The following is a 226579-nucleotide window of genomic DNA, read 5'->3' as shown; positions in this document are numbered from 1 at the left end:
GACATCGCGGGACGGGGCCGGGCGCGTGCAGCGTGACGGAGTGGCCGGCGGCACGCAGCAGCGCCACGGTGGTGCCCACGGAGGTGGCCACGCCCTCGATGTTGGCGAGGTGGCTGTCGCTGACGTGCGCGATCCTCACCCGGCCATCATCGTCACCCGTCGCTACCCGGGTCGCCCTCCGGTCGGGCGTACCGCAGGATCACCAGTCCACTGTCGAACGGTCGCGCCTCCACCAGGGTGAAGCGCCGCGGGTCGAAGTCCCGGGTGACGAGCGGGATGCCACTGCCGGCCACGATCGGGTTCAGCTTGACGATCAGCTCGTCGACCTCGGGCAGGAGGTGACCGGCGAGCTGCCCGCCGCCGGCAAGCCAGATGTCCTTGCCGTCCTGCCGCTTCAGGGCGCGGACGAACGTGACCGGGTCGTCGGGAACGATCTCGACCTCCGGTTCCGCGGCGGGGGGCAGGGTGCGGGAGAAGACGTACTGCCGGAGGTGGGCGTAGGGGCTGGTGACGCCGACGGCGAGCCCGGGCTCGTAGGTGCCCCGGCCCATCACCACGGCGTCGAACCGGCCCTCCGGCCGGTCGATGCCGACCTGGGCGTGGGCGAAGGTGGGAAACGTCTGGGGGTACGTGGCGACCATGTGGGCCAGGACGTCGGGCTCGGGCATGAGCGGGAAGAAGTCGAACGACCCGTCGGGCGCGGCGATGAAGCCGTCGAGGGTGCTGGCCACGTAGTAGACGAGCTTGCGCAAGCGGGATCTCCCTGCAATCACTACTGATGTCGTGGTTCAAAGTACAACAGCTGTCGTGGTTTTGCTAGGGTCTTTCTCGTGGCACGGAACCCTGAACGGCGGGCGGCCCTCGCCGACGCGGGCCTGCGCGTGCTGGCCGCCACCGGGGCGCGGGGCCTCACCCACCGCGCGGTGGACGCGGAGGCCGGCGTGCCGGTCGGCACCGCCTCCAACTACTTCCGCTCCCGCGACGCCCTGCTCGGCGCGCTCGGCGAGCGGATCATGGAACGGTTCGCGCCGGACGAGGAGGTCCTTGCCGCGCTCGCCGGCCGGGAGCCCTCGCTGGAGCTGGTCACCGACTACGTCCGCTACGTCGTCGCGCGCACCACCCGGCAACCCGAGCTGACCCGGGCGCTGTTCGAGCTGCGCATCGAGGCGGTACGCCGGCCCGACCTGGCCCGGATCCTCGAGGACACGCTGCGCCGGGGCTTCCGCGACGACGTGACGTTCCACGTGGCGGCCGGGCTGCCGGGTGGCGCCTTCGAGGTGGCTCTGCTGCACTACGCGGTGGACGGGCTCCTGCTCGACCTGCTGACCACCTCGGTCGACGCCGGGTTCGACGCCGACGAGGTGGTGTCCGCGTTCGTGTCCCGCCTGGTCGCCGTCGCGCCATCGGGCGGGGCCTGACCCAGGAAGGCCGGTGCTGCATGACGGTGACGCTCACCCCGATGACCGCCTCCGAACTCGAGCCGCTGCTCGGGCCGTTGCAGCGGTCGTACGCCGAGGAGCTGGTGCGGCACCGCGCGGTGTCCGCGGCCGAGGCTCTCGACCGGGCCGCCGACTCGATCCGCGACCTGCTGCCCGGCGGGGCGGCCAGCGAGGAGGTGCTGCTGCGGGTCGCCCGCGTCGACGGGGTGGCGGTCGGGTGGATCTGGGTCACCCTGCCCGGGGCGGCCGCCGCCACCGACGCGCCGCCCGGCACCGGGCGGGCCTGGATCCACAACATCGAGGTGCACCCGGAGCACCGCGGGCGCGGTTACGCGCGGCGGATGATCCAGCTCGTGGAGGCCGAACTGGCCCGGCTCGGCGTGCCCGAGCTCGGTCTGAACGTCTTCGGAACGAACACGGTCGCCATACGGCTCTACGAGAGCCTCGGCTTCCGCGTGACGGCGCAGCAGATGGCCAAGCCGGTCACCGCGGGTCCGCCGGAGGGCTGAGGCCGCGCTGAGGTCGGATTGAGGAGTGTTCACCGGCCCAGGGGGAAAGCCGCGCCGACGCACCCGGGAGGAGCGACGGATGACGCATGGCGCCGGACTGACCATCGGCGTGCTGGGCTCGTACGGTGGCCGCAACCTCGGCGACGAGGCGATCCTCACCGGCCTCCTGACCGATCTGCGCCAACAGGAGCCGAACGCCCGGATCATCGTCTTTTCCCGCAACCCCGCCCAGACCCGGGTGGCCCACCCGGACGTGGAGGCGGTGCCCTGGGAGGGTGTCAGCCGCACCGACTCCGCGCTGGTGCTGGCCCAGCTCGACCTGCTCATCCTGGGCGGCGGCGGCATCCTCTACGACCGGGAGGCGCGCCGCTACCTGCGGGTGGTCCGGGTCGCCCAGGAGCGCGGCCTGCCGGTGATCACGTACGCGGTGGGGGTGGGGCCGCTCAGCGACGGGGTCGACACCGGCATGGTCCGGGAGACGCTGGCCAGCGCCACCCAGGTGACCGTCCGCGACCAGGAGTCGCGGATGGTGCTCGAGGAGGCCGGCCTCGTCAACCCGATCACGGTCACCGCCGATCCGGCGTTCCTGCTCGAGCCGGAGGAGTTCCCGGCCGAACTGCTCCGCGAGGAGGGCGTGCCGGCGGGCAGCCGACTCGTCGGGATGAGCGTCCGGGAGCCGGGCCGGGCCGCCGAGCGGCTCGACGTGGACGGCTACCACCGGCTGCTCGCGCAGATCGGCGACTTCCTGGTGCACCGGATCGACGCGTACGTCCTCTTCGTGCCGATGGAGCGGGACGACATCCGGCACTCGCACGGCGTGCTCTCCCACATGATCGCCGCGGAACGGGGCCGGATCCTGCACGGCACCTACTCGCCCCAGCAGGTGCTCGGGCTCATGCGCCACTTCGACCTGGCCGTCGGCATGCGGCTGCACTTCCTCATCTTCGCCGCCATGGTGGGCACGCCGTTCCTTCCGCTGCCGTACGCCGGCAAGGTCTTCGACCTGGCGCAGCGGCTCGGCGTGCCGGCGCTGCGCGGTGTGGAGCGGGAGGTGGAGGGCCCGCTGCTCGCCGAGGTCGACCGGCTGTGGGACGAGCGGGAGGAGCGCGCCGAGGCCACGGCCCGGCGGGTCGCCGAGGTCTGTGACCAGGCGCGGGGCACCTCGCAGGTCACCCGGGCGGTGCTGGAGAGCCTGCGGGCCCGGACCCTCACCCGCGCCTGACTCACACGGCGGGGCCGCGCCAGTGGTACTGCCACTGCTGGGCCGTGTCGCCCGCGGACTCGAGCTCGTAGATCTGCGCCTCGGCCAGGCCCCCCGAGCCGATGTGGTGGTGGGTCAGCGGTGGGCGGCCGTTGCTGTCCAACTCGACGGTGACGTGCTGCCCGTCGGCCGCGCCGCCCACGAGGGGGATCTCCACGGTTGAGGCCATGCGCCCATCCTGCCCTCCCGGGCGGGGCCGCGCAGCGGATAGCGGGCAGCGCCCGGGAGCCGACGCGGCTAGATTCCCGACATGGCGGAGATGGCGATCGACCCCACGCTCGCCCCGGTGCTGGCGCGCACGGGCGACGAACGGGCCGTGCTCGAAGCGTTCCTCGACTTCCACCGGAGCGTCGTGCTGCGCAAGGTGCGCGGGCTCTCCGACACCGACGCGTCCCGCCGGCTGGTGCCCTCGGCCACCACCCTCGCCGGCCTCGTCAAGCACCTCACGATGGTGGAGCACAACTGGTTCCCGGTGCTGCTCGAGCCCGGGCCCGGCGAGGTCTTCCGCACCGGGGAGGCGGACGGGGACGCGAGCTTCACCGTGACCGCCGAGGACACCGTCGACGGTCTCGTCGCCGACTACGAGCGGGCGTGCGCCCGGTCCCGCGAGGTGGCCCGGCGGTACGACCTCGACCACGTGGTGCCGCAGCCGCAGCTCGGCGAGGTGTCGCTGCGCTGGATCCTGGTGCACATGATCGAGGAGACGGCCCGGCACGCCGGCCACGCGGACATCCTGCGGGAGCTGACCGACGGCAGCACGGGAGCGATCTGACCGGTCCGCGTCGGCGAGCGCGGGCACCCGGACGCGCACGTCCACCCCGAGCCCGCCGATCACGAGCAGGTCGACCATGGCGACGACGGTAGCCGGCCGGAGCCGCCTATCCTGGGCCCGGGCGTCGACGAGGGGGAGCAGGTGCTGGTCATCCACGGCTTGTGGCTGCCCGGGGCGTCCGGCGACCCGGCGCTCGCCGTGTGGGGGGAGGACAGCACGCTCCCCACGGAGGTGCCCCGCCGGCCCGGCCGGGCGCCCCGCGAGCGCCCCCACCCGTTCGCCGCCGACCACCCGACCCTGGCCGCCGTGCTCGCCGAGGTCGCCGAGCCGGCCGGGCTCGACACCGTGCGCCTCGCCCTGCCCACCCGGGCCGGCGCACCCGTCGACTCGCCCGAACTGGTCCGGACCGCCGTCGTGGCCGGGGCCCGCGGCCGGGTCACCCTCGCCGGTTGGCGCGTGCCCGTCCTGCGGTACGCGCCGGACGCCGCCCTGCCGCTGCTGGCGGCCCTGACCGAGCTTCCGGCGGTGCCCGGGGCCACCCTGCGCCACCTCGCCGAACTGGCCGACCTCGCCACCGACCTGGTGGCGCGGGGTCGGGTCCTGCCCGGTGTGACGGACGCGCCCGTCCCGGCGGCCGGCGCGTCCCCCGGCGTTCCCGGGTCGGCGACCAGGTCACCCGGGACGGCCTCCGGGTCGGTCGCCCGGCCGGTCGTCGCAGTCGCGAGCGGCCGTCAGAAGGGCGGGTCGCCATTCGTCGTCGGCGCGCCCGAGGACGGCGACGGGGTCGCGGCGCGGGCGGTGTGGCGGCCGCTGCTTACGGGCACCGACGCCGGCTGGGCCCGCTCGCTCGCGCTGGCCCTGCCGCCGGCCGCCCGTGCCGCCGACCCGGAGGCCGTCCCGGGCGACCTGGTCGCCGACGCGCTGGACGCCCTCACCGACGCGGCGGCCCGGGCCGCTCTCGCGGAGACCGCGCTGGCCCGCGGGGTGCGCCCGGGCGGCGCGCTGCCGGCCTGGCTGGCGGCGCTCGCCGGTCCGCACCGGGACTTCACGGCCGAGCCCGCGGCGCTCGCCACCCTCCGTACCGAGCTGGACGCCTGGCAGCGCGACGCGGCCGGCGGCGCGGTGCGGGCCAGTTTCCGGCTGGTCGAACCACCCGCCGACGAGATCACCGAACCGGTCCTGGTGACGGTCCCGGCCCCTTCCGACTCCCGCGATCTTGCAGTTTCTGCCCCGGCAAACCAGACAAATCACGCGAAGCAGGGGCCGAATGCGCAAGATCGCGGGGAGTCTCCGACGGGCGCGGGGCGGTGGCGGCTGGAGTTCGGGCTCCAGGCGGCGGACGAGCCGAGCCTCCACGTGGACGCGGGACGGGTCTGGCGGGATCCGGGTGCGCTGACCGCGCTCGCGGGCCGGGCGGGGAGCCCGCAGGAGACGCTGCTCGCCGAGCTGGGCCGGGCCAGCCGGCTCTGGCCCGACCTCGATCCGGCGCTGCGCACGGCGGCTCCGGAGGCGCTGGAGCTGGACGTCGACGGCGCCCACCGGTTCCTCCGGGAGGGCGCCCCGGTCCTGCACGCCGCCGGGTTCGGGGTGCTCGTGCCCTCCTGGTGGCGACGGCCGTCGTCCCGGCTGGGCGCCCGGCTGCGGGCGCGGGGCCGTACCGCGCCGGGCACCGTGGCCGGCAGCACGGGCGGGGTGGGGCTCGACGCCCTCGTGGACTACCGCTGGGAGGTGGCCCTCGGCGACCAGCCGCTCACGGCCGAGGAACTGGCGGCGCTCGCCGCGCTGAAGAGCCCCCTTGTGCGGCTGCGCGGTCGCTGGGTCGAGTTGGACCCGAAGCGGCTCGCGGCCGGGCTGCGGCTGCTCCGCTCGGCCGGGGAGCTGACCGTCGCCGACCTGCTGCGGCTCGGCCTCACCGCCGGTGAGGACGACGCCGCGCTACCGGTGCTCGAGGTGACCGCCGACGGGGCGCTCGGCGACCTGCTCGCCGGTGCGGTGGAACGGCGACTCACCCCGCTGGACCCGCCCCCGGCGTTCCGCGGCACGCTGCGCCCGTACCAGCGGCGGGGGCTGGCCTGGCTCGCGTTCCTCCAGTCGCTCGGCCTGGGCGGGGTGCTGGCCGACGACATGGGGCTGGGCAAGACCGTACAGCTCCTCGCCTTGCTCGCCGGTGACCCGCCGGAGGCCGGCCCGACCCTGCTGGTCTGCCCGATGTCGCTGGTCGGCAACTGGCAGCGGGAGGCGGCGCGGTTCACGCCGGAGCTGCGCGTACACGTGCACCACGGCGCCGAACGCGCGCGCGGCGAGGAGTTCACGGCGGCCGCGCACGACGCCGACCTCGTCCTCACCACCTACTCGGTGGCGGCCCGTGACGCCGTGGCGCTGGCCGGCATCGACTGGCACCGCGTGGTGGTGGACGAGGCGCAGGCCATCAAGAACGCGTCCACCCGGCAGGCCGAGGCGGTCCGGGCGCTGCCGGCCCGGCAGCGGGTGGCCGTCACGGGCACGCCCGTGGAGAACCGGCTCGCCGACCTGTGGTCGATCATGCAGTTCGTGAACCCCGGACTGCTCGGGCCGGCGGCGGCGTTCAAGAAGCGGTACGCCGAGCCGATCGAACGGCACGGCGACGCCGAGGCCGCCGAGCGGCTGCGCCGGGTCACCGGCCCGTTCGTGCTGCGCCGGCTCAAGACCGACTCCTCGATCATCTCGGACCTGCCCGAGAAGCTGGAAATGGACGTCGTCTGCAACCTCACCGCCGAGCAGGCCTCGCTCTACCGGGCGGTGGTCGACGACATGCTCGCGAAGATCGAGTCGAGCGAGGGCATCGAGCGGCGCGGCCTCGTGCTCGCCACCATGACCCGGCTCAAGCAGGTCTGCAACCACCCCGCCCAACTGCTGCGCGACGGGTCGCCGCTGGACGGCCGCTCGGGAAAGCTCGCCCGGCTCGAGGAGATCCTGGAGGAGGTGCTCGCGGCGGGGGAGAAGGCGCTGCTCTTCACCCAGTACGCCGAGTTCGGCGGGATGCTGCGCGGCCACCTCTCCGCCCGCTTCGGCCGCGAGGTGCTGTTCCTGCACGGCGGAGTCGGCAAGGCCGACCGGGACGCCATGGTCACCCGGTTCCAGTCCCCGGACGGCCCGGCGATCTTCGTGCTGTCGCTGAAGGCCGGCGGCACCGGGCTCACCCTGACCGCGGCGAACCACGTGGTGCACGTCGACCGGTGGTGGAACCCGGCCGTCGAGGACCAGGCCACCGATCGGGCGTTCCGCATCGGCCAGCGCCGCCGGGTCCAGGTCCGCAAGTTCGTCTGCGCCGGCACCGTCGAGGAGAAGGTGGCCGCTCTCATCGCCGACAAGCGCAGCCTCGCGGCCCGCGTGGTGGGCGCCGGCGAGCAGTGGGTGACCGAGCTGTCGACCGCGCAACTGCGGGAGCTGTTCGCGCTGGAGGCGGGGGCGGTGGTCGAGTGAGCGAGCAGACCACGGGCGACGCGGGCGCGACGCCGAACGGCAGATTCGCCGACTACGGCCGGCCCCGCCGGGTGGACGGCGGCCTCAGGGCGCGCAGCACCCGGGGCGCCATCGGCCAGTCCTGGTGGTCACGGCGCTTCCTCGAGGTGCTGGAGTCGTTCGCCCTCGGCACCCGGCTCACCCGCGGCCGGTCGTACGCGCGGGCCGGCCAGGTGGTACGCCTCGACATCGCGCCGGGCGCGGTGAGCGCGGTCGTGCAGGGCTCGCGGCCTCGGCCGTACGACGTCCACATCGGACTGGCCGCGTTCCCGGCCGAGTTCTGGGACCGGATCGAGGCGGAGCTGGCCGCCCAGGCGTTCTTCAGCGCCCGGCTGCTCGCCGGCGACCTGCCGCCCGAGCTGGAGGAGTTGTTCGCGACCGCGGGCGCGCCGCTGTTCCCGGCCGGTGTCGACGAGCTGACCCAGCGGTGCAGCTGCCCCGACTTCGCGGTGCCGTGCAAGCACTTGGCAGCCACGTTCTACCTGCTGGCCGAGGCGTTCGACGCCGACCCGTTCGCGCTGCTGCACTGGCGCGGACGCGGCCGGTCCGAGCTGCTCGGCCGGCTCCGGGCCCTCCGGGCCGCGGCCACCGGCGCCGCGGCTGCGGCATCGTCCGAACCGGACGGAGACGTCGCCGACGCCGCGGACGGCCCGCCGGCCGGTGCGGCCCGCGTGCTCGCGACCCTGCCGGCCGCGCCCCTGGACGAGGCGCTGGACCGGTTCTGGCTGCCGCCGGTGCCGCTGCCCGACCGACCGCCCAGCCTCGCCACCGGGCCGGACCTGCTGCTCCGACAGCTCGGTCCGCCGGCTCCGGCCATCGGCGGGCCCGGCCTGCTGGAACGGCTGCGCCGGGCCTACCGCGCCTTCGGCGGATGACCGGGCGCCGGCCGACGCGAAAGGCCACGGCCCAACCGTGCCCGCACCGCCCGGACCGAACGCGGCACGCGCGGCCCGAAGCGGCCCGGCCGTGCCCGCACCGAGCGCGGCCCGAAGCGGTCCGGCTGTGCTCGCACCGAGCGCGGCCCGAAGCGGTCCGGCTGTGCCCGCACCGAGCGCGGCCCGAAGCGGTCCGGCCGCGGTGCCCGCGACCGGCCCGGTCCGGCGCCGGGTGCGCCGGCGGCCGGTGCGGGCGGTCATAGCCAGCGGCGGCGGAACCGCCACATGAGCACCGCGTTGGCCACCAGCACCACGGCGCAGATGGCGCCGGCCAGCCGCCCGGCGAGCACGGTCATCGCCGGGAGCGCGGCCCAGAGCACGATGGTCAACAGCATCAGGTAGCGGCCGCGGCGACCGCGTGCCCGGTGATCCAACCGCGCGAAGAACGCCGGGTCGCTCTCCCGCAGCTGGCGGGTGATCTGTTCGAACCTGCGCTGATCTTCTTTGCTGAGCATGGCGGTGCCTTCCCCTCACGCGTTCAGCGGTCCGGCGGCATACCCGCTGCGGCGGCGGCTCACGCCGCCCCCTGCCGGTCCTTTTGACGCCCACGCGGGCGACCGGTCGATCCGCTGGTCGCGTGCCCCGACCGGGGCACCTCAGCACGGGGTTATCCGGACCTTAAGTTTGCCTGTGGCCGGGAACGGAGCGGGAAGCGTCGCCTGCGGCGGAAACGTCACGTCCGCGTCGTCCGGGGGCGCGTACGCCCTGTTCGGAGGGATCGTGTCGGGCGCCCACGCGCGGCGGTCGGCGGCACCGGCGTTGAGGGCTGTCTTAAGTGCCCCGAGGAGCGCTTCCCACGGTGTCTTGTCGGCCCTGAACCCCACGGTTACCGTCCCGTAGCAACTCCTCAGGCATGCCGCCGCACCTGCTGTTCTGCCCGATCGCAGCCGTGCCGGCGCCATTCGCAGAAAACGAGATTGGTAAATGGCCGACCAGAACGTGCCACCGCGTCCACCCCGGGACGACCGCGGCTGGGGCGGACCCCAGCACCCCACCCCGGGCGGCTACCTCGACCCGGGCGCCGCCGCACCGTACGGGTACGACTCGCCCCTTCCCGACCCGCACGGCTACCCGACGCAGGGCGACCCACGGATCTCGTACCCCCACGCCGGCCACCCCGCCCCGGGGCCGCGCGGACCACAGTGGGTGGGCCCCGAGGGGCTCGGCCAGCCGGTCCCCGCCCGCTCGGCCGGCACCGGACTGCCCGATCTGGACGATGAGGGCGAGCCGCGCGGCGTCGGCCGCCGGCGGGCCCTCGTGGCGCTCGGCAGCACGGCCGCAGTGGTCGCCGGCGGCGCCGCCCTGGCCATGAGCCCGCAGGTGCGTGGCCTGTTCGGCGAGGACGTGGTCGGCGACGCCACCGGCACCACGGTGACCGACGGCACGGCCGCCCGCCCCAGCGGCCAGCAGCCGAGCACGGTGCGCACCTACACCGAGCAGAACGAGAGCTACATGGGCTCCCGGGCCGGCGCGGCGTTGAAGAAGAACGCCCCGGCCGGTGGTCGGACGTTCGCGGGGCCGGCCGCCGCTGCCGCCGGCACGAAGGTGACCGTGAAGACCGTCCTCGCCAAGGACCCGGTGCTCCACCTGGCCCGCCGGGCCACCTTCGGCCCCACGCCCCAGGTGGTCGCCGACATCCGCCGGCTCGGCATCGACGCCTGGATCCGCCAGCAGCTCGATCCGGACCGGATCGAGCCGAGCCCGGCCGAGCTGAAGCTCGCCGAACTGCCCTCGCTCAAGCTCTCCGTGCAGCAGCTTCGCGACCAGCGGGACCAGCTCAACGAGCGGGGCGCCCAGCCGGAGCGGGAGCTGGTCGACGCCACCCTCGCCCGGCAGATCTGGTCGAAGCGGCAACTGTTCGAGGTGATGGTCGACTTCTGGAACGACTTCCTGCACGTCGCCGCCGAGTTCGACGGCGGCGAGGTCTACCGGAACGCGTTCGACCGGGACGTGGTGCGGGCGCACGCCCTCGGCAGCTACCCGCAGATGCTGATCGCCGCGAACAAGCACCCGGCGTTGCTGCTCTACCTGAACCAGAACGAGTCCCGCGCCGACGCGGTCAACGAGAACCTGGCCCGGGAGAACCTGGAGCTCTACTCGGTGGGCGTCGACGGCGGCTACACCGAGAAGGACGTCCGCCAGGCGGCCCTGCTCCAGACCGGCCGCGGCGTCGAGGACGGGAAGTACGTCTTCCGCGCCGACCGGCACTACGTCGGCAAGGTGAAGATCCTCGGCTTCACCCACGCCAACAACTCGAAGGACCCGAAGAAGGCCGACGCGGCGATCGACGCGTACATCACCTACATCGCGCTGCATCCCTCGACCGCCCGGTACGTCGCCCAGAGCCTGGCCACCCGGTTCGTCTCGGACACGCCGCCGAAGTCGCTCGTCGACCGGCTCGCGAAGACGTACACCGTCAACAAGGGAATGATCAAGCCGCTGCTCATGACGCTGTTCAGCTCCTCGGAGTTCTGGGCCGCCGTGGGGCAGAAGGTCCGCCGGCCGATGGAGTACCTGGTCGGCACGTACCGCACGCTCGGTGTCTCGCCGGAGGCGTCGGCGAAGAACGACGACGGCGACAACCGCCGGACGCCGTTCGCCCGGGGCCTGCGGCAGATCTCCGACAAGCTGCGGGAACTCGGGCAGTACCCGATGGGACAGCCCACCCCGGACGGCTATCCGGACGTCTACGTGGCCTGGACCTCGGCCGGCGCCATGGTGAACGGCTGGAACGAGGCCGGGGAACTCGTCGCCGGCTACCGCACCCAGTTCACGTACGTGAAGCCGGAGCGGCTGGTCGCCAAGCCCCCGGCCACGGCCGGGGCGTACGTGGACGCGCTCGCCACGCGGCTGGTGCACCAGAAGCTGACGGCGCGGGAGAAGGCGTTGATCCTCGGCATCGCCGGCGTGCCGGCGTCCGCCAGGGTCGACGCGACGTTCAACGGGGCCATCACCGCCGTCGCGCGGGCGATCCTCGCGTCCCCCCAGCACCACCTCCGGTGAGGCACCCGATGGAGAAGACTGTGTACACCTACCCCCTGCACCCCGAATGCCCCGACCTGCGGCGGCTCGCGGACAACCCCGCCGAGGCGCTGTTGCGCGCCGAGGCCGACGTCGTGGCCGCAGAGAACGCCGCCGAGCGGGACCGCTACCGCCGGCTCGAGGACCTGGAGGAGGCCCAGCAGGACGGGCGCGGGGTCACCCGGCGTACGTTCGTGGCCGGCGCGGCGGCCACCGCCACCGCGCTCGCCACCGCCCAGTTCGTGACCACCTCGGCGTCGTTCGCCGCCACGAAGACGGGCACGCTCATCCACGTCTTCCTCTACGGCGGCCTGGACGGGCTGAGCCTCGTGGCGCCGGCCGACGACCCGGTGCTCGCCAAGGCCCGCCCCGACCTCCTGCTCGGCGAGGACTCCCTTGCGCTGGGCCGCGGCTTCAAGCTGACGAGCGCGTTCAAGCCGCTGGAGCCCTGGCTCAAGTCGGGACAGCTCGGCTTCGTCCCGGCGGTCTCCGACGAGCGCCTCTCCCGCAGCCACTTCCAGGCCGCGGACGCCTGCAACCTGGGCGGCCTGCCCAACGAGACCGGCGGCCGGGGCTGGCTGGACAGCCTCGTCGACACGCTCGGCAAGGGCACCGCGTTCCGCAGCGTGGGCATCGGCAGCACCCTGCCCCGGTCGCTGGTCGGCACGAACGGCGCGCTGGCGCTCAACAGCGTGGGCTCGCTGCGGCTCAACGGCGACGAGCGCTACCGGGCCGCCACCGAGAAGGCGATCCGGGGCCTGTTCACCGGCATCAACCACCCCGTCGAGGAGGCCGTGCAGTCCGGGCTCGGCGCGCTGGCCACCGCGCAGAAGCTCGCCGCCAAGCCGTACCAGCCGGCCGAGGGTGTGACGTACGAGGGCGTCGGGTACGCCTTCCAGCAGCTCGCGCAGCTCATCAAGGGCGGGGCCAACGTACGCGTGGCGACGGTCGGCATGGGCGGCTACGACACCCACGAGAACCAGGGCACCCGCTCGGGCGGCCAGCTCCACCGGCGGCTCGGCGAGCTGGCCAGCGCGATGGCCGCGTTCTTCACCGACCTCGGCCCGCGGGCCGCCGACGTGACCGTCATGGTCTCCAGCGAGTTCGGGCGCCGGGTGGCGTCCAACAGCGGCGGCACCGACCACGGTCACGGCGGGGTGGTCACCCTGCTCTCCGGGCGCAAGCTGGCCGGCTCGCTGCTCGGCACCTGGAACGGACTGAACGATCTCGACTCCGGCGACGTACCCGAGTACAACAACATGTTCAACGTCTACGGCGCCGTCGCGCAGGGCCGCTTCGGGCTCACCAACGCGGAGGTGGACAAGATCTTCCCCCGGCAGAAGTTCACCCCGATGAAGCTGTACGCGTGACGTACCAGCAGATCCAGGCCACCGGCCGCCGTACCGGGTCCCCGTCCCGGCACGGCGGCCGGCCCGCCGCGCCCGTACCACCGCCGGTCCCGGCGCGGCGCGGGCCCGGCGGCCGGCGGTTGCTGGCCGTGCTGCTCGGAGTCGGCCTGCTGGCCAGCGTCCTGCCCTGGTGGCTGGACACGCCCGCCGGGTCGCTGCGCTCCACGGCCGCCACGCTCACGGCGGCGGGCCGGATCACCGGTCTGGTCGCCGGCTACCTGCTGCTCGTGCAGGTGCTCATGATGAGCCGGCTGCCGGTGCTGGAACGGTGGATCGGCGGTGAGCGGCTCGGCCGGTGGCACCGCGACGTCGGCGCCACCCTGCTGGTCGCGGTGCTCGCGCACCTGTCGCTCATCCTGCTCGGGTACGCCGGGCTGCGCGGCCACTCCGTGGTGACCGAGGCGGGCGTGCTGCTGCGCGACTACGAGGACATGGTCGCCGCGTTCGTGGCCACCGGCGTCCTGGTGCTCGTCGGGTTCACGAGCGTCCGCGCCATCCGCACGGCCCTGCCGTACGAGTTGTGGCACCTGCTGCATCGCGCCAGCTACCTGGTGCTGCTGCTCGGGTTCGGCCACCAGTTCAGCAACGGCGCCCAGCTCTTCCACCCCGGCCCGGTACGCACCGGCTGGATCGCCCTGTACGCGTGCGTGGTCGCGGCACTGGTGTGGGGCCGGGTCGTCGTGCCGCTCCGCTTCAACCTCCGGCACCGGCTCCGCGTCGCCGACGTGGTGGCCGAGAGCCCCGACACGGTCTCCGTCTACCTCAGCGGGGACCGGCTGGACCGGCTCGACCTGCTCGGCGGGCAGTTCTTCCGCTGGCGCTTTCTGACCCGCGGCTGCTGGTGGCAGTCGCACCCGTTCTCCGTCTCCGCGGCGGCCAACGACCGGTGGCTGCGCATCACCGTCAAGGTGGTCGGCACGCACACCGCCGACCTGCGTGACCTCGACCCGGGGACCCGCGTCTGGGCGCAGGGGCCGTCCGGCACCTTCACGGCCGCGCACCGGGTCCGGGACCGGGCGCTGCTGATCGCCGGCGGCAGCGGGATCACCCCGATACGGGCCATGCTGGAGGAGCTGCCACCCGGCGCGGCCCTCGTCTACCGCGCCCGCACACCGGCCGACGTGCTGCTCAACCGCGAACTCGACTGGTTGGCGCAGGCGCGCGGCACCGACGTCTGGTACGTGATCGGCTCCCGCGACGATCCCGGCCCGCGCCAGGTGCTCAGCCCGGAGGGATTGCGTCGGCTCGTGCCCGACCTGACCCGCCGGGACGTCTACCTCTGCGGGCCGCCCGGGCTGGTCGAACAGTCGCTGCGCGCCCTGCGCCGGGCGGGCGTGCCCCGCCGCCAGATCCACCTGGCCACCTTCGAGCTGTAGAAGGACGACTCCCCATGCGTCGCGCGTTCCTCGCGATCACCGGCCTGGCGGCCAGCACCACCGCGCTCGTGGTGCTCAAGGGCTCACCGGGCACCAGCCAGGCGGCCCAGGAGGTGCCGGCCGCCGCGCCCGCCAGCCCCACACCGAGCGGCGCGCCGCCGGCCGACGCGGCCGCCCCGTCACCCACCACCGCGGCAACCGGTGTCGCCACGACCTCCCCCCGACCGAGCCGCAGCGCCACCCGGACGCCGGCCGGCCGTCCCACCACGACGAGGGCGCCCGCGCCGCGGGTCACCAGCAAGCCGCCCCAGCAGCCCAGCACCCGCCGGGTGAGCGGCCCGATCGTCGAGAACGAGTACGGCAACGTCCAGGTGCAGATCGTCCTGAACGGCGACCGGATCGTCGAGGCGCTGACGCTGGAGCTGCCCAGCGGGCCGGGGGAGACCGAACGGCACAGCGACGACGTGCGGCGCGCGTACAACGGCACGTCGGGGGAGGTGGTGCGCAAGCAGGGCGCCGACCTGGACACCGTCTCGGGCGCCACCGAGACCAGCGAGTCGTACCGGCGCTCGCTGCGGGCCGCCATCGAGCAGGCGTGACGGCGCCGCTCACCCGGCCCGGCCTGCGCCGCGTCGCGCAGGTCATGGGTACGGCCATCAGCCTGGACCTCGCCGACGACCTGCCCCCCGCCACGCTGAACGGCCTCGCCGACGACGTGTTCGACTGGATGCGCGAGGTGGATGCGCGGTTCAGCACGTACCGGGAGGACAGCGAGGTAAACCGCTTCGACCGGGGGGAGCTGCTGCTCTCCGAGGCGTCCGCGGACTTCCGGGCGGTGCTCGCCACCTGCGCCGAGCTGTGGGGCGTCACCGACGGCTACTTCGACGCGTACGCCACCGGCCGGCTCGACCCCTCCGGGTACGTCAAGGGCTGGGCGACCCAGGTGGCCTCTGACCGGCTGCTGGCCGCCGGGGCGGCGAACCACTGCGTGAACGCCGGCGGGGACGTGCGGGCGCGGGGGCACTCCGCGGCCGGGCGGCCGTGGCGGATCGGGGTACGGCACCCCTGGGACGCGAGCGCCACGTGCCTCGTGCTCACCGGCACCGACCTCGCGGTGGCGACCTCGGGCGTCTACGAGCGCGGCCACCACGTGCGGGACCCACGCCGGGGTGAGCCGGCGCGCGGATTGCGGTCGGTGACCGTCGTGGGCGCGGACCTCGGGCTCGCCGACGCGTACGCCACGGCGGCCGTGGCGATGGGCGCGCCCGGCGTCGGCTGGCTCGACCGGCTCCCCGGCCACACCCACGCCGTCGTGACCGACAACGGGCGCCTCCTGCACTCCCGCACGCTCCCGCTAGCCCCCTGACCCGCGCGAACCGCCGCGAACCCGCGCCGACCCCCGCGATCTTGCACTTTCGGCCCGGGATTTGTCCGGGAGTGCCCGTCATGTCCGGGCAGGAAGTGCAAGATCGCGGGAGAGTGGGGTCAGCGGACGGGGCGGTGGGTGCCGGCCGGGCGGGTGCCCGTGGGCCGGGGGCGGCCGGGGCGCGAGCCGGCCGGACGGGTGCCAGCCCAGCGGCGTCGGGGGCGGCTGCGGTACGGCGGCTCGCTGCCGCCCGTGTACGGCGCGGTGTCGTCCGTGGACATGATCTCCCCGCTCCTCGGCGCGGGTCCGCGCCGTCGCCGTGCTCAACGAGGACGGGGCCCCGGACGTCGCTGCCGCCGGCCGGTCTCCCTCCGGGAGGCGGCACTTTCCCCGAAGATGTCGCCTCGTGCCACAACGAGACAGCACCTTCCCTGAAGATGTCGCCTCGCGCCGGCCAGGAGCCGCCGCTCACATGCCCCGGCGGGGGAGTGGCAGGTGACCGGGGAGCAGGTCCGACGTGAGGGTGATACCGGTCGCCCGTAGCGCGTCGATGAGCGTGTTCTGCACGAGGTACGAGTCGGGCAGCTGCCAGCGGACCTGCTCCGGCGCGACCACCCAGCGGACGGCCCCCTCGGGCAGCCGGGTCGGCGGCGCGGGGATCCACGAGCCCGGCCCGTGGCGCACCACGTGGAAGCAGTGCTCCAGTTCCGGGCGGAGTGGGTCGCCCGGGCGGACCAGGAACATCCAGCGACCGGTGGGGGTCACCAGGACGGGCCCGCGGACGCCGGTGCCGGCCGGGTGGATCTGGAGCGCGTCGAGGACCAGCCGGCCCAGATGGGCGGGCACCTCCAGCACGTCGAACGCGTGGCCGGTGGGCAGCAGCACGCCGTGCGGACGGGTGCGCCACCACGTCGCCACCCGGGCCGGGTCGGCGCTGGCCGCGTGCTCCCAGTTCTCCAGGGCCGGGTGGCACCCGACCGTGGGGCAGCCGGCACGGCCGCAGACGAAGCGGCTGCGGGCGAGGCACGCGCCCGGGGTCACCTCCCAGCCGTGCGCCGCGTAGCGCACCGCGACCCGGCGCAGCCGGACGCGTTCCAAAGGCGACAGTTGCGCGACCCGCGGGCCGACGTTCCCCCACATTGGTGCCATCTCCCCTCGTCGGGCCGGACGGCCCCCGCGTCATTACGTAGAGCGCCGTCACTGTCGTGACCCGCGGTCGTTGAGTTGACGAACGGCTGGTGCAACTTGCACGAAAAGTACGAGGATTGGCTGTACGACTGACGCACAGGCTGTGCGACCAGCGAAAACCTGAGAACGACCACGACCGCGCCCGCGGCCACCGCCCGGCACCACCGGTTCTGCCACAGGGGAGGGATGGGGAGATGGACGAGTTACCCATAGGGCGGCGGGTGGCCTACTGGCGCGGGCGGCGCAAGATGTCGCAGCAGGTGTTCGCGGACCGGCTGGGCAAGTCGAAGAGCTGGGTCGACAAGGTCGAGCGCGGCGTACGCCGGCTCGACAAGTTCTCGGTCCTCTACGAGATCGCCGACATCCTCCAGGTCGACGTGCAACTGCTGCTCGGCAAGGACCCGGAGCGGCGCAGCGACGCGTTGAACTGCATCGACCAGGTCGAGGTCGAGGAGATCCGGGCGGCCCTCGAGCGGTACGACTCGATGAGCGCGTACTTCGACGCGGCGCCGTACCCTCCGCCGCTGGCCGACATGCGCAAGGCCGTCAACCACGCCTGGCTCACCTACCAGTACGGCCGCTACGGGATGCTCACCCGCGCGCTGCCGAAGCTCCTGCGCGACGCCCAGGCGGCCGACGCCGGCTACGGCGGCGACGAGACCCGCGCGGCCGCCCACCTGCTCGGGCAGGTCTACCAGATCGCCTCCTCGGTGCTGCGCAAGCTCGGCGAGTGCGACCTGGCCTGGCTGGCCGCCGACCGGTCGATGGCGGTCGCCCAGCGCGCCGACGACCCGCTGCTGGCCGGCATCGCCACCACCCGGGTCTGCAACGCGCTGGTCGCCATGGGCCGCGCCCGTCCGGCGCTGGAGCTCAACGTCACCATCGCCAACCGGCTCGCGCCGGGCGGCGGCAACGACGCCTCGCCCGAGCGCCTCAGCGTCTACGGCATGCTGCTGCTCCAGGGGGCCATGGCCGCCGCGCGGATCGGCGACTCCGCCACCGTGGAGGACCTGCTCAGCGGCGCGCGGGAGGCGGCCACCCTGCTCGGCAGCGACCAGAACCACTACTGGACGTCGTTCGGCCCGACCAACGTGGAACTGCACCGGGCCGCCGCGGCCGTGGAGCTGGGCGACGGCGGCCGGGCCGTGGAGGTGCACCAGCTCCGCATCCAGGAGGCGGCGTTCAACGCGCTGCTGCCCGAGCGGCGCGCGCACCACCTGCTCGACCTTGCCCGCGGCTACGCCCAGATCGGCGACGTGGCCAACGCCGGCGAGATGCTGCTGCGCGGCGACCGGCTCGCGCCGTCGGACATCCGGTGCCGGCCGATCTCGCACGAGGTGATGTCCGAGATCCTTCGTCGCACACGTGGTGCGCCGCCTTCGCCGATTGCGGAGTTGGCTGAGCACATGGGAGTAGGGGTATGAGCGCGGAGCCGGCGTGATGTCCGGCACGCATTCCAGCAACGGGCGCCGCGAGGTGCTCTACGTCATCGCCTGCGGCTCGCCGCTGGCCCGGCACGTCGGCAACCTGGTCGACCTGGCACAGCAGGACGGCTGGGACGTGTGCGTGGTCACCACGCCGGACGGGGCGAAGTTCGTCGACCGGGCCGCCCTGGCCCGGCAGACCGGTCACCCCGTCCGGACGCACTACAAGCAGCCGACCGATCCGGACGTGCTGCCGCCCGCGGACGCCATGATCGTCTGCCCGGCCACGGTGAACACCGTCAACAAGTGGGCGGCCGGCATCGCCGACACCTTGGCCCTCGGGCTGCTCGTGGAGGCGCAGGGTCTCGGCGTACCGATCGTGGCGGTGCCGTTCACGAACGCCGCCATGGCCGCGCACCCGGCGTTCCGGGCCGGCCTCGCGCGGCTCGACGAGTGGGGCGTGACCGTGCTCTTCGGCGATCACGTCTTCCCGCTGCACGCGCCCGGGACCGGTGCGCAGCACGTGCAGGCGTTCCCCTGGGAGGTGGGCCTCACCGCGCTGCGCGCGCGGTCCTGCCCGCTGGTCTGAGCGAGCCGCAGCAGGTCCGGGCCCGCCGCGGTCCGGCCGCCGCATGGTCCGGGCCGCCGCCGGAACGGTCGTCGGGTCCCGGTCCGGCGGGGGAGGCCGCCGGGCACGGCACACGCCGGTAAGCTGGCCCGCCGTGAGCACAACCGGATCAGCGCCGACGGTCACCGACGTGGTGGCCGAGCTGGAGCGGCGGTATCCGCCGGTCTGGGCGGAGGACTGGGACCGGGTCGGTCTGGTGCTCGGTGAGCCGTCCGCCCCGGTTCGCCGGGTGCTCTGCGTGGTGGACGTGGTGCCCGAGACCGTCGCCGAGGCGCTCGACGCCGGCGCGGACATGATCGTGGCGCACCACCCGCTGCTGCTGCGCGGGGTCTCGTCGGTCGCGCCGACGACGTACAAGGGGCGGATCGTCCACCAGCTGATCCGGGCCGGGGTGGCGCTCTACGTCGCGCACACCAACGCCGACGTGGCGGCGCCCGGGGTGTCCGACTCCCTCGCGGCCCGGTTCGGGCTGACCGGGCTGCGCCCGCTGCACCCGCCCGCGCCCGGCTCGGCCGCGTACGGGCCGGGTCGGGGGATCGGCCGCGTCGGGGAGCTGCCCCGCCCCATGACCCTCGCCGAGCTGACCCGGCACGCCGCCGCCGTGCTGCCCGCCACCGCCTGGGGCGTCCGCGCCGCCGGCGACCCGGGCCGGACGGTGCGTACGCTTGCCGTGAGCGGTGGCTCCGGCGACGCGTTCCTGGGCGACGCGGCCGCCGCCGGGGCCGACGCCTTCCTCACCGCCGACCTGCGTCACCACCCGGCCGGTGAGCACCTCGCGGCCGGCGGCCCCGCCCTGCTCGACGCCGCCCACTGGGCGACCGAGCGACCCTGGCTGGACGACCTGGCCGCGCTCCTGCGGGAGGCGCCGGGCGTCGAGACGCTCGTGTCCGACCTGGACACCGACCCGTGGACCGTGCACGCTTCCGCACCCGCCGTGGACGACAAGGAGCCCCGACCGTGAAGGCTGACCCCCAGGTCCAGCGCCGCCTGCTCGACCTCCAGGCGATCGACACCGCCCTCGCCCAGCTCGCCCACCGGCGCCGCGCGCTGCCCGAGCGGGCCGAGCTGGAGGCGCTGGCCCGGGAGCTGTCCGCGCTGGAGGACGAGCGGGTCCGCGCCCAGGTGGCTGTCGACGACCTCGACCGGGACATCGCCCGGCTGGAAAAGGACGTCGACCAGGTCCGGGCCCGCAAGGAGAAGGACCAGGCCCGGCTCGCCGCCGGCACCGGCCCCGCCCGGGAGCTGGAGGCGCTCCAGCACGAGCTGGCGTCGCTGAACCGGCGGCAGGGCGACCTGGAGGACGCCGAACTGGAGCTGATGGAGCAGCGGGAGACCGCGCAGGGCGCGCTCGACGGCGTCGAGCAGCGGCTCGCCGAGGCGCGGGAGAAGCGGGCGGCCACCGAGCAGCGCCGCGACGACAGTCTCGCGGAGATCGCCAAGGAGGAGGAGTTCAAGCGCTCCGCCCGGCAGCCGCTGGCCGCCGACCTCCCCGGCGACCTGGTGGCGCTCTACGACCGGATCCGCGAGGACACCGGGCTCGGCGCCGCGCTGCTCACGGCCGGCCGCTGCGGCGGCTGCCGCCTGGAGCTGTCCGGCGCCGACCTGGCCCGGATCCGCAAGGCGGCCCCGGACGAGGTGGTCCGCTGCGAGGAGTGCCGGCGGATCATGGTGCGCACCAACGAGTCGGGCCTGTAACCGCGATGGCGTCACGGGTGGTCCTCGTCGAGGCCGACGGCGGGTCCCGGGGCAACCCCGGGCCGGCCGGCTACGGCGCCGTGGTCCGCGACCCGGAGACCGGCGAGGTGCTCGCCGAGCGTTCCGAGTCGATCGGCGTGACCACCAACAACGTGGCCGAGTACCGGGGTCTGATCGCCGGTCTGGAGGCCGCCGCGGAGCTGGGGGCCACCGAGGTCGACGCCCGGATGGACTCGAAGCTGGTCGTCGAGCAGATGAGCGGCCGCTGGCAGATCAAGAACGCCGGGCTGCGGCCGCTCGCCGCGCAGGCCGCCGAGCTGGTCTCCCGGTTCGCGGCCGTCCGGTTCAGCTGGATCCCCCGGGAGCGCAACCGGCACGCCGACGGGCTGGCCAACGCCGCGATGGACGCGGCCGCCGGCGCGCCGGCCCGGCCGGTGGTCGATCCGCCCCGCATCGTGGAGCCGCCCCGCGCGGTCGGCGCCGACGATGCCGCGGGCCGGGACCGGGCCCGTGGGGTCGCCGCCCGCGCCGCCACCGAGCGGACGACGGGCGACGACGCGACCACCGCGCCGGCCTCGTGGGAGCCCCGACCCAGCCTCACGGCGACGCGGCTCGTGCTCGTGCGGCACGGCGAGACCGAGTTCACCGAGCAGGGCCGCTACTCGGGCCGGGGGGACGTCGCGCTCTCGGCCCGCGGCCGGGAGCAGGTCCGGGCCACGGCGGCGCGGGTGGCCGCGCTGGCGCCGGGCGCCGCGGCCGTGGTCAGCTCACCGCTGTCCCGGTGTACGACGACGGCCGAGGCGATCGCCGAGGCGCTGGGCGGCCGGCCGGTGCGGCGCGAGGACGACCTCGTCGAGTGCGACTTCGGCGCCTGGGAGGGGCGGACGTTCGCCGAGGTGCGCGAGGGCTGGCCGGGGGAGCTGGACGCCTGGCTCGCCTCGACCGCGGTGGCGCCGCCGGGCGGCGAGTCGTTCGTCCAGGTCGCCGAGCGGGCCCGCCGCGCGGTCGCCGCGCTCTGCGAGGCGTACCCCCGGGAGACCGTGGTGGTGGTCTCGCACGTCTCGCCGATCAAGCTGGTGCTGCGCGACGCCCTCGCGGCCCCCGACGCGTTCCTGCACCGGCTCTACCTCGACGCGGCCGGCATCTCGGTGGTCGACCTGTGGCCCGACGGCGGGGTGGCCGTCCGCTCGGTCAACGAGACCGCCCACCTCGACGGGATCGCCTGACTCCCATCCACCGGGAGGCGGTCTCCCACGACTGTGGACGATCCGGGATTCGGTTGACAGCGTGACGACGGTCGATCGACGATCAGTTTCGTGCGAAGCGTTCACCTGACGAAGCGGGGTCACATCGACCTCCTGCGCGTCGCCAGCGCGGCCTGTCGACGCCTCCCCTGACGCCGGGTTCCCACCTTCCTCGCACGCTGCTGGCGTAACCCCGACGCCGCGGGTCTCCGGCCCCGCGGGAGCGTCCGCCTGCGCGCACCCCCCTCCTCACGACGGGAGATGTGTCCGTGTCGGTCCGTAGACTCCTACCCCGGCTCACCGCCACCGCGGTGGCCATGTCGGTGCTCGCGACGGCGGCGTTCACCGCGCCGGCCGTCGCGTCGGCGCTGCCGCCGGTCCCACCCACCGCCCCCCGGCTCGACGAGATCCGGGGCTACCCACAACAGCACGCCCTGCCGGTCTGGCCGGACAACCCGGCGGACGCCTCGATCCCCATCGGCGTGATCCCCTACGACGACATCGCACCGAAGCTCAACGCTCTCCAGGCCGTCAGCGACCGCGTCTCGGCCCGGGTGGCCGGGAAGTCCGCCGGCGGCTACGACCTGTACGCGGTCACCGTGACGGCGCCGGAGAGCCGCGCCGAGGCCCGCCAGCAGGAGGTCTGGAAGCGCCGCATCGAGGACGACCCGGTCCGTGCCCAGCGCGACCGCGCGCTGCTCGCCGGTTACAAGACCCCGCTCTTCGTCAACGCCAACATCCACGGCAACGAGTGGGAGGGCACCGACGCGGCGCTGCGCGTCATCGAGCAGCTGGCCACCGACACGAGCGCCGAGACGGCCCGGCTGCTGGAGCGCAACCGGCTCGTCTTCAACATCACGTCCAACCCGGACGGGCGGGTGGCGGGCACCCGGGCCAACGCCGCGGGGTACGACCTGAACCGGGACCTCACCGTCGTCTCGCAGCCGGAGACGAACCTGATCCGCGAGCTGGTCGTCGACACCAAGCCGATCATCACGCTCGACCTGCACGGCTACGTCAGCCCGACGCTGCTGCACCCCAGCACCCCGCCGCACAACGTCAACAACGAGTACGACCTGTTCATCAAGCACGGCCTGCCGAACGCCCTGGCCATCGAGCAGGGCCTGCGCGACCTCGGGTACGCCGAGACCCAGCGGGCCCGCATCCCCTTCCGGGACGACGAGCCGGGCGTCTGGGACGACTTCCCGCCGATCTACGTGCCGTCCTTCGCCATGCTGCAGAGCAGCATCCCGTACACCATCGAGGCGCCGCTGAACCCGCGCGGTGGCACGCTCACGCCCGAGGAGCGGGTGCGCCGCTCGGGCATCAACACCGACGTGCACGAGGTCGCCATCCGGACGTCGCTGCGCTACATCCAGGAGCACCGGGCGGAGGTGCTGCACGACCAGGCCGAGGTCTACCGGCGTGGCTGGGCCGGTGAGCCGCTGCGCGACATCCCCGACGGGTACGTGCCCGGGTGGGGCCCGGAGGACGACTACCGCACGACGTTCCCCCGCGCGTACGTCATCCCGAGCGGCGCCGGCCAGCGGTCCGAGCCGGCGGCCGCCCGCCTCGTCGACCTGCTGATCGGCAGCGGCGGCCGGGTGTGGCGGGCCGAGAAGTCGTTCACCGCCGACGGCCGCCGCTACGAGGCCGGCTCGTACGTGGTGGACATGCACCAGCCGAAGCGGGGCCTGGTCAACTCGCTGCTGGAGCCGGGCGCCGACATCACCGACCGGGTGGACGACCTCTACGCCGGCCCGGCGGCCTGGAGCCAGGGGCTGACCTGGGGCGCCACCGTGGACACGCTGTGGGACGAGCTGCCCCGCGTACGGCTGGAGCGGACGTACGACGGGGTCTCCGAGGGCCAGCTCCCGGCCGGCCCGGGTGACCTGCGCCTCGACCTGCGCGACGCCGCCGACCTGCTCGCGGTCAACTCGCTGCTGGCCAGGGGCGTCGCCGTGCACCGCCTCGCCGACGGCTCGGTCGTCGTCCCCGGCACGCCGGCCAACCGCTGGCTGGCCCGCGCCGAGGTACGCGCCCACGGGGTGACCTTCGAGCGGGCGCCGAAACGCTGGCAGGGGACGCGCCTGCACGAGGTGGTGGTCGGCTACCTCGGCACCGTGGAGGAGCGGGACACCCTCGCGGACCTCGGCTTCGCGGCCCGGGCGCTGACCGCCGACACGCTCGCCGCGGCGCTGACCGCCGACGTGGACGTGCTTCTCGTGGCCGGCACCGTCACCCTCGCGAACCTGACGCCGGAGAACCGGGCGGCCCTGGACGCCTTCCTCGCCCGCGGAGGCGGCGTGGTCGGCCTGGGCACCCCGGGCGCGGGCTTCAGCAACGGGGCCGGCCTGCTGTCGGTGACGGCGACCGCCGGCCCGAGCCTGGCCAGCGGCGTGGCCAACGTGGTGAACCACGGCGGGCCGGTGACCGCGAGCGCCGCCGCGCACTCGTTCATCAGCCAGCCCGTCTGGTTCACCAACCTCGGCTCGGGAGTGACGGTCGAGCAGTCGTACGCCGCGGACCCGTTGCTGTCCGGCTGGTGGGCGACCGAGGGGGCCGGTGGCCAGGCCGCGGCGGCCGACCGGGCGAGCATCGTCCGCGGGGTGTCGACCGGCGGCAACGGGGTCGTGCTGTTCGGCACCGACCCGACGTTCCGCCTGCACCCCAAGGGGTTGCAGCCGCAGCTCGGCCGCGCCCTGCTCTGGGCCGCGCGACGGTGACGGCGACGCGCTGAAGAGCGGGTGGGCGGGCCCGGGCGCCGGTGGGCGCCCGGGCCGGTCGGCTCGTCCGGCCGTCCCTCGCCAGGGCGGGAAAGGGCGACCCGCCCGGTACGCCGTTCGGCGCAGCCCGCCCGCCGTTCGGCGCACGGCCTCCCGGGCGGGGAGCGTGACCGCGATCACAGGGTCGTAACCTCCGGCCGTTACGACGCGAGTTACGACTTCCCGGAGGTGTGTCACACATGGCTGCACCCGAACCGGACGCGCCCCCGACGGTGCGGTCCAGGGCGAAGGACAAGAGTCCCTGGAACTGGCTGCTCCTCATTCCGATCGTGGTGCCGCTCGTCCCGGCGTTCTTCAACGGGGACTCTCCCCGTCTTCTGGGCTTCCCGCGCTTCTACTGGCTCCAGCTCGCCTACATCATCCTGGGCGTGGCCACCACCACCCTGGTCTACCAGCTCACGAAGAAGCGGGGTGACCGCTGATGTGGCGCGACCACCTCACCGAGATCATCGTCTTCAGCCTGCTGTTCCTGCTCGTCAGCGCGATGGGTTTCGTGGCCGCCCGGTGGCGCGCCCCGAAGGACATGGCCCACCTCGACGAGTGGGGCCTGGGCGGGCGCAGCTTCGGCGGCTGGATCACCTGGTTCCTCGTGGGCGGTGACCTCTACACCGCGTACACCTTCGTGGCGGTGCCGGCGCTCGTGTTCGGCGCGGGAGCCATGGGCTTCTTCGCCGTGCCGTACACCATCGTGATCTACCCGCTGGTGTTCCTCGTGCTCGTCCGGCTCTGGTCGGTGTCGCACCGGCACGGCTTCGTGACACCGGCCGACTTCGTCCGCAGCCGGTTCGACTCGCCGGTGCTCGCGCTGCTGATCGCGATCACGGGCATCGTGGCGACGATGCCGTACATCGCGTTGCAGCTGGTCGGCATCGAGGCCGTGCTCAAGACGATGGGGGTCACGGGGGAGAGCACGCTCGCCCGGCACCTGCCGATCATCGTGGCGTTCGCCATCCTGGCCGCCTACACCTACCAGTCCGGCCTGCGGGCGCCCGCGCTGATCGCGTTCGTCAAGGACTCGCTCATCTACATCGTGATCCTGGTGGCGATCTTCTACCTGCCGTACAAGCTCGGCGGCTGGGGCGACATCTTCGGGGCCGCCGACGCGAAGTTCGACGCGTCACCGGCGCCCGGCGACGGCGTGCTGCTCAACGCCAACAACCAGCTCCAGTACGTGACGCTGGCGTTCGGCTCGGCGCTCGCGCTCTTCCTCTACCCGCACAGCCTCACCGGCGTGCTGGCCAGCCGGAACCGGGACGTGATCAAGCGGAACATGTCCGCGCTGCCCGCGTACAGCCTGCTGCTCGGGCTCATCGCGCTGCTCGGTTACATGGCCATCGCGGCCGGGGTGAAGCCGCTGCCCGGGGCGAGCGCCGGCAGCACGGACAGCAACACGATCGTGCCGCTGCTGTTCGACCAGCAGTTCCCGGACTGGTTCGCGGGCGTCGCGTACGCGGCCATCGGCATCGGCGCGCTCGTGCCGGCGGCGATCATGTCGATCGCGGCGGCGAACCTGTTCACCCGCAACATCTACAAGGAGTACCTGAAGCGGGACGCCACCCCGGCGCAGGAGGCGAACGTCTCGAAGATCACCTCGCTGGTGGTGAAGGTCGGCGCGGTGGCCTGCATCGTCTTCCTGGACCCGCAGTTCTCCATCGACCTCCAGCTCATCGGCGGCGTGATCATCCTCCAGACGCTGCCCGCCGTGGCGCTCGGCGTCTACACCCGCTGGTTCCACCGGATCGGGCTGGTGGCCGGCTGGGTGGCCGGCATGGGGCTCGGCATGTGGATGCTCTACCAGGTGTCCAGCCCGACCCGGAAGCACTTCGCGGGCTCGGCGTTCCCGCTGGAGAAGTTCGGCTTCGACACCCAGAAGACGATCTACGTGGGCATCGTGGCCGTGGCCGTCAACCTGCTGGTGGCGATCCTGGTGACGCTCGTGCTGCGGGCTACGAAGGTGACCAACGGCGTCGACGGCACCGCGTCGGACGACTACTTCGCCGACGAGGGCGACCCGCGCCTGACGCCCGGCGACCGCCGCGACGCCGACGCGGCACCCGAGCCGGTGGCCTGACCGCCGTACGGCGAGGCCCCCGGGACGGTCGTCCCGGGGGCCTCTCTCTGCCGTGGCGGGGCCGCCGCTCATGCCTGTCGACGGCGCCTGTGGGGGCGGCGCCGGGGCACGCGATCAGTGGCGCGGGCGGTGTTCGAGGGCCTGGTTGAGCCGGTGCAGCATCTCGGCGAGGACGTCCCGGTCCTCCGGGGCCCAGTCGGCCAGGATGTCGCCGTAGAGGCGGGTGCGGGCCGCCTGCACGGCCGCCATGCGTTGCAATCCGGCCGGGGTGGGTGAGACGACCATGCCGCGCCCGTCGCGCGGATCGGGCTTCCGCGAGATCAGGCCGTCGCGCTGCATGGCCGAGACCTGCCGGGTCACCGTCGAGCCGTCGAGGTTGAGCCGGGCGGCGAGCGCCGACACGTTCTGCGGGCCGGCGTCGGCCAGGTGCCGCAGGATCACGTACGCCGCCCGGTCGAGCACCCGGTGCTCGGCGCTGCTGCGCCGGCGCGTGGCCTCGCCGAACCGCATCAGCAGGGCCACCTCGGTCTCGATCCGGCCGAGTGTGACCTCGTCGGCGTCCGTTCCCGTGGAGAGATCCTCGCTCATAGCTGTATGATACAGGAGAACTACCTGTAAGATACAGCTAATTTGGGAGGCGGGAATTGGATCGGCGCGCCGAACCGAACCGCAGTGCCATCTACGCCACCACCCTGGTGGCCTTCCTCGCGATCGCCGGCATCGCGGTGGTCGACCCGATCCTGCCGGCCATCGGCAACGCCATCGGCGTGACCGCCTGGCAGGTCGAACTGCTCTTCACCGCGTACATCGCGGTCATGGCCGTCGGCATGATCCCGGCGACGCTCGCCAGCGGCCGCTTCGGCTTCAAGCCGGTGCTCGTCACCGGGGTGTCCGTGGTCGGCCTCGCGGCCATTCTCGCCTCGTTCAGCAACAACATCGTCCAACTGAGTGTGCTGCGCGGCATCTGGGGCCTCGGCAACGCGATGTTCTTCGCCACCGCCATGGTGGTGCTGGTCAACCTGGCCCTCGACCGGGAGTGGGTGGTCGGGCTCTTCGAGACCGCCCTCGGCCTGGGCTTCGCGGTCGGCCCGCTCATCGGCGGCCTGCTCGGCAAGGTGAGCTGGCGGCTGCCCTTCTTCGTGTGCGGCGTGTTCATGGTGCTCGCCCTCGGGGTGGCCGCCCGCAAGCTGCGCGAGCCCGCCAACCGGCAGGCGCCCGTACGGGTCGGGCAGATCTTCGCCACCTACCGCCGGCCCGCGTTCATCGCGCTCTGCGTGGTCACCGCCGCCTACAACTTCGTCTTCTTCGTGGTGCTCGGCTACACGCCGCTCTTCCTGGGCCTCGACGTCGTCCCGCTGGGGCTCGCGTTCACCGGCTGGGGCCTCGGCCTGGCCGCCGGAATCCTGCTGATCGGGCACCGGCTCGCGCACCGGATCGGAGCAGTGCAGACCATCGGCGTCGCGATCGTCGGGCTGCTCGTCTGCATGGCGCTCTTCGCCACCTCGACCGGCACCGCGGAGTCGCTGGTCGTGCTCGTCCTCTCCGGGCTCTGCATGGGCCTGGCCAACGCCAACCTCACCGACCTGGCGCTCGGCCTCGGCTCCCGTGACCGTCGGGTGGCCACCGGCGCGTTCAACCTGGTCCGGTGGGGCGCCGCCGCCCCCGCGCCGATCATCGCGGGCAAGCTCGCCGAGCACTCGCTGGCGCTGCCCTACTGGGTGGGCTTCGGCGTGCTCGCCGTCGGCGTACTGGCCTACCTCGCGAGCGCCCACGTGATGGCCGCCGGCTACGGCGAGCGGGTGCTGTGGTCCCGGTGGAACCGGGCCGCCGCCCGTGCCGAGGGCGCGCCCGAGGAGCCGGTCGGCGAGGCGTACTGAGACCACCGTCCCCCCGGCCGGACCGCCCCGTCGTACCGTTCGCGGCGGGGCGGTCTGGCGTCCGGCTGCCTTTCCGGCGCCCCGGCTGCCGTTGCGGGGCGTTCGCGGCGTGTGTGGCCGGCGTGCGTGGCGGGCCGTGGCGCGAGCGTGCGTTTCCGGGCCGCGGCCCGCGTCAGCGCAGGGCCCGCCACAGCAGGTAGAGCCCGATCACCGAACCGAAGATCACGATCACCGTCTTGAGCACCACGGGCGGCAGGCGGCGGACCAGCTTCGCGCCGACGTACCCGCCGAGCAGCGTCGCCGGGGCGACCACCGCCACGGCGGCCCAGTGCACCGGCCCGAACAGGGCGAACACCACCAGAGTGGTCAGACCCACCACGGCGGACAACAGGTTCTTGATGGCGCTGACCTGGGCCAGGGTGGCGTCCAGCACCAGCGCCAGACCGGCGACGAGCATCACCCCGAGCGCCGCGCCGAAGTAGCCGCCGTACACCGCGCCGACCGCGACCATGGCCTGGAGGGTGATGGTGCGCCGGCGCGGCGACAGGTCGCGTGGGTGACCGACCAGCCGGCGCAGCGGATCCTGGAAGGCCAGCACCGCGGTGGCGCCGAGCACCAGGAACGGTACGGCCACCTCGAACGCGCGTGCCGGGGTGGCGAGCAGCACCAGCGACCCGGCGATCGTGCCGAGCACGGTGGTCGGTACCAGAAGGGCCAGCGTGCGCCCGCGCGGCAGGTCCGCCCGGCTCCCCGCCACGCTCGCCACGTACCCCGGAAAGACCGCCACCGAGTTGCTGACGTTCGCCGGCACGGGCGGAAGCCCGACGGCGATCATCGCCGGGAAGGTGATGAGGGAACCACCGCCGGCCACCGCGTTGACCGTGCCCGCGGCGAGGCCGGCGGCGAGCAGCAGCGCGGCGTGGGAGAGATCCATGGTCCCACGAGGCTAGTACCCGGCCCGCCCGTCCGCCCGACCGGTCATCCTGATCTTCCGCTCCCGCCAAGATCGTGCTCGATCCCGGAAGTAGTGCCTTCCACCGACGCCCGAGGCCACTACTTCCACGATCGAGCACGATCTGGGGCCCGCGGGGCGGCGCGTACCGGCGGATCTTGCCAGGGCGGGCCGGCAATAGGCGGCGCGCTGTCGTCGTTAGGATGAGAGCGCGACGGACGAGTCGACCGGGCGGTCGCGTCGGCGGGCTCCGGCCCGCCGCCGAGGAACGTCCGGACTCCACAGGGCAGGGTGGTTGCTAACGGCAACCCGGGGTGACCCGCGGGACAGTGCCACAGAAAACAGACCGCCGACCCCATCGGGGACGGTAAGGGTGAAACGGTGGGGTAAGAGCCCACCAGCACCCCGGGTGACCGGGGTGGCTCGGTAAACCCCACCCGGAGCAAGGCCAAGAATGGGTCGTCGCCCGAAGGATGACGACCCGCGCAGACGCTCGAGGACGGCCCGTCCGATGTCTGCGGGTAGGCCGCAGGAGCCTGCCGGCGACGGTAGGCCGAGATGGATGGCCGCCGCCGGCGCGCGCCTCCGGGCACGCGCCGCGCACAGAATCCGGCGTACAGGTCGACTCGTCCGTCGCCCACCAGGTCGCAGCCTCGATCAAGGCTGCGACCTGACTGTATGCCCTGGCGTCCATGGGTGATGGTGGTCGTCATTGGTCGACCTTCGACGCCCTGTTCACGCACTGACGCCCTGGTGGCGCCCTGATCTTGGTGCCGGTCGCAGCGACCCTCGGATCAAGAGTGCTGCCTCTGGGAGCAAGCCAAACCAGTCCACCTGGGCAAACCCCGACCTTGCTGCCGTGCCCGTGGTGGCCGCCTTGCAGGCTGTTGGGGTCGCGCTGGAGTCAGCTAACGCATTGTGAGGCGGGACGCCGGCTGCCTGCTCAACCCGGTGCGCAGCCTGGATCAACTATCTGAAACGAGTCCACGACCTGCTCGAATCGAACGCGGCGTGATCGGCCCGAAAGACGCGACGGCGGCTGATCGAGCCCGCCCCGGACCGGGCAGCCGACCTGAGACCAGTACGGTCGTGCCGTGCGACTCTTCCACCAGGATCCGAACTCAAAGTTGGATCTCCATCCGGCGCAGGACGATGCGGCACTGCGGGCGACCTGCGACGCGGTCGCCGGGGGCGACTGGACCGCCGCCCGCGACCTGTTGGCGGCGCACCGCACCGACTTCGACCGTCGAGCACGCCATCTCTGGGTCCTGGCGGAATCCGTCACGAACGTCCGATGGGCGACCGGCGGCGCTGCCGGACGTCGGCCGCGGCGACAGCGGTTGGACGTGTCCGACGCCTGGCCCGACCGCTGGTGTCTGGATGAGCCGGAGAATCCGGACGCGGTGCTGATGCGCGCTCGATCGCTGATCGCCCGTGCCTGGGAGGTGCGGGGCAGCGGCTGGGCGAAGTCCGTTGGTGCCGGGAGATTCGAGGAGTTCCACCAGACTCTCCTGATGGCGGTGCCGCTCTGCCACCGGGCCGCCCGGCTCGCCCCGCAGGACCCGACGCCCTGGGCGGTGCTGCTCCTGCTGATCACGGCCCTCGGCGGCAGCCGGTCGGATTTCGACCGGTGCTGGGCGGAGGTGATCGCCCGGGATCCGTTCCACCGGGAGGCGCACAACTTCCGCCTGATGTACCTGTGCCAGAAGTGGCGCGGCTCGCACCAGGAGATGTTCGCGTTCGCCAGGTCGGTGGCGGCCGCGGCGCCGCCGGGGTCGCCGTTGCACATCCTGCCCGTGCAGGCGAACGCCGAGTGGGGGCTGTGGGTGCTCGACCGCGACGGCATCCGTGCAGGGCAGCATGTCTACCGCACCTGGCTGCAGAACCCGATCTACCACGCCGAGTTGGACAACGCCCTGCGGCATTGGTTCGCCGTGGCCGATCGCCGGCATGCCATGTGGTATCACGATCTGAACTTCCTGGCGTACGGCCTGTACCGCGCCAACCGGCACGCACAGGCGCGGACGGTGTTCGAGGCGATCGGGCCGTACGCGGAGGAAATTCCCTGGATCTGGGATGTGCACCAGGACGGCGCGGTGGCGTTCCGGGCGGCCAGGCGACGGGCACGCAACGCGTGACTCCGGCCGGTGGTCGGGCATCCGGCGGAATGCCCGGCCGCGCGCCTCACCCGCCGCCAGCCGGCCGTACAGCTCATCGTCAGCGCTCCGCGGCGTCTTGTGCCCCCTGTGTGCCCCACGCCTCCACGAGCCAGCCAGCTTTGAGGAGAACCGGGAGCGGTGGAGCCCCGGGGTCTTCTTGGTCCTGGTCGCCTGTCAATATGGCTGGCCGGCATCGACCGGCCAGATCTGGTGACCGGGACGAGGCGTGTGATGGGGTTCGAGAGGCGGTGGGCGGCGGCCCTGGCTTTGGCAGGCACCACGCTTCTGTCAGGGTGCGGCGGACCACCCCCGGACAAGCGGTCGACGGAGGAACTGCTCGCGATCGGGCAGACGCGACTCGATGAGATCGCTGTCCCGGCGGCCTGGCTCAGTAGGGGCAAGGAAGCCAGGAGGACGCACGGCAAGCTCCGCTGGACCCGCGAGTACCGGGTCAACCTCAGCCCTGAGACGGCGGGCCACGACTTGGAAGATCAGATTGAGGCAGCGGGCTGGAGGCGTGACCACAGGACCTGCCAGGCTGCCAAGGGCATGGTGTGCCGGTCGTACGCGAGGGGCGGACTGACCATCTTGCTGACGGCGAGCGACGGCAGCCCGTGCCCATCGGGCCACTCGGTCTGCGCCGACGTGTCGATGTGGATGATGCAGAACTTTGCGGAGCAGATCTAGGCCGTCCAGCGACACGGGCGCGCAACGGGATGGGCGAACCGCCCGGCGATGGGCCGCCGCGCCGCGTAGCTATCGGATCCGGGCGGATCCGGACGTCTGCGCGTCCCTTGGCTGGAGCCAGCTTGTCCTACCCCTGTGCTCCAATCCCGCCATGCATGTTGTCGTCACAGGCGCACTCGTGGAGAACGGCGCGGTCCTGCTGGTGCACCGCAGTCCCACCCGCCGGGCCTACCCAGATCTCTGGGATCTGCCCGGGGGGCACGTCGAAGCGGGCGAGTCGGAACTACAAGCCCTCGCGCGTGAGCTGCGTGAGGAACTCGGTGTCCACATCGTGACGGAGTCCTGTTCACGGCTGGGTGCCCGGCACGCCGGCAGTGGTGAGAACGCCGTTCGGGTGGGCGTCTGGCAGATCGGAGACTGGGTCGGCTCGCCCACCAACCGTGCACCGGATGAGCATGACGACATCGCATGGGTCGGGGTCAGCGAGCTGGGCGGCCTTCCCCTCGCGCATGGCGACTTGGCGGCACTGGTTCGTCCCTCTGCCTGAGTCGACTCGTCCGTCGCCCGCAGGTCCGCCGCTGTGACTTGCCGGCTGGCCTCGGTACGCCCCGTTGGCCTGGCGGTAACCGCACCATCGCCTTCGGCCCGTAGGGTGCTGCCGTGGACACAAGATCAGGTCGGGCCGTGGGCCTGGTCGGGACCATCGCCGCCGTGGTCGGTGCATGCTGGCTCGCGTTGCTCGCCGACCACGGCTTCGTCAAGGGGAGTTCCTGGCCGCCGTCACGCTGATTGGCGGCCTCCTGCTGCGCATCGAGGCGGGCAGTGCGAGGGTAGCGGCTTACCGTCGGGACATGACCGACCATCCCCGCACCACCGACGACGCCTGGGTACCGGATGCGTGCACGCTGCCGACGGCCGAACGCCCGCTGCGGCTCGCCGAGTTCGACCGGTTCTTCACCGAAGCCGTACGGGGCGTCGACCGGGTGTCGGCGCGGCACCTGCGGTTGCGGCTCGACGGCACGGCCTCGGTGGAGGAGGCGGCGCGGGATCTCACCGCGCGCGAGGCGTCCTGCTGTTCGTTCTTCACCTTCGACCTCTCCCGGTCCGGGGCTGACTCGCTGACCCTGGACGTGCGGGTGCCGCCCGGGCGCGTCGAGGTGCTCGACGCCCTCGCGGCCCGGGCGGCGGCGGCACTCGGGAGCGAGACATGAGCCGCTCGCCCCGGCCGCCGAATGGCCGGACTCGCCCACTCGGCTGGCCTGATGCTTGACCCCGGTCAGCCGACCGCCGTCTCCACCAGCTTTGCGACCTTCTTCTCGACCGCCGGGCTCCACGTGCGGAGCGCGTACGACACCGGCCACAGGTCGCCGTCGTCGAGGGTGGCCGCGTCCTGGAACTCCAGCGTCGAGTAGCGGGTGTTGAACTTGCCCGAGTTCTTGAAGGCGACGACGACCTTGCCGTCCGCGTTCGCGTAGGCGGGCATCCCGTACCAGGTCTTCGGTGACAGGTCCGGGGCCGCGGCGGTCACTGTCGCGTGCACGCGCTCGGCGAGCGCGCGATCGTCCGGCGCCATCTTCGCGATGCTGTCGAGCAGCGCCTGCAGCTCGTCGGCCTTCTTGGCGCCCTTCCGGCCCTGGCCGCGCAGCTCGGCGGCGCGTGCCTTCATGGCGGCGCGCTCCTCCGCGCTGAAGCCGTCGGACTCGGTCGTGGAATTCGTCACGGGCATTCCCGGCTGCCTTTCGCTGTTTCCGGCCGGCGAGTTGCCGGCCGTCTGGAAGCAACGCTAGGCCCGACGGCGGCGTGAGGGCTTCTCGATTCCTGATCGTTTGGCGGGCCGATCGCCGGCAGAGCCCGGAATGCCGGCAGCCGGCGGCGAGGCACTGCGGTCGCGGGTTCTCGTCGGCGAGCGACCGGAGGTTCAGGAGGAGCGCGAGCCCGGTGACGGACAGCGCGGCCATGAGTCGAAACCGCCGGCAGGCGGCCATCGGCGTACGACAAGCGCCACGACGGTCCCCGGCCTACCGGGGCGGAATGCGGTCGACCTCCTGCTCCCAGTGCTTGTTGAACACCTGCGAGATGTGGGTCGCCATCTCGTTGATCTCCCAGCCCCGCAGCTGCACGACGGTGATCTGGAAGGCGAGGCCGGGGCCCTCGAGGATGAGGGACGGCGCGATGTCGCGGGCCCAGGTGGCACCGAAGAATCGGTCCAACTCGGCCAGCGCGGGTCCCATGACCCGATCGCACAGGTCGTCGACGAACTCCTGAGAACACCGCTGCTTCCGCCACGAGTCGGTGAGGACGACGTGCGCGACGGCTTCCCGAGGGCGACCGGATCTTCCGAGAGGCATGCGACTCATCGTCGAACAGCACCTTGGGTGGAATCAAGGGTTGTCGCTGGGGCGCCGACTTCTCGGCGCTCTGCAGCTTGAGGCCCCACGTGTACTTCGGTGTCTCCCGAGGCGTTGGGGGTAGGGGAGCCCCAACCTCGCGGACCGGCGTTACCCGGCTCCAACGGTCACATGGCCACGGTCCCTACGTGTCCTGAAGGGACGGCGGAGGGGATCGATTCGACCCGGGTCACCGCGCGGTCAGGTCGAGGTCGCGCAGCCGGCGGGGGTCGGAGAGCACGTCGATGGCCACGATCCGGCCGCCGGCCACCGTGAAGCCCATGACGGACAGGGGGTGACCGTTCGCCGAGACGACGACGCCGGCGGCGCCGTTGACGAGCGCCGGCCGGACGAACGGCGCGAGCCGCGTGAACATCACGGCCTGGGCGGCGACCTGCCGCGCGCCGCGCAGCGTGACGGTCTGGCGGGCGCGTTCGCCGCCGTCGGCACGGAGCACCACGTCCGGGTCCAGCACGGCGACCAGCGCGTCGAAGTCACCGTCGTGCGAGGCGGCGAAGAACGCGTCCACGACGTCACGCTGCCGGGCGAGGTCCGGGTCCGGCGCGGGCGCCTGCCCCTGTACGCGACGGCGGGCGCGGCTGGCGAGCTGGCGGGCCGCGGCCGGCGACCGCTCGATCAGGGGCGCGATCTCCTCGAACGGCACGGCGAACATGTCGTGAAGCACGAACGCGAGCCGCTCGGCGGGCGCCAGCGTCTCGAGCACCACGAGCAGCGCCAATCCCACCGAGTCGGCCAGCAACGCCTCCTGCTCCGGATCGGCGCCCGACTCGGGGCTGACGATCGGGTCGGGCACGTGGACGTCCAGCGGCTCCTCGCGCCGGTGTCGTCGGGAGCGCAGCATGTTGAGGCAGACCCGACCGACCACGGTGGTGAGCCACGCCCGGAGGTTCGCCACGTCGCCGGCGTCCGCGCGGCTGACCCGTAGCCAGGCCTCCTGCACCGCGTCGTCCGCCTCGCTGACCGACCCGAGCATCCGGTAGGCCACCGCCCGCAGCCGGGTCCGGTGCTCCTCGAACCTCTCGGTCAACCACTCGCTCTCGTGCACCTGTCACACGCCTCTCGTTCCGGGTGTCCCACCAGTAGACCCGCGAACGCGGGCCGACGTGACCGGGAGATCAGCTCCCGGAGGACGGAACGGAGACAATCATGGCCTCATCCGTACTGGTCACCGGCGGCACGGGCACCCTCGGCCGCCTCGTCGTGCCGTTGCTGCGCGACACCGGCCACGACGTGCGCGTGCTCAGCCGCCACCGCCCCGACGTGGGCGTGGACGGCGTCGAGTATCGGGCCGGTGACCTGAGCACGGGCCAGGGTGTCGAGCCCGCCGTGGCGGGGACGGACATCGTCGTGCACCTGGCCGGCGGACCGAAGGGCGACGACGAGGCGACCCGCGTCGTGGCGCGGGCGGCGTCGCGCGCCGGCGTACGGCACCTCGTGTACATCTCGGTGGTCGGGGCCGACCGGGTGCCGGTGGGCTGGCTCCGGACGAAGCTGGCCGCCGAACGGGCGGTCGCCGACTCCGGGGTGCCGTGGACGACCCTGCGCGCCGCGCAGTTTCACGACCTCGTCCTCACGGTCGCCGGAAAGCTCGCGAAGCTGCCGGTCGTACCGGTGCCGCGCGGCCTGCGATTCGAGCCGGTGGACGCCCGCGACGTGGCCGACCGGCTCGTCGAGCTCACGCTGGGCCGGCCGTCCGGCCTCGTCCCCGAGCTGGCGGGACCCCGGGTGTACGAGATGGGGGAGCTGCTCGGCGGCTACCTGCGGGCGCGCGGCGTCCGCCGGCCGACGGTGCCCGTTCCGCTGCCGGGTAGGGCCGGTCGGGCCTACCGGACGGGTGCGAACCTGGCCCGTGGCGGGGCCACCGTCGGGAAGCGGAGCTGGGAGGACTTCCTGGCCGAGCGGGTCTCGGCCCGCTGAGCCGTCGGCGGGCCCGGTGTCGCTCACCCCGCCCCCCTCAAGACGTCGACGGTTATCCTGCGCGGCATGCATCGAAGCCGTGTCTACGCCCTGCTCATCGACGCCCCTCGGGACGAGGCGGACGGAGCGGCCGCGTTCTGGTCGGCGGCGCTCGGCGTGCCCGCCGAGCGCTACGCTCCCGAGCCGCAGTTCACGAGCCTCCACGACGCGCTGCCGGGGCTCGTCGTGGCCGTGCAGGCGGTCGACGACGCGCCCCGGTTCCACCTCGACATCGAGACCGACGACGTCGAGGTGGAGACGGCCCGGCTCGTCGCCCTGGGGGCGACCCAGGTGAACCGCTGGCAGGAGTGCCGCATCCTGCGCGCGCCCGGCGGGCACCTGCTCTGCGTGCTGCCGGTGGAGAGCGCTCCGGAGGTGTTCGACGCCGAGGCGAAGACCTGGCCCTGATCCGCCGCAGCGCCCGGACCGGCCGGGCCGTCCCGGCGCGGCTTGCGGCGTCCCGGACTAGTCGCCGTCACTCCAGACCGCGCCGGGCGGCAGGTACCAGACGTCGTGCACGGGGTCGAGGGCGTGGCGGATGACGAGTCGCGCGTGCGCGTCCAGCTCCGGTAGCCGGTCCGGCGCGAACCACTCCACCGCGTCGGACTCGTCGTCGTTGACCCGGGCGGTGCCGCCGAGCAGCCGGCACCGGAAGCCCAGGTTCAGGTACTCGCAGCGGTCGCCGTTGGGGTAGGTGTGCGGGTGGGAGACGACGCTGGCGAGCCGAACCGGTTCCACGTCCAGACCGGTCTCCTCGCGGACCTCGCGGACCACCGCGGTGGCGGGCTGCTCGCCCGGCTCGACGAAGCCGCTGACGACCGACCAGCGGCCGTCGTCGGAACGCTTGCCGAGCAGCAGCTCGCCGGCCTCGTTACGGACCACGGCGCTCACGCTCGGCAGCCAGAGCAGGTCGTGGCCGACGTGCTTGCGCATCTGCCGGATGTAGTCGGGTACGCCCACCACGCGACCCTAACCCGGCCCGCTCGGCCCGGCGGGGGCCTCCCGCGACGGGTATCGAACCGATTTGCCGGATTCTGGCCCGCGCCGTCGCGAGCGGATCTACTGTGGAGAGCGGCGGCGACTTGTGGTGTTCCGGTGGCGGTCGGGTGGTTCGCGGTGCACAGTGATCCCATGAGCGACAGCGGACGTGGTGGGCACTACTACTGGTGCACCCGACACCACCGGGTCGAGACCGACGCCGACGTGTGCCCGGCGAGGTACGTCCTCGGCCCGTACGCATCGGCCGCCGAAGCGGAGAACGCGCTGCAGCAGGTGCAGGAGCGTAACGAGGCGTGGGACGCGGAGGACGCTCGCTGGGCCGGGGAGGACAGGTAGACGGCGCGGGACCGGCCCGCGTCGAGGTACTCCGTGCTCCGCGAGGAGGCACGCGAGAGCACGTCCCCAAGGAGGGAACCGAGATGGCCGAAGCACAGAAGGCCACCCGCCCGGCTGCCAAACGCACCACCGCGAAGAAGACCGCCGCGGCGGAGCGCAACACGACCGCGGCCCGGAGCACCCCCGCGCGCCGGGCCACCACCGGCACGGCCGCCAAGGCGCCGGCCAAGAAGACGACCGGCGGGGCGGGGCGCGCCCCGGCGAAGAGGACCACCGCGGCCAAGGCCCCCGCCAAGAAGACGGCCACCAAGGCCTCGACCACCGCGCGGAAGACCACCACCACCGCGAAGAAGGCGCCGGCCAAGGCCTCGACGGCTGCGAAGAAGGCCGGCACGACCGCGGGACGGAAGACGACGGCTGCCGCGAAGAAGACGACGGGCGCCGCCAAGCGGACCACCACGGCGGCGGCGAAGAAGACGACGTCGACGGCCCGGAAGACCACGGGGGCGGCCAAGAAGACCGCCACCACCGCGAAGAAGGCGCCGGCCAAGAAGGCACCCGCCAAGAGGACCACGGCGACGGCGCCCGCGAAGAAGGCGCCGGCCAAGAGGACCACGGCGACGGCGCCGGCCAAGAAGGCGCCCGCCAAGAAGACCACGGCAGCGACCCGCCCGGTGGGCGGCGCCCGCACGACGGCGGCGAAGAAGGCCCCGGCCCGGAAGACGACCGGCGCCACCACGGCCACCACGCGGAAGGCGGCCGCCAAGAAGGCGCCGGTACGCAAGACGGCCACCACGGGTCGCCCGGCCTCGGTGCGGGCCACCACCCAACGGGGTGCCACCACGGCGGCCCGCAAGTCCGCCCGCTGACCCGCCGCCACCGGCCGTCCGCGGCCGGTGGCGGTATTCCTCGGCGCCAGGGCCGCCCGTGCCGTGCTGCCGGTGCCTCATGCCCTCTCGCCGCGTCGGCCCGGTCGTCGACGGGCGGCCGTGCCGGGCCCGCGGTCACTGGTGCGCCTCCGCCGGGTCGGGCGGACGACGGCTCGGGTGTCAGGATGGACGCGTGGTCATCCGTCGCGTCCTCGCGCCCCGCATCGACTTCGCCGCGCTCCGCCGTGAGCTGGCACTGCCCGAGGAGTACCCGGCCGAGGCGCTGCGGGAGGCCGAGGCCGCGGCGGCCGACCCGCCGCGCCCCGGCGTCGACCGCACCGACATCCCGTTCCTGACCGTGGACCCGGCCGGGTCGCGCGACCTGGACCAGGCCATGCACCTCGGCCGCCGCGCGGGCGGCGGCTACCGGGTGCGGTACGCGATCGCCGACGTGGCCGCCCACGTCCGCCCCGGCGGCCCGCTGGAGGAGGAGACCTGGCGGCGGGGGCAGACCGTCTACCTGCCGGACGGCAACGTGCCCCTGCACCCGGAGACGCTCAGCGAGGGCGCCGCGAGCCTGCTGCCCGACGTGGACCGCGCCGCCGTGGTGTGGACCATCGACCTGGACGACGACGGCGGGGTCGTCGCCGTCGCGCTGGAACGCGCGCTCGTGCGTAGCCGGGCCAAGTTGGACTACGTCGGCGTGCAGGCCGCGGCCGACGCCGGCACGCTGCCCGAGCCCATCGCCCTGCTGCCCGAGATCGGCGACCGGCTCACCGCCCGCGGTTTGCGCCGCGGCGCCATCAACCTGCCCCTGCCCGAGCAGGAGGTCGAACGCGACGGTGACGGCTGGCGGCTGGTGCTGCGCGGGCCGGCGCCGATGGAGGAGCACAACGCCCAGATCTCCCTGCTCACCGGGATGACGGCGGCCGACATCATGCTCGCCGGGCGGATCGGCCTGCTGCGGACGATGCCCGCTCCGAAGCCGGAGGCTGTGCAGCGCCTGCGTACGGCCGCCGCGCCGCTCGGTGTGGACTGGCCGGACGGGGCGGGTCCGGGCGAGGTCATCGCCGCGCTCGACCCGGCGCAGCCACGGGCGGCGGCCTTCATCGACCAGGCGGCGGAGCTGATGCGTGGCGCCGCGTACACCGCGTTCGACGGCGAGACGCCGCAGCAGCCGGAGCACGGCGGGGTGGCGGCCGCGTACGCCCACGTGACGGCGCCGTTGCGCCGGTTGGCCGACCGGTACGCCACGGAGGTCTGCCTCGCGCTGCACGAGGACCGCCCGGTGCCGGAGTGGGCGCGGGCGGCTCTGCCCCGGCTGCCCGAGGTGATGGCCACGACGGACCGGACGGCGTCCGCGGCCACCCGCGGCGCGGTGGAACTCACCGAGGCCGTGCTGCTCGCGCACCGGGTGGGGGAGACCTTCGAGGCCGCCGTGCTCGACGTCGACGCCCCGCCGAACGGCCGGTCCCGGCCGCGCCCGCCCGGCGGGACGGTGGCCCTGGACACGCCGCCGGTCCGCGCCCGCTGCCTCGGTGACCTGCCGCTCGGCGAGCGGGTCCGGGTCCGCCTCGTCACCGCGGACCCGGCCGCCCGCACGGTCCTCTTCGAACGGGCCTGACGAGTCCTGGCGGCGGGCAGCAGGCAGCGGGAATTGTCACAGCGCCCGGCGATGCTCGCCGCCCGCCGGGTTTGCGAGGATGAGCCCATGGCATACGACGCGAGCACCCTTCCCGACGTGTCCGGGCTGGCCGTCGGCATCATCGGCGGCACCGGTGACCAGGGGCGGGGCCTCGCCTACCGGTTCGCCCGCGTTGGCCAGACCGTGCTCATCGGCTCCCGTTCCGCCGAGCGCGCCGCGCGTTCGGCCGAGGAGATCGCCGCGCTGCCGGGCGTGCCCGCGGGGGGAAGCGTCACCGGGGCGGACAACGACGAGGTGGCCCGCCGCAGCGACGTGGTGATCATCGCGGTGCCGTGGGACGGGCACGCGGCCACCGTCGCGGCGCTCGCCGAACCGCTCGCCGGCAAGATCGTCATCGACTGCGTGAACCCGCTCGGCTTCGACAAGCAGGGCCCGTACGCCCTCCGGGTCGAGGAGGGCAGCGCCGTGCAGCAGGCCGCCGGGCTGCTGCCCGACTCCCGGGTCTGCGCGGCGTTCAACCACGTGAGCGCGCCCCTTCTGGCCGACCCGGAGATCGACCGGATCGATCTCGACGTGCTCATCTGCACCGAGGACCGAGAGCTGGTCGGCGTGGTCGCCGCGCTCGCCGCCCGGATCCCCGGCATGCGGGGGATCTACGCCGGCCGGCTGCGCAACGCCCACCAGATCGAGGCGTTCACCGCCAACCTGATCGCCATCAACAAGCGCTACAAGGCCCACGCCGGCATCCGTGTCACCGACCTCTGACCGCGACCGACCCGGGCGTGGCGGTGTCCGGACGCCCCGGACACCGCCACATCGGTGAGCTGACGGGGACTTCCGGCGGCCCGCCGCCCTAGAACGTGTGCTCGGCCGCCGGGAAGTCGCCGCCGCGCACCTCGTCGGCGAACCGGCGGGTGGCGTCGGCGAGGGTGCCCGCCAGGTCGGCGTACCGCTTCACGAAACGCGGCGTCTTGCCGCTGCGCAGGCCGGCCATGTCCTGCCAGACGAGCACCTGGGCGTCGGTGTCCGGGCCGGCGCCGATGCCCACGGTCGGGATGTGCAGCTCGTTGGTGATCCGCTTGGCGACCACGCCGGGCACCATCTCGAGGACCACCGCGAACGCGCCCGCCTCGGCCACCGCCCGGGCGTCGGCGATGACCTCCTCGGCGGCGTCGCCGCGCCCCTGCACCCGGTACCCGCCGATGGCGTGCTCGCTCTGCGGGGTGAAACCGATGTGCGCCATCACCGGGATGCCGGCGCCGGTGATCGCGGCGATCTGGGCGGCGCAGCGCCGGCCGCCCTCCAGCTTCACCGCGTGGCATCCGCCCTCCTTCATGAACCGGACGGCGGTGCGCAGCGCCTGGGTCGGCCCCTCCTCGTACGAGCCGAACGGCAGGTCGCCGACGATCAGGGCCTGCCGGGTGGCCCGGACCACGGCGCGTACCAGCGGCAGCAGCTCCTCGGCGGTCACCGGGACGGTCGTCTCGTAGCCGAAGACGTTGTTCGCCGCCGAGTCGCCGACCAGCAGCACGGGAATGCCCGCCTGGTCGAAGATCGACGCGGTGTACTGGTCGTACGAGGTGAGCATCGGCCACCGCTCGCCGCGCTCCTTGGCGGCCACGAGGTCGCGGGTGCGGACCCGCCGGGTCGCCGGCCCGCCGTAGAGGGCCGTCACCTCGGTCGGGGTGGACTCCACCATGACTGTCTCCTTCCTCGAGGCCGCGTGCGCGGTCCCCGGGTTCCGCCGCGATCGTCGCACCGGACGACCCCGCGACGGCAGGGCGCAGTGGAGGATTTCACTTCCGTACCGGCCGGGGCGTCCCGGCGTACGCTCTCAGCCGTCCTCGCGCCAGCGGTTGGTGACCGGCAGCCGCCGGTCCCGCCCGAAAGCCTTCATCGAGATCTTCGTGCCGGGCGCGGACTGCCGCCGCTTGTACTCGGCGGTATCCACCATCCGCAGCACCCGGTCGACCACCGCCGGGTCGTGCCCCGCCTCGACCAGCCCGTCGCGGCCGAGGTCGCCGTCGACGTAGCCGATGAGGATCGGGTCGAGGACGTCGTAGTCCGGCAGCGTGTCGCTGTCGAGCTGCCCCGGGCTCAGTTCCGCGCTCGGCGGCTTGCCGATGGAGCTCTCCGGGATCGGCGGGGTCTCGCCCCGCCGGGCGGCGTCGGCGTTACGCCATGTGGCCAGCCGCCAGATGAGCGTCTTCCACACGTCCTTCACCGGGTTGAAGCCGCCCACCGAGTCGCCGTAGAGGGTCGAGTAGCCCACCGCCAACTCGCTCTTGTTGCCGGTGGTCAGCACGAGGTGGCCCTCCTGGTTCGACAGTGCCATCAGGATGACACCGCGCACGCGGGCCTGGAGGTTCTCCACGGCCACGCCGGAGAGCGACATGTTGGCGAGGAAGGTGTCCACCATCGGCTGGATCGGCTCGATCCGGTAGTCCAGCCCGGTGCGCTTGGCCAGGTCGGCGGCGTCCTCCCGGGAGTGCTCCGAGGAGTGCTGGGAGGGCAGCGACACCCCGACCACCCGCTCCGGCCCGAGCGCGTCGACGGCCAGCGCCGCCACCACGGACGAGTCGATGCCGCCGGAGAGGCCGAGCACCACCGACGGGAACCGGTTCTTGTCGACGTAGTCGCGCAGCCCGAGCACCAGCGCGTGCCAGACCTCCGCCTCGTCGGCCACCGGCTCGACGAGCCCGCCGACGGCGCGCGGGCCGTCCGGCGCGGGCAGGCTCTCGCTGACCGTGGCCCGGACAACCCGCAACCGGTCGGCCATCTCGCTGCCCGCGGCGACCGGCTCACCGGCCGCCGCCAGCTCCACGTCGTGCACGAGCAGGTGCTCGACGAACTGCGGCGCACGGGTGAGCAGCTCGCCGTCGGCCGCGACGACCATCGAGTCGCCCTCGAAGACCAGCTCGTCCTGACCGCCGACCATGTTGACGTACGCGATGGGGGCGCCCGCCTCCGCGGCCCGGCGGCGGACCAGCGGCAGCCGGATGTCGTCCTTGTTCAGCTCGTACGGCGAGCCGTTGATGTTGACGACCAGCCCGACGCCGGCCTGGCGGGCCGCCGCGAACGGGCCACCGGCCTGCCACAGGTCCTCGCAGATGGTCAGCGCCACGTCCACCCCGCCGATCCGCACGACGGTGAGCATGTCGCCCGGCACGAAGTAGCGGTCCTCGTCGAAGACGCCGTAGTTGGGCAGGTGGTGCTTGAAGTAGGTGGCCGCCACCGTGCCCCGGTGCAGCAGCGCGGCGGCGTTGCGGGCGCCGCGGCCCGGCTGGGCGTCGCCGGAGACCTGCGGCGGGCCGTCGGCGTCCAGGTAGCCGACCACGACGGGCAGGTCGCCCAGCCCGTCCGCCGCGAGGTCCGCGGCGAGCCGGTCGAGGGCCGCCCGGGACGCCGCCACGAAGGACCGGCGGAACACCAGGTCCTCCACCGGATACCCGGTCAGCGCCATCTCGGGGAACGCGACGAGCTGCGCACCGGCGTCGGCGGCCCGCCGCGTCCACGTCCGGACCAGACGCGCGTTGCCGGCGAGGTCACCGACGGTCGGGTTGACCTGGGACAGGGCGATACGCAGGGTGGGCATGCCCTCATCTTGCCCCAGCCGGGAGTGGCCGACACGGCTGGCGCGGGAGACCCGGACGACCGCGTCCCGGCGCGCCGGACACGGCGGGACGCGCCCGTGGCCGGTCGCGTAACGTCGGCGTAACCGGGCCGGTGGAGACTGGTCGGTCAGGCCGCACCCGGCCGGGTCGGTGGCGGTGTAGGAGTGTCACGAGGGGTGGAAGTGGACCGTCAGCAGGAGTTCGTCCTCCGTACGCTGGAAGAGCGGGACATCCGGTTCGTCCGGCTGTGGTTCACCGACGTGCTCGGCACGCTCAAGAGCGTCTCGGTGGCCCCCGCCGAGCTGGAGGCGGCGTTCGACGAGGGCATCGGCTTCGACGGCTCGGCCATCGAGGGCTTCGCACGGGTCTTCGAGTCCGACATGGTGGCCATGCCCGACCCGACGACGTTCCAGGTCTTCCCGTTCGAGGGCGGGGTCAGCGGCGAGAGCGCCCGGATGTTCTGCGACATCCTCCTCCCCGACGGCAGCCCCTCGTGGGCCGACCCGCGGCACGTGCTCCGCCGGGCGCTCTCCCGCGCCGCCGACCGCGGCTTCACCTTCTACACCCACCCGGAGATCGAGTTCTTCCTGCTCGAGGACGGCCCCATGGACGGGTCCGTGCCCGTCCCCGTCGACACCGGCGGCTACTTCGAGCACACCACCCACGCCGTGGCGCGGGACTTCCGCCGCCAGGCCGTGCTGGCGCTGGAGCGGATCGGCATCTCGGTGGAGTTCAGCCACCACGAGGTGGCGCCCGGGCAGCAGGAGATCGACCTGCGGTACGCCGACGCGCTCACCACGGCCGACAACATCATGACCTTCCGGCACGTCGTCAAGGAGGTGGCCCTCTCCACGGGTGTGCAGGCCACCTTCATGCCGAAGCCCTTCACCGACCAGCCGGGCAGCGGCATGCACACCCACCTGTCGCTGTTCGAGGGGGAGCGCAACGCGTTCCACGACGCCGGCGACCCCATGAAGCTCTCCAAGGTGGCCAAGTCGTTCATCGCCGGGCTGCTGATGCACGCCCGGGAGTACACCGCGGTCACCAACCAGTGGGTCAACTCGTACAAGCGCCTCTTCCCGCTGGCGCTGCCGGACCGGATCACCGAGAGCCCGGCGTACGTCTGCTGGGGGCACCTCAACCGGTCCGCGCTGGTCCGGGTGCCCGCGTACGGCAAGCCGAACTCGGCCCGGGTCGAGGTCCGCTCGCCCGACTCGGCCGCCAACCCGTACCTGGCCTTCGCCGTGCTGCTCGGCGCGGGGCTCAAGGGCATCGAGGAGGGCTACGAGCTGCCGCCGGGCGCCGAGGACGACGTCTGGTCGCTGACCAGCGCCGAGCGCCGGGCCATGGGGTACGAGGCGCTGCCCGAGAACCTCTCCGAGGCGATCGAGGTGATGGCCGGCTCGGAGCTGGTCGCCGAGGTGCTGGGCGAGCACGTCTTCGACTTCTTCCTGCGCAACAAGCGCGCCGAGTGGGAGCAGTACCGCCGCGAGGTCACCCCGTACGAGCGGCAGCGCTACCTGTCCCTCTAGAACCGGTCCCGGCGCGGGGCTGCCGGGGTGGTGCGTGCCCGCTATCGTTCCGATCACCGCGCCGGCACCCCCGCCGGCGCCGGAGGTCGGGGAGGCAGCCGGTGCTGGAGGATCTGCTGGGCGGGGCCGGGCGGAGCATCGTGTTCGGGATCGTCGGGGTCGGCCTGCTGGCGGCCGGTTTCCTGCTGGTCGACCTGCTCACTCCCGGGAAGCTGCGGGAGCTGATCTGGGTCCAGCGCAACCACAACGCCGGGCTGCTGCTCGCCGCCAACCAGCTGGGCATCGCGGCGATCGTGTTCACCGCGATCCTGACCAGCTACAGCGACTTCGGCAAGGGGCTGGCCTCCACAGTGATCTTCGGGCTGGTCGGGCTGGCCGTCATGGCGCTGGCCTTCTTCGTGCTCGACCTGCTGACCCCGGGCCGGCTCGGCGAGGTCATCTGCGCCGAGGACCCGCACCCGGCGGCCCGGGTGAGCGCCGCCACCCACTTCGGCGCCGCGCTGATCGTCTGCGCCAGCATCGCCTGAGCGCTTCCGTCACACCCCGGTCGTAGGTTGCGGGGTGTGAACCGGACCGACCGCCTCTACGCCCTGGTCGAGGAGCTGCGGGCGGTGTCGCCCCGGCCCCGCAGCGCCCGCTGGCTGGCCGCCCGTTTCGAGGTGAGCAGCCGCACCATCGAACGCGACATCGGTGCCCTGCAACAGTCCGGGGTGCCGATCTGGGCCGAGACGGGCCGCACCGGCGGCTACGTGCTCGACCGTGCCCGCACCCTGCCGCCGGTCAACCTGACCGCCGGTGAGGCGGTCGCCATGGCACTCGCGCTGCACCGGCTGGCCGGCACGCCGTTCGCGGCGGCCGCCGGCACCGCGCTGCGCAAGCTGGTGGCCGTCATGCCGGCCGCGGACGTCGCCGAGGCGCACCGGCTCGCCGGCCGGGTGCACCTCATCGGCGACGGGCCGGTCACGCCCGTCCCGGCCACCATCGCCGACGCGGTGCTCGCGCGGCGGGTGCTGCGCATCCGGTACGCCGACCGCGCCGGCGCCGGTTCGTCGCGTGACGTGGAGCCGCTCGGCTTCCTGGGCAACCCCCGGCACTGGTACCTGCTGGCGTGGTGCCGCCTGCGCGACGGCGTCCGCGCCTTCCGCACCGACCGGATCCGGTCGGTGCGTCCGCTCGCCGAGCTGGTGACCCGCGAGCTGCGCCCCGAGGACCTCGACGTTCCCCACGAGCGGGTCCGCCCGCTGAGCCTCGTCTGACCCGGCCGCGGCAGACGGCACCGGATCTCGCGCCGCCGGGGCCGAGCGGCCGGAAACACCGACAGGACGCTGTCGCGGGCGGGGTCGAGGCTGGCTCCTGACGGTGCCGGCCGGGTGGCCGGCACGCGGAACGGGAGGCACAGATGACCAGCAGCAACGGCGTCACCTGGTTCGAGATCGGCACCGAGCGGCCCGACGAGGCCCAGCGGTTCTACGGCGACCTGTTCGGGTGGGGCTTCACCGAGGAGGGCACGGGGGACGCGTCGTACCGGACGACCGCCGCCGGCGACGACGGGATCGGCGGCGCGATCCGCGGCACCGGCGGGGTCGGGCCGAACTACGCGATCTTCTATGTGCAGGTGACCGACGTGGCCGAGACGTGCCGGCGTGCCGAGGCGGCCGGTGGCAAGGTGCTCGTGCCCGTGAAGCGGAACGACAACGGGCTCACCTTCGCGCATCTGCTCGACCCGGCCGGCAACCACGTCGGCGTCTTCGCGCCGCCGCCGGCCGCCTGATCCACTCCAGGTCGGCGAAATGGCGGTGTCCGAGGGTGGTGGACACCGCCATTTCGCCGGAATGGAGTGGATCAACGACCCCCGTCGCCGTGTCCGGCCGGGCCGCCGTGCCTGCCGGGGCCGCCGAACCCGCCGCCGGGGAACACGCCGGCCTCGACCGCCTTGGTGATCGCGTCGGCCTGCTCCTGGGTGAGCTTGCCGTCCTTGACGGCCTGGTCCAACCGCTCCTTCAGCTTGGCCTGCCGCTCCTTCAGCTTGGCCTGCCGCTCCTCGGCGGACGGGCGCTCCGGCCGGTCACCCTTCGGGTGGTCGGCCCGGTGCTGCTCGCGCACCTTCTCCAGGGCGGCGGTCACCTTGTCGGTGGAGACCCCCAGCTCCTTGGCGAGTGCCTCGGCGAACTCCGCCCGGCGGTCGGCGCGCTGCTGCTGCCGGTCGCCGTTGGCGGAGGTGCTGGCGCTCGGCGTCGGGGTGGCGTTGTCGGCGGCGAACGCCATGGTGGGCGCCGCGATCCCCACGCCGAGTACGCCCGCCGTGGCGAGGCCGGCCAGCAGGTGCTTCTTCCTGATGGTGCGGGACATCATCTCTCCAGCTCGTCGGTTGGTGGTGCCCTGACGTCACCGACGGTGACCGGGCAGGCTTGGCGCGACCCGTGGCGGGGCTGTCAGCGGGCTGAGAATCGTCGGCCGCACAAACCGGTTGCCCGGATCGTCCGGCCTCGGCAGGGTGGGCCGCCGGAGACCGACGAGGAGAGGAAACCGCATGACCCGACCCCTCATCCGGGAGATTCCGCTGACCGGCGCGGGCTCCGGCCCGTACGGCATCACGAGCGGCCCGGACGGCTCGCTCTGGGTGACGCTCGCCCACGCCGGTGGCATCGTGCGGGTCGGCGCGGACGGCGACGTTCGCACCTGGTCCCTCGACGCGCCGGAAAGCCGTCCACTGATCATCACCCCCGGCCCCGACGGCGCCCTCTGGTTCACCCGCTCGGGCGACGACCGGCTCGGCCGGATCACCACCGACGGCGAGTCGAGCGAGGTCGCGCTGCCGCCCGGCACCGGCCCGTGCGGCATCGCCACCGGCCCGGACGGCGCGCTCTGGTACGCCGGGATGAACTCCGACACGGTCGGCCGGGTCACCCCGGACGGCGGGGTGACGGTGATCCCGCTGGGGGTGGCCGGCGCGTTCGCCTCGATGGTGGCCGCCGGCCGGGACGCGGTCTGGTGCACCCTCAACCAGGCGAACGCGATCGCCCGGGTCGGCACGGACGGCTCGGTCAGCGTCCATCCGCTGCCGACCGCGCAGGCGGGGCCGGTCGGCATCGCCGCGGCGGCGGACGGCGTGATCTGGTTCGTGGAGATCGCCGCCGGTCAGCTCGGCCGGATCGACCCGGACGGGCGGATCGTGGAGATTCCGCTGCCGGACCGCACCGCCCGGCCGCACGCGATCGTCGCCGATCCGGCCGGAGGCGCCTGGTACACGGAGTGGGGCGGCAACCGCATCGGCCACGTCGACGCCGCCGGCCGGATCGAGACGTACGACCTGCCCACCCCGGCGTCGGAACCGCACGGCCTCACGGTCGCCCCCGACGGCACGGTCTGGGCCGCCCTGGAGATCGGCCGCCTGGCCCACCTCCAACCCTGATCGCCCCCTCCCGGCCCACCGCCACGGTCGGGCCGGGGCGGGCCGGGGTGGGGTCAGGCGGGGCGGACGGCGGGGGCGACCGTGAGGGTTCCGGCGTCGGCGTCCAGGGTCGCCTCGGTGCCCACGGGCACGGTGAGCTGACCGACGCCGTGCCCGATCGGGAGACCGCCGAGCACCGGCACGCCGAGGTCGCCGAGACGTTCGGCGAGTACGTCGGAGACCGTCACCGACCAGCCGTCCGCGCAGTCGGTGAACTGACCCACCGCCACCCCCGCCAGGCCGTCCAGCGCGCCGGCCCGGCGCAGCTGGGTGAGCATCCGGTCGACCTTGTACGGCGCCTCCTGCACGTCCTCGACGAGCAGCACGGCGCCCGTCAGGTCCGGCATGTCCCGGGTGCCGAGCGAGGCCGCGATGAGGCAGAGGTTGCCGCCGAGCAGGGGGCCGGTGGCGCGACCTGCGACGCGTACGCCGAAGGTCTCCTCCTCCTCGACGGCGGCCACGGTCACCGGCTCGGTGGTCATGAGCGCGGCGTGCAGGGACTCCGCCGAGCGCAGCGGCGTGCGCTCGTCCAGCCAGGCCGCGCCGGGCCCGTGCACGCTCGCCAGCCGGGCGCCGCGCCAGAGCGCGAACTGCAACGCCGTGATGTCGGAGAAGCCGGCCACCACCTTCGGGTCCCGCCGTACGGCGGCCATGTCGATGGCGTCCACCACCCGCTGGGCGCCGTAGCCGCCCCGGGTGCAGATCACCCCCCGGACCTCCGGATCGGCGAAGGCGGCGTTGAGGTCGGCCGCGCGCAGGTCGTCCGCGCCCGCGAGGTAGCCCTCCCGGGCGTACGCGTGCGGTGCCAGCACCGGCCGCAGTCCCCAGCCGGTGAGCAGTTCGATGCCGCGGGCCACCCGCTCGGGCCGGGTCGGCCCGGAGGGGGACACCAGCATCACGGTGTCGCCGGGACGCAGCACGGGCGGACGCAGGGCGGTGGCGGTGGCGGCGCTGGTCACAGCGGCAGAGCCTATCCGGTACGCGGCGGGCCGGGGCCGGGTGCGGACGCCGGCGGCACGCCCCGCGCACCGGCGGGCGGCGTTCGGGGGTTCGGGGCGGCACCCGATAGCCTCGACGTCGTGGCAACCGCGTTGGTGATCGAGAACGACCCGACTAACGACCTGCGCCGGCTGGGGGAGTGGCTGGGCGAGGCCGGCCTGGAGCTGTGGGTCGTACGCCCGCACGCCGGCGACGAGCTCCCCGCCGACCTGGAGGGTTACGCCGCGCTCGTGGTGCTCGGCGGCGACCAGCAGGCGTACCCGCTGCCGGACGGCTCGCCCGGCGCGCCCTGGTTCCCCGCCCTGGAAGGGCTGCTCCGCAAGGCCGTCCGGCACCGGGTGCCCACGCTGGCCATCTGCCTCGGCGCGCAGTTGCTCGCCGCCGCGCACGCCGGCCAGGTCGAGCGCAGCCCGTCCGGGCCGGAGATCGGACCGGCCGTCGTGGGCCGCCGCGACGCCGCGGAACGGGACCCGCTCTTCCGGTACGTGCCGCTGATGCCGGACGTGTTCCAGTTCCACAGCGACGAGATCACCGAGCTGCCGCACGGCGCCACCCTGCTGGCCGCGTCCACGCGTTACCCGCACCAGGCGTTCCGCCTCGGCGACCGGGCGTGGGGGTTGCAGTTCCACATCGAGTGCGACACCGCCATGATCGCCGACTGGGTCACCGACTCCGCCGCCATCGCCGAGCTGGGCTACGACCCCGAGCTGGTGGTCGCCGCCTGCGACGGCGTGATGGTGGACGTCGAGGAGGTGTGGCAGCCGTTCGCCGCCCGGTTCGCGGCGCTGGCCCTCGGCGAGCTGGACGACAGCACGCCCCGGCAGACCCTGCCGCTGCTCGGGCACTGATGGGCCGGCCGACCAGCGCCACCGGCCGGCTGGCCCGCTACGGCTTCGGGACCGCGCAGGGCGACGGCGGGGCCCGCGCGGCCGACCTGCTCGGCCCGGACGGGCTCGGGCTGTGGCGGCCGGAGGGCCAGGAGCCGACGAGCGAGCGGGCGGGGGAGCTGCTCAGCGCGCTGTCCCGGGCCGCCGAGCCGGACCTGGCGCTGCGTCAACTGCACCGCCTCGTCGAGGCCGAGCGCCGAGCCCAGGCCAGAGCCGGCGCGGCGGCCACCGGTGCGCACGCGACCGCCACCACGGCGGGCGCGGCGGCGACGGCGGCCCCGGCCGGCGCCGGAGCGCGCCCGGCCGCCACCACGGCCGGTGCGGCGGCGTCGGCCGGTCCGGCCGGCGCCGAGGGGCGCCCGACCGCCACGACGGCCGGTGCGGCGGCACCGGCGGCGCCCGCCGGTACCGCTGGGCGCCCGACCCCCACCACGGCCGGTGCCGCGGCCACCGCCGGTTCGTCCGGCTCGGCGCTGCTGGAGGCGCTGTACGCCGACGCGGGCCTGCGCCGGCGGCTGGTGGCCGTGCTGGGCGCCTCCTCGGCGCTCGGCGACCACCTGGTGGCCAACCCGGACCAGTGGACCGTGCTGCGGACCGCGCCGGACGGGCTCGCCCCGGTCGCCGAGGGACGGCTCGGTCCGCTCGGCGACGGCAACCCGGTGGCCGCGCTGCGGCAGGCGTACCGGCTGGCGCTGCTGCGGATCGCGGCGGCCGACCTGACCGGCGGCCGGGGGGTGGAGCAGACCATGGCCGCGCTCTCCGCGCTGGCCGACGACACGCTGCGGGCGGCGTACGGCATCGCCGTGGCGGAGCTGCCGGACGGCACGGCGGCCCCCCGGCTGGCCGTCGTGGCGATGGGCAAGTGCGGCGGGGACGAGCTGAACTACGTCTCGGACGTGGACGTGATCTTCGTGGCGGCCACGGACGACGACCTCGCGGCGGCCACCACGATCGCCACCCGCCTGATCCACATCTGCGGCCTCGTGGCCTGGCCGGTGGACGCGGCGCTGCGCCCGGAGGGCAGCCGGGGTCCGCTGGTGCGCACCCTCGCCAGCCACCTCGCCTACTACCGCCGCTGGGCCCGCACCTGGGAGTTCCAGGCGCTGCTCAAGGCCCGCCCGGCCGCCGGCGACCTGGAGCTGGGCCGGCAGTGGATGGACGAGCTGGCCCCGCTGCTGTGGCGGGCGGCGGAGCGGCCGGAGGCGGTCGAGGACGTCCGCGCCATGCGGCGCAAGATCATCGACAACGTCCCGCCGAAGGAGCTGGAACGCGAGATCAAGCGTGGCCCGGGCGGGCTGCGCGACATCGAGTTCGCCGTCCAGCTCCTGCAACTGGTGCACGGCCGCGGCGACGAGTCGCTGCGCGTGACGGGGACCATCCCGGCGCTGCGCGCGCTCGTGGCGGGCGGTTACGTCGGCCGCGCCGACGGGGAGGCGCTGCTGCACGGCTACCGGTTCCTGCGCGGCGTCGAGCACCGGCTCCAGTTGCAGGGCCTGCGCCGCACCCACACCGTGCCGACCGACCCGGACGCGCTGCGCTGGCTCGCCGCCGCGCTCGGCTACACGGCCACGCCGGGGCGCAGCGCCGTCGAGGAGTTCCGCGCCGAGTGGGTCGCCCACGCCAGCGAGGTACGCCGGCTGCACGCCAAGCTGCTCTACCGGCCGCTGCTGGAGTCCGTGGCCCGCGTGCCGGCCGACGGGCTGCGGCTGACGCCGGAGGCGGCCCGACACCGCCTCGAGATCCTCGGCTTCGGCGACCCGGCGGGCGCGCTGCGCCACCTCCAGGCGCTGACCGGCGGGGTGAGCCGCACGGCGGCCATCCAGCGGACGCTGCTGCCCGTGCTGCTCAGCGAGTTCGCCGACGCCCCGGAACCGGACCGGGGGCTGCTCAGCTACCGGCAGGTGTCCGACAAGCTGGGCAGCACCCCCTGGTACCTGCGGCTGCTGCGCGACGAGGGCCCGGTGGCCCGCCGGCTGGCCCGCGTGCTGTCCTCCTCGCGGTACGCCGCCGACCTGCTCGCCCGCGAGCCCGAGGCGCTGCGGCTGCTGGCCGAGGAGAACGAGCTGGTGCCCCGGCCCCGCGAGGTGCTGACCGAGGGGTTCACGGCGGCCGCCGCCCGGCACGCCGACCCGGTGGAGGCGACCCGTGCCGTCCGCGCGCTGCGCCGCCGCGAGCTGGTGCGCATCGCCTGCGCCGACGTGCTCTGCCGGGCCGGTTCGCTGGCGCCCACCCCGACCCGCTCCGACGGGAGCGTCCGCCGCGCCCCCGCCCTCACCGACATCACCGCGGTCGGCGACGCGCTGGCCGACGTCACCGACGCCACGCTCGCCGCCGCGCTGCGTACCGCCCGCGCCGCGCAGCCGACCCCGCCCGGCCTGCGGTTCGCGGTGATCGGCATGGGGCGCCTCGGCGGGTACGAGTCGAACTACCTCTCCGACGCGGACGTCCTGTTCGTCTACGACCCGCCGCCCGGCGCGGACGAGAACGCGGCCAGCGCCGCGGCGCGCGCCGTCGCCGAGGAGCTGCGCCGCCTGCTCGGCATGCCGGCGCCCGATCCGCCGCTGGGCGTCGACGCCGACCTGCGCCCGGAGGGCCGGCAGGGGCCGCTCGTGCGCAGCCTCGCCGCGTACGCGCAGTACTACGCCCGCTGGTCCCGGGTCTGGGAGGCGCAGGCGCTGCTGCGCGCCCGTTTCGTCTGCGGTGACGCCGACCTGGGCGCCGAGTTCGAGGCGCTGGTCGACCCGGTCCGCTACCCGGCCGACGGGCTGACCCGCGAGCAGATCGTCGAGATCCGCCGGATCAAGGCGCGGGTCGAGCACGAGCGGTTGCCCCGGGGGGCCGACCCGGCCACCCACACGAAGCTCGGCCGGGGCGGGCTCGCCGACGTCGAGTGGGCCGTACAGCTGCTCCAGCTGCGCCACGGCGGGGCCGTCCCCGCGCTGCGCGGCACGCGTACGCTCGACGCGCTCGCCGCCGCCCGGGACACCGGCCTGGTCGACCCGGCGGACGCCGCGGCCATGGCGGCCGGCTGGACGCTCGCCGCGCAGGTGCGCAACGCGCTCATGCTGGTGCGCGGTCGGGCCGGTGACCAGCTGCCCCGGCACGGCGTCGAGCTGGCCGGCGTGGTACGACTGCTCGGTGCCGACGACCCGGGGCAGTTCCTCGACGACTACCTGCGCACCACCCGCCGCTCCCGAGCGGCGATGGAGCGGGTCTTCGACGACGCCTGAGCCCCGGCGGACGCTGCTCGGCACCCTCGTGGTGGCCGTGGTGCTGGCGGGCGCGTTCCTGCTCGCCCCGGCGATGGGCACCGACCTGTCGGCGCAGGCGGCCCGCGCCGGCTTCGCGGAACGCCACGGCCTCGCCCCTGTCGACTTCTCCTGGTACGGCGGGGTGGGCCAGTTCGGCTACAGCCTCTTCACGCAGTTCCTCGGCGCGGCGCTCGGCGTACGCCCGGTCGGCGCGGTCGCGGCCGTCGTGTCGGCGCTGGCGCTGGCCTGGCTGCTGGTGCGCGGGCGGGCCCGCCGACCGCTGCTCGGCGGGGTGCTCGGCGCCGTGGTGCTCGTCGGCAACCTGGTGAGCGGGCGTATCACCTTCGCCGTCGGCCTCATGCTGGGCCTGCTCGCGCTCTGCGCGGTGTGCGGGTCCCGCCTGCCACGGTGGGCGTGCCTGCTGCTCGGCGCGGTGCTGGCGGCGCTGGCCACCGCGGCCAGCCCGGTGGCCGGCCTGTTCACCGGGCTGGCCGGGGGAGCGCTGCTGGTCGTCGACCTCTGGCGGGGCGGGTGGTCGCCGCGCCGGGTCCGGCTGGAGGGTGCCGTGCTCTGCCTGGCCCCGGTCGTGGCGGTCGCGCCGATGGCGCTGCTGTTCGGCAACGGCGGCCGCCAGCCGTTCAGCGCCGAGTCGATGCGGATCAACGTGGCGCTCGCCGTGGTGGTGCTGGCGCTGGTGCGGGTCCGCGCGGTGCGGGTCGGCGCGGCCCTCACCGTGCTGCTGCTCGTGGCGGCGTACCACCTGCCCAGCCCGATCGGCTCGAACGCGCTGCGCCTGCCGATGCTCTTCGCGTTCCCGGTGGTCGCCGCGTTCGCCCCGCTCGGCCCGCGGTGGCTGGCCGCCCTGCTCGCCGCCCTCGTGTGGTGGCAGTCGCCGGTGGTGACCGGCGACCTCACCCGGATGGGATCCACGCCCACGCAGGCGGCCTTCTACCGGCCGCTGCTCGACGAGCTGGGCCGCCGTGCGCCGGTCGGCCGGGTCGAGGTGGTGCCGCTGCGCGACCACTGGGAGAGCGCGTACGTGGCGGAGGCCGTGCCGCTGGCCCGCGGCTGGGAGCGGCAGGTCGACGTCGAGCGCAACGGCCTCTTCTACGGCTCGGGCCCGGAGCCCGCCGCGTACGGGGACTGGCTGCGCCGCAACGCCGTGAGCCTCGTGGCGATCGCCCCGGACAGCGCCCCCGACCGCTACGCGCAGGGCGAGGCGGCGCTGGTGCTGGCCGGCCAGCCGTACCTGCGGGAGGTGGCGCGGCCCGGTGGCTGGCGGCTCTACGAGGTGGTCGACCCCGCGCCGCTGGTGTCCCCGCCCGCCGCGCTCGTGGCGTCCACGGCGGCCGGGGTGCGGTTCACCGTCGGCGGCCCGGCCGATGTGCTCGTGCGGGTCCACTGGTCGCGCTGGCTGTCGCTCACCGGCGCCGGGGGCTGCCTCGCTCCCGGCCCGGAGGGGTGGACGACCGTCCGGGTGGACGCGCCCGGCGAGTACGCGCTCGGCAGCAGCCTGTCGCCATCCGGGCACTGTTCGTAGTCGCCGCCGCTCGGCGTGGTGCCCACGTGGGGGTCGCGCGAGCCGGGCTGGCAGCATGTCCGGGTGCCTTCCCACCTCGCGCGCTGGACCGGCCTGGCCGGTGCGACGCTGCTCGCCGTCGCCGGGTTCCTCGGCGGCGCGACGCCCCACGGCGACCTGCGCCCCACCCCGCTCAGCATCTGGCAGGGCCCGTACGGTCCCGTGATCCTCGTCGGCTGGGTGGTCGGCACCGCCGCCATGGCGTACGCCTGGTGGTCGCTGCGCGACGGGGTGCCGTCGACCCGCTGGGCGCTGGTCACCGTGGGCCTCTGGCTCCTGCCGCTGCTCGTGACGCCGCCGATGGGCAGCCGCGACGTCTACGCGTACGCGTGCCAGGGCGCCAGCTACGCCGCCGGTATCAACCCGTACGAGCAGGGCGTCTCCGCGCTGCCCTGCCCCTGGCTCGACAGCATGTCCTACATCTGGCGGGACACCCCGGCGCCGTACGGGCCGCTCTTCGTGATGCTGGCCGGTGCCGTCGTCACGGCGACCGGGTCCCTCGTGGGGAGCATCGTGCTGTTCCGGCTGCTCGCCCTGGCCGGCGTCGCGCTGGCGGCCGTCTGCCTTCCGGTGCTGGCCCGGCGCTGCGGCGTACCCGCCGGGCGGGCCGTCTGGCTGGCGCTCGGCAGCCCGCTCATCGGCGTACACCTGATCTCCGGCGCCCACAACGACGCCATGATGGTGGGGCTGCTCGTCGCCGGCCTCGCGGTGGTCGCCGTCCGGCCGGGCCGCGCCGGCCCGCTGCTCGCCGGCGGCGTCCTGCTCGGCCTGGCCGGCGGGATCAAGGCCACGGCGCTGGTGGTCGTGCCGTTCGCGGCGCTCGCGGCCATCGTCGGCGGGTACTCGATCCGGGCGTTGCTGCGCGACGGCGGCTGGGTGGTCGGCGGCGCGGTGGCCACGGTCGTGGGGGCGACGTTCGCGGCGGGGCTCGACTTCGGCTGGATCAGCGGCCTGGAACAGGGCAACCTGGTGGTCGCCTGGACCTCGCCGTCCACCGCGGTCGGCCAGACCGTGGCCTACCTGGCGCTGCCCTTCGGCTGGCACGGCGACCCGCTGCCGGTCACCCGGGGCATCGGCATGGCGGCGCTCGCGATCCTGCTCGTCTGGCTGTGGTGGCGGGCCCGCACCCGCGACCCCCTCTGGCACGCCGGGCTGGCGCTGACCGCCACGGTCGCGCTGGCCCCGCTGTTCCACCCCTGGTACTGGACCTGGCCGCTGGCCGTCCTCGCGGCCACCTCCCGGCACCGCACCGGCTGGTTCGCCGTGGTGGCGCTGGTCTCGGCGTTCCTGGTGCTGCCCGACGGCACCGGCCTGCCCCGCTACACGAAGACGGTCGGTGCGCCGCTCATGACGCTGTTCGTGATCGTGGTGGTCGTCCGCTTGGTACGGTCGGCTCGGGCGGCCCGCCGGCCGGTCGCCGCGACCTGAGGAGGGTGCGCCGGTGGCCGGAGCCGGCGCCCCGTCAGCTCCGCGCGGCGGCGTGCCTGGCTCGCCTCGGCCGCGCCTGCGCCGCGGCGAGCCGGGCCGGGCCCCGGCCGCCCGTGCCCGGTACGCCGGCCTGGCCGGCGCGGTGCTGCTCGCGGTGGCCGGATACCTCGGTGGCGCGCTGCCGTCCGCGCCGCTGGGCGCCACACCGGCCACCATCTGGCAGGGGCGGAACGGGCCGCTCGTGACCGGGGTGTGGCTCGTCGGCACCGCCCTGCTGGTCGGCGCCTGGTGGTCGCTGCGCCGGGGAGCGCCGTCGACGGGCTGGGCGTACCGCACGGCCGGGCTGTGGGCCCTGCCGCTGCTGGTCACCGCGCCCATGGGCAGCCGGGACGTCTACTCGTACGCCTGCCAGGGCTGGGCGTACGCGCACGGCGTCGACCCGTACGCCACCGGGGTGGCCGAGGCAGGCTGCCCGTGGCTCGACTCGGTGGCGCCGATCTGGCGGGACACCCCGGCGCCGTACGGGCCGACCTTCGTGCTGCTGGCGGCCCTCGCCGCGGTGGCCGGCGGCGGCCTCACCGGCACGATCGTGCTGCTGCGGCTGTTCGCGCTGGCCGGGACGCTGCTCGCCGCGCTCTGCCTGCCCGGGCTTGCCCGCGCGGCCGGCGTGCCCACCCGCCGGGCGGCGTGGCTGCTGCTGGCCTGCCCGCTGGTCGGCGTGCACCTGCTGGCCGGCGCGCACAACGACGCGGTCATGCTCGGCCTGCTCCTGCTCGGGCTGCTCGTGCTCGTCCGCCTTCCCGGGCGGCCCGGCGCGCTGCTGGTCGCCGGGGTGCTGCTCGGGCTCGCCGTGGCCGTGAAGGCGACCGCCGTGGTGGTGCTCCCGTTCGCCGCGCTCACGGCGGTCCACGGCCGGTACACCGTACGCGGGATGCTGCGTGACGGCGCCTGGCTGGCCGCCGGGGTGCTCGCCGCGCTGGTCGGTGGCTCGCTCCTGTCCGGTCTCGGGCCCGGCTGGATCGGCGGGCTCAGCCGCAGCGGAGACTCCGCCCAGTGGACTTCGCCGCCCACGGCCGTCGGCTTCGTCATCGACTACGCCGGGGCGCTCGCCGGCCGGGACCCGGACGCCGTGCCGGTGGCCCGGGCCGTGGCGCTGGCGCTGCTCGCCCTGCTGGTCGTGGTGCTGTGGTGGCGGGCGTGGACGACGCTGCGCGGGCTGGGTGACGTCCGGCAGCGGGTGGCGCGGCTGGCTGCCGGCCGCCCGCGCGTGACGCTGCGCGCCGCCGGGCTCGCACTGGCCGCTACGGTGGTGCTGGCCCCGGTCTTCCACCCCTGGTACGCCACCTGGCCGTTGGCCCTGCTGGCCGTCACCGCGGCCCGGACCACCTGGTTCGTGCTGCCCAGCGCGGTGGCGTGCTTCCTGACGCTGCCGGACGGCACCAACCTGGCCCGGTTCACGAAGGCCCCCGGCGCGCTCGCGATGACCGCCCTGGTCCTGACCCTCGTGATCGTCCTGACCGTGACCCTGACCCGCCGCCGGCGCGCAGCCCGCGCCCCCGCCCCCACCCCCTGACCCCTGCTCTCCGCCGCCCCTGCCCTCCGGTCGGTTGATCATGAGGTTTGCGGCGTGATCCGAGATCGATATCGCCGCAAACCTCATGATCAAGGTGGGGTCGGCGGGGTCAGCGGGGGGTGAGGGCGGTTGGGCGGGTCGGGCGGCGGCGCAGGGCGAGCGCCAGTGGCAGCAGCGCGGGGCCGACCACCCCGATGACGACGGCCGTCGCGGCGAGCTCGGACCAGACCGCGACGGTGTCCCCGGCCCCGTCGATCGCCCCGGCCAGCGGCTGCAGCGCGAGCAGGCCGATGGGGGTGAGCAGGATCAGCGCCGCCCAGACGCCCCGGGAGTCGGCGCGCAGGGCGAGCCCGGCCGCGAGCAGCACCGCCACCGCGAGCAGCGCGACGGCGGCATCCGGCAGCACCGGCACCGCCGACGAGACGTAGTAGGTACTGCCGAAGACGGCCGGGGACAGCAGGTGAACGTGGGTCCGCGCGAGGGCGACGACGCCCACGGCGATCAGTGGCGCTGCCCGCAGCGGCGCCGGCAGTGCGTCCGGTAGGCCGAGCGCGACCAGGCCCAACGCGATCTGCGGCAGCAGGACGAACAGCGGCGGGCGTGGCAGGCCGACCAGTGGGGCGGCGGGAACGAGGCCGAGGGTGAGGAGCAGGGCGAGCGCGACGGCACGGCGGGCCCACCGACCGGGAGCCAGGGCGTACACCACTGCGGCGAGCAGCCAGGCGATCCACGCCCCGATGCCGAGCGAGACGAACGGTCCGGCGCTGGGCACGTCGAACACGGCGGGCGGCGGACGAAGCTCCAGCATCGACCAGGCACCCGCGAGTGTGGTGGCGGTGAGGAACGCGAGGACGGCGGCGAGGCGTACGCCCGGGACCAGGTCGGTGGCGCCGGCTGCCCGCAGCCGCTGGCGGAGGCCGCCGCGCAGGAGGTCCGCGGCGTCCGCGGCCGACGGCCAGCGGCGGCCCGGCGCGGCCAGGTCGAGGTACGTGCCGACGATCTCCGCGCCCCGGGAGCGGCGGTAGTCGGCGGGGTACGCGCGCAGCAGTCGCAGGTAGCGTCGCTCCAGGTCGGTCATGCCAGCCCTCCGGCCACTCGCGGGGTGGCGGGCCGGGTGGCGCGGGCGCGCTCCCGCAGCCGGGCGGTGGCCGCCTCGACGTTGCGGCGCAGCCGCTCCGTCTCGGCCGTGAGGGTGGCGTCACCGGCCGGCGAGAGGCGGTAGTAGCGGCGCAGCCGGCCGTCCACCACCTCCTCCCGGTCGACGGCCACCAGGCCGGCGTCGACCAGCCGGTCGAGCGCCCCGTAGAGCGTCCCGGGGCGCAGCGAGACGCGGCCGTCGGAGAGAGCGGCCACCTCGCCGATCAGGCCGTAGCCGTGCATCGGCTCGGCGGCGAGCGCGGTGAGGATGAGGAAGGTGGGTTCGCGCAGCGGTGTGTCCACCCGCTCAATATATCGGATGCGAAGGTATATCGGGGGGCGTTACACGCGCCGGGCCGGCCCCGCGTGTTAGCGGAGCCGGCCCGGCCGGTGGAACGTGCGGTCAGCAGTCGAAGTAGAGGGCGAACTAACCGCGCGTGGCGGCTGACCTGGGGGAGTGGCGTGCCCCGGCCGCCGGAGGCCACTCCCGGGTCGTAGGGCCGGAGGCCCTACCCGCCGGAGGCATTCACGGGATCCCGACCCAGCACGCACGGGAGCACCGTTCGGCGAGTGTCGTTGCCCCGATAATGAGGCACATTGCGAAGGCGATGGGGGCGGGATGCTAGTCGAGGTTCATGGGGCGGATGTGCGGTCGGAACAGGACTTCCACCGAATCTTGGAGAGCCAGCTCGACTTCGGCCCCTACTACGGACGCAACCTTGCCGCCCTCTGGGATCGACTCTCCATCGACATCGAACGACCGGTGCAACTCCTCTGGCACGACGCGAGTGTCAGCCGACGCCAGCTCGGCGCGGCGCAGTTCGACCGCATCCGTGAGGTGCTGGACCGCGTCGTCGAGCAGGACGAACGGTTCGGCTGGAGCGACCGGTTCACCTACGAGCTTCGATAGCAGCCAGCGACCTCATGCCTCGGAACTCCAGCGATGGAGCTCCGAGGCTTCGGCGTGTCCGCCGGGCTCGCGGTGGCCACCGCAGCCCGCGCCGGGAGCGAAGCGGCAAGGCGCGGACGGCCGGCGAAGTGGCTCGCGCGGCGGCCGAAGGCCGCCCTTGAAGGCGTATGGAAAGTTCTCACGGCGGCAATCCACGCGCAGCTCTCGCTTGGGCACAGCACACCGACCGTCAGGCTGAAGACCTACGTCCACAAATCGGCCGGGCGTGCTCGACCGGACCCGGCTGCTCATTGACGGCGCGCTCGGTCAACACGAAACGGCGGCCACGCCGGCTGTGAGCCGGACATGACCGCCGTCCGTGAGGTTGTACCCAACCTGGGCCCAAGATCAGTGGTGATCCTGTTGGTCCAGGTCAGCGCCTTGATCAGGCTCAGCAGTCGAAGTAGAGCGCGAACTCGTGCGGGGTCGGGCGGAGGCGGATCGGGTCCACCTCGTTGGCCCGCTTCCACTCGATCCACGTGCTGACCAGGTCCGGTGTGAAGACGCCGCCCTCGAGCAGGTAGTCGTGGTCCTGCTCGAGCCGGTCGAGCACCGCCGGTAGCGAGCCCGGCACCTGCTTGACGTCGCCCCACTCCTCCGGCGGCAGGTCGTACAGGTCCTTGTCGATCGGCGGCGGCGGCTCGATCTTGTTGCGGATGCCGTCGAGGCCGGCCATCAGCATCGCCGAGAAGGCGAGGTAGACGTTGGCCGACGGGTCGGGCACGCGGAACTCCACCCGCTTCGCCTTCGGGTTGCTGCCGGTCACCGGGATGCGGGTGCAGGCGGAGCGGTTGCGCTGCGAGTAGACGAGGTTGACCGGCGCCTCGAAGCCCGGCACCAGGCGGCGGTACGAGTTGACCGTCGGGTTGGTGAAGGCCAGCAACGACGGAGCGTGGTGCAGGAGGCCGCCGATGTACCAGCGGGCGGTGTCGGAGAGGCCCGCGTAACCGGTCTCGTCGTAGAACAGCGGCTCGCCGTTGAGCCAGAGGCTCTGGTGGGTGTGCATGCCGGAGCCGTTGTCGCCGAAGAGCGGCTTCGGCATGAAGGTGGCCGTCTTGCCGTTGGCCCAGGCCTCGTTCTTCACGATGTACTTGAAGAGCTGGAGCTGGTCGGCGGCGTGCAGCAGGGTCGAGAACTTGTAATTGATCTCGGACTGGCCGGCGGTGCCCACCTCGTGGTGCGAGCGCTCCACCGTGAAGCCGCTGTCGACGAGCCGGCGCACGATCTTGTCGCGCAGGTCGGCGTAGTGGTCGACCGGTGGCACGGGGAAGTAGCCGCCCTTGTACGCGGTCTTGTAACCGCGGTTGCCGCCCTCCTCCTCACGGCCGGTGTTCCAGGCGCCCTCGATCGAGTCGATGTAGTAGAACGACTGGTGCGCCGAGGTCTCGTGCCGGATCGAGTCGAAGATGTAGAACTCCGCCTCGGCCCCGAAGTACGCGGTGTCGGCGATGCCGCTGGCCTCCAGGTAGGCCTCGGCCTTCTTCGCCACGTTGCGGGGGTCCCGGGTGTAGAGCTCCCGGGTGAACGGGTCGTGGATGAAGAAGTTCAGCGCGAGCGTCTTCTGCGCGCGGAACGGGTCGATGAAGGCGGTGGCGACGTCCGGGAGCAGGAGCATGTCCGACTCGTGGATCGCCTGGAAGCCACGGATCGACGAGCCGTCGAACGCGAGGCCGTCGGTGAAGAGGTCGTCGTCGACCGACTCGACCGGCAGGTTGAAGTGCTGCATCACGCCGGGCAGGTCACAGAAACGTACGTCGACGAACTTCACGTCCTCGTTCTTGAGGTATCGCAGCAGTTCCTCGTGGTTGGCGAACACACGTCCTCCTGGCACGTCCACTCGGTGGCTAGGCTTCTGGCGACGCTATGGCCGGGCGGTTGCCCGGCCGTGTCTTGAGTGTTTCTGCCGTGTTACGTCGCTCGCGGAGTGTCATCGATGCTGGTCGTGCACTCCCGGCCGGCGCGGCCACGGCGTCGGCCTGTGCCATTGTAATGAGGAATATTGCGGTTCGTCCGAGTTGGCGTGGACCCTGGCGGCGTCGGCCTATCCGCATCGGCCCACCCGGGCGTGGCCGGCCCGAAGGCCCGCGAGCCCTGATGGATACCCTTGACCGCTGTGACCAATCAGCGTGACCGGCACCCGGCGCCACCCGCCACCGACCCTTCCTTCGTGCCACCGAGCCTGGGCCGGCGGTTCGGGGCGCTGGTCATCGACTGGGTGCTCTGCCTGCTGGCGTCCAGGATCTTCGCCGACCCCGTCACCGACGGGTGGGCGCCGGTGCTCGTGCTGATCCTCGAGTACGGCTTCTTCCTCGGCCTGTTCGCCCAGACCCCGGGCATGTACATCACCCGCATCCGCTGCCTGTCCTGGCTCGACGGCGGCCGGATCGGGCTGGCGCGCGCCCTGTTGCGCGGGCTGCTCGTCGCGCTGGTCGTGCCCGCGCTGATCATGGACGAGCACCGCCGCGGCCTCCAGGACCGCCTGACCGGCTCCGCGATCACCCCCGCGTAACGCCCGCCCGCCGCGCCGGTACGCCCCGCGCCGGCACGCCCCGCGCCGCCCCGCCCTGCGCTGCCCCGCCCTGCGCTGCCCCGCCCTGCGCTGCCCTGCCCTGCGCTGCCCCGCGCCGCCACGCCCTGCGCCGCCACGCCGCCTGTGCTCCGCGCCGCCACGCCCCTGCCCGCCATCTCGCACGTTTCCGCCCGACAACGGGCAGATGATCGACTCGGCCGCCGTTGAAGTCGGGGTGTGCCGGCGGGGTGATCGACTCGTGTTCCTTGATTTCGCGGTGTCCCCGGCGTCGTGACACCCCGACTTCAACGAAGTCGAGTGGATCATGCTCCACCGGGGTTGGCGCGTGTCCCGGGGCCGCGCTCGGCCTTGATCGACTCCATTCCGGCGGTATGGCGGGGTCCCGAGGCGCGGGACCCCGCCACATCGGCGAAACGGTGTCGATCAAGCTTCGGCGGGACGTGATTTGGCGGGTTGCCGGGGATTCGCGGTGTCCGCCGGTGTGATCTGGACCAGCTCGTGAGAGGGGTCGGGCATCGGGGCGACGACGCGAGGCATGGCGGGCGCGGGGCTGGACGTGAAGGAGCCGGACCCTTCGAGGGTCCGGCTCCTTCACGTACGGCTCGGGGTCAACGGCCCCGCATCTGGCGGAACGCGCCCTTCGGCGGCCGCATGTTCTTGGGGATGGCGCCCTTGGGCAGCTGCGGCCGGGCGCTGAGCGCCTTGAGCCGCTTGTCCAGCGCGTTGACGTCCTTGCCGTTGAGGCTGCGCGGCAGCCGCATGAGCGTCATCCGCAGCTTGCGGATTGGCAGCTCGTCCTCGCCCTGGCCGATCACGAAGTCGTGCAGCGGTGCGGAGCCGATGACCTTGGCGAGCCGGCGCTTCTCCTGGCCGAGCAGGCCGCGCACCCGCTGCGGGTTCCCCTCAGCCAGCAGGATCACGCCGGGCCGCCCGACGACCAGGTGGACCATGTCCATCTGCGTGGTCGAGCTGACCGCCGGGGTCACCCGCCAGTCGCCCCGCATGCTTTCCATGATCTGCGCCGCCGCGCCCGGCTGCCCCTCGGCGGCGTTCATCATCGCCTTGTTGGAGCGCAGGTTGAGCACGATCAGCACCGCGAGCAGCGTGAACAGGATGCCGATCGGCAACCAGATCCAGCTCCAGAGGATCACCGCGACCACGGTGAGCGCGAGCGGGATCAGCACCGCGGCGGCGGTCAGTGGCGCGAACCACCGGTCCTGCTTGGCGGTGAACTGGAACACCATCCCGATCTGCTTCAGCCGCTGGCCGAACGAGACCTTCTCCTGGGGCTTTGCCATGTCGCAGAGTCTAGTGGTCGCCGGCGCTCCCGTTGATCCGCGGCCGGTGGCTGGGTACCTCACGTCGATCGGACGGAAGCGGGAGGTGCCGCGGCCGGTCGCCGGAATACCGAGCGGGTCAGCCGCGGGGCAGGTAGATGCGGTAGCCGTCGATGGTGACCAGGTAGAGGCTGCCGGGGGCGGCGCGCATCCGGTCGTCCAGGCGGTTGGCCAGCGGCGAGCCGGTCGGCGCGACCCAGGCGGGCGCCGCCGCAGCCGTCACGGCGTGCCGGTACGGGGCGTACCGGTCGAAACCGGGGCTCAGGTCGTCGTCGACCACGGCGCACACGACGTCCTCGCCGCTGGCGAAGGTGAGCCGGTTGCAGGTCCAGTAGCCGCCGTAGACGTGCCGCACGCCGAGCGTCCGCAGCGTGGCGACCAGTTCGGCGTGCCGGGCCTCGGCGGCGTGCGCGGCGGGGGCGGCGGCGGCCGCCCGGTACGTCGCGTAGCCGCCGCTCGCCACGGTCGCGGCGAGCACGGCGACCGCCAGGACCGCGGCGGGCCGACCGGCCGGGCGCCCCGGCACGAGCCCGTCGGGCCGACCGGCGGCGAGCACCGGCATGCGCCCGTCGAGCAGACCCCGGGCCGCCCGCCACAGCGGCCAGAGCAGTGCCGGCAGGGAGATGAGCAGGCCGGACAGGTAGCGGGAGCTTTCCACCGGCGTCCGCCCCGCCGCGCTGCTCAGCGTGTACGCGGCCAGGGTCCCCGCCGCGGCCGCCACGAGCGCGAGCCTGACCGCGCCCGCGACCCGGTCGTCGCGGCGGGCGTCGGGTGCCGGGGAGGGGACGGAGGCGGCGGCGGGTGGCGTACGCCAGGCGGTCGCCGGGGAGGGGACGGCGGCGGGCGCGGAGGGGACGGAGGCGGGGGCGCGCAGCGTACGCCAGGCGGTCAGCGCGCCGAGGACGAGCAGCACCGGCAGGGCGAGCGCCCACCAGAGCTGCCAGGTCGCGCAGTGGCTCGGTGAGCAGAGGCCCATGCCCAGCGGTGGCCCGAGCAGCAGGCCGCCGTGCAGCCGGTCCGCCCAGCCGGCGGGGTCGGCCGCGCCGCCGCCCGCGGCCGCGAGCACGGCCGTGAGGGGGTTGCGTCCGGTGGCCAGGCTGTGCCCGAGCAGCGGCGCCGCGCCCACCAGGGCCGCGAGCCCGAGCGCGGCTCCGGCCCGGCCGCGCAGCTCCCGCCACCGGAAGCCGAGCAGGACGGCGCCGGCGCCGGCCACGTACGGCAGCACCAGCGGGTCGACCCAGAGCATCAGCCCGGCGAGGAACCCCCACGCCGCCCAGCGGGGCAGCCGGCGGCCGGGCCGGCCGGCGGCCAGGTCGTACGCGAGCAGGGCCAGCGCCGCGCCGACCGGGTTGAGTTCCGGGTAGCCGCCGCCGGCGATGAGCTGGTTCTTGACGATCCGGTCCGAGCCGAACGCGAGCAGCACGACGACCAGCAGCGCGAACCAGCGGTCGCCGGTGAGCCGCCGCGTGAGCCGCCAGGCGAGCAGCACGAACAGCGCGTAGAGCGCCAGCGTCGGCAGGCGCAGGCCGAGCACCGACGGCCCGGTGAGCGCGAGCACCGGGGCGGCCAGGTACGCCTCGAGGGTGCCCATGTAGGTCTGGCCGTAGAACCAGACGGGGAACTCCTGCCCGCGGGCGATGTGCAGCGCGGCGAGCCCCATGGTGGCCTCGTCGCTGTTCGTGGGCGGCGCGTCCTGGAGCAGCAGGGCGAGCCGGTAGCCGACCCCGGCCAGCAGGGCGAGCGCGGTGAGCACCACGGCCAGCCGGGCAGGCGTGGAGGCCGGCAGCGCGCGGGGCGCGCCGGTGGGCTCCTGGCGTACGCCGACGGTCATCGACCGATCATGGCACCCGGCCGCCGGCGGACGGCGCAACGGTGCGGCGGGTCAGCCGGCGGCGACCCGGTTGCCGTCGCGGGCCTCGAGGGCCTGCCGGTAGAGGCGGCCGGCGCGGTACGAGGAGCGCACGAGCGGCCCGCTCATCACACCCGCGAAGCCGATCTCCTCGGCCTCCTCGCGCAGCTCGACGAACTCCTCCGGCTTCACCCACCGCTCGACGGGGTGGTGGCGGGGGCTGGGCCGCAGGTACTGGGTGATGGTGATCAGCTCGCAGCCGGCCTCGTGCAGGTCGCGCAGGGCCTGCGAGATCTCGGCGCGCTCTTCGCCCATGCCCAGGATGAGGTTGCTCTTGGTGACGAGGCCGTCGGCGCGGGCCTGCCGGATCACGTCGAGGGACCGCTCGTAGCGGAACGCCGGCCGGATCCGCTTGAAGATCCGCGGCACGGTCTCGACGTTGTGCGCGAGCACCTCGGGGCGGGCGCCGAACACCTCGGCGAGCTGCTCGGGGACGGCGTTGAAGTCGGGGATGAGCAGTTCCACGCCGCAGCCGGGCTGGAGCGCGTGGATCTGCCGGACCGTCTCGGCGTACAGCCAGGCGCCGCCGTCGGGCAGGTCGTCGCGGGCCACGCCGGTCACCGTGGCGTAGCGCAGACCCATCGACACCACCGATTCGGCGACGCGGCGGGGCTCGTCGGCGTCGAACTCGGCCGGCTTGCCTGTGTCGATCTGGCAGAAGTCGCACCGGCGGGTGCACTGGTCGCCGCCGATGAGGAAGGTGGCCTCGCGGTCCTCCCAGCATTCGTAGATGTTGGGGCAGCCGGCCTCCTGGCAGACCGTGTGCAGCCCCTCCCGCGAGACGAGCCCGCGCAGCTGGGTGTACTCCGGCCCCATCTTGGCCTTGACCTTGATCCACGGTGGCTTGCGCTCGATCGGCGTCTCGGCGTTGCGGGCCTCGATCCGCAGCATGCGCCGCCCCTCGGGGGCGGGCGTCGCGGTACGCGCGGCCTGGCCGGTCGTCGGCGCGGAGTGCTCGATCGTCACGAAACCGAGCCTACGCCCGACGGCGGCTGTCGATGTACGTCGGGCGACGGGCGTCACGTCTTCGAGGCTTGTGACGCCTAACACCGGCCCGGCGAAGAATGTCGTCACAACGGCCGCCGATCCCTGCTAGGGTTCCCGGCAACTGCGACGACGGAGCCGAGTAGCGGCCCGACCCGCCAGTGCAGAGAGCCGCCGACGTGCTGAGAGGCGGTCTGGCGACGGGTCCGTGAAGACCCTCCTGAGCAGCGGGAAGAACGGCGTCCACGCCCAGTAGAGCCCGCCGGCTGGCCCACGTCACGGGCGACGAACGAGGCCTCCGCTCGCGCGGGGGCGAAGGTGTGGTGGCACCGCGAGGACCCGCTCGCCCGCACCTCCCGGGATCGCGTTGCGATCGAACGAGGAGGTACGCCGTGCAACGCATCCTTTCCCGTCAGCTCCCCACCCACGTCGGCGAGACCGTCCGGATCGCCGGCTGGGTGCACCGCCGCCGGCTTCTCAAGGCGGTCACGTTCCTGATCGTGCGGGACGCCGCCGGCCTGTCCCAGGTGGTGGTGACCGACCCGGCGGTCCGCGCGCAGGTAGAGAGGATCACCGAGGAGACCGTCGTCGAGGTCACGGGCACCGTGGTCGGTAACGACGTGGCGCCCGCCGGGGTCGAGCTGACCGCTCCGGTCGTACGCCTGCTCGGCCCGCCCGCCGCACCGCCGCCGTTCGACCTCTACCGGCCGGCGCTCACCGCGAGCCTGCCCACCCAGCTCGACCACGCGCCCGTGGCGTTGCGGCATCCGCTGCGGTCGGCGGCGCTGCGCGTCGCGGCGGCCAGCGTGGCCGGCTTCCGGGCCACCCTCGAGGCCCGGGACTTCGTCGAGATTCACACGCCGAAGGTGGTCGCGTCGTCCACCGAGTCAGGGGCGAGCGTGTTCGCGCTGGACTGGTTCGGCCGGCCCGCGTACCTGGCCCAGTCGCCGCAGTTCTACAAGCAGCTCATGGTGGGCGTCTTCGAGCGGGTGTACGAGGTGGGGCCGGTGTTCCGGGCCGAGCCGCACGACACGGTACGACACCTGGCGCAATACACCTCGCTCGACGCGGAGCTGGGGTTCGTCGCCGACCACCGGGACGTGATGCGGGTCCTGCGCGACGTGGTGGCCGGGATGCTGGGCGCGGTCGGCGAGAAGGCGGGCGACGCGCTCGCGACGCTCGGGGTGGAGGCGCCGGAGGTGCCAGCGGAGATCCCGGCCGTGCACTTCACCGAGGCGCTGAAGATCGCGGGCGCGCCGGCCGACGAGCCGGACCTCGCCCCGGCGCACGAGCGTGCGCTGGGTGGGTGGGCGCGCCGGGAGCACGGGTCCGACTTCCTCTTCGTGACCGGCTACCCGATGGCGAAGCGCCCGTTCTACACCCACCCGGACCCGGCCCGACCCGGCTACAGCAACGGCTTCGACCTGCTCTTCCGCGGGTTGGAGCTGGTCACGGGCGGGCAGCGGCTGCACCGGCACGCCGACTACCTGGCCGCGCTGGCGCAGCGGGGCGAACCGGTCGAGCCGTACGCCGGTTACGTGGACGCGTTCCGGCACGGGATGCCGCCGCACGGCGGGTTCGCCATCGGCCTGGAGCGGTTCGTGGCCCGCCTGACCGGCGCGGCCAACGTCCGCGAGGTCACCGCCTTTCCGCGGGACCTGCACCGCCTCACGCCGTGACGGGAAGGCGCGTGACGGCCGTCAGCGGTCGGCGTGAGCCGGCGGGCTGACCCGCTGCGGCGGCGCGACGGGGAGGCGGCGCTTGTGCTCGGTGGCGCGGTAACGGGCCACGAGCGCCTCCTCCACCTCCGCGGGGATGCTCCCGCCCTCGAGGTACTCGTCGATGTGCGCGTACGCGAGGCCGAGCGCGTCCTCGTCGAGCTTGCCCGGGGCGAGGCTCTCCAGGTCGGCGGTGGGCGCCTTGCCCACCAGGTCGGCCGGGGCGCCCAGCTCCGCGGCGACGGCCCGCACCCGCCGCTTCGTGAGCCCGGTGAGCGGTACGACGTCCGCCGCGCCGTCGCCGTGCTTCGTGAAGAAGCCGGTGACCGCCTCGGCCGCGTGGTCGGTGCCCACCACGAGACCGCCCAGGGCGCCGGCCACCGCGTACTGGGCGATCATGCGCTGGCGGGCCTTGACGTTGCCGTGCACGAAATCCTGCTGGGCGGCGTCGCGGAAGGTCAGCCCGCCGGCCACCAGCGCGTCCAGCGCCGCGTCGCTCGCGGGCTTGATGTCGACGGTGAGCACCCGGTCGGGGCGGATGAACTCCAGGGCCGCCTGGGCGTGGTGCTCGTCGGCCTGCACCCCGTACGGCAGGCGCATGGCCACGAAGACGGCCGGGTGGCCGGCGTCGCGGGCCCGTTCGACCGCGAGCTGGCAGAGCCGGCCCGCGGTGGTGGAGTCCACGCCGCCGCTGATGCCGAGCACCAGCGCCGACAGCCCGCTGTCGACGAGCCGGTCGGCGAGGAAGACGACCCGACGCTCGATCTCGGTCGGGGCGTCGAAGACCGGCGACACCTGGAGGTCGGCGGCGATCTGCTGCTGCGTCGTCAGCGCCTCGGTCACGGGGGGCTCCTTCGCGCTCAGGCGGGACCCAGCAGGTCCCAGCGGTTGCCGGCGATGTCACGGAACACGGCCACCTGGCCGTACGGCTCGGTGCGGGGCGGCCGGACGAACTCGACGTCGGCGGCCACCATCCGGCGGTACGTGGCGTCGAAGTCGTCGACCCGCAGGAAGAAGCCGACCCGGCCGGCGACCTGGTTGCCGATGGCGGCGGCCTGCTGGTTGCCGTCGGCGCGGGCGAGGAGCAGGCCCGTCTGCGCGCCGGGCGGGCGGACCACGACCCAGCGCTTGGGGCGGCCGTCGTTGGTGAGCGACGGCTCGTCCTCGACCAGCTCGAAGCCGAGCACCTCGGTGAAGAACGCGATCGCCGGGTCGTACTCGGCGACCACGATGGTGGCGAGGTCGATCTGCATCCGGCTCAGGACTCGACGGCGGTCAGGGTGGGCAGGCGGCGCTCCACGACGGGCAGCACGTCGGCCACGGTGACCGGGCGGCCCAGCTCGGCGGCGAGCGAGGTGACCCCGGCGTCGCGGATGCCGCACGGCACGATCCGGTCGAAGAAGGTCAGGTCGCAGTCGCAGTTGATGGAGAACCCGTGCAGGGTGACGCCGCGGGCAACCCGGATGCCGATGGCGGCGACCTTGCGGGCCGGGCCGCGGTCGTCCTCGGGCACCCAGACGCCGCTGCGCCCCTCGACCCGGCCGGCGGTCAGCCCGAACTCGGCGCAGACGTCGATGAGCATCTGCTCGGTGCGCCGGACGTAGGCCACCACGTCGACGGGGTCGGGCAGCCGCAGGATCGGGTAGCCGACGAGCTGGCCCGGGCCGTGCCAGGTGATCTTGCCGCCCCGGTCCACGTCGACGACCGGGGTGCCGTCCATCGGCCGGTCCCACGGCTCGGTGCGCTTGCCGGCCGTGTAGACGCTCGGGTGCTCCAGCAGCAGGACGGTGCCGCCCCGCTCGCCGGCCACCACCGACTCGTGCAGCCGGCGCTGCTCGTCCCAGGCGGCCTGGTAGTCGAGGAGACCGGCGCGGACGGCCGTGAGGCCGGAGGTCATCGTGCTCACGCCGTTCAGCGTAGTCCCGACGGGGCCCGGCGGCGCTCGTGAGCCGCCTCACCGGTGCGCGTCCGGGGCGGACGGCGGCGGGCCGGGTCGCCGTCGTGGGCCACGCACGCGCCGACCGTCAGGAGCGTGGGACGCGCCAGAGCCAGACGTCGTCCACGCGCTCGGGCGGGCCGAGCAGCGCGGTCGCCGTACGCCGGATGGTCTCCTCGTCGACGTCGAACTTCGCCCCGTGCACCCGGTCGGGGAGCACCACGGCCTCGACCCGCCAGTAGGCGAGGTCGGCCCGGACCTCGCGCAGCGTCCCGTCGGTGACGATCGGCACGAGGCCGGTGCGGCCGGCCTGGTCCATGAGGGCACTGAACGTGCGCGGCACGGGCCCGATCCGGCCCCGGCCGTCGGGGCCGCCGGGCCCGAGGAAGAAGCCGGCCGGGATGCGGAACTCGCCCTGTCGGTGGGACAGGGCGTACGCCTGCCAGCGCTGGCCGTCGGGGTAGATGTCCGTGGTCACCGGCAGGGGCGTGAGCACGCCGCCCGGTGACACGTGGTCCCGCCAGGTGCCGGCGGTGATGAACCGGGGGATCGGCTCCCGCTCGTGGGTCAGCAGCGGGGTGGGGACGAGGGGCAGCAGGGCGACCACGAAGCCGAGCGCCCAGGCGGCCTCGGTGGAGCGGTGGCGCGGCGGGTCGGTCCGGAGCCGGTCGACCGTGTACGCGAGCACCAGCCCGATCAGCGGCGCGACCACGAGCGCGAGGCGCGCGGGCAGCGCGGCGTTCACGACCGGCAGATGACCGAGCAGGTCGAACGGCATGGGGACGTCGGTGTGCCGGCCGTCGACCTTGGCGACCGGGCCGAAGGACAGCACGGTGAACACGACAGCGGTGACACCCAGCGCCCAGAGGGTGGCGCGGCGGCCCGCGTCGGCGCGTCGCCACAGCGCCACGAAGCAGACCACGGAGAAGATCAGCAACGGCACGCCGAAGAAGGAGTTCTCCTCGGTGGGGTTGGGGGCCAGCGACGTGCCGAGCCCCGCCTGCCCGGCCAGGGACCGGCGCGGGTACGCGCCGAACGCCGCGATGTCCTCGGAGTGGATCACCGGGTCGAAGCCGGTGCCGTGGAAACGCTGCGGGCCGGCGAAGTGCAGCCACAGCGGGTACGCGAGCAGGGCCCCGGCCACCACGGCGGTCACCCCGAGCCCGCGCAGGAAGGTCGGCAGGGCCGCACGTGCCTCGGCCCGGCGGGCGGGGTGCACCGCCCAGACGGCGAGGAAGACGCCGAGCGCGAGGGCCGTGAAGAAGAGCCCCTCGGCGGCGATCGAGAACGCGACCGCCACGAGCACACCGAGCACGATCCCGTTGCGCAGCCAGTGCGCGGGCCGGCGCAGCGCGAACAGCCGCCAGATCAGCAGCGGCACCAGCCACCCGGCGGTCCAGTTCAGGTGGGCGTTGGCGTGCGAGACCATGCCGGGGGAGTAGGCCACGAACAGCCCGCCCACGGCGGCGGCCACCCGGCTGCGGACGAGCTGCCGGGAGAACAGCAGGTACCAGGCGATCGCGGTGGCGGCCAGGTTCAGGGTGAGGATCACGAGGAACGTGACGGGCGGGCCGACGAGGTACGTGAGCGGCGCGAAGACCACCGCGTAGACCGTGATCGACGTGTTGACCGCGAGGTTCACGCCGTCCGGCACGTTCATGAGATGGGTGAAGAGCGGGTTCTCCCCGTGGGTGATCGCGTTCCCGCCGAAGGCCAGCAGCCACTCGAAGAGCGCCTGGTCGCTGGAGTTCACCGTGATCGTCCGGACGTTCGGGTCGCGCCACAGACCACTGGTCACCCAGACGGCGAGAGCGAGCGCCGCCAGGACCACGATCAGGTCGGTCCGGCGCCCCCGGGCGGCGCGCGGCGGCGAGGCGGGCGCGGGCCCGGCGGCCAGGGACGGGGAGGTCGGCACGCAGCGGACGTTACCAACCGGACCTGGACGTGCCGGTCATACGTGCCAGGAGGGGCGGCATGTTGTCGCCGAGCGCGGCGAACACAATGGTGGCCGTGAATGTGTGACCGTGCCCCATGTCACACCTCCGTCATATCGACGTAACGTCGCGGCAATTCGCAGGTGACCCAGTTCACATTCCGCCATCGGGAGGCCGTCGTGCGCCGCTCCTCGTCCCTGCTCACCCGGCTGACCGGTGCGGTCGCCGGGCTCGTCCTCGCCGCCGCGGGCGCGCTCGCCCTCGCCACACCCGCCCAGGCCGCCAGCCTCACCCAGGTCACGAGCTTCGGCTCGAACCCCGGCAACCTCGCCATGTACGCGTACCGGCCGGACAACCTGCCGGCCAACTCGCCCGCCGTGGTGCTGCTGCACGGCTGCACGCAGAACGCCAACGGCTACTTCACCAACTCCGGCTGGCGCAAGTACGCCGACCAGTGGGGATTCGCGCTGATCGTCGCCGAGCAGAAGTCCGGGAACAACGCCAACGCCTGCTTCAACTGGTTCGAACCGGGGGACACCGCCCGGGGCCAGGGTGAGGCGCTGTCCATCAAGCAGATGGTCGACCACGCCAAGGCGAACTTCGGCGTCGACGGCAACCGCGTGTTCGTGAGCGGCCTCTCGGCGGGCGCCGCCATGAGCGCCGTCATGCTCGCCACCTACCCCGACGTCTTCGCCGCCGGGTCGATCATCGCGGGCATCCCGTACCGCTGCGCCACCAGCATGGTCAACGCCTTCAGCTGCATGACGCCCGGCACCGACAAGACCCCCGCCGCCTGGGGCGACCTGGTCCGTGGCGCGTACGCCGGCTACACCGGGCGGCGGCCCCGGGTGGCGATCTGGCACGGCACCGCGGACTACACCGTCGCCCCGCTCAACGCCACCGAGTCGCGCGACCAGTGGACCAACGTCCGCGGCATCTCGCAGACCCCGACCAGCACCTCGTCCCTGCCCGGCGGCACGAGCCTGGAGGTGTACGGCAACGACGAGGTCCGCCTCTACCGGGTCTCCGGCATGGGCCACGGGACGCCCGTCGACCCGGGCAGCGGCGCCGACCAGTGCGGCACCGCGGGCGCGTACTTCCTCGACACCATCTGCTCGACGTACCGCGACGCGGTCTTCTTCGGCCTGAACGGCGGCGGTGGCACCGACCCCACGACCCCGCCGCCCACCACCCCGCCGCCGGCCCCCACCTGCGTCACCGCGAGCAACTACGCGCACGTGACCGCGGGCCGCGCCTACCAGTCCGGCGGGTACGCGTACGCCAACGGCTCCAACCAGCGCATGGGCCTCTACAACACGTTCAACACGAGCACGCTCAAGCAGACCGGCACGAACTACTGGGTCGTCGGCTGCTGACCCTGTCGTCTTCGTTGATCAAGAGGTTTGCGTCAGATTCCAGCCCCGGCATGACGCAATCCTCTTGATCAGCGGGCATCCCCGGGACCGCGCGGGGCCGGGTGGGGTCGGGTGGGGTGGGTCAGGTTGTCAGGGCGGCCTTCAGGGCGCTTGTCAGGTCGGGGTGGCGGTAGGAGAAGCCGGCGCGGGTCAGGGCGCCGGGCAGGACCCGGGAACTGGACAGGGCCTCCGTCGCGAAGCCGCCGAGCGCGACCTTCAGCGCCAGCGCCGGAACCGGTACGAACGCCGGCCGGTGCAGTAGCCGGGCCAGCTCCCGGGTGAACTCGGCGTTGGTGACCGGGGCCGGGCCGACCATGTTGACCGGCCCGGCCACGTCGTCGCGGGCCAGCACGAACGCCGTCGCGTCCAGGAAGTCGGCCATCGACAGGCACGGCCACCACTGCCGGCCGCCGCCCAGCTTGCCGGAGATCCCGAGCCGCATGGGCAGCAGCTGCGGTTTGAGCATCCCGCCGTGACGGTCCAGCGGCAGGCCGGTGCGCAGCCGGACCACGCGGACGTCGGCGTCCTCGGCCGGCCGGGTGGCCGCCTCCCACACGCGGCACACGTCGGCGAGGAAGCCCTCGCCGGCCGGCGCGTCCTCCTCCACGGCACGGTCGCCGGTGTCGCCGTACCAGCCGACGGCCGACGCGTTGAGCAGCACCCTCGGCCGGTCCGCGGCCGGCAGCCCGGCCATCGTGATCGCCAGGGTGGTGGTGCTGTCGACCCGGCTGGAGCGGATGAGCTGCTTGTACCCGGCGTTCCAGCGCCGGTCGCCCACACCCGCCCCGGCCAGGTTCACCACCGCGTCGGCGTCGGCCACCACGCCCGGGTCGAGCTGGGCGGCGGACGGGTCCCACTGCCGCTCGTCCGGCCCGCGCGGTGGCCGGCGGACCAGCCGGGTGACCTGGTGCCCGTCGGCGGTGAACCGGCCGAGCAGTCGGGTGCCCAGGAAGCCGGACGCGCCGGCCATGAGGATCCGCATGCCCCCATCTTCCGGTACGGGGGCCCGCCCTCACACGTTCGGCCGGAGCCGACGACGGTTCACCCCACCGTGGACGGCCGGACGTCGGCCAGGAGCCGTTCCACCTCGGCCACCGCGCCGGGGTCGAGCGGCCCGAGCGCGAGCGTCGCGAAGTTCTCCTCGGCCTGCGCCACCGTCCGCGCGCCGGGGATCGGCACCGTCCGGGGGCTGCGGGCCAGCAGCCACCCCAGCGCGCCCTGGGCGAGGGTACGGCCGTCGGCCGTGAGCGCGCCGCGGATCCGCTCGACCCGGGCCGCCCACTCCGGCGTCGGCCGCCCGTCGGTGAACCAGACGAGCCAGTCGAGCTCCCTGCCGCGTACGTCGTCGCGGCCGACCGTCCGCTGCGAGCCGGTGAGCAGGCCCATCGCGAGCGGTCCGCGGTTGAGGCTGGCCAGGTCGTACGCGTCGCAGACCGCGAACATCGCGGCGTTGTCAAGCAGCACCGACTGGTCGTGCTGGATAGCCGTGCAGTGCGGACCGCCCTTCGCGAACGCCTCGGCCGAGTCGGGATGGTCGGTGCTCCAGCCGTACGCCCGGATCTTGCCCTGGGTGACCAGCTCCTCCAGCGTGTCGACCAGGTCGAGCGCGGCGGACGCCGGCAGGTCGTTGATGTGCAGCTGGTACAGGTCGACGTGGTCGGTGCCGAGCCGCCGCAGCGACTCCTCGAGGCTCTGCACGGCGTACGCCGGACTGGCGTCGGTGCCGGTCCACCGGCGGGTCGCCTCCTCCGCGCGGTTACCGAACTTGGTGGCGATCACCACCCGGTCGCGGCGGCCCGCGAGCGCCCGGCCCAGCACCCGCTCGCTGTGCCCGGCCCCGTAGTTGCTGGCCGTGTCGAAGAGGGTCACGCCGGCGTCGAGCGCCGCGTGGATGGTGCGGACGGACTCGTCGTCGTCGACCTCGCCCCACCCGAACGGCTGCCCGCCCTCGCCCCACAGTGGCCCGCCGATGGCCCAGCAGCCCATGCCGATCGCGCTGACCTCGATGCCGCTGCGGCCCAGTCTCCGTGTCATCGTCATGCCCCCAGCCTTCAACCTGGAGCGCGCTCCAGGTCAAGCACTAGCCTCGACGGCATGTACGCACCCTCGGAGGCCGCCCGCCGCAGCGGCTTCAGCCTCGACACCCTGCGGTACTACGAGAAGATCGGCCTGCTCAGCGGCGTGGGCCGCACCTCCGGCGGCCGGCGGGTCTTCACCGACGACGACCTCGGCTGGCTCGTGCTGTTCCGCTGCCTGCGTGACACGGGGATGCCCATCGCGCAGATGTGCCGGTACGCCGAGCTGGCCCGCGAGGGCGAACACACCGCCCCCGAACGTCAGGCGCTGCTGGAGGAGCACGCCACGCGGGTCGAGGAGCAGATGCGCCTGCTCCAGCGCCAGTACGACCACCTCCGCGAGAAGATCCGCTACTACGAGACCGTGACCGGCCCGGCCGAGGCCGTGGCCCGGACGTAGGGGATGCGTTCGCCGGCGCGTCGCGATCATCTTTCGGGAGCGGCGCGTCGGCCGCGTCGCCTGGCCGCGTACGGCAGCGCGAACAGGTACAGCCCGCTGACCAGGAGCAGGGTGAGCGGGAGCAGCGGCACGTAGGACACCCAGACGACGGGCTCCTCCTGTGCGAGGGCGACGAAGGTGACGACGACGGTCACCGTGAAGGCGATCGCCAGCCAGCGGTGGATCTGTCGTACCCACTTGTTTCCGTTCATCGGGACCTCCTCGCGATCGCGCACCCCGGCCGACCTGGCCGGTGGCGTCTCCGTGGAGGTGACGCTAACCGCGGCTCGCCGACCGACGCTTCTCGATTCATGACCGCTTCGACCGCCCGTCCCACGTCTCGTGCCGGCTGATCCACTCGGGTTCCTCGAAGTCGGGTGGAGCGACGGGGTCGGTCAGCCCGTCGTTGGTCGCGGGTGTGCCGCCCAGCCGATGAAGCGGTCGTAGAGCTGGCCCGGGCCGGGAGCCCCGTGCGGGTCGAGCAGGTGCAGGTCGGTGGCCGCGTCCTGCAACAGACTGCTGAGGTAGAGGCAGAGCGTGACGTGACTGCCCGCGTACTCCCGGACGAGCGCGAGTTTCGCGGGCGCGCACGGCCAGGGCGCGCCACAGGCGCGACAGAGCCAGAGTGGACGCAGCGGCAGGTGCGACCGGCTCGTGGTGACGGCGGCCCGCGGCGCGGTCACCGGTGGCCACCGGTGGTGCGCCGGGTGGGCCGGTGCCGCGGAGCAAGGGGTACGGGCGGCAGGCCGCGCCGCCGGATCGGTGACATGGGCGCCTCCGTGTGCCGCATCGCGGGAGGGAGGCACCCGGCCGACGACCGGGGGAGACGGCGGCCGGGTGCCTCCTCGGGACGACCAGCTCGGGGTTTGCAGACCAGGGAGCCGGTCGTCGCCAGTCTGGCATAAGCGCTTATATAAAGCAAGGCATTGGTGGTCATTAGTTGCGATGTGAAGTCCACGCGTGATCGAATGGCGGCGCAGACCAGGGAGACCGCATGCCCGCCAAGCCGAAGTGGTTGCAACTCGCCGACCACATCCGTGAGCAGATCGCGTCCGGAGAACTCGCTCCGGGCGACAAGCTTCCGTCTACCGCCCAGCTCTGCCAGCAGCACGGCGTCTCGGCGATCGTCGTGCGGCAGGCCATCTTCGCGCTGCGCACCGAAGGACTCGTCGAGGGCGTCCAGGGCGTGGGCGTGTTCGTGGCGGAGCGTACCGACGGGTGACGCCGCGGCGGACGAGCCCGCCGCCGCCCCGCGTGCCGCCTCGCCGCGGGGGCGCGACCAACCTCGCTTGACCCACACCAGATCGCCGATGTGGCGGTATCCGGGGTGCCGGGACACCGCCACATCGGCGAAACGGAGTCGATCAAGCGGCCCGACCCGGGCGTCAGTTCACCGTGGCCAGGCGGGGGAGGATCGGTGTGAGCGCGTCCACGGCGGGGGCGCGTACGACGAAGCGGGTGATACCCCAGCGGCGCCGGTGTGCGGTGACCGCCGCGACGATCTCGTCCTCGGTGCCCATGAGCACGTACGGGGTCGCGAGCAGCTCGGCCACGCTCAGCCCGACGTCCCGGGCCATCTCCGCCGCGGCGGCCTCCGCGTCGTCGGTCACCACGACCTGCTGCACCAGCGCCTCCAGCGCCGGCGGCTCGGCACGGCCCGCGGCGCCGGCCGCCACCTGGGCGAGCTGCGCCTCGATGTCCGCCGCCCGCCAGCGCACCTCGTGGTTGTAGCCGTCGGGCAGCGTACGGCCCAGGCCGGCCAACCCCACGACGTCGGCGTGCGCGCCGGCCCAGCGCAGCAGCGACGAGTTCGACGTGCCCACGGTGAGCGGGATCCGCCGCTGCACCGGGCGCGGCGTTTCCAGGCGGGCGTCCCGCAGCACGAGATCCGGCGTGTCGACGGTGACCTCCTCGCCGTCGAGCAGGGCACGGACGGCCTCGGCGACGGCCACGGCACGGCGTACGCGGCCCGCCACGTCCGGCCGCTCCCGCCCGACGGCCCGCCACTCGGCCGGGGTGTGCCCGGCGCCGACACCGAGCCGGGCACGCCCGGCCGAGACCAGGTCGAGGCTCGCCACGTCGGTCGCGAGCAGCATCGGCTCCCGGACGCCGGCGTTCGAGACGTTCGAGCCGAGCCCGATCCGGGTGGTCACCGCCGCGGCGGCGGCCAGCGCCACGAACGGGTTGACCGTCACGCCCGGGTGGTCGGGGACCAGCAGCGCGTCGTACCCGGCGGCCTCGGCGCGGCGGGCCAGGTCGATCCACTGGGCGGCGGTGTCGGACGGGCTGGCGTGCAGGGAGAAGGTGACCATGCCGCCCAGCCTGCCGGCCCGGTGCCCGGGGCGGCCAGCCCGGCACGGCCGATTCTGCTACCGGCAGACCGGGCGTGCGGCTCGCCGCCGGTCGCCCGGTGGTCAGGGGCGAGGCACCGGCCGGATCATGAGGAGGTCCTCCAGCCCGACGAAGGTCGCCGGGTTCGTCGTGTAGAGCGGGAGGCCGTTCGCGTACGCGATGGAGGCGATCATCAGGTCCGCGAGCCGGCGCCGTGTGGTGCGTCCGGTCGCGAGGACGGCGCCGGTGACCATGCCGAACGCGCGTGCGGCCTCGGCGTCGAACGGCAACGGGTCGAAGGTGGCCTCGGCGTGCTGGAGGACGCTCGTCCGTCGCGCCCGTTCCACCCGGTCGTCCGCGTGATGCGGGCCGGCGGACAGTTCCGCGAGCGTCACGGCGCTGATCACCAGCTCTTCGGGCAGGTGCATCGGGTCGAGACGGGCGAGATGAATGACGATGTTGGTGTCGATCAGACCTCGGGACGGCGCGTCACCACTCACGGCTGAAGGGGTCCTGATCGATCGAGGAGTCGAGGTCGCTGCGGAACCTCTCCGCGTCCACCTCCGGAGCGGTGGCGAAAGCGGCCATCGCCTCGGCGCGCGGCACGAATGTGCGCCGGCGGAGCGGGATCAGCTTGCCGATGGGGGTGCCGTTGCGGGTGATGGTGAACGATTCCCCCCGCTCGACGCCCCGCATGATCGCACCGGATTCGTTCCGCAGTTCGCGTTGGGTGATCTCTCGATGCGCGTGCTCGGCCACAGCGCGATTCTAGACGCCTGTGCTACCAGGTGCTACACGCCGGTTCATGGTTTGCGCTGGCCGGGTTCCTCCTCGTCGGGCTCGTGCCAGGCGGCGCGGAACGCGACCTCGTGCTCCTCGTGGGCCGTCTTCTGACGGAAGACCGCCTCGCGCAGGGCCTGGCGGGAGTCGGCCAGGACCACCACCTCGACCGCCACCAGGCCGAGGCAGATCAGGGTCAGCAGGGCGAGTGTGGCCAGCGCGGGCAGGAGCGCGGCCAGCGGGACGGCGGCGGATGAAGAACGAGAAGACGAAGAGCAGGTCGAAGAAGATCTCGAACCTGTCGACCCGGGCTCCCGGCGCGACGGCGATGGCGGGTCCCAGCCGCCCCCGCCACCCCTGACCGCCCACCGGTCGAGATTGTCAGCGGGCCGGGCCGCCCCGGGCTCGAATCGATCAACTACCGGCGCGGTGGCGCAGACCGTCCATGAGCAGGTCGAGCAGGCGGCGGGCCTGGTCCCGCCGGTCGGGGTCGCCGGCCGCGAGGGAGACCCCGCTCAGGCTGGCCAGCACGTCGGCCGCCGGGACGTCCGCCCGGACCGCTCCGGCCTCGATCCCTGCGGCCAGCAGCAGGTCGAGGGCCGTGTACAGGCGGTCCCGGCTCTCGGCGTACGGGTTGGCGCCGGAGGCGATGACGAGGCGCAGCGCGTCGGCCATGCCGCGCTTGGCGGCGAGGTAGTCGATGAACAGCTCCATCCACTCCCGGAGGGCCCGATCGGCCGGCAGCCGGCCGAGCAGCTCCGGCGCGGCGTCGCAGAGCTTCGCCAACTCGCTGCGGTACGCGGCCTCGACCAGCGCCTCCCGGGTGGGGAAGTGGCGGTAGAGCGTGCCGATGCCCACGCCGGCGTCCCGGGCGACGGACTCCAGCGTTACCTCCGGGCCGCCCTGGGAAAACGCTCGTACCGCAGCCTCCAGCAGCCGCTCGCGGTTGCGGCGGGCGTCCGCGCGGAGCGGTCTCGGGGCGGCGGGGGCCATGTCGTCTCCTGACGAGCCGGTGTCCGGGTTGGCATACGGAGGCTCCTCCGGTTAGTGTCGCTGTAACGGAGGATCCTCCGCTTCTCATCGTAGCGGCCGGCCGCGCGGGCCCGCCGCCGACAAGGATGGATCATGACCAGCACACGTGTGAGCACACCCTTCTCCCGCGAGACCACCGCACTCGAGGTGGTACGCGGCATCGACCTCGCCGGCCGCCGGGCGATCGTCACCGGCGGCGCGTCCGGCATCGGCGTCGAGACGGCGCGGGCGCTCGCCCAGGCCGGAGCCGACGTCACCCTCGCGGTCCGCAAGCCGGAGGACGGCCAGCGGGCCGCCGCCGACATCACCGCCACCACCGGCAACGACCGGGTCCTCGTGGCGCCGCTCGACCTGGCCGACCAGAACTCGGTGGCCACGTTCGTGGCCAACTGGGACGGCCCGCTGCACATCCTCGTGAACAACGCCGGAATGATGGCCTCGCCCGAGATGCGGACCGCGCAGGGCTGGGAGATGCAGTTCGCCACGAACCACCTGGGCCACTTCGCGCTGGCCACCGGGCTGCGGCCGGCCCTCGCCGCGGCCGGGGGCGCCCGCGTCGTCTCGGTGAGCTCGGCGGCGCACCTCCGCTCGCCCGTCGTGTTCGACGACATCCACTTCGCGCACCGGCCGTACGACCCGTGGCTGGCCTACGGGCAGTCGAAGACGGCCAACGTGCTCTTCGCCGTGGAGGCGACCCGGCGTTGGGCCGACGACGGCATCCTCGCCAACTCGCTCATGCCGGGCGCGATCCGGACCAACCTGCAGCGCTACATCAGCGAGGAGGAGCTGGAGCGGATGCGGGCGCAGACGGGCGGCGCCGCGGGGGCCGGTTACTGGAAGACCACCGAGCAGGGCGCGGCGACCTCGGTCCTGGTCGCCACCTCGCCGCTGCTCGACGGCGTCGGCGGGCGCTACTTCGAGGACTGCCAGGAGGCGGGGCCGAACCAGCCGGGCACCCGCACCGGCTACGCCCCGTACGCGCTGGACCCGGAGGCCGCCGAGCGGCTGTGGCGGGTCTCCGAGGAGATGCTGCGCGCGGCCTGAGGCCGTCCACCAGCGGGCGTACGCGTGAAAAGGGCGCCCCGGTCGTGACCGACCGGGGCGCCCTTTCGTCGCTGCGGAACGAGCCGTTACAGCCCCAGCTCGGCCTCGAAGTTGCCGGCCTCCAGCCGCTCCTTGACCGCGGCCAGGAAGCGGGCCGCGTCGGCGCCGTCGATCAGCCGGTGGTCGTAGGAGAGAGCCAGGTAGACCATCGACCGCACGGCGATGACCTCACCGAGGTTCGGGTCGTTGACCACGACCGGACGCTTCACCACGGCACCCGTGCCGAGCATCGCCGACTGCGGCGACGGCACGATCGGGGTGTCGAAGAGGGCGCCCCGGCTGCCGGTGTTGGTCAGCGTGAACGTGGCGCCGGCGATCTCGTCCGGGCTGATCTTGTTGGTGCGGGTGCGCTCGGCCAGGTCCGCGACCCGCTTCGCGATGCCGCCCAGGTTGAGGTCCCCGGCGTTGTGGATGACCGGCACCAGCAGGCCCCGCTCGGTGTCCACGGCGATGCCGAGGTGCTCCGCGTCCGGGTAGGTGATCGTCCCACCCTCGAGGTCCATCCGGGCGTTCACGATCGGGTACGTCTGGAGCGCCTCGACGGCGGCCAGGGCGAAGAACGGCAGGAAGGACAGCTTCACGCCGTGCCGCTGCTGGAAGGAGTCCTTCGCCTGCGCCCGCAGCTTGGCGATCTTGGTGACGTCCACCTCGATCACCGTGGTGAGCTGCGCCATCTCGTGCAGCGACTCGTGCATCCGCTTGGCGATCGCGGCCCGGATCCGGGGCAGCTTCTCGGTGGTGCCGCGCTTCGCGCTGGGCTGCGGCTTCGCGGCCGGCTTCGCCGGCGCCACGGCGGCGGCCGGCTGGGGTGCGGCGGCCGGGGCCGGCGCGGCCTTCGCCGCCTTGGCCCGCTCGGCCGCCTCCAGCACGTCCTGCTTGCGGATGCGGCCACCGACGCCGGTGCCGTTGACGGTCGACAGGTCCACCCCGTGCTCGCCGGCCAGCTTGCGGACCAGCGGCGTCACGTAGCCGGCCGCCTCCTCGCCGCCGCCCTGGGCAGGGGCCGTGGGGCGCTGCGGGGTCGGAGCCGGGGCCGCGGGGACGGCCTTCTGCTCCACCTGCGCCGGCTGCGCCGCGGTCTCCGCCTCGGCGGCCGGCTCGTTGTAGGACAGGCCCGGGGTCGCGGCCGGCGTCGGAGCCGGCTTCGCCTCGGGCTGCGGAGCCGGCTTCGCCTGCGGGGCCGGCTTGGCCTCGGGCTGCGGGGTGGGCTCCGGCTTCGCCTCGGCCGGAGCGGCGCCCGCGGCGCCGATGATGGCCAGCTCGGCGCCGACGGGAGCGGTCTCGTCCTCGGCGACCTTGATCTCGAGGACGGTGCCGGCGACCGGCGACGGGATCTCGGTGTCCACCTTGTCGGTGGAGACCTCGAGCAGCGGCTCGTCGACCTCGACGCTGTCGCCGACCTGCTTGAGCCAGCGGGTGACCGTACCCTCGGTGACGCTCTCGCCGAGGGCCGGCAGGGTGACCGGCGTGCCCCCGCCCGACGGCGCGGCCTGCGCGGCCTGCGGGGCGGGCGTCGCCTGCGGGGCCGGCTCGGGCGCGGTGCCCTCGGCGGCGGCCGTCGGCTGCGGGGCCGGCGCGGCCTGCGGAGCGGCCTGCTCCGCGGGGGCCTGCTCCTGCGGAGCGCCGCCGCCGGCCTCCTCGCCCTCACCGGAGATGACGGCCAGCTCGCTGCCGACCTCGGCGGTCTCGTCCTCCCCGACCACGATCCGGGTCAGCACGCCCGCCGCCGGCGACGGGATCTCGGTGTCCACCTTGTCGGTGGAGACCTCGAGCAGGGGCTCGTCCGCCTCGACGGTGTCGCCCTCCTGCTTGAGCCAGCGGGTGACGGTGCCCTCGGTGACGCTCTCGCCGAGCCGAGGCATGGTGACCGATACCGGCATGTTCTCCAGACTCCTTCGTTCCCCTGGTGGGATCATCGCCCGTCGCCGGACGCCGCGGTTGTCGTGTCAGGCGTGCGCGTGCAGCGGCTTGCCGGCGAGGGCCAGGTGCGCCTCGCCCAGGGCCTCGTTCTGCGTCGGGTGGGCGTGCACGAGCTGCGCCACCTCGGCCGGGTAGGCCTCCCAGTTGTAGATGAGCTGCGCCTCACCGATCAGCTCGCCGACCCGGGCGCCGACCATGTGGACGCCGACCACCGGGCCGTCCTCGACGCGGACCAGCTTCACGAAGCCGGTCGTCTTGAGGATCTGGCTCTTGCCGTTGCCGCCCAGGTTGTAGTTGTAGCTCTTGACCTTGTCGGCGCCGTACTGCTCCTTGGCCTTCGCCTCGGTGAGACCGACCGAGGCCAGCTGCGGCTCGCAGTAGGTGACCCGGGGGATGCCGGCCTCGTCGATCACGGCCGGGGTCTGGCCGGCGATCTCCTCGGCCACGAAGATGCCCTGCTGGAAGCCGCGGTGCGCGAGCTGGAGACCCGGCACGATGTCGCCGACCGCGTAGACGTTCGGCACGCTCGTGCGCAGCCGCTCGTCGGTCAGCACGTAGCCGCGGTCCATCTTCACACCCTGCTCCTCGTAGCCGAGGTTGGCGGTGTTCGGGCCACGGCCGACGGCGACCAGCAGCACCTCGGCCTCGACGGTCTCGCCACCGGCGATGGTCAGCTTGACGCCGCTGTCGGTCTTCTCGACCTTCTCGAACGGCTTGCCGACCTTGAAGTTGATCTTCCGCTTGCGGAACGCGCGCTCCAGCGCCTTCGACGACTCCTCGTCCTCGGCGGCGACCAGACGGGGCAGGGCCTCGACGATGGTCACGTCCACGCCGAAGGACTTCCACACGCTCGCGAACTCGACACCGATCACGCCGCCGCCCAGCACGATCGCCGAGGACGGGACCCGGTCCATGAACAGCGCGTGGTCGCTCGTGATGATCCGCTCGCCGTCGATCTCCAGGCCCGGCAGGCTCTTGGCGTACGACCCGCTGGCCAGGATCACGTTGCGTCCGGTGTAGCGCTTGCCGTCCACCTCGACGGCGTTCGGGGCGACGAGCCGGCCGGCCCCGGCCACGAAGGTGATGTTCTTGGCGCTGCCCACCAGGCCCTGGAGGCCCTTGTAGAGGCGGGAGATGACGCCGTCCTTGTACGAGTTGACCGCCGCCATGTCGATGCCGACCAGCTCGGCCTTGATGCCGAACTGCTCCGACTCGCGGGTCTGGTCGGCGATCTCGGCGGAGTGCAGCAGGGCCTTGGTCGGGATGCAGCCGTTGTGCAGGCAGGTGCCGCCGAGCTTGCCCTTCTCGATCAGCGCGACGGAGAGGTCCAGCTGGGCGGCCCGCAGCGCCGCCGCGTAGCCGCCGCTGCCACCTCCGAGGATGACGATGTCGAAGGTTGCGTCGTTCGGCTCGCTCACGTCCAACTCCCAGGTCGCGTCACTGCATCGGGGGTCACGGTGGGGTGCCAGGGGCAGACCCCACCTCGGTCATCTTGTCACCACGGCGCCCGGAGCGCGTACCGAGGTGCCCAACGACACGTCCCCGACACGTACGCTTGGCACCGTCGTCGATGACAAATCGTTGGGGAGAGGTCCGTGGGGCTGTTCCGGCGCCGCAAGCAGGCGCGCGTGGTGGGCCACGATCGTGCCGCAGACCGTGCCGATCTGGAGCATCTTGAGCAATTCGTCCGCAGCCGGCGGGGCGTCGAGGCGTACATCGAGCCGCGCACCACGGTCACCGAGACGACCGTGATGCTCATCGCCGACGACGGCGAGTGGACCCGCCGGCGGATCGACGGCCCGGACGGGGCGCGGCGCTTCGCGTACCGGATGGCGATCCCGATCTACGACGTGCGGCTCATGGGCTACCCGCAGCGGATGCGGGACTTCAACGAGCGCCGCAAGCGTCGCCCCGAGCTCTACTGACAGACGCGAAAGGAGTGGCCGTCCCCGCGCGGGGACGGCCACTCCTTTCGCGTGCGGGTGCGAGGCGTCAGCCGTTGGCGGCGACGTCCTCGACGAGGTGGACGAGGGTGCGGACCGGCACGCCCGTGCCGCCCTTGGTCCAGTAACCGGTCGGCTCGCCCGAGTGGTAGGCCGGGCCGGCCACGTCGATGTGCGCCCAGGCCACGTCGTCGGTGACGAACTCGCGCAGGAACGTGCCGCCCTGGAGCATGTGCCCGGCGCGGTCCATCCCGGCGTTGACCTGCGAGATGTCGGCGACGTCGGAGTCCATGCCCTTGCGCACGTCGTCCGGCAGCGGCATCGGCCACGCCGGCTCGCCGACGGCGTCACCGGCCGCGCGGACCCGCTCGCACAGCTCCGGCGTACCCATGACACCGGCGATCCGCTTGCCCAGCGAGATCACCTGACCGCCGGTCAGGGTGGAGGTCTCGAAGAGGTAGTCGCAGCCGTCCTCGCAGGCGCGGGCGATCGCGTCGGCCAGGATCATCCGGCCCTCGGCGTCGGTGTTGAGCACCTCGACCTTCTTGCCGCTGTACATGCTGATGACGTCACCCGGCCGGTACGACGTGCCCGACGGCATGTTCTCCGCCATCGGCAGGTACCCGGACACGGCCACGGACGGCTTGAGTGCGGCCACCGCCAGCATGGCGGCGCCCACCGCGGCGGCGCCCGCCATGTCGGACTTCATCTCCCACATGCCCTGCGCCGGCTTGATCGAGATGCCGCCGGTGTCGAACGTGATGCCCTTGCCCACCAGCGCCACCCGCTTGCCGGTGCCGCCGCCCTCCGGCGTGTAGGTGAGCTTCACGAGCCGCGGCGGGGCCTCCGAACCCTGGCCCACGGCGATGATGCCGCCGTAGCCGCCGGCCCTCAGCGCCGCCTCGTCGAGCACCTCGACCTCGAGCCCCGCCTCCCGGGCCGCGGCCACGACCGCCTCGGCGAAGGCCGGCGGGCGCAGCTCGTTGGGCGCCGTGTTGACCCAGTCCCGGCTCTGGCGGACCGCGCCCACCACCGCGGTGGCGCGGGTCACCTCGGCCTGCGCGGCGCTGTCGCCCGCGTCCGGGACGGCCACCAGCACCTCGGACACCGGCTCGCGCCGGGCCGGCTGCGGCCGGGTCTTGTAACCGGCGAAGCGGTACCCGCCGAGCAGCGCGCCCTCGGCGACCGCGCGCAGCGCGGCCGGGGCGTCGGCGTCGTCCGGGAGCGGCAGGGTCATGGCGACCCGGGACGCGCCGGCCAGCGCGCGTACGGCCGAGCCCGCGGCCCGGCGCAGCACCTCCGGGTCCGGGGCGGCGCCGGACGGCTCGGCGCCGAGGCCGACGGCCGCGACGACCGGGGCCGTGATGGTGCCCAGCGTGGCCAGCTTGATCACCTCGCCCGGCCCGCCGGTCGCGCCGAGCAGCGCCAGCGTCTCGGTGAGCTTGCCGTCGAAAGCGGCCGCGATGCTCTCCGCGCCGCTGGCGAGCAGCAGGTTGCCGGCCGGGCCGCTCGTGGCGTCCTGCTCTCCGGTCTGGCTGTGCACGCCGATCACGATGGCGTCGACGGCGAGCTCGGCGGGGTCGGTGTCGACCAGGCTGAGGGTGGTACGGGGCGATGTCACTGAAGCTACTCCGGGCGGGCCGGGCCGGCCGCGACGGTGCGTGCCGGCGATGAAGGTCTCCGGCGGCAACCTACCCGCCGGACGTCTGGGCTGTCCCGCCGACCGCTGTGGCGGGTCCCCGCCGATGCTAACCAGCGGGCGTGCCCCCGGTAAGTTGCCACCCATGACCGAGGTGACCACCGACGCCGCCGCGACCCGGCTGCGCCGTTCCCCGCTGCACGAGCGGCACACCGCCGCCGGCGCCAAGTTCGCCCCCTTCGGGGGCTGGGAGATGCCGCTGGAGTACGCCGGCGGCGGCGTCCTCCGCGAGCACACGGCGGTACGCACGGGGGTGGGCGTCTTCGACGTCTCCCACCTCGGCAAGGCGCGGGTGACCGGCCCCGGTGCGGCGGACTTCGTCAACGCCTGCCTCACCAACGACCTGGGCCGGATCGGTCCCGGCCGGGCGCAGTACACCCTCTGCTGCGACGACGCCACCGGCGGCGTGGTGGACGACATCATCGCCTACCTGCACGCCGACGACCACGTCTTCCTGATCCCGAACGCGGCCAACACCGCCGAGGTCGTCCGGCGGCTGCGGGCCGTCGCGCCGCCGTCGGTCACGGTCACCGACGAGCACGAGGCGTACGCCGTCCTCGCCGTGCAGGGGCCGCGCTCGGCCGAGCTGCTCGCCTCGCTGGGCCTGCCCACCGGCCACGACTACATGAGCTTCTCGGCCGCCACCCTCGACACCGCGGGCGGGCCGGTCGAGCTGACCGTCTGCCGGACGGGCTACACGGGCGAGCTGGGCTACGAGCTGGTGACACCGGCCGAGCACGCCACCGCCGTGTGGGACGCGCTCTTCACCGCCGACGCGTCGTACGAGCTGCGCGCCTGCGGCCTCGCGGCGCGGGACACGCTGCGCACCGAGATGGGCTACCCGCTGCACGGGCAGGACCTGTCGCTGGAGATCACCCCGGTGCAGGCCCGCTCGGGTTGGGCCGTCGGCTGGGACAAGCCGGCGTTCTGGGGCCGGGACGCGCTGCGCGCGGAGAAGGCGGCCGGCCCCCGGCGGACGCTGCGCGGCCTCGAGGCCGTCGACCGGGCCATTCCGCGCCCCGGCATGACCGTGCACGTGGGCGACACCACTGTGGGCACGATCACGAGCGGCACGTTCTCGCCGACGTTGAAGAAGGGCATCGCCCTGGCGCTGCTGGACACCGCCGCGACCCTGACCGACGGCGACCTGGTCGAGGTCGACATCCGCGGCCGCCGCGCCCAGATGCGCGTCACCCGCCCCCCGTTCGTCCAACCCAGCGTCCGCTAACCCCCGCCCCCCGGCCCGGGCGCCGCGCCCGCGCGCTTCTTCGCGGTGATCATGAAGTTATTGCCGTCGGCACCGGCGTGTCGCAGCAATAACTTCATGATCACCGGGGCCGGGGCCCGGGGCCGGCCTCGGCCGGCGCCGGCGGGGGAGAGGGTGGACGTGCTGGGCGGGGGTTACGGGGTGGGGCGTTCGCCGGCGTCCAGGACGGCCTGGGTCCAGCCGCCCTCGATGACGCCCGTGCCGTCGAGCAGGGCCCAGTCGACCACGTCGTCGGCCTCCACGACGACCGGCGAGCCGATCCGGACACTCGGGTCGGACGCCGCGTCGCTGGCGCTCACCCCGACGATCCGCTCCGGGGCGTCCCACGAGGTGACGCCCGCCCAGACGTACTCCGGGCCGTCCTCGCCGGGCAGCCCGTACTTGACCACGAGCTGCGACTCCCGGGGCAGCTCACCGGCCACGAACCGGGTACGCACGTCGGCGATGCCCGCGCGGGCGGTGGCGATCGCCCTGCTCATGGCGTCGCCCGGGCGGGCGTAGCGCACGTCCGGCTGAATGCCGGCGAAGAGGGTGGCGCAGGCCGCCGCGTAGTAGCGGCCGTCCGGGCCGGGGTGGCCGGGCGGCGGGCGCAGGCTGAGGAACGAGTCCGCCTCCGGGTCGGTCGCCGGGTCCAGCTCCAGCCGGAGCAGCACCGGGGCGGTCGCGCCGTGCTGCTCCGGATTGCCGTACGCCACCGCGATGTCGTGGCCGGTCACCGTGGCCAGCACCGGAAGCTGCACGAACGCCGGCACCTCGTCGCCGGCCAGCCCGTCGGTCCAGTCCCGCAGCAGCCGCCGCGCCGCGCCCGTCATGACGGCGCCCCACGCCCGGGTGAGGTGGTCCGGCACGCCCTGGGTCTGCAACTCCAGCAGCCCGAACCGGCGCAACCCCTTCGTGGTGAACCACAGCCCGTCGGCGTCGGAGGAGTAGGGGACCAGCACCCAGTCGACGAGCCGGACCCGCCCGTGCTCGTCGGGAAGCGAACGCAGCGCGGTCGCCGGATCAAGGAACTGCAGCCCGAAGACGTCCACCACGTCGCCGTCGACGGAGTCGGCGACGGCCGCCGCCACCGCCCGCGCCGCCCACTCGTGCGCCGGCGGCCAGCCGGGCCGGTACTCGGCCTGCACCACCACCAGGTGTGTGGCTGCCGCGAGCCGGTCCAGCTGCGCCTCGCTGGCGCCGAACGCGGTGAGCAGATCCGGCGGCAGTTCGGGGAACTCGCCGATGGGCCGGGTGTCCACGCTCATGAGCGGGCTGTCCAGCATCTGCCGCGCCAGCCCGTGCACCGGCTCCGCGATCCGGCCGGCGAGCCCCGCCACCGCGCTCTTCGTGCCGACTCGCGGCAGCCCCTTCACCGGCACCAGGTAGGTCGCGCTCAGCGACTCCGGGACCGGTACGGGCAGGAAGTCGTCGGTGATGAGCATTGTCGTCCCCCGGGTGGCGGTGCCGTGCTGTCGAGCCGAACGCTACCCGGCCCGCCGCCCCGGATTCAGTCGGACAGCACCAGCCCCAGGTAGACCAGCGTGGTGACGACCTCGACGGTCGCGCCGAGCACGTCACCGGTGATCCCGCCGAGCCGGCGTACCACGTGTGTGAGCAGCCCCACCGCCACGGCGAGGGCCGCCACGACGGTGAGCGGCCCCTGCCACGGCCGGCCCGGCGCCGCGGCGACGGCCACCACCGCGACGGCGACCGCCCCGACCGCCGGGGCGACGGGACCGACGGTGCCGGCGACCAGCGCGCCGAGCCCGTCCGGCCGCGCCGCCGGCACACCGCGGCGGCAGGCCAGGGTGACGCCGAGCCGCCCGGCCGCGGTCGCCGCGACGACCGCCGCGAGGCACGCCGGCCACGACCGCCCGGCCAGCTCGGCGAGCGCCGCGGCCTGCACCAGGAGTACGACCACCAGCGCGACCACGCCGAACGGCCCGACGTCCGGCTTCTTCATGATCTCCAGCGCGGCGGCCCCGTGCCGGTACGAGCCCAGCGCGTCCACGGTGTCGGCCAGCCCGTCGAGGTGCAGCCCGCGGGTGAGCAGCGCGGCGGCCCCGACGGTCACCCCGGCGGCGACCAGTGGGGGAGCGACCGCGGCCGACAGCAGCAGCACGGCGGCCAGCAGCGCGCCGAGCAGCGCGCCGACCGCCGGGGCGAGCGCCATGGCGACGCCCGCCACCGGCCGGTCGATCCGCCCCGCACGGACGGGCAGCGTCGTGAACGTGGTGAGCGCGAGCCGCGCCCCCGCGACGAACCGCGGCTCAGCCGGCACGTTGACCCGAGGGGTCCACCCGCTCCTCGGGCTCGGTGCTGGTCGGCCCCGGACCGGCCGGCTCCGGCTCGGCGAACTCCGGTTCCTCGTCGGCGGCCGCGTCCGACTCGTCCTCGTCGGGCTCGCCGCCGGCCAGCGACGGGTGGGTCGGCAGCGCGGCGGCCAGGGCCAGCACCGAGCGCAGCATGGGCAGCGCGACCAGCGCGTTCGAGCCCTCGCCGAGGTCCAGCCGCAGGTCGAGCAGCGGCGTGAGGCCGAGGACGTCGGCGGCGAGCTTCACGGCCGGGTCCCCGCCGTCGTCGGCGAGCAGGCACCAGTGCCGGGCCTGCCCGGCCAGGTCCCGGCTCACGAGCGCGGCGGCCACACCGACCGGGCCGTCGAGCATCACGGGGATGCGGCGGGCCGTCGCACCGAGCAGCACGCCGGTGGCGATCGCGATGTCGCCACCACCCAGATCGGCCAGCACGTCCGCGGCGCCCCGCGACGAGCGGCGGGTGCGGTGCAGCGCGTCGCGTACCGCCGCGCAGCGGCGCATCCAGGCCGCGTCGTCGATCTCACCACTGTCGGTGACGACCCGGCCCAGCACGGCGGGCGGTTCCGCGCCGGCGGTGGCGGCGAGCACCGCGGCGGCGGCCGCCTCGGTGCCGGCGCCGCACGCCGCCAGCACCAGCAGCTGTACGCCGGCCTCGGCGGCCTCCTCGGCCAGCCGCCAGCCGTAACGCAGCGCGGAGTCGACCTGCTCGGGGGTGAGCGCCGGCTCGGCCTCCATGGGGCCGGCGGTCGGCGCGTCCACGACCTGGAGGCTGGCGCCGCACTCGGCGGCCAGCCGTGCCAGCGCGCCCCGCCCGGCGCGGGTCTGCCCGGCCCGGCGCGCCGACTCGCCGGGCCGGGTGCCCGCGGCGGCCCCGCCGGCGTGGTCGCCGTTGAGCAGCAGCACCCGCACCGAGGTCCACGGGGCCGGGGTCGCCGTGCCCTGGGTGCCGGCGGCGAAGCCCACCAGCCGTTCCAGCACGCCCAGGCCGGCGCCCGGCACGTCGAGGGTGGCGAGCCGCTCGATCGCCTGCGGGCCGGTGTACTCGTCGGGCATCGGCAGTTCCATGCCGGGCTGGATGACCAGCCCGGTGGCGACCACCGGCAGCGCCATGGTCGGCGTGGACCACGCCGTGTCGCCCTCGGTGACGGGGACCGGCCGGGGCGGTGTGGCGTTGCGCACGTCCGGCAGGGCGACGAGGTCGGGCGTGGGCTCGGCGGCGACGCCGTTGACGGCGGCGGGCGTCGGGGCGGCGGCGGGCATCGGGGCGACAGCCGGCGCGGCGCCCACGGCGGGCGCGCCCTTGAACCACGAGGGTTGGCCGGCGACGACCAGCACCACGGCGTCGCACGCGTCGGCCACCGCCCGGTTGGCGGCGCCCAGCGCGTCGGTGAAGGCGCGTCCGACCGGCGTCGTCGGCACCAGCGACAGGCCAACCTCGGGGCTGACCAGCACCAGCCGGGCGAGGCACCCGCGGATCGCGGCGGCGAGCTCGCTGATCGTCTGGGTGTCGTCCGCCGGCTGGTGCGCCGGGTCGAGCAGCACCGTCACCCAGCCGCCCAGGTCGTCGACGAGCAGCGTCTCGTTGGGTTCGGCGGCGCTGATCACGTCGGCCAGCCGGCGGGGATCGCCCGCGGTCTCCTCGGTGGTCCAGCTGCCCGGCCGCCGCGCGCGGTGCGCCGCGAGGCGGGCCGCCCACTCGGTGTCCGCCGGGTCGCCCTCCGGCGCGGTGGCCACGTAACGGACCACCGGCGCGTCGCTGACCAGGGACTCGGCGAACTCGGACTTGCCGGACCGGATGCCGCCGAGCACCAGGACCGTGTTCCACCCGTCAACCGACATGCCCGTACCTTAAGGCCGCCGGGCGTACCCGTGCCTGCCGGCCCGGCGGTCAGTCACAGTGCTCGAAGGGACTCGCGTAGCTGGCCCCGCCGGTCGAGCCGCCCCACTTCACGCACGCGCCGGCGGCGCTGGCGCGCACCGGGCCGGCGTAGTAGTCGTACGAGCCGCTGTCGGTGCTGCGCGCCCGCCCCTTCACCTCGAGGTACGCGGAGGCCGCCGTCTTCGTGCCGACCGCGGTGTCCTTGAGCGTGACGGCGCAGTTGTTGCCGTTGCCGGGGTTGTAGAGCAGGTAGACGCGGCCCCTGCGCTGCCCGCCGGCGGTCAGGGTGGCCGAGTCGATGACCTGGTATCCGGCACCGCACACCTCCCCGGCCGTGTACGGGTTGGGCTTGCTGGTGGGCTTCGCGCTCGTCGCGCCGGCCGTCGGTCGGGGGCTGCCGCCGCCGGTCGGCGCGGTGCTCTGCCCGGCGCCCGGGGTTCCGTGGGGACGGCCGGTCGGGTCGGTGGCGCCGCTCGGGCCGGGGCTGCCCGCCGACCGGGTGGCGCTCGGCGTGGCCGTGGGCCGGTGCGCGGGGGTGGTCGCGTCGGCCGAGGGGGGTGCGCCCTGCTCCTGCGGCGCGGCCTCGGATCCGCCCGTCAACGCGGCCGGCCGGTCCTGGGTGTCGGGCCCGCCGCCGGGGCGCAGCGCGATCACGGTCACCGTCGCCACGAGCGCCACGAGCACGGCCGCGGCGCCGACCAGCAGCCCGCGCCGGCGCCCGGGGGGCGTGGACCCCACGAGATCCTCGCGGGTGTCCGGCTGGCGCGGCGACACGGCCGCGACCCCGGCGGGCCATCCGGCCGGCTCGGGCGTGCCACCCGGACCGGCGCTGGCGGCCGGTGTCCCGTGGGAACCCGGACCGGAGGTGGGCGCCGGCGCCCCGCGCAGGCTCGGCGCGCCGGGCGGACCGGAGGTCGGGGCCGGTGGCCCGAAGGCCGGAGCCGGCCGGCCGGCCCCGGCGGGCCGGACATCCGTGGCCGGCGCGGCGGGGGAGACGGGTGGAGCGCCGGCGGGCGGGGCGGGAGATTCCGGGGCGCCCGTGGGCCGCGTACCGCCGGGAACGGCCGGCGGGACCGGACCCGGCGGACTCGGCAGCGGCGGTTGCGGGGCGGCGGCCGGCGGGGTCGCGGGACCGGCGGGCGCGGGACCAGCGGGCGTGGGGCCGGCCAGCGCGGGACCGGCCGGCGCGGGGCCGGCCAGCGCCCACGGCGGGCGGGCGGAGAGCGGAATCGTGGCGAGTGTGGCGTCACGCGCCTCGGCGGCGGCGCGCGCCATCTCGGCGGCGCTGCCGAACCGGTCGGCCGGGCGCTTGGCCATGGCCCGCGCGACGAGGTCGGCGACGGCCGGCGGGGTGCCCGGCGGCAGCGCCGCCGGCTCGTCCTGCTGGTGCCGCAGCGCCACCTCCAGCGGGTTCTCCCCGGCGAACGGGGGCTGGCCGGCGAGGCAGTAGTAGGCGACCGTCCCCAGCGCGTACACGTCGGTGGCCGCGGAGACCGGCTGGCCGGTGGCCTGCTCGGGTGACATGTAGGTGGCCGTGCCGAGGACCATGTTGGCCGCGGTGAGCCCGTTCAGGGCGGGCGAGCGGGCGATGCCGAAGTCGACGAGCACGACCCGCCCGTCCGACTTGACCAGCAGGTTGCCCGGCTTCACGTCCCGGTGGACGATCCCCGCGAGGTGGGCGGCGTGCAGCGCCTCCGCGGCCTGCGCCACGATCGACATCGTGGACGCGGCGTCCAGCCGGCCGGCCCGCCCGATCCAGGACACGAGCGGCTCGCCGTCGACGTACTCCATCACCAGGTAGTCGACGCGGGTGCCGTCGGCGAGGGTCGCCTGGCCGACGTCGTGCACCGCCACCACACCGGGATGGCGCAGCGCGGCGAGCATCCGGGCCTCGGCGCGGAAGCGGGTCGTGAACTCGGGGTCGGCGACCAGCGTCGGCAGCAGCACCTTGACCGCCACCTCGCGTTCCAGGAGCAGGTCCGTGCACTTCCAGACCGCGCCCATCCCGCCCGTCGCCACACGCTCGCCCAGCCGGTACCGGTCGCTGAGCACCACATCCCGAGTCAGCACCGAGCCACCGTACCGGCCGACGCGGAGACGGCGATCAACCCCGTGGGCGGCACCGGGGGGTGAGCGAGCGGCCGTGGCGCGCCGGGGCGACTACGCTGGCGGGGGTTCGTCCCGCGTGGGACCGGACGGCGAGGGGAGACGCGGCATGGCGTGGAGCTGGCGGTACGAGGGCACGGACGGCAAGCCGGCGCAGGGTCCGGCGGAGTCGTTCGGCAGCCAGGCCGACGCCGAATCCTGGATCGGCCAGACCTGGCGAGAGCTCGCGGCGTCCGGCGTCACCTCGGTCGCGCTCGTCGAGGACGACCGGGTCGAGTACCGGATGAGCCTGCTGCCCACGGCCGAGTGATGGGCTACGACCGTCCGGGCGGGGACGCGCTGGTGCTCGGCGTGCCCCGGGCGGCGTTCCGGCCGAGCCCCGTCTTCGTCGCCCTGGTCGCGCTGTTCGCGACGACGGGTGTGCTGGCCTGGAACAGCATCGGCAACGTCCGGCTGGACGTGTTCGGGTTCGTGGTCTCCGGCTGGCTCGTCTCGCTGTGCCTGCACGAGTACGCCCACGCCGTGGTCGCGTACCGGGCCGGCGACCGGGGCGTCGCCCACCGCGGCTACCTGACGCTCAACCCGTTGAAGTACAGCCACCCGCTGCTGTCCATCGCGCTGCCGGTGCTCGTGGTGCTGCTGGGCGGCATCGGCCTGCCCGGCGGGGCCGTGTGGGTGGACCGGCACCTCATCCCGGGGCGGCTGCGGCACACGCTCGTGAGCCTCGCCGGGCCGGCGACGAACGTGCTGTTCACCCTGCTGCTCGTGCTGGCGCTGCGGGTCGGCACGGGGCTGGGCGGGTCGCTCGAGTTCTGGGCGGGCGTGGCGCTGCTCGCGTTCCTCCAGCTCACCGCGAGCGTGCTCAACCTGCTTCCGGTGCCCGGTCTCGACGGCGGCAACATGATCCAGCCGTGGCTGAACCAGCAGTGGCGCCGCATGTACGACCTCTTCGCCCCGTACGGCTTCATCCTGCTCTTCGCGCTGCTGTGGAACCCGCGGATCGGCGGCTGGTTCTTCGACGTGGTCTTCACCGTCGGCGACGTGCTCGGCCTGCCGTCCTGGCTCTACGCCACCGGGCTCGACCTGGTCCGCTTCTGGCGGGGCTGACCGGAGCCGGTCCGGCCGGGGCTCGCGCCGCGGCCGGACCGGACGGGTGTCACGGGCGCTCGGCCGGGCTCTCGGTCTTGGCCGGGTCGCGCTCGGTGATCGGGTCGACGATCTCGTCGATCGCCTTCAGCAGGTCGGCGTCGAGCTTCACGCCGGCGGCCTTCACGTTGTCGTGCACCTGCTCGGGGCGGGACGCGCCGATGATCGCCGAGGAGACGTTCGGGTTCTGCAGCACCCAGGCGATGGCGAGCTGGGCCATGCTGAGCCCCGCCTGCTCGGCCAGCGGCTTGAGCTGCTGCACCCGGGTGAGCACCTCGTCGTTCAGGAACCGGGCGATGAAGTTCGCGCCCGACTTCTCGTCGGTGGCGCGGGAACCGGCGGGCGGCGGCTGGCCCGGCAGGTACTTGCCGGAGAGCACGCCCTGCGCCATGGGCGACCAGACGATCTGGCCGACGCCCAGCTCCTCGCTGGTGGGCACGACCTCGCCCTCGATGACCCGCCAGAGCATCGAGTACTGCGGCTGGTTGGACACCAGCGGGATGTGCAGCTCCCGGGCGAGCTTGTGGGCCTCGCGGATCTGCGACGCCTTCCACTCGGAGACGCCGATGTAGAGCGCCTTGCCGGAGTGCACGACGTCGGCGAACGCCTCCATCGTCTCCTCGAGCGGGGTGCTGTAGTCGTAGCGGTGCGCCTGGTAGAGGTCGACGTAGTCGGTGCGCAGCCGACGCAGCGACCCGTTGATCGACTCCATGATGTGCTTGCGGGACAGACCCCGGTCGTTGCGGCCCGGCCCGGTGGGCCAGTACACCTTGGTGAAGATCTCCAGGCCTTCGCGCCGCTCGTCGGCGAGCGCGCGGCCGAGCACGTCCTCGGCGCGGGTGCCGGCGTACACGTCGGCCGTGTCGAAGGTGGTGATGCCGGCGTCGAGGGCGGCCCGCACGCAGGCGAAGGCGGCGTCCTCCTCGACCTGGGAGCCGTGGGTGATCCAGTTGCCGTACGAGATTTCGCTGACCATCAGGCCGGAACGGCCAAGGTGACGGAATTCCATGACCCGACCCTAGTCCCGGCTCCCGGCGGCCCCAACCGCCCGGCCCGCCGGTGTGCGGTGGGCGTCACCCTGGCGGCCCAGGAAAGGCGCGCGTGCGCCGGTCAGATGACCGGGTTCGCGTCCGCGAGCAGCCGCTCGATCTCCTCCAGCACGTCCTCGGGATTCCGGTGCACGGGGTCGATCAGCGGATTGCCGTGCCGGTCGAGCGCGCCCCACCGCCCGCCGCCGGTCGCCACCAGGAACGCGACGGGATGGATGACCAGTGCGGCGTGCACCGGCGGCACGAGGACCGCCCCCGTGTGGTCTACGACGCCGTGGCGGCCGGCCACCTCCACGACGGCCAGCCCCTCGTCGGTGAAGCCGTCGACGGAACGCCCGTCGGCCAGCGAGGTGCGGAAGCTGTGGTAGCGGGTGGGCACCACGAGCCGGCCCGTCCGGTCCACCGCCCCCCACCCCTCCCGGCGGACCGGGGCCACACCCCGGTGGAACGGCCGCACGTCGGCGAAACCCGCCGGGATGACCACGTCACCGGTGGGGTCGATGGCCTGCCAGCCCTCCGCGCCGTCCCGGACCACCCAGGCCAGGCCGTCGGAGAACGGGCGCACCGCGAGGTACGACGGCTCGATCACCGTCGTGCCGGTGAGCGCGATCAGGGACCAGCGGTCCGTGTCCGGCCGGCGTACCCAGGCCAGCCCCTCCCGGAACGGCTGGGCGTCCGCGTACCGGGCCGGGATCACGAGGTCGCCCTCCGGGTCCGCGTACCCCCAGCGGGCGCCGTCGCGCGCGGGCACCGGGGGTTGGATCCGCTCCAGCACCTCGTCGCGGCTGCGGGGGTACGGCCCGAAGCCCTCGGCGGCGGCCCGCTCGGCCACCGCGTCGAGTGCGAGGCGGATCCGGGCCAGCAGGTCGGCGTCCCCGGCGCCCCGCAGGTCGAGCGCCTGCTCGAAGTGCTGGCACGCCTCCATGTACCGGCCCTGGTCGAAGCAGGACCGCCCCGCGTGCTCGTGGATCGCGGCCCGCAGCCGGTCGGGTAGCTCCGGTGAGGTGGCCCGGGCGAAGAGCTGGTCCGCCTCGGTGAACTCGCCACGCCAGCGCAGCACGTGCGCCAGCCGCGCCTGCGCGAGCGCGATCCGGCGCAGTTCCCCGGTCGCCTCGGCGTACGTGAGGGCGAGCCGGGCGTCGGCGAGCGCGTCGTCCAGCTCGCCGAGGATCCGGGACACCACACCGCGCAGGCTGAGCAGCCGGGCACGAGCGCGGTTGTCGACGGCCGAACCGAGCTTCTCGGTCAACCGCCGGCGGATCGTCCGCAGCTCGTCGGGCTCCGCCACGATCTCGCGGAGGGTCGCGGGATCCAGCTGCCAGCGGTAGCCGGCCAGCACCCGCTCGGGATCGCCCTGCTCGGCGCGCCCCGACCCGGCGGGCGGTGCGGATACGGACGGCGCGGGCAGCCCGGAGACGGGCCCGATCGGCGGTCCGGAGACGGACGCGGCGGGTGGCGCGGACACGGGTCCGGCGGCTGACGCCGAGACGGCCGTGGAGCCGGTGGGTGCCGCCGAGACGGGACCGGCGGGTGGCGCCGAGACGGGGCCGGTGGGTGGCGCGGAGACCGGCGCGGCGGATGGTGCGGAGACCGGCCCGGCCGGTGGTGCGGACACGGGACCCGCAGGTGGCGCGGACACGGAAGCGGCCGGCGGCGCGGAGACCGGCCCGGCCGGTTCTGCGGACACGGGGCCCGCGGGTGGCGCGGACACAGGCGCGGCCGGCGGTGCGGAGACCGGCGCGGCGGGTGGTGCGGACACGGGCGCGGCGGGCTCGGGGGCGGTCGGGCCGGCCGCGGTCGGCGTGGGGATGACGGGATCCCCGGCCTGGGCGGGCGGTGCGGACACCGGTCGCGCGGCCGGCTCTGTCGCGGCGCGCTGGTCGGGAATGGACCGGGGCGCGGGCGACGCGTCCCGCTCCGAGGCGTCCCCCGCGAAGGCGCCCCTCTCGAAGGTGTCTCCCGCGAAGGTGTCCTCCTCGAAGGTGTCTCCCGCGAAGGTGTCCTCCTCGAAGGTGTCTCCCGCGAAGGTGTCCTCCGTGAAGGCGTCCTCGTCGGGCATGGCCGAGGGCGGCGAGGCTGCCGGCGGGCCGGAGGCCGGGGTGACCGTCGGGCGGCCCGCGGCGGAGGAACCCGAGACATCGTGCGGCCCGTCGGCGTCCGGACGGCCCGGTGCGGGCGCGGCGGAGACCGGGTGCGCCGGCTCCGTGGGGTCGACGGTGGCGGGCGGCCCGGACGCCGGCCGGGGCGCCACGACGCCGTCCCAGGCCGGGTGGTCGTCGTCCTGCGGCACCTCGACCGTGCTGCCCGCCGGGACCGCGTGCGCAGGCCGGTCCGACGTGAACGGCGCCCCGTCCGGCGGCGGCGCGACCGCGTCCGAGGACGGCGCGGCCGAATCTGAGGGCGGCACGAGCTGCTCGGGCGACGGCGACGACGCGGGAGCGTCCGTACCGTCCGACGACGCGGCCGTGGCTCCGCGCGCGGCGGCCTCGCCCTCGGCGGGCGGGGCGGACACCGGCGCCACGCTCTGCCGCGGCAGCGGTGCCCACTCGGTGGCGCTGGCAGGCTCCGGTGCCGCCGGTGCCGCCGGTGCCGCCGGGGTCGCGGGGCCGGGCGGCGCGGGCGTGCTTGCCGTCCACGGGGGAGGCGCGGGCGCCGTTTCGGAGCCCCGCTCGGCCTCCGGAGGCGTACCGCCGTCCGGCTCCGGGCCCGCCGTGTCCCGTGCGTCGCCCATCGCGTCCGGCTCCGGGCCCGCCGTGTCCCGTGCCCGGCCCGCCTCGCCGGCTGCGGTTGCGGGGAACCGCGGTGGTGCGGCCACGTCGGCCGGGCCGTGCGACGGCGGGTGGAGGGCCGGTGGGGCCGAGACGGGGCGGGCCGGAGGTTCCGTCGCCGGCTCTGCCGTCGTGTCCGGGGCGAGATCCTCCGGCCCCGCCGCCGCTGGCGGTGCGTCGGGGGGATTGGCGGCAGAGGACGACGACGCCTCGACCGCCTCGGCCGTCGGTGGGTCCGTCTCGATCGGACCGGCGGCCGGCTCGGGCAGCGATGCGTCGACCGGCTCGTCCGTGGACGGGGACGGGGGCGTGTCGGTGGGGTCGGCGGCCGGCGCCGGCTCGTCGGGGTGCGCCGGACGGAACCATGCGTCCGCTCCGCCGTTGCCCGGCGTGGACACGACGGCGGGCGGGGTCGGCTCCGACGGGGCCGGTGGGACGTACCGCCGTGGGGCGCCGGGGCGGGGCGGCGCGTCCGGTTCCGCGGCCGGTGAAGTCCCGGACGCGGCGGCCGCCGGGCTGGGCCGGCCATCGGCCGGCGGACGGGGGTACGGCTCGTCGCTGGAGCGTTCGGCGGGCGGTCGGACGGAGTCCGGTCGGCCGGTCGACGATCGGGTGTCCGGCGACTCGCCGGCGCGTGCGCCTGGGTAGGGCGGAGGGGCGTCGGCGCTGCCCGAGCCCGGCCGGTTCGGAGCGGACGGGTCCGTTGCGCCCCACCGTTGCGGGGCGTGCGGATACTCCGCTCGGGAACGGTCCGCCGGCGGTCCGGAGACCGGGCCGGGCGACGGTGGCGTGGCGGGCGCAGGCCGCGCGGACGCGGGCGAGACCGGAGCCGCGGAGACCGGGCGGGCGGGCGGTCCGTGGAGAGCCCCGGGAGGCGGCCCCGCCGGCCCCGCCGGCGCGGGCGGAACGGGCGCCGGGGACACGGGGCCGTCGGGTGGCCGGTGGGTGCGGCCGGGCTGGGGCGCCGGGCCGTGCGGCGGGCGGTGGGGTGCATCGACCGGAGGCGGGCCGGCGGACGGCGGTCGAACGGGCGCCGGGGAGACCGGGAATTCGCCGTCGGGCTGCGGCGCCGTCGGTCGGGCCGGCGGGGCGGGGAGCTGCGGCGTGGCGTGCGGCCGACCGCCGGCGGGGGCGGGCGGCACGGGGCGGCTGTCGGTCGAGCCGGGCGGCACGGGACGGCCGGGTGACGGCGCGGACGGCGCCGGGGGCCCGGCGGCCGGGGCGGGGGACACCGGCCTGCCAGCCGGCGGCGCGGGTGGCACGGAACGACCGGCCGGCGGCGCGGGGGACACCGGCCGGCCCGCCGGCGGGGACGCCGGTGACACCGGGCGGCCGGCGGGCGGGGCGGGGGAGACGGGCGGGCCGGAGATCGGCACGTCCCGGACGGGACCGCCGGTCGCCGGCGGGCCGGAGAAGGGCCGGCCGGGCACGCGGTGCGGGTCGTCGTACCGGGACGGCATGTCCCGGCGCTCGCCGCCGCGCGGCGCCGGGCCCGGGTCGACCGGCCGGCGCTGGTCCGGCCGCGGCTCGCCGCGGCGGCTCGGGTCCCAACCGGGCCGCAGCGGTCCGGCCGGGGGCCAGGGCAGGCCGGCGCCGTGCTCCGGGTGCGGTCGCGGTTCGCGGTACGCCTCGGGCCGCGCCTCCCCGCGCGAGCGCCGCTCGACGTACGGCTCGGCGCGGCCGGCCGCCTCGCGTGGCTGCCGGTGCGGCTCCTCCTCGGGCCGGTGACCGTCGCGGTACGGGCGCTCGTCGCCGTAGCGGGGGCGGCCCGTGCGGTCGTGGTCGAGGTGGCGGAGGTGCTCGTCGTCGGGTCGTGGTCGCGCGGCCGGGTGCGGCGGCCGGTCGTCGTACCGTGGCGGCTCGGTGTGCGGCGCGGACCGGGGGCGGACGGCGTCGGTGTGGTGGGCCTGCTCGGCGGGCCGCCGCGGGCCGCCGCGACCGGGCTCGTCGACGTAGGGGGCGTGCTCGGGGTGCCGCGGGGTGTCCGGCCGGCGACGGTCGTCCGGGTGGTGGTCCCGCTCGCCGCGGCCCCGGGGGTAGCGGGAGCGGCCGTCCCCCTCCGCCGGGCGGCGCTCGCGCTCGGCGGCCGGCCGGTTGGCGGCGCGGCCGCGGGGCGGCGCCTCCTCGGCGGGCTCCGGCATCCAACCCGCGTCCGACCGGGGCCCGGAGGAGACCGGCGGAGCCACGGGGTACGCGGCGGCCGGCTCCGACCAGGACGGACGGGCCTCCCGGCGGTCGGGTGGGCCCGTCTCGCGGTGCCAGGCGGCGTCCCGTGGCGGCCGCTCGTCGCCGCGCGGGCGGCGGTCGGCCCACTGGGTACGGCCGTCGGACGCGGACCGCCCGGCCGGCGGGCGCTCGTCGGGTCGGGTCGGTTCGGCATGCGGGCGGAGGTGCGGCTCGTCGCCGTACCGCCGCCCGTCGAGGCCGTCCGGTCGGCGGTCCCCGCCGTGGGGCTCGTCCTCCGGCGGCTCGTCGGCCCAGGACCGGCCGAGGTACGTGCCGTCGGGGCGGGTCGGCGCGAGCGGGGGCACGTCGGCGCGGCCGACGACGCTGGCGCGGCCGCGCGGGGGCGGCGCGTGCTGCATGCCGATGTCGCCGGGGTAGCGCTGGCCGGGGAACTGCGGGTGCCACTCGTGGGTGGGTTCGACCATCCAGGACGGTTCGGCCGGGTCCTGCCACCGGTCGTCGTACCGGCTGCTCATCCGGGCTGCCTGTCGCCACGCCCGGGGCCCGTGCGGATGGCCGACTCCCGCCGTCGGGTCGCGGTCGCGCTTCCGTGACCGCCGGGCGTCGGGCCCACGAGGACCGCGCTGCGGTGGCCGGCTCGCGTCCGCTCGCTCACGGCGTTGTCACCTCGTTGCCAATTGTCGCGCTGGGCACCCGACCTGCCGGTAGAGTCGCCCGTTCCGGCAGGGTGTGGCTGCGGATGGAGGGTAGCGGCGTGGGCTCGGTCACCGCCACTGTGGCACCGTTCACCACCTCAAACGTTATCCTATGGTTCCGGACATTTAGGGCTATAGCCGCATCCGGTTTCCGACGATACTCCACCTACCGCCAGGCGGCGGTGGCCGGGATCGTGACCAACGTGGTCTTCGGCTTCCTCCGCTGCTACGTGCTGCTCGCCGTGGCCGGCGGGGCGGGGGCCGCGGCCGGGTACGACCGCCGGCAGCTCGCCACGTTCGTCTGGGTCGGACAGGGACTGCTCACCGTGATCCTGCTGTGGGGCTGGACGGACCTGGCGGACCGGATCCGCACCGGCGACATCACGGGCGACCTCCTGCGGCCCGTCCACCCGGTGACCTCCTACCTGGCCACCGACCTGGGCCGTGCCGGGTACGCGGCGCTGGCCCGGCTGCTGCCACCGACACTCGTGGGTCCGCTCTTCTTCGACGTGTACCTGCCGACCCGCTGGCCGACCGTGCCGCTCGCCGTCGGCTCGGTGACCGCCGCCGTGGTGCTCAGCTTCGCCTGCCGCTACCTGGTCAACGCCACCGCGTACTGGTTGGCCGACGTCCGGGGGCCGATGATCCTCTGGACGGTCGGTTCGGGCGTGCTGGCCGGGCTCTACTTCCCGCTGCGGTTCCTGCCCGAGTGGCTGCACGTGCCACTGTGGATCGCCACCCCGTTCCCGAGCCTCCTCCAGACCCCGCTCGACGTGCTGGTCGAGCGGGATCCCCTGCCGGTGCAGGTGGGACTGGTCGCGGTCCAGGTCGGCTGGGCCGCGCTGCTGCTCGCCACCGCCCGGCTGGTGCAGCGCCGCGCCGAGCGCCGCCTGGCGGTGCAGGGTGGCTGACCGGCCCGGGAGCGCCCTCACCGCGTACCGGGCGCTGCTCGGCGCGCAGGCGCGGTCGCAGGCCGCGTACCGCACGTCGTTCGTGGTCGAGCTTGTCGGCAACGTGGGCGCCACGGTCTTCGACGTGCTCACCGTGCTCGTCCTCTTCGGCGTGACCCGCGAGCTGGGCGGGTTCACCCTGCGCGAGACGCTGGTGATGGTCGGCCTCTCCGCCTGCGCGTTCGCCACCGCCGACCTGCTGGTCGGCAACATCGAGCGGATCCCCCGGTACGTGCGCACCGGCACGCTGGACGCGGTTCTGCTCCGGCCCCTCGGTGCGCTGCCGCAGCTGCTGCTCATGGACCTGCCGCTGCGCAAGGTCTCCCGCGCGTTGTCCGGGCTCGCCGTCTGGACCGTCGCGGTCGCCTCGGCCGGCATCGACTGGACGCCCGGCCGCGCGCTGCTGGTCGTGCTCGCCCCGGTGGCCGGCGTGGTGTTCTTCGGCTCGGTCTTCGTGGCCACGGCGACCGTGTCGTTCTTCTGGGTCGAGTCGGGCGAGTTGGCGAACTCCCTCACCTACGGCGGGCGGGACTTCACCTCGTACCCCGTGACCGTCTACGGCGGCTGGTTCCGCGCGCTGTTCGCGTACGGCCTGGGGTTCGCCTTCGTCAGCTACCATCCGGCGCTGGCGCTGCTCGGCCGCGCCGACCCGCTCGGCCTGCCCGCCTGGGTGGGTTTCGCGGCGCCCGGCGTGGCGCTGGTCGCCGCCGCGGCCGCCGCGTTCGCCTGGCGGTTCGGCATCCGTCACTACCGGAGCACGGGCTCATGACAGAGGTCATCTCGGCGCAGGGGCTGCGCAAGGAGTTCACGGTACGGGTCAGGACGGGCCGGCTGCGCCGCACGAAGCGGGTGCGGGCCGCGGTCGACGGCCTCGACCTGCGTGTGGAGCGGGGCGAGATGCTCGGCTACATCGGGCCGAACGGCGCCGGCAAGTCCACCACGCTGAAGATGCTCACCGGCGTGCTCACGCCCACGGGCGGCGACGTACGCGTCTGCGGGCTGCGCCCGGTCGCCCAGCGCACCCGGCTCGCGCTGCGCATCGGCGTGGTCTTCGGGCAGCGCTCGCAGCTGTGGTGGGACCTGCCGCTGCGGGACTCCTTCGACCTGCTGCGGCACGTCTACCGGGTGCCGGCCGGCGAGCACGCCGCCCGGCTGCGCCGCTGCCGCGCCCTGCTCGACCTGGACGCCTTCCTCGACGTCCCGGTCCGCCAGCTCTCGCTGGGCCAGCGCATGCGCGGCGAGCTGACCGCCGCGTTGCTGCACGGCCCCGAGGTGCTCTTCCTCGACGAGCCGACCATCGGCCTCGACGTGGTGAGCCGGCAGGCGGTCCGGGGCTTCCTCGCCGAGCTGGGCAGCGCCGGCGACACCACCCTCGTGCTGACCACCCACGACCTCGCCGACATCGAGCGGCTCTGCCGGCGTCTCGTGGTGGTCGACCACGGCCGGGTGGTGCACGACGGCTCGATCGCCGACCTGCACCGGCGGTACGGGTCGCGTCGGCTGGTCGTCGCCGACCTGGACGCCCCGCTGGCGCAGCCGCCCGAGCTGCCCGGCGCGCCGCTGCACCGGGTGGCGGCCGACGGCCGCCGGCTGGTCTACGCGCTCGAGTCGGCGGGCGTGGCGGAGGTGGTCGCCGGCCTCGCGAACCTCGCGAGCCTGCGCGACATCTCCGTCGTCGAGCCCGACATCGAGGAGGTGGTCGCCCGCCTGTACCGCAGCCCGGTGGACGAGGCGGCACCGACCGCCGCGGTCACCGCGGTCACCGCGGGCGACCCGGAGGCCGCGGCGCCCGCCTGACATCCCTCAGGGGTGCTCCATCACCAGGACCGCGACGGTGCCGGGGAAGAGGGCCTCGTACCGGTGCGGGGCGTCCCCCGGAAACGTGGCGTAGTCGCCGGGACCCAGCTCGACCTGGCCGGACTCGGGGCCGACCCGCACGCCGCCGGCCGCCACCACGACGTGCTCCACGCTGCCCGGCGTGTGGGCGTCGGCCGTGCGGACGGCGCCGGGCTCGAGCTGGATGAGGTAGATGTCCCGGCGGACGCCGGGGGAGCCCGCGCTGAGCAGCGTGCCCGTGAAGTCCGCCCGCTCGGACCGGACCCGGTGGCCGTGGCCGGCCCGGACGACGTGGACGGTGGGCGTGGGCGGCTCGACGAGCCGGCTGAGCGGGACGCCGAGCGCCTCGGCGAGGGCCCAGAGCGTGTCCACACTCGGGTTGCCGCTGCCCGCCTCCAGCTGCGAGAGCGTGGACTTGGCGACTTTCGCGCGGCGGGCCAGCTCGGTCAGCGAGATGCCGACGCGCTCCCGCTCCCGACGCAGCGCGGCGGCGATGACGGCCAGCGGGGGATGCCCTTCGGCGGCCATTCGGTCACTCCGTCGGTCTGATGAGGCGCGTTCCGCACGGTGAACAATCCGTACGCTACACCGAACGGAGCGTGGCCGAACGCCGCTCGCGACGCCGTCGTGCCCGAGGGCCCGCCGTCAGACCGGGTCGCCGAGGTTCACCCGGGGAGCCGGGGTCCGCATCCGCCGGAACGTGATCGACCGCATGATCGCGTACAGGTAGAGCGAGCCCATCCGCTGGTCGGTCCGCGGGAACCGCTCCTGCACCAGCTTGCGGATCTTGCGGCAGATCAGCAGGGAGTCGACCACCACGCCCAGGGCCAGCGCCCCCCAGAGCAGGTTGGAGACCAGCCGGACCACCGGCGGCATCGCCGCGTTCGAGCCGATCAGCACGATGAGCGCGCCGCCGAAGAACCAGGTGCCGACCGTACGCCGGGAGTCGACCACGTTCCGGACGAGCAGGCGCTCGGGGCCACGGTCGCGCGGACCGCCCTCGCGACGGAACTCGGCCGCCGCCTCGGAGCGCTGCTGCCGGCGGCGCTCCCGCGCCTCCTCCTTGGTCAACGGCTTGGTGGGGGTGCCGCCCGGACGCCGGCCGGCGCTGGGCCGCTTCGGCGTCTCACGACCCTTGGCGGGCGTGTAGCCGCGGGGGCGGGCGGACGCGGACTCCTCGTCGGGCGTCACGGAGGTGACGGTGTCCTCGACGAGGTCGGTGGACTTGCGGCGAAACAGCGACGGCACGCGGCAAGGGTAGCCAAACGGCGGCGCCCGGTGCACATCGCGGTGCACCGGGCGCGAACCCGAGGTGGGGGAGGTGGGGTTACGGCCGCTCGACGTGCGCGCCGAGGTCGGCGAGCTTCGCCTCGAAGTCCTCGTAGCCGCGGTTGATCAGGTCGACGCCGTACACCCGGGAGGTGCCCTCGGCGGCGAGCGCCGCGATCAGGTGGCTGAACCCGGCCCGCAGGTCCGGGATGACCAGGTCGGCCGCGTGCAGCTTGCTCGGGCCGGCGATCACCGCGGAGTGCTTGAAGTTGCGCCGGCCGAAGCGGCAGGGGGTGCCGCCCAGGCAGTCGCGGTAGACCTGGATGTTGGCGCCCATCGAGTTCAGCGCCTCGGTGTAGCCCAGCCGCTGCTCGTAGACCGTCTCGTGGACGATCGACAGGCCCCGGGCCTGGGTGAGGGCCACCACGAGCGGCTGCTGCCAGTCGGTCATGAAACCGGGGTGCACGTCGGTCTCGAGCGCCACGGACTTCAGCTCGCCGCCGGGGTGCCAGAACCGGATGCCACCCTCCTGGCCCGGCTTGCCGTTGCGCGGAGGCCGCAGGTCGGTCACCTCGTACTCGCCGCCGACCGAGCGGAAGATGTTCAGGAAGGTCATCATGTCGGCCTGCTGCGCGCCGAGCACCTCGACGTGACCGCGGGTGGCCAGGGCGGCGGCGGCCCAGCTGGCCGCCTCGATGCGGTCCGGGATCGGCCGGTGGGTGTAGCCGTGCAGCTTCGGCACGCCCTGGATCTCGATCACCCGGTCGGTGTGCACCTTGATGATCGCGCCCATCTTCTGCAGGACGCAGATCAGGTCGAGGATCTCCGGCTCGACCGCGGCGTTGCGCAGCTCGGTGACGCCCTCGGCCATCACGGCGGTGAGCAGCACCTGCTCGGTCGCCCCGACGCTCGGGTACGGCAGCGCGAACTTCGTGCCGTGCAGGCCGTTCGGCGCGGACAGGTGCAGGCCCTCCGGCCGCTTGTCGACCGTCGCACCGAACTCGCGCAGGGCCTGGAGGTGGAAGTCGATCGGCCGGGGGCCGATGTGGCAGCCGCCCAGGTCCGGGATGAAGGCGTGCCCTAGCCGGTGCAGCAGGGGCCCGCAGAACAGGATCGGGATCCGGCTGGATCCCGCGTGCACGTTGATCTGGTCGGTGCTGGCGCTCTCGACGTTGGCCGGGTCGAAGACGAGCTCGCCTTCCTCCTCGCCGTCGGTCACCTTCACGCCGTGCAGGCCGAGCAGGCCACGGACGACCTCGACGTCGCGGATGTTCGGCACGTCGAACAGCCGGCTCGGGCTGTCGCCGAGCAGCGCGGCGACCATCGCCTTGGAGACCAGGTTCTTCGCGCCGCGCACGCGGATCCGCCCTTCGAGCGGAGTACCTCCGTGCACGACCAGGACGTCGTCGGTCAACGCAACCTCCAGCGCGTAGGTGCTGCTGTGTTGATGGTGGGGTCCACGATGCTGGCTACCCCGAATGCGGCCACCGTGAAACGGACCGCCTGCGTCGTTGCTCCGGCAGCATAGTCCTCGGGGACGAGAATGGAACCGGTCACACCACCCGCAGAGTTGTTAATTGGGTGATCCGGCACTATTGGGTTCCAATGGCACTACGCAGCGTGATCAGCGGCCGCTGCCCGCCGGGGTGCCGGCGCCGGGAAGCGCGAGCATCTGGTCCAGCGCCGCGCGGGCGTGGCGGGCGGTGTCCGCGTCCACGGTGATCTGGTTCACGACCCGACCGGCCGCCAGCTCCTCCAGCGCCCACACGAGGTGGGGCAGGTCGATGCGGTTCATGGTCGAGCAGTAGCAGACCGCCCGGTCCAGGAACATGATCTGCTTGTCCGGGTGTGCCAGGGCAAGCCGGCGCACCAGGTTGAGCTCGGTGCCGACGGCCCACGCCGAGCCGGCCGGGGCCGCCTCGATGGTCTTGATGATGTACTCGGTCGAGCCCACGTGATCGGCCGCCGTGACGACCTCGTGCCGGCACTCCGGGTGCACCAGCACGTTGACCCCGGGCACCCGCTCGCGGACGTCGTTCACGCTGTCCAGCGTGAAACGGCCGTGCACCGAGCAGTGCCCCCGCCACAGGATCATCTTCGCATCGCGCAGCTGCTGCGGCGTCAGCCCGCCGTTCGGCTTGTGCGGGTCGTAGAGCACGCAGTCGTCCAGCGAGTAGCCCATCTCCAGCACCGCCGTGTTGCGGCCGAGGTGCTGGTCGGGCAGGAAGAGCACCTTCGAGCCCTGCTCGAACGCCCAGTCCAGCGCTCGCTTCGCGTTGGAGGAGGTGCAGACCACGCCGCCGTGCCGGCCCACGAAGCCCTTGATGTCGGCCGAGGAGTTCATGTACGTGACGGGGACCGTCTGCCCGGCGACGCCGAGCTCGGTCAGCACGTCCCACGCGGCCTCGACCTGGCCCAGGACCGCCATGTCGGCCATCGAACAACCGGCGGCCAGGTCGGGCAGGATCACCTTCTGGCTGGCCGAGGTGAGGATGTCGGCGCTCTCGGCCATGAAGTGCACGCCGCAGAAGACGATGAACTCCGCGTCCGGCCGGGCCGCCGCCTCCCGGGCCAGCTTGAACGAGTCGCCGGTCACGTCGGCGAACTGGATCACCTCGTCGCGCTGGTAGTGGTGCCCCAGCACGAAGACCTTGCTGCCCAACGCCGCCTTCGCGGCCGCCGCCCGCGCCACCAGACCGGGGTCGCTGGGCGCCGGCAGGTCGCCCGGGCACTCGACGCCGCGCTCGGTCGCCGGGTCGCTGCCGCGGCCCAGCAACAGCAGCGCCGTGGCGGTGTTGGAGGGTTCTACCCAGGTGGAAGTCACGCCCCCCATGCTCCCACAGCGCGGGCGCGGCGCAGCTTCCCCCGATGTGTGCTGCCACACTGCTGCGCATGCGCGTACTGCTCTGCCCGGACAAGTTCGCCGGCACCCTCCCGGCCCCCGAGGTGGCCGCCGCCGTGGCCACCGGTTGGCGGCAGGTCACCGACGGTGACGAGCTGCTGATCCGGCCGCTCGCCGACGGCGGGCCCGGCTTCGTCGACGTGCTCGCCGACGCGCTGCCCGGCCACCGGGTGCCGGTGCCGACGGTCGACCCGCTCGGCCGGCCGGCCGCCGGTGAGATCCTGCTCACCGGCGACGGCACGGCGTACCTGGAGAGCGCCCAGGCGTGCGGGCTGCACCTGCTCGCACCCGACGAGCGGGACCCGAAGGCGACCACCTCGTTCGGGCTCGGGCTGCTGGTCGCCGCCGCCGTCGAGCGGGGCGCCCGGACCGTGGTGATCGGGCTCGGCGGTTCCGGCACCAACGACGGCGGCGCCGGCATGCTCGCCGCGCTGGGCGTCACCCCGCTCGACGGGACGGGCACCGTCCTGCCGTACGGCGGGGCGGCGCTGGCCGCCGTCACGGCGCTCGACGGCGCCCCCCGGCTGCGCGGCGCCCGGCTCGTGGCCGCCACCGACGTGGACAACCCGCTGCTCGGTCTGCACGGCGCGAGCAACGTCTTCGGCCCGCAGAAGGGCGCCGACCGGGCCGACGTGCTGCTGCTGGACGCCGCGCTCGAACGCTTCGCGGCGGTGCTGGAGCGGGACCTGCCCGGCTGCCCGGCGCCGCTGGGCACGCTCCCGGGCGGCGGCGCCGCCGGTGGCGTCGGCGCGGCGATCCTCGCCCTCGGCGGCGCGTGCGAGTCCGGCATCGGCCTGGTCACCCGGGCCATCGGCCTCGACGCCGCGCTGGACGCCGTGGACCTGGTGATCACGGGGGAGGGCTCGTTCGACCACCAGTCGCTGCGCGGCAAGGTGGTGGCCGGGGTGGCCGGGGCGGCCCGCGACCGGGGACTGCCGTGCGTGGTGCTGGCCGGGCAGGTGAGCACCGGCCGGCGGGAGGCCGCCGCGGCGGGGGTGACCGACGCGTACAGCCTCGTGGACCATTTCGGGGGCGCGGAGCGCGGCCTGGCGGCGGCGCTCAGCCGGCCCGCCGAGGGGCTGCGTGAGCTGGGCGCGCGGCTCGCGCGGCAGTGGAGCCGGTGACAGGAGGTGTGACGGGCGCCGCGTGGGACGAGCCCGAGGTCACGTCGCCGGGTCACAGCGCCGTGGGCGGCCTACAATCAGAAACTGGACCACAGTGGGAATCGCTGACCGGCGGGTGACGTTGGTCGGGACGACCACACCATCGCGCGCAGGGAGAATTCCACGTGACCACGCCAGCGCAGACCGAGTCGACCGAGGCCCAGGCCCCTACCACCGTCGTCCTCACCGACGTCGCGGCGCAGAAGGTCAAGGCCCTGATCGAGCAGGAGGGCCGCGACGACCTGCGGCTCCGCGTCGCCGTACAGCCGGGCGGCTGTTCGGGCCTGCGGTACCAGCTCTTCTTCGACGAGCGCTCGCTCGACGGTGACATCGTCACCGACTACAGCGGCGTCGAGGTCGTCGTCGACCGGATGAGCGCCCCCTACCTGGCCGGCGCCACCATCGACTTCGCCGACCGGATCGACGCCCAGGGCTTCACGATCGACAACCCGAACGCGGGCAGCTCCTGCGCCTGCGGCGACTCGTTCAGCTGAGCCGACCCCCACGTCGTCACGACGGGGCCGCCCCTGTGGGCGGCCCCGTCGTTCGTTTGCGGCCCGGTGTCCGGGGGATGGCCGTGGCACGACCGAGCGGACGCCTGGCGGTTGCCGGACCGGTAGGCTGGCCGCGCCCTGCTCCCGACCCCGAGGGTTGACATGAAGATCGCGGTGACCGGCTCGATCGCCACCGACCACCTGATGAGCTTCCCCGGCCGCTTCGCCGACCAGCTCATCGCGGACCAGCTGCACAAGGTCTCGCTCTCCTTCCTGGTCGACGACCTGGTGCTGCGCCGAGGCGGCGTGGCGGCGAACATCGCCTTCGGCATGGGGCAGCTCGGCCTGCGGCCGGTGCTGGTGGGCGCGGTGGGCGCGGACTTCGCCGACTACCGGTCCTGGCTGGAGCGGCACGGCGTCGACTGCGACTCGGTGCACGTCAGCGAGGTGGCACACACCGCCCGCTTCGTCTGCACCACGGACACCGACATGTGCCAGATCGCCTCCTTCTACGCCGGGGCCATGAGCGAGGCGCGCAACATCGAGCTGGCCCCCGTCGCGGACCGGCTCCACGGGCTCGACCTGGTCCTCGTCGGCGCGAACGACCCCGAGGCGATGCTGCGGCACTCCGCCGAGTGCCGGGAGCGCGGCTACCCGTTCGCGGCCGACCCCTCCCAGCAGCTCGCCCGGATGCCCGGCGAGGACGTGGTGGCGCTCATCGAGGGCGCCGACTACCTGATGACCAACGACTACGAGAAGTCGCTGCTGCAGAGCAAGGCCGGGCTCAGCGACGAGCAGCTCCTCGACCTGGTCAAGGTCCGGGTCACCACGCTCGGCAAGGACGGCGTCGAGATCGCCGGGCGGGGCGTCGACCCGATCCACGTGCCGATCGCGCGGGAGATCCGGGCGGTCGACCCGACCGGTGTCGGCGACGGCTTCCGGGCCGGGTTCTTCACAGCGCTCTCCTGGGGCCTCGGCCTGGAGCGGGCCGCCCAGGTGGGCTCCCTGCTCGCCACCCTCGTGCTCGAGACCGTCGGCACGCAGGAGTACCAGGTGCGCCGTGACCTCTTCGTCAAGCGCCTCGGCGAGTCGTACGGCGACGTGGCCGCCGACGAGGTCCGCCCCCACCTGCTCCCGTAACGCCCTCGCCCGCCCGCCCAGCCCTCCCGCCCGCCCAGCCCTCCAGCCCGGCCGATCATGCAGTTGTGGTGCCTGAATTGCGCCTGCTGACGGCCTTTGTGAGGCACCACAACTGCATGATCGGCGCGGCGGGGGGCGCGGCGCGGGGGGCGCGGCGCGGGGCGGGGGGGGGCGGGTCAGTGTTGGCGGCGGACGTCGTACGCCGGGCCGTCCGGGCCGGTGACCCGGCCGAGGAACTCCTGACCCCGCATCCGGCACCAGGCGGGGATGTCCACGGCCGCGGCCGGGTCGTCGGCGAGCACGCGCACCACCGTGCCGACCGGCAGCTCCGGCAGCCGCCGGGCCACCGCGATGACCGGCAACGGGCAGCGCTGGCCCCGGCAGTCGAGCACCTCGTCCGGCAGCGTCACAGCCCCACCACCCCCGCCTCGGCCCGCAGCGCGGCCACGATGCCCGGCAGCTCGTCGAGGAAGCGCTCCACGTCCGCCGCCGTGGTCTCCCGGTGCAGCGACACCCGCACGTTCCCGTGCGACAGCACTCCCATGGCCTCCAGCACGTGCGACGGGCGCAGCGTCGAGGACGTGCACGACGAGCCGGAGGAGACCGCGAAGCCCCGCCGGTCCAGCGCGTGCAGCAGCGCCTCCCCGTCGACGTACAGGCAGGAGAACGTGACGAGGTGTGGCAGCCGGTTCTCCGGATCGCCGACCACCTCGACGTCCGGCACCTCTGCGGCGACCCGCGCCCGGATGCGGTCCACCAGCGGCGACAGCCGGGCCGCCTCGGCCGCGGCGTCGGCCGCCACCGCACGCAGGCTCGCCGCCGCGGCCACGACCGCGGGCAGGTTCAGCGCCCCGGGCGTACGGCCCGACTCCCGCTCGTCGGCCGGGTAGGGCGACTCCCACCGGGTGCCCTTGCGGACCACGAGGAGCCCCACTCCGGCCGGACCGCCCCACTTGTGCGCGCTCGCCGTGAGCACCGACCAGCCGCCCGGCACCGGCACCCGGCCCACCGCCTGCGCCGCGTCGACGTAGAGCGGCACCCCGGCGTCGGCGCACGCGGCGGCCGCCTCGGCCACCGGCTGGAGCGTGCCCACCTCGTGACTGGCGGCGATGAGCGCGGCCAGCGCCACGCCCGGCGCGCGTACCTCGGCCGACCAAACGTCGAGATCCAGCCCGCCGAGCCGGTCCACCGGCACGGAGGTCGCCGCGCCGCCGTCGGCCACGTGCCGTTCCGCGGCGTGCAGCACGGCCGAGTGCTCGATGGCCGAGTGCACCAGGGTGCGGCCCACCCGGCGGCGCGCGGCCAGGCCACCGAGCACCGCGGCGTGCGCCGCCGCCGTGCCGCTGGGCGCGAAGGAGAGCTCGTCGGGGCGTACGCCCAGCGTCTCGGCGGTGGCGGCCCGCGCCGCGTCGAGGAGCTGGCGTGCCCGGCGCGCCTGCGCGTAGAGCTTGCCCGGGTCGGCCCAGCCGTCGTCGAGGGCCGCCAGCAACGCCTGCCGGGCGACCGGGTGCAGCGGCGTCGCCGTTGCGGCGTCCAGGTAGACCGGTGCAGCGTTCACGGGTGCCTACGCTATCGCGCGGGAACGGTCAAGATCCCCCCGTTGGGGGCGGACAGCCACCCCAACACGGTCCAGCCGGTCATGGTCGAGTAATCTGCGACCGTCGGTGACGCCTTTGCCGCCGGTGCTGTCACTCCGCAGGCCGGAGAGGCAGGACGACAGACACCGCGGCGCGCTAGGGAGGCAGGACCAGGTGGTCGCAAGGAGTTCGGAGGTACGGCCGTCGGCCGTACGGCACAGCGCTTCCCCGAGAGCCGGCGGACGCCGGCGGCGTGGTGCTGGTCGGCTCGCCGGGCTCGGTCTCGGCGGCGTGGCGCTGCTGGTCCTGCTCACGGGCTGCGACGTCGGGAGCACGTTCCACGGCTTCGGCTGGCCGCAGGGCGGCATCTCGGCCGAGTCGCGCCGCATGTACGACCTGTGGATCGCGTCCTGCATCGCGGCGCTCGCGGTCGGCATCTTCGTGTGGGGCCTGATCTTCTGGTGCGTGGTGCGCTACCGGAAGCGGGGCAACGACCTGCCCGTGCAGACCCGCTACAACATGCCGATGGAGTTCCTCTACACCATCGCGCCGATCCTGATCGTCTCCGTGCTCTTCTACTACACGGCGATCGTCCAGACCGACGTGAACAAGACGACGAAGAACCCCGACGTCACCGTCGAGGTCGTGGCGTTCAAGTGGAACTGGCAGTTCAACTACCGCGACGGCCAGGGCCCGGACGCCAACACGGTCGCCTCGACCCTCGGCACCAGCGAGGTCATTCCGATCCTCGTGCTGCCGACCGACCGGTCCATCCGGTTCGAGGAGACCAGCCGCGACGTCATCCACTCGTTCTGGGTGCCGGAGCTGCTGTTCAAGCGCGACGTCTTCCCGGGCAAGATCCGTAACGTGTTCGAGGTCTCCAGCCTGGTGACCGAGGGCGCCTACGTCGGCCGGTGCGCGGAACTCTGCGGCACGTACCACGCGTTCATGAACTTCGAGCTGCGGGTCGTGTCGCCGGAGAAGTACGACCAGTTCCTCGCGGCCAAGCAGAGCGGCAAGACGACGCAGGAGGCCCTGACCGCGATCGGCGAGGCGCCGTACGCGCAGACCACCCAGCCGTTCGAGACCCGGCGCACGCAGAGCAACTTCAACCCGGGCGACGTTCCGGCCGGCACGGGACGGTGAGGGAGCCGACATGAAGACCGAGTGGAAGATCTTCCTGGTCATCGCGACGTTCCTGGCCGGCGCGACCATCCTCTACGGCGCCTGGACGGCCGGTGAGAGCGGCCGGGTCGAGTGGGTCGGCACCGTCGCCCTGCTGCTGTCGTTCCTGCTCTGCTCGATGTGCGGCGGCTTCTTCTGGTTCGTCTCCCGCCGTATCGACCTCCGTCCGGAGGACCGGGCGGACGCGGAGATCGCCGACGGCGCCGGCGAGATCGGCTTCTTCAGCCCGGGCAGCTACTGGCCGTTCGGCATCGCGCTGGCCGCCGCCACCGCGGGCCTGGGCCTCGTGTTCTGGCAGTTCTGGCTGCTGGGCGCCGGCCTCGTGGCGGTCATCTTCGCCGCCTGCGGGCTGCTGTTCGAGTACTACACCGGCACCCGGCGCACCGCGGAGCACTGACCCGCACCCGGACCACCACGAACGGCCCGTCTCCCGAGGGAGGCGGGCCGTTCGGCGTGCGGGGGTCAGGCGGCGTGGCGGCGGGCCGGCTGGCGGCGGCGGGCGAGCCGGGGAGCGCGGAAGGCGAACGTCGCGATCAGCACGGCGGCGCCGCAGCCGGTGCAGACGAGTTCGGGGCAGTCGACGCCGTGCCCGTCGGCGCACGGCGGCGCCTCGAACGGCTGAACGCCCTCGCAACTGTCGCAGTAGAGCTCGCGGTCCGACACGGGCGTCTCCTTTCGCTCCCGGTCCGCCGGCAGGTGCCGCGCGACGGTCGGTGAATCACTCCCGTGTAGTTTGGCACGCCGGTCCGACACGATCGCCGTGGCGGGCGGGTGGCACGCCCGATCGACACCGGTTCGCCGATCCGGCGTTGTCGAACGGGTCCGGACCCCGCCGTACCGGCGGAACGGTGTGGACCAACCCGGAGCAGGACGCGCCGACGACGGCCGCCGCGGCCGGTCAGAGGGCGCGGGCGACTTTGATCCAGCGGTCCAGGGTGGCGGCCGCCGCGCCGGAATCGATCGACTCGGCGGCGCGGGCCATGCCGGCGCGCAGCGCCTCGGTCAGGTCGCCGTCGAGCGGGCCCTGCGTGGCCAGCGCCGCGGCCGCGTTGACGAGGACGGCGTCCCGCACCGGCCCGGTCTCGCCGGCCAGCACGCGGCGCGCCACGTCGGCGTTGAAGGGCGCGTCGCCGCCCCGCAGGTCGCCGATGGTGGACCGGGGCACCCCCAGGTCGGTCGCGTCGAGCGTCGCCTCCCGGACGACGCCACCCTGCGCCGCCCACACCCGCGTCGGCGCGGCGGTCGTGAACTCGTCGAGCCCGTCCTCGCCCCGCATCACGAGCACCGAGTCCCCGCGCGCCGCGAACACGGCGGCCATCACGGGCGCCATCCGCAGGTCGAAGCAGCCGACGGCGCCGGCCCGGGGCCGGGCCGGGTTGCTCAGCGGGCCGAGGAAGTTGAACACGGTGGGCACGCCCAGCTCGCGCCGGACCGGCCCGGTGTGCCGCATGCCGGGGTGGAACCGGGCCGCGAAGCAGAAGCCGATGCCGGCCTCCGTGACGCACCGGGCGACCCCCTCGGGGCCGAGGTCCAGCGGTACGCCGAGGAACTCCAGCAGGTCGGCCGTGCCGCAGGAGGAGGAGGCGGCACGGTTGCCGTGCTTGACGACACGTACGCCGGCGCCCGCCACCACCATGGCGGCCATCGTGGAGATGTTGACGGTGTGCGCGAGGTCGCCGCCCGTGCCGACCACGTCCAGCGCGGTCGCCCGTACCTCGTCGGGCAGCGCGACCGGGACGGCCCGGGTGAGCATCGCCTCGACGAAACCGGCCAGCTCGGTCGGGGTCTCGCCCTTGGCCCGCAGCCCCACGGTGAGCCCGGCGACCTGCGCCGGTGTCGCCGAGCCGCTCATGATCTCGCCCATGGCCCAGGCCGTGTCGGCGGTGGAGAGCTCCTCGCCGCGGAGCAGCGCGTTGAGAAGTTGGGGCCAGGTCCGATCGCCCATCGCGGGCCTCCCGAGCGTGCGGATGCGGGTGGGATGAACCGGCGCCGGTGGGTCCGGCGCCGTGGCGGTGCCGGAGCGGGGACGTCAGGCGGGTGCGTGCGTCCGCAGCAGCTCGGCCACCGTGGTGCCGGTGGTCACCGGGTCGAGCGGGTGCACCAGGGTGGCGTCGACCTCGGCGTACGCGGCCAGCCATCGGTCCGCGGCGCGGGCGATCACCACGCAGGTCGGGGGAGCGTCGTCCCGGTCGTCCTTGATCTGGCGGGCGATGCCGAGGCCGCCGCCGGGGCTCGCCTCGCCGTCGAGCAGCAGCAGGTCGATCTCGTAGTCGTCGACGAGGCGGACGACCTCGGCGTACGTGGACGCCTCGACGAACTCCAGCTTCAGGCCGGGCGCCGGACGGGTGCCGACGGCCAGCCGCATCCGGTCACGGACGTCCGGGTCGTCGCTGTAGAGCAGGACGGTGCACTCACGATCGCTCATGGCTCGGCTGGCTCCCACCTCGTAGCTGCCCGCTGATCGTACCGGTCGACGTGACGCAGCCGACACGCGCCCGGCACCGGCCGCCGGCCCGGACGTCGTCGCAGCTCAGGCCGTTGATCCGGCGGCCCGCTCGCGGGCCTCCTGGCGGTCCAGCTCGCGGTCGATGCGGCGGGCCTCCCGCTCCGACTGCTTGACCCACTGCACGACCAGCACCGCGAGCATCGTCACGCTCACGAACTCGCCACCGGCCCACAGGATGCCGCCGGCGAGCACCTGGTCGTCCCACGGGTCGGCCCAGCCGAGGTGGAGCGACGGGTACCAGTCCCCGCCGAAGAGCGTGCTGCTCTGCATGATCGTGAGACCGAGCACGGTGTGGAACGGCACCGAGAGCACCATGAGCAGCGCCCGGGCCGGGTACGGCCACCGCCCGGGCAGCGGGTCCAGGCCGAGCAGCGGCCAGAAGAACACGCAGCCGGTCATGATGAAGTGCGCGTGCACCAGCTCGTGCGCCCAGGCGTGCGCGAGGGTGTACCGGTAGAGGTCGGTGAAGTAGAGCACGAACGGGTTGACCACGAAGATGGCGAACGCCACCAGTGGGAAGCTGTAGATCCGGGCGATCCGGCTGTGCACGATCGCGAGCAGCCGCTTGCGCGGTCGCTGCGGCAGCGTACGCAGGGCCAGCGTCATGGGCGCGCCGAGCGCCAGGAAGATCGGCGACACCATCGACAGCACCATGTGCTGGACCATGTGCACCGACAGTAGGGTGGTGTCGTACGTCTCGATGCCGCTGGCCGTGACGAGCGCGATACCGCCCAGGCCGGGGCCGAGGAAGAAGACGGTACGCGAGACCGGCCACCGGTCGCCCCGGATCCGCAGCCGGTGCACCCCGTAGAGGTAGAGCCCGGCGGCGAGAACCAGCCCCAGGGTCAGCCAGCTGTCCAGCCGGGCCTCGGTGAACACCGAGGTGATGGAGAACGGCGGCGGGGTCGCTCCGGCGGCCGCCGAGGTGGCGGCCGAGGTGGCGGCGAAGATCGGATCGACGTGCAGCACGCTTTTCAGGCTAGGCCAGGCGAACCGGACCACCACGATCGGGCCACCGTGACCACTGGTTTGCCACCCCGCTGATCGCCGACGCCGGTCAGGGGCAATAATGACCGCGTGACTGCGGCCCCAGCCATTGACAAGAGCCGGATCCACTCCCTGACCCGACCCAACATGGTCAGCGTCGGGACGATCGTGTGGCTCTCCAGCGAACTCATGTTCTTCGCGGCGCTGTTCGCGATGTACTTCTCCATCCGCGCGGCGGCGCCGGAGCAGTGGGAGAAGCACACCGAGATCCTCAACATCCCGTACGCGACCACCTTCACGGTGATCCTGGTGTTGTCCTCGGTGACCTGCCAGCTCGGCGTCTTCGCGGCCGAGCGGGGTGACGTGCACGCGCTGCGGCGCTGGTTCACGATCACCTTCGTGATGGGCCTCATCTTCGTGCTCGGTCAGCTCAACGAGTACCGCAATCTGGTGCACGAGGGCGTGAAGATCAACGAAGACGGTTACGGGTCGATGTTCTACCTGACCACCGGCTTCCACGGTCTGCACGTGACCGGTGGTCTCATCGCCTTCATCATCTTCATGATCCGCACCACGATGGGCCGGTTCACGCCGGCGCAGGCCACCTCGGCGATCGTCGTGTCGTACTACTGGCACTTCGTCGACGTCGTGTGGATCGGGCTCTACGCCATGATCTACTGGCTTCAGTGATCTTGGCGTGTCACGAATCGCGCCGTTGCTCCGTCTCCTGATTAAGGTCCAACCGGTTAAGGACACAGGTCATGACTTCTGACAACGACCGCCCACGCGGTCTGCTCGCGCGGCTGCGCGGGCGGCCCGCGGCGCGCAGCAGGGGCCGCCGCCGGCTGGGTGCCGCGGTCCGGCTGCTCGCCGCGCTGACGCTGGCCGGGGGCGCCTACACGGTCTTCGCCCCGGGCGCGCAGGCGCAGGACAGTGCCCCCCTCAGCGGCGCCGCAGCCGAGGGCAAGGCGCTGTTCGACGTGAGCTGCGTGACCTGTCACGGCCGCAACGCCCAGGGCGTCGAGGGACGTGGCCCGAGCCTCATCGGTGTGGGCGCCGCCTCGGTCGAGTTCCAGGTCAGCACCGGCCGCATGCCGCTGCCCCGGCAGGAGGCGCAGGCGCACCGCAAGCCCCCGCTCTTCACCGACGAGCAGACCCGCCAGCTGGCCCAGTACATCCAGGAGCTCGGCGGCGGTCCCGTGGTGCCGGACGGCAACGACCTGCACGAGGAGGGCGACGTCGCCGCCGGCGGCGAGCTGTTCCGCATCAACTGCTCCCAGTGCCACGCCTTCGGTGCCGGCGGCGGCGCGCTCTCGTCGGGCAAGTTCGCCCCGAGCCTGCGCCCCGCGAGCGACCGGCAGATCTACGCCGCCATGCTGAGCGGCCCGCAGAACATGCCGGTGTTCGGCGACAACCAGCTCCGGCCGGATCAGAAGGCCGACATCATCGCCTACATCCAGGAGACGCTGAAGCACGACCAGGACCCGGGCGGCTTCAACCTCGGCCGGTACGGCCCCTCCACCGAGGGCCTGGCGATCTTCCTGGTCGGCATCGTCGCGCTGGTCTTCGCGAGCCTGTGGATTGCGGGCAAGTCGTGACCGGGCGGATCATTCGATTCAGCGCTGCGGTGCCGCACCCCGGCACCGCCGGTAACGAGGTGACGGCATGAGCACGCACACCGAGCACCAGGCCCAGCAGGGCCGGGAGCCGCTCGACGTGAACACCCCCGGGGTTACCCGCTTCGACATCGTCCGCGAGGGCGCCCGCCGGGACGACATCGAGATCGTCCACTACGAGCCGCAGGTCGTCGCGGGCAGCAAGGCCGAGCGCCGGCTCGTCCGGCTGGTCGCCACGCTCTTCCTGCTCACCGGCCTGGCGGCGACCGCCTTCCTGGTCATCTACATCTGGTGGCCGTGGGAGTACGCCCCGGGCCGCGGGATGGACAAGTACTACACCCCGCTGCTCGGCGTGACCCTCGGCCTGGCCCTGCTGGCCGTCGGCTTCGGCATCCTCACCTGGGGCAAGAAGCTGCTGCCCAAGGAGGTCTCGATCCAGGACCGGCACGAGGGCGCCGTGGCCCAGGACGAGCGCACCATCACCGGCCAGACCATGCTCTACATGGCCGACGAGATGGGTGTGAAGCGGCGGCCGCTGCTGGGCGCCTCGCTGCTGCTGGGCCTCGCGCCGGTCGGCGCGGTCGCGGCGGCCCCGCTGGTCGGCGGGCTGATCTCCAACCCGCACAAGAACAACCAGATGTTCACCACCGGGTTCGCCGCGGCGGAGGGCGGTCAGCGGGTCCGGCTCGTCCGCGAGGACGGCCGGCCGGTGCGCCCCGCGGACATCAGCTCGGGCGGTCAGCTCACCGTCTTCCCCGGCATCGAGGAGGGCGTGAGCAACCGGCACGCCGACTCGCCCACCCTGCTGATCCACCTGCGGGACTCCGACGCGCAGGAGTCCCGCCGGAACAACGAGCGGGTGGGTCACGGCGACTACATGTGGGGCAACTACGCGGCGTTCTCCAAGATCTGCACGCACGCGGGCTGCCCGGCCAGTCTCTTCGAGCAGCAGACCAACCGGCTGCTCTGCCCGTGCCACCAGTCGCAGTTCCTGATCACCGACAATGCCCGGCCCGTCTTCGGGCCCGCGAGCCGGCGGCTGCCGCAGCTGCCGATCGAGGTGGACTCCGAGGGCTTCTTCGTCGCGAAGTCCGACTACACCGAGACCGTCGGGCCAGACTTCTGGGAGCGGCCATGAAGCGTCGTAAGTTCGACCTGGCGGCTGTGCCGGGCAACACCGCGGCGGGGGTGGACGACCGCTTCCAGGTGGCCACGCCCCTGCGCCGGCTGCTGAACAAGGTCTTCCCGGACCACTGGTCCTTCCTGCTCGGTGAGATCGCGCTCTTCTCGTTCATCGTGCTGCTGCTCACCGGTACGTTCCTGACCTTCTTCTTCGAGCCGTCGATGACCGAGGTGGTCTACGACGGCGCCTACGCCCCGCTGCGGGGCACGCCGATGTCCGCCGCGTACGCCTCCAGCCTCGACCTCTCCTTCGAGGTCCGGGGCGGTCTGGTCATGCGGCAGATGCACCACTGGGCGGCGCTGCTGTTCATGGCCGCGATCGTCGTGCACATGCTGCGCGTGTTCTTCACCGGCGCGTTCCGCAAGCCGCGTGAGACGAACTGGATCATCGGCTCGCTGCTGTTCTGGGTCGGCTTCCTGGCCGGCTTCACCGGCTACTCGCTGCCGGACGACGGGCTCTCCGGCACCGGTCTGCGGATCGCCTCGGCGATCATGCTCTCCATCCCGGTGATCGGCTCGTGGCTCACCTCGTCGATCTTCGGCGGGGAGTTCCCCGGCACGATCATCATCAGCCGGTTCTTCATCGCCCACGTGCTGCTCATCCCGGCCCTGCTGCTCGCCCTGATCAGCGCCCACCTGGGCCTGGTCTTCAAGCAGAAGCACACCCAGTGGCCCGGCCCCGGCCGGACCAACGGCAACGTGGTCGGCGAGCGGATGTTCCCGCGGTACGCCATCAAGCAGGGCGGCTTCTTCATGGTCGTCTTCGGCGTGATCGCGCTGATGGGCGGTCTGTTCCAGATCAACCCGATCTGGCTCTTCGGCCCGTACGAGGCGTGGGTCGTCTCGGCCGCCAGCCAGCCGGACTGGTACGTCATGTTCCTGGACGGCTCGACCCGGCTCATGCCGGCGTGGCAGATCACCATCCCGCTCGGCGACGGGTACGTGATCCCGCCGCTGTTCTGGCCGACGGTCGTGCTGCCCGGCATCCTCGTCGGTCTGTCCACGCTCTACCCGTTCATGGAGGCGCGGCACCTCAAGGACCGCAAGAGCCACAACCTGCTCCAGCGGCCCCGTGACGCGCCGGCCCGCACCGCGGTGGGCGCCATGGCGGTGTCGTTCTACCTGGTGCTGACGATCTCCGGCGCCAACGACGTCATCGCCGACAAGTTCCAGATCAGCCTGAACGCGATGACCTGGGCCGGCCGTATCGGCCTGCTCCTCGTGCCGCCGCTCGCGTACTACGTGACGTACCGGCTGTGCCTCGGTCTGCAGCAGCACGACCGTGAGGTGCTCGCGCACGGCGTGGAGACCGGCATCATCCGGCGCCTGCCGGACGGCCGGTTCGTCGAGGTGCACCAGCCGCTCACCGCGGCGGAGCACGGCGACGGCCACGGCGAGCTGGAGTACGCCGGTTGGGTGGTGCCGAAGAAGATGAACCGGCTCGGGGCCCTCGGCCCGGCCGTCCGGGGCTTCTTCTACCCGATCGAGAAGCCGGTCGAGGCGCCGGTCTCGCCGGGTCACCCGCCGGTCGAGCCCCGACCGGAGCGTGAGGAGATCGGCAGCGGCGAGCCGCGCCGCTGACCCCGACCCGCCCGACGTGGCGCCCGCCGGATTCCGGCGGGCGCCACGTCCGTTTGCGCCCTGTCCCGCCCCGCCCCGCCGGTTTCGACCCCGTTTCGGGTGCGCCGGTCACGGCGGCAGCGTCCGGAGCGGGACCGCGAGGCCTGACCCGGCCGTCCCCTCACGGCGCGGATCGCAGGAATAACCCCGGTGAGCCGGGTATCCGTGCGCCGTCCAACGTCTCAAGGGGGGGAAGCATGTTGGGTATCAAACGCCTCGGCCTGCTGGCCGCGCTGGTGGTGGTGGGTGTCGCACCGGCCGCCGCGGCGCAGGCCGCGGCGCAGCCGTCGTCGCAGGACACCCAGTATCTGCAGGCGATCCACCAGACCAACCTGTTCGAGATCACCACGGGTGAGCTGGCCCAGCAGAAGGGCCAGAACCAGCAGGTCAAGGACCTCGGCAAGATGTTCGTGACCGACCACACCCAGCTGGACCAGACGGTGCAGCAGACCGCGCAGCAGCTCAACGTGCAGCTGCCCAACGGTCCCACCCAGGACCAGCAGGCCGTGATCGACCGGTTGAACAACGCGAGCGGGGCGAACTTCGACCGTGAGTGGGTGACCGCGCAGCTGGCCGGCCACGTCCAGTCCATCCAGGCCACCCAGACGGAGATCTCGCAGGGCTCCGAGCAGTCGGTGATCCAGCTGGCGCAGACCGCGCTGCCGGTGCTCCAGGCGCACTACGACGAGCTGGTCCAGCTGGCCCAGCAGCTTGGTGTTCCGGTTCCGCAGGCCAGCGCCAGTGGCACGCCGAGCCCCGGTGGCACCGGGACCGAGTCGCCGGCTCCGGGCGGCACCGGGACCGAATCCCCGGCTCCGGGCGGCACCGGAACCGAGTCGCCCGCTCCGGGCGGCGGCACCACCGAGTCGCCGGCCCCGGGCCAGAGCTGACCTCGGGCAGCGAAACGGCCGGTCCATCCGCGGGATGGACCGGCCGTCGCCCGTCCAGGTCGGGGAAGACCGTCGGCCGGAGCCCCGGTCAGTCGGCGTTCGCCAGGCCGATGGCGAAGGCCTCCTCCAGGTCGTGCTGGGAGTACGCCCGGAAGGCGATGTGCGTCTCGGTGTTGAGCACGCCCGGGACCTTCGAGATGCTGCCGGCGATGACCTGGGCGATCTGCTCGAACTCGCGTACGCGGACCATGGCGATCAGGTCGACGTGCCCGGCCACCGAGTAGACCTCGCTGACGCCGGGAAGGTTGGCCAGGGTCTCGGCCACCTCGGGAATCGAGTCGGTGGCGCAGTCGATCAGCACGATCGCGGTGATCACGGGGAGTTCTCCGTTCGTCGGGCGTCGTCGCTCATGCTAGATCCTCGCGGATGGCCGGGCGGCGGGCACGGTGAGGTCGTCGCCGGCGCGGATCACCTCGTGCAGCCGCTCGCCGTCGCGGACGGTCGCGCCGGGCCACACGACCGACCGGACGATTTCGCCGCGCACCACGGCGCCCGCGCCGACCACCGACTCCCGGCAGCGGCCCGTGACGGTGGCCGTCGGGTCGACCAGGCCGCCGCGGGCGGCCGGGTCGATCAGGCCGCCGCGGGCGGTGTGCAGGTTCGCGGCGAGGTAGTCGGCGGGGGTGCCGGTGTCGTAGAACGTGCCGCGGTAGGGCACCACGCGCAGCGCGCCCGCCGCCTCGGCCGGCCGCCAGATCGCGCGTACCAGGTCGCCGAAGCCGTCCGGCAGGTCGCGCACCAGGCGCCACGGCAGCAGCGAGAACCCCGTGAAGGCGTACCCGCCGAACGTGCCGGGCGCCGACGAGTCGGCGGCGGGCTGGCCGAGCAGGCGTACCTCCTCGCCGTCCCAGCCGGCCAGCAGCGCGGCCACGTCCGGGCCGGGAGCGGCGGCCGGGTCGGCGAGGTACGCGTCCGCGTTGCCGACGAGCACCGGCCGGCCGGCGATCCAGTCCCGCAGGCGCGCCACCCCGCCCGCGGTGCCGAGCGGGTCGCCCGGCTCCACCGAGAGATGTGCCCGGTCGCCGACGTGCGCGACCACCTGCCCGGCCAGGTAGCAGGCGTTCACGGCGACCCGGGCCGGCCCGGTCAGGCCGAGACCCGCGAGCCGGGCCAGCGCCCGGTCCAGCAGCGGCACGTTGCCGACCGGGCAGAGCGCCTTGGGCAGCCGCTCGGTCAACGGTCGCAGGCGCGTCCCCTCGCCGGCGGCGAGCACCACCGCGCAGATGTCGCCCGCGCCGGCCGGCGGCACCGTCACTCCTCCGTGTCGGGCACCGGCGGCGGGAACTGCCCCACCAGCGGGCCGATGCCGTAGTACGCGAGCAGCCGCGCCGTCGGCCAGCTCAGCCGGGGCAGGTCGTCCAGCGGCTGCCAGGCGGCCTCGAAGACCTCGGCGCCGTCGACCGTGAGCGGCGTGGTGCTGGCCGGCACCTCGGTCTCGAAGACACAGTCGACCCACCCCTTGGCGTGCACCACGGCGTTCGGCACCGCCGGGCGCAGCCGGGCGGGGGAGAGCTTGATGCCGGTCTCCTCGTGCAGCTCGCGGGCCGCGCCGACCACCGGAGCCTCACCCCGTTGCAGCAGGCCGGCCGGAAGCGTCCAGCTGTGCCCGGGCGGCTGCCGGAGCATGAGCAGCCGGCCGGCCCCCTCGGCCTCGGCGTCGCGGACCAGGGTGACGGCGCCGACGATGTACTTCGGCACGGCCAGCCGGACCAGGCGGCGCCGCACCGGCAGCGGCAGCCGGTAGAAGACCTGGTACGCGACGGCACGCCCGGTGGCGCGAGAGCGGGGGATCATGGCTCCAGGCTAGTGGTCACCCGTGCCGCTCGCGCCCGCCGGTCACTGGCGGTGGTCGACGAGGTCGATGAGCTGGCGAACCACGTCGTCCGGGGCGAGCACCCGGTCGAAGACGGCGACGAGCATCGTCTCCAGGTCGGGGTAGCCCAGCTCCTCGGAGAGGCGCAGCAGCGGCAGGTCGCTGGCGAGCCCCCGGTTGTGCTGGCGCAGGGTGAGCCCGATGGCGGCCCGGCCGAGGCGCACCTTGTCGCTGATCGAGATGCCCGGCTCGGTGTGCTCCGCGAACCAGCGGTTGATCTGCATCTGCGCGTGCGGCGACTTCACGAAGCCGAGCCACTCCCGGCGGGGGCCGCGCGGCGCGGCCTCGGCCTCGAAACCGTTGTCGGCGTCGCTCTCGGTGAAGATCTCGACCACGTCACCCTCCTCCAGTTCCGAGGAGAGCGGCGCGAGCCGGCCGTTGATCCGTGCGGCGAGGCAGTGGTCGCCCCGGTCGGTGCCCAGCTCGTACGCGAGGTCCACCGGGGTCGCGCCGGCCGGCAGCATGACCTGCCGCCCGTCGGCGAACACCTGGATCTGCGCCTCGGACAGGTCGCAGCGCAGCGACTCGAGGAACTGCGCCGGGTCGGCGGCGTCCTGCTCCCAGTCGAGCACCCGGTGCAGCCAGGCCAGCTGCTCGGCGTGGGCCGTCGCCGCGGCGCCGCCGGCGCGCGGGAAGCGGTAGTCGGCCGCGATGCCGTACTCGGCCGAACGGTGCATCTCCTCGGTGCGGATGAGGACCTCGACGGTGCGGTCCTTCGGGCCCCAGACGCTGGTGTGCAGGGAGCGGTAGAGGTTGTTCTTGGGCGAGGCGATGTAGTCCTTGAACCGGCCCGGCACCGGGCGCCACAGGCCGTGGACGGCGCCGAGGGCCGCGTAACAGTCGGTCGGCGGCCCGTCCACGACAACGGCGATGCGGGGCAGGTCGTACGGGCTGCCGTGGCCGCCCGCCACGGTGTCCTTCCAGATCGAGTAGAGGTGCCGCGGCCGCGGGCTCACCTGGGCGTCGACCCGGCTGCGGCGCAGCGCCGCCTTGGCCTGCGCCACCACGTTCTCCAGGTACGCGTCCCATCCGGGCCGGTCGTGCACGTGCCGGGCGATCCGGGCGTGGTCCTCGGGGTGCAGGTGCAGCAGCACCACGTCGTCCAGCTCCCGCTTGAGCGTCTGGATGCCCAGCCGGTCGCAGAGCGGGATGAGCACCTCCTCGGTCTTGCGGGCGATCCGCTCGCGGGAGGCGGCGGACCGGACGCCGAGGGTGCGCATGTTGTGCAGCCGGTCGGCCAGCTTGATGATCAGGACCCGGACGTCCTTGCCGGCCGCGATGATCATCTTTCGGATCGTCTCGGCCTCGGCCGCCTTGCCGTAGAACGCCTTGTCGAACTTCGTGACCCCGTCGACGAGGTGGGCCACCTGGTCGCCGAAGTCCTCGTGCAGCGCCTGGAGCGTGTAACGGGTGTCCTCCACCGTGTCGTGCAGCAGCGCCGCCACGAGGGTGGTGGTGTCCATTCCCAGGTCGGCGCAGATCTGGGCCACCGCGAGCGGGTGGGTGATGTAGGGCTCGCCGCTCTTGCGGAACTGCCCGCGGTGCATGTTCTCCGCGATGGTGTACGCCCGGCGCAGCACGGACGGGTCGGCGCCCGCGTGGATGCCACGGTGGGTGCGGATCAGGTGGTTGACCGGGTCGGTCTCGGTGGTCGGCCAGGTGAGCAGCGACCGTAGCCGACGGGTCAGCGGCAGCTCGCCCGGCTGGGTCGGAAGCGCGCCCCCCAGGGCGGCGCCGTGTCCGGCGTCGACGTCCACGAGGGACACCTCCTCACCCCGGCCCCGCGGCCACCGACGCGCGGCAACCGGGAGCAGGCCCACGAATCGGGCAGGACTGCACTTCTCTAACAGCCTAAGGGAGTCGACGTAGTCCGATCGGTCACTTGGTCATGAGCGTTCGGTCGAGAGTTGGTGGGACGCGGCGGCTTCGGCCTTGGCCAGGAGGTCGCGGAAGCGCGCCGCCCCACGGACCGGGGACGACCATCCGGAGGACATCTCCACCAGCCGGGTCTCCGGTCGCTCCAACCAGGACAGGATGCGTTCGGACTCCTCGGCCGTGGCCGCCGGGACCGGGCCGTGTCCCGCGGCGACGGTCTCCGCGGTGGCCCGGATGGCGGCGAGCGTGGGTCGCGGATGGACCCCGGGCGGCGACACGCCGGCGCCGGCCAACCGGCCGTGCCGGACCAGCGCCAACTCCCAGCCACCGCGGGCCGCCGGGCGGGCGGCGGCCAGCTCCGCGATCCCGGTGAGCGCGGCCAGCCGCTGCATCCGGACCGCGGCCCGCAGCACCGCCGTGAGGCGGGAGCGGACCACGGCCGCCTCCTCGTAGCGCTGGTCGCGGGAGAGCGCGTCGATCCGGGCCAGCAGGGCGTCCACCACCACCTGCGGGTCGTCGGCCGTGGCGGTGCGGAACGGCGTGGCGGCGCGCCGGTCGTACTCCTCCGGTGTGATCCGGTGCTCGCAGGGCGCCGCGCAGCGACCCAGCTCGGCCAGCGCGCAGGCCGGCGTGACGGTGCGCAGCGAGAGCCGGTGGGTGCACTGGCGCAGCGGCACCGCGTCGTGGAAGCCCGCGGCGGCCTGCTCGGCGGCGCGCCGGGAGGTGAACGGCCCGAGGTAGGCCCGGTCGGTGGCGGCGAGGTCGCGGACCACGGACAGCCGCGGGTAGTGCTCCTCGGTGAGCTTGAGCCAGAGCATCCGCTCCGGGAACTTCGACCGCCGGTTGTACGGCGGGGCGTGCGCCGCGATCAGCCGCAGCTCGCGCACCTCGGCCTCGAGCGAGTGCGCGCACTCCACCGCCTCGACCCGCTCCGCGGCGGCGAGCATCTCCGAGATCCGGGCCCGCTTCTCGGCCGCCGTGAAGTAGCTGCGCACCCGCGTGGCGATGTCGCCCGACGTGCCCACGTACAGCGGCCGGTCGTCGGCGGCCCGGAAGATGTACACCCCGGGCACCTTCGGCAGCCCGTCGGCCAGGTGGCGCTTGCGTCGCTGCGTGGGGGTGACCGCCCTGGCGAACTCGATGGCGTCGCCGATCGTGTCCACGCGGTGCCCGCCGAGCCGGCCGATCAGGGCGTGCAGCACGTCGACGGTGGCCTTGGCGTCGTCCAGCGCCCGGTGCGTCGGCTGGACGGCGGTGCGGAAGTAGGCCGCCAGGGTGCCCAGCTTGCGGTTGGGCACCTCGTCGCGCATGAGGACGCGACGCGCCAGCGCGGCGGTGTCCAGCACCCGGGGGTTGGGCCAGCGGTAGCCGTGGCGGGCGCAGGCCGCCTTCAGGAACCCGACGTCGTACGGCGCGTTGTGCGCGACCAGCACCGCGTCGGTGATGAACTCCAGGAAGCTCGGCAGCACCTGCTCGATCGGCGGCGCGGGCACCACCATGGCCTGCGTGATGCCGGTCAGCACCGTGATGAACGGGGGGATCGGCTGCCCCGGGTTGACGAGAGTGGCGAGCACGCCCAACTCCTCACCACCGCGGACCTTGACGGCGCCGATCTCGGTGATCCCGCCGCCGTCGGGCGCCCCGCCGGTGGTCTCCAGGTCGACCACCACGAACGTGGTCGCGTACAGCGGCAGGGCCGGGTCGACACCGCCGCCGGCGCTGGGGTCGAGACCGGCCAGCGTCTCCTGGACGTACTCCGCCTGTGCCATCCGCGGCACGCTAGCGCCACGGTCCGACACTCCCGTCTCAGCCGCCCCACGCGTCGTCACGGCGCTAGGATGAGAGATCGGCTCACTCACCGGGCGGTGGGCCCGGTCGCGGTGGGAGACTTGCCACATGCCCCTCACCGAGCCGTACGACGACCACCTCCCTCCGGAGGACCGGTCCGCCGCTGCGCGCGACGACGGCGGTGAGGTGCCGGAATCCGTCCCGGAGCCCGAGCCGGTCCTGCCCGAGCCGGTGCGGCAGCGGATCGTGACGCTGACCGCCGCCGTGCTGCCCGGCCTCCCCGCCGACGAGGTGCCCGTGCCGCTGCGCCGGGTGGCGAAGTTCGCGCCCAACCGGCGGGCCCGCCTCGGCGCCCCGGCGATCGCCGCCCAGCTCACCGCCGACCCGCTCTTCCGGCAGCGGGTCACCGCCCGGGTGCTCGCCGACGCCGGCGACCTGGGCGCGGCCGTGGTGGAGGGCACCGCGCCGGCCGCCGCCGACCCGGTCGAGGTGGCCGCGCTGGCCTACCTGGCGCGGCCGCGCGGCTGGCGCGAGCTGATCGACGCGAGCGGCGCCGCCGTCCGCGCCGAAGCCGACAGCGCGGTGGTCGCGGAGCTGGTCCGCGAGGCCGAGCAGCGGGCCACCCGCGCCGAGCACGACCGGGCCGTGGCCCGGGTCGAGGCGGAGAAGCTCCGTGACGAGCTGGCCCGGGTCCGCGAGGAGCTCGGCCAGCTCCGCGAGGAGGCACGCCAACTGGCCCGTACGCTCCGCGAGACGCAGGCCGCCGAGCGGCGGGCCAACGAGCTGCTCGCCACCGAGCGCGGTCGCGCGGCGCGGGCCGCGGCCGACGCCGACGCCGAGCTGCGCCGAGCCCGCGCCCGCCTGGCCGAGGCGGAGGCCGCCGCGGGCGTCGCCCGGGCCAGCGCGAAGGAGGCACGCTCGGTCGACGACGCCCGCCTCTGGCTGCTGCTGGAGACGATCGGCCAGGCCGCCGTCGGGCTGCGCCGGGAACTGGCGCTCGATCCGGTCGACAAGCTGCCGGCCGACTTCGTGGCGGAGGCGACCGCCGACCAGCCCGCCGCCGTGGCCGGCGCCGCGGCCCGCGCCCGCGACACCGACGACCCGGCCCGGCTTGACCAACTGCTCGCGCTGCCCCGCGCCCACCTCGTGGTGGACGGCTACAACGTCACCAAGCGCGGCTTCGGCGAGATGTCGCTGGAGCAGCAGCGCAAACGCCTCATCAGCGGTCTCGGTGGGATCGCCGCGCAGACCGGCGACGAGGTCACCGTCGTCTTCGACGGGGCCGAACGCATCCCTGGGCTGCCGCCCGCCCCACGTGGCGTACGGGTGCTCTTCTCCCGCAAGGGGGAGACCGCGGACGAGCTGATCCGCCGCCTGGTCCGCGCCGAGCCGCCGGGTCGGCCGGTCGTCGTGATCTCCTCCGACCGCGAGGTGGCCGACGGGGTACGCCGGCACGGCGCGTACCCGCTCGGCGCCGACTCGCTGCTGCGCCGCCTCGCCCGCTCCTGACGCGGCGGGCGCGGCGCCTGGTCCGGCTGTCCTCGCTGTCCTTGGTGCTCGGGCTCTCGGCTGCTCGGCTGCTCGGCTGCTCGGCTGCTCGGGTGGCCGGGGCCGGGGCTCTGGGTCCGGCGGTCCGGGTGCCGCCTCGATCTACCCGCGGGGCGGAGGAGTGCCTGCCACACTGTCGAGCTGCCCCACATATGGGGCGGAGCGCCGCCTCTCCCGTTCGATCGACTCCGTTTCGCCGATCTGGCGGTATACCGGCGTGCCGGATGGCGCCATATCGGGGATCTGGTGTGGATCAAGCGCGTTGAGCCGTCGTGATCGACTCGACTTCCCGGAAGTCGGGCCGTTTTCGTGCCGCGACAGCCCGCCTTCCTGGAACTCGCGTTGATCTTGACGCGCCGATCCGGTCGGCGGCCCGGCGGTCGGCTTGATCGGGTTCGGGGCGGCTGGACGGCCGTTGTCCGGTTCTGTCGTACCCCTTGCCTAATGTCGATGTGACCGACGGTGGTCGGGCGGCGACGACGGTGTCGCCTCCGCCGCCGCAGCCCGTCAGGAGGCTTCATGCTCATCGACTGCGACCGGTGCGCCGTCCGGGGAGCCGGCTGTTCCGGTTGCCTGGTGACCGCCCTGCTCGACGACCGGTCCCCGGCCGCGGACCTCGGCGCCGCCGAGCACCGGGCGATCGAGGTGTTCATGCGCGCCGGGTTCGAGGTGGAGGTGCTGCCCGCCCCGCGGCGGCCCGCCGGTCAGCCACGTCCAGCCCGGCGTCGCCGGGTCGCCTGACCGCCGCGGCACCCGGGCGTTGGCAGCGGGTGCCGCTCGTCGTCGACGCCGGATCGACACGCCGCAGGCCGCCCGAGCCGCTGGCGGTCGTCGACCCGGCACCGGGGCCCACGGGTGGCATGGCATGGTCGGCCCGTCGTCTCGCCCAGCCGGCGACCGGCGGGCGGCGGGCGGCAAGGGACAAGGGGCAGGGGACAAGGGGCAGGGGCGACCGGCCGCCGGTGGCGCCTCCCGGGCGGTAGCGCGGCAGGCTCCACCCGGGCCGCTGGCGGCGGTGGACCGGGCGCCCGCGCGCACCGGCGGCGGTCGACCGGGCGCCCGTGCGCACCGGTGGTGTGGCCGTGCGGCGACCCGCCCGTGGTGGGCTGGCCGTCGCGCCCGTGATGGGCCGGCCGTCGCGGGTGCGGTGGGCCGGCGAGCCCTAGGATGGGCGGTCACGGCGGGAGGAGAACGGGGATGACGCGGGTATCGCGGGGCGGCAGCGGGCGTCCGTGCGCCGGGGTGTCGGGATGACGCCGCGCGGCTGGGCGCTGCTGACCCTGGTCGGGCTCGCCCTCGCGTTCGTGGTCACCGTGGCGCTGCTGATTCCCTGGCACCGTCCGCCGGCGCCCCGGGCCGACCAGCTCGCCGCCCTGCGTGACCTTCCGGCCGACCACGTCGCCCGGAGCCGGGAGTTCCGGTCGGCGCTGCGTCCCGGCGGCTACGTCTCGCTCGCCGTGGGCCTGCTGGTCGCGCTCGCCCTCGGTCTCACCCCGCTGGGCAGTCGCCTCGTCGAGCTGGCCGGGCGGCCGTTCGGCGGCAACTGGGCGGCCCAGGCCGTGCTCGGCGGGCTGGCCGTGGTGCTCGTCGCCGACCTGGTGACCCTCCCGTTCGCCGCCTGGCGCCAGGCCGTGCTCACCCGCTACGGGCTCAGCACCAACGGCTGGAGCGGCTGGGCGGTCGACCTGCTCAAGTCGTACGCGGTGAGCGCCGTGATCGGCGGCGTCGCGCTGCTTGGCTTCTACACCGTGATCCGGCTGTCCCCGCGCTGGTGGTGGGCGTTCGGCGCGGCCGGTGCGGCCGGTCTCGTGGTGCTGCTCTCGTTCGTCCTGCCGGTGCTGGTGGAGCCGGTGTTCAACCGGTTCACCCCGATGGAGCAGGGCCCGCTGCGCACCGAGCTGATGGCGATGGCCGCCCGTGACGGGGTGCCGGTGCGGGACGTGCTGGTGGCCGACGCGTCGCGCCGGACGCGGGCCGTCAACGCGTACGTCTCGGGCATCGGCCCGACCCGGCGGGTCGTGGTCTACGACACCCTGCTCCGGGAGGCGCCGCCCGAGGAGGTGACCGCCGTGGTGGCGCACGAGCTGGGGCACGCCAAGGACCGCGACGTCACCGTGGGCACGTTGACCGGGGCGCTGGGCGCCGCCGCGGCGGTGGTGGCGCTCTACCTGATCGGCTCGTGGGCGCCGCTGCTGCGGCTTGCGGGCGTCGACTCGGTCGCCCAACCGCGCGCGTTCCCGCTGCTGGTCGCCCTGGTGACGGTGGCCGGCCTGGTGTCCGCGCCGGCGCAGGCGTTGATCTCCCGGCGGGTGGAGGCGCGCGCCGACGCGCACGCGCTCGACCTCACGGGCGACCCGGCCGCCTTCGAGGCCATGCAACGCCGGCTGGCCGGGGTCAACCTCGCGGACCCCGATCCGCCGCGCTGGGAGTACCTGTACTCCGCCACCCACCCGTCGACGGTCGAGCGGATGGCCGCCGCCCGCGCCTACGCCAGGGAGGCCGGCAGATGAGCCGGACGCTGCTGATCACCAACGATTTCCCGCCCCGCCCCGGCGGCATCCAGTCGTTCGTGCACAACCTCGCGGTGCGCCAGCCCACCGGCTCCGTGGTGGTGTATGCGTCGAGCTGGCGCGGGGCGGACAAGTTCGACGCCGACCAGCCGTTCGAGGTGATCCGGGAACGCACTCGGGTGCTGCTGCCCACCCCGCTGGTGGCACGCCGGGCGGCGCGGCTGGCACGGGCGTACGACTGCGACACGGTGTGGTTCGGCGCGGCGGCCCCGCTCGGGCTGCTCGCGGCGGGGCTGCGCCGGCGGGCCGGCATCCGCCGGGTGGTGGCGCAGACGCACGGGCACGAGGTCGGCTGGGCCGCCCTGCCCGGCGCGCGGGCGGCGCTGCGCCGGATCGGGCGCGGCGCGGACGTGGTCACGTACCTCGGCGAGTACACCCGGACCCGGCTCGCCCGGGCGCTGCACGGGCTCACCGAGCTGCACCGGCTCGCGCCCGGCGTGGACGTGGACACCTACCACCCGGGCGTCGACGGGGAACCGGTGCGCGCGCGGCTCGGGTTGTCCGACCGCCCGGTCGTGGTCTGCGTCTCCCGGCTGGTGCCCCGCAAGGGCCAGGACATGCTGATCCGGGCCATGCCGGAGATCCGCCGCCGGGTTCCCGACGCGGCGCTGCTCGTGGTCGGGGGCGGGCCGTACCGGGCCGCGCTCGAGAAGCTGGCCCGCCAGACCGGCGTGGACCGCGAGGTGGTCTTCACGGGCTCCGTGCCGGCGGCCGACCTGCCGGCGCACTACGCGGCCGGTGACGTGTACGCGATGCCGTGCCGCACCCGCAACCGGGGGCTCGACGTGGAGGGGCTCGGCATCGTCTACCTGGAGGCGTCCGCGGCCGGGCTGCCCGTGGTCGCCGGTGACTCGGGCGGCGCCCCGGACGCGGTCCGCGAGGGCGAGACCGGTTACGTGGTACGCGGCCACGACGTCGCCCAGCTCGCCGACCGGGTGTCGCGGCTGCTCGCCGACCGGGACCTGGCCCGCCAGCTCGGCGCGGCCGGCCGGGCCTGGGTCGAGAAGGAGTGGCGCTGGGAGACCCAGGCCCAGCGGATGGCGTCGCTGCTCGCCGGCTGACCGGCGCCCGGGGCGACGCGCCATTGCAAGATCGCACTCGATCGTGGGTGTCGTGGCATCCCGTGCGCGCGGACACCACGACAACCAGGTTCGAGCACGATCTCCGGTGCCGCGCCGACGCGCGGGCCCGGCAGCGCGCGGACGCGCGGGCCCGGCAACGCGCCGACACGCCGACCCGGCAACGCGCGGACACGCCGGCCCGGCAATGCGCGGACGCGCCGGTCCGGCAACGCGCCGACACGCCGGCCCGGCAATGCGCGGCATGCCCGGGCTCAGCCGGGTCGGGCCCGTCAGGCGGCCAGGGAGTCCCGCTTCGGGGCGTACCGGGGGACGTACTCCTGGCCGGTCAAGCGTTGGATCGCCGCCATCACCTCGTCGGTGAGCGCCCGGACGTCACGGGGGCCGTCGATGCGGCCGGCCACCGGGATCGGTGGGCCGAACCGCAGCGTGACGGGGTGCCGCCGGGGGAGGCGCGCGTCGATGGGGAGCACCTCCGCCGTGCCGAGCACGCCGACCGGGACGATCGGCACGCCGGCGTCGCGGGCCAGCCGCACGACTCCGGTGCGGCCGCGGTGCAGCCGTCCGTCGGGAGAGCGGGTGCCCTCCGGGTAGACGGCGACGAGGCCGCCGGCGCGGAGCACCGGAATCGCCGCGTCGAACGCCGCGAGGACGGCCCGGCCACCGCCTCGTTCCACCCGGATGGCGCCCATGCCGCTGACGATGCGGCGGCTGAGCCAGCCGCGCGGGCCGCCGCCGGAGAAGTACTCGGACTTGGCCCAGAAGGCGACGTGCCGGGGCGTCACGGTGGCGAGGAACAGCTCGTCGGCGACCGAGAGGTGGTTGCCGGCGAGGATCGCGCCGCCGTGGCGCGGCACGTGCGCGAGCCCTTCGACGTGGGGGCGCCAGCCCAGCCGCAGGGCGGTGCCGAGGGTCAGCTTGCCGAGGTCGTACAGCAGGGGCACGGTGTCTCCTCAGGGGCTCGTGCGGTGGCCGAGGTGCGCGTCGAGGGCGGCCCGCAGCAGCGCGTCGTCGTCGGCCTGCCCGGTGGCCAGTTGGAGGCTGCCCCAGGCCCACAGTTGGGCGAGGCCGTGCAGGTTGGCCCAGAGCGCGCCGGCGAGGACGGGGGCCGGCGCGTCGGTCGGCCGGCGAGCCTCGGTGACGAGATCGACCAGCAGGGTGAACAGCGGCAGGCTGGTGTCGCGCAGCCCGAGCCGGCCGCTGTTGAGCAGGTCGTGCCGGAACATCAGCTCGAACATGCCGCGGTGCGCGGCCGCGTAGTCGAGGTAGGCCCGGCCGAGGGCGAGCAGCCGGTCGTACGGGTCGGGCCCGCCGTCGCGCACGGTCGCGGCGACGCGGGCGGCGAGGTCGGTGTAGCCCTCGCGGGCGATGGCGGAGAGCAGGTCGAGGTGGGTGGGGAAGTACCGGCGGGGCGCTCCGTGGGAGACGCCGGCGCGGCGGGCGATCTCGCGCAGGGACACGGCCGCGTGCCCCTCGTGCTCGACGAGGTCCACCCCGGCGGCGACGAGCCGGGACCGGATGTCGGCGTCGGTCATAGACAGTGTCTACCAGAGGTGCGTAGACAATGTCTACGGCGTGCGGGTCAGCCGATGCGCTCCAGGATCCGGTCGGCCGGGGCGGGACGCCCGAAGTGCCAGCCCTGGCCCGCGTCGCAGCCGATGGCCCGCAGTCGCTCGGCCTGCCCGGCGGTCTCCACCCCCTCGGCGGTGACCGTGAGGTCGAGGGCGTGCGCGAGTGACACCAGCGAGGCGAGGATCCGCTCGTCGGTGCGGCTGCCCGGCTCCACGGCCGGCGCGCGCAGCCCGGCCACGAACTCCCCGGCCACCTTCAGCTCCGTGACGGGCAGGTCCCGCAGGTACGCGAGATTGCTGTAGCCGGTGCCGAAGTCGTCGATGGCGATCCGTACGCCGAGGTCGGCGAGCACCCGCAGCGCACGCACCGGCTCCTCGGTGGTGCTCATCATGGTGCTCTCGGTGATCTCCAGCTGGAGCCGCTCCGGTGGCAGCCCGGTGCGCTGCAACAGCCCCCGCACCTCCTGCACGAGGCCCGGCCGGTGCACCTGGCGGACGGCCAGGTTGACGCTCACGAACGGCGCCGTGCCCCGACACGCCGACGACCAGCCCTCCGCCTCCCGGCACGCCTCGGCGAGGACCCACCCGCCGAGCTGCACGATGAGCCCGGTCTCCTCGGCCAGCCCGATGAAGCTGTCCGGACGCAGCACCCCCAGCTCCGGGTGGCGCCACCGCACCAGCGCCTCCACACCGAGCAGGGTGCCGTCCCGCAGCGAGGTGAGCGGCTGGTAGTCGAGGTAGAACTCGCCCCGCTCGAGAGCGGTGGGAATGGCCGCGGAGAGCGCGTACCGGGCGAGCTCCCGCCGGTTGCGCTCGGCGTCGAACAGCTCCCAGCGGGCCCCGCCGGCCGCCTTGGCCCAGTGCAGGGTGCTGTCGGCGGCCCGCATGAGGTCACCGGGGGTGGTGCCCGCCACCCGCCGCTCCACGATGCCGATGCTCGCCGTGACGCTGAGCTCGTGACCGTCCACGAGGGCCGGTTCGCGGACCGCGGCCAGGGCGGTGTCGGCCAGCGCGACCACGTCGTCGGTGCCGCCGGTGTCCTCGACGAGGATGACGAACTCGTCCCCACCGAGCCGGGCCACCAGATGCCCGTCGAGGGCCCGGCGGAGCCGGTCGGCGACCGTGGTGAGCAGCCGGTCGCCGATCTGGTGGCCGAGCGAGTCGTTGACCACCTTGAACCGGTCCAGGTCGAGGAAACAGAGCCCGACCCGCTGCGCGCCGCGGCCCGGTTCGTTGAGCGCCGCGGTGAGCCGCTCGGTGAAGAGCGTCCGGTTGGGTAGGTCGGTGAGCGGATCATGCGTGGCCTGGTGGCGGAACCGCGCCTCGCTGTCGCGCAACGCGCGCTCGGCCTGCGTACGGGCCATCATGGCGGCCCGCCGGATCGACTCCTGCTCGTCCAGCGTGCGGTCGCGCAGCGCCCGCGCGTACCCGGTGGCCACGGCGGCGAGCAGCCGCGCCATCCGGTCCTCGACGTCGTCGGCCACGAGGCCCAGGTCGCGGACCAGCCGGAGCTGGACGACCTCCACGGTGCGGCCGAGCCCCTCGGCCGACGCGATGTGGTTGGCGACCAGCTCCGTCCCCACCCGGTGACCGGGGCGCAGGTCGAACGGCTCGGCCAGCAGCGCGGCGGCCAGCTCGTCGGTGAGCCGTTGCAGCAGCCCCTCGAGCTGGTCCTGCGTCATGGGCAGAAAGCTCGTGCCGGTGACCGCCTTCGCCCACGCGCGGGCGAAGGTCCCGGGGCGGGACGGCGCCCGCACCGCCGCCGCCGACTCAGCCACCGAGCCGCCCGACCCCGCCCATGAAGACCGCCCGCTCGGCGTCCTCCGCGCTGTCCGGCGACTCCGGACGCCACTGCGGCACCCAGACCACACCCGGCTCGACGAGCGTGAACCCGTCGAAGAACGCGGTCAGCTCCGCCCGGCTGCGGACGAAGAGCGGGTTGTCCGTACGCCGGTAGACCCGCTCCGCCTCGGCCCGCTCCTCCTCGCTGCGACCGTCGTCGCTCGCCTGCGAGAGGACCAGGTGGCTGCCGGGGACGAGCGCGTCGCGCAGGGTGCCCAGGATCCGCCCCGGCTCGTCGTCGTCGGAGAGGAAGTGCAGCACCGCCACGACCATGACGGCCACCGGCTCGTCGAAGTCGAGCATCCGGCGCACCTCGGGGTGGCCCAGGATCCGCTCCGGGTGGCGCAGGTCCTCCTGGACCACGACGGCCCCGTCGTCGCCGGCGAGGATCTCCCGGCTGTGCGCCACGGCGACCGGGTCGATGTCGACGTACACGACCCGGGAGTCGGGGGCGTGGCGCTGGGCGATCTCGTGCACGTTGCCCACGGTGGGGATGCCCGAGCCGATGTCCAGGAACTGCCGCACGCCGGCCTCGGTGAGGTAGTGCACCGCCCGCCGCAGGAAGGCCCGGTTGGCCTGGGCCATGAGCGGGGCCTCCGGCACGGCGGCCACCATCGCCTGGGCGGCGGCCCGGTCGGCCGCGAAGTTGTGCGAGCCGCCGAGGTAGTAGTCGTACATGCGGGCGACGCTCGGGCGTTCGATGTCGATCGTCTCGGGTGCCCAGTCCGGCCGCTGCATGCCTTCACCCCTCGTGTCGACGACGCGGGCGCCGTCGCCCGCGGACCACCGCGGTATTCTGCCCCTCCGACGGCCCGGGTGACCATAGCCCGACCCGCGGCATCCGGCGGACGACGGTCGATACGGGAAGATCCGCGCCGGCCGCCGGGCCGACGCGGATCTCGCGTCGCAGCACGCCGCAGGTGCGGCGCCGATCAGAACTTCGGGGCGTCCGGGGCCTCGAGCAGGCCCAGCCGCAGCGCCGTCATGAGCGCCTGCGCCCGGTTGGCCGCGCCCAGCTTCTCGTAGAGCTTCGAGATGTGGGTCTTGGCCGTCGACTCGCTCACGAAGAGCTGCTTGGCGATGCCGGCGACGCTCATGCCGTCGGCGAGCAGCCGCAGCACCTGCCCCTCGCGGGGGGAGAGCTGCGGACCGGACGGGGCGAGCCGGCGCTTCATGGCCTCGGCCAGGTCGGCGGCCGTGAACGCGCTGGGGGAGGAGGCGGCGTGCCGGGCGGCGGCCACCACCTCGTCGGCCGGCGCGGTCTTCGGCACGAACGCGCTCGCGCCGGCCTCCAGGGCGCCGAAGAGCTGGTCGTCGCCAGCGTACATGGTCAGCACCACGATGCCCATGGAGGCGCTGGACTTGCGCAGCGCCCGGGTGGCCTCGAGGCCGCTGCCGTCGGGCAGCCGGAGATCCATGATCACCACGTCCGGCTGCAGCGCCCCGGCCTGCCGGACCCCCTCCGCCGCCGTGGCGGCCTCGCCCACGACCTCGAACTGCCGGTCGCGCTCGAAGGCGTGCCGCAGGCCCTTGCGGATGAGGTCGTGATCGTCGACAAGGAGGACCTTGGTGCGGGTGGCCGGTGTCGGGCTTGTGGTCATCCTCGGGTTACTCCCCTTCTGCTGCTGCGCTACCGCGCACGTTATCGCGCCGGGGCGAGGTGCCGAGAACCACCGCCACGGTCGTGCCGCTCGGTTGCCGGGGTCGGATCTCCAACCGGCCCCGGATACGTTCCGCCCTCTCGGCCATGATCGCAAGACCGTACCGCCCGTCCGGGCGCTGGTCAGCGATCCCCTGACCGTCATCCGACACTTCAATCTGCGCGTACGGCGGGTCGACCTCGCAGGTGACCCAGAGATTGGACGCCCCCGCGTGCTTGCGCGCGTTGGTCACCGCCTCCTGGGCGATGCGCAGCAACTCGGCCTCCGTGGCGGCGGGGAGGCGGGCGGTCGACTCGTCCAGCGACAGGTGCACGCGCAGCCCGCCCGACGCGCCGACCGTCCGGGCGTACTCGGCGATCGCGGCCGCCAGCCCACCGTGCCGGTCGACCTCGCTGCGCAGCTCGAACAGGCTGAGCCGCAGCTCGGTGATCACCCGGGTCACCTCGCCGCGCAGCGTACGCAGCGCCTCGGCGGTCTCGTCGGCGTCGTCGAAGACGGTGGCGAGGGCGTTGTCGATGCCGTAGCCGACCATCACCAGCTCCTGGGCGACCCCGTCGTGGATCTCCCGGGCCAGCCGCTGCCGCTCCTCGTTGGTGGCCAGCGAGCGGACCTCGTCGAACAGCAGCGCCGCCTCCAGGCGCAGGGCGGCCGGACCGGTCAGCGCCGTCACCCGGCCCACCACCTCCGGCGGGTAGGCGTGCGCCGCGTCCGCCTCCAGCACCACGAGGCCGACCGTACGCACACCGGCGACCAGCGGGACGATCAACGCGGAGACGTCGCCGCCGGGGTGCGAGCGGGCCTGCGAGCGGGCGGCGGTGTGCGGCTGCTGGCTGGCCCAGGCGTCGGCGATCGCCGAGTCCGCGTCGAGTGTGGTCTCCCAGTCGACCCGGTCGACGCCGACCTGGGCGAGGACCACGAGCCGGCCGCCGCCGCTGGCGGAGAGCACGGCGGCCCGGTCGCTCGGGGCCACGCCGCGCAGTTCCTCCAGCAGGTGCTCGGAGATGCCGCCCGGGTCCAGCGTCGCCCCGGGCAGCTGCCGGGCGACCGTACGGAGCTGGGTGAGCAGCCGCGTCGCCTCGGCGTACGGCTGGGGCTTGCCCTCGCCGCGCACCTGGATGACCCGGTGCAGCGTGCGTGCCGCGTACAGCCCGAGAGCGGCCAGGATCAGCCACTGCGCGCAGACCGCCAGGTAGCCCGCCTGGGTGAGCTGCCGCGTGCCGTCGACCACGGTCAGCGCGCCGCTGAGCAGCAGCGTGGCCGCGGCCACGCCGAGCAGCGCGGCGCCCTCGCGGAACTTGCGGCGCAGCGCCGTGACGGTCACCGGCACCGCGAGGTACGGCAGCACCGCGGAGGCGCCGAGCCCGTCGATCGTGCCGCTCAGCAGGGACACGGCGGCCACCTGGCTGGCGGCCAGGCCGAGCACCACCACCTCGGCCACCCGGCTGAGCGGGGCGATCAGCCGCTGCTGCGGCGCCAGCAGGGCGGGCAGCCCGGCCACCGCGAGCAGCGCGATCCACCAGAGCTGGGCCGGTTCGTGGGTCGCGAACAGCGTGAGGACGGCGACCAGCGCCAGCATCACGAGGCGCGCGGCCGCGGCGAGGGGATGCGGTTGGGGGCGGGCGGGTGTCGAGGCGGGCACGTGACGGATGGTAGTCAGCCCCGGTAGATCTCGGCGATCTCCGCCGCGTACGACTTGTGCACGACCTGGCGCTTGACCTTGAGCGACGGGGTCAGCTCGCCGGTCGCCTCGGTGAAGTCACGGGGCAGGATCCGGAAGACCTTGATGGCCTCGGCCTTGGAGACGGCCTGGTTGGCGGCGTCGATGGCCTTCTGGACCTCGGCGCGCAGCCCCTCGTGCCCGCGCAGCTCCGCCACCGGCGTGTCGGCGGGCAGGCCGGCCGACTCCAGCCACCGGGGCAGCGCCTCCTCGTCGAGGGTGACCAGGGCCGCCACGAACGGCTTCTGGTCGCCGACGACGACGCACTGACTGACCAGCGGGTGGGCCCGGACCTGGTCCTCCAGCACGGCCGGCGCCACGTTCTTGCCGCCGGCCGTCACGATGATCTCCTTCTTCCGGCCGGTGATGCTGAGATAGCCGTCGTTGTCGAGCTGGCCTAGGTCGCCGCTGCGGAACCAGCCGTCTCCGGTCAGCGCCTCGGCGGTGGCCTCCTCGTTGTGCCAGTAGCCCTGGAACACCAGGTCGCCGGAGATGAGGATCTCGCCGTCGTCCTCGATCCGGATGCTCACGCCGGGCAGCGGGCGGCCGACGCTGCCGATCCGGGTGGCCGACACCAGGTTCGCGGCGGCGGCGGGGCCGGTCTCGGTGAGCCCGTAGCCCTCCAGCACCGTGATCCCGATGCCGCGGAAGAAGTGGCCGAGCCGGGCGCCGAGCGGGGCGCCGCCGGAGATGACGTCCCGGCACCGGCCGCCAAGCGCGGCGCGCAGCTTGCGGTAGACCAGCCGGTCGAAGACCGCGTGCTGGGCCCGCAGCGCCAGGCCCGGCCCGCCCGGGGTCTCCAGGGCCTCGCTGTACGAGATGGCGACCTGCTCGGCCCGGGCGAAGACGCCGCCCTTGCCGTCGGCCTCGGCCTTCTGCTTCGCCGCGTTGTAGACCTTCTCGAACACCCGGGGCACCGAGAGCACGAACGTGGGGCGGAACTCCTGCAGCTCCGCCACGAGGTTCTTGGTGTCGGCGCAGTGCCGCATGGTGGCCCGGGCGTGCACGACGCCGATCTGGATGAGCCGGGCGAACGCGTGCGCGAGCGGGAGGAAGAGCAGGGTGGAGGCGCCGGGGTTGAACAGGTTGGGCAGCACCGGCACGGCGTTGGCGATGTCGGCGTACATGTTGCGGTGGGTCAGCACGCAGCCCTTGGGCCGGCCCGTGGTGCCGCTCGTGTAGATGATGGTGGCCACGTCGGAGGAGCGCAGCGCGGCCCGGCGCCGGTCGATCTCCGCGGGGTCGACCGAGGCGCCCGCGGCGACCAGGTCGTCGACGCCGCCGAGGTCGATCTGCCAGACCTGGCCGAGGTCGGGCAGCCGGTCCCGGACGCCGGCCAGCAGGGTGGCGTGCGCGTTGCTCTCCACCACGCAGGCGACGGCGCCGGAGTCGGAGAGGATCCAGGCGGCCTGCTCGGCGCTGGACGTCTCGTAGATCGGCACGGTTACGGCGCCGGCGGACCAGATCGCGTAGTCGACGAGGGTCCACTCGTAGCGGGTGCGGCTCATGAGCGCGATGCGGTCGCCGGGCCGTACGCCGGCCGCGACCAGGCCCCGGGCCACCGCCACGACCTCGTCGCGGAACTGCCGGCAGGTGACGTCGGTCCAGGCCGGGCCGTCGGCGGCCCCGGTCGGCCGGACGAACTGCACGGTGTCGGGAGCCGCCTCGGCGTTGTCCCAGACGGGGTCCGTGAGGTTGGCGGCGTCGCCGACGGTGACGATCGGCGGGACGGAGAACTCGCGCACCTGCACTCCCTCGTGCTCGCACTGGCCGGGCGGGCCGCCACCACGGGTCGGCTCTGTCGAAACCTACCCGGACGGTCGATCCGGTGCCGCAGGCAGGTTGCCCGCCAGGGCGTGGCGGGGGGCGGGACGGCCCCGGCCCGCCGCGTGCCGGGTAGCCTCCCCCCATGGCGGACTCCTCCACGCAGTCGATCGTCGTCGGCGCGCCACCGGAGCAGGTGGCGGCCGTCATCTGCGACTTCGCGCGCTACCCCGAGTGGACCGAGGCGGTCCGCCGGGTGGAGGTCGTCGAGGAGTACGAGGACGGCTACGCGAGCCAGGTCCGCTTCACCATCGACGCGGGCGTGATGGCCGACGAGTACGTGCTCGCGTACGAGTACGCGGAGGACCTGACCCGCATCGAGTGGCACCTCGTGGCGCCGTCGAGGATGCAGCGGGCGCAGCGGGGGTCGTACGACCTGGTCGGAAACGCCGACGGCAGCACCACGGTGACCTACACCCTGGAGGTGGAGCTCTCCGTGGGGATGCTGGGGATGTTTCGCCGCAAGGCCGAGAAAATGATCATGGATACCGCGTTGAAGCAGCTGAAGCGCCGGGTAGAAGCACCCGGTGCGGCGCAGTGACGCGTCCGGCGGCCCGGCCGCCACGGTAGAGGAGCCGACCATGGTGGCAACGGATCCGGGCTCGGCCCGGGAGGAGGCGGAGCGACTCGTCGCCACGCTGCTGGCGACCGCGCGGCTGACCGCCGCCGGCCCGACGGCGGGGCCGTGGGGTCCACTCGGCGGGATCGTGGCCGGTGTCCTCGGTCACAGCGCCCGCACCGGTGGCTTCGCCGCCCCGGGTGGGGCGGGTTTCGCCACGGGCTCACCCGAATGCTGTGTCTGCCCGGTCTGTCGCGGTATCGCCGCGTTGCGCGACCCCAGTCCGGAATTCGCCGAGCGACTCGCCACGGGAGCGGGCGATCTGGCCGCCGGAGTGGCGAGTCTGCTGCGGGCGTTCGCGTCCGCGAACCCGCCCGCCGAACCCGGGCCGGAGGCCCCGGTGACGGCCCCGGGCGGTGCCGAGGATGATCTCGTGTGGCGCGAGGCCACCCGCAGCGGGCATGATTCTCAGCCGGCGTCGGAGGGGGACGTGTGGTCCGCCGCGACCCGGGCGGACGAGACGTCCGTCCCGGCCGCCGCCGCGCCGCCCGTCGGGGAGACCGGGAAGGCCGCACCGGCGGCCGACCGGACACCGGCCGACCGACCCGTGGTGCCCGCCTCGCGAGCGCCCGGAGACGCCGGTGCGGACGCGCCCGCCGACGGCGCCTGACCAGGGACACCCGGCACTCACCGGCCACGCCGGTGCGCGGCGGACAGCACAGCAGAGGGGAGCGGCAGCGGTGACGCTGACCATCGGAGTGGACGTCGGTGGCACGAAGGTCGCCGGCGGTGTCGTGGACGACACCGGCACGGTGCTCGTGCACACCCGACGGGACACTCCCGCCGATGACGTGGCAAGGACCCGGGACGTCATCACGGAGCTGGTCGGCGAGCTGGCCGCCGGGCGGGAGATCGAGGCGGTCGGCATCGGCGCGGCCGGCTGGATCGACGCGAGCCGCTCCACCGTGCTCTTCGCGCCGAACCTGGCCTGGCGGGACGAGCCGCTGCGGGACTACGTGAGCAACAAGGTCGGCCTGCCGGTGATCGTCGAGAACGACGGCAACGTGGCCGCCTGGGCCGAGTTCCGCCACGGCGCGGCCCGGCACGCCGACGACTCGATGGTCATGTTCACCATCGGCACCGGCGTCGGCGGCGGCATCGTCCTCGGCGGCGAACTGGTCCGCGGCGCGCACGGCATCGCCGCCGAGCTGGGCCACATGCTGACCGTGCCGGACGGCCACCAGTGCGGCTGCGGCCGGCTCGGCTGCATCGAGCAGTACGCGAGCGGCAGCGCCCTGGTGCGCTTCGCCCGCGCCGCCGCCCGGCAGGAGCCCCAGCGGGCCGCCGCGCTGCTGGAGCTGGCGGGCGGGGACGCCGAGGCGATCACCGGGCCGATGGTGACCGCCGCCGCGAAGGCCGGCGACCCGGTCTCCGCCGAGTCGTTCGCCCAGGTCGGTCGTTGGCTCGGCACCAGCCTGGCGGACATGGCCCAGATCCTCGACCCGCAGGTGCTCGTCGTCGGCGGCGGCGTCATCGACGCCGGAGACCTCCTCATGGGTCCGACCCGGCGGTCGTACATCGAGTCGCTCGCCCAGCGCAGCCGGCTCCCCGTCGCCGAGATCCGCCCCGCCGAGCTGGGCAACCGCGCCGGCGTCATCGGCGCCGCCGACCTCGCCCGCCGGATCTGAAGGCGAGCCCGTGACCCGAAGCTCCGGTGTGCCGCTGCGCGTGGTCTCGTACAACATCCACAGCCAGCGGGACGACACGGCCGCGCTGGCCGAGGTGGTCCGGGCCGCGGCCCCGGACGTGGTGATCGTGCAGGAGGGGCCGCGGCGGTTCCGCTGGCGGCAGAAGTCCGCTTCGCTCGCCGACGCGTTCGGCCTGGTGGTCGCCGCCGGAGGGCTGCCGGCGCTCGGCAACCTGCTGTTGACGAGCCTGCGGGTCCGGGTGCTGGCCACCCGGTGCCAGCGCTTCCCGCTCACGCCCGGGCGGCACCTGCGCGGCGCCGCGTACGCCGAGTGCGCGGTGGCCGGCGGCGCCCGGTTCACCCTGGCCGGCTCGCACCTGTCCACCGACCCCGCCGAGCGCCCCGCGCAGGCCGCCCTGTTCAAGCGGGAGCTGGACGCGGCGGGCCTGCCCGTGGTCGCCGGCGCCGACCTCAACGAGGGGCCGGACGGCCCGGCCTGGACGACGGTGGCGCGCGGGCTCACCGACGCGGCGGTGGCGGCGGACCGTGCCGACCGGCTCACCTACTCCTGCGCCGACCCCCGGCGGCGGATCGACGCGCTCTTCGTCGACCCGCGGGTCACGGTCGTCGACTACGACGTCGTGGACACCCCGGCCACGCGCCGGGCCAGCGACCATTTCCCGGTCCTGGCCGACCTGCTGCTGCCGGTCACCGACTGACCCGTCGCCTCCCACGACCGGGGCTGGACAACCGGCTCCGATGTGGAGAGGATTTCGCGGCGACCCGGCACCCGTGCCGCACAAAAGGAGATACCCGGTGTCCACCTCCACCGACCGGCCCGATCCGGAGGCGACGACGCTCGCCCTGAGCCGCGACGGCCGCCCGGTCTCCGACCGGGGCGACACGGTCTGCGTCATCGGCGCCGGGGCCAGCGGCCTGACCGCCGTGAAGAACCTCCGGGAGCACGGCTTCGGCGTCGACTGCTACGAGCGGGAGACCGGCGTCGGCGGCGCGTGGAACTGGCGGCACGACCGCAGCCCCGTGTACGCCAGCACGCACCTGATCTCGTCCAAGCCGTTCACCCAGTTCCCCGACTTCCCGATGCCGGACTCCTGGCCCGACTACCCGCACCACGGCCGGCTGCTGGCCTACTTCGAGCGGTACGCCGACCACTTCGACCTGCGCTCGCACATCTGGTTCGGCACCGAGGTGATCCGGGTCGAGCCGGTCGAGGGGGATCGCTGGGACGTCACCACCCGCAGCACCGGGGGGTACGGGCCCGAGCGCACCTCGCGCTACGCGGCCGTGGTGGTCGCCAACGGGCACAACTGGTCGCCGAAGCTGCCCCGCTACGAGGGCCTCGAGGAGTTCCGCGGCGAGGTCATGCACGCCTCGTCCTACAAGGATCCGGCGCAGTTGCGCGGCAAGCGGGTGCTCGTGGTCGGCGCGGGGAACACCGGCTGCGACATCGCCGTGGAGGCCGCCCAGCAGGCCTCGCACTGCTGGCACTCCACCCGGCGCGGCTACTGGTACGCCCCGAAGTACGTCCTCGGCCGTCCCGCCGACCAGGTCAACGACAGGCTGCTCGCGCTGCGGGTGCCGCTGCGGGTGCGGCAGTGGCTCTACCACTGGACGCTGCGCCTCACCGTCGGCGACCTGACCCGGTTCGGCCTGCCGAAGCCGGACCACCGCGTCTACGAGACCCACCCGATCGCCAACAGCCAGCTCGTCTATTACGTGGGGCACGGCGCCATCACTCCCGTGCCGGACGTCGCCCGATTCGGCCCGTACGGGGTGGAACTCACCGACGGCCGGCGGATCGACCCGGAGCTGGTCGTCTTCGCGACCGGCTACCTGCCGCGCTTCGAGTTCCTCGACCCGAAGGTGCTGGGCGACGACTCGGGGACCGGCCGGCCGACGCTCTGGCTCAACGCGTTCGCGCCGGGCCACCCGACCCTGGCCGTGCTCGGGCTGCTGCAGCCGGACTCGGGCCTGTTCCCGCTGTCGCACTGGCAGGCCGTGCTCTTCGCCCGGCTGCTCCAGCAGCGCCGGGCCCGCCCCGAGCGGGCGGCCGCGTTCGCCGCGTCGGTCGAGGCCCGGGCCGGCGAGCGCTACTCCGGCCCGGTGAAGGACAGCAGCCGGCACTGGTTCGAGGTGGGGCACGTCGACTACCTGCGGGCGGTCCAGCGCGCCCTCGACACCCTGGAGGGCAAGTGAGCGCGAGGAGTGAGCTTGCGAGCCCCGCAGTCGCGAACGAAAGGTTGGCTCGGTGAGCGCGAGGAGTGAGCTTGCGAGCCCCGCAGTCGCGAACGAAAGGTCAATGCCGTGAGCACCGTGCGGATCGTGCGGGGGCGGGAGTGGGCGCGGCCGGTGCGGCCGGCCCGACGTGAGGTGCGCAGCGCCACCCCGGAGCTGGAGGAGGGGCGTCCGCCGCTGCTCTTCGTCCCCGGTTACGGGCACGGGGCGTGGGTGTTCGCCGAGCACTGGCTGGGGCACGCCGCGTCGCGGGGCTTCCCGGCGTACGCGGTGAGCCTGCGTGGGCACGGCGACAGCGATCCGGCGCCGGAGGCGTCGCTGCGGGCGTACGTCCACGACGTGGTCCAGGTGGCGGCCGGCCTGCCGCGCCAGGCGGTGCTGGTGGGGCACGGCGCGGGGGCGCTCGTCGTGTCGCACGCCCTGTCGCGTTACCCGGCGCGGGCGGCGGCGCTGGTCGCGCCGGTCCTCGGCGGCTGGGGGACGTTCGCGACGGCCCTGCGCCGCAATCCGGCGGGCACACTGCCCGCGGTGGTCGGCGGGCGGCTGCGGCTCAGCCGTGCCCAGCTGTTCAGCCGCGAGCTGCCCGAGGGGGAGGCCCGCCGGTACGTGTCCGCGCTGGGCCGGGCGAGCCGGCGCGCGCAGTGGCAACTGCTCGGTGGGCCCGACCCGGAGCCGGCGGTGGGTGACCCGCCGGTGCTGGTGCTGGGCAGCCCGGACGACCGGGTCGTGCCGGCCTCCGCGCTGACCCGGGCGGCGCGCCGCTACGGCTCGGCGCCGCTGCTGTTCCCCGGGATGGGGCACGACCTGATGCTCGACGCCCGCTGGCGGGAGCCCATCGACGCCCTGCTCGACTGGCTGGACAAGGCGCCCGCGGTTCGCTGAGGTCAGGCGCCGGTCCGGCCCTCGGCCGCCGCGGCCGACCGGTCGCGCTGGGCGGGCGGGGCCGAGGCGTCCGCGCTGGTGAGCCGGTCGACCAGCACGTCGGTGCGGTCCAGCGCGTTGAGGTACGCGCGCACCCAGGCCCGGATGTCGTGTTCGTGCAGGTGGGCGCGCATGGCGCGCATCCGCTCGCGGACGTCGGTCGGCGCGGCGTGCAGCGCCGCCAGCAGCCCCTCCTTCAGCCCTTCCAGGTCGTGCGGGTTGACCAGGTACGCCTGGGGCAGCTCGGCGGCGGCGCCGGCGAACTCGCTGAGCAGCAGCGCCCCCGTGTCGTCGACGCGGGCGGCCACGTACTCCTTGGCGACGAGGTTCATGCCGTCGCGGAGTGGGGTCACCGCCATCACGTCGGCGACCCGGTAGAGGGCGGCCAGCTCGGCCCGGTCGAACGGCTGGGTGAGGTAGTGGATCGCCGGCTCGCCGACCCGGCCGAACTCGCCGTTGATCCGGCCGACCTCGCGCTCCACCCGCTCGCGCAGCTCCTGGTACTGGCCGACCCGTTCCCGGCTCGGCACGGCGACCTGCACGAGCACCGTGTCGCGGACCTTGACGTGCCCGCTGACCAGCAGCTCGCGGTACGCCTTGAGTCGCTGCTCGATGCCCTTGGTGTAGTCCATCCGGTCGACGCTGAGGATGACGTGCTCGGGGCGGCCGAGGTCCTGCCGCAGCCGGCTGGCGCGGGCGGCGACGTCGGGCCGGGCGGCCAGCGCGGCCATCTCGGCGGTGTCGATCGAGACCGGGAACGCCCCTATGCGCACCACCCGGCCGTCGATCCCGATGCGCCGGTCGGTGGCCGGCAGGTCCAGCACCTTGGCCACGAGCTGCGCGAAGTTGTGGGCGGCCTGGGCGCGCTGGAAGCCGACCAGGTCGGCGCCGAGCATGCCGCGCAGCAGCTCGGCCCGGCGTGGGAGCTGCATGAACAGTTCCGGCGGCGGGAACGGCACGTGCAGGAAGAACCCGATGCGCAGGTCCGGCCGCAGCTCCCGGAGCAGGGCTGGCACGAGGTGCAGGTGGTAGTCCTGGACCCAGACCACGGCGCCCGGCTCGGCGACCTCCGCGACCGTCTCGGCGAAGCGCCGGTTGACCCGCTGGTACGCCTCCCACCAGCGCCGGTGGTGCTGCGGCTGCTCGACCGCGTCGTGGTACAGCGGCCAGAGGGTCGCGTTGGCGAACCCCTCGTAGGAGTCGCGCAGGTCCTCCGGGGTGAGCGGGACGGGACGCATGCGTACGCCGTCGACGTCGGGCAGGGTGGGGACGGGCCCGACGCTCCCGGCCCAGCCGACCCAGGTGGCCGGGGTATGTCGGAGCAGCGGGTGCAACGCGCTCACCAGCCCGCCGGGGCTACGCCGCCACTCGCAGGCGCCGTCCGGGGCGATGCTGTCGTCGATGGGCAGGCGGTTGGCGACCACCACGAGGGAACTGTCTCGCATCTCGGGCATTCCGATCAGCAGGGACTGACCGCCCACGAGCCAGGAACAACCGGTCAGTCAGCGGAGGAAGTGACGTACGGCGGTATTCCTACTGACCGTAAGTTACACCACTGTCACCACGGCCACCCGCCGAGGCGTCGCAGGCCGTACGCGGATCAGACGACGGCGCCGTCGTCCGGGTCGCGCTCGTCGTCGTCACCGCCGGGACGCAGCCGCCAGATGAGCGTCACGAAGCCCGCGAGGATGCCGGTGAAGCCGAGCAGGGTGACCACCGAACGGTCCACCGGAAGCAGGGAGGGGAAGAGGAACAGCACGAAGCCCAGCACCACGCCGAGCACACCGACCACGGCGTACTTGGAGAACCGGGGCAGCGGGGGAGGCGGAGGCGGGGTGTAGCCCTCCTCCTCGTCGTCGTCCGGCAGGTCGGCGCCGAAGGTGTCCAGCCCGTCGAGCAGCGACGGCTCGTCCGTCCGGTCCGTGCGCCCCACCGAGACGCCCGAGAGGTCGGCCGCGTAGGGCAGCCGACGGACGTCGGTCGCGGTCGGCCCGGCCTCCTCGGTGCCGGGCCGGGTCAGCGGGCCGCCAGCCGGCTCGGCCGGGTCGTCGTCGATGTCCTCGGCCGCCGGCCAGGGGTTGTCGCCCGCGGTGGGGGTGGCGTGGAAGCCTGCCACGATCCGGGCCCACTCGGCTTCGATGTCCGGCTCGTCGGCGCGGGCCGGCTCGGGGGAGACCTCGTCGGCGAGCTGGTTGAGGTAGTCGCGTGCCGTGGTCAGGTGGGTGCGGTCGACGTAGAGCCGGTCGACCGGCCGCGCCGGGACGGTGGTGGTGCGGGTGACCGGGTTGAGATCGGCCGACGGTTGGAGGTACGCGGCGATGCCGCCCGCGGCCAGCACGTCCAGCAGGTGCTCGCCGACGCGCGGATCGACGTCGCCGGCGACGGCGTACTCGCTCGCGTCGAGCCCGTTGTCCCGCCGTCCCCGGCGGGCCCCACCCGCTGACACCGGACACCCTCCTCAACGCGCCTGTGGCGCGACCGCCCCAGCCCCCTCGACGCGACACGCGCGCCGTGCCTTGAATCGTGACACGTCCCCACCCGGTTCCGGGAGTGCGTTGTGTCGCGTCTTCCAAAGTCAGCGACCGTCTCGCTGGTCGAGGCGGGGCCTCTTTGTCGGTTTGTGCGAGGAGCGTCAGGAGCCCGCCACGCCGTGGGGGCGTGATCGACTCCGTTTCCCCGATCCGGCGGTTGCCCCGACGTGCCGGACACCCTCACATCGCCGAAGTGGTGTGGATCATGACGCTACCCGACCGCGACGTCCCTACTTGCCGGAAACACGAGTGGATCATGGCGTACCGGGCGATGATGGGCGCACCGGCGGGGGTCGGCGGCCCGGCCGGGCGTCCATTGTGGCGGGGGGCGCGGCTTCGTAGGCTCGTCCGCGACGGCGGTGCCGCCCCCGGACGGGGCACATCGTGCTGTCCGACCGCCACTGGAAAGGGACGCCGGTGCTGTACTGGCTGCTGAAGTACGTGATCCTCGGGCCGCTGCTGAAGCTGATCTTCCGCCCGCAGGTGGAGGGTCTGCACCACGTACCGGAGACCGGCCCGGTGATCCTCGCCAGCAACCACCTGTCCTTCTCCGACTCGATCTTCACCCCGCTCATCGTGCCGCGGCGGGTCACCTTCGTGGCCAAGGCCGAGTACTTCACGGGCAAGGGGATCAAGGGCTGGCTCACCAAGATGTTCTTCGTGAGCACCGGCACGATCCCGGTGGACCGCTCGGGTGGCCGCGCGGCGCGCGCCGCGCTCGACACCCAGCTCAAGGTGCTGCGGGCCGGTGGGGTCGCGGGCATCTACCCGGAGGGCACCCGCTCGCCGGACGGCCGGCTGTACCGGGGGAAGACGGGCGTGGCCCGGCTGGCCCTGGAGAGCGGCGCGCCGGTCGTGCCGGTGGTCATGCTCAACGCCGACGAGATCCAGCCGCCCGGAAAGCTCATCCCCAAGATCGCGCGGGTGCGGATCCGGTTCGGCGCGCCGCTCGACTTCACCCGCTACCGGGGCATGGCCGGCGACCGGTTCGTGGAGCGCGCGGTCACCGACGAGATCATGTACGAGTTGATGGAGCTGTCCGGCCGGGAGTACGTGGACATCTACGCCCAGAAGGTCAAGACCCAACCGCCGACCCCGGTAGCAGCCTGACCCGCGCGGACTAGGTCAGGCCCGCCAGCCGCAGCAGCCCGGTGGCCTCGTTGCGCGCGGCGAACGCGCGCACCTTCTCCTCGGCCGCCCGGGCGCCCACGGGATCGGTCGCGGCCAGCGGGTCGACCGACAGCGCGGTCGTGATGATCTCGTCGGTGACGTCGGTCATCCGGGCGTAGCTCTCCGAGGCGGTCCGCATCAGGTCGGCGGCGGTACGGGCGTCGCCGGCGTGATGTGCCAGGACGGCGTCGGCGACCCGGGCGGCCGCCCGGGCCCACGGGGTGGTCCGGGGCGCCCGCCCGAGCAGCCCCCGCACGAGCCGGGCCGCGTCGGCGCCGAGCACACCGGCGACGTGACCGACGGCCGGCACCCACTCCGCGAACGGGATCATCCGGGTGCGCCGCCAGTCCTCGTCGAGTTCGCTGAGCAGCGCCATCGCCTCGTCCCGGCGGCCCTCCACGGCCCGGCAGAGCGCCGCGTGGGCCAGCGTGGAGCGCAGCACCCGGTGGAAGCCGCTGCGGCGGGCCGCCGCGAGCGCGCGCTCGACGAGGTCTAATCCGTCACCGCCCGGCTCCGGCGGGCCGACCGGCCGTACGGCGCCCAGCCCGCGCATCCACCCCGACACCGCGACGATGTGCAGGTCCCACTCCGCCGTCGGCCGGCGCGTCGACTCGGCAGCCATGACCAGCGCCGACGTCCACTCGCCCGCGTAGTAGGCGCGGGCCCACTGGTCGGCGAAGCTGGTGGCGAGACTGTGCTCGCCGCCCAGGTCGATGGTCCGCTGCTCGTCGACGAGCCGGGCCGACCCCGCGAGGTCGCCCTCCTCCTGCAACGCCCAGGCGAGGTTCTGCACCGCGCGGCGGCGGCTGGCCAGCCGCTCCACCCGGCAGTGCTCGGTCACCTCGGCCAACTCCGCGTACGCCTCGCCGGAGCCGGACATGTAGCGGGCCACGGCGAGGGTGATCCGGGCGTTGGCCTGCGCCTCCCGGAGCTGGAGCCGTTCGGCGAGCGCGGCCGCCGTACGGGCCGCGTCGCAGGCCGGCTCGGTCTCCGCGTTGAGCATGTGCACCCGGGCGAGTTCGAGCAGCGCGCCCGCCTTCTCCTGGCTGTCCGGCAGCTCGGCGTAGAGACCGATGGCCCGGTCCAGGCAGTGCAGGGTGGCGGAGCGGTCGGCCCGGCTCCAGGCGGCGGTGGCCAGCAGGGTCCAGGCCCGGGCGGCGCCCGTCCGGTCGCCGTCGTCGGTGAGCCGCTCGGCGAGGCGGGTGAGCGTGTCCGTGCCGCCGTCGACCAGGAAGGCGTCGTTGTCACGGTAGAACGCCAACTCGGCGTCGAGCAGCTCCAGCGCGGGATCGGGTGGGAGGTCCAGTGCGCGGGCCCGGCCGACCAGCGTGGCCGCGGTGTCCAGCGCGTGCAGCTCGTACGCCCGCCGGGCCGCCCGGTGCAGCGCCTGGCGGGCCGCCGGGGCGTACGGGGCGGTGTCCAGGCCGACCGTCCGCGCGATCTCGTGCGCCGCCCAGCGGTGGTTGGCCAGCACCTCGGCGAGGTCGTGCTGCCGGCCGTCGGCGATCTGCTCCAGCCAGTCGGCGGTGCGCTGGTGCCGCAGCACCCGCTCCGCGCGGGGCAACCGCTGGTAGCAGACGTCGCGCACCAGGATGTGCCGGAACCGGTACTCGGACTGGCCGGGCATCGTCGAGGCCAGCTCGTACACCAGGTCGCGGCGCTGGAGGCGGTTGAGCGCGCGCTCGACCCACTCGACCGGCCGGCCGAGGGCGGTCGCCACGGGCGCCGCCCAGAACTGGACCCCGACCACCGCGGCGGCGTGGAGGACGGCCCGGTCGGCCGGGTCCAGCAGGTCGAGCCGGTTCGCGATGACCGCCTGCACGGTGCGGGGCATCTCCGGGCCACCGGCCAGGTCGACGGCGCCGGCCGAGTTGACCGGGTCGAGCAGGCCGCCGTCGAGCAGCATCCGCGCGTACTCCTGGGCGTAGAGCGGGTTGCCGTCGGCGAACTCGATGAGCGGGGCGCGTTTGGTGGCCGGCAGCGTCGCCTGCCCCAGCAGCAGCGAGTAGAGGGTGTCGATGTCGGAGTCGTGCATGGGCGGGACCGAGATGGACATCGCGCCGCTGATCGTGCCGGTCCACGCCGGGTGCCGCTCCCGCAGCTCCGGCCGGGCGGTCGCGACCACCAGCAGCGGCACGCCGCGCGCGGCCGCCCCCAACTGCTCGACGAACGCGAGCATCGCCTGGTCCGCCCAGTGCATGTCCTCGAAGACGAGCACGGTCGGCCCGGCGTCGGCCAGCACGAGGAGGAACCGCCGCCACGCCGCCTCGGTCTCCGCGGGGGTGAGCCGCTCGCCCGGCACCCCGAGCAGCGGGCCGATGGCCTCGGCCAGCCGTACGGCGTGCGGGTCGGCGAGTTGCGCGAGCCGGGACCGCAGCCGGTCGCGCAGGGTCACCGGGTCCGCCTCGGGTGCCCCCACCCACGCCTTCACGATGTCCGTCAGCGCGGCCCAGGTGACGTTCTCGCCGAACGGCGGGCAGTTTCCCACGAGCCACGTGATGGGCGGCCCGGGGAGGCTGGCGGCGTGCCGGGCCAGCTCGCGCAGCAGCCGGCTCTTGCCGACACCGGCCGGGCCGAACACCGTCACGAGCTGGGACGTGCGCTCATTCACCATCCGGTGCAGCGCGTTGACGAGCAGGCCGCGTTCGTGTTCCCGGTCCACCATGGGGGTGAGCTCGGCCGTCCGGGGGTCGCGGTGCGCCCGGACGCGCTGCGCCAGCCAGATCCGGCTCACCGTCGTACGCCCCTTCAGCGTGACGGGCGGCCGGTCGGCGTACTCGAGTTCGTGGCGCGTGGCCGACCAGGTGGCCTCGTCGACCACGACCCCGCCGGGCGGGGCCAGCGACTGCAGGCGGGACGCGGTGTTGACCACGTCGCCGGTGACGAACGCCTGGCCGCCGTCCTGCGTCGCCGAGAGGTCGACGAGGGCCTCGCCGCTCGCGATGCCGACCCGGAAGCTGAGCGGCGGCTGCCGTCCCGCGGGCTGGCGGGCCAGGTTGCGCTGGAGTTCCAGCCCGGCGCGTACGCACCGCAGCGCGTCGTTGTCGGTGGCCACGGGCGCGCCGAACAGCGCCATGACGGCGTCGCCGATGTACTTCTCCACGACACCGCCGTACTGGTGCACGATCCGCCGGACGGTGGCGAAGTAGGCCTGCTGGAGGCCGCGCGCCTGCTCCGGGTCGGCCCGTTCGGCGTACGTCGTGAAGTCGACGATGTCGACGAAGAGGACGCTGACCTGCCGGCGGTCCTCCTGGATGACCACCACGTGGTCGCGCAGCGGCTGCCCGCAGCTCGTGCAGAAGTTGGCCTCGGTGCTGTTGGCGTGCCCGCAGTGCGCGCAGCCGACGGCGAGCGGCTTACCGCATCCCCCGCAGAACCGGTCGTCCGGTCCAGCCGCGCGCGCGCAGTGTCCACACTTGAGGTCGATGTCCAGCTCCCGTGGGCGAGAGAGCCCAGTATCCCGGCGGCCCGGCCCAGTCGGGTACCCGACGTGCGGGCGGGCCTCGCGACCGATCGGTCGGGGCTAGTGTTCCGTACCAGGAAGTTTCACGTCAGGGAGAGTGCCGTGCAGGTGCGACTGTCCACTTCGTGGACCGATCCGGGTGGCAGGATATGGGCTCCGGGGGACACGGTCGACGTCGACGCGGTCATTCTCGCCGAGCTTGAGGAGCAGGGCATGGTGGAAGAGCCCGAGGGCAACACGACCGGGTCGGGGGAGACCACGACCCCGCCGAGCGCGCCGAAGCCGACCGACCCTACGAAGATCGGCCCGGGGCCGGGTGCCCCGCCGGCCGACGACACGCGCGACTGACCGACCGGAGCGGGGCCGGTGGGCGACTGCCCGCCGGCCCCGTCCGTCTGTCCGTGGTCGACCCGGATCCCCGGTGTGGGCGCGGGGATCCCGGGGTCCGAGCCGGCGTCAGCGCTCGTTCATGCCGGCGCGGCGGCGCAGCGCGGCCACGTCGGTCACCACGATCCGCCGCCCCTCGGTGCGCAACCAGCCCCGGTTGGCGAACGAGCCGATCGCCTGGTTGACGCTCTGCCGCGACCCACCGGCCATCTCGGCAAGCTGGCTCTGGTTGAGCTCGATGGTGATCATCGGGGCCTGGCTCTCACCGGCCAGGCGGACCAGGGTCTTCGCCACCCGGCCCGGCAGGTCGAGGAAGACGTGGTCGGCGTTCTGCTCGGTGAGCCGGCGGATCAGGCCGCCGAGCGAGCGCATCACCGCGTCGAGGATGCGCGGGTTGGAGTGGACCAGCTCCATGAACGAGCCCCGGGACAGCGCGAGCGCCGTGCAGTCCTCGATCGCCTCGGCGGACGCCGATCGGGTGGACGCGTCCAACAGGGACACCTCGCCCAACACGTCCGGCGGCCGGATCACCGACAGCACCGCCCGCTCGCCCGTCGGGGCCGTGCGGAAGACCGCGACCGCGCCGCGGCGCAGCACGATCAGCGACTCGCCGGGGTCGTTCTCCACGAAGAGCAGCTGGCCCTTGCGGTACGTGCGCGGAACGGCGGCCGCGATCACCCGCTGCCGCACCTCCGGCTCGAGCCCGGCGAACATCTCCACACCGGTGAGCGCGTCACCCGGCTCCGGCAGGCGAACCTCCACGGCCCAACCCCTCCCCGGTCAAGGACCACAACTCGCGCACCGGTGAACCTGACGGCCCCTGACGTGGGTGAACGGACACCGGTTCGGCGCCGGTAGCGGTACACATCAGATCATGACGGTCCTGTCGCTTGCTGTACACCCCTCAAATCACTTCCGTGACAGCCCCCGACCGGCGCGGGTCCCATCCTGGGATGGCGGATCCACCCGGTGGGGCCTGGGGAGGGTGTATCCGGCCGCGGCCGGCCGCGGGACTCGGGAGCGTCTCGCGGCCGGCCCCGGCGTGGGGGCGGGTCGCGGTCGGCCGCCGCGTCGCCGCGGAAGCACACCCGACGGACCACCGGTCGAGCGCGGCGAGGCTCGGGTGGAGCCCCGACGGTCGCGGCGGGTCGGCGGTGGGCGAGGATGGCGGTGATGGTCTACCGCTATTTCTACGACTGCGAGTTCATCGAGGACGGCCTCCGCATCGACCTCGTCTCGATCGGCGTGGTCGACGAGAACGGCCGCGAGTTCTACGCCGTCTCCACGGAGTTCGACGACTCCCGGGCGATTCCGTGGGTGCGCCGCAACGTGCTGGACCGGCTGCCCTCGCCGGCCGACCGCGCCTGGCGCTCCCGGGAACGCATCCGCGACGACCTGTACGACTTCCTCGTGGAGCCGATCCGGGACCGGCCGAGCGAGCAGCTCGAGCTGTGGGCCTGGTACGCCGCGTACGACCACGTGGTGCTCGCGCAACTGTGGGGGGCGATGCCGGCGCTGCCGCGCGAGATACCGCGGTTCACCAAGGAGCTGCGGCAGCTCTGGGACGACCGGGGTCGACCGCCGCTGCCGGAGGCCGAGGCGGCCCGGCACGACGCGCTGGTCGACGCGCGGCACAACCTGGCCCGCTGGCGGGCGATGACCTCCCGCTGAGCGGCGGGCGCCGGAAAAGGCGGCGTCTCATGGTTTGGCCGGTTCTGTCCGGGGCACCGCCTCGGACGAACCGGGAGGAGTAACACCATGAGTCAGGAGCCGTCCCGCCACGACGCCCGTCGCCGCGTCACCGAGCTGATCCGCGACGCCCGGATCGGCATGCTGACCACGATCGCCCTCGACGGCCGACAGGTGAGCCGGCCGATGGGCCTCCAGGAGGCCGAGTTCGACGGCAAGCTGTGGTTCTTCGCGTACGCCGACTCGGCCAAGGTCCGCCAGATCCGCGTCAACCCGGAGGTCAACGTGGCGTTCTCGGACCAGCGCCACCACGCCTGGGTGTCGATCTCCGGCACCGCTACCGAGGGTTACGACCGGGCGCGAGCCGAGCAGCTCTGGAACCCGCTGCTGAAGACCTGGTTCCCGGACGGGCCGACCACGCCCGGCCTGACCCTCATCAAGGTGCACGTCAGCTCCGCCGAGTACTGGGACTCGCCGGGCGGCGCGGTGGTGAGCCTGCTCGGCCTGGCGAGGGCCGCGGTCACCGGCCAGCGACCGGAGCCGGGGGGAAAGCGCGAGGTCCGGTACTGAACGCGGCTGCACCCCGGTGGGGTGCGCGTCGCCATCGTGGGGCGGGCGGACTACAGTGCGCAGTGACGGCCCGCCCCGGGCCGGCAACGGCGCCGACGGTCTGATTCGACACCTATCCTGGGGCAAACCGGGCTTACCTGATGCTCCAGGAGGATGAGCAGATCATGCGTATCGGCGTGCTCACCGGTGGCGGCGACTGCCCTGGTCTCAACGCGGTCATCCGCGCCGTGGTCCGTAAGGGCGTGGCCACGTACGGTCACGAGTTCGTGGGCTTCCAGGACGGTTGGAAGGGCCCGCTGGAGGGTCTGTCCAAGCCGCTGGGCATCGCGGAGGTCCGGGGCATCCTGCCGCGGGGCGGCACCATCCTCGGCTCGTCGCGGACCAACCCCTTCAAGATCGATGGTGGCGTCGAGCGGATCAAGGAGAATCTCGCCGCGCAGGGCGTGGACGCGCTGATCGCGATCGGCGGCGAGGACACCCTCGGCGTCGCCACGAAGCTGCACGAGCTGGGCGTCAACGTGGTCGGCGTGCCGAAGACCATCGACAACGACCTGGGCGCGACCGACTACACCTTCGGCTTCGACACCGCCGTCAACATCGCCATGGAGGCGATCGACCGGCTGCACACCACGGCGGAGAGCCACCACCGCACCCTCGTCGTCGAGGTGATGGGCCGGCACGCCGGCTGGATCGCCCTGCACGCGGGCCTCGCCGGCGGCGCCAACGTGATTCTGCTGCCCGAGCGGGCGTTCGACGTCGAGCAGGTCGCGGGCTACGTCGAGAAGCGCTTCCAGCACCAGTACGCCCCGATCGTCGTGGTTGCCGAGGGCGCCCAGCCGCTCGAGGGCCAGATGGTCCTGCAGAACCAGGAGCTCGACGCGTTCGGCCACGTCCGCCTCGGCGGCATCGGCCAGTGGCTGGCCGAGCAGCTGGAGGCGCGGACCGGCAAGGAGGCCCGCACCGTCGTGCTGGGCCACATCCAGCGCGGCGGCACCCCCACCGCGTTCGACCGGGTCCTCGCCACCCGCCTCGGCCTCCAGGCGATCGACGCCGCGCACGAGGGCGACTGGGGCAAGATGGTCGCGATGCAGAGCACGGACATCGTGCGGGTGCCGCTCGCCGAGGCGACCCGCGAGCTGAAGACCGTGCCGCTGGAGCGGTACGCCGAGGCCGAGGTCTTCTTCGGCAGCTGATCGACCGGCACGGCGTCGCGGCCGGCCGCACGGCCCGCCGCGACGCCGCCTGCCGAGAAGGAGGTACGGCGGATGTCAGCCCGGGTGCATACGGTCGCCGTGATCGGCGCCGGCAAGATCGGCGAGCTGATGCTCTCCGGTCTGCTCCGCTCCGGCTGGCCGGCGGACCGGCTGCTGGCCACCGCCCGCCGGCCGGCCCGCGCCGAGGAGCTCGCGGCCCGCTACGGCGTGCGGGTGGTGGACAACCTCGCGGCGGTGGACGAGGCCGAGGTGCTGGCCGTGGCGGTCAAGCCGCAGGACGCCGGCGCGCTGCTCGACGAGATCGGGCCGAAGGTGCCGGCCGACAAGCTGGTGATCTCGCTCTGCGCCGGCCTGCCCACCGCGTTCTTCAACCGGCGGCTGCCCGAGGGCACCCCGGTCGTACGGGTCATGACCAACACCCCGGCGCTCGTCGACGAGGCGATGACGGCGATCTCGGCGGGCGCCCACGCCACGGGGGCGCACCTGGCCCTCGCCGAGGAGATGTTCAAGCCGCTCGGCGCGACCATCCGCGTCCCGGAGTCCCAGCAGGACGCCGTCACGGCGCTCTCCGGCTCCGGCCCCGCGTACTTCTACCTGCTGGTCGAGGCGATGATCGACGCGGGCATCCTGCTCGGGCTGCCCCGTCAGGTGGCCCACGAGCTGATCGTGCAGACGGCCATCGGTTCGGCGGTCATGCTGCGGGACTCGGGGGAGCACCCCGTGAAGCTGCGCGAGGCGGTCACCTCGCCCGCCGGCACCACCATCTCCGCCGTGCGCGAGCTGGAGAAGCACGGCGTACGGGCGGCGCTGCTCGCCGCGCTCGAGGCCGCCCGGGACCGGGCCCGGGAACTCGCCGCCCAGGCCGACTGACCGGGTGGGGGCGGGCGGACCCGCCCCCGTGCCGGTGCGTCAGTAGAGCAGGTGCGGACGGCGGCGGCGCTCGAACGCGGCCAGCTCGCCGGCCCACGCGCCGACCACGTCGTCCACGTCGGCGCCCGCGTCGATCATCGTGCGCAGTCGCGGCGACCCGGTCAGCTTGTCGATCCAGAACGGCCGGGCCGCGTCCCACGAGTCCTGCCGCCAGGCGAACGCCGGGTACTTGTGCGCCTCGACGAGCATGGCGACGGCCGTGCGGATCGGGTCGTACCGCCCCCGGTCCACCACCTTCACCTCGACGCCCGCGCACAGCTTGTTGAGCAGCGCCGGCTTCTGGCCGGCCGAGGTGGGCGTGAAGTACGCCTCGCGGAACTCGACGCCCGGCAGGTCGCGGGCGTTGAGCCGGTCCGACCAGTGGTAGTCGAAGTCGTCGGCCGAACCGCCGATCAGCTCGAACGGCCGGCAGGTGCCGCGCCCCTCGGTGATGGAGGCGACGCCCTCGAACAGGCCGGTGCCGGGATAGACGAGCGCGGTGTCCGGGGTGGGCATGTTGGGGCTGGGCATCACCCACGGCAGGTCGGTGTCCTGGGCCAGCACGTCGCGCTTCCAGTGCCGGCACCGCACGACCTCCAGCTCGACGGTGCGGCCGACCTCGGCGGGAAGGAACTCGGCGTTGAAGTACCGGGCCAGCTCCCCGACGGTCATCCCGTGCTGCTGGACGATCTCCTTCAGTCCGACCCCGGAGGTGTAGGGGGTCGTCATCATGGGCCCGCGGGCACGCCCGCCCACCGGGTTCGGCCGGTCCAGCACCACGTACCGCTTGCCGGTCAGGGCGGCGGCGGCCATCGACGTGTACATCGTCCAGATGTACGTGTAGAAGCGGACGCCCACGTCCTGGATGTCGAAGACCAGGGTGTCCACGCCGGCCTCGGCGTACATGCTCTCCCACTTGGCCCGGGAGGCGCCGTACGCGTCGTAGACGGTGATGCCGGTGCGGGCGTCGATGCCGGTGCCCTCGCTGCCGCCGGCCTGGGCCGAGCCCCGGAAGCCGTGTTCGGGGCCGAAGGCCGCGGCGATCCGGACCGCGCCGGAGGCGTGCATGAGGTCGACGAGGTGCCGGTAGGCGGAGTCCACCCCGGTCGGATTGGAGATCACACCGACCCGCTGGCCGGCGAGTTCGGAGAAGTTGGACCGGACCAGCACGTCGAGGCCGGTCTCGACCCGACGGATGCCGGGCGCCGCCACTCCGGGCGAGCCGGGGCCCGCCGCCGCGACCGCTCCCGCGGTGACCGCACCCGCGCCGGCCAGGAATCGTCTGCGCTCCATGGTCCCACCTCCCGTCGGTTGCTCGAAACTTAGCTACACGTGGATGCCTCGTCAAGGAAGGTTAGCTACAAACAGGGGTACGCGGGACGGCGTGCCGGCCGCCATACTGGCGACGTGGTGACCCTCGCCCGGGCCCGGCACCCGGTGTCGCCCCGGCGTCCGTGGGGCGGGCCGGTGTGACGGCCGGCCCGTCGCGTCGTGTGGTGCGGGGCCTCCTGCCGCATCCGGGCTGGGTCCTGGGTGCCGCGGGTGCCGCGCTGCTGCTCACCCTGCCGCTGCTGACCGCGAGCCGGCACTCGGGTTGGCGGGCGGACCTCCGCACGGTGACCACCACCTCGGTCGTGGTGGCCTCGGCCGGCGCGTTCCTGCTGGCGGCCCGGTACGCCGCCCGTCTCCCCGCGGGCCGCTACCCGCTCCGGCTCGCCGTGGCGCTGGCCGGGGCCGGGTCGCTCGCGGGCGGCTACCTCGCGGCCGCGTACGCCTATCACCGCCTGGTCGTCCCGCTGGAGGTCGACGGTGCGCTGCACGGCCTACCGGGGCGTGGGCTGGTTCTCGCGCTGGTGGCCGCGGCGTTCGGCGTCGCTCTCGGTGCGCTGTGGCGGCGTCCGGCCGTCCTCGTGGCGCTGCTGGTGCTGCTGGCGGTGGGGGAGCCGGTGCTGCGCGGCTGGGCCGGGTCCGGGCCGTTCTCGGCCACCCGGTCATGGCTCTTCGGGGTCGGGCAGCCGCACGACGTGCCGGGCTGTGTGAGCCTGGCGCCGTCCGAGTGCGTGACCTGGACGTACCGGTACTGGCCGGCGGGGCTGGTCCTCGCCGGCAGCGTGCTGGTCGCGCTGCTCACCGCCGCCGCGGTGGACAGCCGCTGGCCGGCCGAGGAACCGGCGGACGCCGGCTCGGCCACGGACACGCCGGCGGGCCGCGCGGTGCCGGGCCGGCGAAGGTACGCGCTCGCGGCCGGGCTCGTCGTCGCCGGGCTGGTGTTCACGCCCGTGGTGCTCGGGACCGGCGCGCAGCAGGCGACCAGCTACGTCGCCGAGGGCATCGGGAGCAGTGCCCCGGTCGGATCGCCGGCCGAGGTGCCCGTCCCGGAGCCGGGGCGGTTGGCGGTCTTCGCCGTGGGGCTGGTGGACGTCGACGACTGCCACGCCGCGTCAACCGAGGGCTCGCGGGTGGAGTTGTCGCCCGTTCTCGGCACCGTCCGCTACGGCGACGGCATCAGCTACCGCTGGGTGGGCACCTTCCGCTTCCCCGCGCCCGGGCGGTGGACCGTCACCTGTGGCGGCGGGGTGGGCGAGTACCTGGTGGCCGGAGTCCCCCGCGTCGGCGGGCTGATCGGCCGTCTCGTGGAGGCGCCCCGACCGGTCGGGTGGCTGCTCGGCGCGCTGCCGGGCCTGCTGGTCGCCGCGCACACCGTGGTCGCCCGGCGCCGCCGGGCATGACCCGGCCGGTCGCCGTGTGTGCCCGGCGTCTCGCCACCGAATCTCCGGGCGGCGGGACGTCAACCGGCCGGCTCGGCGACCGCGAAGACCACCACGTTGTCGGTGTAGTGGCCCCGCCGCCGGTCGAAGTCGCCGCCGCAGGTCACCAGGCGCAGCTCCGGGCCGGGCGTCGGGCCGTACACGGCCTGGGTGGGGAACCGGTCCTTGCGGGTGCGCAGCGAGCCGGTCACGCGGAACACCAGCCGCTGCCCGCCACGCCACACCTCGACCGTGTCGCCCGGGCGCAGCTCGCCGAGCCGCGCGAACACGGACGGCCCTCGGCGCGAGTCCAGGTGGCCGGCGAGCACGGCCGGCCCGGGGTCGCCCGGCGCCGGCCCGCCGCCGTACCAGCCGGCCACCGCGAAGTCGGCGGGCGGCGCCAGCGCGCCCGCGCGGTCCAGCCCGAGCACCGCGAGGGCGGAGTCGACAGCGATCCGGGGAACGCGTACGCGGGTCGGCTTCCCGCTCGGCGCGGACCGCGCGGGCGGCGGGGTGACCGACGGGCAGCCCACGGCGCAGCCCGGCCGCCACGCCGCCGCAGGTGGCGTGCCGGTGGCGGGCGGCGTCCCCGTGGTGGCCAGCCCCACCCCGGTCCCGGCGGCGAGGCCGAGCGCGGCGCCGAGCACCACAAGCGCGGCGGCCGGTGCCCGCCGGCGCCGGTGCCGCCGGATCGCCGGACCGCGCCGCTCGTTCACCAGGTGCTACGCCGGCGTCGCAGCAGCCCCAGGCCGGTGGCCAGCGCGAGCACGGCCAGCGCGGCGGTGACCACGGGATACGCCCCGCGGCCGGTCGCGGCTGTGCCGCCCGCGCCGGCCTCCACGCCGCCCGCCGGCACCACGGTGCCGCCCTGGGCGTCGCGTCGCAGCTCGGTGGTGAGGCCGTCCTTCCCGTCGAGCACCAGCAGGGAGTAGACGGCCCCGCCGGCGAGCCGGACCTCGGCCTGGGTGGTGGGGCCCCCGGTCGCCGACAGGCGCAGCCGCCAACGGCCGGGGTCGACGAGCTGGTAGTCGGTGGTGGTGGCGAAGTGCACGCCGTCGGCGATGGTCGGGCCGTCGGCGGCCGCCACGTCGAGCACCGGCGCGCGCACCGAGGCCTGGACGACGCGGACCTTGGCCCGGCCCCCCGCGGGGGCGCTCAGGTCGTCGTGCAGCACACGCAGCCCCAGGTCCGCGTAGCGCCCGACGCCGGCGACCGTGTACGCCTTGCCGCCGGCCACCGCGACCTCGGTGGTGAGCACGGGTGGCTCGCTGGCCGGGTCGCCCGCCTGGCGCATCGCCACCGCGTACCGGCCCGCCGGCAGCGACAGGTAGTCGGAGACCACGCCGTAGCCCACGCCGGGAAAGACCCGCGGCTCGTCGCTGTCGGGCGCCGCGAGGTAGACGTCGACGCTCGGGGTGTCGGGGGAAAGGTGGGCGAGCCGGACGTAGCCGACGGCCGCCGCGCTCGCCGGCGCCGCCGTGGTGGGAAGGAGCCCGGCGCCGAGCAGGAGTGCTCCGGCTCCGGCGAGCAGGCGGCGCGGCGCGGTACGGAGCAGGTGCATGTCGCCTCCGGGGGGTGCGTCCGGTCACGGGATGCGTCCGTCCGACAGCGTCCCGTGAGCGGGACCGGGATGCAACTGTCACCGGATCGACACGCCGCGAAGTCGCCCGTTATATCTATCTCCACCGTTCCCTGCGGACCCTGGTGGACGACATCACCCCCAACGCCGCGCTCGCCGCCGGCTTCACCTTCGCCGACGTCCGCGCGCAGTTCGTGGGCCACCAGTTGTGCGGCTACGGCGAAGTGGCTGCACGCGCTGAACATCACCAACCTCGGCGTCTCCTACCACCCGACGGCGGCCGGCCAGTCGGGCGGCTACTACCCCGCAACGCCGCCGGTTGAGCGACCGCCCGGTGGGCGTGCGTCCGTCGGGCGCGCCCACCGGGCGCCACGGTGTTCAGGCGGGCGAGCTGGCGGCGTCGAGCGCCGCCCGGACCCGGTTGGCGTCGGCGGGGGCCGCGTGCTCCCAGTCGTCCGGCCGGGCACTGTAGATCACCCCGTACGCCGGGGTGCCCGGCTGGTACCGCCAGCCCTCGGCGAGCCGACCGGCGTCCACGGCGTCGTATCCGATCCGGTCCAGGAAGTCCGTCGTCGCGGCCTTCGCGTCCGCGTCGTCGCCCGCGATGGGCAGCGCGCTGCGGTCGGCCGCACCCGCGGGACGCGGCAGGACCGCCAGGTGCCGGAAGTTGATGTTGTTGAAGACCTTGACCACCCGTGCGGCGGACAGGTGCCGCTGGAGCAGCTCGCTGCTCGTGGTGGCGTTCGAGTCCAGCTCGGCGATCTGCCCGTCGCGCTGCGGGTAGTAGTTGTTGGTGTCCAGCACGACCTTGCTGACGAGCGGCTTCGCCGGCACGTCCGCGTACGCCCGCAGCGGGACGCTCACCACCACGAGGTCGCCGGCCTGCGCCGCCTCCGGGGGCGTCGCCGCATGGGCCCGCGGGCCCAGTTCCTCCACCAGCTCGCGCAGCGTCTCCGGTCCACGCGAGTTGCTGAGCACCACGTCGTAGCCGGCGGCCACCGCCAGCCGTGCCAGGGTGCCGCCGATGTTCCCGCTGCCGATCAGTCCGAGCGTCGCCATGTCAGCCGCCAACTCCGTCCACCGTGGCCGAGTTCCGCACCGACGGCGGACCGGGCCGGGCCCGTGGTGCGCGGGTGGACCGGCCGGGAGGCGGGCCCACCTGGGACGGGGCCGGAAAGCCCGGCCGGGTCCCGGCTCACCGTACCGGCGGTGGCCGCGTCCCGCCCGGGTCGCCGGGATGCGCCACCCTCCCGGGTGTCCGGAGGAACTCAGGCGGCGGGGAGCACCTTCTCGACGGCAGCGCGCAGCTCGGCCGAACCGGGCTCCACCGTCGGGGCGAACCGGGCGGCCACCGTGCCGTCCGGGGCGACCAGGAACTTCTCGAAGTTCCACCGGACGTCGCCCGTGTGGCCCTCGGCGTCCGGCGTCTCGACCAGCGCGGCGTAGAGCGGGTGCCGGCCGGGCCCGTTGACCTCGACCTTCTCGGTGAGCGGGAAGGTGACGCCGTAGTTGACCTGGCAGAAGTCGCTGATCTCGGCGGCGGTGCCCGGCTCCTGCCCGGCGAACTGGTTGCACGGCACGCCGAGCACCACGAGACCCCGGTCGGCGTACTCCTCGGCGAGGGCCTGCAGGCCGGCGTACTGCGGGGTGAGGCCGCAGCGCGAGGCGACGTTGACCACCAGGAGCGCGCGCCCCCGGTACTGGGTGAGGTCGGCCGACCCGCCGTTCAGGGCGCCGATCGGAATGTCGAAGACGGTCACGGCCCGAGGCTACCCCAGCCGCCCGGCTCCTCCCCGGCGCCTTCGTTGATCATGAGGTCTTCGGCGCCGGGGGAGATCGAGTACGCCGCAAACATCATGATCGCGGTCGCGAGTGGCCTGGTGACGGCGATGTTTTCGACGGTTGCCAGGAATCGAAACATGCACATCTTGACGAAGTGATGACGGCGTGAGTAGCGTCTCCCCAATCATTCTGGAAAGTTTCCTAACTAATTAGGGAGACGCCGCATGAAGAGATCGCTCCGCCGGGCCCTCTGGGCCGGCGCCGTGGTCGCGGTGACCGCCGCGATGGCGCCCGTCGCCACCGCGTTCGGTGCCGGAAGCGTGACGACCACGTTCACGAAGGCGCAGGACTGGGGGACCGGTCACGAGACCAGGGTGACGATCACCAACGGCTCGGACGCCTCGCTCAGCACCTGGCGCATCGAGTTCGACCTGCCGTCGGGCACCAGCATCAGCAGCTCGTGGGACGCCGACGTGACCCGCACCGGCGACCACTACGTGGCGGTCAAGAAGAGCTGGGCCGGCGGGTTGGCCCCCGGCGCCTCCTTCAGCTGGGGCTACAACGGCACCGGCGCGTACAAGGCGCCGCTGAACTGCACCATCAACGGCGCCTCGTGCGGGGGCGGCACCACGCCGCCCACCACCACTCCGCCGACCACGACCCCGCCCACGCCGCCGCCGACCACCCCGCCCCCCACGACGCCGCCGGACACCAGCGGGAAGAAGGTCGTCGGCTACTTCGCCGAGTGGGGCGTGTACGCCCGCAACTACCACGTGAAGAACATCCACACCAGCGGCTCGGCGGCGAAGCTGACCCACATCCTCTACGCCTTCGGCAACACCACGGGCGGCCGCTGCTCGATCGGTGACAGCTACGCCGACTACGAGAAGGCGTACACCGCCGCGGACAGCGTCGACGGCGTCGCGGACACCTGGGACCAGCCGCTGCGCGGCAGCTTCAACCAGCTGCGCAAGCTCAAGCGGATGTACCCGAACCTGAAGGTGATCTGGTCCTTCGGCGGCTGGACCTGGTCCGGCGGCTTCACGCAGGCCGCGCAGAACCCGAGCGCCTTCGCCGAGAGCTGCTACAACCTCGTCGAGGACCCGCGCTGGGCCGACGTGTTCGACGGCATCGACGTCGACTGGGAGTACCCGAACGCCTGCGGCCTCACCTGCGACACCAGCGGCCCGAACGCGTTCAAGAACGTGGTCTCCGCGCTGCGGTCGAAGTTCGGCGCGAACGCCCTGGTCACCGCGGCGATCACGGCGGACGGCAGCAACGGCGGCAAGATCGACGCCACCGACTACGCGGGCGCCGCGCAGCACCTCAACTGGATCATGCCGATGACGTACGACTACTTCGGCGCCTTCAACGCGCAGGGCCCGACGGCCCCGCACTCGCCGCTCACCTCGTACGCCGGCATCCCCCAGCAGGGCTTCTGGTCGGACGCGGCGATCCAGAAGCTCAAGAGCAAGGGCATCCCGGCCAACAAGCTGCTGCTCGGCATCGGCTTCTACGGCCGGGGCTGGACCGGGGTGACCCAGGCCGCCCCGGGCGGCAGCGCCACCGGCGCGGCCCCGGGCACCTACGAGGCGGGTATCGAGGACTACAAGGTCCTCAAGAACACCTGCCCGGCCACCGGCACGGTCGCCGGCACGGCGTACGCCAAGTGCGGCAGCAACTGGTGGAGCTACGACACCCCGGCCACGATCAACGGAAAGATGACGTACGCGAAGAACCAGGGCCTCGGTGGCGCCTTCTTCTGGGAGCTCTCCGGTGACACCGGCAACGGCGAGCTCATCGGCGCCATCAAGGGCGGTCTCGGCTGAGCCGTAGGCCGACGCACCACCCACACGGCGGGGAGGGACACGCACCGTCCCTCCCCGCCCGGCGTGTCGTCCGGAGTGTCGCGGGACTCCCTCCCCGGCGCTCCGGTCGATGTGACAGACTCGCCGCTCGGCACGTCTCGATGTGGCACCGGCCGGGGGAGGGGTTGATGGGCGCAACGCACCGAAGGCTGGCGGGTGTCGCCGCCGCGCTCGCGATCCCGCCGCTCGTCCTGGCCGGCTGCGGTCTCGGCGGGGAGGACGAGGAGCCCGCCAAGCCCGAGCGGCAGGCCCCCGCCGAGGAGGCCGCCGCGAAGTCCCGCGAGCGGGTGCAGGCGTACCTCGACGCGATGATCGCCAAGGACGCGGCGGCCGGCCGCAGCCAGCTCTGCGCGACCCTGCACGACGCCTTCGACGCGGGCGCCAGCGGCCCGAACGGCGACTTCGCCGACCACTTCACGGTGCCGCAGGCCGAGATCACCGACATCCGGTCGGGCCCCCACGGGCAGGAGGTGAACGTCACGGTCTCGGTCACCGCCGGCTCGCGCAAGGTCACCCGAGCGCTGGTGTTCACCGTCACCCGGGACGGCGCCGACTGGTGCATCGCGGGCGAGGCGCCGGCCGGCCCGGCCGCCACCCCGACCGCGAAACCCGCCGCCTGATCTGCCTCGATGCCGGCGCCGCCGGCCGATCTCCCAGTAGCCGGAACGATCCCCCTCGGCGACCGGCCCGCCCGGCGGTCGCCGTACGCTTTCTGTCATGCGCCATGAGTGGCACCAGTTGAGCCATCCGGCGGTGGACAGCCCCGGGCTGCAGACCAGCCGTCCCACCGTCGACTCCCAGGACGCGGCCCTCGGCCTGGACCGATGGCGCGACCTGCCGCGCGCGCAGACCCCACCCTGGCCCGACCAGGCCACCGTGGCCGAGGTCTGCAAGGTGCTCGACACCGTGCCGTCCGTGGTCGCGCCGTACGAGGTCGACCAGCTCCGGCAGCGGCTCGCGCTGGTCTGCGAGGGCAAGGCCTTCCTGCTGCAGGGCGGCGACTGCGCCGAGACGTTCGCCGACAACACCGAGAGCCACCTGCTGGCCAACGCCCGCACCCTGCTCCAGATGGCGATCGTGCTCACCTACGGCGCGTCCCTGCCCGTGGTCAAGGTGGCCCGCGTCGCAGGGCAGTACACCAAGCCCCGGTCGTTGCCGACCGACGCGCGCGGCCTGCCCGCCTACCGCGGCGACATGATCAACTCGCTGGAGGCCACGCCGGAGGCGCGCGTCGCCGACCCGCAGCGCATGATCCGGGCGTACGCGAACTCGGCCGCCGCCATGAACATGCTCCGGGCGTACCTGGCCGGCGGGCTGGCCGACCTGCACGCCGTGCACGACTGGAACAAGGGGTTCGTGAAGAGCTCCCCGGCCGGAGAGCGCTACGAGGCGATCGCCCGGGAGATCGACCGCGCCCTGGCCTTCATCCGGGCCTGCGGCCTCACCGACGACGACGCCCTGCGCACCGTCACCCTCTACTGCTCCCACGAGGCGCTCGCGCTCGAATACGACCGGGCGCTCACCCGGGTCTCCGGCGGCCGGGCGTACGGGCTCTCCGGGCACTTCCTCTGGATCGGGGAGCGCACCCGCCAGCTCGACGGGGCGCACATCGACTTCATCTCGCGCATCGCCAACCCCATCGGGGTGAAGCTCGGCCCGACCACCACCCCGGACGAGGCGATCGAGCTGTGCGAGAAGCTCAACCCGGACAACGTCCCCGGCCGGCTCACCCTCATCAGCCGGATGGGCAACCACCGCGTACGCGACGCCCTGCCGCCGATCGTGGCCAAGGTCACGGCGGCCGGCGCCAAGGTGGTGTGGCAGTGCGACCCGATGCACGGCAACACGCACGAGTCGTCCAACGGCTACAAGACCCGGCACTTCGACCGCATCGTGGACGAGGTGCTCGGTTACTTCGAGGTGCACCGGGGCCTGGAGACCCACCCCGGCGGCCTGCACGTGGAACTGACCGGTGAGGACGTCACCGAGTGCCTCGGCGGCGCCCAGGGCATCGAGGACCTCGACCTGCCCGACCGGTACGAAACCGCCTGCGACCCGCGGCTGAACACCCAGCAGTCGCTGGAGCTGGCCTTCCTGGTAGCCGAGATGCTGCGTGGCTGACGCGAGGAGCGAGCTTGCGAGCCCCGCAGTCGGCAGCGAAAGAGTGACCGTGGCTGACGCGAGGAGCGAGCTTGCGAGCCGCCGAAAGGATGATCGTGGCTGATTTTGTTGATCTGCGCTCGGACACCGTCACCCGGCCCACGGCCGGCATGCGGGAGGCGATGGCCACCGCCGAGGTGGGTGACGACGTCTACGGCGAGGACCCGACCGTCAACGCCCTGGAAGCCGAGGTCGCGGCCCTGTTCGGGCACGAGGCGGCACTGTTCGCGCCCAGCGGGTCGATGGCCAACCAGATCGCCCTGCAACTGGTGGTGCCCCCGGCCAACGAGCTGCTGTGCGACGCCGACGCGCACGTGGTCACGTACGAGATCGGCGCCGCTGCCGCGTACGGCGGCATCTCGTCGCGGACCTGGCCGGCGGTCGGTGCGGACATCGACCCCGACGTGGTCGCCGGCATGATCCGCCCGGACGGCTACTTCGCGGTCCCGACCCGGGCCATCGCCGTCGAGCAGACCCACAACCGGGGCGGCGGCGGCGTGATCCCGCTGGCCACCCTGCGCCAGCTGCGCCGCGTCGCCGACGACGCGCAGCTCGCGCTGCACTGCGACGGCGCCCGGATCTGGCACGCGCACGTGGCCGACGACGTGCCGCTCGTCGAGTACGGCCGGCTCTTCGACACCATGTCGGTCTGCCTCTCCAAGGGGCTCGGCGCGCCCGTCGGCTCGCTCGTGGTCGGCAGCGCGGAGAAGATCGAGCGGGCACGGCTGATCCGCAAGCGGATGGGTGGTGGCATGCGGCAGGCCGGCGTTCTCGCCGCGGCGGGCCGCTACGCCCTGGCCCACCACGTCGAGCGGCTCGCCGAGGACCACGCGAAGGCCGCCCGGCTCGCGGAGGCGATCGCCCCGTTCGGCGTACTCGCCACGGCGGCGCGCACCAACCTGGTGCCGCTGGATCTCACGAAGAGCCCGCTCGACGCCCACGCCCTGGCCGCCGCGGCGCGGGCCGAGGGCGTGCTGATCTCGGTGCTCGGCCCGCGTACGGCCCGACTGGTCACCCACATGGACGTCGACGACGCCGGCATCGACCGCGCCATCGACACCCTCACCCGGATCCTCCGCGCCTGACCCCGCGCCCGCCCCGCGCCCGCGCCGGGTCACCCGCTCTCGTGATCAAGAGGTTTGCGTCATCCGCGGCCCGGATCCTGACGCAAACCTCTTGATCACCGCAGCTCGGGGCGGTCCCGGTCGCCCGGGGGCTCGGGGTGGTCCCGGTTTCCGGGCGGTCAGGGGTGGAGGCGCTTGAGGGTGGCGATGTCGGCGGCGTGGCCGACGTGCTTCTCCGTCGGCGTCTCCACGACCACCGGCACGCCGGCGGTCGCCGGGTGCGCCATCAGCTCCGCGAACGCGGGCTCGCCGATGCTGCCCTTGCCGATGTTCTCGTGCCGGTCCCGGGTGGAGCCGCACAGGTCCTTCGAGTCGTTGGCGTGCACCAGCCGCAGCCGGTCCGCGCCCACCGTCGCCACCAGGGTGTCCAGGGTCGCCGTCATGCCGCCCTCGGCGGCCAGGTCGTGCCCGGCGGCCCACGCGTGGCAGGTGTCGAAGCAGACGCCGAGCTGCGGATGCCGGTCGACCGCGTCGAGGTACGGCCCGAGGTGCTCCACCCGCGAGGCGAGCGACCGCCCGCCACCCGCGCTCGGCTCGACCAGCAGCATCGGGCCGCCCGACGCGGCCGCCGAGTCCAGCAGCGGCAGCAGCGCCTCGCGGACCTGCCGCATCGCCGCCTCGGCGTGCCCGGCGTCCACCGCGCTGCCGGCGTGGAACACCACCCCCCGGGCGCCGATGGCGGCGCCCCGGCGCAGCGCGTGAGCCAGCGTCTCCGCCGACCGTTCGACCGTGGCCGGGGTCGGCGAACCCAGGTTGACCAGCAGCGACGCGTGGATGAAGACCGGAATGCCGCGCTCGGCGCAGCCCGCGCGGAACAACGCGTCCTGCGCCGGGTCGCCGGGCGGCAGCGCCCAGCCGCGGGAGTTGGAGACGTACACCTGGACGACCTCGGCCGCGGCCGCGTCGAGGTACGGCAGGGCAGCCTTGCCGAGGCCGCCCGAGGTCGGCGTGTGCGCGCCGACCGGACGGGTCGCGGTCACCGACATGTCACAGACATCCGATCGTGACCGGGGTGCCGGGAGGCACCTGCGCGTTCTCGTTCGGGTTCTGGAAGCGGACGATCGCCGCCGGGTTGAACTGGATCGCCACCGGGAAGCCCTGGCTCTCCAGCAGCTGCTTGGCCTGCTGGCACGGCAGGTCCACCACGCGCGGCACCACCACCAGCGGCGGCCCCTTGCTGACGTCCAGCTTGACCTGCGCGCCCTTCTCCACCCCGGTGCCGTCGGCCGGGCTTTGGCCGAGGATCTCGTCCTTCGGCTTGTCCGAGTCCTTGTAGGTCTCGACCGGCACCAGGCCCAACTGCGACAGAGTGTTCCGCGCGTCGTTGAGGTTCTTGCCGACCAGGTTGGGCACGCTGACCGGCGCCTTGCCCTTGCTCAGGACCACTGTCACCTTGGCGCCCGGCTTGACCTCGGTGCCCACCTTCGGGTTGGTGTCGATGACGACCCCGGCGGGCAGGTTGTCGTCGTAGCGGGCCGCGCCCTTGACCACCGCCAGCTTGGCGTTCACCAGATCGGCCTCGGCCAGCTCGAACTCCTTGCCCACCACGTCGGGCAGGGGGAACCGCTCCGGGCCGAGCGAGAGCGTCAGGGTGATGGTGCCGCCCTTCACGATCCGGCTCGCCGAGGCCGGGTCCTGGACCAGGACGCTGTCCTTCGGGGCCTTCTCGTCGTACCGCGGCTCGCCGTACATCAGGGTGAGGCCGGCGCGGTCCGCCCGCGCCTCGGCGTCGGCCTTGCTGAGGCTGACCAGTTGCGGGGCGACCGTGTAACGGCCGACGGAGAAGTACCAGCCGCCGATCGCGGCGACCAACGCGAGCACCACCACGGAGGCGAGCACCGCGATCCGGCCCCGCGGATCCCCCATCACCCGGGCGCGCAGCTCGGCGATCCGCGACCAAGGACCGGTGCTCTTCGCCGGCTCGGCCCGACGCCGGCCGGCGCGCTGGCCGTTCTCCGGCAGCCGGGCCCACGACGGACGCTCCGCCGGCTGGACCGCCGCGACCACCATGGTGGGCTGGGCCACCACCGGGTCGTCGGCGACCCGGCGCAGCACGGCGGTGTGGCTGTTCGTGTTGCCGAGGTCGTCGCGCGCCGACTGGACCTCGGCGAGCAGCGCGCCCGCGTCGACCGGACGGGCGCCCGGATCGCGCCGGGTGGCCCGGGCCACGAGATTGTCGAGGGCCGGCGGCAGGCCGGGAACCAGGGTCGACGGGGCCGGCACGTCACGGTCGACGTGCTGCCAGGCGATGTCGATCGGGCGGCCGCCGTCGTAGGGCACCCGGCCGGTGAGCATCTCGAACAGCACGATGCCGGCCGAGTAGACGTCGGTGCGCGGGTCGGCGTGACCCTGGGTGACCAGCTCCGGAGCCACGTACGCCACGGTCGCCATGAGCTGGTTGCCGCTGTCCTCCTCGGCGCTCGCCTCGACGGCGCGGGCCAGGCCGAAGTCGGCGACCTTCACGACGCTGTCCACCAGGTTGGCCATGCCGCCGGTGGGCGCCTCCGCGACCAGCACGTTCTCCGGCTTGACGTCGCGGTGCACCACACCGGACCGGTGCGCGGCGGCGATCGCGGCGAGCATCTGCTCGAAGATCGCCAGCGCCTCGTCCGGGTTGAGCCGTCGCCGTTCGGCCAGGACCTCGCGGAGGGTGCGGCCCCGGACGTACTCCATGACGAGGTAGGGCAGTCCCGCGTGGGTGCCCTGGTCATAGACCGCCACCACGTTGGGATGGGTGAGCCGGGCGATCGTCTTCGCCTCGTCGGTGAACCGCTCCACGAACCCGGCGACCCGGGCCCGGGCCTCGGAGGCCTGGGCCGGATGAATGATCTTGACGGCGACGGTGCGCTCGAGGCGCTCGTCGGTGGCGGTGTACACGGTCGCCATGCCGCCACGGGCCACGCGACCGCGAATGCGGTAGCGCCCGTCGATCAGCGAGCCCAGCAACGTGTCGGCGACCTGTGTGTCCATCGGCAGCGAGTCTATGTGTCCAGGGGGTGAGGGTTGAACAGGATGCTACAGGCGGACGGCGACACAGCCGGTCCCGCCGCGCTCGACAACCCGCCGGAAAGCCGGTTGACCTGCGTGGACATCCCGTGCGGACCCCCGCTCCGCCGGGTTCCGGGTCGGCCCTGGACCCGGGTCCGTGGGAGTTCCGGTTCCGGTCCTGGTTCCGTGCGGGTTTCGGTCCGGGTCCGTGCAGGGGCCGGTCCGGGGTCCGTGCGGGTTTCGGTCCGGGGTTCGTGCGGGTTTCGGTCCGGGGTTCGTGCGGGTTCCGGTCCGGGGTTCGTGCGGGTTCCGGTCCGGTTCGGGTGGGCGGATCCCGGGGTGCCGGTGGCTCGCCGCGGTGACCGCGTGGCAGGGTGTTCGGGTGACCGAATCCGTACCCGCCGACCGGGCCGCAGCCGGCCCCGACCAGGCCGGACCCGCCGAGGCGGCCGGCTGGCTGACCCTGCCCGACGTCGCCGAGCGCCTCGACGTGTCGATCAGCAAGGTGCACCAGATGATCCGCGACCGGGAGCTGCTGGCGGTCCGCCGCGACGGCGTCCGTCGGGTGCCGGCCGACCTGGTGGCCAACCGTACGGTGCTCAAGCACCTGCCCGGTGTGCTCAACCTGCTGGCCGACGCCGGCTACGACGACGAGGCCGCCCTGCGCTGGCTGTACGAGCCGGACGACACCCTGCCCGGCACTCCGGCGGCCGCCCTGGGCGGCGACCAGGCCCGCGAGGTCAAGCGCCGCGCACAGGCCCTCGGCTTCTGACCCGACGCCCGCGCCGCCCGTCCCGCCCCCTTCCCGCTCCGCGCCCCGCGCCCGCCCTTCCCCGTCGATCATGAAGTTATCGGCAGGAAGAACGGCGTGTCGCGCCGATAACTTCATGATCACCGCGCGGAGCGGGGCCGGGGGGCGGGGAGCGCTCGGGGGCGGGGCCGGGGCGGGTGGGTCAGTCGGTGCGGCGGGTGGCGGCGACGGCCAGGTCGACCAGGGCCTGGTGGGCCTCGGTGTCGAGGTCGACGGTGGTCAGGGCGGCCAGCGCGGTGTCGGTCAGCGTGACGATGCGCTGCTCCGTACGGGCCAACGCCCCACTCGTGTCGATCAGCTCGCGCAGCCGGGTGACCCCGTCGCCGTCCAGGGTCGGATCGCCCAGCCCGGCGAGGAGCAGCTCGCGCCCGGCGTCGTCGAGCGCCTCCAGGGCGGCCGCCACCAGGAAGGTGCGCTTGCCCTCGCGCAGGTCGTCCCCGGCCGGCTTGCCGGTCTGCGCCGGGTCGCCGAAGACACCGAGCACGTCGTCGCGGAGCTGGAACGCCTCGCCCAGCGGCAGCCCGTACGCCGAGTAGGCCGCCCGCACGTCGGCCGGCGCGGCGGCGAGCGCGGCCCCGAGCAGCAGCGGACGTTCGACCGTGTACTTCGCGGACTTGTACCGGGCGACCTTGCCGGCCCGTTCCACCGAGGTGTCGCGGGTCACCTGCGTGAGCACGTCGAGGTACTGCCCGACGGTGACCTCGGTGCGCATCTCGTCGAAGACCGGGCGGGCGCGGGCCACCGTGCCCGGGTCCAGCCCGGCGGAGTGCAGCAGCTCGTCGGACCAGACGAGGCAGAGGTCGCCGAGCAGGATCGCCGCGGCGTCGCCGAAACCGTCCGGGTCGCCGCCCCAGCCGGACCGGCGGTGCCGGGCGGCGAACCGCCGGTGCACCGCCGGCTCGCCGCGCCGGGTGTCGGAGCGATCCATGAGGTCGTCGTGGATGAGGGCGCTGGCCTGCACCAGCTCCAGCGCGGCCAGGGCCGCGAGCACCGGGTCGCTGTCGACGCCACCGGCGCCCCGGTAACCCCAGTAGGCGAACGCGGGACGCAGCCGCTTGCCGCCACCCAGCACGAACGCCTCGATCACCTCCGCGAGCGGAGTCAACGCGTCGTCGACACCGGCCATCCAGACCCGCTGGTTGGCCAGGAACTCGGTGAGGGCCTTGTCGATCCGCTGCCGCAGGCCGGCGCGGTCGACGGGGGAGACGGAAGCAGCGTCGGTCACGCCAGAACGCTAGCCGGTCCGGTCGTGCCTTTGGTACCCGCCAGTATCCGGGCGATCCGGCGGGCTCCGGTGTGAACGGGACGCGGGAGGCCGGGGCAGGTACGGGCGGGCCGCTGTGAGCATCGCCACGTACCGCCGGACGGCCGGCGCCCGCCGGTGGGCGGCCAGCCGGCGGCGCACCTCGGACAGCGGGGCCATGGCCCGGGGTGACCCGGCGCGGACCGCGTCGAGCAGTGCCACGCCGGCCACCTCGCAGGCCACCTCCACCTCGCCGAGTTGCAGGTAGGCGCGCGCCAGCCAGCCGCCGTAGACCGCGGCGCGGCGGGGCCGGCCCGGCTCGCGGGCCGCGCCGAGCAGGGCCTCGGCACGCCGGGGGCGCCCCAGCGCGACGAGCGTCCGCCCGGTCATGGCGGCCAGTTCGGGGCCGTCGAGCCAGTAGAGCCAGGGCGGCTCCCGCTGCGGATCGGGGGCCGCCGTCACCCGCCCGGCGGCGTGGAGAGCCTGCCCCGCGGCGTCCGGCCACCCGCCGAGCGCGGCGGCGAGGGCCACCCGGTGCAGCAGCAGGGCGCGCAGGCCGGGGCTGGCCGCCCGCCGGCTGCCGGCGTACGCCGTGCGCGCCAGCAGGAGGGCGCCCTCCGGATCGCCGGCGCCGGCCAGCAGGTGGCTGGCCGACCCGAGCACGTGCCCGGCGAGGGCGGGGTCTCCGGCGGTCGCGGCGGCGCGCAGCCCGAGCCGGTACGCGTCGAGCCCACCGGCCAGGTCGCCCGCGTCGGCGGCCAGCCAGCCGGCGAGCTGGGCCGACTCGGCCAGCAGCGGCAGCAGCCGGCGGCGGCCGGCCGGCCCGGACCGGGGCAGCGCGCGCACCGCCCGGCGTAGCCGCGCCGCGCCGAGCGGGGCGAGGTCGGCCCCGCCCGTGAGGTCGTCGAGCCGACGCAGCGCGGCGAGGTCGGCGTCGTACGCAGGGCCGGAGCCGCGTTGGGTGTCGCCGGCGGCGTCCGGTGAACCCGGGACCCGGTCGGGGCCGGGCGCGGCGGCCGCGACGTCGTGCCCGGCGACCTGCCCGGGCGCGGCGACCAGCAGTGCGGCGTGCGGGTCGGCCAGCCAGCGTTCGGCCAGGGCGAGCAGCGCCGCGCGGGAGCGGCCGGCCCCGGCGGGCCCGGCGGCAGGCGGCGCGAGGCGCCGGGACCGCGACGCCGCGTCGCCGAGCAGCTCGGCCGGCACGGCGAGGACCACCGCGAGCCAGCGCAGCCAGAACTTTCCGGGCAGCCGCGCCTGCCGCTCCCACCGGGACACCTCGTGCCGGCTCAGCGTCGGGGCGCCCGCGGCGGCGCAGAGCTCGGCGGCCAGGCGCCGCTGGCTCCAGCCGCGCGCGAGCCGAAGCTGGGTGAGCAGCGGCCCGAGAAGCTGCGGGCCGGGTGGCGGGGTCGCGGTCATCGGTCCCTCCGGACGGGCGGGTGCGACGGCGTCGTCCGTATGCCGGACGGCCACCGTCGCCGGTGTGGCGACCCCCGCGCGTGCCCCCGTGGCGGACCGGCCCCGGCCGGCTCCACCCGCGCTGCCCCATGGATATCCCGCGGGTACGACGCTTTCCGGCCGGCGCGCCGGCGAGGCGGGCGCGGCGGCGTCTCCGGCCGGGGGCCACGGGTTGGGAAGGTCGTCGGGCGGGGGGCCGCGCCCGCTAGAGTCGGACCGTGGCGCTCGGTCTCCCCTCGGTCCTCCCTAACCCGCAGCCGGCCATCGGGGAGCTGATCCGGGAGCGGCAGCCGACCTTCTCGTTCGAGTTCTTCCCGCCGAAGACGGCGGAGGGCGAGCGCCTGCTCTGGCGGGCGATCCGGGAGCTGGAGTCGCTGCGCCCGTCCTTCGTGTCGATCACCTACGGCGCCGGGGGATCCACCCGGGACACCACGGTCGCGGTCACCGAGCGGATCGCCACCGAGACCACGCTGCTCCCGATGGCACACCTCACCGCGGTCAACCACTCGGTGGCGGAGCTGCGGCACGTGATCGGCCGGCTCGCCGGGGTGGGGGTGCGCAACGTCCTCGCGGTCCGCGGCGACCCGCCGGGCAACCCGGGCGGCGAGTGGGTCCGCCACCCCGAGGGCGTGCTGTACGCCGAGGAGCTGGTCCGGCTGATCCGCGGCGCCGGTGACTTCAGCGTGGGCGTCGCCGCCTTCCCGTACAAGCACCCGCGCTCGGCGGACGTGGCCAGCGACACGGCCCACTTCGTCCGCAAGTGCCGGGCCGGCGCCGAGTTCGCGATCACCCAGATGTTCTTCGACGCGGAGGACTACCTGCGGCTGCGTGACCGGGTGGCCGCCGCCGGCTGCGACACCCCCATCCTCGCGGGGGTGATGCCGGTGACCCAGATGGGCACCATCGAGCGGTCCGTCCAGCTCTCCGGGGCGCCGTTCCCGCCCGCGCTGGCCGAGCGGTTCGAGAGGGTCGCCCACGATCCCGAGGCGGTGCGCCGGCTCGGCGTCGAGCAGGCCAGCGAGATGTGCGCCCGGTTGCTCGACGAGGGCGTGCCGGGCATCCACTTCATCACCCTCAACCGCTCGACGGCCACCCGCGAGGTCTGGCAGAACCTTCGGGTAAACGCGCGGGCGTGACGGCCCGCGCGACACCTCATCCCGGCCGCGACGGTTGATCCGTGGTGGGCACTCTGCTGAAGTGGGACGAGTACGCCACGGCGTGGGCGCGGCTGCACGGGGGGTTCGACCCGCGGTCTGCCGCCCCCGTGGTGCGCGCCTGGCTGCGGTTCGCCTACCACGTCGGATACGTGCTGGGCCGGCTCCGGGTCGGGCCGACCGCGGTGACGGTGGTCGGGGTGCTGCTCTGCGTCTGCGTCCCGGTGTTCGCCGTACGGCCGGAGGACGGTCCCTTCCTCGGGGCGCTGTTCGTGCTGCTCGCCGGGGTCGCCGACAGCGTGGACGGCGCCGTGGCGGTGACCACCGGCCGCACCACCCGGCTCGGCTACGTCTACGACTCGGTGGCCGACCGGCTCGGCGAGGCCGCCTGGCTAGTGGCGTTCTGGCTGGTCGGGGCGCCCGGCGCGCTGGCGGCCGCGGCCGGCGCGCTGTCCTGGCTGCACGAGTACGTGCGCGCCCGCGCGGTCTCGGCCGGCATGCGGGAGATCGGCGCGGTGACGGTGGGGGAGCGCCCGACCCGCGTCCTGGTGGCACTGGGCGGGTTGCTGGTGGCCGGGCTGGCCGGGCTGATCGAGCCGGACCTCGCGGCCGGCACCATCACCATGGCGACGGCGGTGTGGGTGCTGCTCGCCGGCTTCGGCCTGGGCCAGCTCCTGGCCGCCGTACGCCGCACCCTCCTGGAAGCGGGCTGACCGCTCCCCCCTACTCCGCGATCTTGCACTTCGTGCCCCGACACCACACCACAGAAGCCACAATCCACGGGCCGAAACCGCAAGATCGCGGGCGACCGGGGGGGCGACGGGCGCGGGGGCGCGGGTTACGCGGGGCCGATCTCGGTGGCGACGATCTGGGCGGAGAGGGTGACCATCGGCAGGCCGCCGCCCGGATGGCTGGAGCCGCCGACCAGCCACAACCCGTGCACCGGCCCGCGGTTGGCCGGCCGGAGCAGCCCGCCCGCGGTGCCGTAGATCGCTCCACCCGGCGCGCCCGTCGCCGCGTCCAGGTCGGCCGGGGTGCGGATCTCCCGGAACAGCAGCCGGTCCCGCACGTCCACGCCGCGCGCCGCGAGCACGTCGAGGATCCGGTCGGCGTACGCCTCGGCGAGCCCCGGCCGGCGCCAGTCCACCGCCCCCGCCGCGGTGCCCTGCCGCGCCGCGTTGACCAGCACGAACCAGGCCTCGTGCCCGTCCGGCCGGGCCAGCGGGTCGTCGGCCACGGTCACGAAGACCGTCGGATCGGGCGCGGGCCGGGCCCGCACGCCCCGGCCCGGGTCGCCGAAGACCGCGTCGAACTCGGCGTCGGTGGCGGTCGGGAAGAGGACGGTGTGGTGGGCCAGCCCGGAGGAGCCGGTCACGCCGAGCAGCAGCACGAACCCGGCGAGGCTGCGGTCGGTGAGCCCGGCCAGCCGGCGCGGACTGGGCAGCAGGTCACGGTAGACGGTGAGCGCGTCGCAGTTGGCCACCACCACGTCGGCGGGGACGGGCGCCGCGACGCCGTCGAGGCGTACGCCGTGCACCCGGCCGCCCGCCGCGTCGATGCGGGTCACCGTGGCGCCGGTCTGCACGACCACGCCGAGGTCCAGGCAGCGCGACAGCAGCGCGTCGGCGAGGGTGCCGAGCCCGCCCCGCAGGTACCAGCCGCCGTACGCCAGCTCGGCGTACGGGACGGCGACCAGTGCCGCCGGGGCGCGACGCGGGTCGGCGCCGGTGTAGGTGGCGTACCGGTCGAGCAGCATCCGCAGGCGCGGGTCGGCGAGGTGCCGGCGGCCCAGCCCGCGCAGCGTCCGGCCCGGTGCGATGGCGGCCAGGTCGCCGAGCCGCCAGGCCAGCGCCGCGAGGTCGCGGGGGGAGTCGACGGGGCGGCGCAGCACGTCCCGCGAGGAGGCCGCCCACACCCGGGCGGCGCGGCGCCACAGCCGCTGCCAGTCGCGTGCCGCCCGGTCGCCGAGGGCCGCGCCGATGCGGGCCGCGAACTCGCCCGGGTCGGCGCAGGAGTCCAGGGTCGTGCCGCCCGGGAAGACGTGCCGGACGATCGGGTCCAGTGGCACCAGGTCCAGGTACTCGTCGAGCTTCGCCCCGGTCGCCTCGAACAGGTCGGCGAAGACCTCGGGAAGGGTGAGCAGGCTCGGCCCGGTGTCGAAGTGGAACGGCCCGGCCTCGGTGTCGCGTACGTGACGGCCCAGCTTGCCGCCGACCGTGTCGGCCCGCTCGAAGACGGTCACCTCGTGCCCGGTGGCGGCCAGCCGGGCGGCGGTGGCCAACCCGCCCACCCCGGCGCCGACGACCACGATCCGCGCCATCCCGCGCCTCCTAGCTGACCGGGCGGCCCCGCCAGGACAGCCGCCGCCGCTTGCGCAGATGGTACGACCGCAGGGTCAGCCAACCGAGTAACCCGACCGACACGGGGTGTGCCAGCGCGTCGGGCCACCACCGGCCCCCGGTGGCGCGGGCCGTGACGATCCGCCCGGCCACTCCGAGCAGGTACGCGACCACCGCGACCAGCGCCACCGCGGCCGACCCGGCCGCGAGCGCGGCCACCGCGAGCAGCGGCGGCGCGACGTACAGCAGGAACAGCAGGGCCATCGCGGCGGCCGCCGCCCCGGGGTGCCCGAAGCTGGCCCAGAGCGACTTCGTGTAGCCGTCGCGCAGCTGCGGCCAGTCCGCGTACATCCAGCAGGCCGCCAGCCGTGAGCCGTCGGCCAGCGCGATCCGCCCGCCGGAGCGTTTGACGGTCCGGGCCAGCTCGATGTCCTCCAGGATCCGGTCGGCGACGGCCGCGTGCCCGCCCGCCCGCAGGTAGCCGGCCCGGTCCACAACCAGGAACTGCCCGCCGGCCGCGGCCAGCGACGGCCGCGGGGACCGTTCCACGGCCCGCAGCGGCAGGAAGGTCAGCCAGAGCCACTGCAGCAGCGGCTGGACGAGCCGGTCGGCCGCCGTCGTCGCCACGATCCGGGGGTACGGCGACAGCAGCGTCGCGCCCGCCGCGCGCAGCTCGGCGACCGCCGCCGCCACGGCGTGCGGCGCGAGCACCACGTCGGCGTCGACGAAGACCAGCACGGTGGCCGCCGGGTCCGCCCGGGCGGCGAGCTGCCAGCAGGCGTACGGCTTGCCCAGCCAGCCCGGCGGGAGCGGTGCCCCGTCGAGCAGGGTGACTCGCGGGTCGTCGCCCACGATCGCGCGGACCACGTCGGCCGTGCCGTCGGTGGACCCGTCGTCGAGCACCACGATCCGCAGGTCGGGCACCCCCCGCTGGTCGAGCAGGGCCGCCAGGCAGGGGCCGACACGGGTGGCCTCGTCGCGCAGCGGCAGCAGCACGGCCACCGGCTCGGTCACGCCGGCCGCGGGCGGGGCGGGGCGGCGCAGCCAGCGCGTGGCGTTGACCAGCGTGTGGCCGGTCAGCGCGGCGACGCCGAGAGTGAGCGCGACGACGTACGTCATGCGGCCGCGTCGACGCCGGAGGGTTGCCGTCGCTTCTGCGGCCCGCCGCCCGGCCGCGCGGCACGCAGCAGCAACGCCACCGCCAGCGGCACGGCGGTCACCCCCATGCCGAGCGCGCCCCAGAGCGCCGACGCGGGCAGGTCCAGGAAGACCGCGTGGGCCAGCACGCTCGAGGCGTACGTCCAGAGGTAGAGCGCCAGCATCGGGGCGTCCCGCCCGTCGGTGACCGCCGTGGCCGGCCCGGCGAGCGGTCGCAGCGCGCTCATGAGCACCAGCGCGAACAGCAGCCAGCCCAGGTAGTTGCTGACCGGGACGCCGGGCAGGCCGGGCAGGGCCGGAACGGCGTCCCGCCAGCGCCAGTAGCCCTCGTCGACCATCTGCGGATCGAGGAAGAGGTCCCAGGTGGCGAGCCCCACCGCGGCCAGGGCGACCCGCCCGGCCACGAGCCGACCGGCGGCCGGGGCCGGTGACCCGGCGCGCGGGGTGGTGAGCCGTACCGCCGCCAGCCAGGCCGGCCAGGCCATCCAGGTCCAGGCCAGCGGGATGATCAGCGGCACGCCGGCCAGCTTCGGCCCCAGCTCGCCCGAGTAGTCGTAGCTGCCGAACGGCACCCCGGTGGTCACCCCGACGGCCTCGACGGCGAACCCGCCCCCGGTGGCCACCACGACCAGCGCCGCGGCGGCCCGCGGCCCCCGGCTGAGCAGGGCGTGGCCCACCGAGAGCAGGTAGCCGAGGACCACGGTGGCCACGGTGAGCCGCGCTCGGGTCGTGCCGGCGGTCAGCGGGTAGCAGATCTGGGCGAGCACCAGGACGGCCAGCAGCGCCCAGGGTGACCGCCGCCGGATCATGCGGCGGGAGGCTCGAGCGGCAGGTCCCGGCCGAGTACGCCGAACGGCCGCTCGTCGCCGGGGAAGTGGAAGTCGCGCAGCACGTCGGTGAAACCGAACCGGCGGTACAGCCGCCAGGCACGGGACGTCTTCTCGTCGGCCTCCGGAGTGGAGAGCAGGGTGGTGGTCCCCTCGGCCATGCCGAGCAGCGCGCGCAGCTGCCGCGCGCCCAGCCCGTGCCCCTGCGCCGGCGGCCGGACGTGCAGCTCGACGACCTCGAAGCAGTCGGTCAGCCAGCGTTCCCGGGCCGCCGGGTCGAGCGCGCGCTGCACCTGGTCGTGCCACCACTGCCCGGAGGCGCCGCGGTAGCCGTACCCGAACCCGGCGAGGTGGCCCTCGCTCGTGAGGCTCGCCACCGCGCGGAACCCGGGCCGGCGTGCGTGGGTGGCGATGTAGCCGAGGCGGGCCTCCAGCAGGTCGGTCCGGTAGCCCATCGCCTCGCCGTAGACGGCCACCACGTCGTCCAGCCGTCGGAGGAGATCGTCCGGGGTCCACCGCACCAGCCTCATGCCCACCCACCTCTCGTGTCCTCGTCGCCGCCCGCGACCCAGCCCAGCACCGTGCGGTCGCCGACCACACCGCGTACCGCGAACCGCGCGAAGAGCTCCTCGGCGTACCAGCCCTCGGTGGGGGTCCGCGTGATCGCCGAACGGTGCTCCGGGTGACGGTACGCGAACGCCACGAGGTCCGCCGCGTCGCGCCACACGCTCACCGTGCCCTGCCAGCCGAGCGGAGCCTCGCCGACACCGAACCGGGCCAGCAGGCCGGGCGCGGTGCGCAGGGCCGCCGCGACCGGCGGGACCGCCCGCCAGAAGGTGACCGCCCGGCGCGGTCGCAACCGGGCCCGGGTCAGCGCGAGCACCGGGCCGGTGACCCGGTCGCCGGACGGTTCGCCGAACGGGCGCCGGCGCGACCACTCGCCCCGGCTGGCCAGCGGGCGCAGGTCGACCCGGACGGCGGAGCGGGCGACCCGGGCCCAGGCGCGCGCGACCGGTGTGTCGTCGAAGCCGGCCGCCGCGGCGGGGGAGTCCCAGACGGTCAGCGCCGCCCACCGGGTCGGATCGACGTCGCCCGGTCCGAAACCGGTGCCGGCCCCCGTGCCGAGCAGCTTGGCGAACCGTACGCCGGGGGTGGCGCGCAGCCGGCGCGGATCGGACGCCATGCGGGCCAGCACCCGGGGCAGCGCGGCCGGGGCGGTCCGCCACACGTGCAGGGTGACCAGCGGTGCGTCGCTCACGTCGCCGCTCCGGCGCGTGGCGGCCCGCTGCGGTGCCGGACGGCCCGCTCGCTCACGCCACCTCGGCCGGGATGCCGCCGGTGATCCGGAGCAGTTCGGTGTAGGTCGTCGGGAAGACCGCCCGGGGCACGCCGCCGGCCGCCCAGATCTCGTGGTGCGTGGCCAGCGCGGTGTCCACGAGCGTGCGCAGCGGTCGGGGGTGCCCGAGTGGGGCCACGCCGCCGATCGGCTGCCCGGTGTGCTCACGGACGAACTCCGGGCTGGCCCGGCGCAGCCGGGTGAACCCGTTCGACGCGGCCAGGCCCGCGGGGTCCACGCGGTGCGCGCCGGAGGTGAGCACGAGCAGCGGCGCGCCGTCGGCTTCGAAGATGAGCGAGTTGGCGATCTGGCCGACGTCGACGCCGAGCGCCTCGGCGGCGGCCGCGGCGGTGTGCACGGCCTCGGGCAGCAGGCGGACCGTGCTGGGCGTGCCGGAGGCGTCCCGTGCGTCCGCGCCGGCCAGCGCGTCCTGCACCGCCCGTACGTTCGGGTGTGGCTGCATGCGGTCATTGTCGCTGGTCGACTCCGGGCGGTCCCGCCCGGGCACGCCGTATCCCGGCCCCTCTGCGGGAGGACGGCCCGGGAGGGCCGGCGCGTCACACGTTGCATTTTCGTCGGAGGGGAGGTGTACTGTCAGCAGTAGTTAGAACGAGTGTTCGATTGCCTCGAACGTTCGTTCCAACCTCCCCGGAGCGGTGTTTCGCGGCACGGCTCCGGGCCGGTGCGGCACCGCGGGCCGCACCTGGGACCCGGGCAGTCGCGAGCCCGGACCCGATCAGGCAGGAGCGTCGCCCGCCGCCCACGACCCCCGGGCGGCGGGCGACGAACCCGCCGGTACGCCGGCCGGGTGTGGTGTGGGGAAGCGTCCACACCCGGCCGGCCCCACACCGGTGCGTCTTCCTCCGCACCACTCGACCCGGCGCCCGCCGGCGGAACGTCCGCCGCTGGTCGGCCGCCTCGGCCACGTGGAGGAGACAGTCCCATGCCGACCAACCCGGCCCAGCCACCGACGGTGCCGGCGCACGTGCTGCCGCACCGCACCCCCGCCCAGCTGCTCACGGTGGCCCGGCACGGGCTGACCGAGGCCGGCCAGACCCGCCCCGACGGCCTCCGCTACGCCGCCGCCCACCTGGCCGCGCTGCGCGCGGCCGCGGCGATGCTCGCCGCCCGCGCCCGGCCCGCCCCCACCCGGCGCAACGGCATCACCAGCGTCTGGGTCCTGCTCTCCGCCGTCGCCCCCGAGCTCGACGAGTGGTCCCGCTACTTCGCCGCCGGCGCCGGCAAACGAGCCGCCGCCGAGGCCGGCATCCCCCGGGTGGTGAGCGCCCGGGAGGCGGACGACCTGCTCCGCGCCGCCGAACAGTTCGTCGCGGTGGTGGAGACCGCGCTCGGCGTGGCCCACCAACCGGCGCTCGACGGGCTCGCCGCCTGATCCGCCGCGCGGCGCGTCCGTCGGCCCCGCGGGGCCGACGCCGGGTGGTGCCCGGCAGCAACACCTGATCCAGCAGCAACGACGGGGGGTTGGTCCGATGGCGGGCCGCATGGTGGTCGGTTCCGCCGCACTGGCCGGTCTGGTCCGTCCGGCGAGCGCGCCGGACCCGGCGGGCGGCCACCGGGTCCTGCCCGTGGCTCCCGAGCTGACCGGGCTGCTCCCCAGCCGGGGGATGCGCCGTGGCAGCACCATCGCGATCGCCGCCGGCCAACCACGGCGCAGCGGCGGCACCTCGCTGGTGCTGGCGCTGCTCGCCGAGGCGTCCCGGGCCGGTTCGTGGTGCGCCGTGGTCGGGGTGCCGACGTTCGGGGCGAACGCCGCCGCCGAACTCGGGATCGCCCTGGACCGGGTCGCCCTCGTGCCGGCTCCGGGGCCCGACTGGGCCACCGTCATCGCCGCGCTGATCGACGGGGTGGACGTCGTGGTCACCGCGGTGCCCGCCGCCGTCTCCTCCTCGGTCGCCAACCGGCTGGCCGCCCGGGCCCGGCAGCGCGGCTGCGTGCTCGTCCCGTACGGCCGGTGGGACGGCGCGGACGTGACGTTGCAGGTGGTCCGGGGGGCCTGGGAGGGGCTCGGGTCGGGCCGGGGCCGGCTGCGTCGCCGGGAGGTCACGGTCTCGGCGCGAGGGCGGGGGGCCGCGGCCCGCCCCAAGGAGGTCACGGTCTGGCTACCCGGCGACGAGCTGACCCGGGTGATTCCCCGCGTCGCGCCCACCGCGGGCCGTCCGGCCGCCGCCCGGCTCCGCCCGGTGGCCGCACCCGGCCGCACCGTCGCCGCGGTGTCCCGCCGGGGCGCGCTCACCCTGGTCGGTCCGGCATGACCGACGCGCCGGTACGCACCCTGCTGCTCTGGTGCCCGGACTGGCCGGTGCTCGCCGCCGAGATCGTCGACGGGGTGCCGGCCACCGGCCCGGTGGCCGTCCTGCACGCCAACCGTGTGGTGGCGTGCTCCGAGCGGGCCCGGGCCGAGGGGGTGCGGCGGGGCCTGCGCAAACGGGAGGCGCAGGGCCGCTGCCCCCAGTTGACCGTCGTCGAGTACGACCCGGGGCGCGACGCCCGGGCGTTCGAGCCGGTGCTCGCCGCGGTGGAGGACCTGGTGGCCGGCGTGGAGGTGGTCCGCCCCGGCGCCTGCGCGCTGCCCGCCCGCGGGCCGAGCCGCTACCTCGGCGGTGAGGAGGCGGCCGCCGAACGGATCATCGAACACGTCGCCCAGACCTGCGCGGTGGAGAGCCAGGTGGGGATCGCCGACGGCGTCTTCGCCGCCGGGCTGGCGGCCCGCACCGGGCGGATCGTCCCGCCCGGTGGGACCCCGGCGTTCCTCGCCGGGCTTTCCGTCGAGGCGCTGGGCCGGCCGGCCCTGGCCGACCTGCTGCGCCGGCTCGGGGTGCGTACCCTCGGTGACTTCGCGGCGCTGCCCGCCGGCGACGTGCTGGCCCGGTTCGGGTTCGACGGCGCGCTGGCCCACCGGCTGGCCGCCGGGCGGGACGACCGCCCGCTCGCCGTCCGCCAGCCACCGGCCGACCTGACGGTGACCGCCGAGTACGACGAGCCGGTCGACCGGGTCGACGCCGCGGCGTTCGCGGCCCGGGCGCTGGCCGAACAGCTGCACGACCGGCTGGCCGGGCACGGGCTGGCCTGCACCCGGCTCGGCATCGAGGCGGTCACGGCGCACGGCCAGGAGCTGCACCGGGTCTGGCGCCACGACGGCCTGCTGACGGCCGCGGCCATCGCCGACCGGGTCCGCTGGCAGCTCGACGGCTGGCTCACGGGGAGCAGCGGGCGTGGTGGCGCCGGCCGGTCCCGCCCGACGGCGGGGATCATCCGGCTGCGGCTGGTCCCGGACGGGGTGCTCGCCCAGGCCGGCCTGCAACCCGGCCTGTGGGGGGAGACCGGCGAGGAGCGGGAGCGGGCGCACCGTGCGTTGAGCCGTGTGCAGGGCATCCTCGGCCCGGAGGCGGTGCTCACCGCGGTGCTCGGCGGCGGCCGGTCCCCGGCCGACCAGGTGCGGCTGGTGCCGTGGGGCGACGAGCGGCTGCCGGCGCGCCCCGGTGGGCCGCCGCTCCCCGGTGAGCCGGTGCGGTCGGGGGAGCCGCCGTGGCCCGGCCGGCTGCCGCCGCCCGCGCCGGCCGTGGTGCTGCCCGCCCCGCTCGCGGCGACCGTGCACGACGCGGCCGGCGAGCCCGTGGCGGTCAACGCCCGGCTCCAGCTCAGCGCCGCACCCGCCCGGCTGACCGTCGGCACCGGCCGCCCGGCCGAGATCACCGGATGGGCCGGGCCGTGGCCGGTCGACGAGCGCTGGTGGGCGCCGGCCGAGGCCCGCCGCCGGGCGCGGTTCCAGGTCGGCCTCGCCGACGGCACCGCCCTGCTGCTCGCCGTCGAGGCGGGGCAGTGGCTGGTGGAGGCGATCTATGACTGAGCGCGACGGGCTGCGGTCCCCGGGCGTGTCCCGGCGGTGGACGCCTGCGCCCGACGACCTGATGCCTCTGCGTCATCAATATGCCTCTGAGGCATCACGCTCGTCGAAGACACCGTCCGCAGGGCGCGGGCCGACGGCGTCACGGGTGGCCGGATGAGCTTCCACAACCCGAAGATGCCCTGGTCCGAGCTGGAACGGGTGCTTTCCGGACACCCCGGCGGCGCCGGCCGGGGGCGGTCCCGCGACGAGCGGCACCTGCACGTGGTCGACCCGCTCGCCGTGGACGCCGACGGCGGCGACAGCCCCGCCTGGAGCCGCAAGCGGGAGCAGTACGAGCCGCCCGCGGTGACCCGCCCCGAGGGCGCCGTCCCGTACGCGGAACTGCACGCGCACACCAACTTCAGCTTCCTCGACGGGGCGAGCCACCCGGAGGAGCTGGCCGAGGAGGCGGCCCGGCTGGGGCTCACGGCGCTCGCCGTCACCGACCACGACGGCTTCTACGGCGTGGTGCGCTTCGCCGAGGCAGCCCGGGCGCTGCACCTGCCCACCATCTTCGGCGCCGAACTCTCCCTCGGGCTGCCCGGCCCGCAGAACGGCGAACCGGACCCGCTCGGGCGGCACCTGCTCGTGCTGGCCCACGGTCACGAGGGGTACGCCCGGCTGGCCAGCACGATCGCCCGGGCCCAGCTGCGCGGCGGCGAGAAGGGCCGCCCGGTCTACGGCGAGCTGGAGGAGGTGGCCGCCGAGCTGCGCGACCACGTGCTGGTGCTCACCGGCTGCCGCAAGGGGCACGTGCCGGCGGCGCTGCTCACCGAGGGCGTCGACGCGGCGGCCCGCGAACTGGACCGGCTGACCGCGCTCTTCGGCGCGGAGACGGTCGCGGTGGAGCTCACCGACCACGGCCACCCGGTCGACGCGGACCGCAACGACGCGCTCGCCGAGCTGGCGGCCGCGGCGGGCCTGCCCACGGTGGCCACCAACAACGTGCACTACGCGACCCCGGGGCGGCGGCGGCTCGCCACCACCGTGGCGGCCGTCCGCGCCCGGCGCAGCCTCGACGAGATCGACGGCTGGCTGCCCGCCGCCGCCACCGCCCACCTGCGCAGCGGGGCCGAGATGGCGGCCCGGTTCGCCGCGTACCCGGGCGCGGTGGCCCGGGCCGCGGAGTTCGGCGCCGAGCTGGCCTTCGACCTCCAGCTGGTCGCGCCGGAGCTGCCGGCGTACCCGGTGCCGCCGGGGCACACCGAGATGAGCTGGCTGCGCCACCTGACCGAGCGGGGGGCGCGGGAGCGCTACGGCCCGCGGGAGGCGCACCCGACGGCGTACGCGCAGCTCGACCACGAGCTGGACATGATCGAGACGCTGGGCTTCCCCGGTTACTTCCTGGTGGTCTACGACATCGTCACGTTCTGCCGCGAGCAGGACATCTACTGCCAGGGCCGGGGCTCGGCGGCCAACTCGGCGGTCTGCTACGCGCTGCGGATCACCAACGTCGACGCGGTCCGGCACCGGCTGCTCTTCGAGCGGTTCCTCGCCCCCGAGCGGGACGGCCCGCCCGACATCGACGTGGACATCGAGTCCGACCGCCGGGAGGAGGTCATCCAGCACGTCTACGCCCGCTACGGCCGGGAGCACACCGCCCAGGTGGCCAACGTCATCTCGTACCGGCCCCGGTCGGCGGTGCGGGACGTGGCCAAGGCGTTCGGCTTCTCACCGGGCCAGCAGGACGCCTGGAGCAAGCAGATCGACCGGTGGGGCTCGGTCGCCCCGGTCGACGTGGAGGACATCCCCGAGCAGGTCGTCGAGTACGCCAACGAGCTGCAGACGTTCCCCCGGCACCTGGGCATCCACTCCGGTGGGATGGTGATCTGCGACCGCCCGGTCATCGAGGTCTGCCCGGTGGAGTGGGGGCGGATGCCCGGCCGCAGCGTGCTCCAGTGGGACAAGGACGACTGCGCCGCCGTCGGCCTGGTCAAGTTCGACCTGCTCGGCCTCGGCATGCTCTCCGCGCTGCACTACGGCTACGACATGATCGGGATGAGTCTGGACCTCGGCGACATGACGCTGGACGACCCGGAGGTCTACGACATGCTCTGCCGGGCCGACTCGGTGGGGGTGTTCCAGGTGGAGAGCCGGGCGCAGATGGCCACCCTGCCCCGGCTCAAACCGCGCGAGTTCTACGACCTGGTGGTCGAGGTGGCGCTGATCCGTCCCGGCCCCATCCAGGGCGGCTCGGTGCACCCGTACATCCGGCGCCGCAACGGCCAGGAGCCGGTGACCTTCGCGCACCCGCTGATGCGCAACGCCCTGGAGAAGACCCTCGGCGTGCCGCTGTTCCAGGAGCAGCTCATGCAGCTCGCCATCGACCTGGCGGGCTTCGACGCGGCCGGCGCCGACCAGTTGCGCCGGGCCATGGGGGCCAAGCGTTCGGTGGAACGGATGGCGAAGATCGCCGACCGGCTCTACGCCGGCATGGCCGAGCGGGGCATCACCGGCGAGCTGGCCGACGACGTCTACCGCAAGCTCACCGCGTTCGCGAGCTACGGCTTCCCGGAGAGCCACGCCATGAGCTTCGCCTACCTGGTCTACGCGAGTTCCTGGCTCAAGCGCTACCACCCGGGGCCGTTCCTGGCTGCGCTGCTCAACGCCCAGCCGATGGGCTTCTACTCGCCGCAGACCCTGGTCGACGACGCCCGCCGGCACGGGGTGGAGGTGCGCCGACCGGACATCAACGCGAGCGGGGCGAAGGCGGTGCTGGAGTCCACCCCGGACACCCGGTGGGGCAGCGTGCCGGGGGAGCCGCCGCACGCCTGGGGGCTGGGTGGTCCCGCCGTCCGGCTCGGGCTGTCCAGCGTCCGTACCCTCGGCGACGACGTGGCCGAGCGCATCGAGGCGGAGCGGACGGCGGGCGGGCCGTACCGCGACATGCCGGACCTGGCCCGACGGGTCGGCCTGACGGCCGCGCAGCTGGAGGCGCTGGCCACCGCGGACGCCTTCGCCTGTTTCGGGCTGACCCGCCGGCAGGCCCTCTGGGCCGCCGGCGCGGCGGCGCAGGACCGGCCGGGCCGGCTGCCCGGCACGGTGACCGGCACGTCCCCGCCCACCCTGCCCGGGATGGAGGCGGTGGACCGGCTGGTCGCCGACGTCTGGGCCACCGGCCTGTCCCCGGAGAGCCACCCGGCCCGGTTCATCCGCGACCGGTTGGACGCCCTCGGCGCGGTGCCGATCGCCCGGCTCGGCCGGGTGGAGCCCGGCCAGCGGATCCGCGTCGGCGGGATCGTGACCCACCGGCAGCGGCCGGCGACCGCCAGCGGGGTCACGTTCCTCAACCTGGAGGACGAGACCGGCATGCTCAACGTCACCTGCTCGCCCGGGTTGTGGCAGCGCTACCGGCGGGTGGCCCGGACGAGCGCCGGGCTCGTGGTGCGGGGGCGGCTGGAGCGGCACGAGGGGGTGGTCAACCTGGTCGCCGACCGGCTGGACGCGATCGAGCCGCCGGTCAGTCCCGCCTCCCGCGACTTCCGCTGACCCCGCCCGTGGCACGCCCGGTGTCGGAAGCGGCGTGGGCCCCCGTCAGCCGGCCAGGCCGGCGAGCGCCGTGCCGGCGCTGCCGAGCAGGCCGACCAGCACGATCCGCCGGAACACCACCGGGTCGATCCGGTGGAACAGCCGGTTGCCCAGCCACCAGCCCAGCGGTACGGCGGGCAGCGCCACGAGGGAGATCCGCACCAGGTCGGCGTGCACCTGGCCGGCGAGCACGAATCCGCCCAGTCCCATGAGGCCGGTGCCGGCGAACGTCGCGGCCACCGTCGCCCGGAAGGTGCGCGGGTCGTAGCCGAGCGAGTGGAACGCGGCGACCAGCGGTGGCCCGTTGGTGCCGGTGGCGGCCGTGAGCACGCCCACGAGCACGCCGACCGCGCCGAGCCCCACCGGGCCGGTGCGCATCCGGACGCCGAGCCCGACGAGGGCGACGCAGCCGAGCACCACCACCGCGATGAGTGCGCTGAGCACCCGCTCCGGCGCCCGGGCGAGCACCAGCAGGCCGAGCGGCAGGCCGAGCAGCGCGGTGCCGTTGAGGAGCGCGGCGACCCGCCAGCGGGCGTACGCGCGTTCGCGTACGGCGGCCGTGAGGGTCAGCCCGATGCTGGTCAGGGCGGAGACCACGACCGCGGCGCGGGGATCGATCGTCGCGGCGAGCAGCGGAACGGTCACGAGCGCGTAGCCGAACCCGCTGACCGCCTGGGCGAACGCGCCGACCAGGACGATGCCGAACGCGGCGAGCGGTAGGAGCACGCCGACGAGCCTGACCGGTCGGCGGGCGGGCCGGGCGGCGACCCGTTCCCGGCGAGACCCGGACCACATCGTCTTCACCGGTGGCACTCCGCGCCGGATCGGGCGGATGGGGGTTTGAAATTCCGGAGAACCGGAGAAGTGCTGGTCCGCGCGGGCAGGGCTGCCCGGGCGGTCTCAGGAGGATGCCATGTCACGGAAACTGCGGGCGACCGCGATCGCCGGGGTGCTCGCCCTGGCGGTCAGCGGTTGCGGGGGAGTCGGCGGCGGCGACGATGACGCCGGCGGCACCGCCGCCAAGGGCACGCTCAGCACGATGGGGTTCGGCCTCTCCGACGAGATCGCCAGCACCCGTGTCGACGCGTTCAAGCGGGACCACCCGGGCGTGGATCTGAAGATCACCGAGGGCGCGTTCGACGAGCAGCAGTTCCTGTCCGCGGTGGCGTCGGGCAACCCGCCGGACCTGGTCTACATGGACCGCAAGCTGATCGGCACGTACGCGACCCGCGGCTCGATCCAGCCGCTCACCGACTGCGTCTCGAAGCAGAAGATCGACATGGCGCAGTACCGGCCCGCCGCCCGCAACCAGGTCACCCTCGATGGCACCGTCTACGCGATCCCGGAGTTCTCCAGCGTCCGGGTGCTCTACCTGAATGAGAGCCTGCTCCGGCAGGCCGGGCTGACCGTCGACGACGTGAACGTGGCCGACTGGGCGGGGCTGCCGGCGCTCAACGCGAAGCTCGCGAACGTCTCCGGCGGCCGGCTCACCCGGATCGGAATAGACCCGAAGATCCCGGAGTTCCTGCCCATGTGGGCCAAGGCGAACGGGGTCGACATGATCAGCCAGGACGGACGGACCGCCCGGCTGGACGACCCCAAGGTGGTCGAGGCGCTGACCACCGGCCTGAAGCTCGTCCAGGACCAGGGTGGGTTCGGCAAGTTCAAGTCCTTCCGGGACACGTTCGACTTCTTCGGGGCGCAGAACCCGCTGGTCAAGAACCAGATCGTCGCCTGGCCGATGGAGGAGTGGTTCCTCAACCAGGCGGCCAAGAACAGCCCGAAGGCAGAGCTCGTGGTCAAGCCGTTCGTGGACCGGCAGGGCAACCCGCTCACCATGTCCGCCGGGCAGGCGTGGGTGATCACCAAGGGCGCCAAGAACCCGGACGCCGCCTGCGCGTTCGTGAAGCAGATGACGGCCACCGACACCTGGCTGGCCGCCGCGAAGGCGCGGGCCGACGCCCGCAAGGCGGCCGGTCAGCCGTTCACCGGGGTGTGGACCGGCAACGCGGAGGCGGACAAGAAGATCTTCGACGAGCTGTACCAGCCGACCGGCAACAAGCGGTTCGACGACGCCGTGGCGACCATCCGCTCGGTGCAGGACGTCGCGTTCGCCATGCCGGCCTCGCCGGCCGGAGCCGAGTTCGACAAGGCCTGGTACGACGCGGTGAACCGGGTGCTCGCCGGCCAGGCGCAGCCGGCCGAGGCGCTGGCGCGCGCCCAGCAGGAGGCCACGGCCGCGCTGGACAAGGCCGCGAAGTAGGCCGGTGATGGCCACCACCGTCACCGCTCCCACACCGAGCGCTCCCGCTGCGGGCCGGCGGCGTCGTACGCCGCTGGCCCGGCGGGAGGCCCGCTGGGCGTGGCTGTTCCTGGCGCCGTGGATCGTCGGGTTCCTGGTGTTCCAGGCCGGCCCGATGATCGCGAGCGCCTGGCTCAGCTTCACGGAGTACGACGTGATCAACCCGCCGGAGTACACCGGGCTGGACAACTACCGCGAGCTGATGGCCGACCCGCAGGTCGCCCGCAGTCTCGGCAACACGGTCTACTACACGGCGCTGCACGTACCCCTTGTGATGATCATCTCCCTGGGCCTGGCCCTGCTGCTCAAGCGGGTGGGCCGGTTGCAGGGCTTCTTCCGTACCGTCTTCTACCTGCCGGTGATGACCCCGGCGGTGGCCGTCGGCATCCTCTTCCTGCTCCTGCTCAACACACAGGACGGCCTCATCAACCGCGGGCTCGGCCTGCTCGGGATCGACGGCCCGAGCTGGACCACGGACCCGAACTGGGTGATGCCGGGCATCGTCCTCATGAGCCTGTGGAGCCTCGGCTCCACCGTGATCATCTATCTGGCGGCGCTGCAGAACGTGCCGCGCGACCTGTACGAGGCGGCGAGCATCGACGGAGCCGGCGGCTGGGCCCGGTTCCGGCACGTGACCCTGCCGATGATCTCCGGTGCGCTCTTCTTCACGCTGATCGTCAACACGATCGCGTCGCTGCAGATGTTCACCGAGGTCTACACCATGTACTTCGGCAACCGGGAGACGCAGAACCGGTTCAACAGCGACGCCGCCACGTTCTACGTCATCCACCTGTTCCAGGAAGCCTTCCAGTTCCTGCACATGGGGTACGCCTCGGCGATGGCCTGGCTGCTGTTCCTGATCATCATGGTGATCACACTTGTGCAGGTGAAGCTCAGCAACCGGTTCGTGTACTACGAAGGGGAACAGAAGTGACGGGGAACAACGGCCACAACGGCGTGGCCAACGCGCGTCGGACCCGGCTCACCGCGGGCTGGGTGCCGGAGCACCACACGGAGCCGCGCGAGTACGAGGTGACCGACGGCCCGGTGGCCAACGCCCGGCGATCCCGGGTCGAGCGCGATCCCGCGGCGGGGGCGGAGTCGTGACGGCCGCGGTCGAGCGGAGCGCCGTCGCCCCGGTGCCCGGCGTCGAGCCGGACCGGGCGGCGCTCCGCCGACCGGCGGCGCAGGAGCCGGGACGGCCGGTCTGGCAGCGCGTGCTGTTCGTGTGCGCGCTCGTCGGCGCCGCGGTGATCTTCATGCTGCCGTTCGTCTGGCTGGTCGCCGCCTCGCTGCGCCCCCGCGAGTACGTCTTCGCGCCCGGCGTCCTGCCCGTGCCGTTCGCCCCGGAGAACTACGTCGACGCGTGGCGGGCGGTGCCCCTGGTCACCTGGCTGCTCAACAGCGTGGTCGTGGGCGTGGCCGCCGCGGCCGCCGTCACCCTCTCCAGCGCCTGGGTGGCGTTCGGGTTCGCGTACTTCCGCTTCCCCGGCCGGAACCTGCTCTTCGGGCTGGTCCTGGCCACCATGATGCTGCCCTTCGCGGTCACCATGATCCCCACGTACCTGATCTGGTCGGAGCTGCGGCTCACCGACACCCAGGTGCCGCTGTGGGCGGGCAACCTGTTCGGCTCGGCGTTCTACATCTTCCTGCTGCGGCAGTTCCTGCTCTCGCTGCCCCGCGAGTACTTCGAGGCGGCCCGCGTCGACGGGGCCAGCTACCCGCAGCTGTTCTGGAAGCTCGCGTTCCCGCTGATCCGCCCGGCGCTGCTCGTGGCGTTCGTCTTCGAGTTCAAGGCGAGCTGGACGGACCTGCTCAAGCCGCTGATCTACCTCCGCGACGAGCACCTCTACACCCTGCCGCGCGGGCTCAAGGTGGTGCTGGACCGGTTCGGCTACGGCGGCGAGCAGCAGTGGGAGGTGGTCCTGGCCGGCAGCGTCATCGCCACCGTCCCGATGATCATCCTGTTCTTCCTCGCCCAGCGTCACTTCATCGAGGGCATCGCCACCACCGGTCGCAAGGGCTGACTGGACCGGGTGACTAGGCTCGACCGGGTGGAGCAGACCCGAGGCCGGTTCGCCGGGCCGCCGCTGACCCCTCGTACCGCCGTGATCTGGTCCGTGCTGCGCGCCGAGCTGGACCGGCGGGGCGGCGGCGACCTCACCGTGCTCGACGTCGGTGGCGGCACGGGCGGCTTCGCCGTCCCGCTCGCCGAGGCCGGGCACCACGTCACGGTGGTCGACGCGAGTCCCGACGCGCTCGCCGCGCTGACCCGCCGGGCCGCCGAGGCCGGGGTCGCCGACCGGGTACGCGCCGTGCAGGGCGACGGCGACGCCCTCGCCGGGCTCGTCGAACCGGCCGAGGCCGACCTCGTGCTCTGCCACTCGGTCCTCGAGGTCGTCGACGACCCGGCGTCCGTGGTGGCCGCGCTGGCCACCGCGCTGCGCCCGGGCGGCGCGGCCAGTGTGCTGGTGGCCGGCCGCGCCGCCGCCGTGCTCGCCCGCGCCATGAACGGCCACCTGGACGTCGCGGCCACCCTGGCCGCCGCCCCGGCCGGCGCCGCCGGCCCCCGGGACACCCTGCGCCGGCGCTACGACGCCGACTCCGCCGCCGCGCTGCTGGGCTCCGCCGGGCTCGTGGTCGAGGAGATCCACGGCGTACGCGTGCTGGCCGACCTGCTGCCGGCCACGGTCGCCGACGGCCAGCCGGGCGTCCTCGTCGAGCTGGAGCGGGCCCTCGCCGGCCGGCCGCCGTACCGGGACCTCGCCGCCCAGCTCCACCTGTTCGCCCGCCGCCCGGCATGACGGGCGGCGTCACGCCGGAGCCGTCCGGCCCACCCGCCGCTTCCGGGCCCAACGGTGGCGTTCCGGCGCCCGATCCGTTGGCCCTCGTCGCGCCCCGGTACGGCGACGGCAGCCTCGCCGACGTGCTGCCCAGCGCACTCGCCGTGCTCGGCGTGCCCGGCGCCACCGACCGGCTCGGCCTGACCGGACGGCTCGCCGGGGTACGCCGGCTCGCCGTGCTCCTCGTCGACGGGCTCGGCTGGTACCAGATCCCCACGGCCGCGCCGTACGCCCCGACGCTCGCCGGCCTCGCCGCCACGGTGGGCCGCCCGCTCACCTCCGGCTTCCCGTCGACCACCCCGACCAGCCTCGTGACCCTGGGCACGGGCGCCGCGCCCGGCGCGCACGGGGTGCTCGGCTTCACCGTCCGGGTCCCCGGCTCGGACCGCGTGCTCAGCCACATCGAGTGGGCCGGCGACCCGGACCCGCTGCGCTGGCAGCCCGTACCGACCCAGCTCGAGCGGGCCCGCGCGGCCGGCGTCGCGGTGACCGTGGTGAGCCGGCCCGAGTTCGGCGGCAGCGGGCTCACGGTGGCCGCCAACCGGGGCGGCGACTACCGGGGCGCGGCGGGAGCCGACGCGCTCGCCGGCACCATGCTGGCCGCGCTGCGGGCCGGCGCCGGCCCCACCCTGGTCTCCGGCTACCACCCCGACCTGGACCGGCACGGCCACCTCACCGGCGTCGACTCGGCGCCCTGGCGCGTCGCCGCGAGCGAGGTGGACGCGCTGCTCGCCCGGCTCGTCGACGGCCTGCCGACGGACGCCGCGCTGCTGGTCACGGCCGACCACGGCCAGCTCGACGTGCCGGCCGGGCACCGGTTCGACCTCGACACCGATCCCCGGCTGCGGGCCGGCATCGAGGTGGTCGCCGGCGAGGCGCGGGTCCGCTACCTGCACGTCGTGCCGGGGGCCGTGGACGACGTGGTGGCCACCTGGTCGGCCGTGCTCGGCGACGCGGCCCGGGTGCGGACGCGCGACGAGGCCGTCGCGGCCGGCTGGTTCGGGCCGGTCCCGGAGGAGCACCTCGGACGCATCGGCGACGTCGTGGTGACCTGCAACGACACGTACGCCGTCCTGGCCACCCGGTCGGAGAGCCCGCTCGCGTCCCGGCTGGTGGCCTACCACGGATCGGACACCGCCGCCGAGATGACCATCCCGCTGCTGGTCGTCCGCGGCTGACCGCCGGTCGGTTTCGTCGTACCCGGGGGCTAACCTGCCGGAATGGGCCGCAGCCAGTCGTTGCCCCGGGGCGGTGATCCGCGCTTCGGGCCGGACGCCGACGACTCCGGCAGCCCCATCCTGCACGTCGACATGGACGCGTTCTTCGCCTCCGTCGAGGTGCGCCACCGGCCCGAGCTGCGGGGCCGGCCCGTGGTGGTCGGCGGGCTCGGCCCCCGCGGGGTGGTCAGCTCGGCCAGCTACGAGGCCCGCCGCTACGGCGTACGCAGCGCCATGCCGATGATGCGGGCCCGCTCGCTCTGCCCGCACGCCGTCTACCTGCCGCCCGACTTCGCCGCCTACACGGCCGCCTCGAAGGCGGTCATGCAGATCTTCCGCGACGTCACCCCGCTCGTGGAGCCGCTCTCCCTCGACGAGGCGTTCCTCGACGTGGCGGGCGCCCGCCGGCTCTTCGGCCCGCCGGCCGAGATCGCCCGCGCCATCCGCGCCCGCGTCGCGCGGGAGCAGGAGCTGACCTGCTCGGTCGGGGTGGCGCCCAGCAAGTTCGTGGCGAAGCTCGGGTCGACCAGGGCCAAGCCGGACGGCCTGGTCGTCGTCCCGGCGGCCCGTGTGCTCGACTTCCTCCACCCGCTGCCGGTCGACGCGCTCTGGGGCGTCGGCGAGCGCTCCGCCGAGGCGCTGCGGCGGCTCGGCCTCGCCACCATCGGCGACCTGGCCGAGGCGCCGTACGCGATGCTCCGCAAGGCGCTCGGCGAGGCCGCCGCCGCGCACCTGCACGACCTGGCCTGGGGCCGTGACCCGCGGGGGGTGAGCCCGGAGCACGTGGAGAAGTCGATCGGGGCGGAGGTCACCTTCGACGCCGACGTGGCCGACCCGCTGGAGATCCGGCGGGCCCTGCTGGCGCTCGCCGACAAGGTCGGCGCCCGGCTGCGCCGGGCGGGCCAGGTGGGCCGCACCGTGTCCCTCAAGGTGCGCCTCGCCGACTTCCGTACGCTCACCCGCTCCCGCACCCTCCCGGTGCCGACCGACACGGCGAGGGAGATGTTCGACACGGCCTGGGCGCTGTTCACCGCGCTCGATCCCGGTGAGCGGGTGCGGCTGGTCGGCGTACGCATGGAAGGCCTCGCCGCGGCGGGGGAGACGCCCCGGCAGCTCACCCTGGGCGCACCCGAGCGGGGCTGGCGGGAGGCGGAAGCTGCCGCCGACGCCGCCGCTGCCCGATTCGGGCGGTCCGTCATAGGTCCGGCCAGTCTGCTCGGCAACCGCGACGCTCACCGAAATGAAAATCCACGCCGGCCATAGGTCGTCCCGCTTTCCGACGCGCGACCCCCCTCGTAGACTTGCGGGTAAGCAGCCGGTTGGCTGCCACGGTCTGTCGGTCCGAACGGGCCGACCAACGTGACCGGGGAGGAGTGCCGTGCCGCTCTCGGAGCACGAGCAGCGGCTGTTCGAGCAGATCGAGCGGTCGCTTGCCGAGGACCCCAAATTCGCCTCGGCCGTGCGCGCCAGCGATCCGCGTTTCCACGCGCGGCGTCGCCTGCTCGTCGCTGCCGGCGTCATCATCGCTGGCCTGGCCCTGCTGGTCTATGGCGCGGTGATCAAGACTCCGCCGCTGGCCGTGGCGGGGTTCGTGGTCATGCTGGCCTCGGCCGCCTTCGCGGTGCAGTCCCACCGCCGGGCGCAGTCGCCCGACCTGCACGTGGTGGGCGGCACGACCAGTCGACGCCGCGGCGGTCGCGGCCGCACCGGTCGACGCCTCTCGTTCCTCGACCGCATGGAGGACCGGTGGCGTCAGCGCCCGGAGGGGCATCGCTGACCCGCGCCGGCCGCTGAACCGGCTCGACCGCCCCCGGTCCGGATCGTCCGGGCCGGGTTGTTGCTGAGCTGGTTCGGGTGTCGTGCTGGTCCCGGGGGCGGGGCTGGTTCGGGCGCTGGGCTGGTTCGGGCGCTCCGCTGGTTCCGGTGGTGAGCTGGGTCGGGCGGTGGGCTGGTTCGGCTGTTGGGCTGGGTCGGGCGCTGAGCTGGTTCCGGTGGTGAGTCGGTTCCGGCGCTGGGCTGGTCCCGCGTGCTGGGCCGGGTCGGGTGGTGGGCCGGTTCGCGCGGTGAGCCACGGTGGCGTTTCGGTCGACCTGGTCGACCTGGGGCCGGACGGCTGCCGGTGCGGTGCCAGATCGGCGAAATGGCGGGGTCCGGGGAGTGCGGATACCGCCATATCGGCGATCTGGTGTGGATCTTGAGCGGTGCTCCGCCCTGGTGAGTGCGGCCGCGCGACCGATCGGACGGTTCGAGGGCTCCAGGCCGCGATCGTTCGTGGCGGCGGGTTGCCGGGACGTCTTAGTCCCCGTGATCGACTCCGTTTCCGTGAAGTCGCGGTGTCCGGGAGGGCGGGATGCCGCGACTTCACCGAACCGGAGTCGATCAAGCGATGCGGAGCTTGAAAGGGGCTCGGGTCGCGCGGCTGTGTCTGTCGACCGACCGCCAAGCGGCCGGCGGAGGGTCGGACGTGCTGCGAGGGGGAGCTTGCGGTGGACTGGTCGACCTAGCGTCAGTCGGTGCGGCGCCAGATCGGCGATATGGCGGGATCCGGGGCGTGAGGACACCGCCTTTCCGGCGATCTCGTGTGGATCTTGTGCGCGTTCCGCCTCGATGAGTCGGCCGGCGCGCCGACCAGACTTGTCGAGGCTCCAGGGCCGTGACTGTTCGTAGCGGGTGGCTGCCGGGGCAAGCAGCAACCGGCGGACCGACCAGCAGGCGCCCGGACCGGGGACCCGGCGGCGGATCGACCCGCCACTGGCTGACCCGCCTACCCAGGGCGCCCGCTCACCCTGCTGCTCGGCCACCGGCCACCGGCCACCGTGCTGCTCGGCCACCGGCCACCGTGCTGCTCGGCCACCGTGCCGCCCGGCCACCGTGCTGCTCGGCCACCGGCCACCGCGCCGCCCCGCCACCGGCCACCGTGCCGCCCCGCCACCGGCCATCGGGCTGGCCCGGCCCGCCGGCGAGCGGGTCGTCAGGGGACGGCGCCGCCCGCCGGCGGCGTGATCAGCGGGCGGCGCGGTCGGCGAGCAGGCGGCGCGGGTTCCAGCGCAGCATGCGGCGCCTGTTGCGGCCGGTCACCGCCACGAGGCGGGCCGAGGTGTCCGCCAGGGCGATCCGCCAGCGCGCCAGCACCGAGGGCGGGAGGACGGCGGCGAGCAGCCGCGTACGCCGGTTGGCGCCCGCCGCGAGAGCGCCACGGACCGCGCGCAGCGCCGGCGTGAGGGGCTCGCCGGTGAGCGGGTCGCGCGCGTACCGGGCCCGCTCCTCGGCCCGCCCGAGCAGCCGCACGGCCGTGACCGCCTCGGTGTGGTCGGTGAGGGTGTCCCGGACCAGCCGGTCGGCGGTCGCGCGGGGGGTTTCCGTCCGGTCGATGCGCACCCGGTAGTCCACCAGCGTGTCGAGCAGCTCGTCCCACGCGGCGTGCGCATCGGCACGGGCCCGGTCGGCGTCCGCACCGACCACCACCATGCGGGGTGCGGCGCTGCGGCCGACTCCCACGTCGGATGCGGCGGACGTGGCGGGCGTCGCCACCCGGCGGCCACGGCGCCGGCGCAGAGCCAGCCGGCGCAGCGCCGGCACGGCCAGCAGCAGGAGCAGCGCCAGCGACCCGGCCGCCCACCACGGCCAGACCGGCGCCTGGTCCGTGGGGGTGTCCGAGCCGAGCGAGAGCCCGGTGTCGGTGTCGCGGTCGGCCGTGTCCGGGCCGGCCGCGCCGGGCGACTCGTCGGCCTGCTGCGGCGCGTTGGGCGCGCCGGGCTCCTCGGTGACCGGGTCGGGGGCGTCGGTGTCCGGTGCCCACGACGAGCGCGTCGAGCCGGCGACCCCGTACGCCGGGGTGGCGTCGAAGGGCACCCAGCCCATCCCGTCGAAGTAGACCTCCGTCCAGGCGTGCAGGTTGCGGTTCGTCAGGACGTACGTGTTGCCGTCGCGCTTGCTGCCGTTGCTGAAGCCGAACGCCACCCGGGCCGGGATGCCGGCCTCCCGCACCAGCCAGGCCATGGCGGCCGCGTACTGCTGGCAGAAGCCGACCTTGTTGGTGAGGAAGTCGACGATGTCCTTGCCGCTCGTGCCGCCCTCGGTGCGCAGCTGGTAGCTGAACCCGTTGTCGGAGGAGAAGTAGTCGTAGATCGCCCGGACCTTGTCGTACTCGGTCGCCTTGCCCCGCACGAGCCGCGACACCAGGTCCTGCACCTCGGGCACCGGTGGGGTCTCCGTCTGCCGCCGCTGCAGCAGCGGGTGGTCGGCCGGCAGCGGCCGGGCGGTCCGCAGCGCGGCCGGGGTGTACGTCGAGCGGACGTACTCGAAGGAGTAGCGCTTGTTGCGCGAGTTCTCCCGGTTGGAGTAGACGATCTGGCGGTCGTTGTCGTAGAGCCAGTTGGCGTTCAGGTCCTCCGTGCGCGACGGCTCCGAGTAGATCGGCAGCAGCGGCATGGTGAGGTCCCCGGTGATCTCCACGCTGGCCCGGTAGCGCTGCTGCCGGACCCCGCCCTCGCCACGCACCGGCGGGTCGGGCAGGTCACGGGTGACCGGCCGCCCGCTGGGGTTGGTCACCCGGAAGCCGTCCGGCTCCAGGTCGTCGGCCACGCCGAAGCGCAGGTAGAACGGGTCGGGCTCGTTCGTGGTGACCTTGACGAGGTCGGCCACCTGGGACTCGTTGAGCTGCCCGCTGAGCGCGGCGAACAGATCGATCCGGCCGGGCGGGCCGCCGTGGCCGGGGCGTCCGTTGCCGCCGCCGCTGCCCGGCCCCGCGGTGAGAGTGTCGAGCAGGCTTCCGCCCATGCCCGGCACGGGCACGAGCGGCAGGAGCACCGCCACCGCCACGCCGAGCACGGCGAGCCGCCGGCCCGCGGCGGCCAGCGGGGAGGCCTCCCACACGTCGACGTCACGGCCGTCGCCCGTGAACCGCCGGCCGAACCGGCGGACGCGGTCGACGTTGTCGGCGCCCAGCAGCCAGAGGTAGCCGACGGCGCCGACCACGAACGGGGTCGGCGGGACGCTGTCCACGTAGACGGCGACCGGGACCGAGTAGATGGCGAGCATCGGCAGGCCCGCCAGCGCCGGGCGACGCAGCCCCACGGCGAGCAGGTCGACCACGACGGCCACCGCGCCGACGCCGAGGACCGTGATGAACAGCAGCGCCGGAGTGTCCGGCACCTCGACGCCGTAGGAGCGCATGTCCTGTGCCGAGCCGCTGAACAGCGCGCCGAAGTGCGCGAAGGTCGACGGTGTGGGCACGACGGCGAGCAGCTCGCCGCCGCCCGGGAAGAGCCAGGTCAGCGCGAGCGTCAGCCCGGCCAGCATGCCGAGCGCCTGCCCCCAGAGCGGGGCGCGGAGCACCCGGGTCAAGGCGGCCGCACCGGCCACCACGGCGACCGCGATGGCCGACTCGATCAGCCACGTCCAGCGCTCGAAGATGGCCGACAGTGGCGCCGCGGCGAGCAGTGTCGCCCCGGCGGCCACGAGGCCCAGGTTCCGATGACCGGTCACGACGGCGTTCCTCCGCTCATGCCTTTGCTTCGCCGGGCGCCGCGCCGACGGACGGGTCGGTCCGGCGGCCTCTCCCGGGCGCCGCGCCGACGGACGAATCGGCCCGGCGACCTCTCCCGGGCGCCGCGCCGACGGACGGCCCGGGCGCGCCGGGCTGGCGGCCCCTCATCGCATGCCTCCGGCCACCGTCTCGGCGAGCGCGGCGCGCAGCGCGAAGCCCTGCGAGCCGCGGGCCGCCTGGGGCCAGATCGCCGGCAGCCGGCTGCCGTGTTCGACTCCGATGACCCGCCAGCCGCTCTGCAGCAGCGCCAGCGCGGCGGCGGCGTGCGCCTGCTCGGCCTCGGCGCGCGCCTTCTCCGGCAGGTTGAGCCAGGTGGTGCTGTCCATGAGGAAACCCACGCAGGTGGCGCCGTTGGCCCGGAGCCCGGCCAGCAGCTGCGCCTCGGCGGTGCTGAGGGAGCCGAACACACCGATGATGAGGCCGCCGTCGGAGCGCTGCCGGACCCGCTGCACCAGCCCCGTCACCTCGGCCAGCCGGTCGAGGCGGACCTCGGCGAGCTGGTCGAGCAGCAGCCCGTCGCCGCCGGCCTCGGAGGCGTCCACGTCCGCGCCCGAGCCGGTGACCAAACGCAGCTTGTAACCGGCCTGACGCAGGTGCACGGCGACGCTCGCGGTGGCCGAGACCGCCCATTCGAAGCTGGCCGTCGGGCCGTCGCCCCGGTGGCCGTACGAGCGGGTGTCGAGCAGCACCGTGGCCCGGCTCTCCCAGGGCTGCTCCTCGCGGCGCACCATCAGCTCGCCGGTGCGCGCCGTCGACTTCCAGTGCACCCGGCGCAGGTCGTCGCCCATCCGGTACTCCCGGGTCGCCGCGTCGTCCTCGCCGTGCACCGCCACCGAGCGGGCCCGGCTGTCGCCGCTGCCGGCGTACTCACCGGGGAGCCGGATCGAGGGCAGCGGCGTGACCTGCGGGATCACCGTGAGGTGATCGGTGCTGGGAAAGGCCCGGCTGAGCTCGCAGAGACCGAACGGGTCGGTGAGCCGCACGACGAGCGGACCCACCTCGTAGCGGCCGCGCACGTCGGCCCGCACCGTGTACGCCACGGAGCTGGCCTGGTGGGCGCCGAGCCGCTCGAGCACCACCCGGGGCCGGCTGCCCAGCGCGTAGGGCAGCCGGTCCTCCAGCAGCAGCGTGCCCGTGGGCAGGCGGGACATGTTCTGCAACCGCAGCACCACCCGGGAGCTGGCGCCGACCGGCACCCGGTGCGGGTCGAGCGAGCGGTTGCAGGCCAGCTTGTAGCGGCTGCGCCCGACGTAGGCCGCCGCGAGCAGCGGCAGGACGGCCAGCAGCACGGCCACCCGGAGCAGGTCCTTCTCGCCGAGGATCCCCGCCGACACGGCCGCGGCCAGCGCGGCCGCCAGGAACGAGCGGCCGCGGGTGGTCAGCCCGCGGAGCCCTTCGCGCACGTCACGGCCTCCGCGGCTCGTACGGCCCGCGACCGTTGTTGGGCGCCGGCCGGGTGTCGTAGGGGGAGCGCTTGCGGTCGTGCGGCAGGGGCAGCCGGTGCACCAGCTCGGACACGATCGCGTCGGTGGTGCGCCGGGCGAGCTGGGCGTCCGCGGTCGGGATGATCCGGTGCGCCAGCACCGGCACCGCGAGGACCTGGAGGTCGTCGGGGAGGACGTAGTCGCGGCCCTCGAGGGCGGCCACCGCGCGGGCGGTGCGCAGCAGCTGGAGGGTGGCGCGGGGGGACGCGCCGAGTCGCAGGTCGGGGGCCTCGCGGGTGGCCGTGACGAGGTCCACCGCGTACTGCTTGACGGCGTCGGCGACGTGCACCTGGCGGACGGTCGCGATGAGCTGCCGGACGGTGGCGGCGTCGGACACCGGACGCAGCTCGTTGAGCGGGTCGGTGGCGCCGTGGCCGTCGAGCATCGCCAGCTCGGCGCCGGCGTCCGGGTAGCCCATGGCGATCCGGGCGGTGAACCGGTCGCGCTGCGCCTCCGGCAGCGGGTACGTCCCCTCCATCTCGATCGGGTTCTGCGTGGCGATCACCATGAACGGGGTCTGCAACTGGTAGGTCACGCCGTCGACGGTGACCTGCCGCTCCTCCATGCACTCCAGCAGCGCGGACTGGGTCTTCGGCGAGGCCCGGTTGATCTCGTCGCCGACGACCAGGTTGGCGAAGACGGCGCCCGGGCGGAACTCGAAGTCGTGCGTCTCCTGGTTGTAGACGCTGACGCCGGTCACGTCGCTGGGAAGCAGGTCGGGCGTGAACTGGATCCGGCGTACCGAACAGTCGATGGACCGCGCGAGCGCCTTGGCCAGCTTGGTCTTGCCGACGCCGGGAACGTCCTCGATGAGGAGGTGGCCCTCGGCGAGCAGGACGGCCAGGGCGAGGCGTACGGTCGCCGTCTTGCCCTCGATGACCTGCTCGATGTTGGCCACGATGGCCTCGCTGGCGGCGCGGAACTCGTCGTGCGGCAACAGGCCGCCCACCTCGTCCCAGGTCTGTTGTGTCACGGGCCTCCTCCTCGTCGCCGGACGGCAGCTCTGATTAAGAGCAGCTGGACCCGCCGTTGGGTTCGCGGCGCCGAGCCACGTCTGCCGCACAAATCACTGGCCTCTCAGGCTAACCATGTTTCTCGTCCTCGCCGACCCCTGCCGGGAGACCGTCGGTTACGCCCCGAATATTCGTCAGGACGGGGGACGAGTGACCGACCGGGCCACGGGTAGTCCGGCAGACCCGGCAGGAGGCCGGCCGACGGAACGGACGGGGGCGGGCGGTGCCACGGGAGCGGGACGTCTACGGCCGGACCGACGACGGCGGCGTACGCCTCGCCGGCGGCGGCGCGCAGTGGCGGCTGTACGCCGACCGCGTCGACCTGGCGCCCGGCGCCGCCCCCGGACGGCGGGTGCGGATCGACGCCGAGCTCATGCCCGTGGTGGTCGACCTGGACGCCACCGCGCTGGTCCTGCTCGACCTGCAGAACGACTTCTGCTCGCCGGGCGGCTGGACGCAACGCTCCGGCCTCGACCACACGGCCTGCCGGGCGGCGGTGCCCGGGGCGGTGCGGGCGGTCGAGGCGGCCCGCGCGCTCGGCGTACCGGTGATCTGGGTGTACTGGCACAACCGCCCGGACCTGCGCAACCTCGGCCCCCCGACCCTCTACTCGTTCAAGCACCGCCCCGACCAGGCCGGCATCGGTGAGCCACTGGACCACGGCCGGGTGCTGACGGAGGGGTCGTGGGGCGCCGCGCTGGTCGACGAGCTCGCCGAGCTGGTCCGGCCGGACGACATCCACGTGGAGAAGTACCGGATGAGCGGCTTCCAGGCCACCCACCTCGACCAGGTGCTGCGCGCCCAGGGCATCGACACCCTCTTCTTCGGCGGGGTCAACACCGACCAGTGCGTCACGACGACCATGGAGGACGCCTACTTCCGGGACTACGCCGCAATCCTGCTCACCGACGCCACGGCCACCTCCAGCCCCGGCTGGTGCAAGGACACGGTGATCTTCAACGCCCAGCAGTGCTGGGGCTTTACGACCGACACCGCCCGCCTCGCCGACCCCCGCGCCACGTCGTGACGACCGGGGCGCCCACCGACGTCCCGACCCGTGAGAAGCGGGCCGACGTGCGCTCCCAGCCTGGGGGTACACTGCCGTCATGGCCGGAGTCTTCCTGCTTCTTACCGGGCCGTGCTGATGCGCTGAACGCGCGACAGCACGGCGGCCCCTCCTGCGTGAGGGGCTTTTTTGTGCCCGTCGCCCGCCCGTTCCGGGTCGGCCGGCGACGGGCGGCGAGCACCAGCAGACCGCACGAGACGACCGCGCCGAGCGACGCGAGGAGACGCGATGAGTGAGGCAGCCGCACCGGCGGGGGACATCCCCCCGTTCCGGTACACCGCGGCCCTGGCCAACGAGATCGAGGGCCGTTGGCAGGACCGCTGGGAGCGGGAGGGAACCTTCCACGCCCCCAACCCGACCGGGCCGCTGGCGGACCCCGCACACCCGCGGGCGGGCGCGGAGAAGCTCTACGTGCTGGACATGTTCCCCTACCCGTCCGGCGCGGGCCTGCACGTGGGCCACCCGCTGGGCTACATCGGCACCGACTGCTTCGCCCGCTACCAGCGGATGGCCGGCCGCAACGTGCTGCACGCGATGGGCTTCGACGCGTTCGGCCTGCCCGCCGAGCAGTACGCCGTGCAGACCGGCACGCATCCCAGGACCACGACGCTGGCCAACATCGAGCGGTACAAGACGCAGCTGCGCCGGCTGGGCCTGGCGCACGACGAGCGCCGCTCGGTGGCCACCATCGACGTCGACTTCTACCGCTGGACCCAGTGGATCTTCCTGCAGATCTTCAACTCCTGGTACGACCAGGACACGAAGCGGGCCCGCCCGATCGCCGAGCTGATCGCCGAGTTCGAGGGCGGCACCCGGCCGACCCCGGACGGCCGCCCGTGGGCCGAGCTGACCGTGGCCGAGCGCCGGCGGGTGGTCGACGACCACCGGCTGGCGTACGTGTCGGAGGCGCCGGTCAACTGGTGCCCCGGCCTGGGCACCGTGCTGGCCAACGAGGAGGTGACCGCCGACGGCCGGTCCGAGCGGGGCAACTTCCCGGTCTTCAAGCGGAACCTGAAGCAGTGGATGATGCGGATCACCGCGTACGGCGACCGGCTGCTGGAGGACCTGGACAAGCTGGACTGGCCGGAGCCGATCAAGCTGATGCAGCGCAACTGGATCGGCCGGTCCCAGGGCGCGCACATCGAGTTCCCGACCGTGGTCGAGCCGATCCGGGTGTTCACGACCCGGCCCGACACGATCTTCGGTGCCACCTACATGGTGCTGGCGCCCGAGCACGAGCTGGTCGACGCGCTGGTGCCAGTGGCCTGGCCGGACGGCACCAAGGACGCCTGGACCGGCGGGCACGCGAGCCCGCGCGCGGCCGTCGAGGCGTACCGCAAGGCGGCCGCGGCCAAGACCGACGTCGAGCGGCAGGCCGACACGAAGGAGAAGACCGGCGTCTTCGTGGGGGCGTACGCCACGAACCCGGTCAACGACGCCCAGATCCCGATCTTCATCGCGGACTACGTGCTGGCCGGTTACGGCACCGGCGCGATCATGGCGGTGCCCGCCCAGGACGAGCGCGACTGGGCGTTCGCCGAGGTCTTCGACCTGCCCATCGTCCGCACGGTGCAGCCGGCGGAGGGCTTCGACGGCAAGGCGTACACCGGTGACGGCCCGGCCATCAACAGCGCGGCGCCCGACCGCGGCCTGGACCTGGACGGCCTGGGCGTCGCCGACGCCAAGGCCCGGATCATCGCGTGGCTGGAGGCGAACGGGCACGGCCGCGGCGCGGTCACCTACCGGCTGCGGGACTGGCTGTTCAGCCGGCAGCGCTACTGGGGCGAGCCGTTCCCGATCGTGTACGACGAGACCGGCGCGGCCATCGCCCTGCCCGAGGAGATGCTGCCCGTCGAGCTGCCCGAGGTCGACGACTTCTCGCCGAAGACGTTCGACCCGGACGACGCGAACTCCAACCCGGAGACCCCGCTGTCCCGGCGCCGGGACTGGGTCGAGGTCGAGCTGGACCTGGGTGACGGCCCGAAGCGGTACACCAGGGAGACCAACGTGATGCCGCAGTGGGCCGGCTCCTGCTGGTACGAGCTGCGCTACCTGGACCCGACCAACGGCGACCGGTTCGTCGACGCCGAGAACGAGCGGTACTGGATGGGTCCAAGCGGCGCGGGCGACACCGGCGGCACCGACCTGTACGTCGGCGGCGCCGAGCACGCCGTCCTGCACCTGCTGTACGCCCGGTTCTGGCACAAGGTGCTGTACGACCTGGGCCACGTCTCGTCGTTCGAGCCGTTCCGCCGGCTGTTCAACCAGGGCTACATCCAGGCGTACGCGTACACCGACGCCCGCGGCAGCTACGTGCAGGCCGAGGAGGTGATCGAGCGCGACGGCGGCTACTACCTGGGCGACGTCCAGGTCAACCGCGAGTACGGCAAGATGGGCAAGTCGCTGAAGAACGTGGTGACGCCGGACGAGATGTGCGCGGCGTACGGCGCCGACACGTTCCGCGTCTACGAGATGTCGATGGGCCCGCTGGAGGTGTCCCGCCCGTGGGAGACCCGGGCGGTCGTCGGCTCGTACCGGTTCCTGCAGCGCGTTTGGCGGGCCGTCGTCGACGAGCAGACCGGCGCCCTGCGGATCACCGAGGACCCGGCCGACGATTCGACCCGGCGGCTGCTGCACAAGGTGATCGACGGCGTCCGCGGCGACATGGAGGCCATCCGGTTCAACACGGCGATCGCCAAGCTGATCGAGCTGACCAACGCGGTGACCCGGCTGCCGGCGACGCCTCGTGAGCTGGCCGAGCCGCTGGTGCTGATGGTGGCGCCGTTCGCACCGCACGTCGCCGAGGAGCTGTGGCGCCGGATGGGGCACGAGGCCTCGCTGGCGTACGCGGACTTCCCGGTGGCCGACCCCAGCCTGCTGGTGGCCGAGTCGGTGACCTACCCCGTGCAGATCAACGGGAAGGTCCGGGGCCGGATCGAGGTGCCGGTCGACGCCGCGGAGGAGACGGTGCGGGCGGCCGCGCTGGAGGCCGTCGCCGCGAGCCTGGCCGGCCGGGAGCCCCGCAAGGTCATCGTGGTGAAGGGCCGAATGGTCTCGGTCGTCGCCTGACCCCGTCCCCGGGCGGGGAGCGGACCCCGCTCCCCGCCCGCACTCTCCGCCCGCACTCTCCGTCGATCATGCACTTGTGGTGCCCGAATCGCGCCGATACAAGGCCTTCATCCCCCACCACAACTGCATGATCGACGGGGCGGGGGGCGCGGGGCGGGGGGCGCGGGGCGGGGGCGTGTCTGGCGCCGTGGCGTCAGGCGTGCAGGTTGTTCGTCACCGTGTGGCGGTTGGTGAGCAGCCAGTCGTGCCAGCCGTGGATCAGCTCCACCACACCCGCGGCCCGGAGCCGGCGCATGCCCGGCTCGTCCCGCTCGGCGCCCGCCGCGATGCCCCGCCAGGTGCGCTCGAGCTGGTCGAGCATCAGGTCGACCAGTTCACCGCGGGGAAGAGCCACGGCGCCGCCTGCCGCGCCCGACGCCCCCGCCGCCTCGTACCCGTCGCAGACCAGCCGGCACCGGCGGGCCAGTTCGGTCGGGTCGGCGTCCGGCCCCAGCTCGGCCCAGTGCCAGCAGGCGAACGCCACGTCTTCGATCCGGCGGCCCGGCGCCGCGAGGTCCCAGTCCAGGAACGCCACCGGCAGCGGGCCGGCTGCGGAGTCCCGGTACACCGTGTTCTTGGGGGACAGGTCGCGGTGGCAGACGGTCTCCGCGCCGGCGGCCAGGGAAGTGCCCGCGCACGCGTCGTGCAGTCGCCGGATCAGCCCGCCGAGCGCGACGAGGGCCGGGTCCGCCCGGTACGCGGGGTCCTCCCGGTCCCGCCAGGGCACCCGGCCGTCGAGGTGGCTGAGCACCTGCCGGCCGCGTTCGTCGGTGCCGAGGTGGCGGGGCGCGAGGTCCGCGCCCACCCGCTCGAGGTGCGCCAGCAGCGCGGCCTGGAAGTCGGCGTTGGCCGGCGGCGTACGCCGGACGGTGTCCCCGACCCGGACCACCTCGGCGATGAAGCCGCCGCGCAGCCGCTGCTCGGCCTCGGCGGGCGCTCCGTCGGGGTCCACGTCCCGCACGCTCACCTCAACCCCGCGCGGCCCGTCGCCGCTCGGCGCGCCACCAGTGGCGGGCGAGCACCAGGCTGGCGATCAGGCCGAGCCCGGCGGGGGCCACGGCGTACCAGTGGACGTCGCCCGGTGAGGCGACGGCGGCGCCGATGGCGGCGTAGCCGAAGGCGCTCGGCGCAGCGGCGATCACGCTGCCCGCGAGGAACGGCAGCATTCGTGCGCCGGTGGTGCCGTAGCCGTAGCTCACCAGCCCGAATCCGGCGATCGGCACCAGCCGGACGGTGATCACGCCGAGTACGCTCTGCCGGCTGAACCAGCCGTCGAGGCGCGCGAGCCGGCCGCGTACCCGCGCGGCGACGAACTCCCGGCCCAGCAGCCGGCCCACGGCGAAGCCGGCGGCAGCCGCCACCAGCGCGGCGGCCAGGGCGTATCCGGCGCCCTCCAGCGGTCCGAAGATCGCGCCCGAGGCGAGCGTGATGAAGGTACGCGGAACGAGCGCGACGAGCAGTAGCGCGCCACCGGCCACCGCCGTGACCGGCGCGGCGGCGCCGAGCCGGTCGGCCAGCCGGGGCAGCTCGGACGGATCCGGCCGGGGCACCACGAGCAGCAGGAGGCCGCAGGCGGCGATGAGGAGCAGCAGCAGCGCGAACCGGACGGTCGCCGGCTGCCGCAGCAGCCGCCCGACCGCGGGTCTCATGGGCGGGCGGCGGCCACCGCGGCGCGGCGCTCGGACCGGAGCCGGTCGGACCAGGTGTCGTCGAGCGGCGGGAGCTGGTGGGCGCCGGTGGCCCAGCGCAGCAGCAGGTCGGCGAGGGCGGGGTTGCGGGCCAGGGCCGGCCCGTGGGAATACGTGCCGAGCAGCTTGCCCCGCCACGCGCCCTCGGTGGCGCCGTCGTTGCCGATGCCGGTGGTGACCCGGGCCAGCGGCGAGACGCTCGGCCCGAGGTGGGTGCGCCCGCCGTGGTTCTCGAAGCCGCTGAGCGGCGGCAGGCCCAGCCGCGCGTCGATGTCGCCGGCCAGCTCGCCGACGGCCCGCGTCTCACCGCGGTCGGAGCTGATGTCGAGCAGCTCCAGCCCGGCGAACTTGGTGCCCTTCGCGAAGAAGGAGGTGCCGAGGAGCTGGTAGCCGGCGCAGACGCCGAACACCACCGAGCCCTGGGCCACGGCCCGGTGCAGCCCGCCGTCGGCGGTCAGGCGCTGCGCGCCCAGCGCCTGCGGGCCGTCCTCGCCACCACCGATGAGGTAGATGTCGGCGGTGGCGGGCAGCCGCTGGTCGGAGCGGACCTCCAGGACCTCGACGGGCATGCCGCGCTGGCGGGCGCGCCGGGCGAGGATCAGGGCGTTGCCCCGGTCGCCGTAGGTGGAGAGGAGGTCGGGGTAGACCCAGACGATGCGCAGGCTCTCAGTTGACACGGTCCAACTCCGCTCGGATGTCCTGGAACGCGGTGTAGTTGGCGATGACCTCCAGGCGCCCCGGGGGCACCGCGCGGATCGCCTCGGCGAACGTGCGTACGTGCTGGAACGGCACGTCGTTGACGTCGAGCCGGACGGCCAGGTCGTACGCCCGGTCGCCGGTGATCAGCAGCTGCCGGCCGCGCAGCGGTGCGAAGTCGACGTCGAACAGCCACGAGGTGTCGAGGCCGTCCGGGTCCCGTGCGTTGATCGACAGCAGGGTCGGCGCCTGGTCGGCCATGTCGAACGCCTCCAGCCAGCTGGCCGGGTTCTTGGCCAGCAGCAGGCGGATGTGGCGCCCGTCCCGCTCGACCTGGGCGTAGCGGCCCGCCACCGAGGTGACGCTGGCCAGCCGGGACACGGCGTCGACCGGCCGGACGCCGAACTCGGCGGCCACCGCGAGCGCGGTCGCCGCGTTGCCGAGGTTGACCTTGCCGGGGAGCTGGAGGGCGACCTTGTGCCACGCCCCGGTCGGGTCGAGCACGCCGTCGTCCTCCACCGTCCACTGCGGCTGCGGGCGGCGCAGTGGGCAGCCGGTGCACCACCACTGCTCGCCGGAGCGCTGGATGGTGGAGCCGCACTCGGGGCAGACCCAGGAGTCGTCGTGCCAGCGCTGGCCGGCGCTGAACCAGGTCACGTGGGGCGGTGTGATGCGGTGGTCGTGGGCCGGCGGAGGTGAGGCGGCCCAGACGACCATGGGGTCGTCGGCGTTGGCCACCACGCGCACGTCCGGGTGGCGGACCAGCGCCGCGCGCCAGAGCTGCGCCATCATGGCGACCTCCTTGGCGCGGTCGAGCTGGTCGCGGGAGAGGTTGAGCAGCGCCACCACGTGCGGCTCGGTGGCCTCCAGCACCTGGGCGAGGTAGTGCTCGTCGACCTCGAGCACCGCGTACGGGGTGCTGCCGGCCTTCGCGAGCGCCGAGGTGTGGCCGGTGGGCATGTTCGCACCGAAGGAGTTGGTGGCGACTCTGCCGAGCACGCCGACGGCCGCGGCGGCGAGCCGGGTGGTCGTCGTCTTGCCGTTGGTGCCGGAGACGAGCGCGATCGCGCGGCCGGCGGAGAGGTGCGCCAGCAGGTCCGGGTCGATCTTGAGTCCGATCCACCCACCGATCACCGAGCCGTCACCCCGGCCCGCGGCGCGCGACAACGCCGCGGCGGTCCGGGACACGGAGCTGGCCACCTTCGCCCGCAGGGGCATCTTCGCGTCCGTCACCCGAGCGAGGTTACCGGACCACGCGCCCCGCCAGATCGCCGCCGACGGCGAACCGTTCGGTGGGGGAACGTGGGCGGGCCGCCGATTCCGGCTCGGCCGGACGGAGTCGATCAATGTCGGAAAGCGGACGCCCGCCGGGGCGCCCATTGCCCCTCCACTCCGCCCCACCCCTTCTGACGTGCGGTTTTGGCGCGAGATCGGGCGCGCCACGCGGGCGTTTCCGGTTGCAGGTGGAGGGAAGTGGAGTAGAGTGGGGCCCAATGGTGAGGCCGGGAGGGCCCACCGGCCCGGGGGGTCAGCGGCGCCGCGAACGCCGCTCAAGGGCGAGGGGGTTGGGCCGTGTTTCTCGGCACCCACACTCCGCGCCTGGACGACAAAGGCCGGTTGATCCTTCCGGCGAAGTTCCGGGACGAGCTGGCGGGGGGTGTCGTGATCACCAAAGGGCAGGAGCGCTGCCTCTACGTCTTCCCGATGCCCGAGTTCCAGCGGATCGCGGAGCAACTGCGCGCCCAACCGATGACGAGCAAGGCGGCCCGCGCCTACAGCCGGGTCTTCTTCGCGAGTGCGCACGACGAGGTCCCGGACAAGCAGGGCCGGGTGACCATCCCGGGCCACCTGCGGGAGTACGCGGCGCTCGACCGCGAGCTGGTCGTCATCGGTGCGAGCACGCGGGTGGAGATCTGGGACAAGGCCGCCTGGGAGAGCTACCTCGCCGAGAGCGAAGACGAGTTCGCCGACATCGAGGAGGGGGTGCTGCCCGGCGGTCTGTAGGGCGCGCGCGCCCGGCGTACTGCGAGATCTCCAGCCGCTTTCGAGTTCCTGGCACCCCTTCCCCGGTGCCAGGCGCACGATCTCTCGTGGGGCCCCGGCCCCGCGGCGGGCGGGAGCGGATGGGGATCTGGCGGTACGGCGGCAGGCGCCGGCCGACACGGGGCGCACGGAACAAGAAGAAACGGTAACCAGCGGTGGGGGTCGACATGGGGGAGCTACGCGGCACGCACGTGCCGGTGCTGCTCGAGCGGTGTCTCGAGCTGCTGGCCCCCGCGCTGGGCCGGGGCGGCCGCACCGTCCACGTCGACGCGACGCTGGGCCTGGGCGGGCACGCCGAGGCGGTGCTCGAGGCACACCCGCAGACGGTGCTCGTGGGGCTCGACCGGGACACGGAGGCGCTCGCGCACGCGCGCGTCCGGCTGGCCCGTTTCGCCGACCGGATCCACCTGGAGCACGCGGTCTACGACGAGCTGCCCGACGTGCTCGACCGGCTGGGCTATCCGGGCGTCGACGGGGTGCTGTTCGACCTGGGCGTCTCGTCGCTGCAACTGGACGCGCCCGACCGCGGGTTCGCGTACGCGCAGGACGCCCCTCTGGACATGCGGATGGACCAGACCCGGGGGGTGACCGCCGAGGAGGTCGTCAACACCTACGGCCACCCGGAGCTGGCGCGGGTCCTGCGGGTGTACGGCGAGGAGAAGTTCGCCGGCCGGATCGCCTCGGCGATCCTCCGGGAGCGGGAACGCGCCCCGATCACCTCGTCGGCGCGGCTCGCGGAGCTCGTCCGGGAGTCCATTCCGGCACCAGCCCGGCGAACCGGCGGACACCCGGCAAAGAGAACGTTTCAGGCTTTAAGGATCGAGGTAAACAGAGAACTGGCAGCGCTGGAGACGGCGCTGCCGGCCGCTCTCGACAAGCTCAACGTGGGCGGTCGCCTGGTGGTCCTGTCCTACCACTCGTTGGAGGACAGGCTCACCAAGGCAGCGCTCGCCGATCGGGTCCGCAGCACGGGCCCGATCGACCTACCGGTAGAGCTTCCCGGCACCGGTCCGACGTTCCGGCTTCTCAGCCGGGGCGCCGAACTGCCCGGGGAGCGCGAGGTCGCCGCGAACCCGCGCGCCGCATCCGTGCGGTTGCGGGCCGCGGAGCGCATTGACCCGGAAGCCGAACGGCAGGGGCGGACCGACCGCGAACGGTCCCGCCGCCGGGTCAAGGCGATGAACCAACCGGGGACGGGGTCCGTGCGATCCGTGGGGGATCGCCGGCGGGCGCCGGGGGACCGCAGTGGGACGGACGTAGAGGGGGAGGGGACATGAACGTTGACAGGCGCGACCGCCGGGACTTCACCGGCGTCGGGCAGCGCGCACCGCGGTCGGGGGGCCGGACCGCGGCGGAGCGGGCCAACCGCGTCGGAAACGGCACGGCGCGCATCGAGCGGATGGACCGCAAGGGGGAGGCTGGCGCGCGGGGGGCGCGCGAGTTCCCGGTCCAGGGCAGCGCCGCGCTGCGGCCGGCCGAGCGGCCGGCCGCCACCGGTGCCCGCCCGCCGCGGCTGCGGGTGGCGCCGCCGCCGCCCGTGAAGGTGCCGCGGGCGCCGTTCGCCGCGCTGATCGTGGTGCTCGTGGTCGGTGGTGTGCTCGGCATCCTGCTGGTCAACACCAAGATCAACGAGAACGCGTTCAAGCTCGAGAAGCTCCAGCAGCAGCAGGCCAAGCTGGACCTGGAGGAGCAGCAGCTCAACAACCAGATCGCCGACTCGGAGGCGCCGGGCAACCTGGTCGCCGAGGCGCGCAAGCTCGGCCTGGTGGAGTCGGGCGAGCCGGGGTACGTCCGGCTGCCCGACGGCCAGACCATCGGCGTGCCGCAGCCGGCCACCGGCGCTCCGTCGGTGACCAGCCAGCAGGGCGGGGGACGCTGACCCGTGCCGCCGAGGTCGGAGGAGCCGCGCCGGGACGCCACGGGCGCCCGGCGCGGCTCGTCGCGCGACCCGAACGGCCGGGGCTCCGGCGAGTCGGGCGTCGGAGGCATCTCCGGCGCCCGGGCGTACACCCCGCGCGGGCGCACCATCCGCGAGGAGCGCGGTGCCACGCCCCGTGCCAGCGGAGGAGCCGAGCAACGGCGCACGCCCCGCAGCACCCGCTCCGGTGACCCGTTCCGGCCGGCCTTGCAGGTGGTCGACGGCGGTCGCGCCGGCGCCGGCCGGGCCACGCGCCGGGACGCGCCGGCCGCCGGCCGCTCCGGCGTGGTCCGTCGGGTCCAGCCACGCATCCCGGGCGCGCCCGCGGACGAGCCGCCCGCGCCGCGCCGCCGGACCGTCCCGCGCGCCCCGCGTCGGCCCGACCGGCCGGCGGGCCGGCGACCGTCCCGCAAGCCGCCGCGGCCGCCGAAGCTGGCCGACCCGCGACTGCGGCTGCGGCTCGGCACCGTGCTCACCCTCGCGCTCTTCGCGGCCATCGGCATCCGCCTGGTCGTCCTCCAGGCCGTCGACACCCCGGCGTACGCGGGTGGCGGCGTCGCCGACCGGACCCGGACGGTCGACCTGCCGGCGCCGCGGGGCGCCATCGTCGACCGGGACGGCAAGCCGCTGGCGCACAGCGTGGAGGCCCGGTACGTCTACGCCGACCCGACCATGATCGAGGACGCGGCGGCCACCGCGAAGGCCCTCTCGCCGCTGCTGGGCATCTCGGTGTCGAAGCTGGTCAAGCTCATGCAGCCGCGCAAGCTGGAGAACGGCAACCCGTCGCGGTTCGAGTACCTGGCCCGGGGTGTGGAGATCTCCCGGGCCAAGCAGGTGCAGGCGCTGGAGCTGCCGGGCATCGGCGTGCACCGCGACGAGCGTCGCGAGGTGCCGGGTGACGACCTGGCCGCCAACCTCATCGGCTTCACGAGCCAGGACATGAACGGGCTGGAGGGGCTCGAGGCCCGCTACGACGACCTGCTGCGCGGCGTGGACGGCAAGCGGATCTACGAGGCCGGCCTCGGCGACCTGGACGCCCCGATCCCGGGCGGCTACAGCTCGACCACCCAGCCCAAGCCGGGCAGTTCCCTGAAGCTCACCATCGACCGCGACCTCCAGTACTGGACGCAGGTCTTCCTGAGCCGGCACATGGCGCAGGCCAAGGGCGGCACCGGAGCGGCCATCGTGATCGACACAGCGACCGGTGAGGTGCTGTCCCAGGCCAGCCACCCCACCTACAACGCGGCGCAGCCCGTGCCGAGCGACCCGGTGGCCCGCGAGGACGCGGCCACCACCTTCGTGGTGGACCCCGGCTCGATCCACAAGGCGATCACGTTCGGCGCGGCGCTCCAGGAGGGGGTGATCACCCCGGACACCACGCTGCCCATCGCCAACAGCATCAAGATGGGTGACACCTGGTTCTCCGACACCCACCCGGCGAACGGCCAGCGGATGAGCCTGGCCGGGATGCTCGCGTACTCGTCGAACGTCGGCACGATCACGATCGCCGACCGGTTGGGCCGGGACCGCCTCATCGACTACCAGCGCCGGTTCGGCCTCGGCGAGCCGACCGGGGAGGGCATGCCCGGTGAGGCCAGCGGCCGGCTGCTGCCCGCCGACGAGTGGAGCGGGTCGTCGTACGGGTCGGTGCCGATCGGGCACAGCGTGGACGCCACGCCGCTGCAGATGGCCGCCGCGTACGCCGCGATCGCCAACAACGGGACGTACGTCCAGCCGCACCTCATCAAGGAGGTGATCGGGCCGGACGGCAAGCGGACGCCGGCGCCCGCCCCGGTCACCCGTTCGGTGCTGAGCCCGCAGAACGCCGCGGCGCTGCGTGGCCTGCTGGAGGCCGTCACCACGGTCGACGGGGCCACCGGCGTGACGGCCGCCGTGCCGGGGTTCCGGGTGGCCGGCAAGACCGGCACCGGCTGGCGGCTGGAGAACGGAAAGAAGCAGCCCGGCGAGGTCAACTCGTTCATCGGGATGGCCCCGGCCGAGAAGCCCCGCTACGTGGTCGCCGTCTTCGCGTACGCGCCCGACGGTGGGGGCGCCGCGATCGCCAACACGGCGTTCAAGGAGATCATGCAGTTCACCCTGCGTCACCACAAGGTGCCGCCGTCGGCGGGCGCGCCGCCCAAGTTCGTCGTCTATCCGCGCTGAGCAGGCACGGCGGGACATCATCGGTGAGTGCGCACGAACCACCGGGGCGGCGGTGCGGCCGGCGCCGGACGACCGGGTAGGGTCTGACGCCGTGCCCGGCAATCCTCGCCCCCGTACCGTCACCGGCATTCGGCTCGGCGACCTCGCCGCCCGGCTGGAAGCCTCGTCACCGGCCGACGCCACCGAGGTGCTGGTGACCGGCGTCACCCACGCCAGCCAGGAGGTCCGGCCCGGTGACCTCTACGCGGCGCTGCCGGGCGCCCGCCGCCACGGCGCGGAGTTCGCGGCCGGCGCGGCCGCGGCCGGCGCCGTGGCCGCCCTGACCGACCCGGCCGGCGCGCCCGCGGTGGCCGCGGCGGGCCTTCCGGCGATCGTGGTGGCCGACCCCCGCGCGGTGCTCGGCACGCTGGCCTCCGCCGTCTACGGCGACCCGACGGCCGGGCTCACGGTGATCGGCGTGACCGGCACCGCCGGCAAGACCTCCACCGCCTACCTGGTCGAGTCGGGGCTGCGCGCCGCCGGGCACACCACCGGGCTGATCGGCACCGTGGAGACCCGCCTCGGCGACCTGGTGATCGACAGCGTCCGGACCACTCCCGAGGCGACCGACCTGCACGCCATGCTGGCCGCCGCGCGCGAGCGCGGCGTCACCGCGGTGGTCATGGAGGTGTCCAGCCACGCGCTGGCCATGGGCCGGGTGGGCGGGGTGCGGTTCACCGTCGGCGGCTACACCAACTTCGGCTCCGACCACCTCGACTTCCACGCCGACACGGCCGACTACTTCGCGGCGAAGGCCCAGCTGTTCGACGGGCGCTGCGAGGTGGAGGTGCTCAACCACGACGACCCGGCGCTGCGGCCGTTGTTCAAGCCGGCCACGGTCAGCTACTCGGCGGCCGGCGACCCGGCCGCCACCTGGTGGGCCGACGGGGTCGGTGGCGAGGGGTACGCGCAGCGGTTCACCGTGCACGGCCCGGAGGGGCTCATCCTGCCGGGGAGCGTGGCGCTGCCCGGCCGGCACAACGTGGCCAACGCGCTGCTCGCGATCGCCGCGCTCGTGGCGGTCGGGGTGGAGCCGGGCACGGCGATCGCCGGGGTGGCCGCCTGCGGCGGCGTGCCGGGCCGGCTGGAACTCGTCACCCCCGCGGACGCCCCGGTGCGCGGCGTGGTCGACTACGCCCACAAGCCGGACGCGATCGTGGCCGTGCTGGCCGCGCTGCGCGAGCTGAGCGCCGGGCGGCTGATCTGTGTGATCGGGGCCGGCGGCGACCGGGACCGCGGCAAGCGGCCGGTGATGGGCGCCGCCGCCGCGGAGGGGGCCGACGTGGTGCTGGTGACCGACGACAATCCGCGTACGGAGGAGCCGGCCGCGATCCGGGCCGAGGTGCTCGCCGGTGCGCGGCAGGCCGGCACGCCGGCCCGGATCGAGGAGGTCGACGGCCGGCGGGCGGCCATCGCCGAGGCGGTGCGGCTCGCCGAGCCGGGCGACGTCATCGCGCTGCTCGGCAAGGGCCACGAGCGCGGCCAGGAGGTCGCCGGCGAGGTGCTTCCGTTCGACGACCACACCGAGCTGGCCGACGCCCTGCGCGCCCGCTTCGGCGACCTGGCGGGTCGCCGGTGATCCCCCTGACGCTGGCCGAGGTGGCCGCCGCGGTCGACGGGCGGCTGGTCGGGGCGGACCCGCAGGCCCGGGTCACCGGTCCCGTCGAGTTCGACTCGCGCAAGGTGGCCGCCGGCGGGCTGTTCGTCGCCTTCCCCGGCGAGAAGGTGGACGGGCACGACTACGCGGCCGGGGCCGTCGAGGCCGGTGCCGTGGCGGTGCTCGGCACCCGCGAGGTGCCCGGGGTGCCCATGGTGCTGGTGGCCGACGCGCGCGACGCCATGGGTCGGCTGGCCCGCGCCGTCGTGGACCGGCTGCCCGACCTCACCGTGATCGGGCTGACCGGCTCGTCCGGCAAGACCACCACGAAGGACCTCATCGCCCAGCTCACCGTCCGGCTCGGCGCCACGGTCGCGCCGCCCGGGTCGTTCAACAACGAGCTCGGGCACCCGTACACGGCGTTGAAGGCCGGGCCGGAGACGCGGTACCTGGTGATGGAGAAGGGCGCCCGCGGGATCGGCCACGTGCGCTACCTGTGCGAGCTGGTGCCGCCCCGCATCTCCGTGGTGCTCAACGTCGGGACGTCGCACATCGGCGAGTTCGGCTCGCGGGAGAACATCGCCCTCGCCAAGGGCGAGCTGGTCGAGGCGCTGCCGGCCGACGGCCTGGCGGTGCTCAACGCCGACGACGCGCTGGTGGACGCCATGGCGTCGCGCACCGTCGCCCGGGTGGTCCGCTACGGCGAGGCGCCCGCCGCCGACGTACGGGCCGAGGACGTCACGCTGGACGACCGGGGGCGTGCCTCGTACACCCTCGTGACGCCGGAGGGGCGCGCGCCGGTGCGGCTGGGCCTGACCGGCCGCCACCAGGTCTCCAACACCCTCGCCGCGGCGGCGGTGGCCCGCGAGCTGGGCATGCCGCTGACCGAGCTGGCGCAGGCCCTGGGCGAGCTGGGGCTGGTGTCGACGCGCCGGATGGACGTCTTCGACCGGCCCGACGGGGTGACCGTCATCGACGACTCGTACAACGCGAACCCGGCCTCGATGTCGGCGGCGCTGAAGGCGCTGGCGAGCCTCGGCCGGGGGCGGCGTACCGTCGCGGTGCTGGGCTACATGGCGGAACTGGGCCCGTACGAGCGCGACGGGCACGCCGAGGTCGGCCGGCTCGCGGCCGAGCTGGGCATCGACCGGCTGCTCGTGGTGGGCGAGCCGGCCGCGCCGATCCACGAGGGCGCGACAGCGGTAGGCAATTGGGGAGGAGAATCGGTGGTAGTCACCGATCAGGCGGCGGCCGTCGAGGTGCTGCGTGACGAGCTACGGCCGGGCGACGTGGTCCTGGTCAAGGGCTCGCGGTACCGCACCTGGGACGTGGTGGACGCGCTGCGCGCGGACGCGGCCGCCGGGAACGCGGGGCCCGGGACGGCGACCGGGGGTGGCGCCGCGTGAGGGCGGTCATCGTCGCCGTCGGGGTGGCCTTCCTCATCTCGCTGTTCTGCACCCCGATCGCGATCAAGGTCTTCACGCGTCTGAAGGCCGGCCAGCCGATCCGGGCCGAGGGCCCCGCCATGCACCAGGGCAAGAAGGGCACGCCGACGATGGGCGGCGTGGTCTTCATCCTGGCCACGGTCATCGCGTACGTGGCCGGCCACCTGGCCCTCACCACGCTGCCGGACGCGCAGATCGCCCAGGTCGAGCCGACCATCACGGCGCTGGTGCTGCTGGGGCTCATGGTGTTCTCCGGGGCGGTCGGCTTCATCGACGACTTCCTCAAGGTGCGCAAGCGCAACAGCGCGGGGCTCAACAAGCGCGGCAAGCTGCTCGGCCAGATCCTCGTCGGCGCCATCTTCGGCGTGGTGGCGCTCTACTTCCCGAGCAGCATGACCGACGCCGCGGGCGCGGCGACCAACACGGAGACCGTGGGCAGCACCACGCTGAGCTTCATCCGGGACATCCCGGCGCTCGACCTCACCAAGATCGGCGCGGTCATCCTCATCATCGTCGTGGTGATGGCGACGACCAACGGCGTGAACCTCACCGACGGCCTCGACGGCCTGGCCACCGGCGCCTCGGTGATGGTCCTCGCGGCGTACGCGCTCATCGCGTTCTGGCAGTACCGGCACTGGTGCGCCGACCCGAGCTACACCCAGGCGTACTGCTACACCGTCCGCGACCCGCTGGAGATCGCCCTGATCGCCGGGGCGGCGGCCGGCGCCTGCGTCGGCTTCCTCTGGTGGAACACGTCGCCGGCGCGGATCTTCATGGGCGACACGGGGGCGCTGGGCCTCGGTGGGCTCATCGCCGGCATGGCGATGTCGACCCGGACGCTCCTGCTGCTGCCGATCATCGGCGGCCTGTTCGTGATCATCACGATGTCGGTCGTGATCCAGATCATCTCGTTCCGCACCACGGGCAAGCGCGTCTTCCGGATGTCGCCGCTCCAGCACCACTTCGAGCTCGCGGGCTGGAGCGAGGTCAACATCGTGGTCCGCTTCTGGATCATCGCCGGCATCGGTGTGGCCATCGCGCTCGGCCTGTTCTACAGCGAGTTCCTCGCGAACGTGACCTGACCCGTCCTCCCGCCCGGTCGGCGGGAGGCGGGCCGACACGCCGAGAGAGCGGTTGCGGGGGCCGGCGGCCGTTCCACCCGCGATGATGTCCCGGTGGGGGAGGGACGAGGAACCGACGGCAGCACGGAAACCAGGTCCCGGCGGGGGCCGGGCGGCGGGCGTACCACCGAGGCGGCGACGCCGCGGGGCCCGGACGAGCCGCCCGCCCCGCCGCCGGGCGCGCTGCGCGGCCTGGACGCCGCGGGCGGGCTGGCCGCGTTGCGCGGCCTGCTGGACCGCCCGCTGGCCTCCTACTACCTGCTGATCTCCTCGGCCGGCCTGCTGCTGGTGATCGGCCTCACCATGGTCTTCTCGGCGACCAGCGTGCGGGACTTCGCCGAGGACGGCGACGCCACGGCGTCGCTGGCCAAGCAGGCCGTGTTCGCGGTGATCGGTGTGATCGCGTTCTGGGCGTGCCAGCGGCTGCCCGCCACGACGTACCGTTCACTGGGCCGGCCGCTGCTGCTCGTCGCGGTCGGGCTCCTGTTCGTGCTCAACGTGCTGGTCGCCTGGGCCCGGCTGGCCGGCCGGGACTCGGCCCGGATCGGCCCCCTCGAGGCGAACCTGAACTGGCTCTACCTCGGCGGCATCCAGTTGCAGCCCGCCGAGCTGGCCAAGTTCGCGTTGGTGCTCTGGGGCGCGCACGTGCTCGCGCGCAAGGGCGCGGCGCTGGGCTGGTGGCGGGAACTGGCCACGCCGCTCTTCCCGGTGGTCGGCCTGCTCTTCGTGCTGGTCGGCTTCAACGACCTGGGCACCATGATCTGCCTGCTGGCGCTGCTCATCGGCCTGCTCTGGGCGGCCGGGGTGCGGCTGCGGGTCTTCGGCGTCCTCTCGCTGGCCGGCCTGGTCGGGATCGGGCTGCTGGTCGCCGTCGCCTCGCTCGGCGCCGGGTCCGGCGACAAGGACGCGGAGAACTACCGCCTGGCCCGGCTCACGAACTTCCTCAACCCGCCGCCGCCCGACCAGTGCGGGGATCCCTGCTGGCAGATCTACCAGGGGCGGCTCGCCATCGAGCACGGCGGCTGGTTCGGAGTCGGGCTCGGCAAGGGCAGCCTCAAGTGGAACTGGCTGCCGGAGGCGCACAACGACTTCATCTTCGCCATCGTGGCCGAGGAGCTGGGCGTTGTCGGCTGCGTCGTGGTGCTCAGCCTCTTCGCCGTGCTCGCCTACACCGGGCTGCGGATCGCCCGCCGGGTCGACGACCCGTTCCGCCGGCTCGCCGCCGCCGCGGTGACCACCTGGCTGGTCGGCCAGGCCGTGATCAACGTCGGCGGCGTGGTCGGCCTGCTGCCACTGACCGGCGTTCCGCTGCCGTTCATCTCCGACGGCGGAAGCGCCCTGGTCGTCATGCTCGCCGCGGTCGGCATGCTCGCCTCCTTCGCCCGGGCCGAACCCGATGCGGCCAGAGCGCTGCATGCCCGTCCGCCAGCCCGGTGGGTCCGACTACTCTGGGCCCCGTTGCCGCCGCTTCCCGGACGGCGCCGGACGGCGCCGCCCCCGGCTGCCCGAGGGACCGTGCCCCGGGCACGGCAGCGGCGGGAGGACGACAAGGCCGCACCCCGCGGCGCCCGGCAGGCCCGGGCGCGCAGCGGGACGGCGAGCGAGAGGAGACGCTGATGGGTCCGCTGCGTTCGGTGGTGCTCGCGGGAGGTGGCACCGGGGGGCACGTCTACCCGCTGCTCGCCTTCGCCGACTGCCTGCGCCGACACGACCCCGGCGTCCGCATCACCTGCCTGGGCACACCCCGGGGGATGGAGAACGAGCTGATCCCGCCGCAGGGCTACGACCTGCGGACGATCCCCGCCTAC

At 74.2% G+C, this 226579-nt stretch carries 207 protein-coding genes, 1 other RNA gene and 2 pseudogenes (2 of these 210 only partly in view); 116 read left to right on the top strand and 94 right to left on the bottom strand.

The features are described from left to right. Together ACSNOA_RS25045 and ACSNOA_RS25040 are read right to left on the bottom strand one after the other, a co-directional pair. Positions 1 to 139, bottom strand: the start of a protein-coding gene (locus ACSNOA_RS25045) for a glycosyltransferase (protein WP_436661921.1). Its footprint begins 1142 nt before the window's first position; only the first 139 of its 1281 coding nucleotides appear in the window; it begins with the start codon at positions 137 to 139; the stop codon falls past the left edge of the window. A gap of 13 nt (positions 140 to 152) precedes the next feature. Then, positions 153 to 752: a dihydrofolate reductase family protein gene (locus ACSNOA_RS25040; protein WP_436661920.1), complete on the bottom strand. Its 600-nt coding sequence runs from the start codon at positions 750 to 752 to the stop codon at positions 153 to 155. Positions 753 to 830: 78 nt separating this feature from the next. On the opposite strand from ACSNOA_RS25040, the gene ACSNOA_RS25035 reads away from it, so the two are divergent. The 3 genes from ACSNOA_RS25035 to ACSNOA_RS25025 all read left to right on the top strand — a co-directional run bounded on the left by ACSNOA_RS25035 (position 831) and on the right by ACSNOA_RS25025 (position 3170). Beyond that, positions 831 to 1418 (top strand): TetR/AcrR family transcriptional regulator, encoded by a 588-nt coding sequence (locus ACSNOA_RS25035; protein WP_436661918.1) that lies wholly within the window; start codon positions 831 to 833, stop codon positions 1416 to 1418. Between the two features lie 20 nt (positions 1419 to 1438). Then, positions 1439 to 1948 carry a GNAT family N-acetyltransferase gene (locus ACSNOA_RS25030; RefSeq protein WP_436661917.1) on the top strand — a complete coding sequence of 170 codons (510 nt, stop codon included), beginning with the start codon at positions 1439 to 1441 and terminating at the stop codon, positions 1946 to 1948. A gap of 79 nt (positions 1949 to 2027) precedes the next feature. Continuing rightward, entirely contained in the window at positions 2028 to 3170 is a 1143-nt protein-coding gene (locus tag ACSNOA_RS25025; protein ID WP_436661915.1) for a polysaccharide pyruvyl transferase family protein, read from the top strand. Between the two features lies 1 nt (position 3171). Here the strand turns inward: ACSNOA_RS25025 and ACSNOA_RS25020 are convergent, their stop codons facing one another. After that, entirely contained in the window at positions 3172 to 3378 is a 207-nt protein-coding gene (locus ACSNOA_RS25020) for a hypothetical protein (RefSeq protein WP_436661913.1), read from the bottom strand. Between the two features lie 81 nt (positions 3379 to 3459). Between ACSNOA_RS25020 and ACSNOA_RS25015 the strand changes: the two genes are divergently transcribed. The 4 genes and pseudogenes from ACSNOA_RS25015 to ACSNOA_RS25000 all read left to right on the top strand — a co-directional run bounded on the left by ACSNOA_RS25015 (position 3460) and on the right by ACSNOA_RS25000 (position 8357). Beyond that, positions 3460 to 3981, top strand: coding sequence for a DinB family protein (locus tag ACSNOA_RS25015; protein WP_436661911.1), 522 nt, complete (start codon positions 3460 to 3462; stop codon positions 3979 to 3981). Positions 3982 to 4122: 141 nt separating this feature from the next. Further along, a pseudogene (locus ACSNOA_RS25010) lies at positions 4123 to 4596 on the top strand (ATP-dependent helicase); the annotation flags it as partial. A 174-nt stretch (positions 4597 to 4770) separates the two neighbouring features. Next, a pseudogene (locus tag ACSNOA_RS25005) lies at positions 4771 to 7443 on the top strand (DEAD/DEAH box helicase); the annotation flags it as partial. Beyond that, positions 7440 to 8357, top strand: a complete 918-nt coding sequence (locus tag ACSNOA_RS25000) for an SWIM zinc finger family protein (protein WP_436661910.1) — start codon at positions 7440 to 7442, stop codon at positions 8355 to 8357. The pseudogene ACSNOA_RS25005 and the gene ACSNOA_RS25000, both read left to right, overlap by 4 nt. A 257-nt stretch (positions 8358 to 8614) precedes the next feature. Here ACSNOA_RS25000 and ACSNOA_RS24995 read toward each other — a convergent pair whose 3' ends face one another. Next, the gene (locus tag ACSNOA_RS24995) at positions 8615 to 8872 is read right to left on the bottom strand and encodes a DUF3040 domain-containing protein (RefSeq protein WP_436661908.1); all 258 of its coding nucleotides are present in this window, start codon (positions 8870 to 8872) and stop codon (positions 8615 to 8617) included. Between the two features lie 469 nt (positions 8873 to 9341). On the opposite strand from ACSNOA_RS24995, the gene ACSNOA_RS24990 reads away from it, so the two are divergent. Genes ACSNOA_RS24990 through ACSNOA_RS24970 form a run of 5 tightly spaced genes read left to right on the top strand, consistent with a single transcriptional unit; the run spans position 9342 to position 15589 of the window. Further along, positions 9342 to 11420 carry a DUF1800 family protein gene (locus ACSNOA_RS24990; RefSeq protein WP_436661906.1) on the top strand — a complete coding sequence of 693 codons (2079 nt, stop codon included), beginning with the start codon at positions 9342 to 9344 and terminating at the stop codon, positions 11418 to 11420. A gap of 8 nt (positions 11421 to 11428) precedes the next feature. Next, positions 11429 to 12808 carry a DUF1501 domain-containing protein gene (locus tag ACSNOA_RS24985; RefSeq protein WP_436661904.1) on the top strand — a complete coding sequence of 460 codons (1380 nt, stop codon included), beginning with the start codon at positions 11429 to 11431 and terminating at the stop codon, positions 12806 to 12808. Continuing rightward, entirely contained in the window at positions 12805 to 14223 is a 1419-nt protein-coding gene (locus ACSNOA_RS24980) for a ferredoxin reductase family protein (RefSeq protein ID WP_436661902.1), read from the top strand. Before ACSNOA_RS24985 ends, ACSNOA_RS24980 begins: the two co-directional genes overlap by 4 nt. A gap of 14 nt (positions 14224 to 14237) precedes the next feature. Further along, the gene (locus tag ACSNOA_RS24975; protein WP_436661900.1) at positions 14238 to 14822 is read left to right on the top strand and encodes an FMN-binding protein; all 585 of its coding nucleotides are present in this window, start codon (positions 14238 to 14240) and stop codon (positions 14820 to 14822) included. A gap of 44 nt (positions 14823 to 14866) precedes the next feature. Continuing rightward, a complete protein-coding gene (locus tag ACSNOA_RS24970; RefSeq protein ID WP_436662444.1) occupies positions 14867 to 15589 on the top strand; it encodes an FAD:protein FMN transferase in 723 nt (240 codons plus the stop codon). A gap of 119 nt (positions 15590 to 15708) precedes the next feature. On the opposite strand, the gene ACSNOA_RS24965 is transcribed toward ACSNOA_RS24970, so the two are convergent. Further along, complete coding sequence (locus tag ACSNOA_RS24965) at positions 15709 to 15870, bottom strand: hypothetical protein (protein ID WP_436661898.1); 162 nt, start codon at positions 15868 to 15870, stop codon at positions 15709 to 15711. Between the two features lie 187 nt (positions 15871 to 16057). Then, positions 16058 to 16729 carry a bifunctional DNA primase/polymerase gene (locus ACSNOA_RS24960; RefSeq protein ID WP_436662443.1) on the bottom strand — a complete coding sequence of 224 codons (672 nt, stop codon included), beginning with the start codon at positions 16727 to 16729 and terminating at the stop codon, positions 16058 to 16060. Between the two features lie 242 nt (positions 16730 to 16971). Here ACSNOA_RS24960 and ACSNOA_RS24955 point away from each other — a divergent pair, with 242 nt between their 5' ends. The 9 genes from ACSNOA_RS24955 to mctP all read left to right on the top strand — a co-directional run bounded on the left by ACSNOA_RS24955 (position 16972) and on the right by mctP (position 26625). Further along, positions 16972 to 18201: a helix-turn-helix domain-containing protein gene (locus ACSNOA_RS24955; RefSeq protein ID WP_436661896.1), complete on the top strand. Its 1230-nt coding sequence runs from the start codon at positions 16972 to 16974 to the stop codon at positions 18199 to 18201. Positions 18202 to 18217: 16 nt separating this feature from the next. Next, complete coding sequence (locus ACSNOA_RS24950) at positions 18218 to 18790, top strand: flavoprotein (protein WP_436661894.1); 573 nt, start codon at positions 18218 to 18220, stop codon at positions 18788 to 18790. A 133-nt stretch (positions 18791 to 18923) separates the two neighbouring features. Beyond that, entirely contained in the window at positions 18924 to 19790 is an 867-nt protein-coding gene (locus tag ACSNOA_RS24945) for a Nif3-like dinuclear metal center hexameric protein (RefSeq protein WP_436661892.1), read from the top strand. After that, positions 19787 to 20524: a zinc ribbon domain-containing protein gene (locus ACSNOA_RS24940; RefSeq protein WP_436661890.1), complete on the top strand. Its 738-nt coding sequence runs from the start codon at positions 19787 to 19789 to the stop codon at positions 20522 to 20524. Before ACSNOA_RS24945 ends, ACSNOA_RS24940 begins: the two co-directional genes overlap by 4 nt. Positions 20525 to 20529: 5 nt before the next feature. Next, positions 20530 to 21750 carry a bifunctional RNase H/acid phosphatase gene (locus tag ACSNOA_RS24935; RefSeq protein ID WP_436661888.1) on the top strand — a complete coding sequence of 407 codons (1221 nt, stop codon included), beginning with the start codon at positions 20530 to 20532 and terminating at the stop codon, positions 21748 to 21750. Between the two features lie 90 nt (positions 21751 to 21840). Beyond that, positions 21841 to 21921: a putative leader peptide gene (locus tag ACSNOA_RS24930; RefSeq protein ID WP_436662442.1), complete on the top strand. Its 81-nt coding sequence runs from the start codon at positions 21841 to 21843 to the stop codon at positions 21919 to 21921. Positions 21922 to 22037: 116 nt separating this feature from the next. Beyond that, positions 22038 to 24494 (top strand): M14 family zinc carboxypeptidase, encoded by a 2457-nt coding sequence (locus ACSNOA_RS24925; protein ID WP_436661887.1) that lies wholly within the window; start codon positions 22038 to 22040, stop codon positions 24492 to 24494. 239 nt (positions 24495 to 24733) lie between these two features. After that, on the top strand, positions 24734 to 24976 hold the full coding sequence (locus tag ACSNOA_RS24920) for a DUF3311 domain-containing protein (protein ID WP_436661886.1): 243 nt from the start codon (positions 24734 to 24736) through the stop codon (positions 24974 to 24976). Further along, positions 24976 to 26625 (top strand): monocarboxylate uptake permease MctP, encoded by a 1650-nt coding sequence (mctP, locus tag ACSNOA_RS24915; protein WP_436661884.1) that lies wholly within the window; start codon positions 24976 to 24978, stop codon positions 26623 to 26625. Before ACSNOA_RS24920 ends, mctP begins: the two co-directional genes overlap by 1 nt. 114 nt (positions 26626 to 26739) lie before the next feature. Here mctP and ACSNOA_RS24910 read toward each other — a convergent pair whose 3' ends face one another. Beyond that, entirely contained in the window at positions 26740 to 27213 is a 474-nt protein-coding gene (locus ACSNOA_RS24910; RefSeq protein ID WP_436661882.1) for a MarR family winged helix-turn-helix transcriptional regulator, read from the bottom strand. Between the two features lie 56 nt (positions 27214 to 27269). On the opposite strand from ACSNOA_RS24910, the gene ACSNOA_RS24905 reads away from it, so the two are divergent. Continuing rightward, positions 27270 to 28502: an MFS transporter gene (locus ACSNOA_RS24905; protein WP_436661881.1), complete on the top strand. Its 1233-nt coding sequence runs from the start codon at positions 27270 to 27272 to the stop codon at positions 28500 to 28502. 172 nt (positions 28503 to 28674) lie between these two features. Here the strand turns inward: ACSNOA_RS24905 and ACSNOA_RS24900 are convergent, their stop codons facing one another. Further along, a complete protein-coding gene (locus ACSNOA_RS24900) occupies positions 28675 to 29436 on the bottom strand; it encodes a sulfite exporter TauE/SafE family protein (protein WP_436661879.1) in 762 nt (253 codons plus the stop codon). A gap of 237 nt (positions 29437 to 29673) precedes the next feature. Here ACSNOA_RS24900 and rnpB point away from each other — a divergent pair. The 6 genes from rnpB (at position 29674) to ACSNOA_RS24870 (ending at position 33511) form a co-directional block, all read left to right on the top strand. After that, positions 29674 to 30087: RNase P RNA component class A (gene rnpB / locus ACSNOA_RS24895), an RNA gene on the top strand. Between the two features lie 461 nt (positions 30088 to 30548). Further along, positions 30549 to 31592, top strand: coding sequence for a DUF4034 domain-containing protein (locus ACSNOA_RS24890; protein WP_436661878.1), 1044 nt, complete (start codon positions 30549 to 30551; stop codon positions 31590 to 31592). Positions 31593 to 31844: 252 nt separating this feature from the next. Further along, positions 31845 to 32300 (top strand): hypothetical protein, encoded by a 456-nt coding sequence (locus ACSNOA_RS24885; RefSeq protein ID WP_436661876.1) that lies wholly within the window; start codon positions 31845 to 31847, stop codon positions 32298 to 32300. Between the two features lie 151 nt (positions 32301 to 32451). After that, positions 32452 to 32847 carry an NUDIX domain-containing protein gene (locus ACSNOA_RS24880; protein ID WP_436661874.1) on the top strand — a complete coding sequence of 132 codons (396 nt, stop codon included), beginning with the start codon at positions 32452 to 32454 and terminating at the stop codon, positions 32845 to 32847. A 113-nt stretch (positions 32848 to 32960) separates the two neighbouring features. Continuing rightward, positions 32961 to 33089 (top strand): hypothetical protein, encoded by a 129-nt coding sequence (locus ACSNOA_RS24875; RefSeq protein ID WP_436661872.1) that lies wholly within the window; start codon positions 32961 to 32963, stop codon positions 33087 to 33089. A gap of 62 nt (positions 33090 to 33151) precedes the next feature. Next, positions 33152 to 33511 (top strand): hypothetical protein, encoded by a 360-nt coding sequence (locus tag ACSNOA_RS24870; protein WP_436661870.1) that lies wholly within the window; start codon positions 33152 to 33154, stop codon positions 33509 to 33511. A gap of 65 nt (positions 33512 to 33576) precedes the next feature. Here the strand turns inward: ACSNOA_RS24870 and ACSNOA_RS24865 are convergent, their stop codons facing one another. From ACSNOA_RS24865 to sigJ, 3 genes are all read right to left on the bottom strand, one after another. Continuing rightward, on the bottom strand, positions 33577 to 34026 hold the full coding sequence (locus ACSNOA_RS24865; protein WP_436661869.1) for an iron chaperone: 450 nt from the start codon (positions 34024 to 34026) through the stop codon (positions 33577 to 33579). 292 nt (positions 34027 to 34318) lie between these two features. Beyond that, on the bottom strand, positions 34319 to 34648 hold the full coding sequence (locus ACSNOA_RS24860; RefSeq protein ID WP_436661867.1) for a hypothetical protein: 330 nt from the start codon (positions 34646 to 34648) through the stop codon (positions 34319 to 34321). A 229-nt stretch (positions 34649 to 34877) separates the two neighbouring features. Next, on the bottom strand, positions 34878 to 35753 hold the full coding sequence (gene sigJ, locus ACSNOA_RS24855) for an RNA polymerase sigma factor SigJ (RefSeq protein ID WP_436661865.1): 876 nt from the start codon (positions 35751 to 35753) through the stop codon (positions 34878 to 34880). 101 nt (positions 35754 to 35854) lie between these two features. Here sigJ and ACSNOA_RS24850 point away from each other — a divergent pair, with 101 nt between their 5' ends. Next, positions 35855 to 36625, top strand: coding sequence for an SDR family oxidoreductase (locus ACSNOA_RS24850; protein ID WP_436661863.1), 771 nt, complete (start codon positions 35855 to 35857; stop codon positions 36623 to 36625). Positions 36626 to 36691: 66 nt separating this feature from the next. Next, positions 36692 to 37072, top strand: coding sequence for a VOC family protein (locus ACSNOA_RS24845; protein ID WP_436661861.1), 381 nt, complete (start codon positions 36692 to 36694; stop codon positions 37070 to 37072). Positions 37073 to 37129: 57 nt separating this feature from the next. On the opposite strand, the gene ACSNOA_RS24840 is transcribed toward ACSNOA_RS24845, so the two are convergent. Beyond that, on the bottom strand, positions 37130 to 37624 hold the full coding sequence (locus ACSNOA_RS24840; protein ID WP_436661859.1) for an NUDIX hydrolase: 495 nt from the start codon (positions 37622 to 37624) through the stop codon (positions 37130 to 37132). Between the two features lie 171 nt (positions 37625 to 37795). On the opposite strand from ACSNOA_RS24840, the gene ACSNOA_RS24835 reads away from it, so the two are divergent. From ACSNOA_RS24835 to npdG, 4 genes are all read left to right on the top strand, one after another. Beyond that, a complete protein-coding gene (locus ACSNOA_RS24835) occupies positions 37796 to 37999 on the top strand; it encodes a hypothetical protein (protein ID WP_436661857.1) in 204 nt (67 codons plus the stop codon). A gap of 83 nt (positions 38000 to 38082) precedes the next feature. Further along, positions 38083 to 38868 carry a histone gene (locus tag ACSNOA_RS24830; protein ID WP_436661856.1) on the top strand — a complete coding sequence of 262 codons (786 nt, stop codon included), beginning with the start codon at positions 38083 to 38085 and terminating at the stop codon, positions 38866 to 38868. A 193-nt stretch (positions 38869 to 39061) separates the two neighbouring features. Next, positions 39062 to 40492, top strand: a complete 1431-nt coding sequence (locus tag ACSNOA_RS24825; RefSeq protein ID WP_436661854.1) for an RNB domain-containing ribonuclease — start codon at positions 39062 to 39064, stop codon at positions 40490 to 40492. Positions 40493 to 40579: 87 nt separating this feature from the next. Continuing rightward, on the top strand, positions 40580 to 41278 hold the full coding sequence (gene npdG / locus ACSNOA_RS24820) for an NADPH-dependent F420 reductase (protein WP_436661852.1): 699 nt from the start codon (positions 40580 to 40582) through the stop codon (positions 41276 to 41278). Positions 41279 to 41366: 88 nt separating this feature from the next. Here npdG and panB read toward each other — a convergent pair whose 3' ends face one another. Together panB and ACSNOA_RS24810 are read right to left on the bottom strand one after the other, a co-directional pair. After that, positions 41367 to 42212 (bottom strand): 3-methyl-2-oxobutanoate hydroxymethyltransferase, encoded by an 846-nt coding sequence (gene panB, locus ACSNOA_RS24815; RefSeq protein ID WP_436661850.1) that lies wholly within the window; start codon positions 42210 to 42212, stop codon positions 41367 to 41369. Positions 42213 to 42347: 135 nt separating this feature from the next. After that, positions 42348 to 44108 (bottom strand): NAD+ synthase, encoded by a 1761-nt coding sequence (locus tag ACSNOA_RS24810; protein ID WP_436661849.1) that lies wholly within the window; start codon positions 44106 to 44108, stop codon positions 42348 to 42350. Positions 44109 to 44309: 201 nt separating this feature from the next. Between ACSNOA_RS24810 and glnA (ACSNOA_RS24805) the strand changes: the two genes are divergently transcribed. The 4 genes from glnA (ACSNOA_RS24805) (at position 44310) to ACSNOA_RS24790 (ending at position 47430) form a co-directional block, all read left to right on the top strand. Further along, positions 44310 to 45659, top strand: a complete 1350-nt coding sequence (gene glnA / locus ACSNOA_RS24805) for a type I glutamate--ammonia ligase (RefSeq protein ID WP_436661848.1) — start codon at positions 44310 to 44312, stop codon at positions 45657 to 45659. A 101-nt stretch (positions 45660 to 45760) separates the two neighbouring features. Next, on the top strand, positions 45761 to 46186 hold the full coding sequence (locus tag ACSNOA_RS24800; RefSeq protein WP_436661847.1) for a DUF350 domain-containing protein: 426 nt from the start codon (positions 45761 to 45763) through the stop codon (positions 46184 to 46186). Positions 46187 to 46222: 36 nt separating this feature from the next. Then, positions 46223 to 46915, top strand: coding sequence for a helix-turn-helix transcriptional regulator (locus ACSNOA_RS24795; RefSeq protein WP_436661846.1), 693 nt, complete (start codon positions 46223 to 46225; stop codon positions 46913 to 46915). Between the two features lie 143 nt (positions 46916 to 47058). Then, positions 47059 to 47430, top strand: coding sequence for a VOC family protein (locus tag ACSNOA_RS24790; RefSeq protein WP_436661845.1), 372 nt, complete (start codon positions 47059 to 47061; stop codon positions 47428 to 47430). Between the two features lie 71 nt (positions 47431 to 47501). Here ACSNOA_RS24790 and ACSNOA_RS24785 read toward each other — a convergent pair whose 3' ends face one another. After that, positions 47502 to 48008, bottom strand: coding sequence for a hypothetical protein (locus tag ACSNOA_RS24785; protein ID WP_436661843.1), 507 nt, complete (start codon positions 48006 to 48008; stop codon positions 47502 to 47504). Between the two features lie 181 nt (positions 48009 to 48189). Between ACSNOA_RS24785 and ACSNOA_RS24780 the strand changes: the two genes are divergently transcribed. Further along, positions 48190 to 49071, top strand: a complete 882-nt coding sequence (locus tag ACSNOA_RS24780; protein ID WP_436661842.1) for a Vgb family protein — start codon at positions 48190 to 48192, stop codon at positions 49069 to 49071. 53 nt (positions 49072 to 49124) lie between these two features. Here ACSNOA_RS24780 and ACSNOA_RS24775 read toward each other — a convergent pair whose 3' ends face one another. Next, entirely contained in the window at positions 49125 to 50006 is an 882-nt protein-coding gene (locus ACSNOA_RS24775) for a S66 peptidase family protein (RefSeq protein ID WP_436662441.1), read from the bottom strand. Between the two features lie 183 nt (positions 50007 to 50189). On the opposite strand from ACSNOA_RS24775, the gene ACSNOA_RS24770 reads away from it, so the two are divergent. The 5 genes from ACSNOA_RS24770 to mptB (ACSNOA_RS24750) all read left to right on the top strand — a co-directional run bounded on the left by ACSNOA_RS24770 (position 50190) and on the right by mptB (ACSNOA_RS24750) (position 58827). After that, positions 50190 to 50957: a type 1 glutamine amidotransferase gene (locus tag ACSNOA_RS24770; protein WP_436661840.1), complete on the top strand. Its 768-nt coding sequence runs from the start codon at positions 50190 to 50192 to the stop codon at positions 50955 to 50957. Further along, entirely contained in the window at positions 50957 to 54226 is a 3270-nt protein-coding gene (locus tag ACSNOA_RS24765; RefSeq protein WP_436661838.1) for a bifunctional [glutamine synthetase] adenylyltransferase/[glutamine synthetase]-adenylyl-L-tyrosine phosphorylase, read from the top strand. The genes ACSNOA_RS24770 and ACSNOA_RS24765 overlap by 1 nt, the downstream gene beginning before the upstream one ends. Then, positions 54135 to 55787: a hypothetical protein gene (locus ACSNOA_RS24760; RefSeq protein WP_436662465.1), complete on the top strand. Its 1653-nt coding sequence runs from the start codon at positions 54135 to 54137 to the stop codon at positions 55785 to 55787. The genes ACSNOA_RS24765 and ACSNOA_RS24760 overlap by 92 nt, the downstream gene beginning before the upstream one ends. 63 nt (positions 55788 to 55850) lie before the next feature. After that, the gene (mptB, locus tag ACSNOA_RS24755) at positions 55851 to 57254 is read left to right on the top strand and encodes a polyprenol phosphomannose-dependent alpha 1,6 mannosyltransferase MptB (RefSeq protein ID WP_436661837.1); all 1404 of its coding nucleotides are present in this window, start codon (positions 55851 to 55853) and stop codon (positions 57252 to 57254) included. Positions 57255 to 57306: 52 nt separating this feature from the next. Further along, on the top strand, positions 57307 to 58827 hold the full coding sequence (gene mptB, locus ACSNOA_RS24750; protein WP_436661835.1) for a polyprenol phosphomannose-dependent alpha 1,6 mannosyltransferase MptB: 1521 nt from the start codon (positions 57307 to 57309) through the stop codon (positions 58825 to 58827). A gap of 109 nt (positions 58828 to 58936) precedes the next feature. Here the strand turns inward: mptB (ACSNOA_RS24750) and ACSNOA_RS24745 are convergent, their stop codons facing one another. After that, positions 58937 to 59905, bottom strand: coding sequence for a hypothetical protein (locus ACSNOA_RS24745; RefSeq protein ID WP_436661834.1), 969 nt, complete (start codon positions 59903 to 59905; stop codon positions 58937 to 58939). Next, positions 59902 to 60267, bottom strand: a complete 366-nt coding sequence (locus tag ACSNOA_RS24740; protein ID WP_436661833.1) for a PadR family transcriptional regulator — start codon at positions 60265 to 60267, stop codon at positions 59902 to 59904. Before ACSNOA_RS24740 ends, ACSNOA_RS24745 begins: the two co-directional genes overlap by 4 nt. A gap of 316 nt (positions 60268 to 60583) precedes the next feature. Between ACSNOA_RS24740 and ACSNOA_RS24735 the strand changes: the two genes are divergently transcribed. Further along, positions 60584 to 60874: a barstar family protein gene (locus tag ACSNOA_RS24735; protein ID WP_436661831.1), complete on the top strand. Its 291-nt coding sequence runs from the start codon at positions 60584 to 60586 to the stop codon at positions 60872 to 60874. Positions 60875 to 61304: 430 nt separating this feature from the next. Here ACSNOA_RS24735 and glnA (ACSNOA_RS24730) read toward each other — a convergent pair whose 3' ends face one another. Then, the gene (gene glnA, locus ACSNOA_RS24730; RefSeq protein ID WP_436661829.1) at positions 61305 to 62729 is read right to left on the bottom strand and encodes a type I glutamate--ammonia ligase; all 1425 of its coding nucleotides are present in this window, start codon (positions 62727 to 62729) and stop codon (positions 61305 to 61307) included. 288 nt (positions 62730 to 63017) lie between these two features. Between glnA (ACSNOA_RS24730) and ACSNOA_RS24725 the strand changes: the two genes are divergently transcribed. Next, a complete protein-coding gene (locus tag ACSNOA_RS24725; protein ID WP_436661828.1) occupies positions 63018 to 63422 on the top strand; it encodes an RDD family protein in 405 nt (134 codons plus the stop codon). 629 nt (positions 63423 to 64051) lie between these two features. On the opposite strand, the gene ACSNOA_RS24720 is transcribed toward ACSNOA_RS24725, so the two are convergent. The 3 genes from ACSNOA_RS24720 to lipA all read right to left on the bottom strand — a co-directional run bounded on the left by ACSNOA_RS24720 (position 64052) and on the right by lipA (position 67712). Continuing rightward, the gene (locus ACSNOA_RS24720) at positions 64052 to 64741 is read right to left on the bottom strand and encodes a DUF4191 domain-containing protein (RefSeq protein ID WP_436661826.1); all 690 of its coding nucleotides are present in this window, start codon (positions 64739 to 64741) and stop codon (positions 64052 to 64054) included. 118 nt (positions 64742 to 64859) lie between these two features. Next, positions 64860 to 66611, bottom strand: a complete 1752-nt coding sequence (locus ACSNOA_RS24715) for a hypothetical protein (RefSeq protein WP_436661824.1) — start codon at positions 66609 to 66611, stop codon at positions 64860 to 64862. 51 nt (positions 66612 to 66662) lie between these two features. Then, positions 66663 to 67712, bottom strand: a complete 1050-nt coding sequence (gene lipA / locus ACSNOA_RS24710; RefSeq protein WP_436661823.1) for a lipoyl synthase — start codon at positions 67710 to 67712, stop codon at positions 66663 to 66665. Between the two features lie 353 nt (positions 67713 to 68065). Between lipA and aspS the strand changes: the two genes are divergently transcribed. Continuing rightward, complete coding sequence (gene aspS, locus ACSNOA_RS24705) at positions 68066 to 69352, top strand: aspartate--tRNA(Asn) ligase (protein ID WP_436661821.1); 1287 nt, start codon at positions 68066 to 68068, stop codon at positions 69350 to 69352. 21 nt (positions 69353 to 69373) lie between these two features. Here aspS and nadE read toward each other — a convergent pair whose 3' ends face one another. From nadE to ACSNOA_RS24685, 4 genes are all read right to left on the bottom strand, one after another. Continuing rightward, positions 69374 to 70234: an ammonia-dependent NAD(+) synthetase gene (gene nadE / locus ACSNOA_RS24700; protein WP_436661819.1), complete on the bottom strand. Its 861-nt coding sequence runs from the start codon at positions 70232 to 70234 to the stop codon at positions 69374 to 69376. A 17-nt stretch (positions 70235 to 70251) separates the two neighbouring features. After that, a complete protein-coding gene (locus tag ACSNOA_RS24695; protein WP_436661818.1) occupies positions 70252 to 70644 on the bottom strand; it encodes a VOC family protein in 393 nt (130 codons plus the stop codon). A 5-nt stretch (positions 70645 to 70649) separates the two neighbouring features. Next, positions 70650 to 71288, bottom strand: a complete 639-nt coding sequence (gene lipB, locus ACSNOA_RS24690) for a lipoyl(octanoyl) transferase LipB (protein ID WP_436662440.1) — start codon at positions 71286 to 71288, stop codon at positions 70650 to 70652. A gap of 127 nt (positions 71289 to 71415) precedes the next feature. Next, positions 71416 to 73242 carry a DUF2079 domain-containing protein gene (locus ACSNOA_RS24685; protein WP_436661817.1) on the bottom strand — a complete coding sequence of 609 codons (1827 nt, stop codon included), beginning with the start codon at positions 73240 to 73242 and terminating at the stop codon, positions 71416 to 71418. Between the two features lie 198 nt (positions 73243 to 73440). On the opposite strand from ACSNOA_RS24685, the gene ACSNOA_RS24680 reads away from it, so the two are divergent. Further along, positions 73441 to 74637 carry an extracellular catalytic domain type 1 short-chain-length polyhydroxyalkanoate depolymerase gene (locus tag ACSNOA_RS24680; protein ID WP_436662439.1) on the top strand — a complete coding sequence of 399 codons (1197 nt, stop codon included), beginning with the start codon at positions 73441 to 73443 and terminating at the stop codon, positions 74635 to 74637. A 121-nt stretch (positions 74638 to 74758) separates the two neighbouring features. On the opposite strand, the gene ACSNOA_RS24675 is transcribed toward ACSNOA_RS24680, so the two are convergent. Then, entirely contained in the window at positions 74759 to 75658 is a 900-nt protein-coding gene (locus ACSNOA_RS24675) for a TIGR01777 family oxidoreductase (protein ID WP_436661815.1), read from the bottom strand. Between the two features lie 59 nt (positions 75659 to 75717). Beyond that, a complete protein-coding gene (locus tag ACSNOA_RS24670; protein ID WP_436661814.1) occupies positions 75718 to 76716 on the bottom strand; it encodes an aldo/keto reductase in 999 nt (332 codons plus the stop codon). A 54-nt stretch (positions 76717 to 76770) separates the two neighbouring features. Between ACSNOA_RS24670 and ACSNOA_RS24665 the strand changes: the two genes are divergently transcribed. Beyond that, positions 76771 to 77151 (top strand): MerR family transcriptional regulator, encoded by a 381-nt coding sequence (locus tag ACSNOA_RS24665; protein WP_436661812.1) that lies wholly within the window; start codon positions 76771 to 76773, stop codon positions 77149 to 77151. 26 nt (positions 77152 to 77177) lie between these two features. Here the strand turns inward: ACSNOA_RS24665 and ACSNOA_RS24660 are convergent, their stop codons facing one another. After that, entirely contained in the window at positions 77178 to 77402 is a 225-nt protein-coding gene (locus ACSNOA_RS24660) for a hypothetical protein (protein WP_436661810.1), read from the bottom strand. Positions 77403 to 77585: 183 nt separating this feature from the next. Beyond that, the gene (locus ACSNOA_RS24655; RefSeq protein ID WP_436661808.1) at positions 77586 to 77873 is read right to left on the bottom strand and encodes a hypothetical protein; all 288 of its coding nucleotides are present in this window, start codon (positions 77871 to 77873) and stop codon (positions 77586 to 77588) included. A gap of 311 nt (positions 77874 to 78184) precedes the next feature. On the opposite strand from ACSNOA_RS24655, the gene ACSNOA_RS24650 reads away from it, so the two are divergent. Next, the gene (locus ACSNOA_RS24650; protein ID WP_436661806.1) at positions 78185 to 78412 is read left to right on the top strand and encodes a GntR family transcriptional regulator; all 228 of its coding nucleotides are present in this window, start codon (positions 78185 to 78187) and stop codon (positions 78410 to 78412) included. A 163-nt stretch (positions 78413 to 78575) separates the two neighbouring features. On the opposite strand, the gene ACSNOA_RS24645 is transcribed toward ACSNOA_RS24650, so the two are convergent. From ACSNOA_RS24645 to ACSNOA_RS24625, 5 genes are all read right to left on the bottom strand, one after another. After that, positions 78576 to 79502, bottom strand: coding sequence for an LLM class flavin-dependent oxidoreductase (locus tag ACSNOA_RS24645; RefSeq protein ID WP_436661804.1), 927 nt, complete (start codon positions 79500 to 79502; stop codon positions 78576 to 78578). A 102-nt stretch (positions 79503 to 79604) separates the two neighbouring features. Then, entirely contained in the window at positions 79605 to 80021 is a 417-nt protein-coding gene (locus tag ACSNOA_RS24640; RefSeq protein WP_436661802.1) for a type II toxin-antitoxin system VapC family toxin, read from the bottom strand. After that, positions 80011 to 80280 carry a type II toxin-antitoxin system Phd/YefM family antitoxin gene (locus tag ACSNOA_RS24635; RefSeq protein ID WP_436661800.1) on the bottom strand — a complete coding sequence of 90 codons (270 nt, stop codon included), beginning with the start codon at positions 80278 to 80280 and terminating at the stop codon, positions 80011 to 80013. Before ACSNOA_RS24635 ends, ACSNOA_RS24640 begins: the two co-directional genes overlap by 11 nt. Before the next feature lie 44 nt (positions 80281 to 80324). Then, positions 80325 to 80477, bottom strand: a complete 153-nt coding sequence (locus ACSNOA_RS24630; RefSeq protein ID WP_436661798.1) for a hypothetical protein — start codon at positions 80475 to 80477, stop codon at positions 80325 to 80327. Between the two features lie 238 nt (positions 80478 to 80715). Continuing rightward, the gene (locus tag ACSNOA_RS24625; protein WP_436661797.1) at positions 80716 to 81294 is read right to left on the bottom strand and encodes a TetR/AcrR family transcriptional regulator; all 579 of its coding nucleotides are present in this window, start codon (positions 81292 to 81294) and stop codon (positions 80716 to 80718) included. Between the two features lie 129 nt (positions 81295 to 81423). Between ACSNOA_RS24625 and ACSNOA_RS24620 the strand changes: the two genes are divergently transcribed. Continuing rightward, entirely contained in the window at positions 81424 to 82377 is a 954-nt protein-coding gene (locus ACSNOA_RS24620; protein WP_436662438.1) for an SDR family NAD(P)-dependent oxidoreductase, read from the top strand. 86 nt (positions 82378 to 82463) lie between these two features. On the opposite strand, the gene sucB is transcribed toward ACSNOA_RS24620, so the two are convergent. Beyond that, positions 82464 to 84317, bottom strand: a complete 1854-nt coding sequence (gene sucB / locus ACSNOA_RS24615) for a 2-oxoglutarate dehydrogenase, E2 component, dihydrolipoamide succinyltransferase (RefSeq protein ID WP_436661796.1) — start codon at positions 84315 to 84317, stop codon at positions 82464 to 82466. Positions 84318 to 84383: 66 nt separating this feature from the next. Next, on the bottom strand, positions 84384 to 85775 hold the full coding sequence (lpdA, locus tag ACSNOA_RS24610) for a dihydrolipoyl dehydrogenase (protein WP_436661794.1): 1392 nt from the start codon (positions 85773 to 85775) through the stop codon (positions 84384 to 84386). Positions 85776 to 85952: 177 nt separating this feature from the next. Between lpdA and ACSNOA_RS24605 the strand changes: the two genes are divergently transcribed. After that, positions 85953 to 86282 carry a hypothetical protein gene (locus tag ACSNOA_RS24605; protein WP_436661793.1) on the top strand — a complete coding sequence of 110 codons (330 nt, stop codon included), beginning with the start codon at positions 85953 to 85955 and terminating at the stop codon, positions 86280 to 86282. Positions 86283 to 86349: 67 nt separating this feature from the next. Here the strand turns inward: ACSNOA_RS24605 and ACSNOA_RS24600 are convergent, their stop codons facing one another. Next, positions 86350 to 87921: a leucyl aminopeptidase gene (locus tag ACSNOA_RS24600; protein ID WP_436661791.1), complete on the bottom strand. Its 1572-nt coding sequence runs from the start codon at positions 87919 to 87921 to the stop codon at positions 86350 to 86352. 163 nt (positions 87922 to 88084) lie between these two features. Here ACSNOA_RS24600 and gcvT point away from each other — a divergent pair, with 163 nt between their 5' ends. After that, positions 88085 to 89227 carry a glycine cleavage system aminomethyltransferase GcvT gene (gene gcvT, locus ACSNOA_RS24595; protein WP_436661790.1) on the top strand — a complete coding sequence of 381 codons (1143 nt, stop codon included), beginning with the start codon at positions 88085 to 88087 and terminating at the stop codon, positions 89225 to 89227. A gap of 173 nt (positions 89228 to 89400) precedes the next feature. Here gcvT and ACSNOA_RS24590 read toward each other — a convergent pair whose 3' ends face one another. The 4 genes from ACSNOA_RS24590 to ACSNOA_RS24575 form a co-directional block, all read right to left on the bottom strand. Beyond that, positions 89401 to 90690, bottom strand: a complete 1290-nt coding sequence (locus ACSNOA_RS24590) for a DUF2314 domain-containing protein (protein WP_436661788.1) — start codon at positions 90688 to 90690, stop codon at positions 89401 to 89403. A gap of 65 nt (positions 90691 to 90755) precedes the next feature. Then, positions 90756 to 91529 carry an adenosylcobinamide-GDP ribazoletransferase gene (locus tag ACSNOA_RS24585; protein ID WP_436661787.1) on the bottom strand — a complete coding sequence of 258 codons (774 nt, stop codon included), beginning with the start codon at positions 91527 to 91529 and terminating at the stop codon, positions 90756 to 90758. Next, positions 91519 to 93402: a bifunctional adenosylcobinamide kinase/adenosylcobinamide-phosphate guanylyltransferase gene (locus tag ACSNOA_RS24580; RefSeq protein WP_436661785.1), complete on the bottom strand. Its 1884-nt coding sequence runs from the start codon at positions 93400 to 93402 to the stop codon at positions 91519 to 91521. Before ACSNOA_RS24580 ends, ACSNOA_RS24585 begins: the two co-directional genes overlap by 11 nt. Before the next feature lie 49 nt (positions 93403 to 93451). Beyond that, positions 93452 to 95512, bottom strand: a complete 2061-nt coding sequence (locus tag ACSNOA_RS24575; protein WP_436661783.1) for a protein kinase domain-containing protein — start codon at positions 95510 to 95512, stop codon at positions 93452 to 93454. 145 nt (positions 95513 to 95657) lie between these two features. Here ACSNOA_RS24575 and ACSNOA_RS24570 point away from each other — a divergent pair, with 145 nt between their 5' ends. Further along, entirely contained in the window at positions 95658 to 95858 is a 201-nt protein-coding gene (locus ACSNOA_RS24570; RefSeq protein ID WP_436661781.1) for a hypothetical protein, read from the top strand. Continuing rightward, positions 95858 to 96655, top strand: a complete 798-nt coding sequence (locus ACSNOA_RS24565; protein WP_436661779.1) for a site-2 protease family protein — start codon at positions 95858 to 95860, stop codon at positions 96653 to 96655. Before ACSNOA_RS24570 ends, ACSNOA_RS24565 begins: the two co-directional genes overlap by 1 nt. A 49-nt stretch (positions 96656 to 96704) precedes the next feature. On the opposite strand, the gene ACSNOA_RS24560 is transcribed toward ACSNOA_RS24565, so the two are convergent. Both ACSNOA_RS24560 and ACSNOA_RS24555 read right to left on the bottom strand, forming a co-directional pair. After that, positions 96705 to 97703: an aldo/keto reductase family protein gene (locus ACSNOA_RS24560; RefSeq protein ID WP_436661778.1), complete on the bottom strand. Its 999-nt coding sequence runs from the start codon at positions 97701 to 97703 to the stop codon at positions 96705 to 96707. A gap of 101 nt (positions 97704 to 97804) precedes the next feature. Next, positions 97805 to 103213, bottom strand: coding sequence for a WG repeat-containing protein (locus ACSNOA_RS24555; protein ID WP_436661776.1), 5409 nt, complete (start codon positions 103211 to 103213; stop codon positions 97805 to 97807). Positions 103214 to 103452: 239 nt separating this feature from the next. Between ACSNOA_RS24555 and ACSNOA_RS24550 the strand changes: the two genes are divergently transcribed. The 3 genes from ACSNOA_RS24550 to ACSNOA_RS24540 are packed head-to-tail and all read left to right on the top strand — an operon-like array spanning position 103453 to position 106140. After that, positions 103453 to 104304: an ABC transporter permease gene (locus tag ACSNOA_RS24550; protein ID WP_436662437.1), complete on the top strand. Its 852-nt coding sequence runs from the start codon at positions 103453 to 103455 to the stop codon at positions 104302 to 104304. Further along, positions 104297 to 105112, top strand: coding sequence for an ABC transporter permease (locus ACSNOA_RS24545; protein ID WP_436661775.1), 816 nt, complete (start codon positions 104297 to 104299; stop codon positions 105110 to 105112). Before ACSNOA_RS24550 ends, ACSNOA_RS24545 begins: the two co-directional genes overlap by 8 nt. Further along, entirely contained in the window at positions 105109 to 106140 is a 1032-nt protein-coding gene (locus tag ACSNOA_RS24540; RefSeq protein WP_436661774.1) for an ABC transporter ATP-binding protein, read from the top strand. Before ACSNOA_RS24545 ends, ACSNOA_RS24540 begins: the two co-directional genes overlap by 4 nt. A 6-nt stretch (positions 106141 to 106146) precedes the next feature. On the opposite strand, the gene ACSNOA_RS24535 is transcribed toward ACSNOA_RS24540, so the two are convergent. The 4 genes from ACSNOA_RS24535 to nadA form a co-directional block, all read right to left on the bottom strand. After that, positions 106147 to 106707, bottom strand: coding sequence for a helix-turn-helix domain-containing protein (locus tag ACSNOA_RS24535; RefSeq protein WP_436661772.1), 561 nt, complete (start codon positions 106705 to 106707; stop codon positions 106147 to 106149). Between the two features lie 117 nt (positions 106708 to 106824). After that, positions 106825 to 107427 (bottom strand): DUF3043 domain-containing protein, encoded by a 603-nt coding sequence (locus ACSNOA_RS24530; protein WP_436661770.1) that lies wholly within the window; start codon positions 107425 to 107427, stop codon positions 106825 to 106827. A 79-nt stretch (positions 107428 to 107506) separates the two neighbouring features. Then, the gene (murA, locus tag ACSNOA_RS24525; RefSeq protein WP_436661768.1) at positions 107507 to 108862 is read right to left on the bottom strand and encodes a UDP-N-acetylglucosamine 1-carboxyvinyltransferase; all 1356 of its coding nucleotides are present in this window, start codon (positions 108860 to 108862) and stop codon (positions 107507 to 107509) included. A gap of 210 nt (positions 108863 to 109072) precedes the next feature. Next, positions 109073 to 110272, bottom strand: coding sequence for a quinolinate synthase NadA (gene nadA, locus ACSNOA_RS24520; RefSeq protein ID WP_436661766.1), 1200 nt, complete (start codon positions 110270 to 110272; stop codon positions 109073 to 109075). A gap of 44 nt (positions 110273 to 110316) precedes the next feature. Here nadA and ACSNOA_RS24515 point away from each other — a divergent pair, with 44 nt between their 5' ends. From ACSNOA_RS24515 to ACSNOA_RS24505, 3 genes are all read left to right on the top strand, one after another. Further along, the gene (locus ACSNOA_RS24515) at positions 110317 to 111474 is read left to right on the top strand and encodes a glycerate kinase family protein (RefSeq protein ID WP_436661764.1); all 1158 of its coding nucleotides are present in this window, start codon (positions 110317 to 110319) and stop codon (positions 111472 to 111474) included. A 164-nt stretch (positions 111475 to 111638) separates the two neighbouring features. Continuing rightward, the gene (gene erpA, locus ACSNOA_RS24510; protein ID WP_436661762.1) at positions 111639 to 112007 is read left to right on the top strand and encodes an iron-sulfur cluster insertion protein ErpA; all 369 of its coding nucleotides are present in this window, start codon (positions 111639 to 111641) and stop codon (positions 112005 to 112007) included. A gap of 162 nt (positions 112008 to 112169) precedes the next feature. Then, positions 112170 to 113147, top strand: a complete 978-nt coding sequence (locus ACSNOA_RS24505) for a carbohydrate kinase family protein (RefSeq protein WP_436661760.1) — start codon at positions 112170 to 112172, stop codon at positions 113145 to 113147. A gap of 176 nt (positions 113148 to 113323) precedes the next feature. Here ACSNOA_RS24505 and ACSNOA_RS24500 read toward each other — a convergent pair whose 3' ends face one another. Further along, the gene (locus ACSNOA_RS24500) at positions 113324 to 113557 is read right to left on the bottom strand and encodes a sulfurtransferase TusA family protein (RefSeq protein WP_436661759.1); all 234 of its coding nucleotides are present in this window, start codon (positions 113555 to 113557) and stop codon (positions 113324 to 113326) included. Further along, a complete protein-coding gene (locus tag ACSNOA_RS24495) occupies positions 113554 to 114705 on the bottom strand; it encodes a cysteine desulfurase family protein (RefSeq protein ID WP_436661758.1) in 1152 nt (383 codons plus the stop codon). Before ACSNOA_RS24495 ends, ACSNOA_RS24500 begins: the two co-directional genes overlap by 4 nt. 193 nt (positions 114706 to 114898) lie before the next feature. Between ACSNOA_RS24495 and ctaC the strand changes: the two genes are divergently transcribed. After that, positions 114899 to 115870, top strand: coding sequence for an aa3-type cytochrome oxidase subunit II (ctaC, locus tag ACSNOA_RS24490; protein WP_436661757.1), 972 nt, complete (start codon positions 114899 to 114901; stop codon positions 115868 to 115870). A 10-nt stretch (positions 115871 to 115880) separates the two neighbouring features. Continuing rightward, entirely contained in the window at positions 115881 to 116306 is a 426-nt protein-coding gene (locus ACSNOA_RS24485) for a cytochrome c oxidase subunit 4 (RefSeq protein ID WP_436661756.1), read from the top strand. 65 nt (positions 116307 to 116371) lie between these two features. Here the strand turns inward: ACSNOA_RS24485 and ACSNOA_RS24480 are convergent, their stop codons facing one another. The 4 genes from ACSNOA_RS24480 to ACSNOA_RS24465 form a co-directional block, all read right to left on the bottom strand. Continuing rightward, positions 116372 to 116572 (bottom strand): hypothetical protein, encoded by a 201-nt coding sequence (locus tag ACSNOA_RS24480; RefSeq protein ID WP_436661754.1) that lies wholly within the window; start codon positions 116570 to 116572, stop codon positions 116372 to 116374. Between the two features lie 235 nt (positions 116573 to 116807). Continuing rightward, the gene (trpD, locus tag ACSNOA_RS24475) at positions 116808 to 117854 is read right to left on the bottom strand and encodes an anthranilate phosphoribosyltransferase (protein WP_436661753.1); all 1047 of its coding nucleotides are present in this window, start codon (positions 117852 to 117854) and stop codon (positions 116808 to 116810) included. 84 nt (positions 117855 to 117938) lie between these two features. Continuing rightward, entirely contained in the window at positions 117939 to 118334 is a 396-nt protein-coding gene (locus ACSNOA_RS24470; protein ID WP_436661751.1) for a hypothetical protein, read from the bottom strand. A 105-nt stretch (positions 118335 to 118439) separates the two neighbouring features. After that, positions 118440 to 119384 (bottom strand): cytochrome c oxidase assembly protein, encoded by a 945-nt coding sequence (locus ACSNOA_RS24465; RefSeq protein ID WP_436661749.1) that lies wholly within the window; start codon positions 119382 to 119384, stop codon positions 118440 to 118442. A 108-nt stretch (positions 119385 to 119492) separates the two neighbouring features. Here ACSNOA_RS24465 and ctaE point away from each other — a divergent pair, with 108 nt between their 5' ends. From ctaE to ACSNOA_RS24440, 5 genes are all read left to right on the top strand, one after another. Then, on the top strand, positions 119493 to 120092 hold the full coding sequence (gene ctaE / locus ACSNOA_RS24460) for an aa3-type cytochrome oxidase subunit III (RefSeq protein WP_436661747.1): 600 nt from the start codon (positions 119493 to 119495) through the stop codon (positions 120090 to 120092). Between the two features lie 71 nt (positions 120093 to 120163). Next, entirely contained in the window at positions 120164 to 121000 is an 837-nt protein-coding gene (gene qcrC / locus ACSNOA_RS24455; protein ID WP_436661745.1) for a cytochrome bc1 complex diheme cytochrome c subunit, read from the top strand. A 67-nt stretch (positions 121001 to 121067) separates the two neighbouring features. Further along, positions 121068 to 122156, top strand: a complete 1089-nt coding sequence (gene qcrA, locus ACSNOA_RS24450) for a cytochrome bc1 complex Rieske iron-sulfur subunit (protein WP_436661743.1) — start codon at positions 121068 to 121070, stop codon at positions 122154 to 122156. Next, a complete protein-coding gene (gene qcrB / locus ACSNOA_RS24445; protein ID WP_436661741.1) occupies positions 122153 to 123781 on the top strand; it encodes a cytochrome bc1 complex cytochrome b subunit in 1629 nt (542 codons plus the stop codon). The genes qcrA and qcrB overlap by 4 nt, the downstream gene beginning before the upstream one ends. Before the next feature lie 236 nt (positions 123782 to 124017). After that, positions 124018 to 124710 (top strand): DUF4142 domain-containing protein, encoded by a 693-nt coding sequence (locus ACSNOA_RS24440; protein WP_436661739.1) that lies wholly within the window; start codon positions 124018 to 124020, stop codon positions 124708 to 124710. Positions 124711 to 124798: 88 nt separating this feature from the next. Here ACSNOA_RS24440 and ACSNOA_RS24435 read toward each other — a convergent pair whose 3' ends face one another. From ACSNOA_RS24435 to ACSNOA_RS24415, 5 genes are all read right to left on the bottom strand, one after another. Next, complete coding sequence (locus ACSNOA_RS24435) at positions 124799 to 125086, bottom strand: Lrp/AsnC family transcriptional regulator (RefSeq protein ID WP_436661737.1); 288 nt, start codon at positions 125084 to 125086, stop codon at positions 124799 to 124801. 36 nt (positions 125087 to 125122) lie between these two features. Next, a complete protein-coding gene (locus ACSNOA_RS24430) occupies positions 125123 to 126019 on the bottom strand; it encodes a nucleotidyltransferase family protein (RefSeq protein WP_436661736.1) in 897 nt (298 codons plus the stop codon). Between the two features lie 2 nt (positions 126020 to 126021). Beyond that, entirely contained in the window at positions 126022 to 126564 is a 543-nt protein-coding gene (locus tag ACSNOA_RS24425; RefSeq protein ID WP_436661734.1) for an NUDIX hydrolase, read from the bottom strand. A gap of 42 nt (positions 126565 to 126606) precedes the next feature. Beyond that, the gene (locus tag ACSNOA_RS24420) at positions 126607 to 128400 is read right to left on the bottom strand and encodes a RelA/SpoT family protein (protein WP_436662436.1); all 1794 of its coding nucleotides are present in this window, start codon (positions 128398 to 128400) and stop codon (positions 126607 to 126609) included. A 129-nt stretch (positions 128401 to 128529) separates the two neighbouring features. Next, positions 128530 to 130287: a DEDD exonuclease domain-containing protein gene (locus ACSNOA_RS24415; RefSeq protein WP_436661733.1), complete on the bottom strand. Its 1758-nt coding sequence runs from the start codon at positions 130285 to 130287 to the stop codon at positions 128530 to 128532. 127 nt (positions 130288 to 130414) lie between these two features. Here ACSNOA_RS24415 and ACSNOA_RS24410 point away from each other — a divergent pair, with 127 nt between their 5' ends. The 4 genes from ACSNOA_RS24410 (at position 130415) to ACSNOA_RS24395 (ending at position 135485) form a co-directional block, all read left to right on the top strand. After that, positions 130415 to 131815, top strand: a complete 1401-nt coding sequence (locus tag ACSNOA_RS24410; RefSeq protein ID WP_436661731.1) for an NYN domain-containing protein — start codon at positions 130415 to 130417, stop codon at positions 131813 to 131815. Between the two features lie 558 nt (positions 131816 to 132373). Next, the gene (locus ACSNOA_RS24405) at positions 132374 to 132595 is read left to right on the top strand and encodes a hypothetical protein (RefSeq protein WP_436661730.1); all 222 of its coding nucleotides are present in this window, start codon (positions 132374 to 132376) and stop codon (positions 132593 to 132595) included. Between the two features lie 509 nt (positions 132596 to 133104). Then, a complete protein-coding gene (locus ACSNOA_RS24400) occupies positions 133105 to 134364 on the top strand; it encodes a M48 family metallopeptidase (protein ID WP_436661729.1) in 1260 nt (419 codons plus the stop codon). Continuing rightward, entirely contained in the window at positions 134361 to 135485 is a 1125-nt protein-coding gene (locus tag ACSNOA_RS24395; RefSeq protein ID WP_436661728.1) for a glycosyltransferase family 4 protein, read from the top strand. The genes ACSNOA_RS24400 and ACSNOA_RS24395 overlap by 4 nt, the downstream gene beginning before the upstream one ends. A gap of 290 nt (positions 135486 to 135775) precedes the next feature. Here the strand turns inward: ACSNOA_RS24395 and ACSNOA_RS24390 are convergent, their stop codons facing one another. The 7 genes from ACSNOA_RS24390 to ACSNOA_RS24360 form a co-directional block, all read right to left on the bottom strand. Continuing rightward, positions 135776 to 136447: a lysophospholipid acyltransferase family protein gene (locus ACSNOA_RS24390; protein WP_436661727.1), complete on the bottom strand. Its 672-nt coding sequence runs from the start codon at positions 136445 to 136447 to the stop codon at positions 135776 to 135778. Between the two features lie 9 nt (positions 136448 to 136456). Then, entirely contained in the window at positions 136457 to 137038 is a 582-nt protein-coding gene (locus tag ACSNOA_RS24385; protein ID WP_436661725.1) for a TetR/AcrR family transcriptional regulator, read from the bottom strand. 47 nt (positions 137039 to 137085) lie between these two features. After that, positions 137086 to 138756: a putative bifunctional diguanylate cyclase/phosphodiesterase gene (locus ACSNOA_RS24380; protein WP_436662435.1), complete on the bottom strand. Its 1671-nt coding sequence runs from the start codon at positions 138754 to 138756 to the stop codon at positions 137086 to 137088. Positions 138757 to 138844: 88 nt separating this feature from the next. Beyond that, positions 138845 to 139654 carry an SAM-dependent methyltransferase gene (locus ACSNOA_RS24375; RefSeq protein WP_436661723.1) on the bottom strand — a complete coding sequence of 270 codons (810 nt, stop codon included), beginning with the start codon at positions 139652 to 139654 and terminating at the stop codon, positions 138845 to 138847. Between the two features lie 194 nt (positions 139655 to 139848). Then, positions 139849 to 140517: a response regulator transcription factor gene (locus ACSNOA_RS24370; RefSeq protein WP_007072219.1), complete on the bottom strand. Its 669-nt coding sequence runs from the start codon at positions 140515 to 140517 to the stop codon at positions 139849 to 139851. A 7-nt stretch (positions 140518 to 140524) separates the two neighbouring features. Next, positions 140525 to 142216, bottom strand: a complete 1692-nt coding sequence (locus ACSNOA_RS24365; protein ID WP_436661721.1) for a GAF domain-containing sensor histidine kinase — start codon at positions 142214 to 142216, stop codon at positions 140525 to 140527. 14 nt (positions 142217 to 142230) lie between these two features. Continuing rightward, positions 142231 to 144039 carry an AMP-dependent synthetase/ligase gene (locus ACSNOA_RS24360; protein WP_436661719.1) on the bottom strand — a complete coding sequence of 603 codons (1809 nt, stop codon included), beginning with the start codon at positions 144037 to 144039 and terminating at the stop codon, positions 142231 to 142233. A gap of 164 nt (positions 144040 to 144203) precedes the next feature. Here ACSNOA_RS24360 and ACSNOA_RS24355 point away from each other — a divergent pair, with 164 nt between their 5' ends. From ACSNOA_RS24355 to ACSNOA_RS24330, 6 genes are all read left to right on the top strand, one after another. After that, a complete protein-coding gene (locus ACSNOA_RS24355; protein WP_436661717.1) occupies positions 144204 to 144659 on the top strand; it encodes an SRPBCC family protein in 456 nt (151 codons plus the stop codon). Between the two features lie 40 nt (positions 144660 to 144699). Continuing rightward, positions 144700 to 145347, top strand: coding sequence for a hypothetical protein (locus tag ACSNOA_RS24350; RefSeq protein WP_436661715.1), 648 nt, complete (start codon positions 144700 to 144702; stop codon positions 145345 to 145347). A gap of 70 nt (positions 145348 to 145417) precedes the next feature. Next, complete coding sequence (locus ACSNOA_RS24345) at positions 145418 to 146365, top strand: ROK family glucokinase (protein ID WP_436661713.1); 948 nt, start codon at positions 145418 to 145420, stop codon at positions 146363 to 146365. Between the two features lie 10 nt (positions 146366 to 146375). After that, positions 146376 to 147083, top strand: a complete 708-nt coding sequence (locus tag ACSNOA_RS24340; RefSeq protein WP_436661711.1) for an endonuclease/exonuclease/phosphatase family protein — start codon at positions 146376 to 146378, stop codon at positions 147081 to 147083. A gap of 97 nt (positions 147084 to 147180) precedes the next feature. Next, the gene (locus ACSNOA_RS24335) at positions 147181 to 148581 is read left to right on the top strand and encodes a flavin-containing monooxygenase (RefSeq protein ID WP_436661710.1); all 1401 of its coding nucleotides are present in this window, start codon (positions 147181 to 147183) and stop codon (positions 148579 to 148581) included. A gap of 108 nt (positions 148582 to 148689) precedes the next feature. Next, on the top strand, positions 148690 to 149502 hold the full coding sequence (locus tag ACSNOA_RS24330) for an alpha/beta hydrolase (protein WP_436661708.1): 813 nt from the start codon (positions 148690 to 148692) through the stop codon (positions 149500 to 149502). 2 nt (positions 149503 to 149504) lie between these two features. Here the strand turns inward: ACSNOA_RS24330 and ACSNOA_RS24325 are convergent, their stop codons facing one another. Both ACSNOA_RS24325 and ACSNOA_RS24320 read right to left on the bottom strand, forming a co-directional pair. Continuing rightward, a complete protein-coding gene (locus ACSNOA_RS24325) occupies positions 149505 to 150986 on the bottom strand; it encodes an alpha,alpha-trehalose-phosphate synthase (UDP-forming) (protein WP_436661707.1) in 1482 nt (493 codons plus the stop codon). A 155-nt stretch (positions 150987 to 151141) separates the two neighbouring features. Continuing rightward, positions 151142 to 151987, bottom strand: coding sequence for a DUF308 domain-containing protein (locus ACSNOA_RS24320; RefSeq protein WP_436661706.1), 846 nt, complete (start codon positions 151985 to 151987; stop codon positions 151142 to 151144). A gap of 502 nt (positions 151988 to 152489) precedes the next feature. On the opposite strand from ACSNOA_RS24320, the gene ACSNOA_RS24315 reads away from it, so the two are divergent. Further along, complete coding sequence (locus tag ACSNOA_RS24315) at positions 152490 to 153182, top strand: lysophospholipid acyltransferase family protein (protein ID WP_436662434.1); 693 nt, start codon at positions 152490 to 152492, stop codon at positions 153180 to 153182. A gap of 10 nt (positions 153183 to 153192) precedes the next feature. Here the strand turns inward: ACSNOA_RS24315 and ACSNOA_RS24310 are convergent, their stop codons facing one another. Further along, positions 153193 to 156669, bottom strand: a complete 3477-nt coding sequence (locus ACSNOA_RS24310) for an ATP-binding protein (RefSeq protein ID WP_436662433.1) — start codon at positions 156667 to 156669, stop codon at positions 153193 to 153195. Positions 156670 to 156807: 138 nt separating this feature from the next. On the opposite strand from ACSNOA_RS24310, the gene ACSNOA_RS24305 reads away from it, so the two are divergent. Further along, entirely contained in the window at positions 156808 to 157053 is a 246-nt protein-coding gene (locus tag ACSNOA_RS24305; protein WP_436661704.1) for a hypothetical protein, read from the top strand. 108 nt (positions 157054 to 157161) lie between these two features. Here ACSNOA_RS24305 and ACSNOA_RS24300 read toward each other — a convergent pair whose 3' ends face one another. Beyond that, complete coding sequence (locus ACSNOA_RS24300) at positions 157162 to 157854, bottom strand: Crp/Fnr family transcriptional regulator (protein ID WP_436661702.1); 693 nt, start codon at positions 157852 to 157854, stop codon at positions 157162 to 157164. A gap of 411 nt (positions 157855 to 158265) precedes the next feature. On the opposite strand from ACSNOA_RS24300, the gene ACSNOA_RS24295 reads away from it, so the two are divergent. From ACSNOA_RS24295 to proC, 4 genes are all read left to right on the top strand, one after another. After that, positions 158266 to 158763, top strand: a complete 498-nt coding sequence (locus ACSNOA_RS24295) for a polyadenylate-specific 3'-exoribonuclease AS (protein WP_436661701.1) — start codon at positions 158266 to 158268, stop codon at positions 158761 to 158763. Positions 158764 to 158850: 87 nt separating this feature from the next. Continuing rightward, positions 158851 to 159351 (top strand): pyridoxamine 5'-phosphate oxidase family protein, encoded by a 501-nt coding sequence (locus ACSNOA_RS24290; RefSeq protein ID WP_436661699.1) that lies wholly within the window; start codon positions 158851 to 158853, stop codon positions 159349 to 159351. Positions 159352 to 159515: 164 nt separating this feature from the next. After that, the gene (locus ACSNOA_RS24285; protein ID WP_436662432.1) at positions 159516 to 160544 is read left to right on the top strand and encodes a 6-phosphofructokinase; all 1029 of its coding nucleotides are present in this window, start codon (positions 159516 to 159518) and stop codon (positions 160542 to 160544) included. A 72-nt stretch (positions 160545 to 160616) separates the two neighbouring features. Beyond that, the gene (gene proC, locus ACSNOA_RS24280; protein ID WP_436661697.1) at positions 160617 to 161435 is read left to right on the top strand and encodes a pyrroline-5-carboxylate reductase; all 819 of its coding nucleotides are present in this window, start codon (positions 160617 to 160619) and stop codon (positions 161433 to 161435) included. Between the two features lie 39 nt (positions 161436 to 161474). Here proC and ACSNOA_RS24275 read toward each other — a convergent pair whose 3' ends face one another. Continuing rightward, positions 161475 to 162767: an exo-beta-N-acetylmuramidase NamZ family protein gene (locus ACSNOA_RS24275; RefSeq protein ID WP_436661695.1), complete on the bottom strand. Its 1293-nt coding sequence runs from the start codon at positions 162765 to 162767 to the stop codon at positions 161475 to 161477. A 203-nt stretch (positions 162768 to 162970) separates the two neighbouring features. On the opposite strand from ACSNOA_RS24275, the gene ACSNOA_RS24270 reads away from it, so the two are divergent. Then, positions 162971 to 164203: a hypothetical protein gene (locus tag ACSNOA_RS24270; protein ID WP_436661693.1), complete on the top strand. Its 1233-nt coding sequence runs from the start codon at positions 162971 to 162973 to the stop codon at positions 164201 to 164203. Positions 164204 to 164262: 59 nt separating this feature from the next. Here ACSNOA_RS24270 and ACSNOA_RS24265 read toward each other — a convergent pair whose 3' ends face one another. Continuing rightward, positions 164263 to 164937 (bottom strand): class F sortase, encoded by a 675-nt coding sequence (locus ACSNOA_RS24265; RefSeq protein ID WP_436661692.1) that lies wholly within the window; start codon positions 164935 to 164937, stop codon positions 164263 to 164265. After that, positions 164934 to 165782 (bottom strand): DUF4397 domain-containing protein, encoded by an 849-nt coding sequence (locus tag ACSNOA_RS24260; RefSeq protein WP_436661690.1) that lies wholly within the window; start codon positions 165780 to 165782, stop codon positions 164934 to 164936. Before ACSNOA_RS24260 ends, ACSNOA_RS24265 begins: the two co-directional genes overlap by 4 nt. Positions 165783 to 165925: 143 nt before the next feature. Here ACSNOA_RS24260 and ACSNOA_RS24255 point away from each other — a divergent pair, with 143 nt between their 5' ends. Continuing rightward, positions 165926 to 166123 (top strand): hypothetical protein, encoded by a 198-nt coding sequence (locus ACSNOA_RS24255; RefSeq protein ID WP_436661688.1) that lies wholly within the window; start codon positions 165926 to 165928, stop codon positions 166121 to 166123. A 55-nt stretch (positions 166124 to 166178) separates the two neighbouring features. Here ACSNOA_RS24255 and ACSNOA_RS24250 read toward each other — a convergent pair whose 3' ends face one another. From ACSNOA_RS24250 to ACSNOA_RS24240, 3 genes are all read right to left on the bottom strand, one after another. Continuing rightward, positions 166179 to 166859 carry an NADPH-dependent F420 reductase gene (locus ACSNOA_RS24250; protein WP_436661687.1) on the bottom strand — a complete coding sequence of 227 codons (681 nt, stop codon included), beginning with the start codon at positions 166857 to 166859 and terminating at the stop codon, positions 166179 to 166181. Positions 166860 to 167068: 209 nt separating this feature from the next. Next, positions 167069 to 167560, bottom strand: a complete 492-nt coding sequence (locus ACSNOA_RS24245) for a glutathione peroxidase (RefSeq protein WP_436661685.1) — start codon at positions 167558 to 167560, stop codon at positions 167069 to 167071. After that, positions 167557 to 167721: a hypothetical protein gene (locus tag ACSNOA_RS24240; RefSeq protein ID WP_436661683.1), complete on the bottom strand. Its 165-nt coding sequence runs from the start codon at positions 167719 to 167721 to the stop codon at positions 167557 to 167559. The genes ACSNOA_RS24245 and ACSNOA_RS24240 overlap by 4 nt, the downstream gene beginning before the upstream one ends. A gap of 85 nt (positions 167722 to 167806) precedes the next feature. Between ACSNOA_RS24240 and ACSNOA_RS24235 the strand changes: the two genes are divergently transcribed. The 4 genes from ACSNOA_RS24235 to ACSNOA_RS24220 all read left to right on the top strand — a co-directional run bounded on the left by ACSNOA_RS24235 (position 167807) and on the right by ACSNOA_RS24220 (position 172695). Further along, positions 167807 to 169411, top strand: coding sequence for a glycosyl hydrolase family 18 protein (locus ACSNOA_RS24235; RefSeq protein ID WP_436661681.1), 1605 nt, complete (start codon positions 167807 to 167809; stop codon positions 169409 to 169411). Between the two features lie 167 nt (positions 169412 to 169578). After that, the gene (locus ACSNOA_RS24230) at positions 169579 to 170070 is read left to right on the top strand and encodes a hypothetical protein (RefSeq protein WP_436661679.1); all 492 of its coding nucleotides are present in this window, start codon (positions 169579 to 169581) and stop codon (positions 170068 to 170070) included. A 97-nt stretch (positions 170071 to 170167) separates the two neighbouring features. Beyond that, entirely contained in the window at positions 170168 to 171571 is a 1404-nt protein-coding gene (locus ACSNOA_RS24225) for a class II 3-deoxy-7-phosphoheptulonate synthase (RefSeq protein ID WP_436661677.1), read from the top strand. A gap of 89 nt (positions 171572 to 171660) precedes the next feature. Next, positions 171661 to 172695 carry a threonine aldolase family protein gene (locus tag ACSNOA_RS24220; RefSeq protein ID WP_436662431.1) on the top strand — a complete coding sequence of 345 codons (1035 nt, stop codon included), beginning with the start codon at positions 171661 to 171663 and terminating at the stop codon, positions 172693 to 172695. Positions 172696 to 172853: 158 nt separating this feature from the next. On the opposite strand, the gene ACSNOA_RS24215 is transcribed toward ACSNOA_RS24220, so the two are convergent. Further along, positions 172854 to 173720, bottom strand: coding sequence for a deoxyribonuclease IV (locus ACSNOA_RS24215; RefSeq protein WP_436661675.1), 867 nt, complete (start codon positions 173718 to 173720; stop codon positions 172854 to 172856). A 1-nt stretch (position 173721) separates the two neighbouring features. Further along, positions 173722 to 175704, bottom strand: a complete 1983-nt coding sequence (gene pknB, locus ACSNOA_RS24210) for a Stk1 family PASTA domain-containing Ser/Thr kinase (protein ID WP_436661674.1) — start codon at positions 175702 to 175704, stop codon at positions 173722 to 173724. Positions 175705 to 176104: 400 nt separating this feature from the next. Between pknB and ACSNOA_RS24205 the strand changes: the two genes are divergently transcribed. Then, positions 176105 to 176494, top strand: a complete 390-nt coding sequence (locus tag ACSNOA_RS24205) for an Rv2175c family DNA-binding protein (RefSeq protein ID WP_436661672.1) — start codon at positions 176105 to 176107, stop codon at positions 176492 to 176494. Positions 176495 to 176675: 181 nt separating this feature from the next. On the opposite strand, the gene ACSNOA_RS24200 is transcribed toward ACSNOA_RS24205, so the two are convergent. Together ACSNOA_RS24200 and ACSNOA_RS24195 are read right to left on the bottom strand one after the other, a co-directional pair. Next, positions 176676 to 177758 (bottom strand): polyprenyl synthetase family protein, encoded by a 1083-nt coding sequence (locus tag ACSNOA_RS24200; protein WP_436661671.1) that lies wholly within the window; start codon positions 177756 to 177758, stop codon positions 176676 to 176678. A 9-nt stretch (positions 177759 to 177767) separates the two neighbouring features. Continuing rightward, positions 177768 to 179192, bottom strand: coding sequence for a helix-turn-helix domain-containing protein (locus tag ACSNOA_RS24195; RefSeq protein ID WP_436661669.1), 1425 nt, complete (start codon positions 179190 to 179192; stop codon positions 177768 to 177770). A 257-nt stretch (positions 179193 to 179449) separates the two neighbouring features. Here ACSNOA_RS24195 and metF point away from each other — a divergent pair, with 257 nt between their 5' ends. Both metF and ACSNOA_RS24185 read left to right on the top strand, forming a co-directional pair. Beyond that, positions 179450 to 180367 carry a methylenetetrahydrofolate reductase [NAD(P)H] gene (gene metF / locus ACSNOA_RS24190; RefSeq protein ID WP_436661667.1) on the top strand — a complete coding sequence of 306 codons (918 nt, stop codon included), beginning with the start codon at positions 179450 to 179452 and terminating at the stop codon, positions 180365 to 180367. A 41-nt stretch (positions 180368 to 180408) separates the two neighbouring features. Continuing rightward, positions 180409 to 181098: a CDP-alcohol phosphatidyltransferase family protein gene (locus ACSNOA_RS24185; RefSeq protein ID WP_436661665.1), complete on the top strand. Its 690-nt coding sequence runs from the start codon at positions 180409 to 180411 to the stop codon at positions 181096 to 181098. A 125-nt stretch (positions 181099 to 181223) separates the two neighbouring features. On the opposite strand, the gene ACSNOA_RS24180 is transcribed toward ACSNOA_RS24185, so the two are convergent. Genes ACSNOA_RS24180 through ACSNOA_RS24155 form a run of 6 tightly spaced genes read right to left on the bottom strand, consistent with a single transcriptional unit; the run spans position 181224 to position 186508 of the window. Then, positions 181224 to 182705: a phytoene desaturase family protein gene (locus ACSNOA_RS24180; protein ID WP_436661664.1), complete on the bottom strand. Its 1482-nt coding sequence runs from the start codon at positions 182703 to 182705 to the stop codon at positions 181224 to 181226. Between the two features lie 10 nt (positions 182706 to 182715). Then, positions 182716 to 183843: a glycosyltransferase gene (locus ACSNOA_RS24175; protein WP_436661663.1), complete on the bottom strand. Its 1128-nt coding sequence runs from the start codon at positions 183841 to 183843 to the stop codon at positions 182716 to 182718. Continuing rightward, complete coding sequence (locus ACSNOA_RS24170) at positions 183840 to 184691, bottom strand: carotenoid biosynthesis protein (RefSeq protein WP_436661661.1); 852 nt, start codon at positions 184689 to 184691, stop codon at positions 183840 to 183842. The genes ACSNOA_RS24175 and ACSNOA_RS24170 overlap by 4 nt, the downstream gene beginning before the upstream one ends. Next, a complete protein-coding gene (locus ACSNOA_RS24165; protein ID WP_436661659.1) occupies positions 184688 to 185239 on the bottom strand; it encodes a GNAT family N-acetyltransferase in 552 nt (183 codons plus the stop codon). The genes ACSNOA_RS24170 and ACSNOA_RS24165 overlap by 4 nt, the downstream gene beginning before the upstream one ends. Next, positions 185236 to 185967: a monooxygenase gene (locus ACSNOA_RS24160; protein WP_436661658.1), complete on the bottom strand. Its 732-nt coding sequence runs from the start codon at positions 185965 to 185967 to the stop codon at positions 185236 to 185238. Before ACSNOA_RS24160 ends, ACSNOA_RS24165 begins: the two co-directional genes overlap by 4 nt. 52 nt (positions 185968 to 186019) lie before the next feature. Then, complete coding sequence (locus ACSNOA_RS24155) at positions 186020 to 186508, bottom strand: YbaK/EbsC family protein (RefSeq protein WP_436661656.1); 489 nt, start codon at positions 186506 to 186508, stop codon at positions 186020 to 186022. 480 nt (positions 186509 to 186988) lie between these two features. On the opposite strand from ACSNOA_RS24155, the gene ACSNOA_RS24150 reads away from it, so the two are divergent. The 4 genes from ACSNOA_RS24150 (at position 186989) to ACSNOA_RS24135 (ending at position 193441) form a co-directional block, all read left to right on the top strand. Beyond that, positions 186989 to 187438, top strand: a complete 450-nt coding sequence (locus ACSNOA_RS24150; protein WP_436661654.1) for an SAV_6107 family HEPN domain-containing protein — start codon at positions 186989 to 186991, stop codon at positions 187436 to 187438. A 97-nt stretch (positions 187439 to 187535) separates the two neighbouring features. Next, the gene (locus ACSNOA_RS24145; RefSeq protein WP_436661653.1) at positions 187536 to 188318 is read left to right on the top strand and encodes a hypothetical protein; all 783 of its coding nucleotides are present in this window, start codon (positions 187536 to 187538) and stop codon (positions 188316 to 188318) included. After that, positions 188315 to 189913, top strand: coding sequence for a DNA polymerase Y family protein (locus tag ACSNOA_RS24140; RefSeq protein ID WP_436661651.1), 1599 nt, complete (start codon positions 188315 to 188317; stop codon positions 189911 to 189913). Before ACSNOA_RS24145 ends, ACSNOA_RS24140 begins: the two co-directional genes overlap by 4 nt. 153 nt (positions 189914 to 190066) lie before the next feature. Then, entirely contained in the window at positions 190067 to 193441 is a 3375-nt protein-coding gene (locus ACSNOA_RS24135; protein WP_436661649.1) for an error-prone DNA polymerase, read from the top strand. A gap of 45 nt (positions 193442 to 193486) precedes the next feature. Here ACSNOA_RS24135 and ACSNOA_RS24130 read toward each other — a convergent pair whose 3' ends face one another. Next, entirely contained in the window at positions 193487 to 194206 is a 720-nt protein-coding gene (locus tag ACSNOA_RS24130) for a sulfite exporter TauE/SafE family protein (protein ID WP_436661647.1), read from the bottom strand. 187 nt (positions 194207 to 194393) lie between these two features. Between ACSNOA_RS24130 and ACSNOA_RS24125 the strand changes: the two genes are divergently transcribed. The 8 genes from ACSNOA_RS24125 to ACSNOA_RS24090 all read left to right on the top strand — a co-directional run bounded on the left by ACSNOA_RS24125 (position 194394) and on the right by ACSNOA_RS24090 (position 201619). Continuing rightward, positions 194394 to 195743 carry an extracellular solute-binding protein gene (locus tag ACSNOA_RS24125; RefSeq protein WP_436661645.1) on the top strand — a complete coding sequence of 450 codons (1350 nt, stop codon included), beginning with the start codon at positions 194394 to 194396 and terminating at the stop codon, positions 195741 to 195743. 7 nt (positions 195744 to 195750) lie between these two features. Continuing rightward, complete coding sequence (locus ACSNOA_RS24120) at positions 195751 to 196716, top strand: carbohydrate ABC transporter permease (protein WP_436661644.1); 966 nt, start codon at positions 195751 to 195753, stop codon at positions 196714 to 196716. Next, a complete protein-coding gene (locus ACSNOA_RS24115; RefSeq protein WP_436661642.1) occupies positions 196713 to 196889 on the top strand; it encodes a hypothetical protein in 177 nt (58 codons plus the stop codon). Before ACSNOA_RS24120 ends, ACSNOA_RS24115 begins: the two co-directional genes overlap by 4 nt. Continuing rightward, positions 196886 to 197809, top strand: a complete 924-nt coding sequence (locus tag ACSNOA_RS24110; RefSeq protein ID WP_436661640.1) for a carbohydrate ABC transporter permease — start codon at positions 196886 to 196888, stop codon at positions 197807 to 197809. Before ACSNOA_RS24115 ends, ACSNOA_RS24110 begins: the two co-directional genes overlap by 4 nt. 9 nt (positions 197810 to 197818) lie before the next feature. Further along, positions 197819 to 198586 carry a methyltransferase domain-containing protein gene (locus tag ACSNOA_RS24105; RefSeq protein WP_436661639.1) on the top strand — a complete coding sequence of 256 codons (768 nt, stop codon included), beginning with the start codon at positions 197819 to 197821 and terminating at the stop codon, positions 198584 to 198586. Next, the gene (locus tag ACSNOA_RS24100) at positions 198583 to 199803 is read left to right on the top strand and encodes an alkaline phosphatase family protein (RefSeq protein ID WP_436661637.1); all 1221 of its coding nucleotides are present in this window, start codon (positions 198583 to 198585) and stop codon (positions 199801 to 199803) included. The genes ACSNOA_RS24105 and ACSNOA_RS24100 overlap by 4 nt, the downstream gene beginning before the upstream one ends. Positions 199804 to 199845: 42 nt before the next feature. Next, positions 199846 to 201105: a DNA polymerase IV gene (locus ACSNOA_RS24095; RefSeq protein WP_436661635.1), complete on the top strand. Its 1260-nt coding sequence runs from the start codon at positions 199846 to 199848 to the stop codon at positions 201103 to 201105. Between the two features lie 115 nt (positions 201106 to 201220). Beyond that, entirely contained in the window at positions 201221 to 201619 is a 399-nt protein-coding gene (locus ACSNOA_RS24090; protein ID WP_436661634.1) for a DUF3040 domain-containing protein, read from the top strand. Positions 201620 to 202845: 1226 nt separating this feature from the next. Here the strand turns inward: ACSNOA_RS24090 and ACSNOA_RS24085 are convergent. The 3 genes from ACSNOA_RS24085 to ACSNOA_RS24075 form a co-directional block, all read right to left on the bottom strand. After that, complete coding sequence (locus tag ACSNOA_RS24085) at positions 202846 to 205329, bottom strand: transglutaminase TgpA family protein (RefSeq protein WP_436661632.1); 2484 nt, start codon at positions 205327 to 205329, stop codon at positions 202846 to 202848. 165 nt (positions 205330 to 205494) lie between these two features. Beyond that, a complete protein-coding gene (locus tag ACSNOA_RS24080; RefSeq protein WP_436661630.1) occupies positions 205495 to 206793 on the bottom strand; it encodes a DUF58 domain-containing protein in 1299 nt (432 codons plus the stop codon). 1 nt (position 206794) lies between these two features. After that, positions 206795 to 207847 (bottom strand): AAA family ATPase, encoded by a 1053-nt coding sequence (locus ACSNOA_RS24075; RefSeq protein WP_436661628.1) that lies wholly within the window; start codon positions 207845 to 207847, stop codon positions 206795 to 206797. A 263-nt stretch (positions 207848 to 208110) separates the two neighbouring features. On the opposite strand from ACSNOA_RS24075, the gene ACSNOA_RS24070 reads away from it, so the two are divergent. Next, positions 208111 to 208914, top strand: coding sequence for a cysteine hydrolase family protein (locus ACSNOA_RS24070; protein WP_436661626.1), 804 nt, complete (start codon positions 208111 to 208113; stop codon positions 208912 to 208914). Positions 208915 to 209181: 267 nt separating this feature from the next. Next, entirely contained in the window at positions 209182 to 212022 is a 2841-nt protein-coding gene (gene leuS, locus ACSNOA_RS24065; protein WP_436661624.1) for a leucine--tRNA ligase, read from the top strand. Between the two features lie 193 nt (positions 212023 to 212215). Here leuS and ACSNOA_RS24060 read toward each other — a convergent pair whose 3' ends face one another. The 4 genes from ACSNOA_RS24060 to ACSNOA_RS24045 are packed head-to-tail and all read right to left on the bottom strand — an operon-like array spanning position 212216 to position 215663. Continuing rightward, the gene (locus ACSNOA_RS24060) at positions 212216 to 213013 is read right to left on the bottom strand and encodes a phosphotransferase (protein WP_436661622.1); all 798 of its coding nucleotides are present in this window, start codon (positions 213011 to 213013) and stop codon (positions 212216 to 212218) included. Between the two features lie 16 nt (positions 213014 to 213029). After that, a complete protein-coding gene (locus ACSNOA_RS24055) occupies positions 213030 to 213710 on the bottom strand; it encodes a TVP38/TMEM64 family protein (protein WP_436661620.1) in 681 nt (226 codons plus the stop codon). After that, entirely contained in the window at positions 213707 to 214426 is a 720-nt protein-coding gene (locus ACSNOA_RS24050) for a type 1 glutamine amidotransferase (protein ID WP_436661618.1), read from the bottom strand. The genes ACSNOA_RS24055 and ACSNOA_RS24050 overlap by 4 nt, the downstream gene beginning before the upstream one ends. Beyond that, positions 214416 to 215663: a MurT ligase domain-containing protein gene (locus tag ACSNOA_RS24045; protein WP_436662430.1), complete on the bottom strand. Its 1248-nt coding sequence runs from the start codon at positions 215661 to 215663 to the stop codon at positions 214416 to 214418. Before ACSNOA_RS24045 ends, ACSNOA_RS24050 begins: the two co-directional genes overlap by 11 nt. 354 nt (positions 215664 to 216017) lie before the next feature. Here ACSNOA_RS24045 and mraZ point away from each other — a divergent pair, with 354 nt between their 5' ends. The 9 genes from mraZ to murG form a co-directional block, all read left to right on the top strand. Then, a complete protein-coding gene (gene mraZ / locus ACSNOA_RS24040; protein ID WP_120779889.1) occupies positions 216018 to 216449 on the top strand; it encodes a division/cell wall cluster transcriptional repressor MraZ in 432 nt (143 codons plus the stop codon). 206 nt (positions 216450 to 216655) lie between these two features. Beyond that, positions 216656 to 217765, top strand: a complete 1110-nt coding sequence (rsmH, locus tag ACSNOA_RS24035; protein ID WP_436661616.1) for a 16S rRNA (cytosine(1402)-N(4))-methyltransferase RsmH — start codon at positions 216656 to 216658, stop codon at positions 217763 to 217765. Beyond that, the gene (locus ACSNOA_RS24030; protein WP_436661614.1) at positions 217762 to 218367 is read left to right on the top strand and encodes a hypothetical protein; all 606 of its coding nucleotides are present in this window, start codon (positions 217762 to 217764) and stop codon (positions 218365 to 218367) included. Before rsmH ends, ACSNOA_RS24030 begins: the two co-directional genes overlap by 4 nt. 3 nt (positions 218368 to 218370) lie before the next feature. Beyond that, entirely contained in the window at positions 218371 to 220569 is a 2199-nt protein-coding gene (locus ACSNOA_RS24025; RefSeq protein ID WP_436661612.1) for a peptidoglycan D,D-transpeptidase FtsI family protein, read from the top strand. 52 nt (positions 220570 to 220621) lie between these two features. Beyond that, a complete protein-coding gene (locus tag ACSNOA_RS24020; protein ID WP_436661610.1) occupies positions 220622 to 222187 on the top strand; it encodes a UDP-N-acetylmuramoyl-L-alanyl-D-glutamate--2,6-diaminopimelate ligase in 1566 nt (521 codons plus the stop codon). Beyond that, on the top strand, positions 222184 to 223611 hold the full coding sequence (locus tag ACSNOA_RS24015; protein ID WP_436661608.1) for a UDP-N-acetylmuramoyl-tripeptide--D-alanyl-D-alanine ligase: 1428 nt from the start codon (positions 222184 to 222186) through the stop codon (positions 223609 to 223611). Before ACSNOA_RS24020 ends, ACSNOA_RS24015 begins: the two co-directional genes overlap by 4 nt. Then, positions 223608 to 224732 carry a phospho-N-acetylmuramoyl-pentapeptide-transferase gene (gene mraY, locus ACSNOA_RS24010; protein ID WP_436661606.1) on the top strand — a complete coding sequence of 375 codons (1125 nt, stop codon included), beginning with the start codon at positions 223608 to 223610 and terminating at the stop codon, positions 224730 to 224732. The genes ACSNOA_RS24015 and mraY overlap by 4 nt, the downstream gene beginning before the upstream one ends. Before the next feature lie 249 nt (positions 224733 to 224981). Continuing rightward, positions 224982 to 226388 (top strand): FtsW/RodA/SpoVE family cell cycle protein, encoded by a 1407-nt coding sequence (locus ACSNOA_RS24005; RefSeq protein ID WP_436662429.1) that lies wholly within the window; start codon positions 224982 to 224984, stop codon positions 226386 to 226388. Next, positions 226388 to 226579 carry the beginning of an undecaprenyldiphospho-muramoylpentapeptide beta-N-acetylglucosaminyltransferase gene (gene murG / locus ACSNOA_RS24000; protein ID WP_436661605.1) on the top strand. Its footprint extends 915 nt past the window's final position, so only the first 192 of its 1107 coding nucleotides appear in the window; its start codon is at positions 226388 to 226390; the stop codon falls past the right edge of the window. Before ACSNOA_RS24005 ends, murG begins: the two co-directional genes overlap by 1 nt.

Origin of the sequence: Micromonospora sp. URMC 103, assembly GCF_051386435.1 — a bacterium.
Classification (GTDB): domain Bacteria; phylum Actinomycetota; class Actinomycetes; order Mycobacteriales; family Micromonosporaceae; genus Micromonospora.
This window is presented reverse-complemented; position numbering and strand designations above follow the sequence as displayed.

Excerpts from the sequence above, each read along its gene's own strand:
- ACSNOA_RS25030 (WP_436661917.1), top strand. The coding sequence starts at position 1,439 with ATGACGGTGACGCTCACCCCGATGACCGCCTCCGAACTCGAGCCGCTG.
- ACSNOA_RS25025 (WP_436661915.1), top strand. The coding sequence starts at position 2,028 with ATGACGCATGGCGCCGGACTGACCATCGGCGTGCTGGGCTCGTACGGT.
- ACSNOA_RS25020 (WP_436661913.1), bottom strand. The coding sequence starts at position 3,378 with ATGGCCTCAACCGTGGAGATCCCCCTCGTGGGCGGCGCGGCCGACGGG.
- ACSNOA_RS25015 (WP_436661911.1), top strand. The coding sequence starts at position 3,460 with ATGGCGGAGATGGCGATCGACCCCACGCTCGCCCCGGTGCTGGCGCGC.
- ACSNOA_RS24995 (WP_436661908.1), bottom strand. The coding sequence starts at position 8,872 with ATGCTCAGCAAAGAAGATCAGCGCAGGTTCGAACAGATCACCCGCCAG.
- ACSNOA_RS24990 (WP_436661906.1), top strand. The coding sequence starts at position 9,342 with ATGGCCGACCAGAACGTGCCACCGCGTCCACCCCGGGACGACCGCGGC.
- ACSNOA_RS24985 (WP_436661904.1), top strand. The coding sequence starts at position 11,429 with ATGGAGAAGACTGTGTACACCTACCCCCTGCACCCCGAATGCCCCGAC.
- ACSNOA_RS24975 (WP_436661900.1), top strand. The coding sequence starts at position 14,238 with ATGCGTCGCGCGTTCCTCGCGATCACCGGCCTGGCGGCCAGCACCACC.
- ACSNOA_RS24970 (WP_436662444.1), top strand. The coding sequence starts at position 14,867 with ATGGGTACGGCCATCAGCCTGGACCTCGCCGACGACCTGCCCCCCGCC.
- ACSNOA_RS24965 (WP_436661898.1), bottom strand. The coding sequence starts at position 15,870 with ATGTCCACGGACGACACCGCGCCGTACACGGGCGGCAGCGAGCCGCCG.
- ACSNOA_RS24960 (WP_436662443.1), bottom strand. The coding sequence starts at position 16,729 with ATGTGGGGGAACGTCGGCCCGCGGGTCGCGCAACTGTCGCCTTTGGAA.
- ACSNOA_RS24955 (WP_436661896.1), top strand. The coding sequence starts at position 16,972 with ATGGACGAGTTACCCATAGGGCGGCGGGTGGCCTACTGGCGCGGGCGG.
- ACSNOA_RS24950 (WP_436661894.1), top strand. The coding sequence starts at position 18,218 with ATGTCCGGCACGCATTCCAGCAACGGGCGCCGCGAGGTGCTCTACGTC.
- ACSNOA_RS24935 (WP_436661888.1), top strand. The coding sequence starts at position 20,530 with ATGGCGTCACGGGTGGTCCTCGTCGAGGCCGACGGCGGGTCCCGGGGC.
- ACSNOA_RS24920 (WP_436661886.1), top strand. The coding sequence starts at position 24,734 with ATGGCTGCACCCGAACCGGACGCGCCCCCGACGGTGCGGTCCAGGGCG.
- mctP (WP_436661884.1), top strand. The coding sequence starts at position 24,976 with ATGTGGCGCGACCACCTCACCGAGATCATCGTCTTCAGCCTGCTGTTC.
- ACSNOA_RS24910 (WP_436661882.1), bottom strand. The coding sequence starts at position 27,213 with ATGAGCGAGGATCTCTCCACGGGAACGGACGCCGACGAGGTCACACTC.
- ACSNOA_RS24900 (WP_436661879.1), bottom strand. The coding sequence starts at position 29,436 with ATGGATCTCTCCCACGCCGCGCTGCTGCTCGCCGCCGGCCTCGCCGCG.
- ACSNOA_RS24885 (WP_436661876.1), top strand. The coding sequence starts at position 31,845 with ATGGGGTTCGAGAGGCGGTGGGCGGCGGCCCTGGCTTTGGCAGGCACC.
- ACSNOA_RS24880 (WP_436661874.1), top strand. The coding sequence starts at position 32,452 with ATGCATGTTGTCGTCACAGGCGCACTCGTGGAGAACGGCGCGGTCCTG.
- ACSNOA_RS24870 (WP_436661870.1), top strand. The coding sequence starts at position 33,152 with ATGACCGACCATCCCCGCACCACCGACGACGCCTGGGTACCGGATGCG.
- ACSNOA_RS24865 (WP_436661869.1), bottom strand. The coding sequence starts at position 34,026 with ATGCCCGTGACGAATTCCACGACCGAGTCCGACGGCTTCAGCGCGGAG.
- ACSNOA_RS24860 (WP_436661867.1), bottom strand. The coding sequence starts at position 34,648 with ATGCCTCTCGGAAGATCCGGTCGCCCTCGGGAAGCCGTCGCGCACGTC.
- ACSNOA_RS24850 (WP_436661863.1), top strand. The coding sequence starts at position 35,855 with ATGGCCTCATCCGTACTGGTCACCGGCGGCACGGGCACCCTCGGCCGC.
- ACSNOA_RS24845 (WP_436661861.1), top strand. The coding sequence starts at position 36,692 with ATGCATCGAAGCCGTGTCTACGCCCTGCTCATCGACGCCCCTCGGGAC.
- ACSNOA_RS24835 (WP_436661857.1), top strand. The coding sequence starts at position 37,796 with ATGAGCGACAGCGGACGTGGTGGGCACTACTACTGGTGCACCCGACAC.
- ACSNOA_RS24830 (WP_436661856.1), top strand. The coding sequence starts at position 38,083 with ATGGCCGAAGCACAGAAGGCCACCCGCCCGGCTGCCAAACGCACCACC.
- npdG (WP_436661852.1), top strand. The coding sequence starts at position 40,580 with ATGGCATACGACGCGAGCACCCTTCCCGACGTGTCCGGGCTGGCCGTC.
- panB (WP_436661850.1), bottom strand. The coding sequence starts at position 42,212 with ATGGTGGAGTCCACCCCGACCGAGGTGACGGCCCTCTACGGCGGGCCG.
- ACSNOA_RS24810 (WP_436661849.1), bottom strand. The coding sequence starts at position 44,108 with ATGCCCACCCTGCGTATCGCCCTGTCCCAGGTCAACCCGACCGTCGGT.
- ACSNOA_RS24790 (WP_436661845.1), top strand. The coding sequence starts at position 47,059 with ATGACCAGCAGCAACGGCGTCACCTGGTTCGAGATCGGCACCGAGCGG.
- ACSNOA_RS24785 (WP_436661843.1), bottom strand. The coding sequence starts at position 48,008 with ATGTCCCGCACCATCAGGAAGAAGCACCTGCTGGCCGGCCTCGCCACG.
- ACSNOA_RS24780 (WP_436661842.1), top strand. The coding sequence starts at position 48,190 with ATGACCCGACCCCTCATCCGGGAGATTCCGCTGACCGGCGCGGGCTCC.
- ACSNOA_RS24775 (WP_436662441.1), bottom strand. The coding sequence starts at position 50,006 with ATGCTGGTGTCCCCCTCCGGGCCGACCCGGCCCGAGCGGGTGGCCCGC.
- ACSNOA_RS24765 (WP_436661838.1), top strand. The coding sequence starts at position 50,957 with ATGGGCCGGCCGACCAGCGCCACCGGCCGGCTGGCCCGCTACGGCTTC.
- ACSNOA_RS24745 (WP_436661834.1), bottom strand. The coding sequence starts at position 59,905 with ATGACCGACCTGGAGCGACGCTACCTGCGACTGCTGCGCGCGTACCCC.
- ACSNOA_RS24735 (WP_436661831.1), top strand. The coding sequence starts at position 60,584 with ATGCTAGTCGAGGTTCATGGGGCGGATGTGCGGTCGGAACAGGACTTC.
- ACSNOA_RS24720 (WP_436661826.1), bottom strand. The coding sequence starts at position 64,741 with ATGGCAAAGCCCCAGGAGAAGGTCTCGTTCGGCCAGCGGCTGAAGCAG.
- ACSNOA_RS24715 (WP_436661824.1), bottom strand. The coding sequence starts at position 66,611 with ATGACCGTCGGCGTACGCCAGGAGCCCACCGGCGCGCCCCGCGCGCTG.
- ACSNOA_RS24695 (WP_436661818.1), bottom strand. The coding sequence starts at position 70,644 with ATGCAGATCGACCTCGCCACCATCGTGGTCGCCGAGTACGACCCGGCG.
- lipB (WP_436662440.1), bottom strand. The coding sequence starts at position 71,288 with ATGACCTCCGGCCTCACGGCCGTCCGCGCCGGTCTCCTCGACTACCAG.
- ACSNOA_RS24675 (WP_436661815.1), bottom strand. The coding sequence starts at position 75,658 with ATGCGGATCCTCATGGCCGGCGCGTCCGGCTTCCTGGGCACCCGACTG.
- ACSNOA_RS24670 (WP_436661814.1), bottom strand. The coding sequence starts at position 76,716 with ATGACGATGACACGGAGACTGGGCCGCAGCGGCATCGAGGTCAGCGCG.
- ACSNOA_RS24665 (WP_436661812.1), top strand. The coding sequence starts at position 76,771 with ATGTACGCACCCTCGGAGGCCGCCCGCCGCAGCGGCTTCAGCCTCGAC.
- ACSNOA_RS24660 (WP_436661810.1), bottom strand. The coding sequence starts at position 77,402 with ATGAACGGAAACAAGTGGGTACGACAGATCCACCGCTGGCTGGCGATC.
- ACSNOA_RS24650 (WP_436661806.1), top strand. The coding sequence starts at position 78,185 with ATGCCCGCCAAGCCGAAGTGGTTGCAACTCGCCGACCACATCCGTGAG.
- ACSNOA_RS24645 (WP_436661804.1), bottom strand. The coding sequence starts at position 79,502 with ATGGTCACCTTCTCCCTGCACGCCAGCCCGTCCGACACCGCCGCCCAG.
- ACSNOA_RS24625 (WP_436661797.1), bottom strand. The coding sequence starts at position 81,294 with ATGGCCCCCGCCGCCCCGAGACCGCTCCGCGCGGACGCCCGCCGCAAC.
- sucB (WP_436661796.1), bottom strand. The coding sequence starts at position 84,317 with ATGCCGGTATCGGTCACCATGCCTCGGCTCGGCGAGAGCGTCACCGAG.
- gcvT (WP_436661790.1), top strand. The coding sequence starts at position 88,085 with ATGACCGAGGTGACCACCGACGCCGCCGCGACCCGGCTGCGCCGTTCC.
- ACSNOA_RS24590 (WP_436661788.1), bottom strand. The coding sequence starts at position 90,690 with ATGCTCATCACCGACGACTTCCTGCCCGTACCGGTCCCGGAGTCGCTG.
- ACSNOA_RS24580 (WP_436661785.1), bottom strand. The coding sequence starts at position 93,402 with ATGTCGGTTGACGGGTGGAACACGGTCCTGGTGCTCGGCGGCATCCGG.
- ACSNOA_RS24570 (WP_436661781.1), top strand. The coding sequence starts at position 95,658 with ATGGCGTGGAGCTGGCGGTACGAGGGCACGGACGGCAAGCCGGCGCAG.
- ACSNOA_RS24565 (WP_436661779.1), top strand. The coding sequence starts at position 95,858 with ATGGGCTACGACCGTCCGGGCGGGGACGCGCTGGTGCTCGGCGTGCCC.
- ACSNOA_RS24560 (WP_436661778.1), bottom strand. The coding sequence starts at position 97,703 with ATGGAATTCCGTCACCTTGGCCGTTCCGGCCTGATGGTCAGCGAAATC.
- ACSNOA_RS24555 (WP_436661776.1), bottom strand. The coding sequence starts at position 103,213 with ATGAGCAGCCGGTACGACGACCGGTGGCAGGACCCGGCCGAACCGTCC.
- ACSNOA_RS24540 (WP_436661774.1), top strand. The coding sequence starts at position 105,109 with ATGACAGAGGTCATCTCGGCGCAGGGGCTGCGCAAGGAGTTCACGGTA.
- ACSNOA_RS24535 (WP_436661772.1), bottom strand. The coding sequence starts at position 106,707 with ATGGCCGCCGAAGGGCATCCCCCGCTGGCCGTCATCGCCGCCGCGCTG.
- ACSNOA_RS24515 (WP_436661764.1), top strand. The coding sequence starts at position 110,317 with ATGTGTGCTGCCACACTGCTGCGCATGCGCGTACTGCTCTGCCCGGAC.
- ACSNOA_RS24505 (WP_436661760.1), top strand. The coding sequence starts at position 112,170 with ATGAAGATCGCGGTGACCGGCTCGATCGCCACCGACCACCTGATGAGC.
- ACSNOA_RS24485 (WP_436661756.1), top strand. The coding sequence starts at position 115,881 with ATGAAGACCGAGTGGAAGATCTTCCTGGTCATCGCGACGTTCCTGGCC.
- trpD (WP_436661753.1), bottom strand. The coding sequence starts at position 117,854 with ATGGGCGATCGGACCTGGCCCCAACTTCTCAACGCGCTGCTCCGCGGC.
- ACSNOA_RS24470 (WP_436661751.1), bottom strand. The coding sequence starts at position 118,334 with ATGAGCGATCGTGAGTGCACCGTCCTGCTCTACAGCGACGACCCGGAC.
- qcrC (WP_436661745.1), top strand. The coding sequence starts at position 120,164 with ATGACTTCTGACAACGACCGCCCACGCGGTCTGCTCGCGCGGCTGCGC.
- qcrA (WP_436661743.1), top strand. The coding sequence starts at position 121,068 with ATGAGCACGCACACCGAGCACCAGGCCCAGCAGGGCCGGGAGCCGCTC.
- qcrB (WP_436661741.1), top strand. The coding sequence starts at position 122,153 with ATGAAGCGTCGTAAGTTCGACCTGGCGGCTGTGCCGGGCAACACCGCG.
- ACSNOA_RS24440 (WP_436661739.1), top strand. The coding sequence starts at position 124,018 with ATGTTGGGTATCAAACGCCTCGGCCTGCTGGCCGCGCTGGTGGTGGTG.
- ACSNOA_RS24425 (WP_436661734.1), bottom strand. The coding sequence starts at position 126,564 with ATGATCCCCCGCTCTCGCGCCACCGGGCGTGCCGTCGCGTACCAGGTC.
- ACSNOA_RS24415 (WP_436661733.1), bottom strand. The coding sequence starts at position 130,287 with ATGGCACAGGCGGAGTACGTCCAGGAGACGCTGGCCGGTCTCGACCCC.
- ACSNOA_RS24410 (WP_436661731.1), top strand. The coding sequence starts at position 130,415 with ATGCCCCTCACCGAGCCGTACGACGACCACCTCCCTCCGGAGGACCGG.
- ACSNOA_RS24405 (WP_436661730.1), top strand. The coding sequence starts at position 132,374 with ATGCTCATCGACTGCGACCGGTGCGCCGTCCGGGGAGCCGGCTGTTCC.
- ACSNOA_RS24400 (WP_436661729.1), top strand. The coding sequence starts at position 133,105 with ATGACGCCGCGCGGCTGGGCGCTGCTGACCCTGGTCGGGCTCGCCCTC.
- ACSNOA_RS24395 (WP_436661728.1), top strand. The coding sequence starts at position 134,361 with ATGAGCCGGACGCTGCTGATCACCAACGATTTCCCGCCCCGCCCCGGC.
- ACSNOA_RS24385 (WP_436661725.1), bottom strand. The coding sequence starts at position 137,038 with ATGACCGACGCCGACATCCGGTCCCGGCTCGTCGCCGCCGGGGTGGAC.
- ACSNOA_RS24380 (WP_436662435.1), bottom strand. The coding sequence starts at position 138,756 with ATGACGCAGGACCAGCTCGAGGGGCTGCTGCAACGGCTCACCGACGAG.
- ACSNOA_RS24375 (WP_436661723.1), bottom strand. The coding sequence starts at position 139,654 with ATGCAGCGGCCGGACTGGGCACCCGAGACGATCGACATCGAACGCCCG.
- ACSNOA_RS24370 (WP_007072219.1), bottom strand. The coding sequence starts at position 140,517 with ATGACCACAAGCCCGACACCGGCCACCCGCACCAAGGTCCTCCTTGTC.
- ACSNOA_RS24355 (WP_436661717.1), top strand. The coding sequence starts at position 144,204 with ATGGCGGACTCCTCCACGCAGTCGATCGTCGTCGGCGCGCCACCGGAG.
- ACSNOA_RS24350 (WP_436661715.1), top strand. The coding sequence starts at position 144,700 with ATGGTGGCAACGGATCCGGGCTCGGCCCGGGAGGAGGCGGAGCGACTC.
- ACSNOA_RS24325 (WP_436661707.1), bottom strand. The coding sequence starts at position 150,986 with ATGCGAGACAGTTCCCTCGTGGTGGTCGCCAACCGCCTGCCCATCGAC.
- ACSNOA_RS24295 (WP_436661701.1), top strand. The coding sequence starts at position 158,266 with ATGGTCTACCGCTATTTCTACGACTGCGAGTTCATCGAGGACGGCCTC.
- ACSNOA_RS24290 (WP_436661699.1), top strand. The coding sequence starts at position 158,851 with ATGAGTCAGGAGCCGTCCCGCCACGACGCCCGTCGCCGCGTCACCGAG.
- ACSNOA_RS24285 (WP_436662432.1), top strand. The coding sequence starts at position 159,516 with ATGCGTATCGGCGTGCTCACCGGTGGCGGCGACTGCCCTGGTCTCAAC.
- proC (WP_436661697.1), top strand. The coding sequence starts at position 160,617 with ATGTCAGCCCGGGTGCATACGGTCGCCGTGATCGGCGCCGGCAAGATC.
- ACSNOA_RS24275 (WP_436661695.1), bottom strand. The coding sequence starts at position 162,767 with ATGGAGCGCAGACGATTCCTGGCCGGCGCGGGTGCGGTCACCGCGGGA.
- ACSNOA_RS24260 (WP_436661690.1), bottom strand. The coding sequence starts at position 165,782 with ATGCACCTGCTCCGTACCGCGCCGCGCCGCCTGCTCGCCGGAGCCGGA.
- ACSNOA_RS24250 (WP_436661687.1), bottom strand. The coding sequence starts at position 166,859 with ATGGCGACGCTCGGACTGATCGGCAGCGGGAACATCGGCGGCACCCTG.
- ACSNOA_RS24240 (WP_436661683.1), bottom strand. The coding sequence starts at position 167,721 with ATGTTTCGATTCCTGGCAACCGTCGAAAACATCGCCGTCACCAGGCCA.
- ACSNOA_RS24235 (WP_436661681.1), top strand. The coding sequence starts at position 167,807 with ATGAAGAGATCGCTCCGCCGGGCCCTCTGGGCCGGCGCCGTGGTCGCG.
- ACSNOA_RS24230 (WP_436661679.1), top strand. The coding sequence starts at position 169,579 with ATGGGCGCAACGCACCGAAGGCTGGCGGGTGTCGCCGCCGCGCTCGCG.
- ACSNOA_RS24225 (WP_436661677.1), top strand. The coding sequence starts at position 170,168 with ATGCGCCATGAGTGGCACCAGTTGAGCCATCCGGCGGTGGACAGCCCC.
- ACSNOA_RS24220 (WP_436662431.1), top strand. The coding sequence starts at position 171,661 with ATGATCGTGGCTGATTTTGTTGATCTGCGCTCGGACACCGTCACCCGG.
- ACSNOA_RS24215 (WP_436661675.1), bottom strand. The coding sequence starts at position 173,720 with ATGTCGGTGACCGCGACCCGTCCGGTCGGCGCGCACACGCCGACCTCG.
- pknB (WP_436661674.1), bottom strand. The coding sequence starts at position 175,704 with ATGGACACACAGGTCGCCGACACGTTGCTGGGCTCGCTGATCGACGGG.
- ACSNOA_RS24195 (WP_436661669.1), bottom strand. The coding sequence starts at position 179,192 with ATGACCGCGACCCCGCCACCCGGCCCGCAGCTTCTCGGGCCGCTGCTC.
- ACSNOA_RS24180 (WP_436661664.1), bottom strand. The coding sequence starts at position 182,705 with ATGGCGCGGATCGTGGTCGTCGGCGCCGGGGTGGGCGGGTTGGCCACC.
- ACSNOA_RS24175 (WP_436661663.1), bottom strand. The coding sequence starts at position 183,843 with ATGACGTACGTCGTCGCGCTCACTCTCGGCGTCGCCGCGCTGACCGGC.
- ACSNOA_RS24170 (WP_436661661.1), bottom strand. The coding sequence starts at position 184,691 with ATGATCCGGCGGCGGTCACCCTGGGCGCTGCTGGCCGTCCTGGTGCTC.
- ACSNOA_RS24165 (WP_436661659.1), bottom strand. The coding sequence starts at position 185,239 with ATGAGGCTGGTGCGGTGGACCCCGGACGATCTCCTCCGACGGCTGGAC.
- ACSNOA_RS24155 (WP_436661656.1), bottom strand. The coding sequence starts at position 186,508 with ATGCAGCCACACCCGAACGTACGGGCGGTGCAGGACGCGCTGGCCGGC.
- ACSNOA_RS24150 (WP_436661654.1), top strand. The coding sequence starts at position 186,989 with ATGCCGACCAACCCGGCCCAGCCACCGACGGTGCCGGCGCACGTGCTG.
- ACSNOA_RS24145 (WP_436661653.1), top strand. The coding sequence starts at position 187,536 with ATGGCGGGCCGCATGGTGGTCGGTTCCGCCGCACTGGCCGGTCTGGTC.
- ACSNOA_RS24140 (WP_436661651.1), top strand. The coding sequence starts at position 188,315 with ATGACCGACGCGCCGGTACGCACCCTGCTGCTCTGGTGCCCGGACTGG.
- ACSNOA_RS24135 (WP_436661649.1), top strand. The coding sequence starts at position 190,067 with ATGAGCTTCCACAACCCGAAGATGCCCTGGTCCGAGCTGGAACGGGTG.
- ACSNOA_RS24125 (WP_436661645.1), top strand. The coding sequence starts at position 194,394 with ATGTCACGGAAACTGCGGGCGACCGCGATCGCCGGGGTGCTCGCCCTG.
- ACSNOA_RS24120 (WP_436661644.1), top strand. The coding sequence starts at position 195,751 with ATGGCCACCACCGTCACCGCTCCCACACCGAGCGCTCCCGCTGCGGGC.
- ACSNOA_RS24100 (WP_436661637.1), top strand. The coding sequence starts at position 198,583 with ATGACGGGCGGCGTCACGCCGGAGCCGTCCGGCCCACCCGCCGCTTCC.
- ACSNOA_RS24095 (WP_436661635.1), top strand. The coding sequence starts at position 199,846 with ATGGGCCGCAGCCAGTCGTTGCCCCGGGGCGGTGATCCGCGCTTCGGG.
- leuS (WP_436661624.1), top strand. The coding sequence starts at position 209,182 with ATGAGTGAGGCAGCCGCACCGGCGGGGGACATCCCCCCGTTCCGGTAC.
- ACSNOA_RS24055 (WP_436661620.1), bottom strand. The coding sequence starts at position 213,710 with ATGAGACCCGCGGTCGGGCGGCTGCTGCGGCAGCCGGCGACCGTCCGG.
- ACSNOA_RS24045 (WP_436662430.1), bottom strand. The coding sequence starts at position 215,663 with ATGCCCCTGCGGGCGAAGGTGGCCAGCTCCGTGTCCCGGACCGCCGCG.
- rsmH (WP_436661616.1), top strand. The coding sequence starts at position 216,656 with ATGGGGGAGCTACGCGGCACGCACGTGCCGGTGCTGCTCGAGCGGTGT.
- ACSNOA_RS24030 (WP_436661614.1), top strand. The coding sequence starts at position 217,762 with ATGAACGTTGACAGGCGCGACCGCCGGGACTTCACCGGCGTCGGGCAG.